The organism is Streptomyces sp. NPDC087844 (genome assembly GCF_044742785.1).
Lineage (GTDB): Bacteria > Actinomycetota > Actinomycetes > Streptomycetales > Streptomycetaceae > Streptomyces.
In genome coordinates this window covers 1-230686 of record NZ_JBIUVD010000001.1, presented here as the reverse complement: position 1 = coordinate 230686, position 230686 = coordinate 1, and the positions used below count along the sequence as shown (strand labels likewise).

Sequence of the window (230686 nt, the reverse complement as noted above, 5' to 3'; positions counted from 1 at the left end):
GACGTGGTGGGGGAACGCGTGGATCGCCGCGCTGGAGGAGATGGCGCTCGACGCGGCGCGGCTAGGGCGGGGAAAGGCGTACGCGGGGGAGGGGCACGTCGACGCCGTCACGGTCACGCCGGGGCTCGTGCTCGCCTATGTGCACGGGAGCCGTCCGCGGCCGTACCGCGTACAGATCCGGATGCGTACGCTCTCGGACGGCGACTGGGAACGCTTCCTCGACGCCGCCGCCGAACGCCCGGCCCACATCGCCGCGTTGCTCGACAAGGAGCTGCCCCAGGCCCTCGCCGACAGCGGGGTGGAACTGCTGCCCGGCCCAGGCGACCTCGTCCCGCGCTGCAGTTGCCCCGACTCCGGTCACCCGTGCAAGCACGCGGCCGCCCTCTGCTACCAGACCGCGCGGCTGCTGGACGAAGACCCGTTCGTCCTCCTCCTGTTGCGCGGCCGGGGCGAGCGCGAACTGCTGGACGAACTGTCCCGGCGCAACGCCACCCTGGCCGCCCGCTCGGCCCGCGCCGCCGAGGAACCGGCGCTGCCCGGAGTCCCGGCCCGCGAGGCGGTCGAGCGCCGCGTACCGGCGCCCCTGCCGGCCCCGCTGCCGCCGCCCGCGCATCCGGAACAGCCCCCGGCTTACCCGGCCTCGCCCGGCGGCCCCGACCCGTTCGCGCTGGACCAGTTGGCCACCGACGCCGCCGCCCGCGCGCACGCCCTGCTCACCACCGGCCGCGACCCCCTCGCCGGGCTGACACTCTGGCAGGACGCCGTCCGGATCGCCGCCACCCGCCCGGGTTCCGGCCTCACCGCCACCACCCGCGCCCTCTACGCGGACCTGGCCACCGCCGCGCGTCGCACCCCGGGAGACCTGGCCCGCGCGGTCGCCGCGTGGCGCCAGGGCGGGCTCGAAGGGCTCGCCGTCCTCGAAGAGGCCTGGGATCCTCCGGCGGGCCGTTTCGACCGGGCCCGCCCCCTCCTCCTCGCGGCCGACTTCCCCGCCTTCAGGCCCTGGCACAACCACCTCACCCACCCCCACGGCCACATACAGCTCCGCCTGGGCCACGACGGCCTCTGGTACGCGTACGAGTCGGAACCGGGCCACGACGACTGGTGGCCCCGCGGCACCCCCGACCTGGATCCGGTCGGCGCCCTCACCGGCCTGGGCTCGCCGACCGACGTCTGAGCGTGTCCCGACTCCCGCGATTCACCGGCGAGTCCGCGCGCGGTCTCGTACTATGGCGTCCATGATCCTCAGCCGATGCCGCCCTGCCCCGCGGTTCCGTGTGCGTACGCCGCACGGCTGTTGTTGATCCTCACCGAGCCCGTGGCCCCGGCGCGCTGACCGTCGGCGAACCTCCACCGAGGTCGTCACCGCGCCCGGCCGCACCGCCCCGACTCACCCTCACCAGACACCCCGGCCCCGGCATGCCTTGCCGTACCTGTACCCGAACTCGTACGCGCACCCCCCACATCCTCCGTACGCATGCTCGTGAACCCCCGAGAGGCAGGAGCCCACCCATGTCCCGTACCGATTCCCGTACCAGCACGCGCGATGACGAGTCCGTCTACGACCGTCGCAGACTTCGCCAGTGGTTCGCGGGCGAAGCCCGGGCCGACGGCATCGAGCGGCGCGACATGCTCCGGCTGCTGGCCGCCGCCGGACTGGCCGGCGCGGCCACCGCGGCCACCACCGGTTTCGCCGCACCGGCCCTGGCCACTTCCAAAGCCGCCACCGAAGCCGCCACCGGAACCACCGACCGCGCGTCGGCCGCCGCGGTCCCCGGGATAGTCAAGCCCCTCCCCGACGCCTGGTTCACCTCCCGCGGTACGAACGCCGAGACCAGGTTCGAGGCACTGGCGGGCACCGGCCATCACACCCCCACGGACCGCTTCTTCGTCCGCAACCACACCGCCACCCCCGTCCTGGACGCGAACGCCTGGAGTGTCACCGTCTGGGGAGACGGCCTGGTCGGCGGCGGCGCCGAGTTCACACTCGACGATCTGAAGCGACTGCCCGCCACCACCCGCAGCGCGTTCGTGGAGTGCGCGGGCAACGGCCGCAGCTTCTTCACGACACAGCAGGGCCAGACCGTGTCCGGTACGGCGTGGACGCTGGGCGCGATCGGCGTCGCCCGCTGGCGCGGTGTACGGCTCGGTGAAGTGCTGCGCCGCGCCGGGCTGAGCAAAAGCGCCGTGGACGTCCTGCCCCGGGGCCTGGACGCCGACTACGTCACGGCGGACGGCACGAACCTCGGCCGGGTCCGCCGCCCGCTGCCCGTGTCCAAGGCCCTGGACGACGTGCTGCTCGCGTACGAGATGAACGGCGAGCCGCTCCCGCCGGACCACGGCGGTCCCGTACGGGTGCTCGTGCCGTCCTGGATCGGGATCGCGTCGATCAAGTGGGTCGGCGACATCGAGGTCTCCGCCCAGCCGCTGTACTCCCCGTGGAACACCGACTTCTACCGGCTGTTCGGCGACGCCTACCCGGCGGGCGGCAGTGCCCCGCTCACCCGCCAGACCCTCAAGAGCGCCTTCGAACTCCCCTGGAACGCAAGCCTGGAGGCCGCCGCGGACCACCGTCTCACGGGCCGCTCCTGGTCGGGCGCGGGCGCCGTGGCCCGCGTCGACGTGAGCAGTGACGGCGGCGCGAGCTGGCGGCGCGCCCGCCTGTACGACGCCCCGCGCCGCGCCGACTGGGTCCGCTGGTCCGTCGACTGGCGTCCGACGACCCCGGGGACGTACATCCTCCTGGCCCGTGCGACGGACACGACGGGCCGCACCCAGCCGGAGACCACCGTCCACAACACGCAGGGCTATCTCTTCGACGCGGTCGTCCGTCACCCGGTCCAGGCCGTGTGACCCGGACCCCGGCTGAGCATGTGTGCAATGGGGCGTGCGGGAGCGGCTCTGCGTGTACAGGTGTGCCAGCACGCTCCGGCTGCGGCAAGTCCGTCCTCGACTCCGCCTTCCTCGGCCTGCTCACGGCCTGCTCACGGCCTGCTCACGGCCTGCTCACGGCCTGCTCACGGCCGAGGAGCGCACCCCGGCCCGTACGGTCCGAGGCCGCCGTATCGGCCTGATACCGCAGAGCCCGGCGGCCCTGCGTCCCGCTGGCTGATCTGTGACGATGACCGCCGTGCTCGCCGTCGGCCACGACCGGACGCTCCTGATCCGCTGGTGCGGTCGCACGGTCCACCGATAGGCCTGCAACCGCCACAGGCCCCTGAAGCCTCGTAGGGTCCATCTGTACGATGCACGCGCGGTGTGTCCAGTTCCTCGCCGCCCGCCCGCCCGCCGGTATGTATGTGAAGGCCGGTGCGGAGGATCTTCGCGAGGCTGCCACAACGTGGGACGGCTTGCGTGGGGATCCGACCCAAGTGCGTGAGAAAACGTGAGATGTGGGAGCGTGAGTCGGGTGAGCGACGCACAGACCAACACCCTTCAATACCGCTTTGACGGGCCAGAAGACGCACCTGTCCTGATCTTGGGTCCCTCACTGGGCACCACCTGGCACATGTGGGACCGGCAGGTCCCGGAGCTGGCCAAGCAGTGGCGGGTCTTCCGCTTCGACCTGCCCGGCCACGGCGGCGCGCCCGCGCACCCGACCGGGTCCGTCACCGAGCTCGCCGAACGGCTGCTCGCCACCCTCGACGGGCTCGGCGTCCAGCGGTTCGGCTACGCGGGCTGCGCGCTCGGCGGAGCCGTGGGCGCCGAACTGGCCCTGCGCCGCCCGGAGCGCCTCGCCTCGCTCACGCTGATCGCGGCCTCCCCGCGCTTCGGCACGGCCGACGAGTTCCGGCAGCGCGGTGTGATCGTCCGGTCGAACGGCCTGGACCCCATCGCGCGGTCGTCCCCCGAGCGCTGGTTCACGACCGGGTTCGCGGCGGCACAGCCCGCGATCACCGAGTGGGCCGTACAGATGGTGCGCACCACCGACCCGGGCTGCTACATCGCCGCCTGCGAGGCGCTCGCCGCGTTCGACATCCACGCCGACCTCGCCCGTATCGGTGTGCCCACGCTCGTCCTGGTCGGTTCGGACGACCAGGTGACCGGCCCCGCCGAAGCCCGCACCCTGGTCGCCGGAATACCGGACGCCCGCCTCGCGGTCGTGCCCGGTGCCTCCCACCTGGTCCCCGTCGAGCAGCCCGCCGCGGTCACGGACCTCCTCGTGCGGCACTTCTCCACGGCCTGGCAGCAGCCCGCCTACGACTCGTCCACCGGGCAGATGTCGGTCGTGGTGCCGCAGGCGAGCCAGGTGCTCTCCGTGCCGCAGCAGGCGTCACCCGTCGCCGAGATCGCCCCGGCCCCCCAGCCCGAGGCGCTGACGGGCAGGCCCGATCCGTACGACGCGGGCATCAAGGTCCGCCGTGAGGTGCTCGGGGACGCCCATGTGGACCGGGCGCTGGCCCAGGCCGACGAGTTCTCCGGGGACTTCCAGGAGTTCATCACCCGCTACGCGTGGGGCGAAATCTGGGACCGGCCGGGCCTCGACCGGCGCTCGCGCAGCTGTGTCACGCTCACCGCCCTGGTCGCCGGCGGCCACCTCGACGAGCTGGCCTTCCACACCAGGGCCGCCCTCCGCAACGGGCTCACCCCCGTCGAGATCAAGGAAGTACTCCTCCAGGCGGCCGTCTACTGCGGAGTACCGGCCGCGAACAGCGCTTTCAAGGTGGCCCAGCAGGTCATCCGTGAGGAGACCACACCGCAGGAGTGAACGGCGGGAAAGGGTCCCCTCGGGTGAGCCCGCGGCGACAGGCGGAGGCAGGATGGAAAGCATGAAGTTCACAAAGAAGTCGCACGCCTGCGTCCGCCTGGAGAAGGACGGCCGCGCACTCGTCATCGATCCCGGTGTCTTCAGCGAGGAGGACGCCGCCGTCGGCGCGGACGCGATCCTCGTCACGCACGAGCACCCCGACCACTTCAGCGAAGGGCACCTGCGGGCCGGTCTTGAGGCCAACCCCCAGGCGGAGATCTGGACCCTTGCGTCCGTCGCCGACCAGCTCTCGGCCGCGTTCCCGGGCCGTGTGCACACCGTCGGCCACGGCGACACGTTCACCGCCGCGGGCTTCGACGTCCAGGTCCACGGCGAACTGCACGCCGTGATCCACCCGGACCTCCCGCGCATCACGAACGTCGGCTACCTCGTCGACGGCGGGCGGATCTTCCATCCGGGCGACGCGCTGACACTCCCCGACCACCCGGTCGAGACGCTGCTGCTGCCCGTCCAGGCCCCCTGGAGCAAGATCTCCGAGGTCATCGACTACGTCCGCGAGGTCAAGCCGCAGCGCGCGTACGACATCCACGACGCCCTGCTCACGGACCTCGCGCGCCCTGCCTACGACCGCCAGATCGGCGCCCTGGGCGGCTCCGAGCACCTGCGGCTGGCGCCGGGCGAGACCGCCGACCTCTGAGTGCCCGATCTCTGACTGTCAGAGGCGCCCGGTAGGTTGTGAGGCATGCGTATCGCCACCTGGAACGTGAACTCGATCACCGCCCGTCTCCCCAGGCTGCTGGCCTGGCTGGAGAGCAGCGGCACGGACGTGCTGTGCGTCCAGGAGACGAAGACCACCGCCGAGCAGTTCCCCACCGAGGAGCTCCGCGAGCTGGGCTACGAGTCGGCGGTGAACGCGACCGGACGGTGGAACGGCGTGGCGGTGGTGTCCCGGGTGGGCCTGGAGGACATCGTGCGGGGCCTGCCGGGCGACCCCGGGTACGAGGGTGTCGAGGAGCCCCGCGCGGTCTCCGCGACCTGCGGCCCGGTCCGCGTCTGGTCGGTCTACGTGCCGAACGGCCGCGAGGTGGACCACCCGCACTACGCGTACAAGCTCCAGTGGTTCGAGGCCCTGAGGGCGGCCGTCGCGGGTGACGCGGCCGGCAGCCGCCCGTTCGCGGTGATGGGCGACTACAACGTGGCTCCGACGGACGACGACGTCTTCGACCGGGCCGTTTTCGAGGGCTCCACCCATGTCACCGGGCCCGAGCGCGCCGCGCTCACCGCCCTGCGCGAGACCGGCCTCTCGGACGTGGTCCCGCGCCCTCTCAAGTACGAGCACCCGTTCACGTACTGGGACTACCGCCAGCTCGGCTTCCCCAAGAACCGCGGCATGCGCATCGACCTGGTCTACGGGAACGCCCCCTTCGCGAAGGCGGTGACCGACTCCTACGTGGACCGGGAGGAACGCAAGGGCAAGGGCGCCTCGGACCACGCCCCGGTGGTAGTGGACCTGGACGTATAGCCCCGCCAGGGGTGCCCCCAGGGGGCGCGGGAAACCGCGCGCCCAGCCACATCCGGGCCGCACCCGACACACAACCTCCCCGACCCCGACCCCGGCCCCGGCCCGAAAAGAACCCCCCCTACAACAACCCCAGATCCACGGACTCAGCCAGCGCGGCGAGCCCCGCATCCCCCGGATGCAGATGATCCCCACTGTCGTAGCCGGACGACATCCGCGCAGGATGCCCCGGATCCCGCAACACCGCATCGAAGTCCAGCACGCCGTCGAAGCCGGTCCCGGACCGGATCCACCGGTTCACAGCGGTCCGCTCCGCGTCGACCGCAGCCGTGCACCGCGCCTCCCCCTCGCAGGGCACGATGGTCGCGGCCAGCACCCGCAGCCCCCGCCCGTGCGCCCGCTCGGCGACCTCCCGCAGCCCGTCCACGACCTGCTCCGCACTCGCACCCCAGCGGACGTCGTTGATCCCCTGGAAGACGACGACCGTACGCGCCGACGTCTGCGCGAGGACATCCCGGTCGAGGCGGTGCAGCGCGCTCACCCCGCCCGTGTCGGTGGAGACCCCGTCACCGACGTAGCGGTCGGTGACCACACGGTTCGCCGAGATCCCCTGGTTGAGCACCCCGTGGCGCGGCACCGCACTCTGCTGCCGGAGCCGGTCGGCCAGCAGATCGGGCCAGCGCCGGTTCGCGTCCCGCGTCGACCTCTCGCCGTCGGTGATCGAGTCCCCGAGCACCACGACGGACCCCGGCCCACCGCCCAGCCCGCCACCCGACCCGCCACCCGACCCGCTACCCGACCCGCCGCCCGGTCTGTCACCCACGTCGTCACCCACGTCGACACCGGTCAGCAGCGGCCAGTTGAGGATCGTCGAGGTGTACGCGTCCGGGGCGGTGTCGCCGGCGTGGTCGCCGGGCTCGCTGACGTACGACTGCTGGACGGCCAGGCTGTGCACGGGCGCCGCCGTCACCGTTCCCGGCAGGTGGAAGCTCACCAGGAGGTTGCTGTCCGCGGGCACGTCGAAGCCCAGTGGATCGCTGAACGCCTGCGCTCCCGCGGGGATCTCGGTGCCCGCGGAGCCGCCGAAGGACAGCGGCACGGGGGCGCTGCGCGGGCTCGCCCCGGACGCCTGCACCGCCACCGTCGCGCCGCCGATCCGTACGGGTGCGGCCGCGAAGGTGTTGTCGAGCCGGATCCGCACCCGTGGCCCGCCCGCCGAGGTGTGCACCACCAGGCGCAGGGTCCGGTCCGTCCACGGCCCGACGGCCGGGTAGCCGGAGGTCGACGCGGCCCAACTCCCGGTCCAGCCGGGGCTGCCGGAGCGGACCGACAGGGCGAACACATGCAGGTCACCGTTGTCCGGCAGTTCCACGGAGTTCACCGCGCGCCCCCGGGCGAGTGGCACGGTCACCACGTACAGCCGTGCCTTCTCGGTGAGTTGACCGCCGGGGGTGTTGATGTGGGGGAGGGCCACGGCCTTGGTGGCGAGCGGGCCGCCGCGCCAGTCCGACGCGCTCAGGTGGTACGGGGAACTGGAGCCGTCGAGGTAGCGCACCACGCCCGTGCCGCCGGCCTCGCCGCCACCCGTGCCCGCCACCAGGAAGGCGAGTGCGTCACCGTGGCCGCGTACCCGTACGGACTGGCCGTCGGCGCGTACGTTGTCGGGCTCGCCCGGTGTCCGGCGGGGCCAGGTCAACCGGGCGCCCTGGACCATCAGTGAGCGTCCCGGTGTCAAGCCGGCGGCGGTCAGGTCCTGCGCAGACAGGGAGCGGCCCGAGCCGTCGAAGTCCGCCCCGGCGGGTCGCGCGTCGTCGCTCACGGCCGTGTTGTCGAAGAGCCGCTCCAGGGACAGCGGACGCTCCCTGGCCGGTGGCGCGGCCGTCGCAAGGGCCGCGTCTGTCGCAGGGATCGCGACTGCCGCAGGGACCGCGGCCGTCGCCGGAACCGTGGCCGTCAGCACCGACAGCAGAGTCAGAGCAACGGTGGTACTCCACACTCGTCGGCGCACACCGACTCCTCCCGCTCAGGACGCACCGTGAAGCTAAAGAGATGACAAGGTCCCGTCAATGAGGCAGGCGCGAACTGCGTGCGAACTCCCTGGGAACAGGCGTTCCGCGCGCCCTGTGGTGCGGTGGGCGATTCGGATGAAAGGCTGGGTGTATGAACATCCCTTTCCTGGGCAACTGGCGCAAGAAGCGGGGCCCTGCCAGAGGGGTCGCGGTCTTCTCGGACAGCGAGAGCGACCACGAGGGGGTGGCCGAACTGCTCTCCGAATGTGAACTGCTTCGCTCCCAGGCCCATCAGGAGGGGATCGAACTGGACGACAGCGCGGCCTCGTTGGTGGCACTCGACCAACTGCTGCCACGCTGGCGCGACGACGAGGAGAGCCTGCCCTGGCTCGGCAACGACGCCGGCCTCTATCTCGGCACGGTCATCGTCCGTACGGTGCCCGGCGCGCTGTGGGAGGTGTGGCCCAACGGTCAGCCGGTGGTGCGGCTGGTGTCGGGCCGGGAGATCGACGTGGTCGTGTTGGGTCATGAATGGGCGGCCAGCGGAGTGCCCGAACTCTCCCAGCTGTACGCCGAGGTCGCGGAAACGTGAAGCCCTGCCCTGCACCGGCGGAGTAAATACGGCTAATGCCCGAAAAGTGCGTGTCGTGCGTTAACTCCACTCTTGTCTGGATAGTTTGCCGCAATCGCGACACTGCTGAGAGTGGGTAGGGCTGAGCATGGCCGTCGATCCGTTGATCGAGCTGCGACACGTCAACAAGTACTTCGGGGAGTTGCATGTCCTGCGGGACATCGACCTCACCGTCGGCAAGGGGGAGGTGGTCGTGGTCATCGGCCCCTCGGGGTCGGGCAAGTCGACCCTCTGCAGGGCGATCAACCGGCTGGAGCCCATCGGGTCGGGTGAGATCAGGCTGGACGGACAGCCGCTGGCCGAGGAGGGCAGGGAACTCGCGAAACTTCGCGCCGAGATCGGGATGGTCTTCCAGTCCTTCAACCTCTTCGCGCACAAGACGGTCCTGCAGAACGTCTCACTGGCGCAGATGAAGGTACGCGGCCGGAAGAAGGACCAGGCCGACAAGCGCTCGCTCGAACTCCTCGACCGGGTGGGGCTCGCCTCGCAGGCGCCGAAGTATCCGGCGCAGCTCTCCGGCGGGCAGCAGCAGCGCGTGGCCATCGCCCGCGCCCTCGCGATGGATCCCAAGGCGCTCCTGTTCGACGAGCCGACCTCGGCGCTCGACCCGGAGATGATCAACGAGGTTCTGGAGGTCATGCAGCAGCTCGCGCGCGACGGTATGACGATGGTCGTCGTCACCCACGAGATGGGCTTCGCGCGGTCGGCGGCCGACCGGGTCGTCTTCATGGACGACGGCCGCATCGTCGAGGACCGCACCCCCGAGGAGTTCTTCACCGACCCACACAGCGACCGTGCCAAGGATTTTCTCTCCAAGATCCTCACACACTGAGCGGGGGACGTGATCATGACCCGTACGGCACGTGCGGCATGTGTACGCCCTGAACCGGCGTCGGTTCCGCGCCACGGTGCCGGTGAGGGCTTCCGCCATGCCGGGGGACGGGCCGCGCCCGGTCTCGACTACGCTTTGTCGTTCGTCCCCGCGGTGACAGAGGCTGTCGAAGGCGCCTCGGCCGACCCGGGGACGCTGCTGCCGGGCACGCGGTAGCGAGGGGCAATGGCCCGTCCGGCGGCAGCCGGGGATCACTGCTCACGCAGCGGGACCGACACGTACACGGGTCGGGCGCTGGTGAGAAGAAGGTCAGCTGCGCCGGTCGGGTTGTGCTCTCCCCGGCGCCGCCCTACTGCCCGGCGCGATGCGTGGTCCGGGTGGCCCCCTCGGGCAGGGGGGTCTGCGCGGCGCGGGTGACGTCGGCGACCAGCTCGACGACATCAGGACCGTACGCCTGGGAGTTCACGACCTTCAGGAGCAGGGCGAAGGAGCTGTCTCCGTGCTTGCGGTACAGCCGTTCGTGGTTGCGGGCCAGATAACGGGTCGCCGCCTGGTTGGTGATCGCGCGCTGCCCGCAGAAGAGGAACACGGGCCTGCTGGGGCCCGGCTGCCCGGCGGTGAGCCGTGCGAGCAGGACGTACTCGGCCACCCCGGGCTGCATACGGTGGCGATCGGTGCCTATCTGGAACGCCAGGCGGTCCGGACCCGGTTCCGGATCGACGTTCACGCGCACGCCCGGCAGCATGGCCTGCATATGGGCGGCCATGCGGCGGTTGGACCCCGGCCCGCCGACGCAGAACTCCGTGCGCTCGCCGAAGCCCTGCCTGGCCGCGTCCTGGGTGATCACGTCGGCGTGCGCGTTGCAGTCCTTGATCAGGGCGGCGAGTTCCAGGAGCGCGAAGACGTCGTAGCGGTGTACGGCCAGATCGGGGCTGCCGGCGTCGCGGTTGACCACGAGCAGCGACTCGGAGTGGTCGGGCAGCCCGAAGAAGGCCTGCTTGCGGCGGAGCCTGCGCTTCCACAGGTAGGTCCGGGCGAGCCAGCCCAGCGAGGCGCTGAGGCCCGCCGCGATCACTCCGAGGACGATGTTGCGTACGTCGTCATTCATGGGCGCGCATGTTAGCGGGCAAGCGCATCCGTGTTCGAGAGGCACCTGACGCGACCGTGCCGGGGAAGTTACGCTGCGCTGGGAATCGCTGACTGGAGGTACTGATGGGGCGCTCGGTCGCGCGGAGACTTGCTGTGCTGGCGGTGTCGGCCGCGGTGGTGTCGGTGGGGGCGACGCCGCCCTCCTCGGGGGCCGCGGGGGAGGGGTCAGGCCCGGCGGAGAAGGTGCCGGTGGCCGTCGGATACGGCGGAGCCGTCGCGAGCGTCGACGCGGACGCCTCGGCCGCGGGTGTGGAGATCCTCCGAAAAGGCGGCAACGCGGTGGACGCGGCCGTGGCCACGGCGGCGGCCCTCGGCGTCACCGAGCCGTACTCGTCGGGCATCGGCGGAGGCGGCTACTTCGTCTACTACGACGCCAAGTCCCGTTCGGTGCACACGATCGACGGGCGTGAGACGGCACCCCTGACGGCCGACTCGGGGCTCTTCCTGGAGAACGGCCGGCCGATCCCGTTCGCCGACGCGGTGACCAGCGGCCTGGGCGTGGGCACACCCGGCACACCGGCCACCTGGCAGACGGCGCTGGACAGTTGGGGCAGCAAGCGGCTGGGGCCGCTGCTGAGGCCCGCGGAGCGGCTGGCGCGGGACGGGTTCACCGTCGACGCCACGTTCCGCTCGCAGACCGCGTCCAACGAGGCGCGGTTCAGGAACTTCCCCGACACGGCCGACCTGTTCCTGCCGGGCGGCTCGCTGCCGGTGGTCGGCTCCACGTTCAAGAACCCCGATCTGGCCCGTACGTACGAGGAGTTGGGCCGCAAAGGGGTGAGCGCCCTGTACCGCGGCAGGCTCGCCGAGGACATCGTCGACACGGTCAACGAGCCGCCGGTGGACCCCGCTTCGGGATACGACGCCCGCCCTGGTGACCTGACGCTGAAGGACCTGGCGAAGTACCGGGCGAAGCGGCAGGCGCCCACGAAGACCTCGTACCGCGGTCTGGGCGTCTACTCCATCGCGCCCTCCTCCTCAGGGGGCACCACGGTCGGCGAGGCGCTCAACATCCTGGAGAACACCGACCTTTCGAAGGCCTCCGACGTCCAGTACCTGCACCGGTACATCGAGGCCAGCCGGATCGCCTTCGCGGACCGGGGCCGCTGGGTGGGCGACCCGGCCTTCGAGGACGTACCGACGAAGGAACTGCTGTCGCAGAGGTTCGCCGACTCGCGCGAGTGCCTGATCAAGGACGACGCGGTGCTCACCAGCCCGCTGGCGCCGGGCGACCCGCGCGACCCGGCGGCGTGCGCGACCGGTGGCAAGGCCGCGCCGACGACGTACGAGGGTGAGAACACGACCCATCTGACGGCGGCCGACAAGTGGGGCAACGTCGTCGCCTACACGCTCACCATCGAGCAGACCGGCGGCAGCGGGATCACCGTTCCGGACCGCGGGTTCCTCCTCAACAACGAGCTGACCGACTTCTCCTTCGCCCCGGCGAGCCCGGCCGTGCACGACCCGAACCTGCCCGGGCCCGGCAAGCGTCCGCGCTCGTCGATCTCGCCGACGATCGTGCTCGACCGCCACGCGAAGCCGGTGGTGGCGCTGGGCTCGCCCGGTGGCGCGACCATCGTCACGACCGTGCTGCAGACGCTGACGGGCTTCCTCGACCGGGGCCTGCCGCTCGTCGACGCGATCGCCGCCCCGCGTGCCAGCCAGCGCAACCAGACGACCACCGAGCTCGAACCGGGCCTGTGGAACGGGCAGTTGAGGAGTCAGTTGGAAGGCATCGGGCACGGATTCCGGCAGAATCCGGAGATCGGCGCGGCGACGGGCGTCCAACGCCTTGCGAACGGCAAGTGGCTGGCGGCCGCGGAGACCGTACGCAGGGGTGGCGGCTCGGCGATGGTGGTGCGGCCGGCGCCGTAGCGACCGCCCGCGGTCTCGGCGCCCGGTCGGGACGGGGCACACCGCTCGCGCGGTTCCCCGCACCCCTTACGGGCGCCCGGTCGCCCCTCACGTTCCGGGTGGTATCCGCACTCTTCGTCCAGCTCGAAAAGTCGTCGTAGCGCTTTCGTAACACGAATGGTGTTTTCTGCCATATTGGAGTACTCCGGTCCGGCGTGGGGTGAACGCAATGACAGTGGAACAACTCCCGGACCAAGTACGGGAGTTCGCGCGGTACCTCAGCGGCCTGCTGTCCCGGCTCGATCAGGGCGGCGGCTGGTGCGGTGTGTTCTGGCAGCGCGACCCCGAAGGGATGCGGGCCTGCCTGGACGGCTGGGAAGTGCCGCCCTGGGACGTCGTGGAGGCCATCCTCCAGGATCTGGGCGCCGAGTACGGTGACCGGGCCGCGGCGCAGGAGACCGAGCGGGCCAGGGCCCTGCACGCCGCCTCCCTCGCCGCGTACGACGCGCGGCCCGGCGGCCGTGACGCTCTCGGCGACCGGCTCGACGTCATGTTGCGCGAACAGCGGTACGCCGCCGAGCGGCTCTCGGAGCTGGGGCGTTCGCTTCCCGCGGTCACCACCCAGGAGGAAGGCGACTCCCTCCGCCTCGATCTCGCCTGGGCCCGCGACGACCACGACCGCGCGACAGCCCGTTGCGCCGAGATCCGCGCCCGCGTGGAGGAGTTGGACCGGCGGACGGTTGGGCGAGCCCGGAGCGGGAACGATGACCGGGAACCCGCCCGAACGGCCGCCGGGGCAGGCGCCCCGCGTCCGGGCGCGCAGCGTTCGTCGCCGGACGAGGACGACTGGCCAGACCTCTGGCGCGACGCCTCCGCGGACCGGGCCGCACGGCAGGAAGCGGCGGCCCAGGCCTCCCGCACCGGTTCCGCCCCGGAAGCCCGGGCGGCACATCCCGAAGCCACCGAAGTGCGTGCGGCTGGAGAAGTGTCCGAGGCCATCGGGCACCCCGTCTCTCCCGAAGCCCCCGCGCCCAAGCAACGCTCCAAGCGCCGCATCCGGGGCGGCGCCCGGGGCAGCGCCCGCTTCGCCGGCATGACGGACGCCGACGCGCGCACGGGTACAGGCGCGGGTGCAGGTACAGGTACAGCCACGGATACGGGTACAGCTACGGGCACGGGCACGGAAGGGGGCGCGAGCGGCCCCGTGACCCCCGTGCCGCGGGTGCCGCAGCCCGCAGACCGGACCCCCCGGGGCGCCCGGTTCGCGGGAGGTACCGAGGAGGGCGGTGGGCAGCGGGCGCCGCGGCGTGAGCCGTTGGACGACGAGGCGCGGCGGTCCACCGTCGAGACGGTCGCGACGCTCGTCCGGCTGCGGAGCGAAGGCCGTACGGGCGAGGCGCACGCCGTGCTGGTCGAGGCCGCTCACTGGCCCGCGGGACGCTTTCCGCTCCTCGCCGCCGAACTGCACCGTGCCGGACTCGACGCCGACTGGGCCTCCCTCCTCTGGGAGGCGGTCTCGCTGCCCGCCGACCGGCTGGTCGCCGCGGCCGACGCGCTGGTGGCGGCCGGACGCACCGCGGACGGCCGGCAGATGCTGCGGCAGGGCGTCGCACGCCCTGCCCCGGAGATAGGCGAGGCGGTCCTGGGTCTCGTCGGGGAGGGGCGGCACCGGGAGGTCCGCGCCCTGCTGGACGCGTACGTCCGCGTCCGCACCCCGGAGGAAGCCGCCCGCAGTATCGACGCCGACCCGCAGTTCCTCGCCCCGCTCCTCCTGGAGGCGGCCCGCGACGTCTCGGAACAGCGCTACTGGGATCTGATCCACGCCCTGCGTGTGGCCGGCTACACGGCCTGAGGCGAAAGGCCCGGTCCCGCTCACCCACAGGGGTGTGAAACATGATCGACTCCGCCGGTTAACGACGATGGTCTTGCCCAGCGCAGCGGCGAGGCTTACTTTCAGGGCTCTACGCCAAGTGTCTACGGGCGTAGAGGCTCTCTGACGTCACGTCGAAGGAGCAGCTCATGGCCAACGTCGTACGCGCCGCTCTGGTCCAGGCCACCTGGACCGGCGACACCGCATCCATGGTCGCCAAGCACGAGGAGCACGCCCGCGAGGCGGCCCGTCAGGGCGCGAAGATCATCGGATTCCAGGAAGTCTTCAACGCCCCCTACTTCTGCCAGGTCCAGGAGCCCGAGCACTACCGCTGGGCGGAACCCGTACCGGACGGCCCGACCGTCACCCGGATGCGGGAACTCGCCCGCGAGACCGGCATGGTCGTCGTGGTCCCGGTCTTCGAGGTCGAACAGTCCGGCTTCTACTTCAACACCGCCGCGGTCGTCGACGCCGACGGCACGTACCTCGGCAAGTACCGCAAGCACCACATCCCGCAGGTCAAGGGCTTCTGGGAGAAGTACTACTTCAAGCCGGGCAACCTCGGCTGGCCCGTCTTCGACACCGCGGTCGGCAAGGTCGGCGTCTACATCTGCTACGACCGCCACTTCCCGGAGGGCTGGCGCCAGCTCGGTCTGAACGGCGCCCAGCTCGTCTACAACCCCTCGGCGACCTCCCGGGGTCTCTCCGCCCACCTGTGGCAGCTGGAACAGCCGGCCGCCGCCGTCGCCAACGAGTACTTCATCGCCGCGATCAACCGGGTCGGCGAGGAGGAGTACGGGGACAACGACTTCTACGGGACCTCGTACTTCGTCGACCCGCGCGGGCAGTTCGTCGGCGAGCCCGCGAGCGACAAGAGCGAGGAGCTCGTCGTCCGCGACCTCGACCTCGGCCTGATCGAGGAGGTCCGGCAGCAGTGGGCGTTCTACCGGGACCGCCGCCCCGACGCGTACGAAGGACTGGTGCGGCCGTGACCGAGGACCTGCTGGGCCGTCACCGGGCCACTCTGCCGGACTGGCTCGCCCTCTACTACGCGAACCCGCTGGAGCTCACCCACGGCGAGGGCCGCCACGTCTGGGACGCCGGGGGCACCAAGTACCTCGACTTCTTCGGCGGCATCCTCACCACGATGACAGCGCACGCCCTTCCCGAGGTCACGAAGGCCGTCAGCGAGCAGGCGGGCCGGATCAACCACTCCTCCACGCTCTACCTCAACCGGCCGATGGTCGACCTGGCCGAGCGGATCGCCAGGCTGTCCGGCATCCCGGACGCGCGCGTCTTCTTCACGACCTCGGGCACCGAGGCCAACGACACCGCGCTGCTCCTGGCCACCGCGTACCGCCGCAGCAACCAGATCCTGGCGATGCGCAACAGCTACCACGGGCGTTCGTTCAGCGCGGTGGGCATCACCGGCAACAAGGGCTGGTCACCGACCAGCCTGTCGCCCCTCCAGACGCTGTACGTCCACGGCGGCGTCCGCACCCGCGGCCCGTACGCGGATCTCGACGACGCCGGTTTCATCGCGGCCTGCGTCGCCGACCTGGAGGACCTGCTCGGGCATGTACGCGCGCCCGCGGCCCTGATCGCCGAACCCGTCCAGGGCGTCGGCGGCTTCACCTCACCGCCGGACGGTCTGTACGCGGCCTTCCGCGAGATACTCGCCGAACGCGGCATCCTGTGGATCACCGACGAGGTGCAGACCGGCTGGGGCCGGACCGGCGACAACTTCTGGGGCTGGCAGGCCCACGGGCAGCACGGCCCGCCCGACATCCTCACCTTCGCCAAGGGCATCGGCAACGGCATGTCCATCGGCGGGGTCGTCGCCCGCGCCGAGATCATGAACTGCCTCGACGCCAACTCCATCTCCACCTTCGGCGGCACCCAGGTCACCATGGCCGCGGGCCTCGCCAACCTCACGTACCTCCTGGAGCACGACCTCCAGGGCAACGCCCGCAGGGTCGGCGGACTGCTCATCGAGCGGCTGCGGGCCGTCGCCGAGCGGTTCCCGGGCGTACGGGAGGTCCGGGGCCGCGGGCTCATGATCGGCGTCGAGCTGGTGAGGCCCGGCACCGACGAGGCCGATCCGGACGCGGCCGCCGCCGTGCTCGAAGCGGCCCGCGGGGAAGGCCTGCTGATCGGCAAGGGCGGTGGTCACAGCACCAGTGTCCTGCGGATCGCCCCGCCCCTGTCCCTCACCGTCGCGGAGGCCGAGGAGGGCGCCGCGATGCTGGAGCGCGCCCTGCGGGCCGGCCGGCTCTGAGCGGCTGCCACCCCGACCAGCGTCGGCTCCGAGGAGTGTTCGGCACCGCGAGATTGAAGGTCCGCCCTGATGACGACCGCCTCGGAACCCGCCCTGTCGGTCCGGCAGATCCTCGCCCTGGAGCGGGTGCTCGCCGGGGAGCCCGAGGTGGTGGCGGGCGCGGGCCAGCTCGACCGGCCCGTGCGCTGGGTGCACGTCGCCGAGGCCGCCGACGTCGGTGTGATGCTCAGCGGCGGCGAGATGGTCCTCACCACCGGTGTACTGCTCGCGGGCGACCGGGAGGCGCAGGCCGAGTACATCCGCTCCCTGCACCGCGCGGAGGCCTCGGCCGTCGTCCTCGGGCTCGGCCGCGCCTTTCCCGCGCCGCCCGAGGTGATGCGCAGGGCCGCCGAGCGGTGCGGGCTGCCGATGGTGGTCCTGCACCGCCCGTTCCCCTTCGTCGAACTCACCGAAGAGGTCCAGTCCCGGCTCGTACGACGGAAGTTCGCGGCCGTCAGCCTGTCGGAGGCCGTACGCACCGCGCTGACCGGGCTCATCACGACGGGTGCCCCGCTGCAACGGATGCTCGACGAGATAGCGGGCCACAGCGCCTGCCCGGTGGTCGTCACCAACCTCGCCCACCGGGTCCTCGCCACGGCGGGGGAGCGGTCCGCGGTCGACGACGTGCTGCGCGACTGGGAGCGCATCGCGCGGCAGGCGGGCGGCAGCGAGGGCGACGGCTGGGTCCGCGCCGAACTGGGCGGGCGCGGCGAGCGCTGGGGCCGCATCGTGCTCTGCGGCTACCGCGGCGACACCGCCACCGGGCGGCTCCTCGCCGACCGCGCCGCCGAGGCGCTCGTCCTGCACCGCATGCTCGGCGCATCCGCGCACTCCTGGGAGGAGCAGTCCGCGCAGAGCCTGCTCACCGACCTCGTCTCCGGAGCCGTACCGGCCCGGCAACTGCTGCCCCGGGCCCGCGCGGCAGGACTGCCGGTCAACCGCCGGACATTCGTACCCCTGGCCGTACGAGGCGTGAGCGCCGCCCAACTGGCGCGCGTGCTGCGACGGCTGGGACTGCCCGGACTCGTCGCCGAACTCGCGGACGGGGTCACCGCCGTCCTGCTGAGCCTCGCCAGGGACCAGGACGCCGAAGCCCTCGCCGCGCACTTCGCCGCCCGGCTGCGTACGGATCCGGGCGGCGGCCTCCCGCGGGAACAGGCGTCCGCGGCCGTCGTCGCCGCCGCGGACGCGCGGACCGGGTGGGACGACGTGCCCGCGGGGCTGCGCGAGGCCCGGCACGTGGCCGACTCGGTGGCCGAGAGCCCGGCCGACCTGGAACTCCCGGTCGTGGTGCGGCTGAGGGACGTACACCTGCGCGGACTGGTCCGGCTGCTGCGCGACGACCCGCACGTCCAGTCCTTCGCGGAACGGGAGTTGGACGGGCTGCTGTGCGGCGCCGACACGGAGGTGGAGCTGCTGCCGGTGCTGCGGACGTATCTGGCCACCGGCCGCAACAAGTCGCGTACCGCGTGGCTCCACCATGTCTCCCGGCCCGCGCTGTACCGGCGGCTTGAGTCCATAGAGGCGCGGCTCGGGGTCGACCTCGACGACTTCGAACAGGCCGCCTCCATCCACATCGCCCTCCTCGCGCACGACGCGCAACAACGCTGAAACATGGCACGACCTGGGAAAACGGTGGTGAAACATGGGCCTTCGCAAGGGTGACACCGTGGAACGCCACACGCCCGCAGACGTGACACGCTGCAACTCAAAGCCTCGCTCGGGACTTCCTAGGCTCCTGGGGCGGACGACGGCACTTCCGACGCCCGCCCCAGCACACCCAGCGACCGGAGGTCCCGATGAGCCAAGTGATCCGCGCCGCCGTCTTCCAGACCGCATGGACGGGCGACAAGGAATCGATGATCCAGGTCCACGAGCAGGCGGCCCGCGACGCGGCCGCGCAGGGCGCCCAGGTCCTGTGCTTCCAGGAGCTGTTCTACGGACCGTACTTCTGCCAGGTCCAGGACAAGGCGTTCTACGAGTACGCCGAGCAGATCCCCGAAGGCCCCATCGTCCGCCGCTTCCAAGCGCTGGCAGCGGAGTTGGGCATCGTCCTCGTCCTGCCGATGTACGAGGAGGAGCAGCCCGGCGTCCTCTACAACACCTCGGCGGTGATCGACGCCGACGGCTCGTACCTCGGCAAGTACCGCAAGCACCACATCCCGCAGGTCGAGGGCTTCTGGGAGAAGTTCTACTTCCGTCCCGGCAACAGTGGCTGGCCCGTCTTCGACACCGCGGTCGGCAGGGTCGGCGTCTACATCTGCTACGACCGGCACTTCCCGGAGGGCTGGCGTGCCCTCGGGCTGGCCGGGGCCGAGATCGTCTTCAACCCGTCGGCCACCTCACGCGGCCTTTCCGCCTACCTCTGGCAGTTGGAGCAGCCGGCCGCGGCCGTCGCCAACGAGTACTTCGTGGGCGCCATCAACCGCGTGGGCGTGGAGGAACTGGGCTCCAACGACTTCTACGGGACCTCGTACTTCGTGGACCCGGAGGCACAGTTCGTCGGGGAGGTGGCGAGCGACAAGGAGACCGAACTCGTCGTCCGCGACCTGGACATGGACAAGCTCCGCACGGTCCGCGACCGCTGGCAGTTCTACCGGGACCGCCGCCCGGACGCGTACGAGCCCCTGACGGCTCCCTGAGCACCGACCCTTGCCGGGGCCCCGCAAGGGGCGCGGGGAACTGCGCGACCAGCCACGACGTACCCGCACCTACCCACCGCCCTCCACCGGAGGTGCCCGTCTGGACAGACAGGAGAGAGAGCATGAGCACCCGTACAGTCATCCGCGGTGGCCTGGTGATCACCGCGTCGGACGAACTGCACGCGGACGTCCTCATCGAGGACTCCCGAATCGCCGCGATCGCAGCGACCGGCACCTTCGCGGCCGAGGCCTGGACGGCCGAGCGGACCATCGACGCCACCGGCAAGTACGTGATCCCGGGCGGAGTCGACGCCCACACCCACATGGAACTGCCCTTCGGCGGCACCGCCGCCTCCGACACCTTCGAGACCGGCACCCGCGCAGCCGCCTGGGGCGGCACGACCACGATCATCGACTTCGCGGTCCAGAGCGTCGGCCGGTCCCTGCGTGAGGGCCTCGACACCTGGAACGCCAAGGCCGACGGCAGGTGCGCCATCGACTACGGCTTCCACATGATCGTCTCCGACGTCAACCAGGACACCCTCAAGGAGATGGACCTGCTGGTCGAGGAGGGCGTCACCTCCTTCAAGCAGTTCATGGCCTACCCCGGCGTCTTCTACAGCGACGACGGCCAGATCCTGCGCGCCATGCAGCGCTCCGCCGAGAACGGCGGCCTGATCATGATGCACGCCGAGAACGGCATCGCGATCGACGTGCTGGTGGAGCAGGCGCTCGCGCGGGGCGAGACCGACCCCCGCTTCCACGGCGAGGTCCGCAAGGCCCTCCTCGAAGCCGAGGCCACCCATCGCGCCATCAAGCTCGCGCAGGTGGCGGGGGCACCGCTGTATGTCGTGCACGTCTCCGCGACGGAAGCCGTCGCCGAGCTGGCACGGGCGCGCGACGAGGGCCTGAACGTCTTCGGCGAGACCTGCCCGCAGTACCTGTTCCTGTCGACGGACAACCTCGCGGAGCCCAGCTTCGAGGGCGCCAAGTACGTGTGCTCGACGCCGCTGCGGCCCAAGGAGCACCAGGCCGCCCTGTGGCGCGGCCTGCGCACCAACGACCTCCAGGTCGTCTCCACCGACCACTGCCCCTTCTGCTTCGTGGGCCAGAAGGAGCTGGGCCGGGGCGACTTCTCGAAGATCCCCAACGGTCTGCCGGGTGTCGAGAACCGCATGGACCTGCTGCACCAGGCCGTGGTCGACGGGCACATCTCCCGCCGCCGCTGGATCGAGATCGCCTGCGCGACCCCGGCCCGGATGTTCGGCCTGTACCCGAAGAAGGGGACGATCGCGCCGGGCGCCGACGCGGACGTCGTCATCTACGACCCGCACGCCGAGCAGACCATGTCCGCCGAGACCCACCACATGAACGTCGACTACTCGGCGTACGAGGGCAGGCGCACCACCGGCCGCGTCGAGACGGTCCTGTCGCGCGGCGAAGCGGTCATCACCGAGCGGGAGTTCACCGGCCGTGCCGGGCACGGCATGTACACCCCCCGCTCCACCTGTCAGTACCTGAACTAGGAGTGGCGCCATGGACTTCGGACTCGTCCTGCAGACAGACCCGCCTGCCTCCCGCGTCATCAGCCTGATGAAGCGGGCCGAGCGCAACGGCTTCACGTACGGCTGGACCTTCGACTCCGCCGTGCTCTGGCAGGAGCCGTTCGTGATCTACAGCCAGATCCTCTCCAACACCACGAAGTTGAAGGTCGGCCCGATGGTGACGAACCCGGGCACCCGCACCTGGGAGGTCACCGCCTCGACCTTCGCCACGCTCAACGACATGTTCGGCAACCGCACGGTCTGCGGCATCGGCCGCGGTGACTCGGCGATGCGGGTGGCCGGCCGCAAACCCAACACCCTCGCGCGGATCAGCGGGGCCATGAAGGTCATCCGGGCGCTGGGTCGCGGTGACGAGGCCGACCTCGGCGGCACGGTGATCAGGTTTCCGTGGGTCCGGCCGGGCGCCGAACTCCCCGTCTGGATGGCCGCGTACGGGCCCAAGGCCCTGAAGATGACCGGCGAGGCGGCGGACGGTTTCATCCTCCAGCTCGCCGACCTGTACCTCACCGAGTACATGGTCAAGGCGGTGCGGACCGCGGCGGCGGACGCCGGACGCGACCCGGCCGACGTCAAGGTCTGTGTGGCCGCCCCCGCGTACGTCACCGAGGACGACTCGCCCGAGGCGCTCGCCCACGCGCGGGAGCAGTGCCGCTGGTTCGGCGGCATGGTCGGCAACCACGTCGCCGACCTCGTCTCCAAGTACGGGAAGCACTCCGCCGCCGTCCCCGACGAACTCACCGACTACATCAAGTCCCGCGAGGGCTACGACTACTCCCACCACGGGCGCAGCGGAAACCCCGACACCCGGTTCGTGCCGGACGAGATCGTCGACCGGTTCTGTCTGATCGGTACGGCCGAGCAGCACATCGCGAAGCTGCAGGCCCTGCGGGAGCTGGGTGTCGACCAGTTCGCCCTGTACGACATGCATGACGCGCAGGAGGAGGTCATCGAGGCGTACGGATCAACGGTCATCCCCGCCGTCAACAGTTGATGTTCATCCTGCGCCGTCCACAGTTGACGGTCGCTCCACCGCCCGCCCCGCACGGCCTTTCCCGTCCCACCTCATTGATTGGCCTGCTCATGACCGAAACCGTCCCCACGGGGCCACCGATATCCCAGTCCGCCGACACCGAGGGGCGGATCGAACTCAGCCCCGGGGCCTTTCCCGCGAGCAGCCCCTTCGCCAACGAGGACCTGCGTCCCGTCCCGGTCGCCGAGCGCAAGTGGACGACGTACAACTTCGCGGCGCTGTGGATCTCCATGGCGCACTGCATTCCCAGCTGGACCCTGGCCTCCGGCCTGGTCGCCCTCGGCATGGACTGGAAGCAGGCCGTCTTCACGATCGCGCTGGCCAACATCATCGTGCTGCTGCCGATGCTGGCCACCGGGCACGCCGGACCCAAGTACGGCATCCCCTTCCCCGTGCTGGCCCGCGCCTCCTTCGGGCTGCGCGGGGCCAACATCCCGGCGCTGATCCGGGCGGCCGTGGCCTGCGGCTGGTTCGGCATCCAGACCTGGATCGGCGGCAGCGGCATCTTCGCCCTCGGCTCCAAGCTGACCGGCGGCGAGTGGGAGAAGGCGGGGCAGATCGCGGGCAACCCCTGGCCGCTGTGGCTGTGCTTCCTGCTCTTCTGGGCCGTGCAGATCGCGATCATCTACCGCGGAATGGACTTCCTGCGGCGCTTCGAGAACTGGGCCGCACCCGTCGTGATCGTCGGCGCGTTCGTTCTGCTGATCTGGATCGCCGTCAAGGCCGACGGCTTCGGCGCGCTGCTCGACCAGCCCTCGAAGCTCGGCTGGGGCCCCGACTTCTGGACGGTCTTCTTCCCCGCCCTGATGGGCATGATCGGCTTCTGGGCGACGCTGTCCCTCAACATCCCCGACTTCACCCGTTTCGGCGCCAGCCAGAAGGCGCAGACCTGGGGGCAGAGCCTTGGACTTCCCACGACGATGACGCTCTTCGCGATCCTCGCCGTGCTGGTCACCTCCGGCTCGGAGGCCGTCTACGGAGAGGCCATCTGGGACCCGGTGGCTCTGGCGGCCAAGACGGACAGCGCCTTCGGTCTGCTCTTCGCGCTCTTCATCGTGCTGATCGCCACGATCTCCGTGAACATCGCGGCGAACGTGGTCTCACCGGCGTACGACCTGTCCAACCTGGCGCCGAAGTTCATCAACTTCCGTACGGGCGCGCTGATCACGGGTGTCATCGGCATCCTGATCTTCCCGTGGAAGCTGATCTCCACCCCGGAGTTCTACATCTTCACCTGGCTCGGTGTGGTCGGCGGACTGCTCGGCACGGTCGCCGGCATCCTGATCGCCGACTACTGGATCGTCCGCCGTACGGTCCTGCACCTCGCGGACCTCTACACGCCCGGCGGACGCTACTGGTACACGAACGGCTGGAACTGGCGGGCGGTGCTGGCCTTCGTGGTCGGGGGAGTCCTGGCCGTCGGCGGCTCGTACTCGAACGTCGACGCCGAGGGGGCGAAGCTGGGCCCGTTCCCGGTCGACGGACTCATCCCGTTCCTCAAGCCGCTCGCCGACTACGGATGGGCGGTCGGCGTCACCTCGTCGCTCATCCTCTACGTCGTCCTGATGGCACCCGTGGCACGGGCCGAACGGGAGGAGTCCGCGCACAAGGTCACCTGACGGCGGGCCGGCCGCGCCGGGAGCCGCCCCTACCGGGCGGCCTCCAGCGCGGCCATCCCCTCCTTGGCGGCCTTGATGGCGCCCTTGTTGATCACGTCCGTACCGGGCGCCTTCTTGGTCTCGAAGTCACTGCCGTTGTACGTGACGACCACCAGGGCGTTGGACGCGCGGACGATCACCATGCCCTCACGGGTCTGCTGCTTCTTGTCGGTGGTGAGGTTCACCACCGAGTAGGCCTCGTCGCCGACGCCGGGGACCTCACCGCCGCCGCTCTTCTCCGTGGTGCGCTGCTTGTACGCGGCGAGGGCGGTCTCGTCCGATTTCTTGATCTCGTACGAGATGTCCAGCCAGCGGTAGTCGAACGACTTGAGCGCGTTCCAGGAACAGGTGCGGCGCAGCGACTCGTCGGTGGAGGGGATCTCCTTGCCGGCTGTCCTGGCGCCGGGCACCAGCGCGCTCACCGTCTTCTTCGTGATGCCCTCGCACGGCGCGGGAGAGTCGCGGTAGGTGCGGGTCGCCGCGGCGGTCGCGGGCGCCGACGGAGATCTCGCGCCGTCGGGGGCGGCCTTCTTCTCCGTTGCCGGAGTCGCGGCGAGCGGCCCGGACGAAAGCGCCCAGCCGGCCGTGGCGAGCACGACGACCGGCGCCAGACGCGCGGTGAGAGCGAGCGGAAGAGAGCGCACGGCGCACATTTCGTGGGGGACGGTGCGGAGGGGTCCGCACAGCGGACGGGACGCCAGTGTCACACGCGTGACTGTGGGGCGGAAGGGCGAACTCGCTCCGTGCCTGCCCGTGCCCGCGCGGTGACAGTACTTACCGCGGCCGACCGGTGACGGTGACTACTCCGCCCGACCGGCGACCGCACCGGTCACCGGGGCGTGCAGGGGCGGCGCGGCAGGAAGGGGCAGCGCGCGCTCGATACGGTCCACGGCCGCGAACGCCCCGTACGCGACCAGCCCGACCAGGCAGTGGTCCGTGTACGGCGGCTTCTTCCAGGCGGCCACGTCCTCGTCGGTGATCCGGTACGGAGCCAGCGCGGCCAGCAGCGCCAGCCGAGCCCCGGGCCGGTCCGCTCGGCCGGGCAGGGCGTCCCAGATCATCGGCTGATGCGTACCGTCCCAGAGCGCGACCGTGTCCCGTACGAGGTTCTGGTCGGCCTCGGTCAGCGGCGCGGAGCCCGCCGTGGCCGCGGCCCGCAGCGCCGCGTAGGCCGGGCCGACCGCCGTTCCGGCCGCCCAGGCCGGGCCGGGGCCCGCGCCGCCGTCGAGGAGGGCGAGGCTCGTGCCCGGGACAAGGCGCCGGCGCACGGTCTTCGCCACGGAACGGCCGACGAGGCTGCGGACCGTCCTGAACCGCTGGACGTTGCCCGGCAGGAGGTTCTCGGTCAGGAGGGCCGAGACGATCCGGTTGATGAAGTGGAAGGACAGGGCGGTGCCCACGTACGCGGCGGTGTGCCGGACGAAGAAGGGCAGCGGGGTGAGATCCGGGCTGCCCGGGACACGGGTCGCCTCGCCCCAGGCGACCATACGCGCCTGGATCTCCCGCTCCGGGGCCTTGCCGCGGGCCAGGCGCTCCGCGAGGGCGTGGTCGCCCGTGGCATGCAGCAGAAGAGTGTGCGCGTCCACGCAGAACGGGCACTTGTTGGCACGGGACACCCCGAAGGCGGCCAGCTCCTTGCCGGTGCGGCTGCCGTCGCCCGCGAGCAGCGACTCCCGCATCAGCGCCCAGGCGGCGGCCATCAGTTCGGGCGAGGAGGACAGGACGACGAAGGTGGCGGCGTTCTCGATGCCGAAGTCCGCCGCGAGCTGCCGGTACACCTGCGCCGTGCGGCCGGTGGCGGACCTGGGCGGCAGGGGCTCGGTGTGGCGGAAGGGCGCGGTCGTGAAGGGCGCGGTCAGGAAGGCTGGGGTCATGGGGAGAATCCTGGCCCCCTGGAGACCTCCACGCGTCGTACGGGCGGAGGCGGTTGACGGTGCGCCGACCCGGCCGCCCGGCACCTCCCACTACTGCGCCGGGAGTAGCGCGGGAGTTGTCCACAGGGCTGACGCCGCTGTCCGTCCGGCGGTCTACGGTACGGACATGAGCGCGGACCAGGCCATCCTCAATCGGCTCGCCGACGTGGCACTCGCCATGGTGATCGGCGCCATCACCGTGTCCGTGGCGGCCCTCGACCAGGACACCACCGCGCTCGACCACGCACTGATCGTGGCCGGCTCGCTCGCGCTGGCCGCCTACCGGAAGGCACCCCGGGTGGTGCTCGGCGTCACCACGGCCGCCCTGAGCGCCCACGTGCTGCACGCCCAGCCGGGTCCGGTCGCCGCGCTCCCCGTGCTGGTCGCCGTGGCCACCGCGGCGCAGGCGGGACACCGAGCCGTGGGTGCGGCGGCGGGCGCCGTGTTCCTCGGTGCGTATCTCGTGGCGGGCCCGGTCACGCACAGCACAGTCGAACGCACCGCCCTGCTCGCGGGCTGGTTCCTCTGCGCCGTGGTCGGCGGCCTCGCGGGCCGCAACTGGCAGGCGTATCTGCGCCAGACCGAACAGCGCGCACTGGAGGCCGAGCGCACCCGCGAAGAGGCGGCCCTGCGGCGTGCCGGGGAGGAACGCCTGCGCATCGCACGGGAGTTGCACGACTCCCTCACCCACAGCATCTCCATCGTCAAGCTCCAGGCGGGTGTCGCCGTCCATCTCGCACGCAAGCGCGGCGAGGAGATACCCCCGGCCCTGCTAGCCATCCAGGAGGCCGGCGGGGAGGCCATGCGCGAACTGCGCGCCACGCTGGACATCCTGCGCACCGACGAGCCGACCGGCACGCCGGCGCTGCTCGTGGAGCGGGCCCGCGCGGCGGGTCTCGCCGTCGACCTGACCGTGACGGGCCGCGAGCGCCCGCTGGCGGCGACCGTGGACCGTGCCGCGTACCGCATCGTCCAGGAAGCCCTTACGAACGCCGCCAGACACGCAGGACCCGCCAAGGTCGCCGTACAACTCAATTACGGAGAGGCTGAGTTGACGATACGCGTCGACGACGACGGAACCGCCGAGCCGTCCTGTCCGCCCGCCGACGGCATCGGACTCACCGGTATGCGCGAACGGGTCACGGCGCTCGGCGGCACCCTGCGCGCCGCCCCGCGCGAAGAGGGCGGCTTCTCGGTACGGGCAGGTCTGCCGTTGGAGCACGCGTGATCCGGGTCGCGCTCATCGACGACCAGGCGCTCATGCGGGCCGGGTTCCGGGCCCTCCTGGACGCCGAGGAGGGCATCGAGGTGGTGGGCGAGGCGGCCGACGGTGAGCAGGGTGTGGCCCTGGTGCGTGCGCAGGTGCCGGACATCGCCCTCGTCGACGTGCAGATGCCGGTGATGACGGGCATCGAGGCGACCCGCCGCATCGCCGCCGACCCGCGGCTGTCCGGCGTGCGCGTGGTGATGCTGACCAACTACGGCCTCGACGAGTACGTCTTCGAAGCTCTGCGGGCCGGGGCCAGCGGGTTCCTGCTCAAGGACACCGAGCCCGCCGACCTGCTCCAGGCCATCGAGGTCGTCACGCGCGGCGAGGCCCTGCTGTCGCCGTCCGTCACCCGCACGCTGATCGGGGAGTTCGTGTCCCGGCCGCCGGACCGGGCGAAGGCACCCGGTCTGGAGTGCCTGACCCGCCGGGAACGCGAGGTCACCGCGCTCGCCGCCCGCGGCCTCACGAACGAGGAGATCGCCACCCACATGGTCATCAGCCCTTTCACCGCCAAGACCCACATCAGCCGCGCGATGATCAAACTCGGCGCCCGGGACCGCGCCCAACTGGTGGTGTTCGCGTACGAGTCAGGGCTGGTCACGGCGCGCGGGCAGGGGACTGACGACACGGGGGCAGGGGACTGACGGCACGGGGACGACGCGATGACGACGCTATGACGGCTCGGCGGCGGCTCGGTGGCGGGCGGAGTGAGTGCTTCCGCCAGGGGCTCGTGTGATGATCGGCGGGTGATCGCGATACGTCCGAGGCCGTTCCGCAGTGCCGCCCTCATCTGTCTGCTGGTGCTGACGCCGGTGCTGGGGGCGAGCGGGTGCGGGCTCTCCGCCGAACTGGACCGGGAGAGCAACCCCGAACGCACGCCCCCGCCGTCACCGTCCCCGGCGGTGGTCCCGCCCACGTCCACACCCCCGCCGGCCCCCGTGACCTCCGAGCCCTCTGCGACCGTCTCCGGTCAGCAGCCGGAGGGCTGCCCCACGTCCGGTCTGCGCTTCGCGGCCGATCAGGGCGACGCGGCGATGGGGCTGCGCGCGATGGGCCTCGACGTCACCAACTGCGGTGACAGCCCGCGCGAGTTGCACGGCTATCCGGCCGTCACCGTCCTGGACGGATCGGGTGACCCGTTCCCGGGGGTGCGGACCGTCGAGGGCACGGACCAGGTGTCCATGGCTCCGGAGGATCCCGGCCCCCGGCCGCTGACGCTCGCCCCCGGGGAGTCCGCACACGCGGCCCTGTACTGGCGGATGAACAACACGAGCGGCGTGTACCTCCGCGTCGCTCCGAAGGAGGGCGACGACACCGTGACCGTGCGGCCGCCGTATCCGCTCGACATCGGCCCGGAGAACATCCTCGGGACGACGGCCTGGCAGCCCTCGGAACGCCGCTGACGGCACTTGCGTACCCTCGCCGGACGTTCCTGGCCCGCAGTCCGGAACCTGGCCCGCGGTCCGTACGTCCGTCCCGCAGTCCGTACGTCCGTCCCGCAGTGAGGAGTTACCGCGTGTTCACCACCCGCCCCACGCTCCAGGGCACCTTCGGAATGGTGTCCTCCACGCACTGGCTCGCCTCCCAGTCGGCGATGGCCGTGCTGGAGGACGGCGGCAACGCGTACGACGCCGCCGTCGCCGCCGGTTTCGTGCTGCACGTCGTCGAGCCGCACCTCAACGGGCCCGCCGGAGAGGTGCCGATCATCCTCGCCCCGGCAGGTGGCGAGGTACGGGTCCTGTGCGGTCAGGGCGTGGCACCGGCCGGAGCCACCGTCGCCCACTACAGGGGACTGGGCCTGGATCTCGTCCCCGGCACCGGACCCCTCGCGGCCGCCGTGCCCGGCGCCTTCGACGCGTGGATGCTGCTGCTGCGCGATCACGGCACGAAGTCCCTGGTGGACGTCCTGAAGTACGCCATCGGGTACGCGCGGGACGGGCACGCGCCCGTGGAGCGCGTCGGCCAGACCGTGGAGACCGTACGGGAGCTCTTCGAGACCGAGTGGCCGTCGTCCGCCGAGGTGTATCTGCCGGGCGGGGAGCCACCGCGGCCCGGTGAGCTGTTCCGTAACCCCGCGCTGGCCGCGACCTGGAAGCGGCTCATCACGGAGTCCGCCGGAGCGGGTGAAGCCCGGAACGGCGGGGCGCAGGAGGGCGACCGCCGGGTCGCGCAGATCGAGGCCGCGCGGCGGATCTGGCGCGCGGGCTTCATCGCCGAGGCGCTCGTACGACAGGCGGGCCGGCCCACGCGGGACACCAGCGGCGAGCGTCATTCCGGCACGCTCACCGCCGACGACCTGGCCTCCTGGTCCGCGTCCTACGAAGCTCCGGCCACCTACGACTGGCGGGGCTGGACCCTGTGCAAGGCGGGGCCCTGGAGCCAGGGCCCGGTGCTCCTCCAGCAACTGGCCCTGCTGCCGCCCGAGCTGCCCCGGTACGGCTCCGCCGAGTACACGCACCTGCTGATCGAGGGCTGCAAGCTCGCGATGGCCGACCGGGAGGCCTGGTACGGGGACGCGGGCGAGGTGCCTGCGGCAGAGTTGCTGTCGGAGCTGTTGTCGCCGCGGTACAACGCAGGGCGGCGGGCGCTGGTCGGGGACGAGGCCTCGTACGAGCTGCGGCCCGGGAGCCCAGGCGGCCGGGCTCCGCTGCTCAGCGGGCACGCGCGCGCGGTGGCCTCGGGAGCGTGGGAAGGAGACGGCTTCGACGCGCTCGCGGCGCCGGGTGCGGGGGAGCCGACCGTGGCGCGAGGGGCCGAAGGTGCGGGGGAGCCGACCGTGGCCAAGCCGCCGACGTCTCCTGTGCCCGGCGAGCCGGACGTCTCGGCGGACGGTGGCACCCGGGGCGACACCTGCCACCTCGACATCGTCGACCGCTGGGGCAACATGGTCGCGGCCACGCCCAGCGGCGGCTGGCTGCAGTCCAACCCGGTCGTGCCCGAGCTGGGCTTCCCGCTCGGCACCCGGCTCCAGATGGCGTGGCTGGACGAAGGGCTGCCCAACTCGCTGACCCCGGGCCGCCGTCCCCGTACGACGCTCACCCCGTCGCTCGCGCTGCGGGACGGGGTCCCCGTCCTGGCCTTCGGTACGCCCGGCGGCGACCAGCAGGACCAGTGGCAGCTGCACTTCTTCCTGGCTGTCGCCCTGCGCGCGGAGGTACGCGGCGGCCCCGATCTCCAGGGCGCGATCGACGCCCCCAACTGGCACAACGACAGCTTCCCCGGCTCCTTCCACCCGCGCGGGATGCGGCCGGGCAGCGTGACCGTCGAGTCCCGCACCGACCCCGGGGTCGTCGCCGAACTGCGCCGCCGGGGCCACGACGTCCAGGTCGGCGACGCCTGGTCCGAGGGGCGGCTGTGCGCGGTCGCCCGGGATCCGCGGACCGGGATCCTCTCGGCGGCGGCGAACCCGCGCGGGATGCAGGGATACGCGGTCGGCCGCTGAGGCCGGTGCCGACCTCGGAGCACTCGCTGTTCATGCCGATTCCACCCGTCATGCACCCAACGGGTGGGGATTGTCAGTGGCGCGTGCTCTCATGGAGGCATGATCGAACACATGGAAACCATCGACGAGTTTCTCGCACACCGCACCGCCGACGTCGCACAGGCCGTCCGCGAGGCGGCCGCCACCGAGATCATGCCGCGCTTCCGGCAGCTCGCGGCGCACGAGATAGACGAGAAGAGCGGCCCGCACGACCTGGTCACGGACGCCGACCGCAAGGCCGAGGAATACCTCACCGGGGTGCTCGGCAAGCTGCTGCCCGGCTCGGTCGTGGTCGGCGAGGAAGCGGTCCACGCCAATCCGGCGACGTACGAGGCGCTGCAGGGCGAGGCGCCCGTCTGGATCGTCGACCCGGTCGACGGCACCCGCCAGTTCGTCCACGGCGACCCGGGCTTCTGCACGCTGGTGGCGCTCGCCCAGCGCGGCGTCGTGCTGGCGTCCTGGACGTACGCCCCGGTCCGTGACCAACTCGCCGTCGCCGTCCGGGGCCGGGGCGCCCTGCTCGACGGCGTACCCCTGCTCGCGGGCGCGCCGGACGCCGGCCATGACCTCGAAGTCGCCACGTCCCACCCGGACTACACGACGGACGACCAGAAGCGGGCACTCCTGGGCCTGCGCACGCGGGGCGTGAGCCCGCGTCCCTGCGGCTCCGCCGGGCTGGAGTACCTGGCCGTCGCCCGCGGCGAGTTGGACGCCGTCGCCTTCAGCTGGGAGGCCGCCTGGGACCACGCGGCGGGTCTCCTGCTGGTCGAGGAGGCGGGCGGCGCGCACCTGACCCTCGCGGGAGAGCCCTTCCGTATCACCGGCGGCAACGCGCTTCCGTTCACGGCGGCGCGGGACGCGGCCACGGCCCACCGGGTGCTGGAACTGCTGGCGGGCGGTGCCTGAGCGGTGCCGGTCAGGGCAGGGTGACGAGCCGGCGAGGGGCTGGGACGGGCGCTGTCGGAGGCCCGGCATATCCTGACCGTCAGTGGCCATCGGCTGACAAAGGAGTCCGAAGGTGCCGTCGATGCTCGATGCCGTCGTGGTGGGTGCGGGGCCGAACGGACTGACGGCTGCCGTGGAGCTGGCCCGCCGCGGCTTCTCCGTGGCCGTCTTCGAAGCGCGCGACACCGTCGGGGGAGGTGCCCGCACCGAGGAGCTGACCCTGCCCGGCTTCCGGCACGACCCGTGTTCGGCGGCGCACCCCCTGGGTGTCAATTCACCAGCTTTCCGCGCGATGCCCCTGGGGCGGTACGGGCTGGAGTGGCTGCAGCCCGAACTGCCCATGGCGCACCCCTTCCTGGACGGCACGGCGGCCGTGCTGTCACGGTCGGTGGCCGAGACGGCCGCCTCGTTCGGACCGCGTGACGCGGGCACGTACCGCAGACTCGTGGAGCCCTTCACCCACCGATGGGACACCCTCGTACAGGACTTCATGTCCCTGCCGCTCAGCGCGCTGCCCCGGGACCCGGTCACCCTCGCCCGCTTCGGTCTGGTCGGACTGCCGCCCTCGACCTGGCTGATGCGCAGGTTCCGCGACGAGCGGGCCAAGGCGCTGTTCGCGGGGCTCGTCGCCCACGTCATGTCGCCGCTGGGCGGTATCGGCACCGGCGCCGTCGGCCTCGTCTTCGCGCTGGCCGCGCACGCCAGGGGCTGGCCCGTCGCCCGTGGTGGCTCCCAGTCGATCTCCGACGCGCTCACCGCGTACCTCAAGGACCTGGGCGGCGCCGTCCACACCGACTACGAGGTCAAGCGCCTCGACGACCTGCCGCCCGCGCGCGCGTACGTCTTCGACACCTCGCCCACCGCGCTGAGCCGCATCGCGGGCTTCGGGCGCTACTACGAGGGATACCGCTACGGGGCGGGCGTCTTCAAGATCGACTACGCGCTCGACGGACCGGTGCCGTGGACCGCGAAGGAGGCCCGCACGGCCGGCACGGTGCAGGTCGGCGCGGACCGCGAGGAGATCGGGACCGCCCTGCGCGCCGCCAGCAGGGAGGGGCGGGCCCCCGACGCGCCGTTCCTGATCACCGTGCAGCCCAGCGTCGTCGACCCGTCCCGCGCACCGGCCGGCAAGCACGTGTTCTGGGCCTACGCGCATGTCCCGAGCGGCTGGACCGGGGACCTCACCGACACGATCGAGCGCCAGCTGGAGCGATTCGCGCCCGGTTTCCGCGACCGGGTCCTCGCCCGTGCCACGGCGGGCCCGCCCGAACTCGCCGCCCGCAACGCCAACTACGTGGGCGGTGACATCGGCTGCGGCGCGGCTTCCGGCCTGCAGCTGCTGCTCCGCCCCAGGCTGTCGGCGTACCCGTACAGCACCCCGCACCCGGCGGTGTTCATCTGCTCCTCGGCGACCCCGCCGGGTCCCGGCGTGCACGGCATGTCGGGGCACAACGCGGCGAAGGCCGTATGGAAGAGGCTGCGCCGGACATGAGCACCAGGACCACCATCGAACTCGTCCGGGGCGACATCACCCGGCAGGGCAGAGCGTAGACGCCATCGTGAACGCGGCGAACTCCTCCCTGCTGGGCGGCGGAGGCGTGGACGGCGCCATCCACCGGCGCGGCGGCCCCGAGATCCTCACCGACTGCCGCAAGCTCGGGACCGTGCGGGACACGGAGACAGCGGTGACCGAGGTCAGATTCGTCCTCTTCGACGGCCTGCGTACGAGGCGTTCGCGACGCGGGTCGGCTGACCGGACCGCGGGAGCCCCGGCGGGCACCTCCCCGTGCGGGTACCCCGGACGGGCGCCCCTGCGGCACAGCCCTCAGGAACACACAGAGTTCGACAGGGTCATTGCCGGTGTTGTGTTCGGGTTCTAGGGTTTCTGTGGCTCACCACGTGCCTTTGTGCCCAGAAGTCGCATCGCGCCCCTCAGTTCGCGCACCCCACGGTCGTACCGAGGAAGGCCTCAGCCATGCCGCACCCGCGCCCGCACCTGCCTCCGCACGCCACTCCCGTCAGCCGCCGTCGCCTCCTTGAGGGAGGGGCCGTCGTCCTCGGCGCGCTCGCCCTGCCCTCGTCCGGCTCCACGGTCCACGCGGCCGGCCTGCCCGCCGCGGCGGACGGCTCCCCGGAGTGGAACGGCGCCATCGACGTCTTCCAGGTAGGGACCGAGCCGCCGCACACCACCCTCACCCCGTACGCGGACGTGGCACAGGCGCTGGACGGCGACCGCACCCGCTCGCCGTACCGGATGAGCCTCGACGGGAAGTGGAAGTTCGCCTACGTCGACCGTCCCGACGACCGGGACCCCGACTTCCACCGCACCGACGTCGACGACAGCTCCTGGGACACGATCCCCGTCCCCTCCGTCTGGCAGCTGCACGGCTACGACTTCCCGATCTACATCAACATCACCTACCCCTACTGGGGCCCCAACGGTCTGGGCGAGGAGCCGCAGCCACCGGCCGCCCCGACCCGTTACAACCCCGTGGGCCAGTACAGACGTACCTTCACCGTCCCGAAGGGCTGGTCGGGGCGGCGGACGTTCCTGCACTTCGAAGGGGTCAAGTCCGCCCACTACGTCTGGATCAACGGAGAACTGGTCGGCTACCACGAGGACTCCTACACCCCCGCCGAGTACGACATCACCCCGCACCTGAAGCCCGGCACCAACCAGATCGCGGTGGAGGTGTACCGCTACTCCGACGGCGACTGGCTGGAGGACCAGGACATGATCCGGCTGAGCGGCATCTTCCGCTCGGTCCACCTCCACTCCACCCCGGCCGTACACCTGCGCGACTTCAAACTGGACACCCCGCTGAGCGACGACTACCGGGCCGCCGAGCTGTCGGTCACCGCGAGCGTGCGCGACTACGGCGACCGTGCGGGAAGCGACTACGGCGACCGTGCGGGAAGCGAGGGTGGCGCGGGCTCGTACTCCGTCGAGACCCAGCTCCACGACGCGCGAGGGCACGCCGTCTGGCCCCGCCCGCTGCTCCAGGCCGTGGACCTCGGGTCATCCCCGGCCGGCGAGGACGTGACCGTACAGGCTGCCAGGGCCGTGCCCGCGCCGAAGCTGTGGTCGGCCGAGGACCCGTACCTCTACACGGCCGTGCTGCGGCTGCGCGATCCGGCGGGCAAGGTCGTCGAGACGCTCTCGCACCGGGTCGGTCTGCGTGAGTTCGCGCTGAAGGACGGGCTGATGCGCGTCAACGGCCGGCCCATCTCGCTGCGGGGCACCAACCGGCACGAGATGCACCCCGATCGCGGCACCGCGCTCACCCGCGCGGACATGGTCAGGGACATCGAGATCATCAAGCGGACCAACATCAACACCGTCCGCACCTCGCACTACCCCAACAACATCCACTGGTACGAGCTGGCCGACGAGTACGGCCTGTACCTGGTGGACGAGACCAACCTGGAGACCCACGGCATCCGCGACGAGTACCCGGGCGACCACCCCGACTGGAGCAGGGCGTGCGTGGCCCGCGCGCGGAACATGGTCCACCGCGACAAGAACCACGCCTGTGTCGTCATCTGGTCGCTCGGCAACGAGGCAGGCGGCGGCAGCACCTTCGTCGCCATGCACGACTGGATCCGCTCGTACGACCCGACCCGGGTCATCCAGTACGAGGGCGACGACCGGCCCGCGATCAGTGACATCCGCTCGGAGATGTACGACAGCCCCGCGCGCGTCGAGGCTCGGGCCAAGGACACCTCCGACACCCGTCCGTACGTCATGATCGAGTACTCGCACTCGATGGGTAACTCGACCGGCAACCTCAAGAAGTACTGGGACCTCATCCGCCGCCACGACGTGCTGCAGGGCGGCTGGATCTGGGACTTCGCCGACCAGTCCCTGACCACACCGGTCCCCACGCGCACGCTCTTCACGGAGACCGGGCCGGGCGCGGTGCGCGGCGAGATCCAGGCCGCCGGCGCGACCTTCGACCGGAACAAGGGCGTGTCCGGCAGCACCGTCTTCGCCCGCGACCCCGGACTCGACCTCACCGGCTCCCTGACCCTTGAGGCCTGGGTCACCCCGCACGTGACCGGCTACCACCAGCCGCTCCTCACCAAGGGCGACACCCAGTACGCCCTCAAGCAGACGAGCGGGAACCTGGAGTTCTTCATCCACGGCGACGGCCAGTGGATCAGCGCCACCTGGGCCCTCCCGGACGACTGGACCGGCGAGGAACACCACATCGCGGGCGTCTTCGACGCGGCGGCGGGCACCCTGACCCTCCACGTCGACGGCGCGGTCAGGGCCACCCGCACCACCACCCGGCGACCCGCCGTCAACACCGCGCCGCTGTCGCTCGCCACGGACGTCGACAACCCCACCCGGGAGTTCAGCGGCACGATCCGGCGGGCGCGCGTCTACGCCCGCGCGCTGTCCGCGGCCGAACTCGCCTCGGACGGACGCGGCCCCGGTGACGACGGAGTGCGGTTCTGGTTCGACGCGGCCACCGTGAAGGTGACGGAGAAGCGACCCGGGAGCCGTCCTGAGAACCGCAGCTTCTTCGCGTACGGCGGCGACTGGGGCGACCACCCGAACGACGGGGCCTTCGTCGCGGACGGCATCGTCACCGCCGACCGAGGACACACCGGCAAGGCCGCGGAGGTCAAACGGATCTACCAGGCGGTCAACGCCGCGCCTGCGGCATCCGGGAAGTCTCTGGTCGCCGGAGCCGCCGGGCTCTCCGTCGCCCTCACCAACGAGTACCTGTTCACCAACCTCCGCGCATTCGAAGGCAGTTGGGTTCTCGTCGCCGACGGCCGGACCGTGCGGCGCGGAAAGCTCAGTCGCGCCCAGCTGGATGTGCCGCCGCTCAGCAGCAAGGACATCACCGTGCCCGTCAGGCTGCCGGCCAACCCGGCGCCCGGCACGGAGTACTTCCTGAGCCTGTCCTTCACCACCAGGGAACGCACGAAGTGGGCCGACGCCGGCTTCGAGGTGGCCGGACAGCAACTGCCGATCGACGCCCACAGCCCCGCCGTACGGCCCGTGCCACTGACCCGTGTGCCCACCCTGCGCCACCAGGACGGCGAACGGTCCGTCACGGTCCGGGGCGACGACTTCTCCGTGACCGTCGACAAGAGGACCGGCGTCATCACCTCGTACGAGGCCCGTGGCGCCCGGCTCATCACGTCCGGGCCCGTGCCGAACTTCTGGCGGGCACCGACCGACAACGACCGGGGCAACGGCCAGCACGTCCGCAACCAGACCTGGCGCGACGCCGGGACCCTGCGGAAGGTGACGGACGTGAGCGTGGGCACCCTGCGCGACCGCGCCGTCCGGATCAAGGTCACGGGGACCCTGCCCACCACCACCGAATCGACGTACACCACCACCTACACGGTCTTCGGCAACGGTGAGATCAGGGTCGACAACACCCTCCACCCGGGTGCGCCGAACCTCCCCTACATCCCGGAGGTCGGGACCCTGCTGTTCCTCCCGGGCCGGCTGGAGCACCTGCACCACTACGGCCGCGGCCCCGAGGAGAACCACTGGGACCGCAACGACGGCACCGACGTGGGGCTGTACTCCGGGACCGTCTCCGGGCAGTGGACGCCCTACATCCGCCCGCAGGAGAACGGCAACAGGACCGACGTCCGCTGGGCCGCCCTCACCGGCCGCGACGGCGCCGGACTGCTCGTCTCGGGCGAACCGCTCATCGAGGTCAACGCCTCGCACCTCACCCCCGAGGACCTGTCGGTGGGCACGCGCCACGACTACCAGCTGACCCGCCGGGACGAGGTCGTCCTGCGTGTCAACCACCGGCAGATGGGTGTGGGCGGCGACAACAGCTGGGGCGCGCACACCCACGACGAGTACAAGCTCTTCGCCGACCGGGACTACTCCTACACCTACCGGCTGCGCCCCCTGACCGACGTCGACAGGGCGACGGCGGCCTCCCGGCGGCCCACAGCGCAGGAGTGAGCCCCGCCGCTCGGGGGAGGGAGCCGGGCTGAGGCAGATGTCGCATTCCCGCCAGCCAACGCCCCGACCGAGGGCGATGCTGGAAGGCATGCAGAACGGGATGCACGCCGAGACCGAGCGCTGTGTGCGCGCCGTCCAGTCGAAGGACGCCCGCTTCGACGGATGGTTCTTCACCGCGGTCCTGACCACGCGGATCTACTGCCGGCCCAGCTGCCCCGTCGTGCCTCCGAAGGCGGAGAACATGACGTTCTACCCGAGCGCCGCGGCCTGCCAGCAGGCCGGATTCCGGGCGTGCAAGCGCTGCCGCCCCGACACGAGCCCCGGCTCGCCCGAGTGGAACCAGCGCGCGGACCTCGTGGCCCGCGCGATGCGGCTGATCGGCGACGGGATCGTGGACCGCGAGGGGGTACCGGGGCTCGCGGCCCGCCTCGGATACAGCACCCGGCAGATCGAACGCCAGCTCCTGGCCGAACTGGGCGCGGGCCCGCTCGCCCTGGCCCGCGCCCAGCGCGCCCAGACCGCACGCCTGCTGATCGAGACGACACCGCTCCCGATGGCCGAGATCGCCTTCGCGGCGGGCTTCTCCTCCGTCCGCACCTTCAACGACACGGTCCGTGAGGTCTTCGCCCTCGCCCCGAGCGAACTGCGCACCAGGGCGCCCAAGAACCGCGCCGACCGCGCCGACCGTGCCGGCTCCGTCGGCACACCGGGGGTGTTGGCCCTCCGCCTCCCCTTCCGGTCCCCGCTCAACCCCGACAACCTGTTCGGCCACCTCGTCGCGACCGCAGTCCCCGGGGTGGAGGAGTGGCGCGACGGCGCGTACCGGCGCACCCTGCGGCTGCCGTACGGCAGGGGTGTCGTCGCCCTCACTCCGAAGCCCGACCACATCGGCTGCCGGCTCACCCTCAGCGACCTGCGTGACCTGACCGTCGCCATCAGCCGCTGCCGCCGCATGCTCGACCTGGACGCCGACCCGGTCGCGATCGACGACCAGTTGCGTACGGATCCGGTACTGGCGCCGCTCGTCGACAAGGCGCCGGGCCGCCGCGTGCCCCGTACGGTCGACGAGGCCGAGTTCGCCGTACGGGCCGTGCTGGGGCAGCAGGTGTCCACGGCCGCCGCTCGCACGCACGCGGGACGCCTGGTCACGGCCCACGGTGAAACGGTCGACGATCCCGAGGGCGGCCTCACCCACCTCTTCCCGTCCGTCGAGGCCCTGGCGGCACTCGACCCCGAAGCGCTCGCCATGCCGGCCACCCGCCGGACCACCCTCACCACGCTGGTGGGGCAACTGGCCGACGGCACCCTCAATCTGGGCGTGGAGGGCGACTGGGCGGAGACCAGGGCCCGGCTGCTCGCCCTTCCCGGGTTCGGGCCCTGGACCGTGGAGGTCATCGCCATGCGCGCCCTCGGCGACCCCGACGCCTTCCCGGCGACCGACCTCGGAATCCGTTATGCCGCCCGGGAGTTGAGCCTGCCGTCCACTCCCGCCGCACTGACGGCACGGGCCGCGGACTGGCGGCCCTGGCGCGCGTACGCCGTCCAGTACCTGTGGGCGACGGGCACGCACCCGATCAACCTCCTCCCCGAACCCGAACAGGCAGTTCACGTACCGAAGGAACAGCAGTGAAGCAGCAGACAGAGCAGAGCATGAAGCAGCACACCGTCATCGACAGCCCGTACGGCCCACTCACGCTGGTCGCCACCGACGGCGTTCTCTCCGGGCTCTATATGACCGATCAGCGCCACCGCCCGCCCGAGGAGAGCTTCGGCGACCCGGACGACACGCCGTTCGCCGAGGCGGTCGACGAGCTGCGGGCCTACTTCGAGGGCGAGTTGAAGGACTTCTCCGTGCGACTGAGACTGCACGGCACCCCGTTCCAGTGTTCGGTCTGGGCGGAGCTGCGCAGGATCCCGTACGGCGAGACCCGTTCGTACGGTCAACTCGCGGACACCCTCGGCAATCCGAACGCGTCGCGGGCGGTGGGTCTCGCCAACGGCAAAAATCCGCTGGGAATCATCGTGCCCTGCCATCGTGTGGTGGGCGCGGACGGCAGCCTGACGGGCTACGGCGGCGGTCTGGAACGCAAGCGGCGGCTGCTGGCCTTCGAGCGGGGAGAACGACGAGAGCGGGACACGGCACTCTTCTGAACCGCTACGGCAGATCCCGTGCCGCTCAGCCGCCCAGGCTCCGCAGCAGCGCGGGCAGGCTCGTGCCGATCGGCTCGCGGATCACCTCGTCGGCCCGGTCGTCGTACGGGGTCGGCTCGGCGTTGACGATGACCAGGCGGGCCCCATGGTCGGCGGCGACTCCGGCGAGCCCCGCCGCCGGCTGCACCTGCAGACTGCTCCCGGCGGCGACGAACACCTGGCACGCCTTGGTGATCGCGACCGCCTCACCCAGCACCACGGGGTCGAGCCGCTCACCGAACATGACGGTCGCCGACTTGAGGATCCCGCCGCACTCCAGGCACGGCGGATCCGCCTCCCCGGCCTCGACCCGGGCGAGGGCGTCCTCCATCGGCCCGCGCGCATGACACTTCGTACACGCGACCGCGTGTGCGCTGCCGTGCAGTTCGAGGACCTTGCGGGTGGGCATCCCGGCGAGCTGGTGCAGGCCGTCGACGTTCTGCGTGATCACCCGGACCGGTACCCCGGCCCGCTCCAGCTCGGCCACCGCCCGGTGCGCGGCGTTCGGTCGCGCCCGCAGGGCACGGTTCTCACGCCGCATCCGCCACGACCGCCGGCGGATCTCCGGGTCGCCCATGTAGTACTCGTACGTCACGAGCTTCTCGGCCTCGGGGTCCTTCCGCCAGAGGCCGTTCGGACCGCGGTAGTCGGGGATTCCGGAATCGCAAGGCATTGGTGGATGTAACACTGCGAGCTGGGCGACAACGGTCCAAGTGCTAACCGTTCGAGTGCGGAAGCGGGACAAGGCGACATAAATCAAGCAGTCGTCCCCCGCCTGATCGCGCTCGCGGCTCCCTGGACAGAAGCTACCTCCGTCCCACCCGGACTGGTACGCCAGACGGCTGGTGTCACTAGGCGAGTCCTGAAGCGCTGCAAGCCTGCGAATCTATGATTGCTTGGACAAAAGCAGATTCAGTACAAAGCTACTATGCCAAACTGAGATGCTTCAGCCTCTTGTGCCAAAATACAGAGATCCGATATCGAACTGGATTGCGCCCCTGATGGTAGTGCCGGACTTTACGCGCTGCAGATTCAAGCGTACAGCGCGCACGACTTTATGGTCAGCGCCCAGCGCGCTCGCGGAATCCAACAGAGACTGTTCAAGTAGCCCCGAAGCGATATCGATTTCCCCGTCAAGCCAATGGGCAACAGCTAGATTGTTGCGCGCCATGATGACGGACTCGTTGACCGTGCCGTGCATGGATTCTTGCCATTCAAGCACCCGTCTCAGCAGAGGAATAGCCTTCTGCTGCTCTCTTACGTCCTGATAGGAAAAAGCTAGAGGCATTCCATGCTCGATGACCTTTGCGTGGTCGGGTCCATAAGCGCGTATTGCGCTAGCTAGATTCTCTTCGTAGATAGGTATTGAACGCCTACTGTTCCCCGCTTTGCGGTAAGCGTCACCAAGTCTCCTCCTAGCGCCGATGACGTTTGGGTCATCCGGCCCAAAAATTACTTCCCTCTCGCTAAGTACATGCTTCAGCAACTTAACCGCTCGTATAAGATTTCCGCTATCTATATACGCAATTGCAAGGTTGAACATGCTATTTAGAGTGCCAACGCCCCTTTCTCCGTACTTTTCTTTTCTTTCTTCGACAACTCGTTCAAGAATTGGAACTGCGAGGTGCGGCTTGCCAGTTATCCTGTAGGCGCTAGCCAAATTATGTCGTGACGTCATCGTGGCAGAGTCGTCGACAGGAAGGATCTCCTCGCGCTCTTTTAGGGTCTGCTCAAAAATCTCAACCGCTTCAGTCATCATTCCAGCGTCTTGAAAAGCGCTGGCCAGATTATTCTTCATGCTAAGAGTGAAAGGATCAAGCGGCCCGTACTTGATGACGGACTCACTAACGAGATCTCGAAATATCTTCACTGACCTGTCATGGAATCCTGAGACTTGAAGTGTAGCCCCGAGAATATTCATGCAGGATAGAAGATCTGGTCCGTCTGATTCCTCGCCTTGATCGGCTTCTGCCATCTCGACGCATTTTTCGGCAAACTTGATCGCAGGTTCAAGTTGGTTCTGGGATTTCAGGAAACGGGCTGCGTAGTAAAGGAGAGAGTGAACAGGAGGTGAGGCATCTTCCGTCGGAACAAGGTAGCTGAGAGCCTCAACGTGCGGCACTACTCTGCGCCAGAGAGACCACGAGGCCGGGGAAATTTCCGGCTCGTGGTCAAGAGCCTCATAGATCGCGATTGCTGCTCGTACGTGCGGGTGGGAGAGTGATCCTGCCGAGATATCTTCTGAGGCTCGAATAACTGCCTGTACTAGCCGGTGGATGCTTATCGAGTGAGGCGTAAGTGAAATCATGCTGTACGAGGAGAGCAACCCGAGCGCATCATCTACATCGAATTCATCCTCTGAAAAACTGTAAAGCATGCCTCTTGGAATATCATCTGGACTTAGCCAAGCCAGGCTCCGAAGGATTGAGATAGCCAGAGGGTTGCGTTCTCTGATCGACTGCAGAGTTACCAACCATGTTTTCGCGACCGAGTTAGAATTACTGCCGATTGCAGCGGTAGCAGAGAGCGCCTTCTCTGGAATCCTTCGAAGCAAGTTCAGGTAGCGCTCGACTGAAATCTTGTTGTAATGGATATACGCAGCGGCTTGATCCAAAGCCAGAGGAAGGAAACCGAGTTCTGAAGACAATTCACGCTTTTTCGTTTCTTCGTCGCTGATCTCGCTAATGCGCGTCAGTAGTTCAACGGACTCATCCGGGCTTAGGACGTCGAGCCCGATCGGGGACGCCACATAATGCCACCCAACCGAAATTCTGCTCGTGATTAGGTAGTGTCCACTTTGCGTCTTCCCTATAAGTGGCGAAATGACTTGAGGGTCTTCAGCGTTGTCGAGAACCAGCAGCCATCCCGAGTGGTGCTGAAGCCACGCGATTGCCCATTCTGAGCTTTGCGTGCTTGTCATGCCTGAAGCGCTCATGCGAGGGTTCAAGCGGAAGCCTAGCGATGCAAGCCCAGAAGTAATCGATTCTGGGTTCTCTGCGGAGATCCACCAAACGAGAGTGTAGCGACTCCGATATTTATGAGCGTATTGGAGCGCGAGAGCTGTCTTCCCCACGCCACCAAGGCCGTGCATGGTTTGAGCAATGACAGCACTGTCGTAGGTCTCGACGACAGACCTAAGGCTGCGCAATTCTCTTTCGCGACCAATAAATAGGCTGTTGCGAGGCTGCGGAAGGTTATTTGCCCCGCTCGGGGCCATCACATCGGAAGGGGATACATGCTCCTCTGCTGGAACAATTATGTTTCCGACGTGTACCGGTCCGTTGATTTCCTGCGCCGCTACTGACCCGGCGCCCTCTGCGGAGATATTGACGAATCTCTCAGGGTCTCGCGCGGTCACCTGGCGTCCCTAGTTTTGTTGATCGCCGGTACTTACTCCGCCATTTATGGTATATGCAGCCACGGAGCGATCACCTGATGCTACAATGCTAATTCCCTGTTGATTTAGCATTTCGCTAATTTCGGAAATAAGTTGCGGCTCGCTTAGGAGGAGCTTCTTAATCTGCACCCTAAGGGAGGCTTGCAGGTCAGTGTCTTCAGGATTTTCTGCTAGGTCATCGATCGCATTGTTTAGTGCGTTTCCCTCCACAAGCTGAGCATCCTCGGATCGCCTAAGGATTTTATCGAGGATGCGCTGTCCCAGTGAAACAGTCGAATCAGCCGAAAGCTCGGCTGAGCGAGTCAGGGCCGCCGTTCCATACGCGGAAACTGCAGCCGTGACATACGGAGCAATCTGCTGGCTGACGGCGAGCGCGTCGATCATGTCTACCCCCGATGTGAGTACGGCCCGGTCCGTCAGTCTAGGGGCCGATCTACGCGGTACAGCCCCTTCCGCAAGACAGCCAGGCATAGAGCATCACCGACCTTCTCGATCATCATCGCCGTCCTCGCTCCGATCGTCTGAAGATGGGTACGGTCGAGGACGTGTCTGGCGTGCGTCGGGATGGTCACCCGTGGGCGTGCGCTGGTTGATCGCGCGCGACTTAGGGGAGCTGGTACGGGCATGGCAGTTGACTCTGCTCGGGGATCGGAAGAGGCATTCACCTCGGCGGGGGCGTCGCGCGTGATGGCCGCCGCTTGCCGAGCCGCTGGGCTCGACGACAGAAGCGCGGAACTGATCAGGTTCGGGGAGAATGCTCTGTTCCGGCTGGCCTCGGCGCCGGTGATCGTGCGTGTCGCACGGTCGGTCGAGTATCTGCCGGCCGCGCGCAAGGAGGTGGCCGTGTCGCGGTGGCTGGCGGGTGAGGACTTCCCCGCGGCCCGTGTCGTCGAGGATCTCGACCAACCGCTGATGACCGATGGCCATCCGGTGACGTTCTGGCACGTGATAGTTGAAGAGGGTAGGGGAGCCACGTATGGAGAGTTGGGCGCGACCCTGCGTGACCTGCATGCGCTGACGCTGCCTGATGACTTGGATCTGCCTCGGTACAGCGCCTTCAGGCTCTCCGACTTGCGGCTTGAGCGAGCGGTGAGGATACCGGATGACGATCTTGAGTTCCTGCGCAAGCGCGGACGGGAGTTGAAGGAACGGTTGGCGGAGCTGCGGTTCGAGTCACCCTTGGGACCCGTACATGGTGATGCGCACACCGACAACCTGATGGTGGACCGGAACGGGGTGGTGCATCTGATCGACTTCGAGAACTTTTGCGTTGATCATCCCGAGTGGGATCTTGAGGTGGCTGCGCACGAGCACGACCGCCTTGGCTGGGTGACCAGTCAGCAGTACGCCGACTTCGTCGGCGCCTACGGGCGTGACCTGAGCGAGTGGCCCGGGTTTGAGACGCTGTGCGCGGTCCAGGAGTTCAAGATGACTACCTGGCTCATGCAGAACGTATCCGAGGGGGAGGACGTTGCGGAGGAAGTCGGTCGACGGATCGCTTCGTTGCGCGATGATGCTGCGCCGCGTTGCTGGCTTCCTTATTGAGGAGACACTGATCCTTTTCCATCTTGATCAGGTGGCAAGTTCGAGTGCAACGACGGCATGGACGACAGCGGTGATCTGGGTGGTGCTGCAGCGGAGCTTCCGCAGGAGCCGCCGGCACTTGAGGATGGCCATGGCGCGTTCGCCAAGGCTGCGGATCTTGGCGTGATCGCGGTTGTGACGCCGACGCCAACCGCGCAGGTTCACGCTCCGGAACGGGACGCGGACAGCAGGGCCTGCGCCCTGATATGACTTGTCCGCCCAGCAGTTGACGTCGTCGGAGGTCAGGGCGGCGGGAATGCCGTGGGTCCGGACCGCGGTCAGATCGTGCAGGGCTCCGGGTAGGGCGTCCGAGGCCCAGATCAGACGGCCGGCTGGATCCGCGAGGACCTGCACGTTCATCCCCATGGTGCTTCTTCTTCCCCGAGTAATACGGCTGGTCGGCAGCGATGCGGTCGATCGGCGGCACGGTGCCGTCGAGGATCACGTACGCCTTCTTCCGCACGGTCGTCATGACCTGTTCCAGGGTGCGCGCGAGTGCGGCCAGAAAATGGACGGTCTCGCGTATGTACCGGTGGACCGTCGTGATACCGACGCGGAAACCTGCTGCGAGGCGGGCGTAGGTGTCGCCGCAGCGCAGGTGGGCCAGGACGAGCAGGGCCTGCCAGCCGCAGGTCAGGCGACGCCACCGGGAGCCGATCCGACTACGGTGACCTGCGAGGAGACCGGAGAGGTGTTGCAGGGTGCGGCTGGACAGATCGATACCGGACGGGTGGGCGAACACGCGAAAGTTCCTGGCGGACTGATGATATTGGTCGTGAACCCGTCTGACAGGAGCTTTTTTCATGCCCACTGCCGAGGGCGCCCGTCCAATCACCCGTCAGGGTGGAAACGCCTCACTGCACCTCGACCTCGCGCAGCCAACCAAGGACTTCACAGCTGAGATCTGGTACGGCGATTGCGGTATCCGGTACATCAACGTTTTGGACTACCTCTCTGGGCTGCGGAAACCGCGCAGCTCGCCGCATCGGAGCCGACCCCCGGCGTCAAGACCTCCTATCCAGGCTGGACGTTCCCCAAGGGCGGGGTGTTGTTCGTGTGAGTGCTGGAGCGCGAGATGACGGACGGCATTGTCGGTGCGCCGGAGTAGGCTGCTGCGCGTTAGACCTAGGCGTCCTGCGCTGTGGGAATAGAATTATGCTGGTGCTTAGCCATGATGATTCGGCACCACTTTATAATCTGACGGGGAAATTGAATGAAACTAGAAGAAAAGCTAAGCGGTTGGACTGGGCCGTCCAGCACCACCGAGCAGGACAAGCAAGACCGCACTGAACGGATGATTCGTGAAGCTATCAAGGATCATGCGGCGTTCAGCGGTTACGACCTCAGCGTCTACGCTAAAGGCTCCTACGCAAACAACACCAACGTTAAGGCGGATAGCGACGTAGATATCGCCGTGCAGTGCGGTGAGGCCGTTTACTGGGAGGAGGCAACCAAAGGCGCACATCCGCCGAGTAAGGCCTATGCAGGGATCTGGACGCCAGTAAAACTACGGTCAGAGCTTGAATCGGCACTAAGGGCAAAGTTCCCTGGACAAGTAGACTCCTCAGGATCGACGGCATTTCGCATCCACTCCAGTAGTGCGAGAGTAGACGCTGACGTAGTGCCTTGCTTCGACTATCGGTACTACTTCTCGTCAAGTAACTACCGGGTGGGCGCCAGGGTCTTCAAAAAGAATGGCACACCTCTGGAAAACTACTCCAAAAAGCAGCTAGAGAATGGCCGAGCGAAGAACACGCGCACTAAACAATATTACAAAAATGCCGTCCGAATTATGAAACGCGTCGAGAATGCAATGGTGGCAGAAGGTGTGCATCGCGAAGTTCCCTCATTCTTCGTTGAGTGTCTGGTGTACAACTGTCCGGACAGCATTTTCCTTGCGCCGACTTGGACCAAAACTGTTGAAGGTGTCATCGTGCACATCTGGCAGAAGCTTCAGGGTGATGAGCCCTCTGTCGACTCGGACAGGTGGCTAGAGGTGAGCGAGTGCAAGTATCTCTTTCAAAGCGCACAAGACTGGAACCGCCAGGACGGACGTGACTTCGCAAAGGCCGCTTGGAACTACCTGGGGTACGCTTCATGAAAATGCAGATTGTAATTCGCGCCATCGTCGGCGTGGTAGTCAGTATCTTCATGGCTACTGCTTGGGCGCATGACGGAAAGCCTGATTGGGGCACGCTCAAGCTGTTCTCGACTGCCGTATTTGTGTGCACGATGATGTTCAACGTATGGGATTTCTGGCTATGGCGACTTCCTTGGATTCAGCGAATCCCGGGAGTCGGAATCCCGCGTAGTCTCCGCGGGACTTGGAAAGGTACGCTCACGTCCTTCTGGGTTGATCCGTCTACTGGTCACAACCCACAGCCAAAGACTGTATACCTCGTGGTGCATCAGACCGCCTCACAAGTTTCCGTAAAGTTGTTGACGAATGAGTCGAAGTCCGTATCTGATTTGGCGAAGGTTTCAGAGGTTGATGGGTCTTTCCTGCTGACCTATCTGTACCTCAATAAGCCTGATATGCGCGTCGAACATCGCAGCCGAATCCACCACGGCTCAACAGTGTTTGATGTATCCGGCAACCCGGCGAGACGCCTAAAGGGCCGGTACTGGACTGACCGTGATAGCAAGGGGGAGCTGGATTTTGTGGAGCGGGATAAGACGAAGCTGGCAGATGACTTCGCCGAGGCGGCCGAACTCTTTGGAGAGACTGCATGAGGCAAGCTAAGACTGTGATGACCCATCGAGAAGAGGATAGATGATGGAAGGAAGGTTCATTAAACAGTTCATGTGGGCCTATCAGTCTCACTTCAGAATCTCGGTAAAGGTTCGAGTCGAGATGGTGCTTGAATCAATCGGATTCGCTGGGAATCCTGATGTGGTGCTCGTTGGCTTCAAGGCTGCTGGTGAACAAGAATTTGATGTGTGTATTGAGCCTGAAGATGGACCTTACTCGCCCGACGATTTGACTCATGTGAGGCGACGAGCGGTCGAATTATACGCTAGCCACCCTGACCGTAATATGCTCTATAGCGTTGCCCATGTGCGTGAACAGCGTCATCTGGAACTACGTGACAGGATGCGTGCCAAAGCACTCGAAGAAGTCTTTGAGGCAATGCAACACGAGCAAGGGAGAAAATTCTTTTCGAGTGGATCAGTCCGAGTGGGTGACTACGAAGTTCACACAGTCATCAGTATCGATAGAACGGCCCTTGAAAGCGTCCCTCAAATCAAGACTGAGGAACGTGATCGCTTCCATGTGTACCAGTCGCTGGTGCATGCTGTAATTCGGGAGATCCTTGCGCGTTCAGTTCGGGTTCTATATATTCCTGGTGCTGGCTCGGCTTCTTTGCCGGAGAATGGGGACGAGATTGTAAGGAGCGCCACTGAATCAATGGTCCGCTCCATGTTGTATTGCGCCGGTTACTGGTTTGGTGGCGAGAATCATTTGCTTATGAGCGGCCTCTCTGCTCTTCCGTATGAGGGGCGACCAGGAGCCGGACGGCTAGTTATTGCCCAGCAGGATGATCCAGCAATTGAGGTATTCCTTAGGCTCAAACACCCGGTGGAGATGAGTAACGCGCCGGCCGTACGAAAGCTTCTGGAGGCCAGCGGACCTCAGTCGGACCTGCTGTCGGATGGGGAAGCTGTCTACGGTCTCGGCGTAGTGAAGCCCATTTACGACGCTGATAGTGAAACGGTGTTTTCCGTCAGCTTCACTGCACGCGGTGTTTGGGAGTTCTCGCATGCGGGTGAAGCACTTTTGATAGTGCGAGATGGTATTCCGTTTTTGCCGACTCCTGTACTTGATGAAGAATACTTGGAAGACCTCGTGAGTCGCTTCTTCCCTGAAGCCGACCAGAACGCGCTTCGCGAAGCCGCACAAGCCGCCGGTAATCATAAGCATGGGGCGATGCTTATCATCTCGCGTGATGCTGCCGCCGAAGCCGAGCGTCTATCACCGCAGTCGTGGTCTATCGAGCCGACTCGGCTTACGACCGAGCTATTGCGACAGTTGACAGACATGGACGGCGCAGTCTTGGTTGACCCGAAGGGTTTATGTCATGCTGTCGGTGTAATTCTCGATGGAACCGCCCATGGCAGGGGCGATCCAGCTCGTGGCAGTCGCTTTAATAATGCCGTTCGATACCTCGACAGTGAGCGGCCCCCAGCGATCGTCATCGTCTACAGCTCCGACGGCGTAATCAACATCCTGCCCCAACTACATCCACGTATCGAAAAGCAGATCGTGACGGATGCCGTTGAACGCTATCTTGCTGTTGCTTCTGTGGAGTTGCTTAGTGTCAAGGATTGCAACAAGGCTTGGGATACAGTGAAGTCGTTTCGTTTTTACTTGTCGAGTGTTGAATGCGAAGCTTTGAATCGCGCCCGAGTACGAGTGGACGAATGGGAAAAGCAGAGTCGAGAGCTGCGGATTATCAAGTCGGACCTGAAGCCAGATACAGAAATGGATGATTCGTACTGGCTATAGCCTTCACCGCTGGCGCGCCCGATCATTCATCGTCGATCGGGCGCATCTTCCTGCGCTGGCCCGCGGTCGGATCGCGGCCAGCATGTAGTGTCGGTGCGGCTCGCTAAACTGTGTGACCGTGGATAAACGGCTGAGATGGTTCGACGAGGGTGCGCCCAAGCTGCGACAGGTACTTGGGCGGCTCGGCCTGGACGACGTCCTACCCGCGGGCCAGAACTTCTACGCTTGCCCTTGCTGCTTGATGGCATACCCCCGCGAAGCTGTGCAAGCTGACCTCTTGACCGTCGAGGATGTACCACCGAAGAGCGTCGGTGGCCGGCCTCTCCTGCTGACGTGCAAGCAGTGCAACAACACTGCAGGCTCCGTCTTTGACTCGCACGCGGCAACCAGGGCCGAGACCGAGGACTTCATGCGTGGCAGGATCACCGGCCGCCCCCTGCCGATGACGTCCCACGTTGACGGCATCCCGCTCAGGGGCACTGCTCGATGGACAGACAGCGGCGTCCAGATTTTTGGGATTCCGAAGCAGAACGATCCCAAGGTGCAAGCCGCACACTTCGAGGCTCTCGACGCCTACGTTGAGAGCGGGAATCCTCAGCCCAACCACTCATTCACGATCCACACACGCTTTGACGAAACGCGGGCACGCATCTCTTGGATTCGGGCGGCCTACCTGGCAGCCTTCGCGGCACTGGGGTGGAGCTACATCTTCCGAGGCGTCATGGACCCCTATAGGAAGCAGCTCCAGCAGCCGGATGTAAGCGTTGTACCAACGCACATCCTTCGTGATCCCAACGCATCCCCGGAAAGACGACGGTTGCTGCTGGTGGATCGCCCGGACGAGCTGAGGTCTGTGGCCGTTGTCATGGGTGAGCACACGGTGTTCCTGCCTAGCCTTTTTCGGCCTATGGCTTGTGATGAGCTCGTGGAGGCGTTCGTGAGCCGCCGCGCGAGTGACGAGCGGCTCAGTGTAAATCTGGATGGCAAGGAGGTTCTGTGGCCGAGGTGGGCGACGTATTTTTTGGATTAGAGCCGACGCGGATTTTATTCGTAGACGACATAAGAACCTGCGCGGTTGGCGTCGGCGTCACAACCGCGATCACGCCAAGATCCGCAGCCTTGGCGAACGCGCCATGGCCATCCTCAAGTGCCGGCGGCTTCTGCGGAAGCTCCGCTGTAGCACCACCCAGATCACCGCTGTCGTCCATGCCGTCGTTGCACTCGAACTTGCCACCTGATCAAGATGGAAAAGGATCAGTGTCTACTCCTCCAGGTTGGCCAGTGCCTCGGCGACCTGATCGTTGAAGCGGGTCACGACTGAGGTTCCCGTGTGAGTGCTGGCCTTCTCCTGAAAGTCGGTCACGTAGCGCAGGAAGCGGGCGGACTGGAGTGATTCCCCTTCCTCGACTGCCTGCGTGGCTGTACGAATGGCGCTCTCCAAGTCACCGTTCAAGAGGTGGCTGTCCGCGAGGACCATGCGGCAGAAGCCCAGTGTGCGTGCGTATTGAGGGTCAGTCTTGGCGACTGCCTGCTCGGCGAAGCGGAGAGATTCGGTGGGGCATTTGAGATCGCGGAAGCAGTGGGAGAATTCGCCGATCAGTTCCGCTTCGTCGAAGTAGGTGAGCCATTCGGGGTCGCTGGCGCCATCGGCTTCTCCGAAGTAGCGCTCTGCCTCGTTCATGGCGCGTGACGCTCCGGTGAGGTCCCCGGCGCTGGAGAGGGCGCGTGCTTCGTGGATGGCGTACATGGCTTTGGCGCGTGGCGTAGCGCTGCCGTGGGCTCCCTCGACGGCCGATCGGGCCAGTTGTATGGCGCGTGCGGTGTGACCGAGATAGTTCGCCTGGTGGCTGAGGTTGGCCAGGATAGAGGCCCCGAACATTCGATCGCCGGTGACCTGGGTGAGCCGTAGTCCATAAAGCAGGTAGCGGTGTGCCAGACCGTGATTACCGATGTCGTAGGCCATCCACCCCAGTACCTCGGCGGTCTCTGCTGCCACCGTGAAGAGGGCGTGGCCAACTTTTTCTGAGTAGCTGACATTCAGCAGTGGCAGTACTTCATGGCGGAAGTAGTGTCGTAATGCCTTGTGACCGTGGCCGCCTCCGTACAAGAAGTCCAGGCGCATGAACATCTCGGTGGCGGTTCGGATCGCGCGTACGTCGCGCATGCCGACACGCTGTGAGGCAGGTCTGTCCGTCGTTACCCCATCGGGTCGGGCCACCATCCATGACAGCACTGCGGAGCTGAGATCCGTGTCGGGGATGGTCAGTTGGCTGTTCGATGTGCTATCGGACTGCCCTTCGGTGAGGCTGTTTAGGGAGGACAGTGTTTCGGGTAAAGCGGCGGGGTAGGCCATCGGTTTGAGTGCGGGCGGTTCTGGCTGACTGAAGAGTCCGAGATCGCCCGGTGCGATCCGCCGGCCCAGCTTGCCGCTGAAGACGTCCGCCATGATCATGGCTGCCTGCGGCCGGATACCACTTCCGTCTCTCCATCGCTGCACGGACACGTGGGTGCTCCCCAGGTTGATGCCTCGCCGTTGAGCAAGATCACGCATGCGTTTGGCGAGACCCTTGTTCGAGACCGAAGCCTCTGCCATAAGGGAGATCAACTGCGCGTTCGGCTCTCGGTTCATGTTCCCCTACCCGGCCCGAGAATGACGGCGAGTATCCATCCTGTCACAGCAGCCTTGTCCTGAGGGGGGTTCACGAGTGAACCCCCCTTGGTCCGGAACGGTGTTCATGTGAACCCCCTGGTGAACACTCCCGGCTACGCGCTCTGCGTCGTGTACTGGCTTGCCAACAGCAAGCGGCGCCGTAGGGCCCGTCGAGGGCTTCGGAAGGGGACCGGATGGACGCCAAGAAGTCTGCGCACTTGATGAGCGAAGTGGACGCGTTCGCTCACTGGTATGTGGTGCCGGACCCGTCTTCTACCGGGCGCTTCCTGGCGCTGACGCTCTTTGCCGAGTTCCCCGACACCGTGCGCGTGGCGCGTGACATGACGGCCGCGTTCTTGCATGGGGCCGGCGTGCGAGACGTCGTGGATGATGCTCGGCTGGCTGTCTCGGAGCTGGTCGGGAACGTGGTGAACCATGCGGTGCCCGATCGTCACCTGGCGGAGCCTGGTTGCGCGCGGCGCGTCGATGTGACGTTCAAGCTGTGGCCGAAGTGGCTGTTCGTTGGTGTGGCCGATGAGGACTCGACACCTCCCGTGCTCCCGGTAGGCGAGCCGTTCTCTCCCGGGCTGATGGGAGACCTCTCCGAAGCGGTGGTGCCCGACAGAGGCCGCGGGCTGCTGATCGTCCAGCGTCTCGCGGTGGCGGTGTGGTGGACACCGGGAGATCGGGGCGGCAAGACGGTCTGGTGCCGCTTCGACCTCGATCAAGAAGCCATGGACAGACCGGACTCATGATCTCCGGGCCGTCGCCTGTCTGTTTACTCCCCCGCGATCGGGAGTGGGCGGCCGCTCGGAAACCGGCCGGGGTGTGACTCCTCCGGTCAAAGGGGCGCGGTCCCTCGTACTTCGGGGGGCTCCCCTCTCGAACGGGGGGCCGCGCTTCACAACTTCATACCGAGACCGGACCACCCCCGCGCCTGGACAGCAACTGGGGTGGTCCGGAAGGGGACAGCGGTCCCCGGTGCCTGATGGTACCGGGGCCGTTGCTCTGCGTTCTGCCCTGGGCCAAAGGAAATTGACGATCCGCTATCTAGTACAGGGCAGAGGTGGGCGGGGTGACTGGCGCGGATGAGGACCGGCTGAGGGACGGACTCGACGTCGCGGGCGAGGACTGCGGTTTGTGGGTGCCGGGCGTCGACTACGTGGCGGGCTGGCGTGAAGCACGGGTGGCCGCTGACAGGTTGAATCGGGCGCTCTTACGCTCCGGGTTCGAGCTGTCGGACGTCCGCGCTGTGGCCTCGACGGACGGGGACGGTCGCGGGGTCGTACGGGTCGCTGGCTGGCCGGATGCGGTGGAGAGACTCGCCGGTTTCCTGGAGACGCTCGTGGGCGGCGACGGTGGTGCCGCATGATCCGCGTTTTCCCGGATGAGTGGCGCACGTGGGCACGTCGCCGGCCGCAGAGACTTTGGGCGGTAGCTGCCATGGGGCGAGTGACCAGGGGGCTTTACGCTCGCCCGGCGGATCGGGCAGGTACTGGACCTGCCCGCTGGTGTGCCCGATGGGCCCCCTGGTCTTCGAGGCTCGCCCCATGGGAGCTGCCTAAAGTCTCGGAGGCCGTCGCCCCCCAGCCACGCGGGTCCCGGCCCGGCTCGGCGAGTCGACGCCCTACGGCCTCTGGCGTGCTGCGGTGCGGGCAGTCGGGCGACCGGACGGGATCGGCGGTCACGCCGCACGCCCGGCCGGGGCGGCCGGGCTGCCCGGCGCGCCGCAGGCGCGCCCTTGAGGAAGTGAAGAGGGTTTCGACCGATGGCCGTTGCCGATCATGCCGGGCGGCGTCGGGTGGTCTGCTTGTCGGCGGTGATCCGGTAGGCGAGTTCGGCGCGGTCCGCACCGACGCGGAACTCTTCGAGAATCAGCGGGCGGTCGTTGGCGCCGTGCGTGACGCGGGACAGGTGCAGGATCGGGGTCGCGTCAGGGAGCTGGAGCGTGCTCCGCTCGTCGGGCAGCGGCATGTGGGCGCGGACGGTCTCCGACCACCACAGCTTGTGCCCGGCCTGGGCGAGTGTCCGGTAGACCTCGGTTGGCGTCTTGCCCGGCTCCTCCGCGAGCGCCGGGGCGCCCTCGGTGACCTCGAAGGGGATCAGCGTGCGGTGCATCGCACGGGTGCCGGTCTCGGGGTCGGTGAGCAGGCGGTCGCATCCGAACAGCGGTTCCTCCTCGTCCAGCGCGAGGAAGCGGCCCGTGGTCTTCGTCGTGCGCGTGCGGTAGGTGCTCGGTTTCTCGGCTTCGGCCCAGACGTCGCCGTTGGGCATGACGAACTGCCCATCGGACGTGCGGCTGATGCGGCGCTCGATCGTGAGCGCGGGTTGGCTGCCGGAGCGTACGAAGCTGCCCTTGCCGTGGCGGACATCGATCAAGCCTTCCGCGCGCAGGGCGGCAACGGCATTGCGGACCGTGGGACGCGAGACCTGGTAGCGGGCCATGAGCTGAGCCTCGGACGGCAACAGGGAGTCCGGAGTGAACTCGCCCGACAGGATCGCCTCCCGGATGGCGGCGGCGACCTGCTGGTAGAGGGCTCCGGGGCGTTGGATCTCCGTCATCTGGGCACCTTCGGGTCGGTGTCGTAGGCACGTCGCACGCGCGACATCACTCGTCAGCATAAGTAGTTGCACCCCTGCCGTACAGAACTCCATAGTCGTAACTCGTAAGGACAAGTGACGTTCGAATATGTCGGGCGTCCCGACTGGCCAAGGAGGCCATGCAATGCAGTCCATACCCGTGGACACGGCGCGGCTCGGCGTACTGCGGTGCGCCATCGCGCCCGAAGCGAAGATCAGCAACATCGAGACACAGGAGGTGAAGAAGGACCGCGACGGCCAGACCGTCTACACCGTGGCCGTCACGGTGCGCCAGGACCGGCGGCGTATCTCCGTGATCGAGATCGCGGTGAGCGGTGAACCGAAAGGCGTCGAGGAAGGACAGATCCTCAAGGTCACCGGGCTGGTGGCGTTCGCCTGGGCGATGGGTGACCGGCACGGGATCAGCTTCCGCGCGGACGCCATCACGCCCGTGCACGGCACCGTCTTAAAGGCCGGTGGTGCGTGATGAACGGTTCGATCGCGCTCGCCCTCGCACTCGCCGTACTGGCGTGGGTGTTTGTTGTCGGTGAACTGCTGCGGCGGCACCGTCCGGCCTGGCACTGGTACCTCACCGGCTACCCGGCCACCACCTGCCGGGTGCTGTTCACCTGGCGCAAGGTCGCCCTGCTCAACGACCTCTCCGTATCCCGCCGCCCGCCCCGCGGACTGCTCGGGGACCTGGTGGTCAAGGGCGATCCGCTACGGCCGGTGGCTCCGCGGATCTCCTTCCCGCGCGCTACCCGCCTGGGCCTGACCGTAGTGGTGCGCCTGCACGCGGGCCAGACCCCGGCCACGTACCTGAAGGCGGCTGACGCCTTCGTGCACGCGTGGAAGGTCCACGCGGTCCGGGTCACCTCGCCGGAACGCGGACTCGTCCTGCTGACGGCGACCGCCACGGATCCGCTCCTGCGGCCGGGGCTCGCGACGGCTCCCGCCGCGCTGCTGTCCGTGCTCGTTGGCGTCCTGGAGAGCGGTGGCGCGTGGGTGATGGATCTGCGGCTCATCCCGCACTGGCTCATCGCGGGCGCCACCCGCTCCGGCAAGTCCACCCTGCTGGCCCGGCTCATCACCCAACTCGCCCCGCAACCCGTCGCCCTGATCGGCATCGACTGCAAAGGCGGCATGGAACTCGGCCTGTTCACCAGCCGACTGAGCGTGCTCGCGACCTGCCGACGGGAAGCGGTCGCGGTCCTGGGCGCACTGGTGGTCGACATGCAGGACCGGATGAATGCGTGCCGCTCGGCCGGAGCGCGCTCCATCTGGGAGCTCCCCGAGACGCTGCGGCCGGTGCCGGTCGTCGTGATCGTCGACGAGATCGCGGAGCTGTATCTGTCCGACGGCAGACGGGAGAGCAAGGCGGAAGCTGAGCAGTGCTCCGTCCTCCTCCTGCGGCTGGCTCAGCTCGGTGCCGCGCTCGGCCTGCACCTGGTCGTCGCGGGCCAACGCGTCGGCTCCGACCTCGGCCCCGGCGTCACCGCACTGCGCGCCCAGCTCGGCGGCCGGATCTGCCACCGCGTCAACGACCCCGGCACGGCAGAGATGACCTTGGGCGACCTCAACAAGGACGCCGTGGCCGTCGCCCAGTCGATCACCGCGACAGAGCGGGGTGTCGCTGTGTGCACCGGGCCGGACGGCGGCTGGAGCCGGGCCCGCTCGCACCTGACAACCACCGAAGAAGCCATCGCGGCGGCACAACGGCACTCCGCGCTGGCCCCAGAAATGTCCGCCATCCGCCGCGCCCTCGCGGCCCTGGAAGGAGACGACAAGTGATCAGCGAAGGAACAGCGTTCACGTTCGCGGTGATCTTCGGGATCATCACCGTCCTCCTCGTCCGCTCCCGCGACGTACGCGCCTGGGAAGCGGTCTGCGTCGGCCTCTTCGGCATCTACCTCGGCCAGACCCCCGTGATCTTCACCATCCACGGACTCGTCACCTGGTTCATCACCGGGTTCTCCCACACCTGATCAGAAAGGACACGACGCCATGCCTATGCCTCGCGTGAGGTGCCCCTACTGCAAGGGCGACGGGGCCCGCCGGACCTGGACCGGACGACTGCGCCGCTGCCGCGTCTGCCGGGGCGCCGGAACCATCCGCTGAAGCACCACACACGCCACCCGACCACTGAAGGAGTGATCCACGTGACCGACTGCGCGCCACCCACCATCACCCGTGCCGCTTCGGCGGCCCACCCCGGAAGGCCACCACCATCACACCCGAGAACACCTCGGCTTACAGGCGCGCCGCCCTCGACCGCGCGGCGCGCCTGCGTCAGCTCCCCGAAGCAGACCGCGACGCAATCCACATCGCCCAAGATCCGAAGTTCGCACGCTGGCTGGAACAGATCACCGCAACAGGCGGCTGTGCCCATCCCGTCCACCTGTCCGGCTCGACCACCATCCTCAGCGCAACGACCGGCGAGGTTCTCCGTCGTTACGACACCCGCGACGAACCCGGCGAACGACTCCTCATCCGATGCCGCAACCGACGCGCGACCGTCTGCGCCCCGTGCTCACGCCTCCACGCGGGCGACACCTTCCACCTCGTCCGCGCGGGCCTGATCGGCGGCAAGAACGTCCCCGACACCGTGCGCCAACGACCTCGGCTCTTCGTCACCCTGACTGCACCGTCTTTTGGCGCGGTCCACCGTGCCGGGGATAGCCGTTGCCACCCCCGACGGGACAGAGGCGCGTGCGAGCACGGTCGACCACTCGGCTGCGGGACCGTCCACTACCCGGCTGACTTCCTCGTCGGCCAACCCTTGTGCGCCGACTGCTACGACTACCCGGCCCATGTCCTGTGGCACGCATACGCGGGCAAGCTATGGGACCGCTTCGTCATCGGTATCCGCCGCCAACTCGCCACGACGGCAGGCGTCGTACAGTCCCGCCTCCCCGAACACGCACGGCTTTCCTTCGCCCGCGTCGCTGAGTACCAGAAGCGGGCGGCCGTCCACGTCCACGCCGTGATCCGCCTCGACGGCCCGGCCGGACCCACCGACGATCCTCCGGCCTGGGGCACGGTCGACCGTCTGACCGATGCTGTGCAGGCTGCCGTGAGTCGGGTCATGGTCCGCACGCCCCATACTCCCGCCATCGGTGAACTCGCACTCCGCTGGGGGACTCAGATCGACACGCGCCCCCTCCACGCGACGGGGCCGGATGACGACGCCGTAGCCGCGTACGTCGCCAAGTACGTCACCAAGGGAGCAAGCGAGACAGGTGCCGGCACCGACTACCGCATCACGACCTGGAGCGACATCGGCGCGGCACACGTCACCAACCACGTACGCGCACTCATGCGCACCTGCTGGCGTCTCGGCGGCCTGCCCGAATACGAACTCCTCCGCCTGCGGAGCTGGACCCACACCCTCGGCTACCGGGGCCACATCCTCACTAAATCCCGTGCCTACTCGACCACATACGCAGCCCTGCGCGCCGAACGCGCCGAACTCATGGGCCCCGGCACCGTGCCTGACGCGGTCACCGACAGGCACTGGCTCTACGTCGGCTCTGGTCACACACCTGGTGCCGCACTCATCGCTGCTGGGGTAGCTGATGACCTTGCTCTGTTGCGGGAAACTGCCCGTGAAGAGCGATCGGTCCTGCCGAGGGAGGCGGACCGCTGACGTCGCGACGCGAGAGGACGAACGCTGCCGGGTGGGAGTGGGCGAGAGAGCATGCGCGCAGGGCCCCGAAGTGGTCGGATGCCCGTTGGCGGCAGGTGAACGCGATTCTCGGCATACAGGTGAATACGGGGAGGGCCCGGTCTGGCAAGCGTTCGCCGTGACGGGCCCGGTGTTGACGGGAGTGGGGCGATCAGTCCCCGATCAGTCCTCGTCCCGATAGATAGGCGTCAGCCGATCCCAGACAGGACCGCCAAGACGGACCGCAGGGCTGACAAGCACAGTCAGTAGAGCCTTCTCTACGTACGCGCGCTTCTCCACAAAGTCGAGATCGTCCCACTCGCGTTCCAGGTCGACCGGCTCTCCTTGTGCGAGGAGCGTACGGCGGCGCCATTCGTTCCGCTCCTTGACTAGTCGACGTTCAGTCGCTTCCGCTTTCGCGAGGAACGAGAAGAACCGCTCTTTGCTGACGAGTCGCTGTTCCCGCTGCATGGTCCAGTCGGCGATGTCCTCTTTGATCCGCAAGAGGTCTTCCTCACCGTCCCACTCCTCGGGAACTGCCGTCGCTGCGCGGTCTCTGGCCTCTTCCTCGTACTTGGCAATCACCAGCATCTTGATCGCCTCGTCGGTCTCCGGACCGGAGATGCGAATCCCGCCGCAGCCGTACCCGGTGCCCTTGTCGGGGCACGTGTAGTCGAAGAACCCTGCGGGCTTCTTCCGGCTCGCTGAGGCCTTCATGGCTCGCAACCGGCCCCCACATCCGTTCTTGTCGCATCGCAGGATGCTCGTCCCCAAGTACTTGCGGGCGTTGTAGGCGTCACCGGGTTCCGGATTGCTGCCGATAGCGGCGGTCACGGCCTCCCAGTCAGCCGGTGAGATGATCGCGTCCCATTGACCCTTGACGATGTCCCCGTCTTCATCAAGTACGGGCTCGACTCGGACGCTCTCGGTGCCGGTTTGGGGGTTGAATTCCCGAACCTTCTTGGAGCGGTAACCACAGACCCGAGGATTGCGGAGTACCTGTTTCACGGTCTCCTTGGTCCACTTGTTCCCCAGCGGTGTGCGGATACCCCGACCATTCCAGTCGACGACGATCGCCCGTGGAGACGCGCCGGTGAGGATGCGCTCAACAGCGTTCCGGATGGCGGCAGCTTCCTTGGGTTCAATCGTGCACTTGTCGGTCTTGTAGCCGAAGGGGCGGGTGCTGCCCGTGGGTATCCCTGCCTGCTGCAACGCATGATGCTTGCGGCGAACCCGTCGGGCCGTGTCTGCGCTCGACTTGTTGGCCACGGTGACCAGCAGACGTGCGACCGTGCGGCCGTTGTCGGTGAGAAGGTCAAGCGTGCCGGTGATGTCGATGATCGGGCGGCGGAAGTTCTCGACCACCTCGATGGCGTCTTCCAGATGCCGATTGTCCCGAGTCAGACGGTCGATGTCGTAGACGATCAGGCCGTCCAGGCGCTCGCTGTTCGGTGCGGCTCCGCGCTTGAGATCTTCCAACGCCCCTTCGAACACGGGGCGGATCACGCGGTAGGCAACGGTCCCGTCGGGCTGGCGTACCCGCTTGCGCTTCCAGGCCGATGTGTCGGGTTCCTCGTACGTGTGGACGTACCGGCCCCCGCGACTCTCGACGAAACGGCGTGCGTCCTTCTCCTGCTCTTCCCTGCTCTTGATGTCCCGGCCGGTGGCCGGACGCCACTTCGTGCCGCTGCCGGCGGGGTGATCCGGTGTCGGGCGCGCAGCCCGCGCGGTTAACTCCTCGTCCTCCGCTTCGAGGGAGAGACGGACCAACCCCGCCCAGTTCTGGCCTTCTAAGTCACCCCAGTGCGCTCGCTGTACCAAGTCATCGGTCATGGCAGGAGGTTACTTCTGCCGATGCTCTGCTCGGTGGACACGCCCGCACCACTGAGGACGGCGACGAGAGGCTTGCTCATGGGGCGAGCGTAGGGCGGCCGACCGTCCGGGGCGACCGGATATACGGATGACCGGGCAGGTGTGAAGCAGGCGTCAGCCGACCCGGTCGCCGTTCTCCAGCTCCGCCGTTCCCGTTCCCTCCGCGAGTACGTCGAGCGCGGCGACCACACGGCGGCCCAGGGAGCCCGACATGTACTCGGTGAGCTCCTCGCGCGGGACCAGCCGCCAGGACAGCAGCTCCGACTCCTGGAGGCGGATCGACTTGAACTGGTCCTCCGTCAGGACCCCACCGTCGTACAGGTACGCCACGATCGGGGGCCGCTCCGTACCGGGCACCCAGTCCACCGCGAGCAGCCTGCCGATCGCCAGGTCCAGGCCGATCTCCTCCAGGGTCTCCCGGTGGGCCCCCTGCCTCGGTGTCTCCCCGGCGTCCGACTCCACGGTCCCGCCGGGCAACGCCCAGCCCGCACGGTAGTTGGGCTCGACGAGCAGTGCACGGCCCTCGGCATCACGGAAGAGAGCGGCGGCGCCGACGAGCACGCGGGGGAGGCCCGCGATGTACGTGGCGTAGTCAGGGGTGGTCATCGGGCCAGCGTAACGAGATGGAGCGCGGACCCCGCAAGATCGTCAACGCGCGGTGGACCTACACCCGGTCTGTTGAATCTCTCTTGGTCTGAGCTGTTCTGCATACGTACGGCTCCGCGCCACATGAGAAGGTCGTCGGGTTTTATTCGTATGGCGCGTTTGGAGTCCCATGAAGTCGTTGAGTCGTACGACGGTCCTCGCGGCCGGTGCCCTCGCGGTCGCCGCCGTCCTGTCCGGCGCCGGTGCCGCCGTCGCCCAGGCCGCTCCCGCCGGGCCTCTGGTCAACACCGGGGACGTCGGTGTGCGGACCGGGGACCTCGATCTGCTGGAGGATGTGCTGGAGCACATCAGCATCCCGTTCGGGCACAAGGGAACGCTGACGCACCAGCTCTACGACTCGCGCGGAACCGACGCCGGCTGACCCGGCGCCGTCCCGCGAGGCATTGTCCGAGCCTGTCCGAGCCTGTCCGACCGCTGTCCGGGTCCTGAGAACCGCCCTGGGCAGCGGCCCCCTCCTGCGGTTAGGGTCGCAGCGGCGCGACTGCCTTGACATGCGCAAGGCCCGAAGAGCAAGGGGAACACAAGGTGGCGGACGCTGCAGTGAACCGGACCGGTAGCCAGATCCAGCGCGTACTCATCGCCGCGGACAAGTTCAAGGGCTCGCTCACGGCCGTGCAGGTGGCCGAGCGGGTCACCGCGGGACTGCACCGGATCGCGCCCCAGGTCGAGGTCGAGTCGCTCCCGGTGGCCGACGGCGGCGACGGCACCGTCGCCGCGGCGGTCGCCGCGGGGTTCGAGCGGCACGAGGTACGGGTCGCCGGGCCCCTCGGCGACGAGGTCACCGCCGCGTTCGCCCTGCGCGAGGGGACCGCGGTCGTGGAGATGGCCGAGGCCAGCGGGCTGCAGCGGCTGCCCGCCGGGACCTTCGCGCCGCTCACGTCGTCCACGTACGGGTCCGGGGAACTGCTGCGGGCCGCGCTCGACGCCGGGGCGCGGACGATCGTCTTCGGCGTCGGCGGCAGCGCGACCACCGACGGCGGGGCCGGGATGCTGGCCGCGCTCGGGGCCCGGTTCCTCGACCAGGACGGCGAGCCCGTGCCGCCCGGGGGCGGTTCCCTCGGGGCACTCGCCACGGCGGACCTGACCGGTCTCGACCCCCGGCTCTCCACCGTCGACGTGGTCCTCGCGAGCGACGTGGACAATCCGCTCACCGGGCCGAAGGGCGCGCCGGCGGTGTACGGGCCGCAGAAGGGCGCTTCCCCGGACGACGTCGCGGTCCTCGACGCGGGGCTCGCGCACTTCGCCGCGATTCTGGAGAAGTCGATCGGGAGCAAGGCGGCGGAGTATGCCGTCGCGCCCGGGGCGGGGGCCGCCGGTGGCATCGGGTACGGGGCTCTGGTGGGTCTTGGCGCGAGTTTCCGGCCCGGTATCGAGGTCATGCTGGACGTGCTGGGGTTCGGGCCCGCGCTGGAGCGGGCGACGCTCGTCATCACGGGGGAGGGGTCGCTGGACGAGCAGACCCTGCACGGGAAGGCGCCCGCCGGGGTCGCGGCCGCCGCGCGTGCCGCCGGCAAGGAGGTCATCGCCGTGTGTGGGCGGCTGGCCCTCGCTCCCGAGGCGCTCGGGCGGGCCGGGATTCGGCGGGTGTATCCGCTCACGGATGTCGAGCCCGACGTCGGCCGGTGCATCGCGGATGCGGGGCCGATCCTGGAGAAGGTCGCCGAACGAATCGCCCAGGACTTCCTGACCTGAGGAACCTGTCCTTCCCGTCACTGCGAGGGGGCGGCGCCCCCGAGGAAAGCCTCACCCCGCCCCCGCCGTCCCCGCCAACCGATACGCATCCAACGCCAACGTCATCTCGATCAGATCCCGCGGTCGCGCCAACGACCGCGAAGTCAGCTGTTCCAACCGCCGCAGACGGTTGAACACGGTGTTCCGGTGGCAGTACAGCCGCCCCGCCGCCCGCCCGGCAGACCCCTCGCAACTCAGCCACGCGTCAAGCGTCTCCAACAGCACGGCCCGGTCGGGCGGTTCGAGTTCCAGCAGGGAACCGAAGACGTCCGCCACCAGCCGCCCCGCCAGCTCCGGCTGGCTGACGACGAGCGCCGTCGGCATCCGCTGGTCGAGCCGCACGACGGCACTCGCGTCCGGCGGACACGTACGCAGGGCCAGTTCGGCGAGCCGCCGCGCCCGCCCCAGCTCGGCGAGCCCGGCGACGACGGGACTGATCCCGCCGGGGCCGGAACAGCGCCCGTCGAGCGCCCGGGCGACCCCGTCGAGGCCCTGTCCGGGCCCGAGGGCCACCACCCCCACCTCGCAGTCGGCCCGCATACGCCAGACGAACCGCAGCCCCGCCCCCTCCACAGGCCGCCGCACCGGCTCCCGCCGCTCCGAGCGCAGCACGACCACGGCGTACGGACCCCGCTCGGGGAGATCGAGCCCCGCGGCGGCGCGCGCCGCCAGGCCGGGCGCCTCCTGCCCCTCAAGCAGCGCGTCGAGCAGCGCCTGGAGCCGTTCGTCGGTACGCCGCCGAAGCTCCATCTCGGTCGCCAGGTACGCCTCGGTCGCCGCCGCGGCCTGCGCGTCCACGGCGGACCACACCATGGTCGCCGACCGCATCAGCACACCGAGACGCTCCGGCTCCTTGCCGGTCGCCGCCTCCAGCAGCGCGTCCCACACCAGATAGCCCGCGGAGCGGTACGCGTGCACCAGCAGCTCCAGCGGCAGGCCCTGCTGGGCCCGGCGCCGGCCCGCGTCCTCCGCGTACTCCAGATCGCGGCGGGGCGAGTCCCGGGGCGCGGAGATCGTCTCGATCCCGATCCGCATCGCGTCCTGGGCCTCCCGCCACTGCTGGTCGTACGGCAGGAACTCCCCGTAGACGGGTGAGTGTTCGGCCAGTTGCCGCATGTGCTCGTCGACCAGCTCCGGCAGCCGCTCCAGCAGCGCCGTGCAGGATTCGGCGAGCAGCTTCCAGTCATGACCGGTACGCCTTCTGCGGGCTCCCATGGCCGGAGGATGTCACCTGTGCGCCGCCCCGCACAGGCCCCTGACACGCGGTGTTGTGCGCGCGCACAACGCCTGCCCGCACCCGCTGGTCACCCGCAGCGATTCGCCCGCGCCCGGTGGACGGACGCCTCCGCCGGTGCTGTGGTGAGCGCCACACCGGACGTGAACACGCCGGGGTGCGAGGCGAGCGAGAGCGCGATGACAGGGGGAATGCCATGGGTGGTTCAGGGCTGGCCGTACGGGACCTGTCGGTCGGATACGGTCCGGTACGAGCACTGCGCCAGGTGTCCCTGGAGGTGCCGGAGGGAGCCGTGGTCACGGTCCTCGGCAGCAACGGCGCGGGCAAGACGACCCTCCTTCGGGCCATCTGCCGGACCCTGTCCTTCCACGGCGGCGCGGTGACCGCAGGCACGGTCGAGTTCGACGGCCGCCGTATCGACGGCCTTCCGCCGGACCGGGTGGTGGCCGCCGGGATCTCCCAGATCCCGGAAGGGCGCCGGGTGTTCGCCCGGATGACCGTCGCCGACAACCTGCGCGCCGGGGCGCTCGGTGCCACCGGCGGCCGCGCCGAGCGGGCCGCCGCCCTGCGCCGCGTCCACGAACTGTTCCCCGTCCTCGCCGACCGCGCCCAGCAGCACGCCGGTCTGCTGTCCGGCGGAGAACAGCAGATGCTCGCGGTCGGCCGCGCCCTGATGGCCGCCCCGAGGATGCTGCTCCTCGACGAACCGTCCCTGGGACTCGCCCCGTTGATGGCGGCCCGGATCGCCGAGACGGTACGGGAGATCAACACCCAGGGCACCTCGATCCTGCTCGTGGAGCAGAACGCCGCCCTGGCCCTGCGTCTGGCCACCCGCGCGTACGTCCTGGAGGTCGGCGAGGTCACCCTGTCGGGGCCCGCCGACGAACTGGCCGCCTCCGACGAGGTGCGCCGCCGCTACCTGGGCGTGGTCGACGAGGACGCGGCGGCCGACGCCGAGCGGGCTCGCGCCTCGCACCCGGCGCTGACCCGATGGAAGGGGTGAGCACATCACCATGACGAACGACGCGCCGCCACCGCCCACTTCACCCGGCCCCGGGGCCGACACGGACGTACCGCCGCTGCGGGTACGGGACCTGACCGTGCGCTTCGCCGGTCTGACCGCCCTGGACGCCGTGAACTTCACCGTGCGCCCCGGCACCGTGCACGCCCTCATCGGCCCCAACGGCGCCGGCAAGTCCACCTGCTTCAACGTGCTGTCCGGCGTCTACAGAGCCACCGCCGGCAGCGTCCGCTTCGGCGACCACGAACTGACCGGCATGCCTCCGCACCGCATCGCCGGTCTGGGCGTCGCCCGCATCTTCCAGAACCTCGCCCTGCCACCGCTCGCCACGGTCGAGGACAGCCTCCTGCTGGGCCGCCACCGGCTGACCCGCACCGGCTTCCTCTCCGCGGGACTGAAGCTGCCCGCAGCGGCCCGTGAGGAGCGCCGTCACCGTGAACGCGTCCGTGAGATCGCCGAGTTCGTCGGCATCTCGTCCTGTCTCGACCGTCCGGCGGGCTCGCTGCCGTACGGCCAGCAGAAGCTCGCCGAACTCGCCCGCGCCCTGTGCATGGAACCCCGGCTGCTGCTCCTGGACGAGCCGGTGGCCGGCATGACCGCCGACGAGCGGACCCGGACGGCCGCCGTGATCGCGGGAGTCCGCGACAGCCTCGGCATCTCGATCGTCCTGGTGGAGCACGACATGGGGGTGGTGATGCGGCTCGCCGACGCGGTGACCGTACTCGACTTCGGGCGCCGCATCGCGGACGGTGCCCCCGCCGACGTACAGAACGATCCGGCGGTCGTACGCGCCTACCTGGGGGAGCGCTCCGAGGAACCCGAAGGGGCCGGGCGCTCCGGGAAAGAGGAGACCACGTCGTGAGCACCTTCGCCGAACTCCTCCTCAACGGGCTCTCGATGGGGTCCGTCTACGCCCTCATCGCCCTCGGCTTCGTGGTCATCTTCCGGGCCACCGAGGTCGTCAACTTCGCCCACGCGTCCCTGCTGCTGGCCGGCGGCTACATCACCGCGGTCCTCCACGACGACATCGGCTTCTGGCCCGCCCTGCTGGCCGGGATCGCCGGGTCCGCGCTCGTCGGGGCGGCCGTCGAGTTCCTCGTGATGCGCCGCTACCGGGGCTCCGACCACAGCGTTCTCGCGATCGTCACCATCGGTGTGGACATCCTGCTCATCACGGAGCTCTCCCGCCGGATCGGCACCGACGTACTGCCGCTGGGCGACCCGTGGGGCGACGACGTGCTCGCCATCGGCTCCATCTCGCTGGCGCACACGCGCATCGCCGCCTTCGTCACCGCGGGCCTGCTCATCACGGCCTTCCTGCTCACCTTCCGGTACACCTCCTGGGGAGTGGCCATGCGGGCCGCCGCCGAGAGCACGGAGACGGCCGCGCTGATGGGCGTACGGCTCGGGCGGGTGTCGCTCGGCGCCTGGGCCGTGGCGGGCGGACTCGCCGCCGTGGCCGCCCTGTTCCTGACCGTCTTCCCCACACCGGGCCTGGAGCGGGCCACCTCGCTCGCCGCCCTCAAGGCCTTCCCCGCCGCGATCCTCGGCGGCCTCGACTCCACCACCGGAGCACTCGTCGGCGGTCTGATCGTCGGCGTCACGGAATCCCTCGCGACCGGCTACCAGAGCGAACTGTCGTTCCTGGGCCGCGGGTTGGGCGATGTGGCCCCCTACCTCGTGATGACCGTGATCCTGCTCATCCGGCCCGCAGGGCTGTTCGGCACGAAGGAGCTGGCCCGTGTCTGAGACGCCCGTCTCCGAAGTACCGGTTTCCGAAGCGCCCGCATCCGAAACCCCCGCCCGCCGCCCTCTGCGGCTCGCCACCCGCAAGCGCACGTACGTCTGGGCCGCCGGCGCCGTCCTGCTGCTCGTCCTGCCCTTCTACCTGGACCGGTTCTGGCTCCAGGCGGGCCTGTTCGCGATGGCCGCGGCGATCGGCGCGATCGGACTCAACCTGCTCACCGGCTCCACCGGCCAGCTCTCCATGGGGCATGCCTTCTTCCTCGCGGTCGGCGCGTACGGCTACTGCGTGTTCGCCGCGGACGGCGGTGACGGGCTCACCGGCCTCGGCCTGCCGACCTGGCTCGCGGCCGTCCTCGCCGTCCTGGTCGCGGGCCTGGCCGGCGGCCTCTTCAGCCCCATCGCGGGACGCCTGCGCGGCGCCTACCTGGGTATCGCCACACTCGCGCTGATCTTCATCGGCCAGCACGTGCTGTTCAACGCCAAGGACCTCACCGGCGGCTTCAACGGCCGTGACGTACCGCCCCTGAGCCTGTTCGGGCTGACCTTCGACGACAGTGAACTCCTCGTCGCCAACGTGCCGTTCGGCTCGGCGGAGAAGCTCTGGTACGCGGCGCTCGTGCTGCTGCTCGGCGGTGCGCTCTTCGCCCGCGGGGTGCTGCGAGGGCGTCCCGGACGCGCCATGAACGCGATCCGCGACCATCGCATCGCGGCCGGCGTCATGGGTGTCCCCGTGGCCCGCTACCGGGCCGCCGTCTTCGTTCTGTCCTCGATGTACGCGGGCCTAGCGGGCGTTCTGCTCGCCCTGGTCTTCCAGCGGACGGTGCCGGACTACTTCGGCATCACGCTGTCGCTCGAATACCTCGCGATGATCGTCATCGGCGGGCTCGGCTCGGTCTCGGGGGCGGTGATCGGCGCGGTGTTCGTCTCCGTGCTGCCGCAGCTGCTGACCCGCTACAGCGATGCGCTGCCCCTGGTCTCCGCCCCCGGCACGGGCGGGATCGCACCGGGGGAGGCATCCCGGTACCTCTACGGCGCCGCCATTGTCGTGGTGGTGCTCTTCCTTCCCGGCGGCCTGGTCAGGGTGGCCGCCGGACGACGCTTCAGGACCGATCCAGGGGAGGAACGATGAGCACGATGAACACGACCCGCACGACCAGGGTGGCCGCCGGGGCGGTCGCGGCGCTGTTGCTGCTGTCCGGCTGCAGCTCCAAGGCCAAGGACGACGACAAGAAGGGCGACACCGCCGCGGGCGGGGTGAAGACCGGCGAGGGCATCTCCGGCAAGACCATCTCGCTGGGCGCCCTCACCGACATGACGGGGGTCTACGCGACCCTCGGCAAGAGCGTCACCCAGGCCCAGCAGCTCTATGTGAAGCAGCTGAACGCCGACGGGGGCGTGTGCGGCTACAAGGTCGAGCTGACCGTCCGCGACCACGGCTACGACCCGCAGAAGGCCGTCTCCGCCTACACCGAGCTGGCGCCCAAGGTGCTCGGGTTCGCCCAGTTCATCGGCTCGCCGTTCGTCGCCGCGGCCAAGCCGCGCATCGACGGCCAGGACAAGGGCCTGGTACTGCCGCAGGGCTGGTCGTCGGCCCTGCTCGGCAGCCCCTACATCCGGGTCATCGGATCCACGTACGACATCGAGACGATCAACGCCGTCGACTTCCTGATGAAGGAGAAGGGCCTCAAGAAGGGCGACAAGCTCGGGCACGTGTACTTCGAGGGCGACTACGGCGAGAGCGCGCTGACCGGCTCCGAGCACATCGCGAAGGAGGCCGGGCTGACCGTCGTCGAGCAGAAGATCAAGCCGACCGACAACGACATGACCGCGCAGGTCGCAGCTCTGAAGAAGGCCGGCGTCAAGGCGGTCGTGCTCAGCGCGGGCCCCCGCCAGGCGGCCTCCCTGGTCGGCGTCGCCGCGGCGGGCGGTTTCAACGTCCCGATCATCGGCAACAACTCGGCCTTCGCCCCGCAGCTGCTGGCCACCCAGGCGGGTCCGGCGCTGATGAAGAACTACTGGGTGGCCTCGCCCTCGCTCCCCATCGGCGCGGACACCCCGGATGCCAAGAAGCTGGTCGCCGACTACAAGAAGGCCTACCCGAAGGACTCACTGGACAACGGTGTGGTGGCCGGCTGGACGGCCGCCTCCGCGTTCGGTGAGGCACTGAAGAAGGCCTGCGCGTCCAAGGACCTGACCCGTGAGGGCGTGGACAAGGCCCTGCTCACCATCGACGCCCTGGACACGGGATTCGGCACCCCCCAGAACTTCACCGACCCCAAGGCGTCCTCCTCCAAGGAGAGCGTCATCCTCCAGCCCGACAAGACGGTGACAGGCGGCATGAGGGTGGTCCAGGAGCCCACGGCCTCCACGGTGGCGGAGTCGTACACACCGAGCGCCTAACGCCCTGCGGGCCCCGTCAGGGGCCCCGTCAGGGGCGCGGGGGACTGCGCGACCGGCCCCCCCGCACCCGACGTCACTCCACACGTAGGGCCCCGAACCAGTAGAGGTTCGGGGCCCTACGTGCGTCACATCAATCACCGCCCGCTAGGGCAACTGCGCCGCCCGAGCCTCTCGCCGGTTCCCGCGGAAGTTGTTCACCCGCCGAGCCGTGGCGAAGAGGGGAATGACCGCACCCATGACGAGCTGCAGCGCACACCCCGTCTGCAGCAGCAGCTGCCCACCGGGCGCGTCGAACGCCCAGGCGGCCAGCAGCGCCATGCTGAGCACGATCCAGGAGAGCATCGCCACAGCGAGCCGTCCCCGCGGCTTCGGGTACTCGACCCGGCTCACCATCAGCCACGCGGTACCGATGATCGCCATGAGCGTGGCGACGAACGGCAGCTCAAGCAGCACGATCGAGACGACCGTCAGAGCGCCGAACGGCGACGGCATGCCCTGGAAGGTGCCGTCCTTGACGGTGACGCACGAGAATCTCGCCAGCCGCAGCACCACGGCCAGCAGGACCACGATCCCGCCCACCGCCGCCACCCGCTGGTGCGCGTCGTCGGCGACCATGCCGTAGACGAGCACGAAGTACGCCGGGGCCAGACCGAAGCTGATCAGGTCCGAGAGGTTGTCCAGCTCCGCGCCCATCGGGGACGAGCGCAGCTTGCGGGCCACCAGACCGTCGAACAGGTCGAAGACCGCCGCGCACAGCATCAGGATCACGGCCGTCGCGGCGCTGTGCCGCGCCATGCCGGTCTCCTGGCTGCCCGTGAGGTGCGGGATCAGGATGCCGGTCGTGGTGAAGTACACCGCCATGAAGCCGCACGTGGCGTTACCGAGCGTGAGCGTGTCCGCTATCGAGAGGCGGAGAGAGAGGGGCATCTCCTCTTCGTCGTCCAGCTCATCGGCCTCCGGCACCCAGCCGGTCTGCGTCTCGGGATCAATCACGGTCAATGCGAGTCACCCCCGCCACGGTCTTCTGACCGACCTCCACGTCGACCTCCACGCCCTCGGGGAGATAGATGTCGACGCGCGACCCGAAGCGGATCAGTCCGATCCGCTCGCCCTGCTCGACCTTGGTGCCCTGCGGGATGTACGGCACGATGCGCCGTGCGACCGCACCGGCGATCTGGATCATCTCGATGTCGCCGAGCTCGGTGTCGAAGTGCCAGACAACGCGCTCGTTGTTCTCGCTCTCCTTGTTGAACGCCGGGACGAAACCGCCGGGGATGTGCTCGACCGACGTCACCGTGCCGGCGAGAGGCGCGCGGTTGACGTGGACGTTCAGCGGGCTCATGAAGATCGCGACGCGGGTGCGCCCGTCCTTCCACGGCATGATGCTCTGCACCACACCGTCGGCGGGCGAGATGACCCGGCCCTGGGTGATCTCGCGCTCGGGGTCGCGGAAGAACCACAGCATGCCCGCCGCGAGAGCGGTGGCGGGCACGGCCACGGCCTTGGCGGCGCCGGACTTGCGCGCGCGTACCAGGCTGAGGGCTGCGGTGGCGACGGTCGGGAGGAGCCACGGCGATGCTCCGCGCGCAAGACGTACGCCGGCCAGGCTGTCGCGTGGTGCAGAGGTTTGGCTGTGGGGCATGGATGACCTTCGTAGCGGATGATGCCGCGCTGTGAACGGGGACGGCGGCTTTCCCGGGATCGTACCGGTCGCGGGCCACAACTGGGTAAGCCAGGAAGCCGAGTCGGTGTCCGAAGAGTGCTGACGGGGTGTGACCTTCTTCTCGATGAAAACACCCCGAATCGGTATATCTAGCCCTGTAGCCGATACTCTTCGAGCAGCCTGCGTCCGATGATCATTTTCTGGATCTCGGCGGTACCTTCGCCGATCAGCAGCATCGGGGCCTCGCGGTAGAGGCGCTCGATCTCGTACTCCTTGGAGAAGCCGTAGCCGCCGTGGATCCTGAAGGCGTCTTCCACGACCTCCTTGCAGTACTCGGAGGCGAGGTACTTCGCCATCCCCGCTTCGAGGTCGTTTCGCTCGCCGGAGTCCTTTTTGCGTGCCGCGTTTACCATCATCGCATGGGCGGCCTCGACCTTGGTAGCCATCTCGGCCAGTTTGAACTGGATCGCCTGGTGCTGAGCGATCTGCTTGCCGAAGGTGTGACGCTGCTGGGCATAGGAAACGCCCAGCTCAAACGCACGCTGAGCGACACCGCAGCCACGTGCGGCCACATTGACACGGCCCACTTCGACGCCGTCCATCATCTGATAAAAACCTCGACCGGTGGTGCCTCCGAGCACACGATCGGCCGGAATGCGCAGGCCATCCATGATCAGCTCGGTGGTGTCGACACCCTTGTAGCCCATCTTGTCGATCTTGCCCGGGATGGTCAGGCCGGGGCGGACCTCACCGAAACCGGGCTCCTTCTCCACGAGGAAGGTCGTCATCGACTTGTGGGGCGCGGTACCTTCCGGGTGGCCTTCGTCACTCTTCACGAGAACGGCCACGAGAGTCGACGTACCGCCGTTCGTGAGCCACATCTTCTGCCCGTTCAGGACGTAGTCGTCGCCGTCCTTCACCGCCTTGGAGGTGATGGCCGACACGTCGGAGCCGAGCGCCGGCTCGGACATGGAGAACGCGCCGCGCACCTCGCCCGCCGCCATGCGCGGCAGGAAGTACTCCCGCTGCTCCTGCGTGCCGTGCTGCTTGAGCATGTAGGCCACGATGAAGTGGGTGTTGATGATGCCGGACACCGACATCCAGCCGCGTGCGATCTCCTCCACGCACAGCGCGTAGGTGAGGAGCGACTCACCCAGGCCCCCGTACTCCTCGGGGATCATCAGGCCGAAGAGGCCCAACTCCTTGAGCCCGTCGACGATCGCCTGCGGGTACTCGTCGCGGTGCTCCAGCTCCGTCGCGACCGGGAGAATCTCCTTGTCGACGAAGTCCCGTACGGTCGACAGGATCTCCCGCTGGATGTCGGTCAGACCGGCGGTCTGGGCAAGTCGCGCCATGGCTACTTCTCCTGCTCCTTGAGCTGGGGCCGGCCGGGCTGTTCGCCGCCGCGCTCCTTGATGTACGTCTCGGTGGGGACCATCACCTTGCGGCGGAACACGCAGACCAGCGTGCCGTCCTGCTTGTAGCCCCTGGTCTCGACGTACACGATCCCGCGGTCGTTCTTCGACCTGGAGGGAGTCTTGTCGAGGACCGTGGTCTCGCCGTAGAGCGTGTCGCCGTGGAAGGTCGGCGCGACGTGCTTCAGCGACTCGACCTCCAGGTTGGCGATCGCCTTGCCCGACACGTCGGGGACGGACATGCCCAGCAGCAGCGAGTAGATGTAGTTCCCGACCACCACGTTCTTGCCGAAGTCGGTCGTGTTCTCGGCGTAGTTGGCGTCCATGTGGAGCGGATGGTGGTTCATCGTGAGCAGACAGAAGAGGTGGTCGTCGTACTCGGTGACCGTTTTCCCGGGCCAGTGCTTGTAGACGTCGCCGACGGTGAACTCTTCGTAGGTGCGGCCGAACTGCATGTGCTCAGGCCTCCGGCGTCTCGAACTCGGAGGTGCGCCGCAGGCCCGCGGCGCGGCCCTTGCCGGAGATGACCAGGGCCATCTTGCGGCTGGCCTCGTCGATCATCTCGTCGCCGATCATCGCGGAGCCCTTCTTGCCGCCCGCCTCGGACGTGTAGTAGTCGTACGCGTCCAGGATCAGCTCGGCGTGGTCGAAGTCCTCCTGGGAGGGCGAGAAGATCTCGTTCGACGCCTCGACCTGGCCCGGGTGCAGCACCCACTTGCCGTCGAAACCGAGAGCCGCGGCGCGCCGGGCGACCTCGCGGTAGCCGTCCACGTTGCGGATCTGCAGATAGGGGCCGTCGATCGCCTGGAGGTTGTTGGCGCGGGCGGCCATCAGGATCTTCATCAGGATGTAGTGGTAGGCGTCCGCCGGGTAGCCGGGCGGCTGCTCGCCCACGACCAGCGACTTCATGTTGATCGACGCCATGAAGTCGGCCGGGCCGAAGATGATCGTCTCGACGCGCTGGGAGGCCGTCGCGATCTCGTTGACGTTGTTCAGCCCGCGCGCGTTCTCGATCTGCGCCTCGATGCCGATCCTGCCGACCTCGAAGCCCATGGTCTTCTCGATCTGCGTCAGGAGCAGGTCGAGCGCCACCACCTGCTGGGCGTCCTGCACCTTCGGCAGCATGACGCAGTCGAGGTTCTGCCCCGCGCCCTCGACGACCGTCACGACATCGCGGTACGTCCACTCGGTGGTCCAGTCGTTCACGCGCACGACCCGCGTCTTGCCCGTCCAGTCGCCCTCGTTGAGGAACTTGACGATGGTGTGCCGCGCCTCCGGCTTGGCCAGCGGCGCGCACGCGTCCTCCAGGTCGAGGAAGACCTGGTCGGCGGGCAGGCCCTGGGCCTTCTCCAGGAAGCGGGGGTTCGAGCCGGGCACGGCCAGGCAGGAGCGCCGCGGGCGCAAACGGTTGACCTGGGGAACAGGGCTGGTCATGCGGGGACCTCCAGAGGGTCGAGCTTGTTCGCTTTCCGGATCTCGTCGACGATACGGCCGATGATTCCCGTGATGTCGAAGTCCTTCGGGGTGAAGACCGCGGCCACTCCGGCGGCCCTGAGCAGCTCGGCGTCGGCGTTCGGGATGATCCCGCCGGCGATCACCGGGATGTCGGCGGCGCCCGCCTCGCGCAGCCGCTCCAGCACGTCGGGCACCAGCTGGGCGTGCGAGCCCGACAGGATGGACAGGCCCACGCCGTGGACGTCCTCGGCGACGGCCGCGGCCACGATCTCCTCGGGCGTGAGCCGGATGCCCTGGTAGACCACCTCGAACCCGGCGTCACGGGCCCGTACGGCGATCTGCTCGGCGCCGTTGGAGTGCCCGTCCAGGCCCGGCTTGCCGACCAGGAAGCGCAGCTTGCCGACGCCCATGTCCCTCGCGGTCAGCTCCACCTTGCGGCGGACCGCCGCCATCGCGGTGCCCTCCTCGGCGGTCACCGCGACGGGCGCGGACGACACACCGGTTGGGGCGCGGAACTCGCCGAACACCTCACGCAGGGCGCCGGCCCACTCGCCGGTCGTGACCCCGGCGCGGGCGCACTCCAGGGTGGCCGCCATGAGGTTGCCGGTGCCCTGCGCCGCAACCTTCAGCCGGTCCAGCGCCTTGCACGGGCGCGGGTGGTTGAAGGGGGGCTGGTAGCGGGTGTCGCGCCACTCCTGGAGGGCGGCGGTCACGCGGGCCTCGACCGCCGGGTCGACCGTCATGATCGCGGCGTCCAGGTCGGCCGTGAGCGGGTTGGGCTCGGTCGACTCGAAGATGTTGACGCCGACGATCTTCTCGTCGCCTGACTCGATACGGGCCCGGCGCCGCGCGTGCGACGACACGAGCTGCGACTTCAGGTAGCCCGACTCGACGGCGGCCATCGCGCCGCCCATCTCCTCGATCCGGTCGATCTCGGCGAACGAGTCCTCGATCAGCTGGGAGACCTTCGCCTCCACGACGTGCGAGCCGTCGAAGATGTCCGCGTACTCCAGCAGGTCGCTCTCGTAGGCGAGTACCTGCTGCATGCGCAGCGACCACTGCTGGTCCCAGGGGCGGGGGAGTCCCAGCGCCTCGTTCCAGGCGGGCAGTTGGACGGCACGCGCGCGTGCGTCCTTCGAGAGGGTCACGGCCAGCATCTCCAGGACGATGCGCTGGATGTTGTTCTCCGGCTGCGCCTCGGTCAGACCGAGGGAGTTGACCTGGACCCCGTACCGGAACCGGCGGTGCTTGGGGTTCTCGATGCCGTACCGCTCCCGGGTGATGCGGTCCCAGATGCGGCCGAACGCGCGCATCTTGCACATCTCCTCGACGAAGCGGACGCCCGCGTTCACGAAGAAGGAGATGCGTGCGACCACATCCCCCTTCTGGTCCTCGCGGATCTGCCCGGACGCGAACACCGCGTCGAGCACGGCGATCGCGGTGGACATCGCGTACGCGATCTCCTGGACCGGAGTGGCTCCCGCCTCCTGGAGGTGGTAGCTGCAGATGTTGATCGGGTTCCACTTGGGGATGTTGTTGACCGTGTAACAGATCATGTCCGTCGTCAGACGGAGGGAGGGCACCGGCGGGAACACATGGGTGCCCCGCGACAGGTACTCCTTCACGATGTCGTTCTGGGTCGTCCCCTGGAGCTGGGTGATGTCGGCGCCCTGCTCCTCGGCGACGACCTGGTAGAGCGCCAGCAGCCACATGGCGGTGGCGTTGATGGTCATCGAGGTGTTCATCTGCTCCAGGGGGATGTCCTGGAACAGCCTGCGCATGTCACCGAGGTGCGAGACGGGCACGCCGACCCTGCCGACCTCGCCGCGGGCGAGGATGTGGTCGGGGTCGTACCCGGTCTGGGTCGGCAGGTCGAACGCGACCGACAGACCCGTCTGCCCCTTGGCGAGGTTGCGCCGGTACAACTCGTTGGACGCCTCGGCGGTGGAGTGACCGGCGTAGGTCCGCATGAGCCACGGGCGGTCCTTCTCGTTGCGCTCCCGCGGCGTCTGGCGCTCTGTCATCTTCGGACCTCAGATGTTCCGGAAGCGGTTGATGGCGTCGACGTGCTGGGCTCGCTTCTCCTCGTCGCGCACGCCGAGGCCCTCGGTGGGCGCCAGCGCCAGGACACCGACCTTGCCCTGGTGAAGGTTGCGGTGCACGTCGAAGGCAGCCTGCCCGGTCTCCTCCAGTGAGTACACCTTGGAGAGCGTCGGGTGGATCTTGCCCTTCGCGATGAGCCGGTTGGCCTCCCAGGCCTCGCGGTAGTTGGCGAAGTGCGAGCCGATGATCCGCTTCAGTGACATCCACAGGTAGCGGTTGTCGTACTCGTGGTTGTAGCCCGAGGTGGAGGCGCAGGTGACGATCGTGCCGCCCTTGCGGGTGACGTACACGGAGGCGCCGAAGGTCTCGCGGCCCGGGTGCTCGAAGACGATGTCGACGTCCTCGCCGCCGGTGAGTTCACGGATGCGCTTGCCGAAGCGCTTCCACTCCTTCGGGTCCTGGTGGTGCTCGTCCTTCCAGAACCTGTAGTCCTCGGCGTTGCGGTCGATGATCGCCTCGGCGCCCATCGCCCGGCAGATGTCCGCCTTCTGCGGGCTGCTCACCACACAGACGGGGTTGGCGCCGCCGGCCAGCGCGAACTGGGTGGCGTAACTGCCGAGGCCGCCGCTCGCGCCCCAGATGAGGACGTTGTCGCCCTGCTTCATCCCGGCGCCGTTGCGGGAGACCAGCTGGCGGTACGCGGTGGAGTTGACCAGACCGGGCGCCGCGGCCTCCTCCCAGCTGAGGTGGTCGGGCTTGGGCATCAGCTGGTTGGACTTGACGAGTGCGAGCTCTGCCAGGCCGCCGAAATTCGTCTCGAAGCCCCAGATGCGCTGCTCGGGGTCGAGCATGGTGTCGTTGTGCCCGTCGCTGGACTCCAGCTCGACGGACAGGCAGTGCGCGACGACCTCGTCGCCGGGGTGCCAGGCGTTCACACCCGGGCCGGTGCGCAGCACGACGCCCGCGAGGTCGGAACCGATGATGTGGTACGGCAGGTCGTGGCGCTTGGTCAGCTCGCTGAGCCTGCCGTAGCGCTCCAGGAAGCTGAAGGTGGACACCGGCTCGAAGATCGAGGTCCACACGGAGTTGTAGTTGACCGAGGAGGCCATCACGGCCACCAGGGCCTCACCGGGGCCGAGCTCCGGCACCGGCACGTCGTCCAGGTGGATCGACTTGCGCGGGTCCTTGTCGCGGGTGGTGAGCCCGGCGAACATCTCCGTCTCGTCCTTGTGCACGGTGATCGCGCGGTAGGACTCGGGGAGCGGTAGCGCGGCGAAGTCGGCGGACGTGGCGGTCTGCGACTGGATCGCGTCCAGGATTTCCTTCACGGTGTTGCCTCCGGCGATGAGCGTCCGAGAGCGTCCGAGGGAGAACGCTGAGGGTTACGTCGGGGTGGGTAGCTGCTGGTGAGGCGTGCCGTCGGTTCGGCGAAGGGGTGGTGCTCGGCAGCGCTTTGTGGCGCGGAGGGTTGCCTGTGACGCAGGCGTCCGGGCTCGCAGGCCGTGGCTTGCGGGGACAGCCGGCGTACGAAGGTTCTCTGCACGCCGGCCGCCCGGACATCTTCAACGTATGGCACGGCGTGTCATCTAGCAAGGCACCGAGTGCCAACAATTTCTCTCAAATGTCATCTCGTGGTAACAGATGAGCGATGATCGATCGAAAAGGGCGCCCCCTCCAGGAGGGAGCGCCCTTTCTCAGCCGGCCTGAGGTGTCTAAGACCGCTCTTTGAGAGCCTGCTCGATGGTGCGCATCACCTGGTGCAAGGGCGCGTCGACGCGGGCGACGGTCACCAGCACCTCGCCCTCCACCGACGCGGTGGACGCGGGCGCCGAGCGCGAGGTGGTGTCCCGCCCGGCGCCTATCCCCGTGCCGAAGGTCTTCCTGACGATCGAGAAGGCGTGGTCCAGCTGCGCCTCGACGTCCCCCTGTGCGCCCGCCCGCAGCCATCTCCGCAGCACATGGTTGTGCGCCGTGACCACGGCCGACGCGGCGACCTCCGCGAGCAGCGGGTCGTCGTTGGCGTCGTCGTCGTGGGCGTGCTCGTCGAAGTGCCCCAGCAGATAGCGGGTGAACAGCCGCTCGTACCGGGCCACGGACGCGATCTCCGCCTCACGCAGGGTCGGCACCTCGCGCGTGAGTTTGTAGCGCGAGACCGAGATCTCCGGCCGGGCCGCGTACATCTGCATGACTTCCTTGATCCCGCGGCACACCGTGTCCAGCGGATGCTCGTGCGCCGGCGCGGCGTTGAGCACCGCCTCGGCCCGGATCAGGGTGTCGTCGTGGTCCGGGAAGATCGCCTCTTCCTTGGAACGGAAGTGCCGGAAGAACGTGCGCCGGGCCACCCCGGCCGCGGCCGCGATCTCGTCGACCGTCGTCGCCTCGTACCCCTTCGTCGCGAAGAGCTCCATCGCGGCGGCCGCCAGCTCTCGGCGCATCTTGAGCCGCTGGGCCGCGGCGCGGCCGCCCGCGGCGCTCTCCGGCGCGTCGGACGTGGCTGGTGTACGGGAGGAGGACTTGGCGGGCTGGGACATGCCCCGAACGTACTCCATGGACGCGCCGGAGCGCTCCCGACCGGGTCTTTCCCGCTCCGGGGCCCCGGCCGGGTCGAGCAGCCCGCCCCAGTCCGCCCGCGTGACGAACGAACTGCCACCCCGGGTCCGGGACCCGCCGGTGCCCCGCCCGCCCGACCCTGCCGGGCGGCCCGGCAGGGGGGTGCGGTCCGGCTTGCGGCCGGTGCCCGAGCCGGCGGCGTCGGCAGGTTCGGCCCTGCCGTGCGGCTCACGCCGATCGTCCTGGCTGTGCCCGTCGTCCGGGCTGCGTCGGGCGACCGGCTCGCGGCCGGTGGCCGAGCCGTGGGGGTCGGCTGGCCTCGGCCCGCCTTCCGGGCTGCGCGGACGGTCGGGGCTGTGCCTGTCGTCGTCCGCCCCGCGCCGACGGGCCGGGCCGGGCCCGATGCGCGAGTTGTGGGCGTCGGTCGGTTCCGGCTTGTGTCGGTCGTCCTGGCTGCCCCGGGCAACCGGCTCCTGGGGTGCGTGCCGGTTCTGGCGGCGGTCCGGGCCGTTCCGGGGTCCCGGGGTGCTGCCGGCGCCCGAGGCGCGACCGGCCTCCGGTCCGTGTTTCGAGGCGGCGGCGGAGCCGGTCGCACGGTCGCCTCCGGGCCGGTCCCCGGGCCCGGAGGCGAGCATGCCGGGCCGGTCCCCGGGCCCGTCGTCGCGCGGCGGCTCAGCGCCGCGCATATTCGCGGAAGCCGCGGCCCGTCTTGCGGCCGAGGCAGCCCGCGGCCACCAGGTGCTCCAGGAGCGGCGCCGGGGCCAGCCCCGGATCGCGGAACTCGCGGTGCAGCACCTTCTCGATGGCCAGCGAGACATCAAGACCGACCACGTCGAGGAGCTCGAACGGCCCCATCGGGTAGCCCCCGCCGAGCTTCATCGCGGCGTCGATGTCGTCGAGCGTCGCGTAGTGCTCCTCGACCATCTTGATCGCGTTGTTCAGGTAGGGGAAGAGGAGCGCGTTGACGATGAACCCCGCCCGGTCACCGCAGTCCACCGGGTGCTTGCGGATCTTCGCGCACAGCTCCCGGACCGTGGCGTGCACGTCGTCCGCCGTCAGGACCGTCCGCACGACCTCGACGAGCTTCATCGCGGGCGCCGGGTTGAAGAAGTGCATGCCGATCACGTCCTGTGGCCGCGAGGTCGCCCGGGCACAGGCGACGACCGGCAGTGAGGACGTCGTCGTGGCCAGGATCGCGCCAGGCTTGCAGACCTTGTCGAACACGGCGAAGAGCTGCTGCTTGACCTCCAGGTCCTCGGCGACGGCCTCCAGCGCCAGGTCGACGTCGGCGAAGGCCTCGTACGAACCCGCCGGGGTGAGGCGTTCCAGGGTCGCGGCGGCTGCCTCGGCCGTCATGCGGCCCTTGTCGACGGAGCGCGAGAGCGACTTGCCGATCCGGGCCTTCGCGGTCTCGGCCTTCTCCTCGGTGCGGGCGGCGAGGACGACGTCGTACCCGGCCTTCGCGAAGACCTCGGCGATGCCGGACGCCATCGTTCCGGAGCCCGCGACGCCGACTGAGCGGACGGTCCGGCCGGTTGTTCCGGGCCCCCCGTCGAGCGGTGTCAGCGCGTCCTGGACGACGGTCGCGCTGCCGGGGGCGTCGTACGTGTAGAAGCCGCGGCCCGTCTTGCGGCCGGTCAGGCCCGCCTGGCTGAGCTGCCTCAGGATCGGCGCCGGCGCGTGCAACCGGTCGTGCGACTCCGCGTACATGGCCTCCAGGACCGTACGCGCGGTGTCCACGCCGATCAGGTCGAGCAGGGCGAGCGGCCCCATCGGCAGGCCGCAGCCCAGCCGCATCGCGGCGTCGATGTCCTCGCGGCCGGCGTACTTGGCCTCGTACATCGCGGCGGCCTGGTTGAGGTAGCCGAAGAGCAGGCCGTCGGCGACGAAGCCGGGGCGGTCGCCGACCGCGACGGGCTCCTTGCCGAGTTCGAGGGCGAGGTCGGTGACGGCGGCGACGGCGCCCGGCGCGGTCAGCACGGACGAGACGACCTCGACGAGCTTCATCGCGGGCGCGGGGTTGAAGAAGTGCAGGCCCAGGACCCGTTCGGGATGGGCCGAGTCGGCGGCCAGCCGCGTGACCGACAGGGCGTTCGTACCGGTCGCCAGGATCGTCCCCGGGCGCACGACACCGTCCAGCTCCCGGAAGATCTGGTGCTTGACCTCGTACGACTCCGGGGCCACCTCGATCACCATGTCGGCGTCGGCCGCGGCCCGCAGATCGGTGAAGGTGCGGAAGCGGGCGAGGGTGTCGCCGCGTTCCTGCTCGGTGATGCGCCCGCGCAGCACGGCACGGGCGGTCGAGGACTCAAGCGCGCTGACGGCCCGCGCCGCGGCGGCCTCGCTGATGTCGATGCCGACGACCTCGCGGCCGGCCCGGGCGAGGATCTCGGCGATACCGGTGCCCATCGTGCCGAGGCCGACGACGGCGACGGTCCTGAGAAGTGACACGGAGGACGACGAGGGGTCGGACAGGGGAGTGGCCATCGCGGGACTCCAGGAATGAGTGACGACTGAGGGACGCACGCGGATACGCCGACGGGCGCACGGAGTGCGGAGGGAGCGCGTGTTGCGTGCGCGTGATGTCTGCGGGTGATGCCGGGCTGCGAAGCGCACACGCCCGGTGCCGGTCGCGGGTGTGGTGCACGAACCCGCGAAACGGTGAGGAGAACCGACAGGCCCTGTCCCGGAGCCGTGCCGTCATGTCGAACTGAGGTACCTGAAGTACCGAACCGACCAGCTCCCTCACGACCACGGGGGTGTGAGGGTGTTCCTGCGGCGGCTGCGTCACCAGGCCACCACGGGCAGAACCGCGAGTGGGTAACTCGCTCGATTGAGCTTAACCGGTGAGTAACGAGCGCGCCAGCCCGTCTTCCTGGCAGGTCCATGTGACCTATGTCGCCGTTAGTCTCTGCATCATGGACGAAGAGTTGCGATCGCTCACTCAGCGCTTACGGCAGGAGGCGGGCACGATGGCGTCCTTCTCGTACGAACGACTGGCCGCGACCGGTGATCTCGACGAGCTGGCCGCCGTACTCGTCGCTCCCGAACAGCCGCTCTGGGCGCGCGAACTGGCCGCCTTCCGGCTCGGTGTCGCCGGGGACCGGCGGGCCTTCGAGGCGCTCGTCCTGCTGCTCAACCACCGGGATCCGCAGCGGTGCGCCTCCGCCGCCTACGCGATGGCGCGGCTCGGTGACCCGCGCACCGCCCGGGCGGCGGCGGCCCTCGCCACCAACGAGCTGCGCGTCGCCTATGCCCTCCATCCGGTACGGCTCCTGGTCGAACTCCGGGCGCCCGAGTCCGTGCCGGCCCTGATCACCACCCTGGCCCGCCGGTTCCGGCCGCACGATCCGTATCGTCGGGTCGCCCTCGCCTGTGTGGAGGGGCTCGGTGTGCTGGGCGACGAGCGGGCCCGGCCCGTGCTGAACGAGGCCCTTGCCCGTCCGGAGTTGGCCCGGGCGGCGGCCGATGCGCTGCGGCGGCTGCCGGCTCAGCGTGTTCCGCGCGTTCCGCGGGGGCGGAGTTAGCGCTTGGTGGTGGAGGGGTGCGTGGTTGCGTCGGCCCGTATCCGCGGGTCGGTGGGGGCTGGGCGCGCAGTTCCCCGCGCCCCTGACGGGGCGGGTCGCCCGGGGGTTCGCCCCGTACCGTGAGCGACGGAAGTCCCGGCGGCCCCAGGCGGTGCGAACGACCGCCTTGAGGCCGTGCCCTTGGGCAAGCAGGACCGCCACCCGGGCCGGGGGATGGACCTGCCGTTCGTGCCCGGCCGATGAATGCCCGTCAGCACCACGGAGGGGGGCCGACGGGCCGCCTCCCGCAACGCCTCGTCGACCGTGCCCACCGCATCGCCGCGGTCCGGGTCCGGCCGTGCTCCGATGGCGATGGCCAGGGCGTCGGCAGGTGCGCGCCGGTCCTCGACCACGAGCACGCGGATCACCCCGGACCCTTGTCCTCCGGATGGCCGTCTCCCCGGGCCGGTGGTGGCGATGCGCTTTCGAGCGTAGTGCTGAAGGCCCCCGGGGGGTCCCGGCCGTACCCGGGAATATGCCTGCCGTGCCGGGCCCAACGCCCCGTACACGGCACTGAGTTGACGAGGATCGCAGGGGACGGCCGGTCATGGCCGGTCAGCGGCAGGTGGCAGGGGGCGCCGTGTACCGAACCTGTCGGGGTCTACGGGGCGATACCCGCCGCGTCGGCCGATGCGCGCCTGATGTGCTGTGCGTACCGTCTGCCCGACCGTTTACGGACGGGGGATGTCGACGCCGACGGTTGTGTAGGGGCGTGCGATCCGGCCGTGGCGGCGCTGCTGGAGCGGCCGGCCGACGGCCGTACCTGGCCGTGTGGCCCGCGTTAGCGGCGGCGGCGCCTGGTACGAACCGGGCCGGCCGAGCGGCGCGGTCTTCTGCGTCAGCCTCCCCGAGGGGTGACTCAGCCTTTCAGCGGCCGGACGTACCGCACCTCCGGCACCTCGACGCCCTCGACGCCCTCGACCTCATGGGACTCCTCGGCGCCGTCCGTGGCGAAACCGGCCCGTTCGTAGAAGCGGCGCGCGCCCGCGTTCTCCCGAAGGACCCAGAGCAGCATCCTGTCGTGCCCCGCGGCGGCGCACCGCTCGACAGACGCCCGCAACAGGGCACGGCCCACGCCGTGCCCGATCCGGTCGGGGTCGACGTAGATCGCGTACAACTCGGCGTCCCCGGGACCCCCGGCGTCCCGGGCGCGCGGTTCTCCGCCGCGGTGGGGCCCGTGGCAGGCCCAGCCGACGACCACGCCGGCCGACTCCGCGACGAGGTTCACCACGTCCGTGCCCGCCGCCCGCTCGAAGTGGGCCCGCCGGCGCGGGAGTTCGGCCGACACGTCGAGCCCGTCGAGGTACGACCGGGGCATCATCCCTGTGTAGGCGCTCTGCCAGCCGCGTACCCGGATCTCCGCCACGCGGGGGCAGTCGGACAGGGTCATCTCGCGGATGTGCGGCGGGGCGGTGGAGCGGCTCATCCGGGCAGTATCGCGAACGCCTCTATCTCCATCAGGAACTCCGGGCGGACGAGGGCGGCGACCTGTACGGCGGAGGCGGCCGGCAGGCGGTCCGGTGGGATGTGTGCGGCCCGGGCCGCGCGGATGGCCGGCATGTGGGCCATGTCCGTGACGAAGAAGGTCAGTTTGACCACGTCGTCGAAGCCGGCGCCGGCCGCGGCGAGGCAGCGGCGCAGGTTCTCGAAGACCTGACGGGCCTGCGCCGCCGGGTCGCCCTCGCCGACCAGCCTTCCGTCCTCGTCGAGCGCCAGCTGGCCCGAGACCGCCACGAAGCGGCCCGTACCCATGACGACGTGCGAGTACGCGGCGGCGGGGGCGACCCCGGCGGGGGCGGTGATGCGGATCGGTCCGGTCATGGATCAATCCTGCACCACGGCACTGACAACGCCCCCGACCAGGCCCGACCAGTCCCGATCAGCTCCGATGCGGCCGCGACCAGTCCCGGCTAGCCCCGGAAACCGAGCAGGCCGTGCAGGGCCGCGCCGCGCGAGGCCGTGCCCGCACCCGCCTTCGCGGTCAGCGGCTTGGGGTCGGGCAGCTTCGCGCACACGGCGTCGGCCTCGCCGTTCCCGCGCGGCACCCGGCCGTCGGTCAGGTAGGCGGCCAGGTGCTTGTCCAGGCAGGTGTTCCCGCTCAGCGTGACGCCGTGGTTGCCGCCGCCCTGCTCGACCACCAGGCTGGAGCCGCCCAGCAGGTGATGGACCATGACACCGCCCTCGTACGGGGTCGCCGCGTCGTCCGTGGCCTGGAACAGCAGCACCGGCGGCACCGCGTCGTTCGAGACGTCCACGGGCTCGGCCGAGTCCGTGGGCCAGAACGCGCACAAAGCGTTGTACCAGGCGTTGTTCCAGGTCATGAAGGGCGCCTTCTCGTACACCGCCCAGTTGTCGTCGCGCCACTCGTCCCAGTCGCGCGGCCAGCTCGCGTCACGGCACTGCACCGAGGTGTAGACGCTGTAGCCGTTGTCGCCCGCGGTGTCGACGGCGCCGAAGTTCTCGTACGCCTCGACCAGCGGATCGTCGTTCCTGGTCTTCACGAAGGCCGCGAACGCGTCGGCGAGATGCGGCCAGTAGCCGTTGAAGTAGGCGCCGGGGGAGAAGGTGTCCTCCAGCTCCGAGGCGCCGACCGTCCTGTCCGCAGGCTTCTTCGCCAGGGCCGCCCGCATCGCGTACCAGGCCGCCTCGATCCTCTCCGGATCGGTGCCGAGCTTGTACGTCGCGTCGTTCTTGGCGACCCAGGCCATGAAGGCCCTGTGGCGGGAGCTGAACGCGTGGTCCTGCGCGATGTTGTCGTCGTACCAGACCCCGGTGGGATCGACGACGGAGTCCAGCACCATGCGCCGTACCCGCTCCGGATGGAGCTTCGCGTAGACGGCGCCCAGGTAGGTGCCGTACGAGTACCCGAAGTAGTTGATCCTCCTGGCGCCGAGGGCCCTCCGGATCGCGTCCATGTCCTGGACCGCGCTCACCGTGTCGATGTACGGCAGCAGGTCCCCGTGCTTGGCCGCGCAGGCTTTCGCGAAGGCCCGGACGCGGTCGAGGTTGGCCTGTTCGAGAGCGGGGGTCGTCGGCAGCGAGTCGGGGCGCACCGGCTTGAAGTGCCCCGGCCGGCAGTTCAGGGCGGGCCTGCTCGCGCCGACCCCGCGCGGGTCGAAGCCGATGACGTCGTACTGGGCCGCCACCTTCTTCGGCAGTGAGGCCGCGACGAATCCGGCGAGGGTCAGACCACTGCCGCCGGGACCGCCCGGGTTCACCAGGAGGGGGCCCTGGTAGGTCTTCCTGGAGGTGTGCGGGACCCGGGACAGCGCGAGCGTGATCTTCCGGCCGTGCGGGTTCGCGTGGTCGAGGGGCACCTTCAGGGACGCGCACTGGAGAGTCGGATAGTTCTTGGTGCCGCACTTCTTCCAGGTGGGCTTCGCCGCGTCGGCGGAGGGGACGGTGCGCCGGGCGGTCGCGGAGGCCGGGCTCGCGTCGGCCGGGACCGCGGTGATCATTCCGGCAACCACGGCGGCGGCACCGCACAGAGCGGCTGCGCGTCGGTTCACAATGAATCGCCTCACATCGATGTACCGGACAGGGGGCCGTTCACCTCACGGCCTCGGCCGTATCGTTCCGGGGCGGGCACCCGGGAGGACCTCTTCCGCCGAGAGTTGACCCCATCGGGCCGCGGTGTGCGGCCGGATGCCGGGCAGGCAGGGCGGAGAGGGCCGGCCGGTGTGTGAGGGAGAGCCGGTGCCGGTGGGTGCGGAGGCGCCGGTCACAGAAGGGTCAGCTGGGTGGGCCCCGGTGCGACCGGTTCGGGCACCGGCATCCTGCGAGGCATCCCGGCGCGCGTGGGGCCTATCCCGTACTCCTCGGCCAACTCGTGCACCTGCCGGGTGATCCGGCGCTGATACCACTTCGGGGCGTACGCGCCCTCCGCGTACAGCCGCTCGTACCGGCGGACCAGATGCGGGTGGTGGTGTTCCAGCCAGCTCATGAACCACTCGCGTGCCCCGGGCCGCAGGTGCAGCACGAGCGGGGTCACCGAGGTCGCGCCGGACGCGGCGATCGCCCGTACCGTCGCGCGCAGTTGCGAGGGGTCGTCGCCGAGGAAGGGGATCACGGGCGCCATCAGGACCCCGCAGTCGATGCCGTGCGCGCTCAGGGTGCGCACGACGTCGAGGCGGCGCTCCGGGGCGGGCGTGCCCGGCTCCACGGTCCGCCACAGGTCGAGGTCGGTGAAGCCCACGGAGACGGAGATGCCCACCTCGGTGACGGCCGCCGCCTGTTTCAGGAGGTCCAGGTCGCGCAGGATGAGCGTGCCCTTGGTGAGGATGGAGAAGGGGTTCGCGTGGTCGCGCAGGGCCGCGATGATGCCGGGCATCAGCTGGTAGCGACCCTCGGCGCGCTGGTAGCAGTCCACGTTGGTGCCCATCGCGATGTGGTCACCGAGCCAGCGCCGTGAACCGAGCTGGCGCCGCAGCAGTTCCGGGGCGTTCACCTTCACCACGATCTGGCTGTCGAAGCCGAGGCCGGTGTCGAGGTCCAGATAGCTGTGGGTCTTGCGGGCGAAACAGTAGACGCACGCGTGCGTGCACCCCCGATAGGGGTTGACCGTCCACTCGAAGGGCATGCGCGAGGCTCCCGGTACACGGTTGACGATCGACCTGGCCCGGATCTCGTGGAAGGTGATCCCACGGAACTCGGGCGTGTCGAACGTCCGGGTGGTCACCGTCTCCGCGCCGAACAGAGCGGGGTTTGTGGGGCCGGCCGACGGGTTCCCGTCGGACTCCACTGCGAGGTTCTCCCACCGCATGACGCCTCCTCGATAGCACTGACCACAGAATAGAACACATGTTCCCTTGATCGTGCGACCCCGTGCTTGAGGACCCCGATTTGGGCGGCTCGGCCGCGTGATGGTTGGCTGAGCGCTGACGCCCGAGATCCCGAGTGCTGGAGGAACGCAATGGCGCAGGTCGAGGCCACCACCGAGCGAGTCGTGACGGGTCAGCCGGACGACGTGTTCGACGCGCTGGCCGACTACAACGGCACGCGTTCGAAGCTCCTGAGCGAGCACTTCAGCGAGTACGAGGTCCGCGAGGGCGGTGACGGCGAGGGAACCCTCGTCCACTGGAAGCTCCAGGCCACCAGCAAGCGCATCCGCGACTGCCTGCTCGACGTGAGCGAGCCCACCGACGGCGAGCTCGTCGAGAAGGACCGCAACTCCTCGATGGTGACCACCTGGCGGGTCACCCCGGCCGGCGAGGGCAAGTCGCGCGTCGTCGTCACCACCGTCTGGGACGGCGCCGGCGGCATCGGCGGGTTCTTCGAGAGGACGTTCGCGCCCAAGGGTCTCGGCCGCATCTACGACGAGGTACTGGCGAAGCTCGCCACCGAGGTGGAGAAGTAGCCCCTGCCCTCTTGGGGCCCGCCTTGGGTCTGTTCTGGATCCGCAGGCTGCGCGTGATGTACGCGCTCACCGTTTCGAGTGGTTCTCAGTGCGGCCCAGTTGTCCGCCGTGGTGCTCCCACCGGCGGATACGTCCACTGAGGCACACCTCAGGGCGACTCGTCGCGCTTGCTCCCAGATGTCGTGTAATGCGAGAAATGGGCCCCGCAGGCGCGACGAGGGGAGCAGCACGTGGGCGGAAGGGCTCTGGCGGAGAGCGGACGAGACGTTTCCTCTCCGGCTCCCGACACACCCCAGGCGCCGCCCGACCACCCCCGGTCGGAGACGCTGAGCCCGCGCCGCGTGCGCCTGGTCTTCTTCGCGCTCATGCTCGCGCTGCTGCTCGCGGCCCTGGAGCAGATGATCGTCGCCACCGCGCTCCCGGAGATCGTCGGAGAGCTGCACGGCCTGGACAGGATGTCCTGGGCGATCACCGCGTATCTGCTCACCTCGACCGTGGGACTGCCCGTCTACGGCAAGTTCGGCGATCTGTACGGCCGCAAGGGCGTCTTCCAGTTCGCGATCGTCGTCTTCGTGATCGGCTCCGCGCTGGCCGGACGGTCGCGCACCATGGACCAGTTGATCGCCTTCCGCGCCCTCCAGGGAGTCGGCGCCGGAGGCCTCTTGATCGGCGTACAGGCCATCATCGCGGACGTCGTGCCGGCCCGGGAGCGGGCCCGCTTCATGGGGATGATCGGCGCCGCGTTCGGACTCGCCTCGGTCGCGGGCCCGTTGCTCGGCGGCTACCTCACCGACCATCTCTCCTGGCGCTGGTGCTTCTACGTCAACGTGCCCTTCGGCCTCATCGCGCTGGCCGTCGTGGCCGTCGCCCTCGAACTGCCGAAGCCCACCGCCGGACCGCGCCTGGACGTCCTGGGCGCCCTGCTGCTCGCCGCCGTCTCGACCTGCCTCGTACTGCTGACCAGTTGGGGCGGCGCGGAGTACGCGTGGAACTCGCGCGTTGTCCTCGGACTCGCCGCGGGAGCCGTCGCCTCGACCGTGCTCTTCCTCGTGGCCGAGCACCGCGCGGCCGAACCGCTGATCCCGCTGCGGCTGTTCCGCGACGGCGTCTTCAACGTCACCGCTCTCGTGGGGGTGGTCGTCGGCGTCGCCCTTTTCGGCGCGGCCAGCTATCTGCCCACGTACCTGCAGATGGTCGACGGCGCCACCGCCACCGAGTCCGGCCTGCTCATGCTCCCCATGACGGGCGGCATCGTCGGCGCCTCGATCGTCGCGGGCCACCTCATCAGCCGCAACGGCCACTACAAGGTCTACCCGGTCCTCGGCAGCGCCCTGTCCGTCCTCGGCATGTGGCTGCTCTCACGGCTCGAAGCCGATACGCCCCGGTTGCACTACAGCGTGTGGACGGCCCTGCTCGGCGCGGGGATCGGCCTGGTCATGCCGGTGCTGATCCTCGCCGTGCAGAACTCCGTGCACCCGCACGACCTCGGTACGGCGACCAGCGCCAACAACTACTTCCGGCAGATCGGCGGCAGCGTCGGCGCGGCGGTCTTCGGCACGCTCTTCGCCGACCGGCTCGCCGACTCCCTCACCGACCGGCTGCCCGCCGGGGCGGGCGTGCCCGACCCCGAGTCCATCACCCCGCGGTTCGTCCACGCGCTGCCCGCCGAACTGCGGGACGGCTACATCGCGGCGTACGCCGACGCGATGCCGCGGATCTTCCTCTACCTCGTGCCGGTGCTCGTCCTGGGCCTGCTCGTCGCCTTCTTCCTCAAGGAGAAACCGCTGGTGTCCCACCACACCCCCACCGCCGCCCCCGAGACCGCCGTACCGCTCAACGTCCCGCTGCCCGGCGCCCGTTCGCCGTACGCCGCCGGGATCCCCGTCTGCGGCACCGTGCAGCATCCCGACGGCACCGTCGTGCCGCGCGCCGCGCTCACCCTCATCGACGTCGCGGGGCAGCAGATCGGGCGGGGCGCGAGCGCGGAGGACGGACGGTACGCGCTGTCGACGCCCGGCTCGGGGGCGTACGTCCTGATCGCCGCGGCCGGCGGGCATCAGCCGCAGGCGGTCAGCGTCACCGTCGGGGAACGGCCCGTGGAACTTGACGTGGTCCTCGGCGGTGCGGGGCGGCTGGCCGGGAGCGTCGTCACGGCGGACGGGACCCCCGTGCGGGACGCGACCGTCACGCTCACCAATGTGCACGGGGAGGTGGTCGCCGCGACGCGCAGTGGGCGGGAGGGCGGCTATGTCATCACCGACCTGGTGGCGGGGGAGTACACGCTGGCCGGGAGCGCTCCGGCCTTTCGGCCGGCCGCGCTGCCGGTGAGCGTGCAGGCCGCGCGCGAGACCCGGCAGGATGTCGAGCTCGCGGGCGGGGCGGTGCTGCGGGGGACCGTGCGGGCCAGTGGGGGGCGGCCGGTCGAGGATGCGCGGGTGACGTTGCTCGACGCGGCGGGGAATGTGGTGGACACGTTGACCACGGGCGGTGATGGGGCGTTCCGGTTCGTCGACCTCTCGTCGGGGGAGTACACGGTGATCGCGGCGGGGTATCCGCCGGTGGCTACGGTCCTGCAGGTGGCGGGGGGCGGGCGGACCGAGCGGGATCTTCAGTTGGGGCATGAGGACGGCTGAGGGCGCGCCCCTGCTTTCGGGGGCGCGGGGAACTGCGCCACCAGCCCCCACCGGCCGCGGCCGAATGATTGCGCCGTTCCCCGCGCCCCTACAGGACTGCGCCGTTCCCCGCGCCCCTTGGGGGCGCTGGTGTGCGCCGGTGGCAATTCGGGGAATGGCACACATCGCTGTCGGGCGCGGACGTACCGTGGTTGGTCTGGTGGCGCAGATCTTGCGGACCGTGGGAGAGAGGGCCTGAGCCATGGACCGTGGCACCGAGAGGGACGACCCTCCGCACGGGACCGCCGCGGCGGGGCGGATTCCGCTGGCCGTGGTCGTGGTGGACCGTGAGGGACTGGTGTCGCACTGGAGCCGGGGTGCCCGGCGTCTCTTCGGTACCGCCAGGGAAGAGGCCGTCGGTCGTCCGGTCGTCGACCTGCTGCCCGTCTCCGGTGCGCTGCCCGAGGACGACGAGACCGCGCCCTACGGGGCGTACGCCGCGTACGACGGACTCGGCCCCGACCTCGAATCCTCCCTGGACGGGCGGCTGTTCTACCCGGCGGCCGGCCGCGCGCGGCTGACGGCGGCGGACAGCGACCGGATCGACGTCCTGTGGTGGGCGTACCCACTGGTGGGGCCGGGGCCGGAGCGGCTGCTGGTCCTCGCCGCCGACGCGGGCGCGCTGCGTCCCGAGGGCACCGGGGCGGGTGCGGCCGTGGAGCGCATCGCACCCGGGTTCGCGCTGCACACCGACTTCCCCGGCGCCGAGGACCTGGCACGAGGACTGCCGGAGATCCTGCCGAGCATGAGCGTGGGCGAGAGCGCCCGCATCGTCGCCCAGGTCCTCGAACTGGGTTATCCCGTCCTGGAGTTCAGCCAGAACGACCGGGTTCCCGTCACCCCCGACTGGGGCGTCCCGCGGCGCGCCGAGCGCAAGGCTCGCCGGCAGCGGGCGGCTGCCGCGGCCCTGTCGGGCGAACCCCTGCCGCAGGACGCCGAGGACGAGGTCGAGGACCTCGAATACGTGGCCGTACGCGAGCGGCTGGAGTTCCTGAACGAGGTCAGCGGACGCATCGGCACCTCGCTCGACCTGTCCCGCACCATCGTCGAGGTCAGCCGCGCCGTCGTCCCGCGCTTCACGGACGTCGCCGGGACCTATCTGCGCGAACAGGTCGTCGCCGGTGAGGGCTTCTCCGACGGCGTGCCCGACACGACCACGATGTGGCACCGGGTCGCGCTGGAGCACACGGACGAACCGGGACGCTGGGACGACGTCGTGCCGGTCGGCGAGGCCATGCCGTTCCCGGCGGACACCCCGTTCTTCCAGTGCATGACCACCGGAGAACCCGTCCTCGTGCCCCGCATCAGCGAGCAGCTGGGCCACATGATCGCCGCGCGGTTCGAGAAGCGCGACATCCGGCCCCTCATCACCGGCCGCTCCATGCTGGTCGTGCCGCTGAAGGCCCGCAACGTGGTCCTCGGCTTCATGATCCTGCTGCGGCACCCGGAGCGCGTCGAGTTCAACGACATGGACCGCGTCACCGGCGCCGAACTCGCCGCGCGTGCCGGGCTCGTGCTCGACAACGCCCGTATGTACACGTACCAGGAGAGTGTCGCCGAGACCCTCCAGGACAGCATGCTGCCGCACATCGCCCCGCGGATGTCCGGCTGCGACATCGCGACCCGCTATCTGCCGGGCACGCTGCTCGGGCGGGTCGGCGGCGACTGGTTCGACTCCGTGAAACTGCCCGGCTCGCGCACCGCCCTCGTCGTCGGTGACGTCATGGGCCACGGGCTCAACTCCGCCGCGATGATGGGCCAGTTACGGACCGCCGTGCAGACCATGGCGGCCCTCGACCTGCCGCCCGCCCAACTCCTGCGCAACCTCGACGACCTCGCGCAGCGACTCGGCGAGCACTACCTCGCGACCTGCCTGTACGCGATCTACGACCCCATCGCGAGCGAGCTGGAGATCGCCAACGCGGGCCACATCCCGCCCGTCCTGGTCCGCGCCGAGAACGGCCGCAGCGATCTGCTCGACCTGCCGACCGGCGCGCCCGTCGGAGTCGGCGGAGTGCCCTTCGAGTCCGTACGCGTGCGGGTGGCACCCGGCGACCGGCTCGTGATGTGCACCGACGGCCTGGTCGAGGTGCGCGGCGAGGACATCGGTGTCGGCCTGGCCACGCTCTGCGAGTCCGCGGCCCACCCGGCCGCCTCCATGGACGACGCCTGCGACACCATCATCCGCGCCCTCAACACCCGCGGTGGCCGCAAGGACGACGTGGCGCTCCTGATGGCCCGGCTCAACGGCATCGAGCCCGAGGACGTCGCCGAGTGGCGGATCGGGCACGACCCCCGGGAGGCCGGCAGGGCGCGTGCGGCGGTCCGTGAACAGCTCCATGCGTGGGGCCTCGGCTCCGTCGCCGAAACCGCCGAGCTGCTGGTGAGCGAGCTCGTCACCAACGCCGTACGGCACTCCCACAGCCGGCCGATCGGCCTCAGGCTGGTCCGGGGCGACACCCTGCTGTGCGAGGTGGACGACGACGACCACACCCTGCCCACACTGCTCAGCGCGGGGCGGCTCGACGAGTTCGGGCGAGGTATGCGTGTCGTGAGCACGCTGGCGCGTGAGTGGGGGACCAGTCGGACCGGCTCCGGCAAGACGGTGTGGTTCGAGTTGACCGTGCCTCGACGCTGAGGGCCTCGACGCTGAGTGCGTGGCGCTGCGCTTCGCCGGTGTAGGGATGATTCCGCGGGCCGGTGGGGGCCGAGCGCGCAGTTTCCCGCGCCCCTTTCGGGGCGTGCAGGTGTGCGCCGTGTTCTTGTCGCTGTGACCCGGGCGCGGTAAACCGGACTGCCCGTCACTTCTCGGTGGCCGGCGGTCGCATCCTGGGGAGCTGGCATGAGCGTGACTACTCGGTACAGGGAGGCCTGGGAGGGCTTCTGGCGGGAGGCCCCCGCCGAGCGGGGAGCCGTCTTCTGGGACGCCGAGCCCGCGCTCACCGCAGGCGTCCATCTCGGCCTGTTCGAGCCGCACCTGACCCACCCCGGGCTGCCCCTCGTGGACCTCGGCTGCGGCAACGGCACCCAGACCCGGTTCCTCGCCGACCGCTATCCGCGGGTCATCGGCGCCGATCTGTCGGCCGCGGCCCTCGATCACGCCCGGCTCGCGGACCCGGCGGGCCAGGCCCACTACCGGATGGTCGACGCGGCGGAGAGGGCCGAGGCCGAGACGCTGCACGCCGAGATCGGCGACGCCAATGTCTACATGCGGGGCGTCCTGCACCAGTGCGAGCCCGCCGACCGGCAGTCGCTCGTCGACGGTCTGGCCACGCTCGTCGGTGACCGGGGCCGCGCGTTCCTCGTCGAGCTCGCCGAGGCGGCCGGCGTCATGCTGCGCGATCTCGCCCGGGGCCCCGGGGGGCCGCCCGCGAAACTCGCGCCCGTTCTCCGGCACGGCATCGTGCCCGGAGAGGTGGCCGACGCCGCCGTGCCGGAGTACCTGCGGGCGGCCGGTCTCGTGGTGGTGACGAGCGGGGAGCTGCCGCTCGTCACCACGGAGTGCCGGGCCGACGGCACGCGGATCGAACTGCCCTCCCGGTGGATGGTGGTGGAGCGGATCTGAGGACCGGGGTCCGGGGTCCGGGGATTCGGGGGGTTGGGGGGGGCGGATCCGCGGTTGTTCGAAGTCCCGGGGAAGTCCGGTCGTAGTCGGCGTTTGACATGGGCACGATCTATGTGGCGGCTGTCCTTCCCGGACGGCCGCCGCTGCCCTTCCGTGCACGGCTTCTCCAGAGAGGCGATACGTCATGGCGGCACGCCACCACCACCCCCTCCTCGGCGGACTCCTGGCCCTGTTCCTGGCCCTGACCGGTCTGATCGCCCTTCCCCCCACCCCCTCTCATGCCGCGACACCGGTCTGCGCCCTGGTGTGCGACACGCTCGACCCCTCGAAGGCGCAGCAGGACACCTTCCCGGTGCCGAGCAGGACCGTCAACGGCAGAACACTGCGGCTGCACGTCTCCGACCCGGACAGCGCGGCCTGGGCGAGCATCGACAACGGCGTGGCGGGCGACGCGGTCTGGCTGGACCGCTCCTGGGACCGGGGCGCCACCTGGGAGGGCCTGCTCGGCAGGGCGAGCGTCCCCGGTTCATGGACCGGCACCCGCACCCTCATGTACAACATCACCGACCCCGTCGGGCACCGGCGCGGCTGGATCCGCGCCTGCGGCGACGCCGCCGGGGTGAGCTGCACCGACTGGGTGTACCCGAAGGTGTGCGACGGCACGTCCTGCGACGGCGCCGACCCCGCCACGGTGGCCGGCGACGACACCCCGGTCCCCGCCACCACGCTCTTCGGCCGCACCATCAGCCTGCACGTCGACCAGCGCGGCGGTATGGCCTGGGGCGTCATCGCCGGAGGCGGCGCGGGCGACGAGATATGGCTGGACCGCTCCTGGGACGGCGGCGCGAGCCATCCCGAGGGCTCCTCCCTCGGCCGTACGAGCGTGTCCTTCGGGGCCGCCTCCGCCCGGACCGCCATGTTCGCCACCAGGGACCCGCGCGGCCTGCTGTACGGCGGGGCGGTCCGCGCCTGCGGTCGCGAGGCCGCCCACCAGGAGGGCAGCTGCACGGCCTGGGCCAGGCCCGCACCGACCCGGGCGCGCGGGGCGGCGGACGCGCTGATGGCCTCGTACCGCACCGACGAGGGCTGGTGGCGCAGTAGTTGGTGGAACTCCGCGGTCGCGCTCACCTCGGTCGTCGACTTCGCCGAGCAGAGCGGACGGCACGACTACGACTGGGTGATCGCCCGCACCTACGAACAGAACCGGGGTGTCTTCCCCGCGGGCGGGCGCGGCTCGGACCCGATCGAGGGGCACTTCATCAGCCGGGCCATCGACGACGCGGGCTGGTGGGCGGTGGCCTGGCTGACGGCGTACGACCACACAGGTGACCGGCGCTATCTGGAGGAGGCGGTCACCATCACCGAATACGTCCACAAGTACTGGGACACGGGTACCTGTGGCGGCGGTGTGTGGTGGGACCGGGAGCGCACCTACAAGAACGCCGTGACCAACGGGCTCTACCTGTGGCTCACCACCTCGCTGCACCAGCGGATCAGCGGCGACACCGTGTGGGGGGCCCGCGCGACCACGGCCGCGGACTGGTACCTCGCCAGCGGGATGATCAACTCCTCGGGCCTCGTCAGCGACGGGATCACCTCGGGCTGCGCCAACAACGGCCAGACCGTGTGGAGTTACAACCAGGGGCTCGCCATCGGCGCCTTCACGCAGTTGTGGCGGTCGACGGGGAGCGCCCGGTACCTGGACACGGCCGAGCGGCTGGCCGACACCGCGATCTCCTCACCGGCGCTGACCCGCGGCGGCGTACTGACCGAGTCCTGCGACCTCGGCACGGCGTCCTGCGACGACAACCAGAAGCAGTTCAAGGGCATCTTCGTACGGCACCTCGCCGACCTCGCGGACGCCACGGCCTCGACCGCGTACAAGGCGTACGTCACCAAGCAGGCCGACTCCGTCTGGACGGCCGACCGGGACGCGCTCAACCGCCTCGGCCAGCGCTGGTCCGGCGCCGCGCCCAACGTGTCGGACTGGCGCACCCAGGCGAGCGCGCTGGAGGCACTGACGGCCGCCGGACGGCTGTCGGGGTGAGCGCGAGGGTTGAGGAGCGCTGCGAAGAGGGGGTGTGAATCCATAGGGGTATGTGACATATTACTGTCGTGAGCAACTCGCTGACCTGCGATGTCGTGGTCGTCGGGGCCGGAATGGTAGGGGCGGCGACCGCCCTGTACGCGGCCCGGGCGGGGCTGAGTGCCGTCCTGGTGGACCGTGGTCCGGTGGCGGGCGGCACCACCGGCGCCGGCGAGGGCAACCTGCTCGTGTCCGACAAGGAGCCCGGCCCCGAACTCGAACTCGCCCTGCTCTCCGGACGGTTGTGGGCCGACCTCGCCGCCGAGCCCGGTGTGGGCGAGTCTGTCGAGTACGAGGCCAAGGGCGGCCTCGTCGTCGCCTCCGCGCCCGAGGGGCTGGCGGCGCTGGAGGGACTCGCCGCCGCCCAGCGCGCGGCCGGGGTCCGGACCGAGTCCGTCGGCCCGGACCAACTGCACGACCTCGAACCGTACTTGGCGCACGGCCTCGCGGGTGGCGTGCTCTATCCGCAGGACGCCCAGGTGATGCCGACGCTCGCGGCCGCCCGACTCGTCCGGCTGGCCCGCACGGCGGGTGCCTCGCTGCGCACCGGCCGGACGGTCACGGACGTGCTGCGCACGGCGTCGGGGGCGGTACGCGGTGTCCGTACCTCGCACGGCGACATCCACGCGCCCGCGGTCGTCAACGCGGCCGGGACCTGGGGCGGGGAACTGGCAGCGCTGGCCGGGGTGTTGCTGCCCGTGCTGCCCCGGCGCGGCTTCGTCCTCGTCACCGAGCCCCTGCCGCGCAGGGTGCGCCACAAGGTGTACGCGGCGGACTACGTGGCCGACGTGGCCAGCGACTCGGCGGCGCTGCAGACCTCCCCGGTGGTCGAGGGAACGGCGGCGGGTCCTGTACTGATCGGGGCCAGCCGGGAACGGGTCGGCTTCGACCGCTCCTTCTCGCTGCCCGTCACCCGGGAGCTGGCGGCCGGTGCGACCCGGCTGTTCCCCTTCCTGGCACAGGTGCGGGCCATGCGCGCCTACCTCGGCTTCCGTCCGTACCTGCCGGACCACCTGCCCGCCGTCGGACCCGACGCGCGGGTGCCCGGCCTCTTCCACGCGTGCGGGCACGAGGGCGCGGGGATCGGACTCGCCACCGGTACCGGCCACTTGATCGCGCAGGTACTGGCGGGCAGGAGGCCGGACCTGGAGCTCGCGCCGTTCCGCCCCGACCGCTTCCCCGATCCCGCACCCGAGGAGTTCTGCTCGTGACGCCGCGTACTCCTCTGAGGCTGGTCCGGGCCCGGCCCGAACCGCCGTTCACGGTCACGTTCGACGAGCGGGAGCTGACCGTTCTTCCCGGCCGGACGATCGCCGCCGTCCTGTGGTCCGCGGGTGTCATGTCCTGGCGCACGACCCGGGGGAGTGGCGAGCCGCGCGGAGTCTTCTGCGGGATCGGGGTGTGCTTCGACTGTCTGCTGATCGTCAACGGGCGCCCCAACCAACGGGCCTGCCTGGTACGCGCGGAGCCGGGAGACGTGATCCGAACCCAGGAAGGGACCGGACGGCATGAGTGAACGACCCCGCCTCGCGGTGATCGGCGCCGGACCCGCCGGACTCGTCGCCGCCCTCGCCGCCGCCGCACGCGGTGTGTCGGTGGTCCTGGTGGACGCGGCTCCGGAGGCGGGCGGCCAGTTCTACCGTCAGCCCGCCGCCGGGCTCGGTGCCCGGCGGCCCCAGGCCCTGCACCACCAGTGGCGTACCTGGAGACGGCTCCGTGACGGACTGGCGGCGCACGTCGGGGCGGGCAGGATCACGCACCTGACGGAGCATCATGTGTGGTGTGTGGAGCGGGAAGCCGCCTCGTTCGCCGTGCACGCTCTCCTCGGGCCCGAGCAGGAGGAGTCCGTCGTGGTCCGGGCCGACGCCGTGCTCCTCGCCACCGGCGGGTACGAGAAGGTGCTGCCGTTCCCCGGCTGGACCCTCCCCGGAGTCGTCACCGCCGGCGGGGCGCAGGCCATGCTGAAGAGCGGACTCGTGCTGCCGGGCCGTACCGCCGTGGTCGCCGGGACCGGGCCGCTGCTGATGCCCGTGGCCGTCGGACTGGCCGCGGCCGGGGCGAAGGTCGCCGCCCTCGTGGAATCCGCCGACCCCCGGGGTTTCCTACGGCATGCGCGCGTCCTCGCCGCCCATCCGGACAAGCTCGCCGAAGGGGCTCTGTACGCGGCCGAGCTGGCGCGGTACCGCGTCCGGGTGCACGTTCGCCACACGGTCGTCGCGGCCCACGGGACCGACCGCCTCGAAGCTGTGACCGTGGCCGCGCTCGACAGCGACGGACGGGTCAGGGAGGGCAGTGAGTGGCGTGTTCCCTGCGACAGCCTCGCCGTAGGGCACGGCATGCTTCCGCACACCGACCTCGCCGAGACACTCGGCTGCCGCCTCGACGGGGTGAACGTCGCCGTGGACGACGAACAGCGCACCGACGTACCGGGCGTCTGGGCCGCCGGTGAGACCACCGGGATCGGCGGCGCCGCGCTGGCGATGGCCGAGGGCCGGATCGCGGGACTCTCGATCGCTGCTCGGCTCGACTCCCGGGCCCCCGAGCCGCATTCCTGTGCTCGGGCCGCCAAGGCGCGGGCCGGACTCCGGAAGTTCTTCGCCGCCGTCGACAACGTCTGCACGCCGCCCGACCGTTGGGCGGAGCGGGTCGGCGACGACACCCTCGTGTGCCGTTGCGAGGAGGTGCCGGCCGCCGCGATCCGGGAGGCCGTCGACGAACTCGGCGCCGGGGACGTACGTACCGTGAAACTGCTGACCCGGGCCGGGATGGGCTGGTGCCAGGGCCGGATGTGCGGTCCCGCGGTGGCGGGGCTCGCGGGGTGCCCGCCGACACCGGCACGGCGGCCGTTCGCGCGGCCGGTGCCTCTCGGTGTGCTGGCGCGCGAGCCCGGTGACGCCTCTTGAACCTTTCTGCCCCCCTTGACGCGCGCACCGGCACGCGAACCTTCTGGCAGGCCGGCCTTCACGCGCCCGCCCCCCACGGCTCCAAGGATTGGACGGGAACCCTCATGACCGACAGGACCGACACGACCGACACGACCTGCAACCGCCCCTGGCGCGGCGTCCTCGTCGCCACCGCCCTGCCGCTCAGGGACGACCTCTCCGTCGACCACGACGCGTACGCCGACCACTGCGCGTGGCTCGTCGCGAACGGCTGCGACGGTGTCGTACCGAACGGCTCGCTCGGTGAGTACCAGGTGCTGACCCCCGAGGAACGCGCCAGGGTCGTGGAGACGGCCGTGGCGGCGATCGGCGGCTCGCGCGTCATGCCAGGCGTCGCCGCGTACGGCTCCGCCGAGGCCCGCCGCTGGGCCGAGCAGGCGCGCGACGCGGGCTGCGCCTCCGTGATGCTGCTGCCCCCGAACGCGTACCGGGCCGACGAGCGCTCGGTCCTCGCCCACTACGCGGAGGTCGCGAAGGCGGGCCTGCCGATCGTGGCGTACAACAACCCGATCGACACCAAGGTCGACCTGGTGCCCGAACTGCTCGCCAAGCTGCACGGCGAGGGGTACATCCACGGCGTCAAGGAGTTCTCCGGTGATGTGCGGCGCGCGTACCGCACAGCCGAACTCGCGCCGGATCTGGACCTGTTGATCGGCGCCGATGATGTCCTGCTTGAGCTGGCGGTGGCCGGTGCCAAGGGCTGGGTCGCCGGTTACCCGAACGCGCTGCCCGCCGCGTCCGTCGAGCTGTACCGCGCCGCCGTCCGGGGTGACCTCGACACCGCGCTGCCCCTCTACCGGCAACTGCACCCGCTGCTGCGCTGGGACTCCCAGGTCGAGTTCGTCCAGGCCATCAAGCTGTCGATGGACATCGTCGGCCGGTACGGCGGGCCGGTGCGTCCGCCGCGCGTGCCGTTGCGGGCCGACCAGGAGGCCGCCGTCCGGGCCGCCACCGAGAAGGCCGTGGCGGCCGGGCTCGTCTGAGGAACAGGCGGGGGTGGAGAGGCCGGGAAGAGGCCGGGAAGAGGCCGGGACGGGCCCCGGCTCGTCCGGGGGGAGAGAGGGAGACAGTTCATGCGTAGCAAACTCGTCCTGCATGCCGTCGATTCGCACACCGAGGGCATGCCGACCCGGGTGATCACCGGCGGTATCGGCACGATTCCCGGCGCGACGATGAACGAGCGGCGGTTGTACTTCCGGGAACACCGCGACGACATCAAGCAGTTGCTGATGAACGAGCCGCGTGGTCACTCGGCGATGAGCGGCGCGATCCTCCAGCCGTCCACCCGGCCCGACTGCGACTACGGCGTCATCTACATCGAGGTGTCGGGCTATCTCCCGATGTGCGGGCACGGGACGATCGGGGTCGCGACCGTCCTCGTGGAGACCGGCATGGTCGAGGTCGTCGAGCCGGTGACGACCATCCGGCTCGACACGCCGGCCGGGCTCGTCGTCGCCGAGGTCGCGGTGCGGGACGGGGCGGCCCGGTCGGTCACGCTCTGGAACGTGCCGTCCTTCTCCGTCGCCCTCGACCGCAAGATCGAGCTCGCCGACGGGCGGACGGTGACGTATGACCTCGCGTACGGCGGGAACTTCTACGCGATTCTGCCGCTCGATCAGTTCGGGCTGCCTTTTGACCGGGCCCGTAAGGACGACATCCTTGCTGCCGGGTTGTCGTTGATGGACGCCATCAATGCCGAAGGGGAGCCGGTTCATCCTGAGGACCCCAGTATCAGTGGCTGTCATCATGTGCACCTGGTCGCACCCGGGTCGACGGCTCGGCACTCCCGGCATGCGATGGCGATCCATCCGGGGTGGTTCGATCGGTCGCCGTGCGGGACGGGGACCAGTGCGCGGATGGCGCAGTTGTACGCGCGTGGGGAACTGGCGCTTGAGAGCGAGTTCTTGAACGAGTCCTTCATCGGGACTCACTTCACGGGGCGGCTTCATGGGACGACGGAGGTGGGTGGGGTGCCGGCTGTGTTGCCCAGTTTCACTGGGCGGGCGTGGGTTACCGGGACCGCTCAGTATCTTCTTGATCCGAGTGATCCGTTTCCGGCGGGGTTCGTGTTGTAGCGCGGTGGGGTGTGCGGTGCGGCTCAAGGATTGCGCCGTTCCCCGCGCCCCTTGAAGACGAGAGACTGCGCCGTTCCCCGCGCCCCTCGAAGGCGCGCGACTGTGCCGTTTCTTGTGTCCCTGACAGAGATTCCAGGAGATCGTTCCATGGTTGCCCAGCGCGTCGGCGTCCCCGCCCCCGTCCTCCCCATGGTGGGAGGTCGCAAGCCCAGTTATCGCGAGCGGGTCGCGGATGCTTTGCGGGCCGCTCTTGTGGCGGGGGAGCTGCGGCCCGGGGAGGTGCACTCCGCGCCCGCTCTTGCCGCTCGGTTCGGTGTCTCCGCCACCCCTGTGCGTGAGGCCCTGCTCGACCTCGCCAAGGAGGGCCTGGTCGACACCGTGCCCAACAAGGGGTTCCGGGTCACCGCCGTGTCCGACAAGCAGCTGGACGAGTACACGCACATCCGCTCGCTGATCGAGATCCCCACCACCGTGGGCCTCGCCACCTCCGCGGCCCCCGCCGACCTGGCGGCGCTGCGGCCCGTCGCGCGGGAGATCGTCACGGCCGCGGCGGCCGGTGATCTCATCGCGTACGTCGAGGCCGACGTCCGCTTTCACCTCGGCCTGCTCGCCCTCGCCGGCAACGAGCACCTCGTCGAGGTCGTCGGCGACCTCCGCAAGCGCTCCCGGCTGTACGGACTGCACGCCCTCGTCGAGGCGGGCCGTCTGAAGGCCTCGGCCGAGGAGCACCTGGAGATCCTCGACGCGCTGGTCGCCCGCGACGAGGAGGCGGTACGTGCCGTCATGACGCGGCATCTCGGGCACGTACGAGGGTTGTGGGCGGCCGAGTGACCCCTACGGCGACACGCTGTCCGGCGACCCGGGCCGTGTACGGATCCAGCCACCACGCCGACTCCGGCACCACCGTCACCGTGGACGAGGAACATGCCGACGGCCGAGTGAGGGTTTCGGTCGGTTCGACCGGTTGACCTCCCGGGCCTGTGGAGCGCATCGCGACTGCGATACAACTGGAGCATGGTAAAGATCCTCATCAGTGCCGACATGGAGGGCGCCACCGGGGTGACCTGGCCGGCCGACGTGGAGCCGGGCGCACCGGAGTGGGAGCGGTGCCGTTCGATGTTCACCTCGGACGTGAACGCCGCGGTTCTCGGCTTCTTCGACGGCGGCGCCGACGAGGTACTCATCAACGAGGCCCACTCGACCATGCGCAACCTGCTCCTGGAGCAACTGGACGAACGGGCCCAGATGCTCACCGGGCGGCACAAAGCGCTCTCCATGGTCGAGGGCGTGCAGCACGGCGACGTCGACGGCATCGCCTTCGTCGGCTACCACGCGGGAGCCGGCATGGAGGGCGTCCTCGCGCACACCTACCTCGCCAACTCGATCACCGGCGTGTGGGTCAACGACGAGCGCGCCAGCGAGGGACTGCTCAACGCCTACGTCGTCGCCGAGTACGGAGTCCCCGTCGTGCTGGTCACCGGCGACGACGTGGCCTGCGAGGACGCGCTCGGCTACGCGCCCGAGGCACTGAAGGTCGCCGTCAAGGACCACGTCTCGCGGTACGCGGCCGTGTGCCGCACCCCGGTCCGTACGGCGGCGGAGATCCGCTCTGCGGCCAAGGAGGCGGCACGGCTCGCCGTGCGGCACGAGCCCCACCGGGCGGGCCCCTTCACCGTGGCCCTGGAGTTCGACGCCGAGCACCTGGCCATGTCGGCCACCGTCGTCCCGGGCGTCGAACAGAGCGGGGAACGCAAGGTGGCGTACACCAGCGCCACGATGTACGAGGGCATCCGGACCTTCAAGGCGGTCACCACGATCGTCTCGGCCGCCGTGGAGGAGAACTATGGCTGACATGAGTGTGATAGCGCAGGCGGCCGTCGATGAGCAGGCCCTGGACGAGGTCGTCCGGTTCACCTCCGACCTCATCCGTATCGACACCACCAACCGCGGTGGCGGTGACTGCCAGGAGCGGCCGGCCGCCGAGTACGCCGCCGCCCTGCTCGCCGAGGCGGGGCTTGAGCCGACCCTTCTGGAGCGCACCAAGGGGCGTACGAACGTCGTCGCGCGCCTGGAGGGCACCGATCCGTCCGCCGACGCGCTGCTCGTCCACGGTCACCTGGACGTCGTACCCGCGCGGGCGGAGGACTGGAGCGTCCATCCCTTCTCCGGCGAGGTCCGCGACGGGGTCGTCTGGGGACGCGGCGCGGTCGACATGAAGAACATGGACGCGATGATCCTCGCGGTCGTCCGGCAGTGGGCGCGCGCAGGCGTACGCCCCCGCCGCGACCTCGTGATCGCGTTCACCGCGGACGAGGAGGCGAGCGCCGAGGACGGCTCGGGCTTCCTCGCCGACCAGCACGCCGGGCTCTTCGAGGGGTGCACCGAGGGCATCAGCGAGTCCGGAGCGTTCACCTTCCACGACGGAAGCGGCCGACAGCTGTACCCCCTCGCGGCGGGCGAGCGCGGTACCGGCTGGCTGAAGCTCACCGCACACGGCCGGGCGGGCCACGGCTCCAAGGTGAACCGGTCCAACGCCGTGACCCGGCTCGCCGCCGCCATCGCGCGGATCGGCGACCACCGGTGGCCCGTACGGCTCACCCCGACGGTCCGCGCGGCACTCACCGAACTCGCCGCGCTGTACGGCGTCGAGCCGCGTCTCGACGACCCCGACGGCGTCGACCCGTTGATGGAGAGGCTCGGTTCCGCCGCCTCCCTCGTCGAGGCGACGGTCCGCAACAGCGCCAACCCGACCATGCTGGACGCCGGTTACAAGGTCAACGTGATCCCGGGGGAGGCCGTCGCACACGTCGACGGACGCTTCCTGGCGGGTACCGAGGACGAGTTCCGGGCCACTCTCGACCAGCTCACCGGGCCGGACGTGGAGTGGGAGTTCGTCCACCGCGAGGTCGCCCTGCAGGCGCCGCTGGACTCGGTGACGTACGCCCGGATGCGGGCCGCCGTGGAGGAGTTCGCGCCCGAGGGGAACGTCGTGCCGTACTGCATGTCGGGCGGCACGGACGCCAAGCAGTTCTCCCGCCTCGGCATCACCGGCTACGGTTTCGCACCTCTGAAGCTCCCGCCGGGCTTCGACTACCAGGCCCTCTTCCACGGGGTCGACGAACGGGTGCCCGTCGAGGCACTGCATTTCGGAGTCCGGGTACTCGACCGCTTCCTGCGCACGGCTTAGGAAGAGAAGGAAAATGGGGGACACAGTGCAGACGCTGGCCTACGGTTCCTGGCCCTCGCCCATCGACGCGGCCCTCGCCGCCGCGCACGACGGGCACCCCGACTTCGTCGGCTTCGTCGGCGACGAGGCGTGGTGGACGGAGCCCCGGCCCGCCGAGGGCGGTCGCCGCACCCTGGTGCGCCGCCGCGCCGACGGTACGGAGGAGTCGGTGCTGCCCGCCCCGTGGAACGTCCGCAGCCGCGTCATGGAGTACGGCGGACAGCCCTGGACCGGCACGGTCCGCGAGGACGGGCCGGTGGTCGTGTTCGTCGACTTCGCCGACCAGCGGCTGTACGTGTACGAGCCCGCCGACCCCGGGAGCGGTCCGCGCCCCCTCACCCCCGTGTCCTCGGTCGGCGGCGGACTGCGGTGGGTGGACCCGCAGGTGCGCCTGGAACACGGCGAGGTCTGGTGCGTACTGGAGGAGTTCACCGGCGACGGACCCAGCGACGTGCGGCGGCTCGTCGCCGCGGTGCCGCTGGACGGCTCGGCCGCCGAGGACCGGGACGCGGTGCGCGAACTCACCGACGACCGGCACCGGTTCGTCACCGGGCCGCGGATCTCGCCCGACGGGCGGCGCGCGGCCTGGCTGGCCTGGGACCACCCGCGGATGCCGTGGGACGGGACCGAGCTGCTGGTGGCCGAGGTGACCCCCGACGGCACGCTGGGGGAGCCCCGGACGGTCGCGGGCGGCCCCGACGAGGCCATCGCGCAGGCCGACTGGGGGCGCGACGGCTCCCTCCTGTACTGCGGCGACCGCACCGGCTGGTGGAACCTCTACCGGGCGTCCGGCGACGTCAATGACACTGACGTTGAGCCGCCCTTTCTTCTGTGCACCCGCGAGCAGGAGTTCGGCGGGCCGCTGTGGACGGTCGGCCGCCGCTGGTTCGCGCCACTGGACAACGGCCTGATCGCCGTGGTGCACGGCCGGGGCGCCACCGCGCTGGGCATCCTCGACCCGGAGAGCGGCGAGGTCGTCGACGCGGCCGGGCCCTGGACCGAGTACGAGCCGACCCTCGCCGTCGACGGCAGCCGCGTCGTCACCGTCGCCGCCAGCCCGCGCAGCGCGTACGAGGTCGTGGAACTGGACGCGCGGACCGGAAGGGCGCGTGTCGTGGGAGCCCGGCACGACGACCCGGTGGACCCCGCCTACTACCCGGAACCGCAGATCCGTACGTTCTCCGGGCCCGCCGGACGGGAGATCCACGCCCACATCTACCCGCCTCACCACCCCGGCCACGTGGCCCCCGGCGACGTCCTCCCGCCCTATGTCGTCTGGGCGCACGGCGGGCCCACCAGCCGCTCCCCGCTCGTCCTCGACCTGCAGATCGCCTACTTCACCTCACGCGGCATCGGGGTCGCCGAGGTCAACTACGGCGGCTCCACCGGGTACGGGCGCGAGTACCGCAACCGGCTGCGCGAGCAGTGGGGTGTGGTGGACGTCGAGGACTGCGCGGCCGTCGCCCTCGCCCTCGCCGAGGAGGGCACCGCCGACCGTGACCGGCTGGCCGTCCGGGGCGGCAGCGCGGGCGGCTGGACCGCCGCCGCCTCGCTGGTCGGCACCGACGTCTACGCGTGCGGGACGATCCTCTACCCCGTCCTCGACCTCGTGGGCTGGGGCGTGGGCCAGACCCACGACTTCGAGTCCCAGTACCTGGAGAGCCTGATCGGTCCGCGCGCCGAGGTGCCCGCGCGGTACGCCGAGCGGTCGCCCACCGAGCACGCCGACCAGGTCACCGCGCCCTTCCTGCTCCTCCAGGGCCTTGACGACGTCATCTGTCCGCCCGCCCAGTGCGAGCGGTTCCTGGCCCGCCTTGAGGAACGGGCGCGGCCTGTGCCGCATGCCTACATCACCTTCGAGGGCGAGGGTCACGGCTTCCGCCGCACCGACACGATGGTGCGCGCCCTGGAGGCGGAACTCTCCCTGTACGCCCAGGTGTTCGGCCTCAACCCGCCCGGAGTCCCCGCACTGGAGCTCGTCAAGTGACCGCCCGTTGTAGGACCTTGTGCTGACAGACCCTGTGGTGAAGGGCCATGTGTTGCAGGGCCTTGTCAGGCCTCCGCGGCTGGTCGCCGGAGCCCGGGTCGCCGTCGTCGCGCCGAGCGGCCCCGTGCCCGAGGAACGGCTCCAGGCGGGGCTCGACATCCTGCGCGGCTGGGACCTCGACCCGGTCGTGGCACCCCATGTCCTGGACCGGCACGGCACGTTCGGCTATCTGGCGGGCACGGACGCCGACCGGGCGGCCGACTTCCAGGCCGCCTGGTGCGATCCGTCGGTGGCCGCGGTGTTCTGCGCCCGCGGTGGATACGGCGTGCAGCGCATGGCCGATCTGCTCGACTGGGACGCGCTGCGGGCCGCGGGGCCCAAGGTGCTGGTCGGCTTCAGTGACATCACGGCCCTCCACGAGGCCTTCGCGGCGCGGCTGGGACTCGTGACCCTGCACGGCCCGATGGCCGCGGGCATCGACTTCGTCAAGAACGCCCGCGCCCAGGATCATCTCCGGGCGACCCTCTTCGCGCCGGAGTCCGTGCGGACCATCAGGTCGGCCGGGCAGGTCCTGGTCCCGGGGCGGGCTGCCGGCGTCCTGCTCGGCGGCTGTCTGAGCCTGCTCGCCGCCGAGCTGGGGACACCGCACGCCCGGCCCTCCGCGGGCGGCGGTCTGCTGTGTCTGGAGGACGTGGGCGAGGAGCTGTACCGCCTGGACCGGTACCTCACGCAGCTCCTGCGGGCCGGTTGGTTCGACGGTGTCGCGGGGGTCCTCCTCGGGTCCTGGGAGCGGTGCGGCCCGTACGAGCGGGTGCGGGACCTGGTTCTCGACCGGCTCGGTGGGCTCGGGGTGCCGATCGCCGAGGAGTTCGGTTTCGGGCACGGGGAGGGTGCGCTGACGGTCCCGTTCGGGGTGCGGGCGGTGTTGGACGCGGGGGCGGGGGTTCTGACGCTGGACGTGCCGGCGTTGGTGTGACGCCGGGCGGTGCCTCACCCGGAGGGATGCCTCGCCGTGCGTGGCCCCGCTTCCGCGGCGATGCTGACCGTATGAGTCCGAAGACTTCGCGGGACGGTGGCGGTGGTGGCGGGGCGGGGGCCGGGCGGGGGAGTTCGCTGACGCCTGGGCGGGTGGCGGTTGTCGCGCTGGCTGTTCTCGGGCTGGTCTTCATCTTCGAGAACACTCGGGCGACGAAGATTCGGCTGCTGATTCCCGAGGTGACCATGCCGTTGTGGATGGCGTTGCTCGCCACCGCGGTGATCGGGGCGTTGTGCGGGGCGTTCTTCGTGCGGCGCCGGGGTTGATCTGTAAGCGTTCCGCTCGGCGTATCGTGACGGGATGTCCGGCCGTACCGTGTATCTCGCCGAGGGCCCCCGCGTGGGCGTACGTCTCTTCAGCCACGAGGACGGGCCCGAGTTCACCGCCCGGGCGCGGGAGAGCAAGGCTCTGCACCAGCCGTGGCTCTTTCCGCCCGCTACTGCCGCCGCCTACACCTCGTACGCGGGGCGGCTCATCGATGATCCGGCCAGGGCCGGGTTCTTCGTCTGTGAGAAGGACGACGGGGGGATCGCCGGGTTCATCAACATCAACAACATCGTCGAGGGTGCCTTTCTGTGCGGGGCGCTCGGTTACGGGGCCTTCGCGCACGCGGCCGGGCGCGGGCTGATGAGTGAGGGGCTCGACCTGGTCGTGCGGTACGCGTTCGACACGCTCGGGCTGCACCGGCTGGAGATCAACGTCCAGCCGGGCAACGCCGCCTCGATCGCGCTGGCCCGCCGCTGCGGGTTCCGTCTGGAGGGCTTCTCGCCGGACTTCCTCTTCATCGACGGAGCCTGGCGTGACCATGAGCGGTGGGCCGTCACCGCCGATATGGTTCGAACATGAGTGCCCTTCGGAATCTCGTCGTCCTGGACGCACCTTCCAACCTCGGGCTCCGGCCGCCCGCCCCCGGCACGGTGCCCGGCTGCTACAAGCTCGCCGGCGCCCTGCGCGAGCAGCGGATCGTGCGACGGCTGAACGCCCTGGAGGGGGGTGTGGTCGTACCGCCGCGTTATGACCGGGGCGACTGGCGGGAGGGCGACGGTGTCTTCAACGCCACCGCGCTCGCCGCCTACACGCGGACTCTCGCCGACCGCATCGAGGCGCATGTACGGGCCGGCGAGCTGCCCGTCGTCCTCGGCGGCGACTGCTCCATCCAGCTCGGCGCCTCCCTCGCGCTGCGCCGCATCGGCCGCTACGGCCTCGCGGCGGTGGACGCCTCGCACGACTTCCGTCACCCGGGCAACTCCGAGGGGATCGGCGCGGCCGGCGGCGAGGAGGTGGCCCTGGCCACCGGACGCGGCCAGGACGACCTCACCGATCTGGAGGGGCTTAAGCCCTATCTGCGTGACGAGGACGTACGGTTCTTCGGGATCCGCGACGAGTTCGAGGACGACCGGGCCGAGCTGGCCGCGCTGAGGATCCCCACGGTGACCGTCGGCGACATCCGGGAGTGGGGCGCCGACGCGCTCGCGCGGGCCACCGCCCAGGCCTTCGACGTACCGGACCTGGACGGCTTCTGGGTGCACCTCGACGCCGACGTGCTCGACCCGTCCGTGATGCCCGCCGTCGACAGCCCCGACCCCGGCGGACTGCTGCCCGACGAATTGACCGCGCTCCTGCGGCCGTTGGTGACCTCCCCGCACTGCGCCGGCTTCAACGTCACCATCTACGACCCCGACCTGGACCCCGACGGAACCGCCGGCGCCCTCCTGGCCGACATCGTCGTCGCGGCCTTTGCGCAATCCTGACCGGATGCTGATCGGATCCTGACCGGGAGAGCCTCTGGTCGGCACGTCGTCCAGCCTGTTCCATGGTCACGTGACGACCATCCGACGTGACGTACTGACGCTTCCGGTCGCCGGACCCGGCCCCGCCAACCCCCTGCCCCCACTGCGCCCGCTCGACGGGACGCACCACGTGGACGAGCGGGAACGCGCGGGCCTGCCCCGCGACATGGCCCGGCAGATCGCGTACGAGCCGCTGCGCAGCCTCCTGCCCGAGCGCGTCCGGGACGGGTACGGGAGAAGCCGTACGCCCCGCGAGATCGAGACGCTCGTCCTGGAGAACGACCGGCTGCGCGCGACCGTGCTGCCCGGCTTCGGCGGCCGGGTCGTCTCCCTCTTCCACAAGCCGTCCGACCGCGAACTCCTGTACCGCAACCCGGTGTTGCAGCCCGCCGACTTCGCGCTCAACGGCGCCTGGTTCTCCGGTGGCATCGAGTGGAACATCGGCGCCACCGGCCACTCGACCCTCGCCTGCGCACCCCTGCACGCGGCCCGTGTCACCGCGCCCGACGGCACACGGATGCTGCGCCTGTGGGAGTGGGAGCGGCTGCGTGACCTGCCCTTCCAGGTCGACCTGTGGCTGCCGGAGGGCTCCGACTTCCTGTACGTCGGTGTTCGCGTCCGCAATCCGCACGAGAAGACGGCACCGCTGTACTGGTGGTCCAACACCGCCGTCCCGGAGGCGCGAAGGGTGCTCGCGCCGGCGGAGGAGGCCTGGCACTTCGGCTACGAGCGGCGGTTGCGCCGGGTGCCGGTCCCGGTGCACGAGGGTGTCGACCGGACGTATCCGCGGCACGGCGCGTATCCGGCCGACTACTTCTACGAGGTGCCCGACGGACAGCGTCGCTGGATCGCCGCCCTGGACGCAGCCGGGCAGGGGCTGGTGCAGACGTCCACCGACGTGCTGCGCGGCCGCAAACTCTTCCTGTGGGGCACCGGCACCGGTGGGCGCCGCTGGCAGCGATGGCTCACCGAACCCGGCACCGAGGGCTACTGCGAGATCCAGGCGGGGCTCGCCCGCACCCAGTTGGAGCACGTACGCCTCGACGGGGAGAGCGAGGTGAGCTGGCTGGAGGCGTACGGGCCGATCGACGCCGACGCACGACTCGTGCACGGCGGCGACTGGGCCGCCGCCCGCTCCGAGGTCGAGTCCGGGCTCGAACGGGTGCTGCCACAGCGGGAGTTCGAGACGGCGTACGAGCACTGGCTGGCGTCCGCCGACACCGAACCCGCCGAGGTGCTGGCTGTCGGTTCCGGCTGGGGTGCGCTCGAAGTCCTGCGCGCCGGCCTCAAGTTGCCCGGCACGCCCTTCGACGAGTCCACGCTCGGAGACGCGCAGCGGCCGTGGGTGGAGCTGCTCGGCTCCGGTTCCTTCCCGGAGCCCCGCCGGGTCGGGCCGCCGGGCGAGACGCTGGTCGCCCGGCACTGGCGGGACATGCTGGAGACGGCCCCCGCCGAGCCGCTCACCGAGTACCACCTGGGGATCGCCCAGTGGCACGCGGGCGACCGGGCCCAGGCCGTGCGCAGCTGGGAACGCGGGCTCGAACTCGCGCCGTCGCTCTGGCCGTTGCTGCGCTGCCTGGCCGTCGCCGACCAGGAGGCGGGCAACCGGGAGCGGGCCGCCGACCGGTACGCGGACGCCTTCGACGACCTGTGCCAGGAGCGGCGCGACGACGGCGAGACCTGGACGGCGGCCACCGCCGCGCTGGGGCGCGAGGCGATCGGCGCGCTGCTCGCGGCGGGGCGCACCGCGGACGCGCGGTCCGTGTGGGAACGACTGCTCCCGGCGACCCGCGAACGCGGCCGGTTCCGGCTGATCGAGGCGGGGTTGCTGCTCGCCGAGGGCGACAAGGACGCGGCGCGTGCCGTCTTCGACGCCGGCTTCGAGGTGGCGGACCTGCGCGAGGGGGCCGAGGCGATCGGGCAGCTGTGGTCCCGGATCTCCGACGAACCCCTGCCGGAGCGCCACGACTTCCGGATGCGCCCGCCCGGCACCGACAGCGGCGACAGCACCGACAGCGACGACAGCGACGACAGCGGCGACAGCGGCGACAGCGGCGACTGAACCTACCGCGCCGTGCGGCGGTCCGCGTACTCGTACACATAGCCGTCCGGGTGCATCGCGATCAGGTTGCGTCCCGCGGGGGTCGCCACCGGGCCCGCGACGACGTGTGCGCCCGACTCGGTGAGCACCCGGTGGGCTTCGTCGACGTCCTTGACCGCGATGGTCGCCGAGACCTTGCGGAGCACTTCCAGTTCCGTCTCGGGGCCGCTCATCAACAGGAAGCAGCCGACGGCGGCGACGGAGACCCCGCCGCGCTCGAAGCGTTGCGCCGGTCCGCCCGCCAGTCTCTCGTAGAAGGGGACCGCAGCCTCCAGGTCGTCGACGCAGATGCGCAGCGTGGCTCCCAGAATGTCCATGCGCACGAGCCTAGTTGGGCTCGGCCGGAAAGGAGATCGTTTCGTACGGATCCCGTGCCGGGGCGCGTCCGGTCCGGCCGGGCGGGCGTTACGCACCGGGGGGCGCGGGTACCCGGAGCGCATGGACCGCATCGATCACATGGAACATCTGGACAAGCATCTGGCCGACGAGTTGGCGCAGGTGGCCCGCGACGCCGTACGTGCGGAGCTGCGGGAACAGACCCGCAAGCAGCGCCGGACGGCCGCGATGTACGCCGCGTCCGGTGCCATGGCCCTGTACGCGGGCGCGGCCCTCGCGCTCACGGTCGGTCTCGCTCTCGCGATCGGCCTGCCCGACTGGGCCGCCGCGCTGATCACCGCCGCCGTGCTCGCCGCGCTGGCGTACGTGCTGCGGAACGCGGCGCGGCCGTCGGCGTCCCGGCCCGCGTCCGGCGGCGCCGCTCAGGTGCCCGGTGACGGTGTCAACGGCGCCACCGCCGCCGGTACGCAGGCGGGCGGCCCCGCCGTTCCCCCGATGCCGCCGGTCGCACCCAGCAACGCGGTGCCGGACACCCGGGCCCGGTGAGCCGCGGGGCGGCCCGTACCCCTGTACCGACCGGGGCCACAACGACGTGGCCCCGGTCTTCGCTGTCCGCGTCCGTCGTGCCCGCGCACCCGTCCGGCGTGTCACGAAGCCCACTCCTGGAGCTGCGGCGGCAGCCTTCCTGCGATAGAAGTCGGTAGAAGTCAGTAGAAGTCGGTAGAAGTTCGAAGGAGCCGCGCCCGTCCTGCACGGCGGCCGGAACCCCGGGGGCCCGACGTTTGGGCATCCCGGCCAGGGGGACGCGGAAAGCCCCGTTTGAGTGATTCCGCCGGAGGCGACCCATGAGCCGACCGATGAGCCGACCCCGCGTCGTGATCGTCGGAGCGGGTTTCGCCGGATACCGGGCGGCCCGGACGCTCTCCGAGCTGTCCCGTGTGCCGGGCCGGCCCGGACCCCCTGAGCAACCTCCTGTGGAAGGAACACCATGAACACCCCCGAACTCATCGAACTCGGTCAGCAGCTGCGCGTCGACAGCGTGCGCGCGGCCGCCGCGGCGGGCTCCGGGCACCCCACCTCCTCGATGTCCGCCGCCGACCTGATGGCGGTCCTGTTCGCCCGGCAGTTGCGCTACGACTTCGAGCGGCCCTCCCATCCGGGCAACGACCGGTTCGTACTCTCCAAGGGGCACGCCTCGCCGCTGCTGTACGCCGCCTACAAGGCCGCCGGTGCCATCGACGACAGCGAACTGCTGACGTTCCGCGCCCTGGACAGCCGCCTCGAAGGGCATCCCACACCGCGCCGGCTCCCCTGGGTGGAGACCGCCACCGGATCGCTGGGCCAGGGCCTGCCCGTCGGTGTGGGCATCGCCCTGTCGGGCAAGCGGCTCGACCGGGTGGGCTACCGCGTGTGGGTGCTGTGCGGCGACAGCGAGCTGGCCGAGGGCTCCGTCTGGGAAGCCGCCGAGCACGCGGCGTACGAGGAGCTCGACAACCTCACCGCGATCGTGGACGTCAACCGGCTCGGCCAGCGCGGCCCCACCCGGCACGGCCACGACCTCGGCGCGTACGCCCGCCGCTTCCGGGCCTTCGGCTGGCACACCGTCGAGGTCGACGGACATGACGTCGAGGACATCGAGCGGGCGTACGGCGAGGCCGTGTCCACGGCCGGACAGCCGACCGTGATCCTGGCCCGCACCCTCAAGGGCAAGGGCGTCGCGTCCGTGCAGGACCGCGAGGGCCTGCACGGCAAGCCGCTGCCCGACGCCGACGAGGCGATCGAGGAGCTGGGCGGGGTACGAGACCTGCGCGTCGAGGTCCAGCCGCCGCAAGCCGCCCGGATGCTGCACGCGGTACGGGCCGGTCACCTGGACCTGCCGCGCTGGGAGAGCGGCGACGAGGTCGCCACCCGGGACGCCTACGGCCAGGCGCTCGCCGCGCTCGGCTCCTCGCGCGCGGACGTCGTCGCCCTCGACGGCGAGGTGAGCGACTCCACCCGAGCCGAGTTCTTCGCCAAGGAACACCCCGAGCGGTTCTTCGAGTGCTACATCGCCGAACAGCAGCTGGTCGGGGCGGCCGTCGGGCTCGCCACCCGCGGCTGGGTGCCGTTCGCCTCCAGCTTCGCCGCGTTCCTCACCCGCGCCCACGACTTCGTCCGGATGGCGGCGGTCAGTGGTGTGGGCATCAACCTCGTCGGCTCGCACGCGGGCGTCGCGATCGGCGAGGACGGGCCCTCGCAGATGGGCGTCGAGGACCTGGCCATGTTCCGGGCGGTGCACGGCTCGACCGTGCTCTACCCGTGCGACGCCCCCCAGACGGCCGCACTCGTCGCCACCATGGCCGGCCTCGACGGCATCCGCTATCTGCGGACCTCACGCGGTGCCATGCCCGTCCTGTACGGCCCCGGCGAGGAGTTCCCGGTCGGCGGCAGCAAGGTGCTCAGGCGCTCCACGGACGACCGGCTGACCGTCGTCGCCGCCGGCGTGACCGTGCACGAGGCGCTGAAGGCCGCGGACGCTCTCGCCGCCGGCGGCATCGCCGTGCGGGTCGTCGACCTGTACTCCGTCAAGCCCGTCGACCGCGAGACCCTGCGCGAGGCCGCGGGGGAGACCGGCTGCCTGCTCACCGTCGAGGACCATCACCAGGAGGGCGGTATCGGGGACGCGGTCCTCGACGCCTTCCTCGACGGCCGCCCCACCCCGCGCCTGGTCCGCCTCGCCGTCCGCGACATGCCCGGTTCGGCCACCCCCGCCGAGCAGCTGCGCGCGGCGGGCATCGACGCCGACTCCATCGTCGCAGCGGTGAAACTGCTGGTCGAGAACGCGGTGGTGCGATGACCTCCGTACGCGCGGGACGGCGGACCGTCGAGGTGCACCGGCCGGACAAGGTGATGTTCCCCGGCACGGGAGGGGCGAAGGAGTACACGAAGGCGGACGTCGTCGCGTACTACCGGGAGATCGCCCCGTTCATGCTGCCGCACCTGCGGGGAAGGCCGTTGATGCTGGAGCGGTACCCGGACGGGCTCGACGGGCCGAAGTTCATGCAGAAGAACGTCCAGGACCACTATCCGGACTGGGTCAGCCGCGTCGAGGTGCCCAAGGAGGGCGGCACGGTCCTGCATCCCGTGTGCGAGGACACCGCGACCCTCGTCTACCTCGCCGACCAGGCCGCCCTGACCCTGCACCGGTGGCTCGCCCGGGTCTCGTCCGGCGGTCCTGTCGACCGGCCGGACCGGCTGGTCTTCGACCTGGACCCGTCGACCGACGACTTCGAGCCGGTACGCGACACCGCCCGCCTCCTCGGCGAACTCCTCGACGAACTCCGGTTGCCGTCGGCCCTGATGACCACCGGTTCACGCGGGCTGCACGTCGTCGTCCCCCTCAACGGGCGGCACGACTTCGACGAGGTGCACACCTTCGCCAAGGACGTCGCCGACACGCTCACCGAGGAGCGTCCCGACCGGCTCACCACCGAGGCCCGCAAGAAGGACCGCGGCGACCGGCTCTATCTGGACGTCCAGCGCAACGCCTACGCCCAGACCACCGTCGCCCCCTTCACCGTCCGCGCCAGGCCGGGTGCCCCGGTCGCCATGCCCGTCACCTGGGAGCAGCTCGAAGATGCGGAACTGGGTCCGCGCCGCTGGACGATCGCCGACGCGGTCGACCAGGCCCGCACCGATCCCTGGTCAGGGCTGCTGCGCGGCGGGCGCGCGCTCGGGCCCGCCAGGCGCCGGCTGAACGCCCTGCGCGGCTGAGCGCCGACACTCGCAGGTTTGGTGAACGATCGGCCGGTCACTCGGTGTTCGAGGTGGCCATGTCGAACACATCCAACACATCAGATTCACAGAGTTCATCGAACTCGTCCAAGGGCAGGCAGAGGAGCACGACGGACGACGACGAGCTGGGTCCCATGGACGTGCTGCGCCAGGCGCGCGGCCAGCTCGCCGAACTGACCGGCATGGAGGCCGAGTCGGTGTCGTCGTTCGAACGCACCGACCACGGTTGGTCGTTGGAGATCGAGGTCCTGGAACTCGTCCGGGTCCCCGACACGATGAGTCTGCTCGCGAGCTACGAGGTGACCCTCGACCCGCGCGGCGAACTCACCGGTTACCGCCGCGTCCGCCGTTACGAACGCGGTAGGGCCGACACCCGGAAGCCCGGCGGCCGATAGGCCGCCCATCCGCCCGCACACCAACCCGCACACCAACCCGCACACCCGACAGAGCACACACACCCCAACAGACAAGGAGGGCCGGTCGGAATGACCGTTGTCCCGGCACAGCAATCCGGTGGTGGAGGCGGCTCCAGCGGCCTCTACGACGTCCTTGAACTCGTTCTCGACCGGGGGCTCGTCATCGATGCCTTCATCCGGGTCTCCCTCGTCGGCATCGAGATCCTCAAAATCGACATCCGTGTCGTCATAGCGAGCGTCGACACCTACCTGCGCTTCGCCGAGGCGTGCAACCGCCTCGACCTGGAAGCCGGACCCAAGCGCAGCCCCGGACTTCCCGACCTGGTCGGCTCGATCACCGAGTCCGGTGCGAAGGGCAAGTCCAAGGGGGCCCTGTCCGGCGCCGCCGAGACGATCTCGGACGCGTTCAAGCAGTCCCGCGAGGAGAGCCAGCCCGAGTCGAGGCCGCGGACCCGTAAGACCGCCGCCTCGCGCCGCAAGGAGGAGCAGGAGTGAGCACGTACGTCTACGGCATCACGTCCAGTTCGCTGCCCTCGCTCCCGGACGGCACGGAAGGCGTCGGCGAGCCGGCGATGCCGGTGCGCGTCATCAAGGAGGGTGACCTCGCCGCGGTCGTCAGTGACGCCCCCGAAGGGCTGCGGCCCAAGCGCAGGGACCTGCTCGCCCACCAGAACGTGCTGGCCGAGGCGGGCGCGGGCGGCCCGGTGCTGCCCATGCGCTTCGGCAGTGTCTCGACGGACGACGCGGCCGTGACCAGTGTCCTTGCCGAGCGTGCCGAGCACTTCAAGGAGCGCCTCGACGCGCTCGCGGGCAAGGTCGAGTACAACGTCAAGGCCACGCACGACGAAGAGGCCGTACTGCACCGCGTGATGTCCGAGAACCCTGAGGTCAGGGCACTCACCGAGGCCAACCGCGGCGCGGGCGGCGGCAACTACGACGACAAGCTGCGGCTCGGCGAGATGGTGGTCGCCGCGGTGAAGAACCGCGAGGTCGAGGACGCCGCCGAGATCCAGCGGGCGCTGGAGCCGGCCGCCGCCTCCGTCAGTGTGGGCCCCGAGTCCACCGGCTGGCTGGCCAACCTCTCGTTCCTCGTGGACCGCGACGCGGCCGAGCCGTTCATCGCCGCCGTCGAAGAGGTCCGCAAGGCGCACCCGCACCTCGATCTGCGGGTCCACGGGCCGCTGCCCCCCTACAGCTTCGTCGAGCCGGGCCCTTCCGAGCCCGCTCAGGCGACCAACTGAACCTTTTGACCCAGGAGTTGATGGCATGGGGCTGATCGGAGAGGTCCTGATGCTGCCGTTCGCCCCCGTGCGCGGCAGCCTCTGGGCCATGAAGCAGGTGGTGAACGAGGCCGAACGCCAGTACTACGACCCGGCGGTGGTCCGCGCCGAGCTCGGCAATCTTGAGGAGCGCCTTGAGGCCGGCGAGATCGACGAAGCGGAGTTCGACCGTATGGAGGACGAGCTCCTCGACAGGCTGGAGATAGCCATGACCAGGAGCACCGGAACAGGCGACAACGGGACTACACGATGAACCGACTAGGGCTTGGCCTCGCCGTAGGGGCCGGGTACGTCCTCGGACGTACGAAGAAGATGAAGCTGGCCTTCGCCGTCGGCACCATGGTGGCGGGCAAGCGGATGCACCTCAGCCCGCGGGCGCTCGCGGACCTGGTCTCCACGCAACTGCAGAACAACCCGCAGTTCAAGGAGATCGGGGACCAGCTGCGCGGGGACCTGCGTGGCGTGGGCAAGGCCGCCACCGGAGCACTCGTCGAGCGCCAGATCACCGGCCTCGCCGACCGGCTGCACGGACGGACCAGCCAGGTGCAGGACCAGCTCGCGGGCGTGGTCCCGGTCGAGGTACCGGACGTGCCCGGGGTCGGCGGCAAGAAGCGCCGCAAGCGGGACGAGGAGCAGCCGGACGACGAGTACGACGACGTCGAGTACGACGACGACGAGTACGAGCAGGACGACGACTCGGAGGACTCCGCCCGCGACGCGGACGACGACGAGGCGGCCGAGGACGACGAGAAGCCGCGGCCGCGCAAGCGGGCCCCCGCGAAGAAGACAGCGAAGGCGCCCGCGAAGAAGGCCGCCGAGAAGGGCAGCCCCGGCAACGAGGCTCCGGCGAAGAAGACGGCGGCCAAGGCCGCGAAGAAGGCCCCGGGCAGGAAGACGGCCGCGGCGAAGACCGCCACGCGCCGCACCACCCGGGCCCGTACGACGAGGGGAGGCGGCGACGATGACTGACACCCTCGGGTCCGCAACCAAGCAGGCCAAGAGCAACCCGTTGACCTCCCTCGCGCAGAGCGAAGCGGTCGACCGGCTCAAGGAGGAGGCCCAGGCGTATCTGGCCGCCCAGGTCCAGCGGGCGCTGGTCGGGGTCGGGACGAAGCTCGGCCAGACGACGGGCAAGCTCAACGACATCGCCTCCGGCGACAGCCCCGGCTTCGCCAAGCTCGCCCTCGACGGCGGCCGCAAGCTGGCCGACGGCAAGGGGCCGATGCGCACCGCGCTGGAACTCGGCGCGGGCAAGGCCAAGGACAGTGTCGTGGGCGCCTTCAAGAACCTGACCGGCGGCAAGGGCAAGCGCAAGGGCGGTGCCGGCAAGAAGCCGACCGTCATCATCGAGTTCATCGACGTCGGCGTGCCGCTGCGCACGGCGTACGACCAGTGGACCCAGTACCAGGACTTCAGCACCTTCGCCAAGGGCGTCAAGAGCGCGAACCGCGCCGACGACACGACGTCCGACTGGCAGATGAAGATCTTCTGGTCCAGCCGCAGCTGGAAGGCCCACACCACCGAGCAGGTGGCTGACCAGCGGATCAGCTGGACGTCCGAGGGCGCCAAGGGCACCACCAAGGGTGTCGTCACCTTCCACTCGCTCGCCGAGAACCTCACCCGGGTGCTGCTGGTCATCGAGTACTACCCCAAGGGGCTCTTCGAGAAGACCGGCAACATCTGGCGAGCCCAGGGCCGCAGGGCACGCCTCGACCTGAAGAACTACGTCCGCTTCATCACCATCAAGGGCGAGGCGGACGACGGCTGGCGCGGTGAGATCCGCGACGGCGAGGTCGTCACGAGCCATGAGGACGCGGTCGCGGAGGAAGAGGAAGCCGAGCAGGCCTCCGAGGACGCTTCCGAGGACGGCTCCGAGGACGCCGAGGCCTCCACCGACGAGGAGTCCGCCGAGGAGGACGAGCTGCCCGAGGGCGAGGAGGCGTACGAGGACGAGGACGCCCCCGAGGCCGAGGCCGAGTACGAGGACGAAGAGGCCCCGGAGGACGAGGAGGCCTACGAGGAGGACGCGCCCGAGGCCGAGTACGAGGACGAGGAAGTCCCGGAGGACGAGGAGGCGGACGAGCGCGAACGCGAGCCCGCCGGTGCCCGGAGCCGTCGATGACCACGGCTCAGCGCCTGCCCGACCCCTATGGGAACGGCGGCGGCGCCAACCTCGCGGACATCCTCGAACGGGTCCTGGACAAGGGCATCGTGATCGCGGGTGACATCCGGATCAACCTGCTCGACATCGAACTGCTCACCATCAAGCTGCGGCTCATCGTCGCCTCCGTCGACAAGGCGAAGGAGATGGGCATCGACTGGTGGGAGACGGATCCGCAGCTTTCCTCCCGCGCCGGGCGCGACGAACTCGCCCGGGAGAACGCCGAGTTGCGCGCACACGTCGCCGAACTGGAGGGCGCGCGCGGCGAAGTGACCGCGGGCGGGCGCGAGCCGGTGGAGACGTCGCGTAAGACGGAGAGGGAAGCACAAGGATGAGTGGCCTGCGTTACGTCTACGCCGTCTGCCGCCCGTTCGGTACACCCCTGCTGGCCCAGCTGGCAGGGGTGGCCGGGGTGCCACCCAAGCAGCTGGTCCACGGCGACCTGGTCGCCGTCGTCGGCCAGGTGCCCGAGCAGGACTTCGCGGAGGGGCCGCTGCGGGCCCATCTGGAGGACCTGGACTGGCTCGGCGCGACCGCGCGGGCCCACCAGAACGTGATCGACGCGCTCACCGTCGTCACCTCGCCGCTGCCGCTCCGGCTCGCCACGGTGTTCCGGGACGACAGCGGCGTGCGGTCGATGCTGGAGGAGCGGGAGGAGACCTTCCTGCGGACTCTCGACCGGCTGGACGGGCGGGTCGAGTGGGGGGTGAAGGTGTACTCGGAACCCACGGAGACGTCCGAGGAGCCCGACCTCTCCGGCGGTACGGGTGCGCGGCCCGCCTCCTCTCCCGGCAGGGCCGGGTCGGGGCGCGACTATCTGCGGCAGCGGCGCAACCAGCGCAAGGAGAGCGAGGAGAAGTGGGAGCGGGCCGAGGAGTTCTCGCGCCGGCTCCACGAGTCCCTTTCCGGGTACGCGGAGGACACCCGGATCCACGCCCCGCAGAACTCTGCGCTCTCCCGCGCGCCCGGCCGGAACATCCTGAACGCCGCCTACCTGGTGCCGCGGACAACGTCCGAGGCGTTCGTGGAACTGGTGGACCGCACGAAGGACGACGCGCCGGGACTGCGCGTCGAGCTGACCGGTCCGTGGGCGGCCTACTCGTTCAGCGGGGAGGACGCGTGACCGTCGTGGAACGCCGGGAGGTCGCCCTTGTCGACCTCCTCGACCGGCTGCTCGCGGGCGGGGTCGTCATCACCGGCGACCTCACCCTGCGGATCGCGGACGTTGATCTCGTACGCATCGACTTGAACGCGCTCATCAGCTCGGTGAACGAGAACGTGCCCGCGCCCTGGGAGGAGATGCTGTGAGCGGCGGAGAGACACTCCGGAGAGTCGTCGACGACGCGGTCCTGGGCACCGGGGCCGGTGCCGGGGCCGGTGCCGGTGCCGGGAAGAAGGCCGGGCGGAGCCGTCTCGACCTCGAACCGGACACGGTGGAGCGGGATCTGATCAAGCTGGTGCTGACCGTGGTCGAGTTGCTGCGGCAGTTGATGGAGCGGCAGGCCGTCCGGCGGTTCGACACGGGGGATCTGTCGGAGGACCAGGAGGAGCGGATCGGGTTGACGCTGATGCTCCTCGACGACCGGATGGCGGAACTGCGTGACCGCTACGGCCTCCGCCCCGAGGACCTGAACCTCGACCTCGGCCCGCTGGGCCCACTGCTCCCCAGGGACTAGCTTTCGGCTGCGGGCCGGTGGGGGTTGCTCGCGCCGTTCCCCGCGCCCCTAAAAGACTGCGCCGTTCCCCGCGCCCCTCAGGGGCGAAAAGCTGGGGCGCAGCCCCGCTTTTCAGGGGCGCGGGGAACTGCGCACCTCGCGGTGTCAGGGCGTCGGCTTGCGGTACAGGATCTCGCCGTGCAGGACCGCGAACCACGCGTCCTCCTGCGAGCCCCACGCCCGCCACGCAGTGGCGATCTCCCGCAGATGGCCCACCTCCGCGTGACCCCCTTCCACGGCGAGCCCCGCGTACGCGGACGCCACCGTGCGGTCCGCCCACAGCCCGCTCCACCACGCCCGCTCCTCGGCCGTCGAGTAGCACCAGGTACCGGCCGAGGCCGTGATGTCATCGGCGCGGAAGCCGGCCGCCCGCGCCCACGACTTCAGGCGCCGCCCGGCATCCGGCTCACCCCCGTTGGCGCGCGCCACCCGCCGGTACAGGTCGAGCCAGTCGTCCAGGCCGGGGGACCGCGGATACCAGGTCATCGCCGCGTAGTCCGAGTCCCGGACGGCGACGAGACCGCCCGGCTTCGTGACCCGGTGCATCTCCCGCAGCGCCTGCACGGGATCGCCCACGTGCTGCAGCACCTGGTGGGCGTGGACGACACAGAAGCTGTCGTCCGGATACTCCAGCGCGTGGACGTCCGCGACGGCGAAGTCGACGTTCTCCAGGCCCCGTTCGGCCGCTGTGGCGCGTGCCTGGTCCAGGATGCCCGGCGCGTGGTCGACGCCGGTGACACGGCCGTCCGGGACCAGTCCCGCCAGGTCGGCGGTGATGGTGCCGGGCCCGCAGCCGATGTCCAGGATGCGCATATGGGGCTTGAGCGAGCCGAGGAGGTAGGCCGCCGAGTTGGCGGCCGTGCGCCAGGTGTGCGAGCGCAGCACGGACTCGTGGTGGCCGTGCGTGTACACGGCGGTCTCTTTCGGCACCTTCGACATGGCGGCATCCGTTCACTCGGTACGGGAGTACCTGTGAAGCTACGCCGCCATGTCGAAGTGTGAGACCTGCGTCTTGTCATACGGACTGACGGCAGGTCAGCAGGGGCCGCTCGGCCGATAGACGGTCAGTGCCTCCGGGAGCTTCTGGATCGTCACATCGCCCTCGACCCGCCTGACTTCGCCGTCGAAGGCCAGCAGCGTGCCCGGTTCGACGCCCTGCACACGGAGGCCGCCCACGCGGAGCGCCGCGTGCACGGGGGACCGGGTCAGCGGTCCGGCGACGGCCGCGGCCAGCAGGCGTACGGCCGGGAAACGGCCACCGTGGACGACCCGCACATCGAGGAGACCGTCCGCGAGGTCGTAACGCCGGGCCGGAATCGGCCCCATCCGGTGATACGTGCCGTTGCCGGCGAACAGCAGCCACAACGGCCGCTCCCTGCCGTCGAACTCGGCCCGCAACGGGTGCCGGCCCGCGCGCACGACACGCAGGGTCGCCACCACCCCGGCCGGCCAGCCGCCGATCCGCTTCGACCAGTGGTCCCGCTCGCGCACCAACTCCGGATAGACACCGAGGCTGCAGTTGTTGAGGAAGTAGCCCTCCTGGTCACCGGCGGAGTACCGGCCCACGTCCACCCGTACGGCGTCGCCCTCCGTCAGGGCGCGGCTCAGGCCGCGTACGTCCTCCACGCCCAGGTCCTTCGAGAAGTGGTTGAGCGTGCCGCCCGGCAGCACGGCGAGCGGCAGGCCGTGGCGCAGGGCGACCGTGGCGGCCGCGTTGATCGAGCCGTCGCCGCCGCAGATTCCCAGCACCTCGGCACGGGCCGCGGCCTTCTCCAACTCGGCCCGCAGGTACTCCGGTTCGCACTCCACGACCTCGGCGAGCGGCAGGGCGTCCCCGATGGCGCGCATCCGGTCCGCGGTGCCCGCGGAAGTGTTTACCACCAGCACCAGACCCTCCCCGTCCCGTAAGGCGGGCACGTCGGCGCGCGGCCGACCCGGGGGCGGCAACTGGTCACGGGTCGGCACGAGACCGCGTACGGCGAAGGCGGCACCCGCGCCGAACGCCGCCCCGGCGAGCACGTCGCTCGGGAAGTGCGCGCCCGTGTAGATACGGGACAGGGCCACCGCGGCGGCCACCGGGGCCACCACCGAGCCGAGCCTTCGGGACTCCAGGGCGACGCCCGTCGCGAAGGCCGCCGCCGACGCCGAGTGCCCCGAGGGGAAGGACGTGGTGATCGGCTGCCGCTTCAGCTGCCGCATCACCGGCACGGCGTCGAGCCGTGGGCGCGGACGGCGTACCGAACGCTTGCCCACCGTGTTGATCGTGGCCGACGCCAGGGCCAGCGAGGCGATCCCGCGCACGGCCGCGCGGCGCGCCCGCGGCGAGCGGGTCGCCGCGAGGGCCGCGGCCGCGCCGAACCACAGCACCCCGTGGTTCGCGCTGCGGCTCAGCCTCGGCAGCAGCGGGTCGGCGCCCGGCCAGTGCCGGGTCGCGACCGCCTCGAACAGGCGGTGGTCAAGGGCCATCAGCCGGTTCAGCAGGGCATGGCCGGCCCCGGTGGCGGTGAGGTCTACTTCTGCGGTCATGCTCCATCGTCTACCCCACCGGGCCGCCGGCGCGCATATCGGTTTGCCCCGTCGCCCGTCCGCCCCGGACAATGCGCGACCATGGGACATCTCGAAGCCGCACACCTGGAGTACTACCTCCCCGACGGGAGGGCGCTGCTCGGCGACGTCTCCTTCCGGGTGGGCGAAGGGGCCGTGGTGGCGCTCGTGGGGCCCAACGGCGCCGGAAAGACGACACTGCTGCGGCTGATCTCGGGCGAGCTGAAACCGCACGGCGGCACGGTCACGGTCAGTGGCGGACTAGGGGTGATGCGCCAGTTCGTGGGATCCGTACGGGACGAGACGACCGTGCGTGATCTGCTCGTGTCGGTGGCCCAGCCCCGGATCCGCGAGGCCGCCCAGGCCGTGGACCGCGCCGAGCACGCCATGATGACGGTCGACGACGAGGCCGCCCAGCTCCAGTACGCGCAGGCCCTCTCCGACTGGGCGGAGGTCCAGGGGTACGAGGCCGAGACGCTCTGGGACATGTGCACCATGGCCGCGCTCGGCGTGCCCTACGACAAGGCGCAGTTCCGCGAGGTACAGACCCTGTCGGGCGGTGAGCAGAAGCGGCTCGTGCTTGAGGCGCTGCTGCGTGGCTCCGACGAGGTGCTGCTCCTCGACGAGCCGGACAACTACCTCGATGTCCCCGGCAAGCGCTGGCTTGAGGAGAAGCTGCGGGAGACCCGCAAGACGGTCCTGTTCGTCTCCCACGACCGGGAGCTGCTCGCCCGCTCCGCCCAGAAGATCGTCAGCGTGGAGCCGGGACCGGCCGGCGCCGACGCCTGGGTGCACGGCGGCGGCTTCGCCACGTACCACGAGGCCCGCCGCGAGCGCTTCGCCCGCTTCGAGGAGCTGCGGCGGCGCTGGGACGAGAAGCACGCCCAGCTGAAGAAGCTCGTACTGAACCTGCGCCAGGCCGCCTCGATCAGCCACGAGCTGGCCTCGCGCTACCAGGCGGCGCAGACCAGGCTGCGCAAGTTCGAGGAGGCCGGGCCGCCGCCGGAGCCGCCGCGCGAGCAGGACATCACGATGCGCCTGCACGGCGGACGCACCGGCATACGGGCCGTGACCTGCAAGGGTCTGGAACTGACCGGGCTGATGAAACCCTTCGACCTGGAGGTCTTCTACGGCGAACGGGTCGCCGTCCTCGGCTCGAACGGCTCGGGCAAGTCGCACTTCCTGCGGCTGCTGGCGGGCGGCGAGGTGGCGCACACGGGGGAGTGGAAGCTCGGCGCGCGCGTCGTGGCGGGTCACTTCGCCCAGACCCACGCGCACCCCGAGCTGCAGGGACGCGCGCTGCTCGACATCCTGTGGAGCGAGCACTCCCAGGACCGGGGTGCCGCGATGTCCCGGCTTCGGCGGTACGAGCTGACGGCTCAGGCGGAGCAGCGGTTCGACCGGCTGTCCGGTGGCCAGCAGGCCCGCTTCCAGATCCTCCTGCTCGAACTGGAGGGGTCCACGGCCCTGCTCCTCGACGAGCCGACGGACAACCTCGACCTGGAGTCGGCGGAGGCGCTGCAAGAGGGGCTTGAGGCGTATCAGGGCACGGTGCTGGCCGTCACCCACGACCGGTGTTTCGCCCGCGAGTTCGACCGGTATCTGGTCTTCGGGAGCGACGGGCGGGTGCGGGAGACGGCGGAGCCGGTGTGGGACGAGCGCCGGGTCGAGCGTTCGCGCTAGCGCTTCGCCGGGCCTGGGACGGGGCGAGGCGGGGCGGGGCGGGTGCGGGCCGGTGGGGGCTGGTCGCGCCGTTCCCCGCGCCCCTGAAACGATTGCGCCGTTCCCCGCGCCCCTGAGCAGGGGCGCGGGGAACGGCGCGGAACTCACGACCGCCTCGGCCAGCGTGTCCGGCGCGTACTGGTCGCGCAGGACACCGATCAGCTCACGCGGACCCGCGGGGAACGACGTACGGCCCGGACTCCGCGCCAGTTCGAGGCGCACGTCCGCCACCGTCGTGCTGCCCGCGCCCGGCCGCACCGGGCCTCCGGCAACCGGCAACCGGCAACCGGCAACCGGCAACCGGCGGACGGCGGATCGTCGTCGGCGACCGGTTACGGGTCGTGCCACTCCGACATCGACATCGACACGAAGTCTTCGGATCGTGGGGAGACCGGCTTCGGTCGGCCCCGGAAGCCGCGTGTTTGCCCCGTGGAACCCGGGGCAGGCGGACACTCAGTGCTTCGGACAGGAGGCACGTCCGTGGGAGTGGTGTGTTACCCGCCCCCGGGTGTGCCCGTCCGGCCCAGGGTGCGCTCCCACGGTTGCCCGCCCGACCACAGCACCCCTCAAGGGAGTTGCCGTCATCATGCGAACTCACGCGAGCGCCAGGCACCACCCGCACGACGACGCCCCCGACACCGCGGAGGACTTCCGCAGGCTTGCCTCGTTGCCCCCCGGCCGGCCGCGCGACACTCTTCGTGAGCAGATCATCGAAGCCTGGCTGCCCATGGCGGAGCGGCTGGCGGGCCGGTTCCGCAGCCGCGGTGAGAACTTCGAGGACCTGCGGCAGGTCGCGGCGCTCGGTCTGGTCAAGGCCGTCGACCGCTACGACCCCGAGCGCGGCAACGCCTTCGAGAGCTATGCCGTGCCGACCGTCACCGGTGAGATCAAGCGTCACTTCCGTGACCACATGTGGACCCTGCACGTGCCGCGCCGGGTCCAGGACCTGCGCAACCGCGTCCGCTTCGCGCGCCAGGACCTGTCCCAGACCATCCCCGGCCGGCAGCCCACGGTCGAGGAGATCGCCGAGCACGCGCAGATGAGTGAGGACGACGTACGCACCGGTCTGGAGGCCCTGGAGAGCTTCACGGCGCTCTCGCTGGACGCCGAACTGCCGGGCAGCGAGGACGGCTACTCCCTGAGCGACGCGCTGGGCTCCGCCGATCCGGCCCTCGACATCGTGATCGACCGCGAGTCGGTCAAGCCCCGTCTGGAGGCCCTGTCCGAACGGGAACGGGCCATCCTCTACATGCGGTTCTTCAGCGACATGACCCAGAGCCGCATCGCCGAACAGCTCGGCATCTCCCAGATGCATGTCTCCCGGCTGATCAGCCGCTGCTGCGACCGGCTGCGGGACCAGATCATGCAGGACGTCGCGTGACTCGTCGTGTCGCACGTCGCGTGACTCGTCGTGTCGCACGTTTCGTGGCACGGCGTGCGACAGGAGACGTGACACCTTCGGCGCTCTTCTTCTTCTGACGCAACCGGCACAGGCACGTGCCGTTTCACCCGCTCGGGCGTCCGTGTGGCACGAATGGTGTCCGGCCGCGCGCGCACCGGGCGGGGGCGGGCTCTGATGGGCTGCGGGGCATGCCGGTCGTGCCCCGCCTCCGCCGCCGTACCCGGGCGTGGGGGCCCAGCCGACGGCCGAAGGAGACCGAGCCCCATGCCCCTGAGCCGTACCGCTCGCGCACTGTCCGCCACCGCCTTCACCACCCTCGTACTCGGCACCGCCGCGACGGCCGCGTCCGCGGACTCGGGGGCCGAGGTGAGCCCGCGCACGGTGGCCCCCGGCGGCAGCGTCACCCTCTCCGTCACCTGCGAGTCGACCGGCGGGCACCCGCCCGAGTCCATCGACGCCACCTCCGAGGCCTTCGAGCACGGGACCGTGCGACTGCACAGGGCCGGGCACGCCGGGCGCAAGGAGGACCCTGCCGGGATGGGGGACCCCACCGAGATGGACGACCCGGTGGGTGTCGAGGATCCGGCCGGCACGGGTGACGAGGACCCGGTGGGCCCGGACGACGTGGGTCCGCCGGCAGTCGAGGAGCCCGCGGGTGTCGGTGATCCGGGAGGCCAGGACGACCCCGCGAACAAGGCGGAAGCGCCGGGCGGCCTCACCTACAGCGGCACCGCCCGTATCGCGCCCGCCGCGGACTTCGGGGAGGGCGGCGCGGACGGCGCGGGCAAGGGCTCCGAGTGGCGGGCCGAGGGCGTCTGCCCGGCGGCGCCCGGCGGCCGGGGCAAGGAGTGGAGCGCGTCCTTCACGGTGTCCCTCGGCGCGTCCCACGACAACTCTCACGGCACGCGGGTCCCGCACGGGGTGCACGCCGGCGAGGGCGGCACCTTCAACGACTCCACGGCCGCCCTGGTGTCCGGCGGTGTCCTCATCGCGGGCGCGCTGGGCGCCGCCGTCCACAAGCTGCGCCACCGGGAGTCGTCGCCGAACGACTGAGTCGCGAAGCGGATCACCGGGTACGGATCACTGGGTACAGGTCACTGGGTACAGGTCACCGGGTACGGGTCACTGGGTACTGGGACCCCAGAAGCACGGACCCCCCCAGAAGCACGGACCCCGCAGAAGCATGGGCCTCAAGGGCCCCTAGGAGCACGACCGGCACCGTGGGAATCCGGAGCGACGGGTCCAGGGAGCACTGCGCGGAGGTACACAGATGCGGCGGACCGAGCCGGAAGGGCACGGACCTGTCCGTTACGGCCCACCTCTCCCCGGCCACGGCCTGCCGCCACCACCCGGACTCGTCGCCGCGGCGAGTGGCACGCACACCGAACCGACCGGCGGTGGCGCTGATCTCCTGGACGCCGCCCGCGGCTACTGGACCAGGCGCGGACTGCCCGCCGACCGCGACCGGACCGTCGCGGCGCCCGGCGCCCCCGCCCTGCTCCTCGCACTGACCGCGGCCCTCGGCGGTGACGTGCTGGTGCCTCGCCCCTGCGCGGCCTGGTGGACGCCGCAGGCCCGTCTGCTGGGCGCGTCCGTCTTCCCCGTGGGCACGCCCGCCGAGTGCGGTGGCGTCCCGGACCCGTACGCCCTGCTGGAGACCGTGCGCCGGGTGCGTGCCGAGGGCGGCGATCCGCGGCTGCTCGTGCTGTCCGTGGCCGACGACCCCGCCGCGACCGTCGCGCCGCCCGAAGTGGTCCACGAGACCATCGAGGCCGCCGCGGGCGAGGGCCTGCACGTGGTCAGCGACGAGACCTGGCGCGACACGCTGCACGAGCGGCAGGACACCGTGCTGATCGGCCCCGCCGAGATGCTGCCGGACCGGGTCACGGTCCTGACCGACCTCTGTGGCCCGTTCCTCCCGGCCGGCTGGCCCGCCGCGATCGCCCGCTTCCCCGCCAACGACACCGGCACCGCGCTGCGCGACCGCGTCCTCGACGTCCTCACCGCCCTCGACGCCCGCATCGCCGCACCGGTCGCCTCGGCCGCCGCGTACGCGCTCGGCGAACCCGACGAGATCACGCACCGCCTCACCGCGTCCGTACGGCTGCACGCGAGCGTCGCCGCCGCCGCGCACCGGGCGCTCACCGCGGCGGGGGCCCTCGTCCGGCCCCCTCGGGCGGGGCGTCACCTGTACGCCGACCTCGGTCCGCTGCGGTCCGCGCTCGGCGCGCTCGGGGTCGGCGACGCACAGGAACTGGAGGACTTCCTCAGCGTCCGCCTCGGCATGCCGACGCCCGGCGGACACCGCTTCGGGGACGAGCTCGGTGCCCTGCGCGTACGGCTGTGCACCGAACCGTTCCTCGGCACAACCGACGACGAGCGCACGGCGTCCCTCCTGTCACCACAACCTCTGGAACTGCCGCATGTGCAAGCCGTGTTGCGTCTGCTGGGATCGACCTTCGACGATCTCCGCGACGACGATGACGCTCGGCGACGGGAGTCCCCTCGATGACGGAGCAGTCCGAGTCGGCCACGACCACCACGGCCAACACCTCGGCGACCACCTCCCACACGAATGCCGTGCCCGGTGCCGGGACGCCGCCCGCCGAGCCGCGACCGCTCGGTGAACGGCGGGTCTGGCCCCGTTCCTTCGCCGGGCGGCTCACCGCACCGCTGCCGGGCCTCAGCGGCTTCGCGCGCTTCGCCCGCGAGGGGGCGCTGCGGCCGGGGCCCGGGGGACTCGCCGACATCTCGCGACTGCCGTACGAGCCGGGCCAGTTGCCCCGGGTCGACTCCGGCACGGTCGCCGTCTCCTGGGCGGGGCACGCCAGTTGGGGGGTCCAGATCGGTGGCCTCACGGTGCTCACCGACCCGGTCTGGTCCCGCAGAATCCTCGGAACGCCCGCCCGGATCACCCCGGTCGGCGTGCCCTGGAGCGCCCTGCCGCGCGTCGACGCGGTCGTCATCAGCCACAACCACTACGACCACCTGGACGCACCGACCCTGCGCCGGCTTCCGCGTGACACACCGGTGTTCGTCCCCGCGGGCCTCGGCCGGTGGTTTCGGCGGAGCCGCTTCACGCGGGTGACCGAGCTGGACTGGTGGGAGGACCTGTGGGACCTCCCGGTGGGCGCCTCCCGCACACTGCCGTGAGAGGGGCCTGCTGGCTGTGCGCCGCGGGCCGGTGGGGGCCGGTGGGGGCCGGCCGCGCAGTTCCCCGCGCCCCCGAAGGGCGCGGCGCTTCGCGCCGGGCCCTTGGAGGATCTGTGGCCCTTACTGGTAGGGGCCGCACGCTCCTGCTGTGACCGTCCCGCCGGGCCCGTCAGGTGCGCGCCCGGCCACGACGGGCCCGCAGGGTGGCTTGCTGCTGCACGTGTGCCGCCGGTCGGTGGAGGCGGGTGCCGCAGTTCCCCGCGCCCCCGAAGAGCGCGGCGCTTCGCGCCGGGGCGCCGGGTGGGCTGTGGGACCTTCCGTGTCCGGCCGGGGCCCCTTACGGGGCGCCCCTAGCGGGCCGCCGCGCTGCGGACGCGGCGCCACAGCGCCGGGGCCAGGCTGAGGATCACCGTCAGGAGGACCGCCGCGAGCACGCCCTCCCAGGGCTCCTTGAACAGGGAGCCGCCCAGCACCCCGATGAGCTGGTACGTCGCGGCCCACGCGAGGCAGGCCGGCGCGTTGCCGTGGGCGAACCGGCGCATCGGCCATTTCGCCATCAGGCAGGCGAGCATCACCGGTATGCGTCCCGCGGGGACCAGCCGGGACAGCACCAGCACCGCGACCCCGTGGTCGGCGAGCTTCCCCTGGGCCTGGGCGAGCCGCTCCTCGGGCGCGCGGTCGCGGATCGCCGCGAGCCAGCGCGAGCCGTTCTTCGACTTCATGCCGCGTCGCCCGAGCCAGTACAGCGTGATGTCCCCGAGGAAGGCGGCCAGCGCCGACACCACGAAGACCAGCAGCATCGAGAAGGGTGCCGCCTGGTGGACCGCCACCACGGCCGCCGAACTCACCAGCGCGCCCGTGGGAATGACCGGCACCAGTGCGCCGATCAGCACCAGCAGGAACAGCGACGGATAACCGAGCGCCTGCTGAGTGGCCACAGTCGGCACGGTCGTGACCGCGACGGCGAGCACAGGTCTCACCGGGTTCCGCCCTCCCGCTCGTCGTCGCCCCGACCAGCCGGTGCGTCCCCAGGTGAGGACCGGTACCCCATGATCTTGGGTCGCACACTTTCGCCGTGGTCGAGCAGGTGCACGGTCACGCCGGGCGCGCGCTCGGCGGCCAGGCGCACGAACTCGGCGCCCGGTGCGTGGAATTCGTGGGGGCGCACGGAATCCATCCCGATGGGCCAGTACGTGCCGTAGTGCACCGGCACCGCGCTGCCGGGCCGCAGCAGGGCCAGCGCGTCGGCGGCCCGACCCGCGTCCAGGTGCCCCTCGCCCAGGTACGGCCCCCAGCCGCCGACCGGCAGCAGCGCCACGTCGACCGGTCCGACCTCCTCGGCCATCGACTCGAACAGCCCGGTGTCCCCGGCGAAGTACGTCCGGGACTCGCCCTCGATCACATAGCCGAGGGCGGGCGCGCGATGCGGACCGACCGGCAGCCGCCGCCCGTCGTGCCGAGCGGAGACGACCCGTACGACCAGGTCACCGACCTGGACCCGGTCGCCGGGCGCCACCTCGGTGAGCTCCGGTCCGCCGAGCCTGCGCAGTCCGGGCACCGCACGCCGGGCGCCGCGCGGCACCAGGAGCCGGGTGTCCGGAGCGAGCCGGGACAGCGACGGGACGTGCAGATGGTCGGCGTGCAGATGAGAGATGAGCGTCACATCGGCCACCGCCGCCCCGGCCGGGGGCGGCGCGCCCCGGCGCCTGCGCAGATGCGCGAGCCGGCGCGCGAAGAGCGGGTCCGTGAGCACGCGTACTCCCGAGTCCTCCACCGTGCAGGTGGCGTGACCCCACCAAGTGATCTCCACCGGCACTCCTTTGCCTCCTTCGCGCGACTCCCCCCGAGCCTACGGGCAGGAGTAGGGTCGGCGACGAAACCCGGAGGTGAGGGGGACGCCATGGGAGACACACGCCGTACCTCCGGCATGCTCCGCGTGACGACGATCGCCAGCCTGACGCCGTTGGAGGAGCTGGACGAGGACCCCTTCCTGGTGGACTCGCGCAGCCAGCACGCCATGTGCGCGCACTGGGCGGCCGAGCGCGGCTACGTGGTGACGAGGGAGCTGCTCCTGCGGGGGCTGCGGCCCGACCACTGCGCGCTCTGGGAGGACGCCGAGGCCGGCCTCGTGGACCTGTTCGTCGCGCCCAGCCGCCGGGTCCTGGAGCGGGCGCTCGCCTCCGTCGACGCGTTCACCGCCGAGTGCGCGAGGCGTGGCGTGCGCGTCGAGACGGTCGGGCACGAGGAGCCCGCGTACGACGCGCAGATGAAGGCGCGGGTGCATCGCCGGCTGTCGATGCCCACGGCCGGGTACGACGGCCGCTGAGCGCTCCGCGCGACGGCCGGACCCCCGGTGGGCGCGGGGTGCTTGTCGTTCGTGGGTGCTTGTCGTTCGTGAGCGGGTGCCGGTCCGGTGGGGGCTCGCCGCGCGGTTCCCGCGCCCCTCAAGGGTCCGGCGGAGCCTGCCGTCGGCGTGTGGCAGGGTGGGCCCGGCCCCGTCGGCCGGAGGGCGGGCTCGGAACGTGAGGCAGGCATGACGTGCGGAAAGAACGATGGCGGAGGGTGGGGAGCGCGGTCTGGCGGAGCGTCGCCGTGTGGGCGGTCTCCACGGTCACCATGCTCGCGCTCGCCGGGATCCTGCCGGACTTCAGGCTCCAGTCGACCGACGGTGACAGCGCCACCAGCATCGCCGTCACCGCCGCACTGGGCGCCGGAGCCTTCGGCGTGCTCTCCTCCGTCGTGTGGCCCCTCCTCGTGCGGGCCCTGCTCCTCGTACCCGCTCTCGTCCTCGGTGTGCTCGTCTTCTTCCTGAACGGCTCGCTCCTGATCCTGGCCCTGCGCCTGGACCCCTCGGGGCAGAGCGAGGCCGCCCCGGAGACCGCCGTGGTGGTCGCCGCGGTGATGTCCGCGGTCGCCTCGGCGACCGGCGGGGCGCTGGCCGTGCGGGACGACGACGCGTACCGGCGCAGGCTGTACCGGCTGTCCGACCGCCGCCGCGGACAGGCGCCGCCGCCCGGCGCCCTGTCAGCTCCCGGCACGGTCTTCCTCCAGCTCGACGGTGTCGGTCACGACGTACTCGTGGACGCCATCGGACGCGGTCTCATGCCCACCGTGGCCGCCTGGCTGGGCGAGGGCCCGGGAGCACGCACCACCCACCGGCTCGCGCCCTGGCGCACCGACTGGTCCAGTCAGACCGGCGCCAGCCAACTGGGCATCCTGCACGGCTCCAACCACGACATCCCCGCCTTCCGCTGGTACGAGAAGGACACCCGGGAAATCGTGGTCTGCAACCGGCCCACCAGCGCCGCGGAGCTGCAGCGCCGTGCCATCGAGCGCACCGGCGACGGCGGCCTGCTCACCGTGGACGGCGCGAGCCGCGGCAACCTCTTCAGCGGGGGCGCCGAGCAACTGGCCCTGGTGCTCTCCGTGGCCGCCAGGCGAGGCAGGGAGAACCGCTCGCGGGCGGGCTACTTCGCGTACTTCTCAGACCCCGCCAACGCGGTCCGTACCGCGCTGTCCTTCGTCGCCGACGTCGGCCGCGAGATCGGCGAGTCCACCCGGACCCGGCTGAGGAAGCAGCGTCCCCGTGTCGGCCGCGGCGGTCTCTACCCGTTCATCCGGGCCTTCGCGACCGTCATCGAGAGGGACGTCGTCGTCGCGGCGGTGATCGGGGACATGTTCGCCGGACGCGCCTCGGTCTACGCGGACCTGGTCGCGTACGACGAGGTCGCGCACCACTCCGGGCCGCGCAGCCGGGACGCGGAGAAGGTCCTGCAGCGCCTGGACCGCTCGCTGGCCCTGATCGAGCAGGTCGCCGAGCACGCGCCGCGCGCCTACCGCGTGGTCCTGCTCTCCGACCACGGCCAGAGCCCGGGGGAGACCTTCCACGCCCGTTACGGCCTCGGTCTCGGCGAACTCGTCCGGGCGGGCTGCGGGCTGCCCGTGCCGCGCAAGGCCCGGCGTACGCACAGCGGTGCCGAGGCCAGGGCGGCGGTGCGGGCCGCGCTGCGCAGGCCGGTGGAGGAGGGCGGCGAGCAGTTCCTGCCGCCCCTGCCTCCGTCGGAACCCATCGTGCTGGCCTCCGGGAACCTGGGCCTGGTGTCCTTCCCGGACGTGCCGCACCGGATGAGCCGCGAGGAGATCGACGCGCGGCATCCGGCGTTGCTGACCACGCTCGCGAACCATCCCGGGATCGGGTTCGTGCTCGTGCGCAGTGAGGAGCACGGCGGGCTCGTGCTCGGCGCGCACGGCGCGGAGATCCCGCTGGACGAGCTGGACGACGACCCGGGCCCGCTCGCGGACTTCGGGCCGGGCGCCGCCGACGCCGTACGCCGCACGCACTCGTTCCCGCACGTCGCGGACGTCATGGTGAACTCCTGGTACGACCCCGAGGACGGCGAGGTCCTCGCGTTCGAGGAGCAGATCGGGTCGCACGGAGGGCTGGGCGGGGCGCAGGGGCGCCCCTTCCTGATGTCGCCGCTCACGCTCTCGCCGCCGGTCGGGGCGGGGGAGGAGCTGGTCGGCGCCGAGCAGGTGCACCGGGTGTTGCGGCGGTGGCTGCGGGAGGACGACGGTCCGCAGGTGCCGGTCGGCGACGGCGCCGCGCTCAACGACCAACACCCGGCGTGACCGCCCGCCTGCGGGCCGGTGCGGGTTGATCGCGCCGTTCCCCGCGCCCCTCAGGTGAGTTGTGCCTGGCGCGGGTGGTCGGCTACGGGTCGGATGTGGCTGGCCGCGCAGTTCCCCGCGCCCCTGAAGGGGTGGGGGTTGGCCGCGCCGTTCCCCGTGCCCCTCAAGGGCTGAGGCAGGGGTGTGGGGAACTGTGTAGTCGGCCACGACGTGCTCGCGGACAGACCACCCCTCGCGGCGGAAAATGGGCTGCGAGGGTGGCCAGGGTCCGCGCACACTGGGCGTGACCCACCCCCACCCCCCAGCCCTCAGGAGCCCCTGCGTGCAGGCAGCCGTCACCGTCACTCCCGCCCGTGTACCGGAACTGCTCCTCGGTCTCGCGACCGTGCGACCCGTGTTCCTCTGGGGCGCCCCGGGCATCGGAAAGTCCTCCCTGGTCAGGGAGTTCGCCGAGTCGCTGGGCCTGGAGTGCGTGAGCCTGCTGGGTACGCAACTGGCGCCGGAGGACCTGATCGGCGTACCGCAGATCAGGGACGGCCGCTCGGTCTTCTGCCCGCCGGAGGCGATCGCGCGCGACGAGCCCTACTGCCTGTTCCTGGACGAGCTGAACGCGGCGACCCCGGACGTCCAGAAGGCCTTCTACTCCCTGATCCTCGACCGCCGCATCGGCAACTACGAGCTGCCCGCGAGCTCGATCGTGATCGGCGCGGGCAACCGCTCCACGGACAACGCGCTCGCCCGCCCCATCGCGTCCGCGCTGGTCAACCGCCTCACGCACATACATCTGGAGGTCTCGGCGAAGGACTGGCTGGTGTGGGCGGCGGCCAACGACATCCACCCGTGGGTGCTCGACCACCTCACCGACCGCCCCGACCACCTGTGGTCCAAGCCGCCGAAGACGGAGGAGCCGTTCTCCACGCCCCGCTCCTGGCACATGCTCTCCGACGCCCTGCGCTCCTTCGGCCCGACGCTCGACGAACCGACACTCAAGGTCATCGCGCACGGCACGCTGACGCCCGCGCACGCGGTCGCCTTCTGCGGCTATGTGAAGATCGTCCGCAGCCGGTTCGGCATCGAGGCGATCCTCAAGGGCGAGGCCCGCTGGCCGAACCGCGTCGAGGACCGTGACCTGCTGTACTACCTCGCCGAGTCCTTCCGGGGCCGCCTCGTCAAGGAGCTGCCCACCAGCAAGGAGCACGCCTCGGCGAACGGCCGGCAGACCGCGTACCGCGCCAAGTCGCTGCTCGTGCAGCTCGCCGAGATCTCGGTGGAGGTCGCGCAGAGCGTCATCGCCTCGGACGAGGACGGCAACCCCGTGCTGCCCGCCTGGTTCCTGGTGGAGGCGGCCCGCGACATGCCCCGGCTGGTGGAGGCCCGCCGGTGACCCGTACGGGCAAGCAGGCGCAGCGGCAGACCGAGAAGGACCCGGCCGCCGAGGCGTTCGCGGAGGGGATGCGGCTCGTGCGGAGCAACCGCGCACTCGCCGCCATCGGCTTCAGCGTCTGCCGCCAGGAGGACTGCGAGGAGTCGCCCCGTGACGGGCTCGTCCGCGTCGACTCCGACGGCGTGCTGCACGTTCACCCGAAGCGCCGGGCCGAGCCCGCCGAATGGGCCTGGGCGGTCGCGCACGCCGCCCTGCACCTCGGCTTCGGACACGTCCCGGCGCACAGGACCGTGCGGGAGCAGCCCGACCGCTTCGACCTCGCCGCCCGCTGCGCCGTCGTCAACCGCTTCCTGCTCGGCTTCCCCATCGGCCTGACCCCCGCGGACCTGCCGATGTCGTACCCCGACGGCGACGAGGAGCAGCTCGCCGCGCGCTGGCGCCGCGACGGCGCCGGCGTCCCCGCGGTGTACGAGCGCTGCGGTACGGCGGGCAGCGAGCCGGACCAGCTGCTGGTGCCGTGGGACACCTGGCGGGGAGGTTCCGCGCCGGACTGGCAGCTAGCCTTCGCCCACGCGCTGACGCGCACCGTGTCCGCCGCGATGGACCTGGCGGGCGGCCGGCGCGACTCGATGCGCGGCGGCATCACCCCGCGCCGGCCGTGGGAGCGGGCACTGAGCTGGTTCGTGTCCTCCTACCCGCTGCTCGGCGGCATCGCGGCCGGCATCACGATCGTCGCGGACGCCGAACTCGCCCACGCGCACGGCATCTCCGTCGCCGCGGTCGACCCGGAGGCCGCCGAGATCTACATCAACCCGCTGCGGCAGTTCGACGACGAGGAGTGGCGGTTCGTCCTCGCCCACGAGATGCTGCACGCCGCGCTGCGCCACGGCGACCGCTGCGGCGTCCGTGACCCGTACCTCTTCAATGTCGCCTGCGACTACGTCATCAACTCCTGGCTGGTCGAGATGCAGGTCGGCGTGGCGCCCGAAGGACTGCTGTACGACCAGGAGTTGAGGGACCTCTCCGCCGAGGAGGTCTACGACCGGCTGGCCACCGACCTGCGCCGCCACCGACGGCTGGCCACCCTGCGCGGCAAAGGCGTGGGAGACATCCTCGGCGGTCCCCTCGGCTCGCCCCGCGACTACGTCGACCTCGACGAGTTCTACCGCCGAGGCCTCGCCCGGGGCCTCGACCTGCACCAGCGGCAGGAGCGCGGACACCTGCCCGGCGGGCTCGTCGAGGACATCCGCGCGCTCAGCCATCCGCCACTGCCCTGGGACGCCCAACTGGCGCGCTGGTTCGATGAGTTCGTCCCGCGCCCCGAACCGCTGCGCACCTACGCCCGCCCGTCCCGCAGGCAGGCCGCCACCCCGGACATCCCGCGCGCCGGACGGTACTTCCCGCCCGAGGAGATCGCCCGCTGCACGTTCGGCGTGGTCCTCGACACCTCCGGCTCCATGGACCGCACCCTGCTCGGCAAGGCACTGGGCGCGATCGCCTCGTACGCCGAGGCCAGGGACGTACCGGCGGCGCGGGTCGTCTTCTGCGACGCGGCACCGCACGACGCGGGCTTCGTCCCGGTCACGGAGATCGCGGGGCGGGTACGCGTCCACGGCCGGGGCGGCACGATCCTGCAGCCCGGCGTCGACGTCCTGCACCGGGCGAAGGACTTCCCGCCGGGTGCCCCGGTCCTGATCATCACGGACGGCTGGTGCGATGTGCTGCGGGTCCGCCGCGAGCACGCCTATCTGATTCCGCAGGGCGCGTCCCTGCCGTTCACCGCGCGGGGGCCGGTCTTTCGGGTGCGCTGAGCCCGACGGTGACCCGAGTGTGATCGGATGGTGCCACGGACCCGGAACCGGGCCCTCGTCGAAAGGGAATCATCGTGGCAACAACGCGCTCCGCACACACCGTCTGGGAAGGCAACCTGCTTCAGGGCAACGGCGTCGTCACCTTCGACTCCTCCGGCATCGGCGAGCAGCCGGTGTCGTGGCCGTCGCGCTCCGAGCAGGCGAACGGCAAGACCAGCCCGGAGGAGCTGATCGCCGCCGCCCACTCCAGCTGCTTCTCCATGGCGCTCTCGCACGGCCTCGCCGGCGCCGGCACCCCGCCCACCAGGCTCACCACCTCGGCGGACGTCACGTTCCAGCCGGGTGAGGGCATCACGGGCATCCACCTCACCGTGGAGGGCACCGTGCCGGGCCTCGACGACGCCGCGTTCACCGCCGCCGCCGAGGACGCGAAGAAGAACTGCCCGGTCAGCCAGGCGCTGACGGGCACGACGATCACGCTGACGGCGAAGCTCGCCTGACAACCCGCCGCTTCGGCACACCGCCCTTGAGGCAATGCCGCGCCCCCGTGAGAGGGCGCGGCATCGTCATGTCCGGGCAGGTCCGGGGCACTTGCCCCATTGACAGCCTCGCACTCAAGTTTTCTGATGGAACGCGGTGATGGAACGCGGTGATGGACCGTGGTGGGGGAACGCGGGACGGAACGCCGGACGGAACGCGGCAGAACCTGGGCGGAAGGGGACGGACATGGCACGTGCGGTCGGGATCGACCTCGGTACCACGAACTCGGTGGTCGCCGTACTGGAAGGGGGTGAGCCCACGGTCGTGGCCAATGCCGAGGGCGCGCGCACGACCCCGTCGGTGGTGGCCTTCGCCAAGAACGGTGAGGTGCTCGTCGGAGAGGTCGCCAAGCGGCAGGCCGTGACGAACATCGAGCGGACCGCGCGTTCCGTCAAACGCCATATGGGGGAGCCGACCTGGCGCTTTCCCGGCGGTGACGGCGGCTCGATCGACGGCACCCGCTACCGCGCGCAGGAACTCTCCGCGCGTGTGCTGCAGAAACTGAAGCGGGACGCCGAGGCGTATCTCGGCGAGGACGTCACGGAAGCCGTGATCACGGTCCCCGCCTACTTCGACGACACCCAGCGCCAGGCCACCAAGGAGGCCGGCGAGATCGCGGGCCTGAGCGTCCTGCGGATCATCAACGAGCCGACGGCCGCGGCCCTGGCGTACGGACTCGACCGCGGTGAGGAGCAGACCGTCCTCGTCTTCGACCTGGGCGGCGGCACCTTCGACGTCTCCCTCCTGGAGATCGGCGACGGCGTCATCGAGGTCAAGGCCACCAACGGCGACACCCAACTGGGCGGCGACGACTGGGACCAGCGGGTCGTCGAGCACCTCGTCACACGTTTCAAGGGCCAGTACGGCATCGACCTCGCCCAGGACAAGATGGCGCTGCAGCGGCTGCGGGAAGGCGCGGAGAGAGCCAAGATCGAGCTGTCCTCGTCCACCGAGACGACCATCAACCTGCCCTACATCACCGCGACCGGTGACGGCCCGCTGCACCTCGACGAGAAGCTGACGCGCGCCCAGTTCCAGGAGCTGACCGCGGACCTGCTCGAACGCTGCAAGGCCCCCTTCCACCAGGCGGTCAAGGACGCCGGGGTGAAACTGTCGGCGGTCGACCACGTCATCCTCGTCGGCGGCTCCACCCGGATGCCCGCGGTGACCGAGGTGGTCAAGGAACTCACCGGCAAGGACCCGCACAAGGGCGTCAACCCGGACGAGGTCGTGGCACTCGGCGCGGCGCTCCAGGCGGGAATCATCCGCGGCGACGTGAAGGACGTCCTGCTCCTCGACGTCACCCCGCTGTCCCTGGGCATCGAGACCAAGGGTGGCATCATGACCAAGCTCATCGAACGCAACACGACCATTCCCACCCGGCGTTCGGAGATCTTCACCACCGCCACGGACAATCAGCCGTCCGTCGGCATCCAGGTCTTCCAGGGCGAACGCGACATCGCCGCCTACAACAAGAAGCTGGGCGTCTTCGACCTCACCGGGCTGCCGCCCTCGCCGCGCGGGCTGCCGCAGATCGAGGTCGCCTTCGACATCGACGCCGACGGGATCATGCACGTCTCGGCGAAGGACCTCGCCACCGGGCGCGAGCAGAAGATGACCGTCACGGGCGGCTCCGCGCTCGCCAAGGACGACATCGACCGCATGATGCGCGAGGCCGAGCAGTACGCCGACGAGGACCGCGAACGCCGCCAGGCCGCCGAGACCCGTAACCAGGCCGAGCAACTCGTGTACCAGACCGAGAAGTTCATCCGCGACAACGAGGAGCGGGTCCCTGCCGACATCAGGACGGAGGTCGAGACCGTGATCACCGAACTGCAGGCACTCCTGAACGACCGGGACGGCACCGACACGAACGCCCTGCGCACCGGCGCCGAGAAACTCGCCACCGTCAGCCAGAGGATGGGCCAGGCCATGTACGCCCAGGCCCAGCAGTCACCCCCACAGGACCAGCCCGGCACCGAGCAGTCCGGCACCGACCAGTCCGGCACCGACCAGTCCGGCACCGACCAGTCCGGCCCGGCGGACGAGGAGAGCGTGGTGGACGCGGAGATCGTGGACGAGGACGCCACTCCCAAGGACACCGGCACGAAGGACACCTCAGCTTGAGGGAATAGGCGCACCCCCACTGCCAAGGGGTGCGCGGAACCGCGCGCTCAGCCCAGGACGACCATCAGTCGGCGAACAAGCTCCCAAGCCCCCTGGGCGGAGCCCTGCTCAGAAATCCGCCCGGCGCGCCAGAATCATCTCCCTGGTCCGCTGGGCGGAAGCCGCACCGGTCGCCATGTGGTCCAGCACCTCCAGATGCGCGGCCACCTCCTTACGGGAGTCGAGATACAGCGCGCCGGTCAGATACTCCGTGTACACCATGTCCGGCAGTTCGGGCTCCGCGAACCGGAACAGCACGAACGGCGCGTACGTTCCCGGGTGCGGACCGGCCGAGAACTCGGCGATCTGCAGCGTGATGTGGTCGTTCTCGACGACCGCGAGGAGGTGGTCCAGCTGGTCCGCCATCACCTCGGAACGGATACTGACCGGCCGCTGCAGGACCGTTTCCTCCATGATCACCCACAGGTGCGGCGGACGTTCCCCGGTGAGCAGCTTCTGCCGGGCCATCCGCAGGGACACATGGCGTTCGATCTCCTCGGTCCCCGTCTGCCCGACCGTGCCCGCCTCCAGGACGGCGCGCGCGTACCCCTCGGTCTGCAGCAGGCCGGGCACGAAGTGCGGCTCGTACGAGCGGATGATCGAGGCGGCGCCCTCCAGGCTGACGTACAGGCTGAACCAGTCCGGCAGGACGTCGTGGAAGCGCTGCCACCAGCCGGGCTCGTTCGCCTCCTCGACCAGCCGGACGAAGGCCGCCGTCTCCTCGTCGCCCACTCCGTACGTCGACAGGAGCACCTGGACGTACGGAATCTTCAGCGCGACCTCGGCCATCTCCATCCGCCGGACGGTCGCGGGCGCCACCCGCAGGATCCGCGCGGCCTCGTCCCGCTTCAGGCCGGACGTCTCACGCAGTTCCTGGAGCCGTCTGCCCAGTACTACCTGCCCCACGGTCGGCGCAGGCCGCCTCTCACTCACGCCGCGCCTCCCCGAGCCCCGAACATGGCCAGAAGTGTGCCACGTTCCCGCGAAAGCCTCACCGGATCCCCTCACCCGGTCCGGAGTGTCGGCATTACGTCCCGGGTAATCGACTGCCCCTCGCTGCGCACGGCATGGTGGTCGTACTGGTTCCCGGGCCGGCGCACTCCGGCCCGGGGACCGGGTCCCACCAGCCGGAACCGACCTCGACGGAGGGTGATCCGCCATGTCCGCAGCCCAGCTCGCCGTACTAGGGCGTGTTTCGAAAGTAGCGTCGTCCGCCCGGAGGGCGGGCCCGGCGGCGTCAGGTGCGTGCTCTCGGCGTGCCGGGCGCAGACCCTCGTACTGGACGTACTTGGGTTTGCGCCCGGTGCGGTGAGTGGGGGTCCCCCCGGCCGAAGGCTGGGGGAGCGTGCATGGCGTCGCCGGGCAGACGGGACTTTCGAAACACGCCCTAGCCCGCACCACCGAACCGCAGACGATGCTGCGCCGCTTCCTGGCCCTCGACGCGGTGGTGACGGGCGCGAACGGCGTCGCCTACCTCGTCGCGTCCGGCCCGCTGGGCAGGCAGCTCGGCGTCGACCCGGGCCTGCTGCTCGCACTGGGCCTGCTCCTGACGGCGTACGCGGCGGCCGTCGCCCTGGTGGCCTCGCGCCCCGTGCCGCCCATCCTGCCCGTACGGGCCGTGATCGAGGTCAACCTCGCCTGGGTGGCCCTGAGTCTCGTCGCGCTCGCCCTGTGGCTGTCGCCGACCACTGCCGGAGCGGTGTGGATACCGGTGCAGGCGCTGACCGTGCTGGCGTTCGCGCTGGTGCAGTACGCGGCGCTGCGGGCCCGCGGGCGAGGCTGATGATCCGTCAGAGCAGCAGCGAGTGCAGGTACTTCGCCGTCGCCGGGTCGGCCGGGAGCAGCGTCTCGATGGCCAGCTCGGCGACCGTCACGTCCATCGGTGTGTTGAACGTGGAGATGGACGAGATGAAGGACAGCACCCGCCCCTCGTGCTCGATCCGCATCGGCAGCGCGAAGTAGGGGACCGGTTGGGCGGGCTCCTCGTCGAGCGCCACGGAGTCAGCTGCCGAAGAGCTCGCTGCGGGCGAACCCGTCTCCGCGGACGGGGTGGCGGGCGGAGCCGGATAGGCGGCCACCTCCTCGTACAGCGCGCGCAGTGGCTGTGAGCGGCGCAGGGCGATGTCCCGTTCCATCTGGGCCAGCAGATGGCCGCGCCACTCGCGCAGATTGCGGATCCTGGGTGCCAGGCCCTCGGGGTGCAGCGTCAGGCGCATCGCGTTCAGTGGAGGTTCGAGCAGGTGCTCGGGGACGCTGCCGAGCAGCATCAGGATGCCCTGGTTGGCGGCGACCACGTTGTACGTGGCGTCCACGACCAGCGCCGGATAGGGCTCGTAGCCCTGGATCAGCCGCTCCACCCCCTCCCGCAGCGCGTCGAGCGCCGGATCGTCCAGCGGGGTCTCCGGGTAGTGCGGCGCGTAACCGGCGGCCAGCAGAAGGGAGTTGCGGTCCCGCACCGGTACGTCCAGGTGCTCGGCGAGCCGCAGCACCATCTCCTCGCTCGGCCGGGAGCGGCCCGTCTCGACGAAGCTGATGTGCCGCGCCGACGACCCCGCCCGCAGCGCCAGCTCCAGCTGACTCACCCGGCGCTGCTCCCGCCAGCCGCGCAGCAGCGGACCGACTCCCTTGTCGGCGGCGGGCACACCGCCCCGCGCACCGGCGGACACGCTGACGGACCCGGAGGTGTGCGCGGATCTGGTCATGCCCCGACCGTAGTCGATGCGCCCACACGGGTCGATGTGCGCCCATGAGGCCGAATGCCGCCTTCGTCACCCGCCGGGGCCCGCCTGACCAGGGACGGGGGGAGCGCGACTGTGGCAGGCTGAGCGGATCCGGACGCCATGGAAGGAGCGCGGTCATGCCCCTCGAACCGTTGTCGCAGAAGGAGATCGAGGACCGGCTCGCGGAACTGCCCGGCTGGTCCCTGGACGGAGACAGGATCTCCCGCTCCTACCGGCTGGGCTCGCACTTCGCCGCGGTCGCCCTGGTCGTGCACATCGCCCAGGTGCAGGAGGAACTTGACCACCACTCGGACCTCACGCTCGGCCACCACACCGTCTTGCTCACCGTGCACACGCACAGCGTCGGCGGCGCCGTCACCGAGAAGGACTTCGAGCTGGCCGGCCGGGTCGAGGAGCTGAGCACCGGGCACGGCGCGCGGTGAGCACCCTGGTCTTCGACTACGACGAGGAGGCCGAGCGGTACGACGCGTTGCGGGGCGGCGAACCCCGTGCCGCGGCGGCTGCCGAGGCCGTTCTCGGGCTGCTCCCCGACGGCGCCGGCACCCTCCTGGATGTCGCCTGCGGCACCGGTACCGTGACCCGCCGGCTCCTGTCGGCCGGTCTCGACGTGACGGGCGCCGACGCCGCGTACGGCATGCTGAGCAGGGCCGCCGAGCGAGTGCCGGGCCGTGTCGTACACGCCGACGCCCGTCAACTCCCCTTTCCCGACGGATCGTTCGACGCCGTCTCGGCGATCTGGCTGCTGCACCTCCTGGACGACGCGGACCGGGTCGTCGCCGAGGCGGCCCGGGTGCTGCGTCCCGGCGGCGTCCTCGTCACCACCGTCGACAAGGCGGCCTCGCACGACGTGGGCAGCGACATCGACGCCGTGATGGCACCGCGTCCCCGCCGCGCCGCCCGGGACCGCTCCGACCTCGTGGCCTCGTACGCCGGCCGGCACGCCCTGCTCCCGGCGGGACGGGCGGACTTCCCCGGCCGCGGTCAGGGCCGGACCCCGCTCCGGGCGGCGGCCGACGTGCGCCGCGGCTGGTACACACTGCTGCCGCCCGGCGAACCGCTCACCGAGCAGCTCGCGTCCCGGCTGGAACAACTCCCGGACCAGCATGTCCCGCGCCCCGAACCGCGGTTCAGACTGCGAGCGTTCCGGAAGGCCGGGACCACCGCGGCCGACTGAGCGTCCCGACGGGTGCCCCCCGACCCAGCTGCCCAGCCACGACGTCACACGGCCCACCAAGGAACACCTGCTCCCACCGGGCCGAACCCTCACCCCCTCAGGCGCGCGAGGAACCGCGCGAGCAACCCCTACCGGCCCGCAGCCGACACCGGGGCCGAACCCTCACCCCCTCAGGGGCGCGAGGAACCGCGCGAGCAACCCCCACCGGCCCGTAGCCGACATCGGGGCCGAACCCTCACCCCCTCAGGCGCGCGAGGAACCGCGCGACCAACCCCCACCGGCCCGCAGCCGACACCGGGGCCGAACCCTCACCCCCTAGGGGCGCGAGGAACCGCGCAACCAACCCCCACCGGCCCGCAGCCGACATCCCGGCTCAGCGAGGACCAAGAAGTCGAAGTCGTGCGGTGTGCTCATGAGCGGTCCCCCGTCGTGCCCTCGGGAAGGCAGTCGCCCAGGTAGGCATCGAGGTCGGGCGCGCCGGGCGCGAGCATGTGCCGCACCCAGGCGTCGCGTTCGTGCAGGATCGGCGGCAGTTCCCAGACGCAGCCGATCCACGGCCGGTCCAGCGTGATGAAGTGCGTGGGTACGCGATCCGGGCAGCCCAGCACGGGCTGCCCGGCCGTGGCGGCCCCGAAGTGCAGGACGTTGTCCCACACCCAGCTGTACGCGTTGAGGTAGGCGCCGTCGTCGCCGCCCCGGTGCAGCACGACGAACGTGGCGGGCGGTGTGCCGTCCGCCTCCGGGAGCAGCTTCGGCAGCATCGCGTACGCCGCCTCCTCGACGTCGGGCGCGATGCCCGCCGGGTCGGCGGTGACGTGGTAGCGCTTGATCCACCGGCCCGCCACCTCGATGGGAGGCGGCACGGTCAGCAGTTTCTCTTCGAAGGTCATGGAGGGGACGCTAGGTCCGCTTCACTGACATCTTCTGTCAGTGAAGCCTGGCATTCTGGGGCGATGAAGTCGGCCCGTCTCGTCTCGATCCTCCTGCTGCTCCAGACCAGGGGCCGGATGACCGCCGCCGCCCTCGCCGAGGAGCTGGAGGTCTCGGTGCGCACGGTCTACCGGGACGTCGAGGCGCTGAGCGAGGCCGGTGTCCCGCTGTACGGCGACGCGGGTCACGCGGGCGGCTACCGGCTTCTCGACGGCTACCGCACCCGCCTGACCGGCCTCACCGCGGGCGAGGCCGAGGCCCTGTTCCTCGCGGGCGTGCCGGGCCCGGCCGCCGAGCTGGGGCTCGGCCCGCTGCTGGCCGCCGCCCAGCTCAAGGTACGTGCCGCACTGCCGAGGGAGCTGCGCGAGCACGCCGACCGCATCAGCGGCCGCTTCCACCTGGACGCGCCGGGCTGGTACGCGGACGCCGACAACGGCGCGGCCCCGTACCTGCCGGCCGTCGCCGACGCCGTCTGGAACAGCAGGGTCCTGCACGTCCTGTACCGCCGCTGGCGCGAGCCGACCGACGTCCGGCGCCGCCTGGAACCGTACGGCCTGGTCCTCAAGGCGGGCCGCTGGTACGTCGTCGCGGGCCCGGGGCCGCGTACGTTCCGGGTCGACCAGATCCTCGAACTGGCGGCGTCCGGGGAGGAGTTCACCCGTCCGGACGGGTTCGACCTCGACGCGTACTGGACCGGGTACCAGCGGGACTTCCACGACCGTCTGCGCCGGGCGGAGGCGGTGGTCAGGCTCGCCCCCGGCACGCGCCTCACCGGGCCGGCGGGTGACGCCGTGCGCGCCGACGGCGTACCGGACAAGGAGGGGTGGACCCGGGCCACCGTACCCATCGAGTCCGTCGAGCACGCCCACGCCGAGTTCCTGCGCCTGGGTACGGGTGTGGAGGTGCTGGAACCGGCCGAGCTGCGGGAACGCATCGCGGCGACGGTCACCGCACTCGCCCGCACCTATGCGCGGAGCGGAGTATAGAGAGCGCTTACCCCAACACGGCAACTCCCCTGCCCGCAGCGGCGACTGAGGTAGCAGAACCCGTCTGCCCCCTCCCAGGGAGGTACCCCACCGTGCAGCACCCGCATCGCAGACGCAGCAGGACCCGTCTCCTCCTCTCCACCGTGCTCGCCGGCGCCCTCGCCGCCGCCGGACTCACCACGCTCACCGCCACGCCCGCCCAGGCGGCGACCGCCCGCCAGGTCGAGAAGCTCGACCGGGGCGTCGTCAGCGTCCACACCGACGCGGGCAACCTGGTCAGCTGGCGCTGGCTCGGCACCGACCCGAACGACGTGTCGTTCAACGTCTACCGGGCGGGTACGAAGGTCAACTCGACCCCGGTCACCGGCTCGACGAACTACTTCCACTCCGCCGGGCCCGCCCAGGCCGACTACACCGTCCGCGCGGTCGTGGGAGGCGTCGAGCAGAGCGACTCCGTGCACGCGATCCAGTTCCGCACCGGGTACATGGACGTACCGATCAGCCCGCCCGCCGGTGGCACGTCCCCCGACGGTGTCGCGTACACCTATGAGGCCAACGACGCCTCGGTCGGCGACCTCGACGGCGACGGCGCGCTCGACTTCGTCCTGAAGTGGCAGCCCACCAACGCCAAGGACAACTCGCAGTCCGGGTACACCGGCAACACGATCATCGACGGAGTCAAGCTCGACGGTACCCGGCTGTGGCGTATCGACCTCGGGCGCAACATCCGCTCGGGCGCGCACTACACACAGTTCCAGGTGTACGACTACGACGGCGACGGCAAGGCCGAGGTGGCCGCGAAGACCGCCGACGCCACGGTCGACGGAACGGGCGCGGTCATCGGCAGCTCCTCCGCCGACCACCGCAACTCCAGCGGTTATGTGCTCTCCGGGCCCGAGTACCTGACCATGTTCAACGGTCAGACGGGCAAGGCGATGGGGACGGTGGACTACGTTCCGGCGCGCGGCACGGTCTCGTCGTGGGGCGACTCGTACGGCAACCGCGTGGACCGGTTCCTCGCGGGCACCGCCTACCTCGACGGCGCCCGGCCCTCGCTCATCATGGCGCGCGGTTACTACACGCGCTCGGTGATCGCGGCCTGGGACTGGCGGGGCGGCGCGTTCACCCGCCGCTGGACCTTCGACTCCAGCTCGTCGACCAACACCGGCAAGGGTTTCGACGGGCAGGGTTCGCACAGCCTGTCCGTCGGGGACGTCGACAACGACGGCAAGGACGAGATCGTCTACGGGGCGATGGCCGTCGACGACAACGGCAACGGCCTGTGGACCACGAAGACGGGACACGGCGACGCCCAGCACCTGGGCGACCTCGACCCGGGGACCTCGGGCCTCGAATACTTCAAGGTCTCCGAATCCACGTCCCAGCCCGCCGAGCTGTACATCAACCCGGCCAGCGGCGCGATCCGCTGGCAGCTCGCCGCCTGCTGCGACAACGGCAGGGGAGTGGCGGGAGACATCTACGCGGGCAACGACGGCGCGGAGGTCTGGTCCTCCTCCGACACCTCCATCCGCGACGAGGCGGGTGCCACCAAGGGCCGCGAACCGTCCTCCGCCAACTTCCTGTCCTGGTGGGACGGCGACACCACGCGCGAACTCCTCGACGGCACCCACATCGACAAGTACGGCACGTCCGCCGACACCCGCCTGCTGACCGGCGCCTCCGTCCACTCCAACAACGGCACCAAGGCGACGCCGGCCCTCTCGGGCGACCTGTTCGGGGACTGGCGCGAGGAGGTCGTCTGGGCGACGAGCGACAACACGGCCCTGCGCGTCCACTCCACCCCGACGGAGACCACCACGAAAATCACGACCCTGCTGCACGACACGATGTACCGCACGGGCATCGCATGGCAGAACACCGCCTACAACCAGCCCCCACACCCCAGCTTCTTCATCGGCAACGGCATGCCGACGGCACCACGGCCGACGGTCTACACGCCGTGACCTGCTGAAAGGAGCCCGGAGACGAGGCCGGAGACGAGGCCGGAGACAAGGCCCGGAGACGAGGCCCGGAGACAAGAGAGAGGCGGCCGTCCCAGCTCGTGGGACGGCCGCCCTCTCCCGTGCTCAGCGCAGTCCGGCGAAGAGATCGTTCTCGGGCAGGGCCGCGCCGGTGGTGTCCCGGACGCGCGAGAAGGTCTCCATGCCCATCAGCTCGCCGAACCTCTCCTTGCCCATCTTGAGGAAGAAGATGTTCTCGCCCTGACTGGCGTGCGCGGCCAGCGAGTCGTACTTCTGACTGCTGAACGCGGTGGTGTCCACCCACGTGCTGATCTCGTCGTCGGGCAGACCGATCTCGGCCATCGCGGCGACCTCGGCGGGATCCGGCTCGGGCATGTCCTCATTGAACTCGCGCATGACCGCACCGAACTGCTGCATGACCGAGCGGGGCACCGTGGTCCAGTACACCTTGGGCGTCAGCGTGGTCATCTCCAGCGCCGCCATCGTGATGCGGTGGGCCTGGATGTGGTCGGGGTGGCCGTAGAAGCCGTTCTCGTCGTAGGTGACGACCACGTCGGGCCGGTAGTGCCGCATGAGGTCCGCGAGCCGGGTCGCGCTCTCCTGTACGGGGGTCCGCCAGAAGGATCCGGGGGCGTCGTTGCTCGGCCAGCCCATCATCCCGGAGTCGGCATGGTCCAGCGTCTCCAGATCGCTGATCTTCAGGACGTCACAGCTCTCCTGGAGTTCTCGCCGGCGCATCTGGACGACGGCCGCCGGATCATGTCCGGGATCGCCCGGCTTGACGCCTCCCGGCCCGTCACCGCAACCGCCGTCGGTACAGGTCACGAGCACCGTGCGGATGCCTTCCGCCGCGTACCGCGCGAGGACTCCTCCGGTTGTGGTGGCCTCGTCGTCGGGGTGGGCGTGCACTGCCATCAGCGTCAAGGGCCGGTCAGTCATGAAAAAGTCCTCCTGCGAAATACACCATGGTCCGGGTGCGCGGCGAGTGTGCCACGATCCCGGGGCCCGGATCCTGGCGGGGGCGGACGGCCTGGTGGTCTCCGTGTTCCCTGCCCGCGCGGCGCCGGTGCCTCGGTCGGTGCAACAGCGCCGACCGCACCGCCTGTTCCCGGCACGGCCGCCCGGCCTTCGAGGCGTGGCCGTGCTGCTGCGCACGAGGTACCGACGCGACACCGCATGTCATGTGCCGCGGAGCACGCGAGGAGGGCGCGGATCCCATCGGGTCCGCGCCCTCCCGTTCGTCCGGCCCGGGTGTCAGGTCACCGAGCAGGACTGGTCACCGAGCCTGAACGCCGTCGGCTTGCTGTTCGACCCCGACCAGCTGCCCGTGAGGCCGAAACCCACGGACGAACCGGCCGCCACGTTCGCGTTCCAGCTCACGTTCTTCGTCGTGACCGCCGTTCCGGATTGGTTGTGTTCCGCGTTCCACACCTGGGTGACGGTCTGGCCGTCGGTGAAGGACCAGCCCACTGCCCACCCCGTCCAGGCGGTCGTGCCGGTGTTGGCGAGCTGGACGTCCGCCTGGAAGCCGCCCGACCACTGGTTGGTGATCTTGTAGGTGACCGCGCAGGCGCCGGTCGGCGTCGGATCCGTACCGCCGCCGCCGTCACCGCCGCCCACGTCGGACGAGTCGCCGTAGATGACACCGCGCCCGTTCGTCGACACGTACACGCGCCCGTAGACGCGCGGGTCGCCGGTGATGGCCGCGCCCGTCCAGCCCCACTGGTGGGCGTCGTCGTTGATACGGGTCCAGGTGGCGCCCTTGTCCGTGGAGCGGAAGACGCCCCGGACGCCACCGATTTTCGCGCTCGTGTAGAGCGTCTGGTACGAGGCGCCGGTCGCCGCCTTGCCGAAGCCGATCGTGTCCGCCTGCTCGACGCCCGACAGCTTGGTGAAGGTCGCGCCGGAGTCCGTGGAGTGCCACAGTCCGTACGCACCGTCGCTCGCCCCGCCCGCCAGCCAGACGTCACCCTTCGTGCCGGGCAGCGCCTTGAACCGTACGCTGTCGCCGCTCGGCAGTCCGGTCGCCGAGGAGGCCGTGAAGGTCGCGCCGCCGTCCGAACTGACGTAGAACTTGCCGGACTTGAAGCCGTAGAAGGTCTTCGGGTCGACCCGGTCCGACTCCACGATCGCGCCGGCCGGTATGCCGCTCGACGCCGACCACGACGTACCGAACCCGGTCGCGTGGTGCACGCCCGCACCCGCCGGACTCCACACGAACCCGCTTCCGTCGGAGGCCGCCGCGACCGTGCCGCCGCCGCTCACCCCCGAAGGGTCGGTGCCCGCGAACCAGTTGGCGCCGTTGTCCGTGGAGAACGCCACGTGCGGACCCGAGTCGAGGTTGCCTGCACGCACCACGATGCCCGGATTCGACTCCGCGAAGTCGAGGCTGGTCGTGCTGGTGAAGTTCGGCGAGGTGAACATCATGGACGGGACCTTGGTGAGGTCCGTGTGCCGGAAGCCACCGATGTCACCGAGTGCGCTGAGGAGTTGGGCGCCACCGGACGGGGGAGCGGCCAGGTCGTTGACCGCCGTCTCCTCCAGACCCTGGACCATCGGCTTGATGGTGAACTGACCGCCGCTGTCCCACTGCCCCAGATTCTCCGTGCCGTAGATCGTCGCCCCCGTCCCGTACATCATCCGGGCCGAGTTGAACGGATCGATCTCCAACGCCTCGGTCATCCAGCCGAGTTTGGGCGTCTGCTCGGGCGGCGACGGATTGGCGCCCCAGGTCAGCCACGGCGCGGACGACACGTCCATGGTGTAGCGGTTCGAGCGGTTGGGGTACGACGTGTAGTCCCAGGCCTTCGTCCAGGTGCCGCCGCTGTCCGTGGAGCGGAAGATCTGGGTGTCCGGCCACCAGGAGCTGTAGGCCGTCGCCATCACCGTGCCCGGTTTCTGCCGGTCGACACTCAGCCCGCTGAAGCCGTAGTAGGTGTCGGCCTCCGCGACCGGGCTGATGTCCGTCCAGGCGCCGGTCGCCGTCGTGTACCGCCAGAGCCGGCCCTTGCCGCCGTCGTACGGGCCGCCCTTGTCGCTGTAGGCCAGGTAGAGGTAGCCGTTCGTCGCGTCCAGTACGCCCTTGTGGGCCAGGTACCCGGTCGGCTGTCCGGCGATACGGGACCAGGTCGCGCCCGCGTCGGTCGAACGGTAGACGGCGTTGTCCTTGTCGGCGACCCCGACGTAGATGGTCTTCGTGGCATCGGTGCCCGTACTGCTCGACTCGTCGAAGGTGACCCAGGCGATGCCCTGGTTGTCGGAGGCGTACCCACTGGTGTCGGTCGCGTCCTGCACGTAGTTGCCGACGTTCGGGAAGTTCGTCACCTGCGACCAGGACGCCCCGGAGTCGGTGGACCGCCACAGCCCCTTGCCGCTCGGCGCGCCCAGATACAGCACGCTGTTCCTGTGGGGGTCGACAGCGAGCCGCTCACCCATACCGCGTCCGGGCATGTTGCCGCCCAGTTTGAACGGCAGGTCGGCCTTCAGCCAGGTCGCGCCCCGGTCGGAAGACCTCAGCACGGCCCCGTTCCCCGGGTCCCAGCTGTTCGTGTACGTGCCGACGGCGGCGTACACCTTGCTGGGTGCCACCGCGTCGGAGGCGAGGCTCACGACGCCGGTGTGCCCCCACCGGTCCCAGCCGACCGAGTCGAGCAGCGGCGTCCAGCTCTTCGACGCCTCCTGCCAGCGGTAGGCGCCGCCGATGTCGGTCCTGGCGTACGCGAGGTTCTTCTCGGACCGGTTGAACACGATGCCGGGGACGAAACCGCCCCCGTCGATGCGCGCGTTCTTCCAGGTGTACGTGTCGGCGGCGATGGACACCGCAGGCGCCGCCTTCTCGACGGGCTGCGCGGCCAGCGCGGGAGGCGTACCGGCAAGCAGTCCGGCAGCGAGCCCGAGCACAGCGGTCAGAACGGCTGTTCTTCGCACGGTGACCCTTTCCTTGCGTGGGGGGACGATGACGCGAGGGAGCAGGTGGACCGGACGGCCCCCGGTGCGGTCGGGGGCCGTCCGGTCCGGCGTCCGCGGAGCTCAGGGCGCCCCGCGCCCCTGAGGGGTTCGCCCCTCAGGGGCGCGGGGAACTGCGTGACCAGCCACATCAGGCCCGCAGCCTTAGTACCGCCCGTCCCGCGGAGCGCTACGCGGAGCTCGACGGGGCTATTCGAGAAGCTCCGCGTACGAGCCCATGGCGAGGGCGATATCCGCCTGGGCCCAGAACCGGTGATACGTGAAGGACGGCGCGGCCCCGCCGGCCAGATACGCCTCGATCTTCGACCACGCGGGATCGTCCTCGTAGAACGACCGGATCGAGTCGAACGTCGACGACGAGTTGATGGCGTCACCGTTCGGCATCGTGCCGCTCCACCCGCTCGGCACGTACACCGAGTCGTCGAAGCGGTTGTAGTCGGCGCGGGTCTCCGGGACCGCGATGCCCAGCGCGTCCTGGTTGTTCGCCCACATGCCGTCCAGCAGTGCCTTCGCCGTGGTCCTCGCCTCGGTGTCACCGGACCGGTCGGCGTAGTACGTCAGAGTCTTGGCGTACGCGGCCGCCACCCCGACGTCGTTCGTGTAGTCGGCGACGGTGACATGAAGTCCCGTGTTGGCGCCGGGACTCGACGCGTTCCAGGTGTCGGGCTTGCCCGACCACTGGAGCGTGTTCGGGATCCGGAAGGAGCCGTCCGGGTTGACCGTGGTGTTCGCGAGCGCCCAGTCGACCCACTTGTCGAGGACGAGCTTGGCGTCCGCGTTCCCGGTCTGCTGGTAGTACTCGGCGACCCGCTCCATCGACCACGCCTGGAAGCCGAACCACTGGTTGGACGGCGGGTCGTGGTAGACGGGCTTCTCGTCGTAGAACATGCCGTAGAAGGTCGGCGTCCCGGAGGGCGGTGTCGCGTAGCGGCCCTGCCAGCTGTTGGTGGCACCGCCCGCTATGGCTCCCTCACTGGACTGCAGCCACCGGTAGAACTCCAGCTGCCGGCCCAGGGACTTGGCCCAGTCCGCCTGCCCGGTGGCAGACTTGGGCTTCAGGTCGGCGTAACTGCTGAGCGCGTACGCGGCCAGCGGGTTCTGGTAGCCGCCGTGGGTGTGACTGGAGCCGATGCGCCAGGCCCAGCCGGCCGAGGTGTCGGCCGCGCCGCCCCACGCGTAGTACCAGTTGAGCAGGTAGTGCGAGGAGTCCTTGCCGGTGCCCGCCGGGCAGGTCGACGGCCCCACGCAGTTGCCGATCTTCTTGAAGTACTTGTCGTACATGGAGTAGCGGAGATAGTCACCCATCTTCGCCGCCTTGCCGAGGGTCGCGGACACGTCCGCGCCCTTGCCCTGCGCCTCGGCCCAGATGTCCGCCCAGTACGCGGCCTGCACGGCACGCGCGTCGGCGTCGGGAGCGTTGGTGAACTTCCACTGCTTGGCGTACGAGGCGTCCTTCGTGAACAGGTCCAGGTACCCGTTCGTGCCGCCGTACTTGAAGGCGTCACAGGTGGGCTGCGGCACCGTCTCCCACACCGACTCCTGCGCACCGCGCTGGAAGGTGTTGATGTACGAGGGACCGGTGTCGGCCGGGCCCGCCTCGCACTTGCCCGGCGAGTTGCCGTACCCGTAGACGTTGTCCACGTCCTGCAGCCAGTGCATGCCGTACACGTCGTCCGTGCCGTACGCGCTCTTCAGCTCGGCGGCGATCGGGTCGGGACCCACGGAGACCCCCGAGTCGAGCTGCGCCGGATACTCGTTCGGCGTGTCCAGCTCGGGTGCGTACGTGGCCGGCTTCGAGGCGTTGTAGAACGAGTTGGTCGGCTGGTCGGCGTGGGTGGGGATCATGAACTTCTCCATGATGTCCCAGGCGCCGTTGAACTTCGTCCAGTCGCCCGTCACCTTGCCGTACATGGCCTGCAGCCACAGCAGATAGCTGTACGCCTCGGACGTCGTCTCATGCCCGTGGTCGGGCGCCTCGACGATCAGTGTCTCCACCGAGTGGTACGGGATGCCCTCCGGTGAGAAGTAGCCGTTCGCCGGGTTGGTGATCTTCCCGTAGAGATCCAGGAAGCGGGCGTCGTACTCCTTCGCCGCGGCGAGCTGGGTGACCGTGACCGAGGCCTTCGCGTGCCCGGTGGCCGTCGAGTCGAAGACGGCCGAACCGGTGCCCGTGGCGTTGCCCGTGAGAGTCACCTTCTGCGCGGTGGTCCAGTTCGACGGTGTGAAGGTCAGCGACGCTCCGCCGGTGACGGACAGCCCCGTGTTGCCGCTCGCGCGAGTGGTCGCCACGGTCACGTTCGCCGACGGCTGGGTCGAGAGCTTCACGTCGTACGTGCCCGTCCTGCCCTGCTGCACGCCCAGTTGGGTCGGTGAGACCACCACCGCGGGACCCGAGGCGACCGTGATGCCGACCGGAGTGGACTCCGCCGACGCGCCCAGGCTGTCGTACGCCTTCGCCAGCAACGAATGATTGCCTGCGGTCAAGCCGGAGGCCGAGAGCGAGTACGGCGAGCTGGTGTCGGTGCCCAGCAGGGTCGTGTCGTCATAGAACTCGACCTTGCTGACCGTCGCACCGTCCGCCGCCGCGGCCGTCGCGGCGAGCGGGACCGCCGTCCCCTGGGAGTACACGGCACCCGCCGCGGGGCTGGTCAGCACGGTGATCGGCGGCTGATGGGCGCCCGCGCAGGTCGTGCCGTTGATCGCGAAGGAGGTGGGCGCGGTGTTGGTGCCGCTGTAGGTGAACTGGGCGCCGGTCGTGACGGCCGCCCCGGACGCGATGGTCCCGTTCCAGGACGCGTTCGTCGCGGTGACCGTCTTCCCGGACTGCGACCAGGTGCCGCTCCAGCCGCTGCTGAGTTGCTGGTTGCCCGAGTGGCCGTACGTCAGGGTCCAGCCGCTGATGGCCTCCGTGCCGCGGTTGGTGAGGGTGAGCTCGGCGGTGAATCCGGAGCCCCAGTCATTGGTCCTGTAGTCGACGCTGCACTGAACAGCCGCCGCCTGTGCAGGAGTTGTACCGGTGGTGAGCATGGTCAGCGGGAGGGCGAGGGCCGCCACCACGGCTGTCCACATCCGCCGCGCACGGCGTCTGCGTCTGGGTGCCATGTTCTGGTTCCTCTCCTTGCGGCTCGGAGACGGGGGGAGGAGCAACAAGCCTTGAACCAGTGGGAGCGCTCCCATATTGGAGAGAGGGGTGCAGGGGGTCAAGGTGCTTGAAGAGTCGAAATGATTCGATAGATCAAGAGTGCGACTCCTCTGTCCTTTGCCAACACTTGGCGCTACCTTCGTCCGCACCAGTGGGAGCGGTTCCATCAGTCGACGCGTCGATGACGGCGCGACCGAACTGCAAGGAGTCGCTCATGCGACACCCCCGCGTTCACTCTTCTCAGTGGTCGGCTTTCGGTGGTCGGCGCCAACGCACTCCTTCATCGGCCGCGTCGTGACGTGCTTCGACGTGCCTCGACGTGAGCACTTTCCTGCCCGGTCCGGACCCGGCACACCCGGGACCGCGTCCTCAAGCGGGCTTGCTCTCCCCCCACGACGGCACTTCCACGTCGTTCGGCATCGGGTCGCGTGAGCCTGTGCGCGCCCTCGACGAATAGGACACCCCGCACATGAGCCGTACCAGAACTGCACTTCTCGCGGCGCTGGCGCTGGTCGCCGGGACCGCGGGCGCCGCTGTCGCGGCGATACCCCCGGACGTCGGCGCGGCCGCCGTTCCCTGCACCGTGGAATACAAGGTGCAGAACCAGTGGGACACCGGCTTCACCACGGCGGTGACGGTCACCAACAACAGCACGGCAAAGTCCAGTTGGGCCCTGAAGTGGTCGTACGCCGGCAACCAGAAGGTCACCAGCGGCTGGAACGCCAAGCTCAGTCAGAGCGGTACCGCGGTCACCGCGGCCAGCGAGAGCTACAACGGCGTGCTGGCGACCGGGAGTTCGGTCAGCTTCGGGTTCAACGGGACCTACAGCGGCACCAACGCGCTGCCCACCGCCTTCACCCTCGACGGTGTGACCTGCAACGTCGACGACGGCGGCACGGACCCCACCGACCCCACCGACCCGACCGATCCGGGAACAAGCGCCAGGGTGGACAACCCGTACGCGGGTGCCAAGGTGTACGTGAACCCGGAGTGGAAGGCGAAGGCCACCGCCGAGACCGGCGGCAGCCGTATCGCCAACCAGCCGACCGGTGTGTGGCTCGACCGGATCGCCGCGATCAACGGTGTGAACGGCGGCATGGGCCTGCGCGCCCACCTGGACGCGGCGCTGGCCCAGAAGGGCTCGGACGAACTGGTCGTCCAGCTGGTCGTCTACAACCTGCCCGGCCGTGACTGCGCCGCCCTGGCGTCCAACGGCGAGCTGGGCCCGACGGAGATCGACAAGTACAAGACCCAGTACATCGACCCGATCGCGGCGATCCTCGCCGACACCAAGTACGCGGGTCTGCGCATCGTCACCACGGTCGAGATCGACTCGCTGCCGAACCTCGTCACTAACGTCTCGCCGCGGGCCACCGCCACGGCCAACTGCGACACGATGAAGGCGAACGGCAACTACGTCAAGGGCGTCGGCTACGCGCTGAACAAGCTCGGTGACGTGCCCAACGTCTACAACTACGTGGACGCCGGACACCATGGCTGGCTCGGCTGGGACGACAACTTCGCGCCCTCCGCCGCGCTCTTCAAGGAGGCCGCCTCCGCCGAGGGCGCGACCGTCGCCGACGTGCACGGCTTCATCGTGAACACGGCCAACTACAGCGCCACGAAGGAGGCCTTCTTCACGATCAACGACTCGGTGAACGGGGCATCGGTCCGTACGTCGAAGTGGATCGACTGGAACCGGTACGTCGACGAGCAGTCGTACGCGCAGGCCATGCGCACCCAGCTGGTCTCGATCGGCTTCTCCTCCGGGCTCGGCATGCTGATCGACACCTCCCGCAACGGCTGGGGCGGCACGGCCCGGCCCACCGGACCCGGCGCCACGACCACGGTGGACACGTACGTCGACGGGGGGCGCTACGACCGGCGCATCCACCTCGGCAACTGGTGCAACCAGTCGGGCGCGGGCCTCGGCGAGCGGCCGCAGGCGTCGCCGGCGACCGGGATCGACGCGTACGTGTGGATGAAGCCTCCGGGCGAGTCGGACGGGTCGAGCACCGCCATCCCGAACGACGAGGGCAAGGGCTTCGACCGCATGTGCGACCCGACGTACACCGGTAACCCGCGGAACAACAACAACATGTCGGGGGCGCTGGCGAACGCGCCGCTGTCGGGGCACTGGTTCTCGGCGCAGTTCCAGGAGCTCATGAAGAACGCGTATCCCGCTCTGTGACCTGCGCTTGATCGCGCGGTCACTCGAAAGATCAAAAGATTGCGCCGTTCCCCGCGCCCCTTGGGGGGTGCGGGGAACGTTTGCTGTTCCAGCAAGGTGAGTGGCTGTTTTCGGGAGGGGTGGAGCACGCTGGGGGTACCCGAACGAAAGGCTCGCAGCCATGGCCCACGGTCACGACCAGCACGACGGCGACGGTCACAGCCACTCCCACGCCCACTCGCACTCTCACACCCACACCCACATCGACTTCGCCGAGATGCTTCCGATGCTGGAGCAGGAGGCCGAGCTGTTCAGTCCGCTGTACACGCAGGCGGCGAGCTGGTTGCGGGACACGCGGCCGGATCCCGAGCTGATCGTGGACGCGGGCAGCGGTCCCGGTGTCATCTCCTGTCTGCTCGCCGACACGTTCCCCACCGCCCGGGTCATCGCCGTCGACGGGGCGGAGCCCCTCCTGGAGCGTGCCCTCGAACGTGCCGCCCAGCGGGGGATCGCCGACCGCTTCGGCACGCTGCGGGCCGAGCTGGGTGACGGGCTCGGCGACCTGGAGTACCCGGCCGACCTCCTCTGGGCGAGCAGGTCCCTGCACCACGTCGGCGACCAGCGCGGCGCCCTCGCGGGCTTCGTCGACCGGCTCGCGCCGGGCGGAACCCTCGCACTGCTGGAGGGCGGTCTGCCCTCGCGCTACCTCCCGCGCGACTTCGGCATCGGCCGTCCCGGACTGCAGGCCCGGATGGACGCGGTCGAGCAGGAGTGGTTCGCCCGGATGCGGGCGGAGCTGCCCGGTGCCGTCGTGGAGGACGTCGAGGACTGGCCGGCCCTGCTCTCCGCGGTGGGCCTGCGCCACACCGGAACCCGTACCTTCCTGCTCGACATCCCGGCCCCCGCCTCCGACGAGGCCCGCGCGTTCGTCGCCACCTCCCTCGGCCACCGCCGCGACGGCCTGGCCGAAGGCCTCGACGCCGACGACCGCGCCACCCTCGACCGGCTCCTCGACCCGCAGGACAAGGAGAGCGTGCACCACCGCCCGGACGTGTTCGTGCTCACGGCGCTGACGGTGTATGTCGGGGTGAAGCCGTAACCCGGTCCCCAACCAGGCGTCCCTCGGCCGGTGTTGACATCGAGTGTGCTCCAAGTGATGGACTCCGGGCACCTCGTCGGACACGGCTTGGTCGTACACGTCTTGGGGGATCACATGACCGACTCACCGGTTGCGCTCATCACGGGCGGCGGCAGCGGTATCGGGGCGGCGGTGGCGCGGCAACTGCTCGACGCCGGGCACCGGGTGGCCGTGACGGGGCGCGGGGAGGAACGGCTGCGTGGGTTCGCGGAGCAACTCGGCAAGCCCGAAGGGCTGTTGACGTTCCAGGGTGACGCGGCCGACTACGACCAGGTGCGGGCCGCGGTCGAGGCGACGGTGACGAGGTTCGGGCGGCTCGACACCGTCGTCGCCAACGCCGGGTACGCCACGCACGACACCGTCGCCGAGGGCGATCCGGCCGGCTGGCGGGACATGGTGCTGACCAATGTGCTCGGACCCGCACTGCTCATCAGGGCCTCGATCGACCAGCTGAAGGAGACCCGCGGCCGGATCGTGCTCATCGGCAGCGTGGCCGGGCATGTCCACGGCCCCGGCAACATCTACGGGGCGACGAAGTGGGCCGTGACCGGCCTCGCCGAGAACACCCGCCGGCAGGTCACCGAGTACGGCGTGGGGGTGACGCTGATCTCCCCGGGACGGGTGGAGACCCCGTTCTGGGACAGCTATGGCAGTCTGCCGCCCGGGCATCTGCTCACCTCGGACCAGCTCGCGGAGTCGGTCGTCTGGGCGATCCGGCAGCCGGCCGGGGTCGACGTCAACACCGTGGTCGTACGGCCGATCGGGCAGCCGGTCTGAGCCGGCCGGGGACATGACACAGGCTCTGAGGAAGCCGCCGCCCGACCGGGCGGCGGCTTCCTCAGGCGGTCACGCGGCCGCTCGCTCAGTCGTTGACCGTCGCCGGGTCGGAACCCAGGCGGTGGCCCTCGTCGAGGGCGGTGATCGCGGCGATGTCCTCGGCGTCGAGGGTGAAGCCGAAGACGTCGATGTTCTCCTTGATCCGGGACGGGGTCACGGACTTGGGGATCACCACGTTGCCCAGTTGCAGGTGCCAGCGCAGGACGACCTGGGCGGGCGTACGGTCGTGCTTGCGGGCGATGGCCACGATGGCGGGGACCTCCAGGAGGCCCTTGCCCTGGCCGAGCGGGGACCAGGCCTCGGTGGCGATGCCGTGCTCCGCGTGGAACTCACGGGCCGCGGACTGCTGAAGGTGCGGGTGCAGCTCGATCTGGTTGACGACCGGCACGACGGACGTCGCGTCGAGCAGCTTCTCCAGGTACTCCGGGTGGAAGTTGGAGACACCGATGGACTTGGCGCGGCCGTCCGAGTGCAGCTTCTCGAAGGCCTTGTACGTGTCGATGTACTTGCCCCGGTCCGGCATCGGCCAGTGGATGAGGTACAGGTCGACGTAGTCGAGGCCGAGCTTCTCCAGGGACTCGTCGAAGGCGCGCAGTGTCGAGTCGTAGCCCTGTTCGGCGTTCCAGAGCTTGGTGGTGACGAAGAGGTCCTCGCGGGCGATGCCGGAGGAGGCGAGGCCCTTGCCGGTGCCCACTTCGTTGCCGTAGATCGCGGCGGTGTCGATGCTGCGGTACCCGGCCTCAAGCGCGGTGGAGACGGCTCGCTCGGCCTCGTCGTCCGGCACCTGCCAGACACCGAAGCCCAGCTGGGGCATCTCGACGCCGTTGTTCAGGGTGATCGGGGGGACCTTGCTCACGAGCTTTCGATCCTTACGTCGTCGGGTGGTACTCCATCGTCAACGATCACGGGCTGTCATGCATTCCTGTCCCGTGCGTTCGCCGGTCGAATAGGAGATTGGCCGGAAAGTACCCGCTGGGGCAGGTCCGAACCATTGATCACGTTCAGTCACGCCGTTCGGCGGGGGCGCCGGCCCGTACGACCGCCGCCGTGCCCAGGTACGCCTCCCGCACCCGCCGGTCGGCGCGCACCTCGGCGGGGGTGCCCTCGGCGAGGACCCGGCCCAGGTCGAGTACGACGATCCGGGTGGACACTTCCATGACGAAGGCGACGTCGTGCTCGACGAGGAGGACCGCGCAGCCCTCCTGTGCGGACAACCGGCTCACTACGGCGGCCAGTTGGCGGCTCTCCTCGGCCGTCGTCCCGGCGGCGGGTTCGTCCAGCAGGAGTACCCGGGGCGGGTCCGCGACGGCGCGGGCCAGTTCGACCATGCGGGCGCGGCCCACGGGGAGGGCGGCGGCGTAGGTGCCGCCGAGGCCGTCGAGCCCACAGGCGCGCAGGACCTCGGCGGCCCGGGCCCGGCGTTCCCTCTCGTACGTACGCCGGGCCGGCGCCCCCAGCAGGTCGGCCGCGAGCCCGCCTCCGCCGCCGCGCCACTCCTGGGCCACCACCAGGTTGTCGGCCACGGTGAGCTGCCCGAACAGCTGCTGGCGCTGGAACGTGCGGCGCATCCCGTGGCGGGCGCGCCAGACCGGGGAACGGCGGGTGACGTCCGTCCCGTCGAGGTGGACACGGCCCTCGTCGGGGCGGCGGATGCCGGACAGCACGTCGAAGAGGGTGGTCTTCCCGGCGCCGTTGGGGCCGATGAGCCCGCAGATCTCGCCCGGGCGCAGGGACAGGCTCACGTCGTCGAGTGCGCGTACGCCGCCGAAGCGGACGCCGACCCGGTCGGCGCGCAGGACGGGGCGGGAGGCGGGGGCGTTCGTGCTCGTCATGGGCGGGCCACTCCCTCGCGCGCGGTCGCCAGTCCCAGATAGGCCTCCGTCAGCCGGTCGGCCTCCACGGCCGCGCGCGGGCCGCACCACGACACGCGCCCCTGTGCCAGGTACGCGACCGTGTCCGCGACCTTCAGCACCTCGGTGGCCTTCTCCTCCACGAGGAGCAGGGCCGTTCCGTGGTCGCGGAGTTCGGTCAGGAGGCGGAAGACCTCCTCGACGACCCGGGGCGCGAGGCCGAGGGAGGGTTCGTCGGCGACCAGGACCTTCGGGGGGCGCTGGAGGAGCGGGGCGAGGGCGAGCATCTGCTGTTCTCCTCCGGAGAGGGCGCCCGCGGGGACGCCGCGCCGTCCGGCGAGTCCGGGGAAGCGCTCGTACACGGCTTCGCGTGCGTCCCGTCCGTCCCGGCCGCGCAGATACAGGCCGAGGTTCTCCTCGATGGTGAGGGCCGGGAAGATGCCCCGCCCCTCCGGCGCGAGGACGACTCCGGCTCGTGACCGGCGTACGGCATCTTCCCTCGTGGCGTCGCGTCCCGCCACGTACACCTGGCCTCCGAGCGGCGTCACGAGGCCTGCGGCGACACGGCACGTCGTCGATTTTCCGGCCCCGTTCGGGCCGAGCAACGCGAGGATCTCGCCGGGCCGCACCGCGAGATCCACCCCGTGCAGTACGGCCGCGCCGTCGTAACCGGCACGGATGCCGCGCAGGCACAGTGCGGCGGCGAACGGCCCGCCGACGGAGCCCTCCGACACACCCACCTGCCCGGCGACGACAACTCCGGGCGCGGCCTCGGCGGACATCACGCCGCCCGAGCCCGCGCCGCCGGCGCCGGTGCCGGTCGAAGCCACCTCGCTTGAGCCCGCACCGCTTGGACCCGCGCTGCCCGCTACGGCGTCGGTCGAGCCCGCGTGGGCCGGGGTGGCGCCGCCCGGGGCCGTGCCGGTCGGGCCTGCCGGGGTGGGGGCCGTACCGGTCGAGCCCGCCGCGGTCGGGACCGTACCGGACAAGCCCGCCGCGGTCGGCGCCGTGCCGGTCAGGATCGCGGCGGTCGAGTCCGCGGCGGTTGTCACCGTGCCGGTTGCCCCCGTGTCGGCCGTCGCCGCGCCGGTCGGTAGCGCGGTGGTCGACCCGGGTGCCGGGCCTGCGTCCGGGGTGCTCGCGTCCGGCGCCCCCGCCCTCGCCAGCCGTCGTCGGTGCAGGCGCGCCGGCACCGCCGCGCAATAGCCGTCCGGGTCGTTCGCCAGGGCCAGGCCTGCCAGGCCGAAGAGGATCACCGGGAGGTGGACCGACTCGGTGACGTGTTCCGAGACGAGATGCGGTACGACGGCGTAGACCAGGCCGGCGACCACCGCGAACTGCGGGCGCCGCAGGCCCGCCGCCACGACCACCGCGAGCCAGATAAGGCCCGTCATCGCAGTGAAGTCGGTAGCGGTGACACGGGTGTTGTAGGAGGCGTACATGACGCCGCCGAAGCCCGCGAGGCCGGCGGACAGCGTGAACAGCACCAGCTTGGTGCGGACGACCGACACCCCGGACGCCATCGCCGCCGCGGGCGCCGAGCGCACCGCGAGCATCGCCCGGCCGGACGGCGAGTTCCGCAGCGCGCTCAGCACGGCGACGGCCAGGGCGACCAGTACCGTCAGCGCCACCCCGAACGCCCGGTCGTCGCCCAGGTCCACCGGGCCGAGGACCGGCCGGGGGATCGCCCACCCCGTGTCGCCGTTGCGCAGCCGGCCGATCTGGAACAGGACCTGATCGGCGAGGAAGGCCAGCGCGAGGGTCGCCAGCGCGAGCGAGCGGCCACCGAGCCGCAGCGCCGGGAGGGCGACCAGGGCCCCGAGCACCGCCGCCGCGCACGTCCCCGCGGCCGCCGCCGCCACGAACGGCCAGCCGTGGCTCAGCAGCAGCCCCGCCACCAGTGCCGCCCCCGTCACGAAGGTCGCCTGCGCCAGCGACACCATCGCGCCGAGCCCCGTCACCACCGTGAAGGACACGAACACCAGGGACAGGGCCAGCCCTTGGGCGAGGAGGCCGCTCCAGAAGGGGGTCGTGACCGTGTAGAAGGCGGTCGCGAGCAGGACGGCCGCCACCGTCCACGGGCCCCACCGCCGCAGTCCGGAGCGCCCTGTCAGGTAGTCGACCGGCGGCGGGTCCACCGCCGCCGTACCCGCCGTACGCCCGCGCCGCGTCAACAGCAGCAGCCCGGCGAAGAGGATCAGGAAGGGCACGGCGGTACGGAACCCGGTGATCCGCTCGGCGAAGTCCGCGTACCCGGCGACGAGGTTCTGCAGCACCCCGAGCCCGAGCCCGCCCACGAACGCCAGTGGTACCGAGACGAAACGGCCGAGCACCGCCGCCGTCGCCGAGACGAAGAGGAACAGCGTGAAGTCGTGGGCCGACAGCCCGAGGAGCGGAGTGGCCAGTACCCCCGCCAGACCCGCGAGCCCCGACGACAGCATCCACGCGATGGACGACAGCCGGTCCGCGCTCAGCCCGCGCAACTCCACCAGCGAGCGGTTGTCGACGGCCGCCCTCAGTTTCAGCCCCAGCGGGGTGTGCCGCATCAGGACCCACAGACCGGCGGCGACCACGGCCGTCGCGGCCCAGATGATCAGCTGGTCGGAGTCGATGCCGACGCCGTCGACCGGCTGCCAGGACTTCGCGGGGCTGGGTCCGACCCCCGGCAGCCCGAACTGGTTCTCGGCGGGTTTCACGGACGTGCCCGCGTCCCGCAGCAGCTCGACGATCCACAGACCCAGCGCGGGCAGCGCCACCAACAGGCCGATGGTGGCGACGATCTGGGCCGTCTCACCGACCCGCGCCAGCTTGCGGAACATCAGCCGGTCCAGGCCCCAGCCCAGCGCGGGCGCCAGTACGCACACCAGCAGCACCGCCGTCGGGACGGCCGGCCAGCCGAAACCCGAGTGCAGTTCGTAGAAGGCGAGGGCGCAGAGGTAGGCGGTGGCGCCGTGCGCGAAGTTGAACAGGCCCGACGCCGAGTAGGAGAGCACGAGACCGGTCGCGAGCAGCGCGTACAGCGCGCCCGACACCAGTCCGCTCAGTACGAATCCGAGTAGGTCGGCCATGCCGCGTCACCCCGCCCCTGCTCGAAGGGGATCCCCTACGTGAAGGGGATCGGCGGATAGCACTCGAAGGGCGCCGACACCACGTACTCGCCGCCCTTGAGCTGGACGAGCGCCCCGCACCCGAACGACTCCTTCTGGCCCTTCCGTTCGGCCCGGTCGCCGACGAGCGTGCCGGTGTCCGCGAACCCGTCCGCCGCCCTCTGGAAGGACGACACCGTCAGGTCCCGGCCGGCCTTCTCGGCGATGGCGAGGAAGAGATCGGCCGACATGTAGCCGGTCATCATGTGCATGTTGAGGGGCACCTCCCCGCCCGCGGCCTTCCTGATGTCCTTCCTGAACCGCGTCATCGCCGCGCTCCGCTGCTCGAACGGCTGGAACGACGTCAGGACATGCACCCCGTCGAGCGCCTTCCGCGTGGCGCTCTTGGCCAGCAGCCCCGGGTCGTAGTCGGTCGGATCGGTGAGGACACCGCGGTAGCCCGTCCGCTTGACCGCCGTGAACAGCCCGATGTTGTACGGGGTCTGCATCACGGAGACGATCGCGTCCGGCGCCTTGCCGCCGTCGCTGCGCAGGATCTCCTTCGTGTAGGCCGACCAGTCGCTCGGGACGGAGGCCGCCGGCACCGAGGGCTTGGCGAAGGTCACCCTGAAGCCCGCCGATTCGAAGCTCTGCCGGTAGGTGCGAATGCCGAACTTCCCGGCGTCGCTGTCGTTGGCGAGGATCGCCACGCTCCGGCCCTCGGCGCCGCCCATCACCTGTTCGAGGCCCTCGGGCCAGGTCTGCGAGATGGTGCCGCCCGGCGTCGGCACCATGCAGCCGCCGAAACCGTAGATGTACGACGGTCCGCAGAACGACGGCAGGGTGCCCCAGCCGAAGGTGGGGACCCGCTGCTTCTGCAGGAAGTCCGCGCCGGAGAAGGTCGTCGAACTCATCGGCGCTATCGCGAACACCTTGTCGCGCTGGACGAGTTCGCGCGCCGCCGCGAGGTTTCTGGACGGGTCCTGGCCGTCGTCCTCGGCGCCGAGGTAGTCGATCTTCCGTCCGTGCAGTCCGCCTTCGGCGTTGGCGCGGTCGAAACGGGCCTTCGCGCCGAGGTCGGTGTCCTTTTTCGAGTAGCCGCTCGCGGTGGTCATCGAGACGATGCCGCCGACCTTGATCCGGGTGTCCGTGACCCCGCGTACGGAGTCCCCGGTCTTCGAAGTCCCGCCGGATGAGGTCGAGTTGCAGGCGGCGGTCAACAGCAGGGCGGTCGCGGCCACCGCTGCGGCAATGGTGCGGGTCGGTCGTGACACGGTCGGCCCCCTCCGTCGGGTGACTCGGGTGACCGAAATGATCCGGTGGATCTGACGGGGCGTCAATATGCGGCGCGGCTATATGTGACGAGACGTCAGGTCGTGTGTCGGGTACGGGGTGGTGGGGGCTGGGCGCGCAGTTCCCCGCGCCCCCTCCGGGGCGCCCCTGTCACGCGCTACGCGCGGTACAAGGCCTCCACCTCCGTCGCGTACGCGTTCTCGATCGCCTTGCGCTTCAGCTTCAGGGACGGGGTCAGCAGGCCGTGTTCCTCGGTGAACTGGTGGGCCAGTATCCGGAACGTGCGGATCGACTCGGCCTGGGAGACCAGGGTGTTCGCGGCGACCACGGCCCGCCGTACCTCGGTTTCCAGATCGGGGTCCCGCACCAGCTGGGCGGGGGTGAGCGGGGACTTTCCCCGCATCTGCAGCCAGTGGTCGACGGCCTCCGCGTCGAGCGTCACGAGCGCCGCGATGTACGGCCGGTCGTTGCCGACGACGATGCACTGCGCGACCAGCGGATGGTCGCGCACCCGCTCCTCCAGGACGCCCGGCGACACACTCTTGCCGCCGGAGGTCACCAGGATCTCCTTCTTGCGCCCGGTGATGGTGAGGTAGCCGTCCTCGTCGAGCGCGCCGATGTCGCCGGTGGCGAGCCAGCCGTCGTGCAGGGCCGCGTCGGTGGCCTTCGGGTCGTTGAGGTAGCCCTGGAAGACGTTGTCGCCGCGCAGCCAGATCTCGCCGTCGTCCGCGATGTGCACGGTCGTGCCCGGGATGGGCTGGCCCACGGTCCCGTACCGGGTGCGCTCGGGCGGGTTGGCGGTCGCGGCGGCCGTGGACTCGGTGAGCCCGTACCCCTCGTAGATCTGCACGCCGGCGCCCGCGAAGAACAGGCCGAGGCGGCGGTCCATCGCGGAACCGCCGGACATCGCGTGCCGTACGCGCCCGCCCATCGCGCTGCGGATCTTGGAGTAGACGAGTTTGTCGAAGAGCTGGTGCTGCATGCGCAGCGCCGCCGAGGGTCCCGGGCCGATGTCCCAGGCCTTCGCCTCGACCGCGTCCGCGTAGCGCACCGCGACCTCGACGGCCTTCTCGAACGGGCCGCCCTTGCCCTCCTTCTCGGCCTTGCGGCGGGCCGCGTTGAAGACCTTCTCGAAGATGTACGGCACGGCCAGGAAGAACGTCGGCCGGAACGCGGCCAGATCCGGCAGCAGGGCCGCCGCGTTAAGCTGCGGCTGATGGCCGAACTTGACCTTCCCCCGGACCGCGGCGACCTGCACCATCCGCCCGAAGACGTGCGCGAGCGGCAGGAACAGCAGGGTGGCCGCCTCGTCGCCGCGCTTGGAGTGGAAGAGCGGCTCCCAGCGTCCGATCGCCGTGTCCGTCTCGAACATGAAGTTGGCGTGCGACAGGACGCAGCCCTTGGGGCGGCCGGTGGTGCCGGACGTGTAGATGATCGTCGCCGTCGACTCCGGCGTGACCGCGCGGCGGTGCCGGTGGACCACCTCGTCGTCGATGTGGCCGCCGGCCTCGTACAGCTCCTGCACGGCGCCCGCGTCGAGCTGCCACAGCTTGTGCAGCGTCGGCAGCCGGTCGATGACCGTGGCGACGGTCATCGCGTGGTCCTCGTGCTCCACCATGGCCGCCGACACCTGGGCGTCGTGCAGCATCCAGAAGACCTGCTCGGCCGACGAGGTGGGGTAGATCGGGACGACCTGCGCGCCGATCGACCACAGTGCGTAGTCGAAGAGGGTCCACTCGTAGCGCGTACGGGACATGATCGCGACGCGGTCGCCGAAGCGGACACCGTGCGCCAGGAGGCCCTTGGCGAGTGCGAGGACCTCGTCACGGAACTCGGCGGACGTCACGTCCCGCCACCCGCCGTGCTCGTCCTTGCGGCCCAGTGCGATGTAGAGGGGGTCCTCCTGGGCATGGTCGAAGACGGCATCGGCCAGGCCGCCCACCGGCGGTGCCGACGCCAGGGGAGGGTTGGTGAACTCGCTCAATCCTCGCTCCTTCGGTGCTCCGCAGCGCGGTGAAAGCTACCCCACGTGACGCCGGCGCGGGAGGGGCGGCGGAGCGGGGTCGGGTGTGACGTTCGCGCTGGTCAACCCCTTAAATCCGGCCACAAGGGGGGAGGCCGGGACAGAATCCTTACTCTTCCGTAAGTTTCGGTTCCGTAATCTCCACGGAATCTGTACCGGGCGCTTACGCGGGGGTGGGCTGCCGCCGGGGGAACCTTCGGGGCGGTGGGGCTGGGTGCGCCGTTCCCCGCGCCCCTTGAGGGCGATGCCGTGGGCGCTTGATGAGTCTGCGGGGCGGTGGGGGTGGGTGCGCAGTTCCCCGCGCCCCTTGGGGTGTGCTCTTTATGGGGTTCGGTGGAGGCGGTCCGGGGATGTCAGGATTGTGGTGGCCAGGGCGTCCGCCGCGCCTCGGGATGCCGTGTGGCGTCTGCCGTGGAGCAGGACGAAATCCACCTCGCCGAGTTCCGGCAGGCCCGCGCGGTCGGGGACGCGGACGAGGCCCGGCGGGATCAGGCCCCGCGTGTGGGCCATCACGCCGAGACCCGCGCGGGCCGCCGCGATGAGGCCGTTGAGGCTGCCGCTCGTGCACGCGACGCGCCAGGACCGGCCCTGGCGCTCCAGGGCCTCCAGGGCCAGGGCCCGGCTGATGCCCGGCGGCGGGTACACGATCAGCGGGACCGGACGGTCGGGATCCAGCCGCAGCCGCTCCCCACCGATCCAGACCATGCGGTCGTGCCAGACCAGCTCGCCGCGCGGGTCCTCGGGCCGGCGCTTGGCCAGCACAAGGTCGAGCCGCCCGTCGGCCAGCTGCTCGTGCAGGGTCCCCGAGAGCTCCACCGTCAGCTCCAGGTCGACCTCGGGGTGGTCGTGGCGGAATCCCTCCAGGATCTCGGTCAGCCGGGTCAGGACGAAGTCCTCCGAGGCACCGAACCGCAGCCGGCCGCGCAGCCGCGTGCCGCTGAAGAACGCCGCCGCCTGCTCGTGCGCCTCCAGGATCCGGCGCGCGAACCCGAGCATCGCCTCGCCGTCCTCCGTCAGCTCCACGGAGTGGGTGTCCCGGGTGAACAGCTGCCGCCCGGCGGTGCTCTCCAGACGGCGCACATGCTGGCTGACCGTGGACTGGCGCAGCCCGAGCCGCCGGGCCGCCTGCGTGAAGCTCAGCGTTTGGGCCACGGCGAGGAAGGTACGCAGCTGCGAGGGGTCGTACACGGGCCCGAGGCTACCGTGTCATCGCGGTTCGTGATGACAGTCAGAGCGGTATACCGGATTCCCGATCAAGGACCGGAGGAGGACGATGGAGAGGGCGCACACCGTCCGGAAATCGCCGACAAGACCCTCTGACACCAGTGACACCAGAACCAGTGACACCAGTGACAGCAATGGCACAAGAACCCAGCAACATCGGAGCACCGTGAAACGCCTGAAGTGGCCGTCCTGGCTGCCGATAGATCCGTACATCCTGCTGCTGCTCGGGACGGTGGGAATCGCCGCCCTGCTGCCCGCCCGCGGTACCGGCGCCGAGGTCGCCTCAGGCGCCTCCACCGCGGCGATCGCCTTCCTCTTCTTCCTCTACGGGGCGCGTCTGTCCACCCGCGAGGCGATGGACGGCGTACGGCACTGGCGGTTGCACCTCACGGTCCTGGCCTGCACGTTCGTACTGTTCCCGCTGCTGGGGCTGGCGGCCCGCGGCCTCGAACCGGTGCTCCTGGACCACCACCTCTACACCGGGCTGCTCTTCCTGACCCTCGTGCCCTCGACGATCCAGTCGTCCATCGCCTTCACCTCCATGGCGCGCGGCAACGTGCCCGCCGCGATCTGCGCGGGCTCCTTCTCCTCCCTCGTGGGCATCGTGCTCACCCCGCTGCTCGCCGCGGCGCTCCTCGGCAGCACGGGAGGCGGCTTCTCCGCGGACTCGCTCCTGAGGATCGTGCTCCAACTGCTCGTGCCGTTCCTCGCCGGACAGCTGCTGCGCCGCTGGATCGGCGGCTTCGTCGCCCGCCACAGGAAGGTCCTCGGCTACGTGGACCGCGGCTCGATCCTGCTGGTCGTCTACACCGCCTTCAGCGAGGGCATGGTGCGGGGCATCTGGCACCAGGTCAGCCCGCTGCGCCTGGGCGGACTGCTCGCCGTCGAGGCCGTTCTCCTCGCGATCATGCTGGCGGTGACCTGGTACGGGTCCAAGGCCCTCGGGTTCGGCCGGCCGGACCGTATCGCCGTCCAGTTCGCCGGCTCGAAGAAGTCGCTGGCGTCCGGCCTGCCCATGGCGAGCGTGCTGTTCGGCGCCCACGCCTCGCTGGCCGTGCTGCCGCTGATGCTCTTCCACCAGATGCAGCTCATGGTCTGCGCGGTCATCGCCAAGCGCCGCTCCCGCGACCCCGAGGCGGAGGCCGAGGCGCAGGCGCGGCCGTCCCTCACCCCGGACCCAGCCGCAGCGTCACGAATCGCGGTCGGTACAGGGACACGTTCCGGCTGAGGTTGGCCTGCGCCGTCGCCCCGCCGTTCGCGTCCAGCCAGTTGACGTCGTAGCTCAGCACGAGCCCGCCCCGGCTCATCGCCGGATGGACCTGCGGGTTGTACGCCGCCACGCCCGCCCCCCGCTCCGGCAGCGGCGGGCTGAAGCCCTTGCCGGGCCCGTGCCAGGGCCCGGTGGGGGAGCACGCCCAGTACGAGGTGACGGTCGTCAGCCCCTGGGTGCCCGCCGCCATCGTGAACAGCACGTACGTCCCTCCGTCGCGGGCCACCGTGAACGCGCTGCCCACCCCCTTGCGTTCGCCGTCCCCCAGCACCGGCTTCATCAGCGAGGGGATGGTCCACCGCTCGCCGTCCCAGTACCGCCACGCGTCCGGGTCCGCGAGCCGCCCCCGGGGCACGCGCGCGACGTACGCGTGCGACGCGGGCCGGGCGGCGGCCCGCGCGTCGTCCCCGCCGAACACGTACGTCCAGTCCTCGTCGTGGGTCAGCACGGTCGTGCCGAACAGCACCCGCCGCGCCGGCTCCCGGACCTGCCGCTGGTCGAGGATCTGCGTGATGCCTTCGAGCCGCAGACCGGGCAGCGACAGCGTGGCGACCTCGGTGGCGGCGGGCACCCCGTAGATCCACGGATACGCGCCGGTCGTACGGGTCCACAGCACGACCCGGACGACCTGCTCGGACGAGCCGGGGGAGCGGGGCTCGACGCGCGCCGCCACCGGCCAGCGCCACCGGCCGGGCGCCGGGTCCGCGAACAGCGGGGCAGGCAGGGTGCGTTGCAGACGCCCGCCCTTCATCACCACGGCCGAGTTGCGTACCAGCGGCGCGGTCGTGTCCCGCCAGGCGTAGGACTCGCCCGCCGGGTTCGGCGGACGGTACACCTGGCCGAGATAGGTGTCCGAGAACAGCCAGAGCACCCGCCCGTCCGGCAGCCGCACCGAGTGCGTACCGTCGCCGCCGGTCCAGTCGTCGGCCCGCGAGGCGTCGTCCCCGTACCGCGCGAACTCGTCCGTGACCTCGGTGTTCGCGGCCCAGGACGCGACCGTACGGGCCTCGCAGGCGGTGTCCCCGCTGTCGTCCTCCGGGAGGGCGGTGAGCAGCACCGCGCCGAGGACCAGGGCCAGGGCCAGGGCCAGGAGCAGACCCGGCCCGGTCCCCGTGCGCTGTCGGGCTCGTGTGTCGTCGGGCACGCCCGGGACGTTAGTGGCCGGCGCTCACGCGGTCCATGGGCAGCCGCAGGACGGTGTTCCCCGTCACCGGCTCGTCCCCGGTGCGCACATCGGCCAGTTCGCCGTCGCTCAGCGCCCGGTCGTAGACCCGGACGTCGTCGATCGCGCCGGTGAAGTGGGCGCGGCCGTCCAGCTTCTGGCCGACATGGACCCCGAACGGCGAGTTGCGGCTCACCGATCCCGGTACGTCCGCCGCCGTGGCGGCCACGGTCCCGTCGATGAACAGCGTCAGCTGTCCCGCGCCCCGGCGCAGCGCCAGATGGTGCCACCGCCCGTCGTTGTACGCGCCACTCGTGTGCACGGACGCGGAGCGGGGGGCGCTCGCGCCGTCCCGGGTCGTGATCAGCCCCTGGACCCGGTTGTTCGCGGGTTCGCCGCGCAGCCACACCTGCGGCTGGTTGGCGCCGACCCCGCCCATCCACAGGAACGGCTGCTCGCCCGCGGTGGCCGTGTGGCGGAACCACAGCGACGCCGTGAAGTCCCGCGTTCCGAGAAGCAGTTGGGTCCGGTAGGGCAGGCGTACGGCGTCGTCGGTGCCGTCGAACGCGAGGGCCCCGCCGAACACGCCGTCCGTCCGCGTCGCGCCGCCGAGAACCGCCGCGCCGGGTGCGCGCGGGGCTGTCGCCTGTCGCGGGGCGAGGTCGGGGGTGGTCGGGTCCGGGCCGCGGCGCGGTGCCATCCAGTCCTCGGTGAAGCGTGCGAAGCGGATCTCGTCGCGTGCGTCCACGGCGCCGCCCTCGTACAGCAGGCCCGCCGTGTCGGCGCCGATGCCGACCAGGTCGGAGTAGCCGGACCAGTCCGCCGTGACGACCGTGCCGCGGTCGACGCTGTCCCAGGTGCGTCCGCCGTCGTAGGAGGAGCGGATCATCATCGTGCGGCGGCGGTCCGGGTCGCCGGGGCAGGCGAGCAGGATCCGGTTGCCCATGCGCAGCGTGGAGCCCTGGACCTGCGGAGTGTAGAGGTCGGGCAGGGCCTCGAAGCGCGAGGTGAAGCTGTCACCGCCGTCGGTGCTGAACGCCTGGGTGCGGTGGCCGGGATCGGTGCCGTCCTGCTCGCGCCCGCTGACCAGGACCGTGCCGTCGGCGCGCTCGGTGACGGTCATCTCGGACGGCTTCTGCCGGAACGTGCCGTCCCGCGCGATCGGCCACGAGTCCGTCGCCCCGACCCGCCAGTGGTCGCCGCCGTCGTCGCTGACGATGAGCGCCGCGTGGTTGGCGGTGACATGGCTGCCGTTCCACGTCTCGGTGTTGACGGCGAGGACGAGCCGTCCCACGTGCTTGCCGTGGGTCAGCTGGATGCCGTGCACCGGCCCGGTCGCGTACCAGGAGTTCCAGTGCGCGGGCAGGATCTCGTCGCTGAGGTCGCGGGGCTCGGACCAGGTGAGCCCGTCGTCGTCGCTGTGCTGCGTGCGCGGGGTACGGTCGCAGGGGACGGCGCAGTTGCCGCCGTCCGTACGCCCCGTGTTGTACGTCTCGGCCAGCACGACCCGGCCGGTTCTGCGGTCCACCACGGGCGCGGGGTTGCCGTGGGTGTCGCCCGCGCCCTCGTTGATGACCTGGAGCGGGCCCCAGGTGCGACCGCCGTCGGTGGAGCGCTTGAGCACGATGTCTATGTCACCGGCGTCGCCGCAGTCGTTCACCCGGCCCTCGGCGAACGCCAGCAGGGTGCCCTTCGTCGTCCTCACGACGGCCGGAATCCGGAAGCAGGCGTATCCAGGGTCCTGGGAGGCCTTGAAAAGCACCTGCTGTTCGAACGCGGCGACTCCGGTGGCCCCTCCCGGTTCGGCAGCGGTCCCGGCGTGTCCGGTGCCCGGCGGCCCGAGCAGCGCGGTGACGGTGAGGACCGCTGTCAGGGCACCGGTGACAGCGGTCCTCCACGGTCTGGCCGTGCGGGGGGTTCGGGGGCGTGCGCGAAGGCTTGACGGCATGGTGCGACCTGCCCTTCATGCGTCTGCTGCGTCTCTTGCGTCTGCTGCGTCTCGTGCGTGCGGACATCTGGACATCCCATGTCCTGGCTGCGCGGAGCAGACGCTACTGGGCTCCCTGGCACCTCACAAGAAGCGCGCACGGCCGTGGCGCGACAAGTTCCCGCACACCGGTGTCGGTGTGCGGGATGGCGTCTGCCTGTCCGTTGCCGAGCCGTACGGGAGTGAGGCGGGGCCCCTCCGGCGCAGGGGGCGCTCCCCGCCGGATCGGGGCCCCGCCGCCGTGCAGCGGGGAGACCGGTCAGCTCTGAGCGGCCGCGGCCTGCAGAGCGATGCGGTGCTCGCCCGCGTACACGTTCATGGAGGTGCCCCGCAGGAAACCGACGAGGGTCAGGTTCGACTCGGCGGCCAGGTCGACCGCGAGCGAGGAGGGCGCCGAGACCGCGGCGAGCACCGGGATGCCTGCCATCACCGCCTTCTGGGCCAGCTCGAAGGAGGCGCGTCCCGAGACGAGCAGGACCGTGCGGGAGAGGGGCAGGGAGCCGTTCTGGAGGGCGCGGCCGACCAGCTTGTCGACCGCGTTGTGCCGGCCCACGTCCTCCCGGATGTCGACCAGCTCGCCGTCCTCGGTGAACAGGGCCGCCGCGTGCAGACCCCCGGTCCGGTCGAACACGCGCTGCGCCGCGCGCAGCCGGTCGGGGAGGCTCGCGAGCAGTTCGGGTCCGAGCCGTACCGGGGGAGCCGTGTCGCCGTGCGTGTCGTCGATCGTCCAGCGGGCCGTCGTGCGGACCGCGTCCAGGCTGGCCTTGCCGCACAGCCCGCAGGACGACGTCGTGTACACGTTGCGTTCGAGCGTGATGTCGGGGATGACGAGACCGGGCGCGGTCCGCACGTCGACGATGTTGTAGGTGTTGGAACCGTCCACGGTGGCGCCGGCGCAGTAGACGATGTTCTGCAGTTCGTCGGCCGCGCCGAGCACCCCCTCGCTGACCAGGAAGCCCGCCGCGAGCGCGAAGTCGTCGCCCGGGGTGCGCATCGTGATCGCGAGGGCTTTTCCGTTCAGCCGGATCTCCAGTGGTTCCTCGGCGACGAGCGTGTCCGGGCGGGTGGTGACCACCCCGTCCCGGATGCGGATCACCTTGCGTCGTTCCGTGACTCGTCCCATGTCCTGATCAGTCCCGGTTCTGTACGTGCTGGTAGCCGAAGCGGCCCTTGATGCAGAGGTTGCCGTGGGTCACCGGGTTGTCGTGCGGCGAGGTGACCTTGACGATCTCATTGTCCTGTACGTGCAGGGTGAGATTGCAGCCCACTCCGCAGTAGGCGCACACCGTGGTCGTCTCGGTCTGCGCCGACTCGTCCCACGTACCCGCCGCACGCATGTCGAACTCCGACTTGAACGAAAGTGCCCCGGTCGGGCACACCTCGATGCAGTTGCCGCAGTACACACAGGCCGACTCGGTGAGGGGTCCGTCGTGTTCCACGGCGATCCGGGCGTCGAAGCCGCGGCCGACGACCGAGATGGCGAAGGTGTTCTGCCACTGGTCCCCGCAGGCGTCCACGCACTTGTAGCAGAGGATGCACTTGCCGTAGTCGCGCACATAGAGGTCGTTGTCGATCCTCGGCTGCTCGTCGACGCGGGCCGCGTCGGGGCCGAACCGGTCGGGCTCGGCCTCGTACTCCTTGAGCCATCCGGCTACCTCCGGTGTGGTCGACAGGTCGACGGAGGACGCGAGCAGCTCAAGGACGATCTTGCGGCTGTGTCTGGCCCGCTCGGTGTCCGTGCGCACCTCCATGCCCGCCTCCGCCTTGCGGGAACAGGCGGGGACGAGGGTGCGCGCGCCCTCGACCTCGACGACGCAGACCCGGCAGGCGTTCTTGGGGGTGAGGGTGTCGCCCTCGCACAGGGTCGGGACGTCCTTGCCCGCCGACCGGCAGGCGTCGAGGATCGTCGAGCCCTCCGGCGCCCGCACCGGATCGCCGTCGATCCGGAACTCCAGCAGGCGGCGGGGGATCCCCAGCGGTATCAAGGTCATTCGTACGCCCCCAGACGGTCGATGGCGGATTCCACGGCGTTCCACGCGGTCTGTCCGAGACCGCAGATCGAGGCGTCCTTCATGGCCCGCCCCACCTCCCGCAGCAGCGTGATGTCGGCGGCGGCGTCCGCGCCGGTCCGCTCGACGATGCGGTGCAGGGCCTCCTCCTGGCGCACGGTCCCGACCCGGCACGGCACGCACTGCCCGCACGACTCGTCCCGGAAGAACTCGGCGATCCGCAGCAGCAGACGCGGCAGCGGCACGGTGTCGTCGAAGGCGAGTACGACCCCCGAGCCGAGTGTCGTGCCGGCCGCCCGGGTGCCCTCGAAGGTGAGCGGGATGTCCAGCTCGTCGGGCCGTACGAAGCCACCGGCCGCGCCGCCGAGGAGCACCGCGCGCAGCCTCTCGCGTACGCCCGCGAGCTCCAGCAGCTCGCCCAGCGTCGCGCCGAACGGCAGCTCGTAGATCCCGGGGCGGTCCACGCTGCCCGACACGCAGAACAGCTTGGGCCCGGTGGAGCCGCCGGTGCCGATCGCCGCGTACGCCGAGGCCCCGCCGGTGAGGATCGGCAGGACGTTGACCAGCGTCTCGACGTTGTTCTCGGCGGTCGGCTTGCCGAACAGACCCTTCTCCACGGGGAAGGGCGGTTTCGACCGCGGCTCTCCTCTGTACCCCTCGATGGAGGCGAAGAGGGCGGTCTCCTCACCGCAGATGTACGCGCCCGCGCCGCGCCGGATCTCGATGTCGAAGGCGTACCCCTGGCCGAGGACGTCGTCCCCGAGCAGCCCGCGCGCGCGGGCCTGCCCGATGGCGTGCTCCATGCGGTGCAGCGCTCGCGGGTACTCGCCGCGCAGGTAGAGGTAGCCCTTGTGCGCCCCGACCGCGTACGCCGCGATCGTCATCGCCTCCACGAGGGAGTACGGGTCGCCCTCCATGACCACGCGGTCCTTGAAGGTGCCGGGCTCGGATTCGTCCGCGTTGCACACCAGGTAGTGCGGGTGGTCGGGCTGGGACGCCGTGGCCTGCCATTTGCGGCCGGTGGGGAAGGCGGCGCCGCCGCGCCCGACCAGGCCCGCGTCGGTGACCTCGCGGATGACCGCGGCGGGGCCGATCGCGAAGGCCTGCCGCAGGGCCGTGTAACCGCCGTGCGCCCGGTAGTCGTCCAGCGACGCCGGATCGACCACGCCGACCCGGCCGAGCAGCAGCAGGGAGGGGTCCCCGGCCTGCGGGACCGCCAGCGCGGCGGGCGGCTCCTCGGGCGCCGAGTCGGGTGCGCCCGCCGCGAGCACGGCGCGCTCGACGGTCGCGGGCGCCGCCACGGCCGTACGCACCGGGTCCCCGGCCTTGATCGCGAGCGCGGCCGGGGCCCGCTCGCACAGGCCGAGGCAGGGGCTGCGCTCGACGCTGACGCCGCTGCCGGGGCCGAGGCGGGCCTCGACCCCGGCGCACAGCTCCGACGCTCCGGCCGCCGCGCACGCCAGGTCCGTGCACACGTGCAGGACCGTCGCCGGGCGCGGTTTCACCGAGAACATCGCGTAGAAGGTGGCGACCCCGTACGCGTCCGCCGGCGGCACGGTGAGCCGCCGGCACAGGTAGTCGAGGGCGCCCTCGCTGATCCAGCCGATCCGGTCGTGGACGGCGTGCAGCCCCGGCAACAGCAGGTCACGACGTTCCCGGGCCTCTCGCCCGCCGCGTGCCCACCTGAGGTCGGCGTCGCTGCGGTCGGCGCCCTCCCACGAAGACTCCGGAGGACCGAGCAGCGTGTCGATGGCCGCCCGTTCCTCGTCCGTCGGTTTGCTGTCCCCGAAGTGCAGGTCCACTCACATCACCTCAACTGACTCTCACTTGAGTCTCACTTGACTTGAATCGCGACCGGCAGTTTTTCGATCCGGATCGCCGACGCCTTGAACTCCGCCGTCCCCGCGATCGGGCAGTTGGCCTCAATCGTCAGCTGGTTGGTGTCCACCTCGTCGGGAAAGTGCATGGTCATGAACGCGAGCCCGGGCCGCAGCGCGGTGTCGACCCACACCGGAGCCACCACCGCACCGCGCCGCGAGGAGACCTGGACGTGCTCGCCGACCACCACGCCGTAGCGCTCCGCGTCCTCCGGGCACAGCTCGACGAACTCACCGCGCCGCATCGGCGAGGCGAAACCACCGCTCTGCACACCGGTGTTGTACGAGTCGAGCCGCCGCCCGGTGGTCAGCCGGATCGGGAACCGCTCGTCCGTCAGATCGACGGGCGGATCGTGCTGGACGAGCCCGAAGGGCGCGAGACGGCCCCGCGCGGCCGGGTCGGACTCCCACAACCTGCCGTGCAGATAGGTCGGTTCGATCCGGTCCGTCCGCGGGCAGGGCCACTGGATGCCCTGGTGCTCCGCCAGCCGCTCGTACGTCATCCCGTAGTGGTCCGGGGAGACCGACCGCAGCTCGTCCCACACCGCCTCGGAGTCCTCGTACTTCCACTCGTGTCCCATGCGGGAGGCGAGGTCGCAGAGGATGTCGATGTCCTCGCGGGCCTCGCCGGGCGGGACGACCGCCCGGCGCACCCGCTGAACACGCCGCTCGCTGTTGGTCGTGGTGCCCTCGGTCTCGGCCCAGCCGGCCGTCGCGGGCAGCACGACGTCCGCCAGCTCGGCCGTCTTCGTCAGGAAGATGTCCTGGACGACGAGGAAGTCCAGGGCCCGCATACGGCGTACCGCCTGCTCGCTGTCGGCCTCCGACTGCGCCGGGTTCTCCCCGATGCAGTAGACGGCCCTGAGCGAGCCCTCCTCCATGGCCTCGAACATCTCCGTCAGGTTCAGCCCGTAGTGCGGCTCGATGACGGTGTCCCACACGGACTCGAACTTCAGCCGGGTGTCCGGGTCGAGGATGTCCTGGAAGCCGGGCAGCCGGTTCGGGATGGCGCCCATGTCACCGCCGCCCTGCACGTTGTTCTGCCCGCGCAGGGGCTGCAACCCCGAGCCGAAGCGCCCCACATGGCCCGTCAGGAGCGACAGGTTGATGAGCGCGCGGACGTTGTCCGTGCCGTTGTGGTGCTCGGTGATGCCGAGCGTCCAGCACAGCTGGGCGCGCTCGGCGCGGGCGTAGGCGTGCGCCAACTCCCGTATCGCGGCGCCCGGTACGCCCGTCACCTTCTCCGCGAGCGACAGCGTCCACGGTTCGACGAGCTGCTTGTACTCCTCGAAACCGGTGGTGGCCCGCTCGATGAAGGCCTCGTTCGCGAGGCCCGCCCGGATGATCTCGCGGCCGATCGCGTGGGCCATCGGTATGTCGGTGCCCACGTTCAGCCCGAGCCAGCTCTCGGCCCACTCCGCCGTGGAGGTGCGGCGCGGGTCGACCGCGTACATCCGGGCGCCGTTCCTGATGCCCTTCAGGACGTGCTGGAAGAAGATCGGGTGCGCGAAGCGGGCGTTGGAGCCCCACATCACGACCAGGTCGGTGTGCTCGACCTCGGCGTACGAGGAGGTGCCGCCGCCCGAGCCGAAGGCCGCCGACAGGCCCGCCACGCTGGGTGCGTGGCAGGTGCGGTTGCAGGAGTCGACGTTGTTGGTGCCCATGACCACGCGGGCGAACTTCTGTGCCACGTAGTTCATCTCATTGGTCGCGCGGGCGCAGGAGAACAGGCCGAACGCGCCGCGCGCCGCGCCCAGGCCCCGGGCGGTCCGGTCCAGGGCCTCGTCCCAACTCGCCCTGCGCAGCGGCTCGTCACGGGAGTCACGGACCATGGGGTACTGAAGTCGGTTGTAGATTTTGGGAGTTCGGTCTCGCTTCCTCATACGGCGGTCCTCAGGTTCTGCACGGGGAGGTTCTGTGTGGGGCTCCTCATGCGGCGGTCCTCAGTGCGAGCAGGTCCGAGATGGCGTGGACGGTGCGGAGCGTGGGCACCGGGACGTCGGTGATCTCCGCCAGTTCGACGACGGCGGCGAGCAGCACGTCGAGTTCGAGCGGTTTGCCGCGCTCCAGGTCCTGCAGCGTGGAGGTGCGGTGGTCACCGACCCGCTCCGCGCCGGCCAGGCGCCGCTCGATGGAGACGCCCACCCGGCAGCCCAGTGCCTCGGCCACCGCGAGCGTCTCGGTCATCATGATCTCGATGACCCGGCGGGTGCCGCCGTGCAGGCACATCTGCCGCATGGTGGCCCGGGCCAGGGCACTGATGGGGTTGAAGGAGATGTTGCCGAGCAGCTTGAGCCAGATGTCGTTGCGCAGGTCCGGCTCGACCGGGCACTTGAGTCCGCCGGCCACCATGGCCTCGCCGAACTCCGTACAGCGCGCCGAGACCGTACGGTCGGGTTCGCCGACGGAGAACCGGGTGCCTTCGAGATGGCGGACCACTCCTGGTCCCGCCAGTTCGGTGGCCGCGTAGACGACACAGCCGATGGCCCGGGAGGGCGCGATCACCGCACCGACCGCGCCGCCGGGGTCCACGCTCTCGACGCGGTGGCCGTCGTGCGGTCCGCCGTGCCGGTGGAAGTACCACCAGGGAATGCCGTTCTGCGCGGCGATCACCGCGGTCGTGTCGTGGAGAAGAGGCTCGATGAGCGGCCCGCACGCCGCGTACGAGTTGGCCTTCAGGCCCAGGAAGACGAAGTCGACCGGGCCGACCTCGGCCGGGTCGTCGGTGGCGTGGGCCCGGGCGGTGAAGTCGCCGCGCGGGCTGAGCACTCGCACTCCGTGCTGCCTCATGGCCGCGAGATGCGGTCCACGGGCGATGAGGTGCACATCGGCACCCGCGCGATGCAGCGCGGCTCCGACGTAGGCGCCGATCGCACCGGCGCCGAGAACTGCCACTCTCACCGGAACCTCCTCGTGAAGAGGTTCCGGTCGTATCGGCCGACCTGCTTTTCGGCCGGGGGTCCGGGGGTTGCTCCCCGGGATGGCACTGCCACTTGGGGGCTCCGTTCGGTCGAGGGTACCGAGGAGACGCTGAACAGCGTTGAAGCGTGTTGAACCATGTCGACTGAATATTGTCTACAGTATGGGAGTTGGGGCAGCAAGGGTTCGCGCAGCACCCGACCGTCTCCGGGGTTCGCTGAGGGTCGCGTACCGAACACCCTTGGTAGAGGCACGGAGTTCGGCTGGAAATACCGTTCGTCGGCCGAAACCGACCGTTCACCGCAGCCCCCGTACCGTTCACCGCATACGGTCGACCAGTTCGGGTGGAGCGCCTTCCCAATCGAACAACCGCTTCCTATCGTCCGGGATCATGAGTCCCCCTGTAGCCCCACCGGGCTGGAGCCGCTGGCTGGTCCCGCCCGCGGCCCTGTCGGTCCACCTCTCCATCGGACAGGCCTACGCCTGGTCCGTGTTCAAGCCCTCCCTGGAGTCCGCGCTCGACCTCAGCGGCACCCAGAGCGCGCTGCCCTTCCAGCTCGGCATCGTGATGCTCGGCCTGTCCGCCGCGTTCGGCGGCACACTCGTGGAGCGCAACGGACCGCGCTGGGCGATGACGGTCGCCCTGATCTGCTTCTCCTCGGGCTTCCTGCTCGCCGCTCTCGGTGCCGCCACCGAGCAGTACTGGCTGATCGTGTTCGGCTACGGCTTCGTCGGCGGTATCGGCCTGGGCATCGGCTACATCTCGCCCGTCTCGACGCTCATCAAGTGGTTCCCGGACCGGCCGGGCATGGCCACCGGCATAGCCATCATGGGCTTCGGCGGCGGCGCGCTCATAGCCTCGCCGTGGTCCGCCCAGATGCTGGAGTCCTTCGGCTCCGACAGTTCGGGCATCGCGCTGGCCTTCCTCGTGCACGGACTGACGTACGCCGTCTTCATGTCGCTCGGTGTGCTGCTCGTGCGCGTGCCGCGTCCCCCGAAGACCGCGGCCGACGGCACCCCGGCGCCGCTGGAAGGCGTACAGGTCTCCGCGAACAGTGCCGTGCGCACCCCGCAGTTCTGGCTGCTGTGGATCGTGCTCTGCATGAACGTGACCGCCGGCATTGGCATCCTGGAGAAGGCCGCGCCGATGATCACCGACTTCTTCGCGGACACCTCGACCCCCGTCTCCGTGTCGGCGGCGGCCGGTTTCGTGGCCCTGCTCTCGGCCGCGAACATGGCGGGCCGGATCGGCTGGTCCTCGACGTCCGACCTGATCGGGCGCAAGAACATCTACCGCGTCTACCTGGGCGTCGGCGCGATGATGTACGCGCTCATCGCCTGGGTCGGGGACTCCTCGAAGCCCGTGTTCATCATCGCGGCGCTGGTGATCCTCTCCTTCTACGGAGGCGGCTTCGCGACCGTCCCCGCTTATCTGAAGGACCTCTTCGGGACCTACCAGGTCGGCGCGATCCATGGGCGGCTGCTCACCGCCTGGTCAACGGCCGGGGTCCTCGGACCGCTGATCGTCAACTGGATCGCGGACCGGCAGGAGGAGGCCGGCAAATCCGGAGCGTCCCTCTACGGGCTGTCACTGGTGATCATGATCGGGCTGCTCGCGGTCGGCTTCGTCGCCAACGAACTCGTCCGGCCCGTCGACGCCCGCCACCACGTCCCCGCCCAGAAGGAGGCCGCAGATGTCCACGAGTGACAGCAGCCCGCCCGACGGCGCCGCGGCGGCCGGCCCGGCGCCCGACCGCCGTCCGCTGATCGTCTTCGCCTGGGTCTGGGTGGGAGCCCCGCTGGCCTATGGTCTGTACGAGCTCGTACGGAAAGCGACCCAGTTGTTCACGGGATGAGTGCCCGGCTCTCCGCCCGGCACGGGCGCCCGGGCATGATCATGGGGTAGGTGCCCGAACGCCCGCTGGAGGGATGTTCGGGCGTCCGGGGTCTGACGGAAGCCGACAAGGGTGACGCGGCAATCCTGTGGCTTCACGTGCCCACGTACCCGTGAGTACCTGATCAGACTGGTGAGTCCCGTTACCCCGGCAAGCAAGGGACCGCCCATGAACGGCTCACGCATCACCGCCGTCGGCCATTACCAGCCCGCCAGGGTTCTCACCAACGAGGACCTGGCGGAGCTGGTCGACACCAGCGACGAGTGGATCACGAGCCGGGTGGGCATCCGTACGCGCCACATCGCCGGACCCGACGAACCGGTCGACGAGCTGGCCGCGCACGCCGCCGCCAAGGCCCTGGCGGCGGCGGGCCTCACCCCCGAGGACATCGACCTCGTCCTGGTGGCCACCTCCACCGCCGTCGACCGGTCGCCGAACATGGCCGCCCGGGTCGCCGCCCGCCTCGGTATCCCGTCACCGGCAGTCATGGACCTCAACGTGGTGTGCGCGGGCTTCACCCACGCGCTCGCCACCGCCGACCACGCCGTACGGGCCGGGGGCGCGACCCGCGTCCTGGTGATCGGCGCCGACAAGATGTCCGAGGTCACCGACTGGACGGACCGCACGACCTGCGTCCTCGTCGGGGACGGGGCGGGGGCCGCCGTCGTCGAGGCCGCCGAGGAGAGCGCCATCGGACCCGTGCTCTGGGGCTCGGTGCCCGAGATGGGCCACGCGGTACGCATCGAGGGCACCCCCGCGCGGTTCGCGCAGGAGGGCCAGAGCGTCTACCGGTGGGCGACCACCAAGCTGCCGGCCATCGCGCGCAAGGCCTGCGAGCGCGCCGGGCTCACCCCCGAGGACCTCGCCGCGGTAGTGCTGCACCAGGCGAACCTGCGGATCATCGAGCCCCTCGCCGGGAAGATCGGCGCGGTGAACGCCGTCGTGGCACGCGATGTCGTCGAGTCCGGCAACACCTCCGCCGCCAGTATCCCGATCGCCCTGTCCAAGCTCGTCGAACGCGGCGAGATCTCCACCGGCGACCGGGTCCTGCTCTTCGGCTTCGGCGGCAATCTGTCGTACGCGGGTCAGGTCATCCACTGCCCGTGACCTGCGGGTCCTGCGGAGTGTGACGAGGCCGACTCCCCCGCGGCCTGGCCATTGTGCGCCGTAGACTGTAGACGAAAGACAATTGATACTGGCTTTCAGGCTGCCGTGCTGTCAGCGCACACGCCGCCACTGCCCAGGAGGGGGACCGCGATGTTGTCGACCGGACTGCCGCAGGGGTCCGTGCCGAAGCTCGAACGGCCGGGGCCGCTCAGGGACCGCGTCTACGAGGCCCTGCTCGAACTGATCACGACACGCGCCCTCCAGCCCGGTCAGCACCTGGTCGAGAGCGAGCTGGCCGGGCACCTCGGGGTCTCCCGGCAGCCCGTGCGCGAGGCGCTGCAGCGGCTGAACACGGAGGGGTGGGTCGATCTGCGGCCCGCCCAGGGCGCGTTCGTGCACGAGCCGACCGAGGCGGAGGCCGACCAACTCCTCACCGTGCGCACCCTGTTGGAGGCCGAGGCCGCCCGGCTCGCGGCGGCCAACACGGGCACCTCCGGCATCGCCGACCTGGAGGAGCTGTGCGCCCAGGGCGAGGCGGCCGTGGCCGACGACGACGTGGACGCCGCGGTCGCGACGAACGCCCGCTTCCACGCCAAGGTCATGGACCTCGCCGGGAACACGGTCCTGGCCGAACTGGCGGCGCAGGTCGACCGGCGCGTGCGCTGGTACTACACCCCGGTCGCCCGGCAGCGCGGGCGGCAGTCCTGGATCGAGCACCGCGACCTGATCGCCGCGATCGCGGACCGCGACGAACAGCGCGCGACCGACGTCATGCGCGTCCACACGGAACACACCCGCACGACGTACCACGCCCGGCCGCGTGACCAGTAGTGGCTTGTCGCGTCCGTGCGGTCGTGCGTCCGTGTGTCCGCCGGGACGTCGATAGTGTGGCGAGATGGCTGACAGAACCGGCGGCGAGCCGCAGATCGACGGGCGCTCCACCCGCTGGGACGACCACAAGGCGCAGCGACAGGTCGACCTGGTGGACGCGGCGGTGGCCCTCATCGAGGACGAGGGCACGCGCTTCAAGCTGCAGCGGCTGGCGGAGCGCGTGGGTCTGCCGCGGTCGGTGCTCTACCGGCACTTCAAGGACCGCGCCACCCTGGACGAGTTGATCCGCCGGCGGGTGGTGGAGTCGTTCATGCGGGGGATCGAGCCCACTCTCACCTTCGAGGGGACGATCGAGGAGTCCGTGCGGCGCGTGGTGGGCGCGCATCTGGACTGGGTGGCCCAACACCCGCGCCTGTACGCCTACATGGGCGTCGGGGAGCACGCGATGGGCGACGGGTCGCTGGTCGCGGACACCAAGGCGGCCATCGCGCTGATGCTCAGCGACCGGTTCGGGGACGTACTCAAGGCACTCGGGGTGCCCGAGGCGCCGATCCGTTCGGTGGCGATCGGCATCGTGGGGTTCGTGGACACCTGCGTCAACCAGTGGGTACGCGACGACCGGCGCGAGCTGTCCGAGGAGGAGTTGCGCGAGATGCTGTGCCGTTCGGTCTGGGCGGTGCTGGACGCGACGCTGCGGAACCTGGGCGTGGAGCTCTCGCCGCAGCAGCGGGTGGCGGATCTGTAGGCAGGCCTGCGGAGGGCTTGAGCCTGCTCCCTGGGTCAGCTGCGTACCACCGGGGTGGCTCGCGCGGCGCGGTGCAACGCCTCGGTGTCCGTGAACTTGACGCGCGGACGGCCCTGGGCCTCGCCCGCCGCTCGTTCCGCGCGGTCTATCGCGCGCCAGGCGTCCACTCCCAGCGAGCCCACCCCCAGCGCGTCCGCCCTCGGAGCGTCCGCTCCCTGCGCGTCCGCCGTCGTGCCCGTACCGCCTATCGGCTGCGTCAGGCGACCGGCGGCGAAGTCGTCCAGGAGGGACTCGACCGTCTCGTGGGCGCAGGTCTTGTTCGTCCCTATGAAGCCGGTGGGCCCGCGCTTGATCCAGCCCGCGACATAGACGCCGGGCTCGACCCTGCCGCCCTCGTGGGGGACGGTCGCGCGGGCCTCGTCGAAGGGCAGGCCGGGGACGGGCCGGGCGCGGTAGCCGACGGAGCGCAGGACGAGGCCGGTCTCCAGGGTCCGTGTGTCACCGGTGGGCAGGGCGCGCATGGTGCCGTCCTCGTCGGTGTGCAGCGCCGTGGCGGTGATCTCCAGGGCCCGGACGGACACCTCCCCGGTGAGCCGTACCGGGCTGGTCAGGAAGCGCAGCACGATACGGCGGCGATTCTCGACCGGCGTCCGGGCGGCCAGTCGCGACAGGAGCCGGGTCTTGTCGGTGGCGGAGGCGTCCAGGTCGTCGGGCCAACCCTCGACGGCGACGTCCACGTCCTTGAGGGCGGCGAGCGCGAGGAGCTCGGGCAGGGTGAACGCCGCCTGGGCGGGTCCGCGCCTGCCCAGCAGAACGACCTCACGGACCTTGCTGCCGCGGAGCGCGGCGAGCGCGCGGTCGGAGATGTCGGTACGGGCCAGCACCTCGGGGTCGGCGGTGAGGATGCGGGCGACGTCCAGGGCGACGTTGCCGTTGCCGATGACGACAGCTCGCTCGGTGTCCAGGACGTGCTCGTCGTGCGCGCGGTCGGGGTGGCCGTTGTACCAGGCGACGAAGTCCGTCGCGGAGACACACCCCCGCAGGTCCTCGCCCTCGATGCCGAGGCGTTTGTCGGTCGAGGCGCCGACGGCGTAGATCACCGCGTGGTGCTCCCGCAGGAGATCGGCGTGGGTGAGGTGGGTGCCGATCTCGACGCCGAGGCGGTAGCTGAAGCCGGGCTGCGATTCGATGGTCCCGAAGAGCTGGGTGACCTGCTTGGTGTCCTGGTGGTCCGGAGCGACGCCGGCTCGCGCGAGGCCGTACGGCGTCGGGAGCCGGTCGTAGACGGTGACGCGTACACCGCGGTGGCGCAGCAACTCGTCCGCGGCGAAGAGACCGGCGGGGCCGGCACCGACGACGGCGACGGACAACTCGCCCGCCGGGAGGGCGCGTCGTCGGGGCACGACGTACATCGGCGTGCGGTCGGCGTGCGGATTCTCCTTGTAGTAGGAGGCGTTCAGCTCCAGGAACGGCAACTCGGCGCCGCTGAGCGCCGTATGGGGCTTGAGCGCGTCCACCGGGCAGGCGGTCGTGCAGGCGCCGCAGTCCACGCAGGTGAGCGGGTCGACGTACAGCATCTCGGCCGTCGCGAAGCCGGGTTCGCCCGGCGCCGGGTGGATGCAGTTGACCGGGCAGGCCAGCACGCAGGAGGCGTCGGCGCAGCAGGATCGGGTGACGACGTACGGCACGGCGGGCTGGTCTCCGTTCGGGGAATGGCGATGCGGAGCTGTTGGCGGCTCAGTCGGTGTGCAGGGCGGGCTCACCGCGGAAGCGCGCCGGGCGGCCGTCGATGCGCAGGGCCCTCCACAGCGGGCGGGACACCTTGTTCATCAGGCCGATGTCCTGGGCGAGCATCCGCACGTCGGAGAAGAGCTCGTGGAGCATCCGCTGTCCGGCCTCGGACTTCCAGAAGACGTCCTTGATCACCCAGGCCGGGATGCCGACCTGCGCCGCGGACTTCCGGTCGGGGATCATGATGACGTCGCACAGGGTCCGCATGATCAGCGGGAAGAGGACGGACAGGGCGCCGCGGCGGACCTTGCCGAAGCGCGGGACGCGCAGCCGCAGGAACTCGTGGGCGAAGGAGATGTGGCGGGCTTCCTCGGCGATGTGGATCTGCATGATCCGCCGCGGGAGGGGATGCACCGGCTCCCCGCTGCGCAGGGCGCCCTTCTGCAGGTGGTCGATGGGCTCCTCGCCGGCCAGGATGCCGGTGAAGAACGCCTCGGGGTAGAGGGAACCGGCCAGCGGCAGGACCCGGCTGAGCTGCCGGAACCAGCGCTTGCCGCCTGCGGTGTCCACGCCGGTGCGGTTGACCAGCTCCTGGAACATCTGGGTGTGGTGGGTCTCCTCGGTGATCTCGTGGGTGAGATACCTGAACTCCTGGTCCCGGTTGTCCAGTTGGTAGATGTAGTCCAGGGCTCCGCGCATGAGGAGGTTCTCGAACTGCATGCCGACCTTCGCGATGACCGCCCAGCGCCAGATCCCGATACGGATCCGGGCTTCGAGTGACTGTTCCTGGTACCAGGGGTGGGCGCCCAGGGCGTCCGCGCTGGTGAGCACCCAGCGCGGGTCGTCGAGGTCCACGGCGAACTCGGGGTCGTCCCACCTGATATCGACGAATGCGTTGAAGGCGACGTTCACGGAGCCTTCGGACAGGGTCCGCAGGCGCTCGTCGTAGAGCTTCCTGGTCAGGTTCGCGGTCATCTTCGTCCTCGGTTGTCTGCTCGGCCGCCATGGGGGGAGGCGGGTGCGCGGGCCGGTGCGATGGTGCGGGCCGGACGGTCAGGCGACGCGGGGCGTCTCCTGGGCGTCGGCCGCCGTGTCCGTGGCGGACGTGCGTGCGGAGGTCTGCGGCCCCGCCTCGGCGAAGTGCAGCGGGCCGTCCTCGATGGGGGCGTCCTGGAGCATGGCGCGGTCGCGGTAGTAGTTGTTCCACAGCCGCCACGGGGCGCGGGTGCCCTGGCGCGGCATGACCTCGTCGGCGCGGGTGATGTAGCCGGAGGTCAGCGCCTCGCCCATGACGGAGGCCGCCGAGCGGTCACCGCCGGAGGCCATCGGGGTGGCGACGGCATGCCCGTGGCGCCGCATGTACGCGATGAGCCGGGCGGTGTAGTCGGCCGCCAGATCCGCCTTCAGGGTCCAGGAGGCGTTGGTGTAGCCGATGACCAGGGACATGTTTGGGACGCCCTCCAGCAGGACGGCCTTGTAGAGCACGCGGTTCCTGACGTCCACCGGGCGGCCGTCGACGGTGAGTGCCATGCCACCCAGGAGGCGGACGTTCAGGCCCGTCGCGGTGACGACGATGTCGGCCTTCAGCTCCTCGCCGGACTTCAGGCGGATGCCGTCGGCGGTGAAGGTGTCGATGTGGCCGGTGGCGATCGACGCCTTCTTGTTCTTGAGCACCTTGAACAGGTCGCCGCCGGGGACGATGCACAGCCGCTGGTCCCAGGGCTTGTAGTGCGGGCTGAAGTGGCGCATGTCGACGTCTTTGCCGGCCCGGGCCCGTACCAGGCCGAGGAGGATCCTGCGGGCGAGGCGGGGGTACCTGCGGCAGAAGACGTAACTCCCGCGTTGCAGCGCGATGTTGCGGGCGCGGGCGATCCGGTGCGTCAGCCGGGCCGGCGCGCGCAGTATCTGCAGGAGGCGGGTGAGCGGGTCGATCTCGGGCAGCCCGAGGACGTACGTGGGTGAGCGCTGCAGCATGGTCACGTGCGCCGCGCCGTCGGCCATCGCGGGCAGCAGGGTGATGGCGGTGGCCCCCGAACCGATGACGACCACACGCCGTCCCGTGTGGTCGAGGCCCTCCGGCCACTGCTGTGGATGGACGAGGGTGCCCCGGAAGTCCGCCTCGCCGGGGAACCGCGGCCGATAGGGGGTGTCGTAGTCGTAGTAACCGGTCGATCCGATGACGTAGCCCGCGCTGTACGACTCGCGTTCGCCGGTGCTCTCGTCCTCGACCTCGACGGTCCATCGGCCGGTGGCGTGCGAGAAGTCGGCGCTGATAGCCCGGCGGCGGAAGCGGATGCGCTCCAGCACGCCGTCGTCGGCCGCGGTGTCCTCGACGTACTGCCGGATCTGCGCGCCGTCGGCGAGGATGCGTGCGTCGTGCCAGGGGCGGAACCCGAATCCGAAGGTGCGCATGTCGGAGTCGGAGCGGACACCGGGGTACTTGAAGAGGTCCCAGGTGCCACCGACGCGGCTGCGGCGTTCGAGTACGACGAGCGAAGCGCCGGGAACGGCACGCAGTACGTGGCATGCGGCACTGACGCCGGATATTCCGGCGCCGATGATCAGGACGTCGACGTGCTGCTGCTCCATCGCGAAGGATCCTCACTGACGGCTGACGATTGCTCAGAAACGTGGCTCGACTTCAGTGCGCTACCCGCAATTTACCTGCGACGCCATGTTTCAGATACCCCCGGTAACGTGTCGTAGATCACATCGCGTATCGGGTCGGGCCCCGTTGGGGGCGCGGGGAACTGCGCGCCCGGCCGCTACGCACCCGCAGCCGGAAAGCACCCCTCGGGCGGAGCCCGAAGTGCCTCCGCGCGGCGCCGGCGCACGCTTCTTTGTCCACTCAGTGGAAAAAGTCGTAGGTAATTCCTGCGCAACTTCTTCCCACTCCCGGCAGCCACTGCTACGTTCCCCTCGAAAGACAACGACGGCGGTGCCGATGAGGCGGGGAGGGGCTCGTGAGACGTATGACAGCGCGACCCGGGAACGCCCACCAGGCGCGCCTGCTCAGACTGCTGCGTGACGGCGGCCCCAACTCACGGGCGCAGCTGGGAGACCAGGTCGATCTCTCCCGGTCCAAACTGGCCGTGGAGGTCGAACGGCTCCTGGAGACCGGCCTCGTGGTGGCCGACGGACTCGCCGCCTCCCGCGGCGGCCGGCGGTCCCACAACATCCGGCTCGCTCCGGCGCTGCGCTTCCTGGGCGTCGACATCGGGGCCACCTCGATAGACGTGGCCGTCACCAACGCGGAGCTGGAGGTGCTGGGACACATCAACCAGCCCATGGACGTACGCGAGGGACCGGTCGCGGTCTTCGAGCAGGTCCTGTCCATGGCAGCGAAGTTGAAGGCATCGGGACTCGCCGAGGGGTTCGACGGCGCCGGCATCGGGGTACCCGGTCCGGTTCGCTTCCCCGAGGGTGTCCCGGTCGCCCCGCCGATCATGCCGGGCTGGGACGGATTCCCCGTCCGCGAGGCGCTGAGCCAGGACCTCGGCTGCCCCGTCATGGTCGACAACGACGTGAACCTGATGGCGATGGGGGAGCAGCACGCGGGCGTGGCCCGCTCCGTGGGCGACTTCCTCTGCGTCAAGATCGGTACCGGTATCGGCTGCGGGATCGTCGTAGGCGGTGAGGTCTACCGCGGTACGACGGGCAGTGCGGGCGACATCGGCCACATCCAGGCCGTACCGGACGGCCGCCCGTGCGCGTGCGGCAACCGGGGCTGCCTGGAGGCCCACTTCAGCGGAGCGGCCCTGGCCCGCGACGCCACGGACGCCGCTCACCAGGGGCTTTCCCAGGAACTCGCGGCACGACTGGAGGCGGCGGGCGTCCTGACCGCCGTCGACGTCGCCGCCGCCGCTGCCGCGGGGGACGCCACCGCGCTCGATCTGATCCGCGAGGGCGGCACCCGCACCGGCCAGGTCATCGCCGGACTCGTCAGCTTCTTCAACCCGGGCCTGGTGGTGATCGGCGGCGGAGTGACCGGCCTCGGCCACACCCTGCTCGCCGCGATCCGCACCCAGGTCTACCGCCAGTCGCTGCCTCTCGCGACCGGCAATCTGCCCATCGTCCTGGGGGAGTTGGGCCCCACCGCCGGAGTCATCGGCGCGGCCCGCCTCATCAGCGACCACCTCTTCTCACCCGCGTGACACCCGCCCAGAGCCGCACACACGCCACTTCTCCCTGAGCCGCTCCTCTCCCGCGCCGCCACCCACCCGGCTTCGCCCTGCCTCACTCCGCCCTGCCCTGAAACCGGCCCACATGCCGAGGGGAACCGTCATGGCACCAGAACCACCCCTTCTCACGATGTCCGGCATCACCAAGTCGTTCCCCGGTGTCCGGGCCCTCGACGGCGTCGACCTCGACGTCCTGACCGGTGAAGTGCACTGCCTGCTGGGCCAGAACGGCGCCGGGAAGTCCACGCTCATCAAGGTCCTGGCCGGCGCCCACCAGCCCGACGACGGCACGATCGGCTGGCGGGGAGAGCAGGTCACCCTGCGCTCGCCGATCGCCGCCATGCGCCTGGGTATCGCCACCATCTACCAGGAACTCGACCTGGTGGAGGGCCTGTCGGTGGCCGAGAACGTCTACCTCGGCCACGAACCGACCTCCGCCGGATTCGTCGTACGCGGCAAGGACGCACGGGCGTCAACGGCCGCGCTCCTCAAGCGACTCGGTCACCCCGAGATCGATCCGGCGCGGCTCGTCGGCGAGCTGTCCGCCGCCCACCAGCAGATCGTCTCCATGGCCCGGGCGCTCTCCCACGACGTACGCCTCATCGTGATGGACGAACCGTCCGCGGCCCTGGACCCGGACGAGGTCGACAACCTCTTCCGTATCGTCGGGGACCTCACCGCCGACGGCGTCGCCGTCGTCTACATCTCTCACCGCCTGGAGGAGATCCGCCGCATCGGCGACCGGGTCACCGTCCTCAAGGACGGCCGTGCGGTGGCCGGCGGCCTGCCCGCGAAGTCGACGCCGACCCGTGAGGTCGTCGCGCTGATGACCGGGCGGAACGTCGAGTACGTCTTCCCGCCGCGACCCAAGCACCAGGACCTGCCGGAGCCGGTGCTTGAGGTCCAAGGGCTCTCGCGACAGGGCGAGTTCGAGTCCCTCGACCTCACTCTGCGCCCCGGCGAGATCGTCGGCCTCGCCGGACTCGTCGGCTCCGGCCGCTCCGAGATCCTGGAGACGATCTACGGCGCCCGCAAGCCCAGCACCGGACATGTGCGTGTGCAGGGGCGGCAGTTGAAGCCCGGCAGTGTCCGGGCCGCCGTCGCCGCCGGGCTCGGCCTCGCCCCCGAAGAACGCAAGGCGCAGGCCCTGCTGATGCTGGAGTCCGTCACCCGGAACGTCTCCGTGTCCTCCATGTCCCGGTTCTCGTACGGCGGTTGGCTGGACCGGAACGCCGAACGGGACGCGGCGCGCAAGGCGACGCGCGAACTGTCCCTGCGCCCCGACAATCCGTCCGCCCTCATCCGCACGCTCTCCGGCGGCAACCAGCAGAAGGCGGTCCTCGCCCGCTGGCTGCTGCGCGGCTGCCGGGTCCTGCTGCTCGACGAACCCACCCGCGGCGTCGACGTCGGCGCCCGCGCCGAGCTGTACGCCGTCATCCGCCGCCTCGCCGACGAAGGCCTGGCCGTGCTCATGGTCTCCAGTGAAGTACCCGAGGTCCTCGGCCTCGCCGACCGCGTCCTGGTGCTCCGAGAGGGCCGGGTCGTCCACCGGGCGCCCGCCCAGGAGCTCGACGAACACCGCGTACTCGACCTCGTCATGGAAGGAAGCCCGGCGTCATGACGCAGCCCGTGTCCCCGCCCAGGGACGACACCCCGAAGCTGTCACCGCAGGTGGATCCGAGTCCGTGGCGGGTGGTCGTGGCCCGCGCCGACGTCCGCACCCTGTCACTGCTCGGGGTGCTCGCCGCCCTGATCCTCATCGGAGGCATCACCAAGCCCGACGAGTTCCTCGACACCCGCAACCTCCAACTCGTCCTGACCCAGGCCTCGGTGATCGGCGTCGTCACCGTCGGGATGACCTTCGTCATCACCTCCGGCGGCATCGACCTGTCCGTCGGCGCGATCGTGGCGCTCGCCTCGGTGTGGGCGACCACCGTCGCCACCCAGGAGTACGGCTTCGCCGGCGTCCTCTTCACGGCGGTGCTCGTCGGAGTCGGCTGCGGTCTGGTGAACGGCCTGCTGATCGCCTACGGGGCCATGGTGCCGTTCATCGCGACCCTCGCCATGCTCGCCTCGGCCCGCGGCCTCGCCCTGCAGATCACCGACGGCAACACCCAGGTCATCTCCATCGACGGCATCCTCGACCTCGGCGAGCGGGACTCCTACATCCTCGGCATCCCGCCGCTCGTCATGATGTTCGCGGTCGTGACGGTCATCGGCTGGCTCGTGCTCAACCGCACCACCTTCGGCCGGCGCACGGTGGCCGTCGGCGGCAACGCGGAGGCGACCCGGCTCGCCGGTATCGACGTACGCCGCCAGCGCCTCTACCTCTACCTGCTCTCCGGACTGTGCTGCGGCATCGCGGCCTTCATGCTGATCATCCTGTCCGGCTCGGGCCAGAACACCAACGGCAACCTCTACGAACTCGACGCGATCGCCGCGGCCATCATCGGCGGCACCCTGCTCAGCGGGGGACGCGGCACCATCACCGGTTCGGTGCTCGGGGTCCTGATCTTCACCACGATCACCAACATCTTCGCTCTCAACAACCTGCAGAGCGACGTCCAGCAGATCGCCAAGGGCGCGATCATCGTCGCGGCCGTACTAGTCCAGCGCCGCACCGCCCACACCACGTGACGCACCACCTGCAGCAGTACAGCCCGAGGGACTCGTCTTGAGGAAAGGGACCACCGCCATGCCAGAGCCCACGAGCCGCAGAGGACTGCTCTTCGGCACCGCCGCCGTCTCGGCCGGTGTCCTCCTCGCCGGTTGCACCAGCAACGATTCCGACGACGAGCCGGCCTCCAACGACCAGCCCGCCGCCGACGACAAGAAGGGCAAGCAGGTCACCATCGGCTTCGCCGGCCCGCAGGCCGACCACGGCTGGCTCAACGCGATCAACGACAACGCCAAGAGCCGCGCCAAGAAGTACGAGGACGTGACGCTGGAGATCACCGAGGGCTCCAACGACACCGCGGCCCAGATCGGCCAGATAGAGACGCTGATCAACAAGAAGGTCGACGTCCTGGTCATCCTGCCCGCCGACGGCAAGGCCCTCACCCAGGTCGGCCTCAAGGCCATGCGGGCCGGCATCCCGGTGGTCAACCTCGACCGCATCTTCAACTCCCCGCAGGCGTACCGCTGCTACATCGGTGGCGACAACTTCGGCATGGGTCTCAACGCCGGTCACTACATCGGCGAGCAGCTCAAGGACAAGAAGAACGCCAAGGTCATCGAGCTGGCCGGACTCGACAACCTGGAACTCACCAAGCAGCGCACGGCCGGCTTCGACGCGGCCCTCAAGAACTACCCGAACATCAAGAAGGTGGCCCGCCAGGCCGCCGAGTTCACCGTCGAGTCGGGACAGGCCAAGATGTCCCAGCTGCTGCAGGCCCAGTCGAGCTTCGACGCGCTGTGGAACCACGACGACGACCAGGGCGTCGGCGCCCTGCGCGCCATCGAGCAGGCCGGCCGGGACGACTTCATCATGATCGGCGGGGCGGGCGCGCTGTCCGCCATGCAGGCCATCGAGTCGGACAACAGCGTCCTCAAGGCCACCGTCCTCTACCCGCCCACCATGGCCGCGTCCGCGATCGACCTCGCCCGCGTGCTCGGCCAGGGCAAGGGCGTCAGCGGCCTCGCGGAGTTCGAGATCCCCTCGTCCCTGACGCTCTACTCGGCGGTCGTGGACAAGGCCAACGTCAAGACCTACCTGCCCACCGGCTTCAAGTAGGCAGCGCCCCCTTGCACTCAGGGGCGCGGGGAACCGCGCGGCCGGCCACGACGGACCCGCGGTCCCCGATCCACCGCAACCCGGCGGAGCGCCCCCCAACGCGCCACGACGAAGAGGAGGACCTCCGCATGGCACAGCCGCAGCAGCCCGACGAGGCACAGGCAGGGGCACAGGCAGGGGCACGGGCCGAGGCGGCCGGCAGACCCCCGCTGGGCGTCGGCATGGTCGGATACGCGTTCATGGGCGCCGCCCACTCCCAGGGCTGGCGCACCGCGGAACGCGTCTTCGACCTCCCGCTCCGACCCGTCCTCGCCGCCGTCTGCGGCCGTGACGCAGGAGCCGTGAGAACGGCGGCCGACCGGCTGGGCTGGGCGGCCGCCGAGACCGACTGGCGGGCCCTGATCGCCCGCGACGACGTCGACCTCGTCGACGTCTGCACCCCCGGCGACAGCCACGCCGAGATCGCCATCGCCGCGCTCGCCGCGGGCAAGCACGTGCTGTGCGAGAAGCCCCTCGCCAACACGGTCGAGGAGGCCGAGGCGATGACCGAGGCCGCCGAGGCCGCCGCGGCACGCGGCCAGGTGGCGATGGTCGGCTTCAACTACCGCCGGGTGCCCGCGACGGCCCTGGCCAGGAAGATGGTCGCCGAGGGCCGCCTGGGCGCGCTGCGGCACATACGGGTGACGTACCTTCAGGACTGGCTGGTGGACCGGGAGTTCCCGCTGACCTGGCGGCTGCGCAAGGAGTCTGCGGGCTCGGGCGCACTCGGCGACCTGGGCGCCCACATCGTCGACCTCGCGCAGTACCTGGCGGGCGAGCCGGTGATCGGGGTGTCCGCGATCACCGAGACGTTCGTACGGGAGCGGCCGCTGCTCTCCGGAGCGTCGAGCGGCCTCTCGGCGGCCGGCGGCGGCGAACTCGGGCCCGTCACGGTCGACGACGCCGCCCTGTTCACCGGACGGTTCGCCTCCGGAGCCCTCGCGTCCTTCGAGGCCACCCGGTTCGCGACCGGCCGCAAGAACTCCCTGCGCATCGAACTCAACGGTGAGAAAGGCTCGTTGGCCTTCGACCTGGAGCGCCTCAACGAACTCTCGTACCACGACGGCACGGAGCCGGCCGCGCGCGCGGGCTTCCGCCGCATCCTCGTCACCGAACCCGACCACCCTTACCTGGAGGCCTGGTGGCCACCGGGCCACGGCCTGGGCTACGAGCACACCTTCGTGCACCAGGCCCGCGACCTGGTCCACGCGATCGCGGACGGCGCACAGCCACTGCCGTCCTTCGCCGACGGACTGCAGGTGCAGCGCGTGCTCGCGGCGGTCGAGGAGAGCGCCGAGAAGAACTCCGTCTTCACCCCCATAGCCAGCTGAGGAGGGCCAGTCCCATGCCGCGCACCTTCACGCTCTTCACCGGCCAGTGGGCCGACCTGCCGCTCGAAGAGGTCTGCCGCCTCGCCCGCGACTTCGGCTACGACGGACTCGAACTCGCTTGCTGGGGCGACCACTTCGAGGTCGACAAGGCACTCGCGGACCCCGGGTACCTGGACTCGCGGCGGGAACTGCTCGACAAGTACGGCCTCAAGTGCTGGGCCATCTCCAACCACCTGATCGGCCAGGCCGTCTGCGACGCCATCATCGACGAACGTCACCAGGCGATCCTCCCCGCCCGCATCTGGGGCGACGGCGAGGCCGAAGGCGTACGGCAGCGGGCGGCAGCCGAGATCGCCGACACCGCGCGGGCCGCCGCGGCCTTCGGCGTGGACACCGTCATCGGCTTCACCGGTTCCGCGATCTGGCACCTGGTCGCGATGTTCCCGCCGGCCCCCGAGTCGATGATCCAGCGCGGTTACGAGGACTTCGCCGACCGCTGGAACCCCATCCTCGACGTCTTCGACAACGAGGGCGTGCGGTTCGCCCACGAGGTCCACCCCAGCGAGATCGCGTACGACTACTGGACGACCAAGGAGGCGCTCAAGGCGGTCGACCACCGGCCGGCCTTCGGGCTGAACTTCGACCCGTCGCACTTCGTCTGGCAGGACCTCGACCCGGTGGGCTTCCTCTACGACTTCCGCGACCGGATCTACCACGTCGACTGCAAGGAGGCGCGCAAGCGCCTCGACGGCCGCAACGGACGCCTCGGCTCGCACCTCCCGTGGGGCGATCCCCGCCGCGGCTGGGACTTCGTGTCCGCGGGCCACGGCGACGTGCCCTGGGAGGACGTGTTCCGGATGCTGCGCTCCATCGACTACCAGGGACCGATCTCGGTCGAGTGGGAGGACGCGGGCATGGACCGCCTCCAGGGCGCACCCGAGGCACTCACCCGTCTGAAGGCCTTCGACTTCGATCCGCCCACCGCGTCCTTCGACGCGGCGTTCGGCGGCAACGACTAGCCACCCCCCGCAAGAGGTTCTCTCCGGGATGACGGCGCATCCCGGCGTATCGCACCCGCATGTACCACCAGCCCCATTCTGGAGGCACCCGTGCACGCGAACGACCCCACCAGTACCAGCAGAACCGACAGCCACAGAGCTGACAGCCACAGAACCGACAGCAGCAGAGCCGACAGCCATAGCTCCGACAGTCACAGAGGCCGCCCGAAGATACGGTTCCGCAAGGCGCTGGCCCTGCTCACCGGCGCACTGCTCGCCGGTGCCTCACTCACCCTCGCCACACCCCCGGCGGGCGCTGCCACCGCGGACCCGGGCGCGGCACCCGCCGCCCCGGCCGCGTCCGCCGCGGAGGACTTCCAGCAGGTCACCCTCGCCAAGGGCGAACCCGAGACCGGCGAGCCCATGTCGCTGGCGGTCCTCCCGAACCGCTCGGTGCTGCACACCTCGCGCGACGGCGAGCTGCGGATCACCGACAGCGCGGGCAACACCCGCCTGGCCGGCAAGCTCGACGTCTACTCGCACGACGAGGAAGGCCTCCAGGGCGTCGGCATCGACCCCGGGTTCGCCGACAACCGCTACATCTACCTCTACTACGCCCCGCCGCTGGACACCCCGGCGGGCGACGCCCCCGAGACGGGCACCGCGGCCGACTTCGCGCCCTTCGACGGCGTCAACCGCCTCTCGCGCTTCGTCCTGAACGCGGACGGCACCCTCGACAACGCCAGCGAGAAGAAGGTCCTCGACGTCCCCGCGACCCGCGGCATCTGCTGTCACGTCGGCGGCGACATCGACTTCGACGCGGACGGCAACCTCTACCTGTCGACCGGCGACGACTCCAACCCGTTCCAGTCGGACGGCTACGCGCCTCTCGACGAGCGCGCCGACCGCAACCCCGTCTTCGACGCCCAGCGCACCTCCGGCAACACCAACGACCTGCGCGGCAAGATCCTGCGCGTCAAGGTGAACGCCGACGGCTCGTACGGGATCCCCGACGGCAACCTCTTCGCGCCCGGCACGGACAAGACGCGGCCCGAGATCTACGCGATGGGCTTCCGCAACCCGTTCCGCTTCAGCGTCGACAAGAAGACCGGCATCCTCTACGTCGGTGACTACGGCCCGGACGCCGGTGCCGCCGACCCCGCGCGCGGCCCCGCCGGACAGGTCGAGTTCGCCCGTGTGACCGAGCCCGGCAACTTCGGCTGGCCGTACTGCACGGGCGACAACGACGCCTACGTGGACTACGACTTCGCGACGAAGACCTCGGGCGCCTCCTTCGACTGCTCCGCGCCGAAGAACACCTCGCCGAACAACACCGGTCTCACCGACCTGCCCCCGGCCCAGACCGCCTGGATCCCGTACGACGGCGCGTCCGTGCCCGAGTTCGGCACCGGCTCCGAGTCTCCGATGGGCGGCCCGGTCTACCACTTCGACCCCGCCCTCGACTCGCCGGTCAAGTTCCCCGAGGCGTACGACGGTGACTTCTTCGCCGGTGAGTTCGGCCGCCGCTGGATCAAGCGGATCTCGTCGGACGGCGACGGCACCGTACAGTCCATCAACGACGTCCCGTGGACCGGTACCCAGGTCATGGACATGGCCTTCGGTCCGGACGGCGCGCTGTACGTCCTCGACTACGGCGTGTCCTGGTTCGGCGGCGACGAGAACTCCGCCCTGTACCGCATCGAGAACGCCACCGACGGCCACTCGCCCGTGGCACAGGCCGCGGCCGACAAGCAGTCCGGACAGGCGCCGCTGAAGGTCAGGTTCTCCTCGGCCGGCTCCACGGACGCCGACGGCGACACCCTCACGTACAGCTGGGACTTCGGCGACGGCGGCAAGTCGACGTCGGCCAACCCGACGTACACGTACAAGACGAACGGCACCTACACCGCGACCCTGACGGCCAAGGACCCCGACGGCCGCACCGGCAGCTCCAGCGTGCAGATCGTCGTCGGCAACACCGCCCCCAAGGTGACCCTGCACCTCCCCGCGGACGGCCAGCTGTTCGCCTTCGGTGACGCGGTGCCCTTCAAGGTGACGGTGACCGACCCGGAGGACGGCACCATCGACTGCGCCAAGGTGAAGGTCACCTTCGTCCTCGGCCACGACAGCCACGGCCACCCGGTGACCTCGGCGAACGGCTGCTCCGGCGCCATCCAGACCAGCGCCGACGGCGGCCACGACGAGGACGCCAACATCTTCGGTGTCTTCGACGCGGAGTACACCGACGGCGGAGGCGGCGGCCAGCAGGCCCTCACCACGCACGACCAGTCCGTCGTCCAGCCCAAGCACCGCCAGGCAGAGCACTTCGGCAAGTCCGCGGGCGTGACCATCACGGAGCGGGCCGGCGCGCACGGCGCGAAGACCGTCGGTGACATCAACAACAAGGACTGGATCTCCTTCGAGCCGTACGTCCTGAGCAACGCCACGAAGCTCACGGCACGCGTCTCCTCCGCCGGCACGGGCGGCAGGCTCGAAGTCCGCGCGGGCTCGCCCACCGGACGCCTCCTGGGCAGCGCGACCGTCCCGGTCACCGGCGGCTGGGAGACCTTCCAGGACGTCACCGCCTCCCTGTCCAAGGCGCCGCGCGGCACGACCACGCTCTACCTCGTCTTCAAGGGACGCGGCACCGGGGCCCTGTACGACGTGGACGACTTCACCTTCACGACCCGCTGACCCGTTGACCCGCTGATCTGTCGAGGGAGGTCTTTCATGCGAGCAACTGGCCGTACCGTGACCGCGGTGGTCGGCGCCGCCCTGCTCATCGGGTGCGTGTCGGGACCGGCGGCGTCGAAGGGACCGAACGGACCGAGCGCACCGAGCGGACCGAAGGGGCACTCGGCCGGCGATCGGGTCCTGGTGTTCTCCGAGACCGCCGGGTTCCGGCACGACTCCATCCCGGAGGGCATCGCCGCGGTGAAGGCCCTCGGGGCCGAACACGGCTTCGCGGTGGACGCCACCGAGGACTCGCGCGCCTTCTCCGCGCGAAACCTCGCCCGGTACGACGCCGTGGTGTTCCTCTCCACCACCGGGGACGTCCTCACCAACAGGCAGCAGAAGGCGTTCGAGCGGTACATCGGGCACGGCGGCGGTTACGTGGGCATCCACGCGGCCGCCGACACCGAGTACGACTGGGAGTTCTACGGCGGCCTGGCCGGCGCCTACTTCCAGTCGCACCCGGCGATCCAGCCCGCCCGCGTCGAGGTCGAGGACCGGGCCCACCCGGCCACCTCGCACCTCGGGGAGTCCTGGAACCGCACGGACGAGTGGTACAACTACCGCTCCAACCCGCGGGACCGGGCCCATGTACTGGCCTCGCTCGACGAGTCGTCGTACACCGGCGGCACGATGAGCGGCGACCACCCGATCGCCTGGTGCCAGGAGTACAAGGGCGGCCGTTCCTTCTACACGGGCAGCGGCCACACCAAGGAGTCGTACGCCGATCCCGCCTTCCGGCAGCACCTGCTGGGCGGCATCCGCTGGGCCGTCGGTGACACACAGGCCGACTGCCGTCCGGAGAAGGGCTACACGCCGCTCTTCGACGGGAGTGCCGAGTCACTGGCGGACTGGAAGCAGGCGGGACCGGGTTCGTTCTCGCTCTCGGACGACGGGACACTCACGTCGTCCGGCGGCCTGGGCATGCTCTGGTACGGCGCCTCCGAGTTCAACTCGTACTCGCTGAAGCTCGACTGGAGGATGGCGAGTGCCTCCGGTGACGACAACTCCGGTGTCTTCGTGGGCTTCCCGGCCTCCGACGACCCCTGGTCGGCCGTCGACAACGGGTACGAGGTCCAGATCGACGCGACCGACGCCCCCGACCGCACCACCGGGGCCGTGTACAGCTTCCAGTCCGCCGACATCGACAAGCGCGACCGTGCGCTGAACCCGCCGGGGGAGTGGAACACGTACGAGATCCGCGTGGAGGGCGAACGACTCCGCGTCTGGCTCAACGGCGTGAAGATCAACGACTACACCAACACCGATCCGGCGCGGAGTCTGCGGGACGGTCATGTCGGCATCCAGAACCACGGTGCCGAGGACCAGGCGTCCTTCCGCGACGTCCGGATCAAGCAACTGCCGGTGCGGCCGGTGCGAACCGCCGCACAGGGCGATTGAGCGGCGGCGGGCGGGGGACGCCGGACCCCCGCCCGCCGTCTTGATCTCTCCACCTCCACCCTCCGGCACCGGCTTTTCCGCGTTGAGTTCGCGCTGAGTTCGCGTTTGAGAGGGAGGCTGCCCATGTCCGCCGAACCGTCTGTTTCCCCTTCTCGGGTAGGAGTGTGGCTGATCGGAGCGCGGGGCTCCGTCGCCACGACCGCCGTCGCGGGCTGCGCGGCCGTCACGGCCGGGCTCCATCCACCGACCGGCATGGTGACCGAGACCGGCGCCTTCCACCAGGCGGGCCTGCCCTCCTTGTCCTCGCTCGTCTTCGGCGGCCACGACGTGGTGGACTGCCCGCTGCCGAAACGCGCCGAGTCACTCGCCGCCGGCGGTGTCCTGCCCCACGACCTGCCCTCGGCCGTGTCCGCGGAACTGGCCACCGCCGACCGGGAGATCAGGATCGGCGGCCCGCTCCCCGGCGACACGCGGACCGAGGATGTCCTGGTCGAGGCCCTCGCCCAGGACATCCGCGACTTCGCCCGCCGGGGCGGACTCGCCAGAACCGTCGTGGTGAACGTGTCCTCCACGGAACCCGTCCCCGAGGGCGACGCCCTCCCCGCCAGCTCCCTGTACGCGGCCGCCGCACTGCGGGCCGGCTGCCCGTACGTCAACTTCACACCGTCCGCGGGCCTGCACCACCCGCGCCTCGCTTCGGCGGCGGCCTCCTCCGGACTGCCCTACGCCGGCCGGGACGGCAAGACGGGCCAGACCCTGCTGCGGTCGGTCCTCGGCCCGATGTTCGCGCAGCGCGCGCTGGCGGTCCGCGCCTGGTCCGGTACGAACCTGCTGGGCGGCGGTGACGGCGCGGCCCTCGCCGACCCGGCCGCCGCCGCCGCCAAGAACGCGGGCAAGGAACGCGTCCTCGCCGACACCCTCGGTACGGTCCCCGAGGGCGAGACCCACATCGACGACGTACCGTCCCTCGGCGACTGGAAGACCGCCTGGGACCACATCGCCTTCGACGGCTTCCTCGGCACCCGGATGGTCCTCCAGACGACCTGGCAGGGCTGCGACTCCTCCCTCGCCGCCCCGCTGATCCTGGACCTGGCCCGCCTGACCGCCCGCGCCCACGAGCTGGGCGTCTCGGGCCCGGTCGCCGAACTCGGCTTCTACTTCAAGGACCCGGTGGGTGACGGACCCGCTCCCCTCGGCGAGCAGTACGCCCATCTGATCGGGTTCGCCGAACGACTGCGTGAACTCGCGCAGCCACCGGACTCCGGGCAGCCCCGGCCGGGACACGGTGATCCGGAGGGGACGAGCCCGGAGGGGACGGGCCCGGAAGGCAGGGGTTCGGAGGGGACGGGTCCGGAAGGGGCGGGCTCGGAAGGGGCGGGTCCGGAAGGCAAGGGCTCGGAAGGCAGGGGCTCGGAAGGCGCGGGCTCAGAAGGGGCGGGCCTGGAAGGGACAGCAGGGGAGCGTCGATGAGTGGCTTGCGTGGGCTGATACGGACCGGGAGGAGCGCGGTGCCCGGGGCGAGTGGCGCGCCCGGGGCACGGGGAGCGTTCGGGGCACGCGGCGCCTCCGGGTGGCGGAAGCGGCTCGGGTGGCCAGCCGGGCAGGAGACACCGAACCGCTCCGGTGCCGGAACACCACGGCAGCCCGACGCCGTAGCGGGGGCACCGCGACAGCCTCCCGCCGAGCCGACTCCGATCGCAGAGCCGGAACTGGAGCCGGAACTGGAGCCGCAGGTGGAGTCGGAGTTGGAGCCGGATCGGCGGGATACGAGGCCGGGGCAGCCGCCGAAACCGAGGCAGCGGCCGAGGCCGGGGCGCGCGGCGGGTGCGGGACTGCGCGCCTGGGTGGAACTCCTGCGCCTGCCCGCCCTCTTCACGGTCCCCGGCGACGCGCTCGCGGGCGCCGCCGCCGCAGGGGTCCGCCCGAACCCCCGAACCCTGCTCGCCATCGGTTCCTCCCTCTGCCTGTACGAAGCCGGCATGGCCCTCAACGACTGGGCCGACCGAGCCGAGGACGCCGTCGACCGCCCGCACCGCCCCCTGCCCTCCGGCCGCGTGAAGCCGGCCGCCGCCCTCGCGGCAGCCGGGGGTCTGACCCTGGCGGGCCTGGCCCTCGCGTCCCGCGCGGGCCGCCGACCGCTCGCGGTCGCCGGTGCCCTGGCGGCCACGGTCTGGTCGTACGACCTGGTCCTCAAACGCACGCCCGCCGGCCCCTTGGCGATGGCCGCGGCCCGGGGCCTGGACCTCCTCCTCGGCGGGGTGGCCTCGGGCGGCGACACCCGTAGGGCGGTGCCGTCCGCCCTGACCCTGGCCACCCACACCCTGGCCGTCACCACGGTCTCCCGCCACGAGACCCAGGGCGGCTCACCGTGGGCGCCGCTGACCGCCCTGGCCACGACGACAGCCCTGACCTGGTCCCTGACACGCGACAACCGGACGAGCGGCGGCCGGTCACGCGATGCCCGGTCACGGGATGCCCGGTCACGGGATGCCCGGTCACGGGATGCCCGGTCACGGGACGGCCTGTCACGGGACGACCGGTCACGCGACAACCGGACACGGGACGGCCTGTCACGCGACGCCCGGACAGGCAGCCGTCGGCCGACGCACGCCCCAACCCGCCCCGGCACCACACCCCCGGGGCACCCCGCCTTCGCAAGGACCACCTTCGGGCACCTCCCTCCCAGGCCCCGAGGCGTGACCCTGAACATCGCCACCTTGAGTGGGGCACTCACCGCCCTCTACGCGGTGACCTCCGCCCGCCCCCTCCTCCACGCCGCCCTCAACCCGTCACCCCCACTGACGCAGAGAGCCGTCGGTGGCGGAATCCGCGCCATGATCCCGCTCCAGGCGGCCCTCGCCGCCCGCTCCGGAGCTCCCGTCACGGCCCTGCTGACGGCAGCCCTCGCCCCGGCCGCCCGCAGGTTCAGCCGAAAGGTGAGCGTGACATGAACCCCCAGCCGAGCCCCCACCCCGCCGCCCGGCCGACTCCGCACCCCTTGCGCTTCTCCTACGGCACCAACGGTCTGACCGACCTGCGCCTGGACGACGCCCTCTCCCTTCTCGCCGACCTCGGCTACGACGGCGTGGGACTGACCCTCGACCACATGCACCTCGATCCGTTCGCTTCCGACCTCGCCGCCCGCACGCGAAGGATCGCCCGCAGACTCGACGAACTCGGCCTGGGCGTCACCCTGGAGACCGGCGCCCGCTACGTACTCGACCCGAGGCGCAAGCACGGGCCGTCTTTGCTCGACCCGGACCCGGCACAACGAGCCCGGCGCGTCGACCTCCTCATCCGAGCCGTCGGGATCGCGGGCGACCTGGGCGCCCACGCGGTGCACTGCTTCAGCGGCATCCTCCCGAAGGGGGAGTCCGGCGCGGTCGCCGAGGACACCGCCTGGAAGCGTCTCGCCGAAGCGCTCACCCCCGTCCTCGACGCCGCCACCGACGCCGGAATCCCTCTGGCCGTCGAACCAGAACCCGGTCACCTCCTCGCCACACTCGACGACTTCCACCGTCTGCGCACCACACTCGGCAGCCCGGACGCCCTCGGCCTCACACTCGACATCGGCCACTGCCAGTGCCTCGAACCGCAGTCACCCGCCGACTGCGTACGTGCCGCCGCGCCCTGGCTGCAGCACGTCCAGATCGAGGACATGCGCCGCGGCGTCCACGAACACCTCCCTTTCGGCGACGGGGAGATCGACTTCCCGCCCGTACTCGAAGCCCTCGCCGCCGTGGGCTACCGGGGCCTGGTCTCCGTCGAACTACCCCGCCACTCCCACGCCGGCCCTCAACTCGCCCAGCGTTCCCTCCCGTTCCTCCGGCACGCGGCCTCGGCCCCCGTCCCCCAGGGCATCCCCCGGGGCGTTGCCCGGCCGATCGTCCCCGCTGAGGGTCCCACCGCCTCCGGAGGCGCCGCCGAGGTCGCCTTCGAAGGTGCCTTTGAAGGGAGAACCCCGTGAACGATCTTCACGACGCCCCAGGCGCCGGCACCACCCTCCCGGCGGAGACCCCGCCCGCCCTCACCACGCTGCACGCCCGCCTGAACGCCCTCCTGGGTGGCGCCGCCCGGGCCTGGCTCGACCAGGCCCTCGACGAGGCGGCCGCCCACCCGGGCACCCGCGGCCCCATCTCCGTGTGGGAACTGCGGATCGCCGAGGCGGGCCGCCGGTGCGGACCCGAGTACGCGGAGGCGGCCCGCGTACTCCTCCTCCACGCGGCCCGGGCCGACGCCGCGACCCTCGCCCGTGTCTACCGTCAGGGCACCGCCGACGAACGCCGCGCCGTCCTGGAGGCCCTGCCCCACCTCGTGACCGGACCCGAGGCCCTGCCGGTCGTCGAGGACGCCCTGCGCACCAACGACACCCGGCTGGTGGCCGCGGCCGTCGGCCCGTACGCCGCCCGGCACCTGGACGTCCACAACTGGCGGCACGCCGTCCTGAAGTGCCTGTTCACCGGTGTGTCCGTGGACGCCGTGGCCGACCTTCCCCGCCGGGCCCACGGTGACACCGAACTCGCCCGCATGCTCGGCGACTACGCCGCCGAACGCACCGCTGCCGACCGCCCCGTCCCGCACGACCTGCATCGCGTTCTGGCCCTCACCGGGCACCCGGCCACCCCCACCGGAACCGACGCGCCGGGGAATTCGACCACCCCAGACGGCGCGCGCGGCACCGAAGGCAAGGAGTCCTGATGCGCATCTTCGACCCCCACATCCACATGACGTCACGGACCACCGACGACTACGAGGCCATGCACGCCGCCGGCGTCCGTGCCGTCGTCGAACCCGCCTTCTGGCTGGGCCAGCCACGTACCTCACCCGCCTCCTTCTTCGACTACTTCGACGCCCTCCTCGGCTGGGAGCCCTTCCGCGCGGCCCAGTACGGCATCGCCCACCACTGCACCATCGCCCTGAACCCCAAGGAGGCCAACGACCCGCGCTGCGTGCCCGTCCTCGACGAACTGCCCCGGTATCTCGTCAAGGACCACGTGGTGGCCGTCGGCGAGATCGGCTACGACTCGATGACGCCCGCCGAGGACACCGCGCTGGCCGCACAGCTCCAGCTCGCCGCCGAGTACGCGCTGCCCGCGCTGGTCCACACGCCCCACCGCGACAAGTTGGCGGGCCTGCGCCGCACCCTCGATGTGGTCCGGGAGTCCGCACTGCCCCCGGACCACGTCCTGATCGACCACCTCAACGAGACGACGGTCAAGGAGGCCAAGGACGGCGGCTGCTGGCTCGGCTTCTCCGTCTATCCGGACACCAAGATGGACGAGGAACGGATGGTCGCGGTCCTGCAGGAGTACGGACCGGAGAAGGTGCTGGTCAACTCCGCCGCCGACTGGGGCAAAAGCGATCCGCTGAAGACCCGAAAGGTCGCCGACGCCCTGCTGAAGGCCGGGTTCACCGAGGACGACGTCGACCAGGTGCTGTGGCGCAACCCCGTCGCCTTCTACGGCCTCAGCGGGCGCCTCGACCTCGACATCGCCGACACGGACGCCACCCACGAGGGCAACTCCATCCTCCGAGGAGTCCCGAAAACCTCCCCGGAGACCGTGACCGCGACCGAGACCCCGTCCCCGTCCTGGACCCCGACCTCGACCTCGACCCCGACCCCGACCGCGGAGGCGTGACCGATGCGCTTCCGCCATCCCGACGGCTCCACCGTCCACCTCGCCTACTGCACCAACGTCCACCCCGCCGAAACCCTCGCCGGGGTCCGCGCCCAGCTCCGCGACCACTGCGAACCCGTGCGCAAACGGCTCGGCCGCGACCGGCTCGGCATCGGTCTGTGGCTCGCCAAGGACGCCGCCCGCGCCCTCGTCACCGACCCGTCCGCCCTGCGCGGCCTGCGCACGGAACTCGACAGCCGAGGCCTGGAAGTCGTCACCCTCAACGGCTTCCCCTATGAGGGTTTCGGGGCGGAGGAGGTCAAGTACCGCGTCTACAAGCCGGACTGGGCCGACCCCGAACGCCTCGAACACACGACGGCCCTCGCCCGCCTGCTCGCCGGACTCCTCCCCGACGACGTCACCGAGGGCACCATCTCTACGCTGCCGCTCGCCTGGCGCACTGTGTATGACGACGACCGCGCCGCCCTGGCCCACACGGCCCTGCGCACGCTCGCCGAACGCCTCGACGCGCTGGAGGAACTGACCGGACGCTCCATCCGCATCGGCCTGGAACCGGAGCCCGGCTGCACCGTCGAGACCACGGCCGACGCCATCGCGCCGCTCGCCGCCATCGGCCGCGACCGCATCGGCATCTGCATCGACACCTGCCACCTCGCCACCTCCTTCGAAGATCCGCACACCGCCCTGGACCGGCTGGCCGCCGCCGGCGTCCCCGTCGTCAAGTCCCAGCTGTCGGCCGCTCTGCACGCCGAACACCCTCACCTCCCCGAAGTCCGCGAGGCACTCGCCGCCTTCGACGAACCCCGCTTCCTGCACCAGACCCGCACCCTCACCGCCGCCGGGCTCCGCGGCACCGACGACCTCGGCGAGGCCATCAACGAGGACGCGCTTCCCGACGCCTCCCCGTGGCGCGCCCACTTCCATGTGCCGCTGCACGCGGCCCCCGCCGCACCCCTCACCTCCACGCTGCCCGTACTCAAGGACACGCTGACCCGGCTGGTCGGCGGCCCGCAGCCGCTCACCCGCCACCTTGAGGTCGAGACCTACACCTGGCAGGCGCTCCCGCCGGAACTGCGCCCCCGCGCACGGGCCCAGCTCGCCGACGGCATCGCCGCCGAACTCACGCTCGCCCGCGACCTGTTGACGGACCTCGGCCTGAAGGAGCTGCCGTGAGCATCCCCGAAACCCCAGCCGAGGCCGTGACCGAGCCCAAGTCCGAGCCCAAGTCCGAGCCCAAGCCCGAGCCCGTGACCGAGCCCAAGATCAGGACCTCGCCCGCGACGCCGGTCGAAGTGCCGGTCGAAGTGCCGGTCGAAGCGCCGACCGAAGCGCCGACCGAAGCGCCGGCCGAGAATTCAGCCGAGCCCCTGGCCGAGCCGGCCCCCGCCGCCGGCCCTTCTTCCCCCACTCCTCTCCTCGTCCTGGACGTCGTCGGCCTCACCCCCCGTCTTCTCGATCACATGCCCCACCTGAAGTCCCTGGCCCAGTCCGGCTCACGGGCCCACCTCGGGACCGTCCTGCCTGCCGTCACCTGCGCCGCCCAGTCCACGTTCCTGACCGGCGCCCACCCCTCCGAGCACGGCATCGTCGGCAACGGCTGGTACTTCCGCGACCTAGGTGACGTCCTCCTGTGGCGCCAGCACAACGGCCTGGTGTCCGGGGACAAGATCTGGGACGCCGCCCGGCGAGTCCACCCCGGCTACACGGTCGCCAACATCTGCTGGTGGTACGCCATGGGCGCCGACACCGACATCACCATCACCCCCCGTCCGGTCTACTACGCCGACGGCCGCAAGGAACCCGACTGCTACACCCGCCCCCCGGCCCTGCACGACGAACTCACCGAGAAATTCGGCACGTTCCCGCTCTTCCACTTCTGGGGTCCCGGCGCCGACCTCGTCTCCAGCCAGTGGATCATCGACGCCACCCGTCACGTCATCGCCACCCGCCGACCGGACCTGACCCTCTGCTACCTCCCTCATCTCGACTACGACCTGCAGCGCTTCGGCCCCGACGACCCGCGCTCCCTGAAAGCGGCCGCCGACCTGGACGCGGCCATGGCCCCACTGCTCGACGACGCCCGCGCGGAAGGCCGTACCGTCGTCGCCCTGTCCGAGTACGGCATCACCCGCGTGGACCGACCTGTAGACATCAACCGCGCATTGCGCCGCGCCGGACTCCTTGAGGTGCACACACAGGACGGCATGGAGTACCTCGACCCGATGACCTCACGGGCCTTCGCCGTCGCAGACCACCAGATCGCCCATGTCTACGTCCGCCGCCCCGAGGACATGGAAGCCACGAAGGCAGCCCTCGCCGACCTGCCCGGCATCGAGCAACTCCTCGACGACGAGGGCAAGAAGACCCATCACCTCGACCATCCCCGCTCCGGTGAGCTCGTCGCCGTCGCGGAGCCGGACGCCTGGTTCACGTACTACTACTGGCTCGACGATGCCCGCGCGCCCGACTTCGCGCAGCTCGTCGAGATCCATCGCAAACCCGGCTACGACCCGGTCGAGCTCTTCATGGATCCACTCGACCCGTACGTCAAGGTCAAGGCCGCGGGCGCGCTGGCCCGCAAGAAGCTCGGCATGCGCTACCGCATGGCGGTCGTGCCCCTCGATCCCTCACCTATTCGAGGCAGCCACGGCCGCCTTCCCCTGAGCGACGACGAAGGTCCGCTCATCATCTGCTCCACCCCCCGCGCTGTCGGCGACCGCGTCGCGGCCACCGATGTGAAATCCCTGCTGCTCGGCCTGGCCGGCCTCGGGTGACAGCACCCGGGAACGACCGGACGGGCGAACACGAAAAGTGAAACACACAGCACCGACACCGTGCCCGGCCTGTGGATAACTCGCCCTACGCTCACCGTCTTCCCTGGTCAAAGGCCTACCATCCCAGCCGGGCACCGATCCCGCACACGGCTGTACAACCAACCGAGAGAGAGACACCGTGACCGCGTTCAACGACGAATCCGGCTCCGGCGACGCTCTGCGTCGCACGCTCGGCGTCAACCGCCGCCGCTTCCTCAGCACCTGCACCGCCGTCGCCGCCGGGGCGGTCGCAGCCCCGGTGCTGGCAGCCTCCCCCGCCCTGGCTCAGGACGAGGGCAGAGGCCACGGACATGACCACGGTCACGGCCGCGGTCACGTCCTCGTCCCGCCGGGCAAGCGCGGCATCATCCTCTACACCGTCCGCGACGCCACGGCCCGCGACCCCCTCGCCTCGGACCTGCCCTCCGGCTTCCGTGAGGTCTTCAAGCAGCTGGCCCGTCACGGATACCGACAGGTGGAGTTCGCCGGCTACAACCAGCACGCCAACGCGCCCGGCGGTGCCGGCCTGGAGTCCGTCGCGGGCGCCAGGCTGCTGCGGTCCTGGCTCGACGACTACGGGCTGCGCGCCCAGGGCAACCACGGCTTCATACCGCCCTCCTGGCCTCTGATCAGCACCGACCTGGACACCTTCAAGAAGCATCTGGAGATCGCCAACATCCTCGGGATGGACCACATGGGCACCGGTGGTGACCCCACCGGCAGCTCCTACCGGGCCGACTGGGACGTGGCAGCCGACAAGTGGAACGCGCTGGGCGCGATCGCCCGCCGCGAGGGCATCAAGCTGTACACGCACAACCACGACGCGGCGTACGGCTTCCTCCTCGACGGCGGCCCGCTGGACGCACAGGGCCGGCCCACCCGCAGCTCCGGCATCCGCAAGCTGGAGTACTTCCTGAAGGTCACCGACCCGAAGCTGGTCTGGCTGGAGATGGACATCTTCTGGGCGCACGTGGCCCAGTACAAGTTCCGCTCCTACACCGCCCACGACGGGTCCACCCGCGAGAAGGTCTTCGACCCGGCGGGGCTCGTTTCCCGTCACAACAAGCGCTACCCGCTGTTCCACGCCAAGGACGGTGTCGTGAGCACCACCAACGGCATGGGCTACGACATGGTGCCCTTCGGAACCGGCGTCATCGACTACACCACGTTCTTCTCGCGGGTCGGCGAGCGGAACTACCACAATCCGATGGTCGAGGACGACAACTCGCCCAGTGCCACCGACCCCGCGCAGTCGCTGCGCGAGGCCAAGATCAGTTACGACAACCTCGCGGCCCTGCGCGCCAAGAAGCGCTGACCCGGGACGCACCCCGCGGGCATTCTGCACGCATCCCGGACGCATCCCGGACGTACCCCGGACGTACAACAGGCGGTCCTCCCCACGCCCTGCCGTGGGGAGGACCGCCGTCGTTGTCAAGAACTGAAGCGGATCTTGGGGTTTTCAGGACGTCGGGGACGGATGCGGCGTGGGGGCACCGGTCAGGCCGTTTCGTCACCGATGGGGTGCGGGTTGGGGACGACACTCCTGGTGCCGGGCCGGCCGGGAGCCCGGAGGAAGAGCGCCAGGACCGCGGAGCCGAGGCCGATACTGCCGGCCAGTGCGAAGGCGCCCCCGTAGCCCCAGGTGCTCACGACGATGGCTCCCACGCCGGAGCCGACGAGACCCGAGATGAGCTTGGAGCTGTAGACCATGCCGTAGTTGGAGGCGTTGTTGTTCTCACCGAAGTAGTCCGCCGTCATCGCCGCGAACAGCGGGAAGATCGCGCCGCCGCCGAAGCCGGAGATCATCGAACAGACCAGGAAGAACGGCATCGAGCCCAGGTTCCCGGAGAAGAACACGCCGAACTGCGAGCAGCCGAGCACGACACAGACGATGACCAGGGTGTTCCGGCGGCCGTAGCGGTCCGAGATCCAGCCGATGACACCCCGTCCGGTGCCGTTCACGATGGCCTTGAGCGACATGGCGGTGGCCACGATGCCGCCGGCGAACCCCATCTCCTTTCCGAAGGGGACCTGCATGGCGATACCGAAGATGTTGATACCGGCCGTGCACAGCAGGCAGAACCACATCATCCACAGCACGGGCGTCCTGGCCGCCTCGCGCGGTGTGTACTGCTTGACCGCCGGCGGGTTCTTGGCCAGCGCCCGTACGACCCGGGGGTCGGTGGAGGTCTTCAGCGGGTCCACGTTCGCGGGCCACCAGTTTTTCGGCGGGTCCTTGAAGAACCAGCCCGCGACGGCGACGACCGTGCAGCAGACCAGACCGACGCAGACCAGCACGACCTCGTAGTTGGACAGGTCCATGTACGAGGTGAACAGGAACACGAAGGGCACGGAGCCGTAGGCGAAACCGCCGTTGACCATGCCCGTCTTACCGCCCTTGCGCTCCGGGTACCACTTGCCGACCATGTTCACGCAGGTCGCGTAGACGAGTCCGGCGCCGATGCCGCTGAACATGCCGAAGCCTATGTAGGCGACGATCACATGCGGTGCGAACGCCAGCGAGAGGTATCCCAGGAGTGTGCCGAGTGCGCCGATCATCATGGCGTACCGCGCGGGGAGTCTTCCGCTCTCGCGCAGCTGGCCGGCCGGGAAGGCCACGGCCGCCTGGAAGAAGACCCAGACGCCCATCAGCCAGAAGATGTGCCCACTGTCCCAGAGGTGGGCGTCGTGCAGGGTGTCCTCGGCGGAGGTGAACGCGTACTCCGAGGAACTGATGCCCATCATGCCTATCCAGGGGAAGAGCACCATGGTCCAGCGTGGTCGCCCCATGATGTCCCGGTCGGTCTCGCCGAGCCGGTAAAGGCGGCCGTTGCGGTCCGTCACCTCCCTGTAGGGGACGGGTGTCGTGAAGTCGGTGGTTGTCATGTCTCGTAGCACCCCTTGCGTCGAAAGATCTGGCCAGCGCCCCCTGTCCAATGCCTTTCGTGTGCGCACGGGTCCCGGGGCGGGCCGACGCGCACCGTCGGCCCGCCCCTTCGCCGAGTCAGGTCATGAACCGCCCCCCAACAGCCCCGCCGCCCGCGCCCAGCGGGCCGCGGCAGGCCCGGGGTACGGCCCCCGGACCAACGGCCGGCCGGTTCGCCGCGCGCCTTCGCGTCACAGCAGCCCCGCCGCCCGCGCCCAGCGGTACTTCGCACCGAGCACCGCCACCGGCTTCTCGGTGGTGTAGGGGTAGGCCACGACCCCGTGCTCGTAGAGGTACTGGCAGGCCTCCTCGACCTCGACGTCGCCCGCGAGCGACGCCACGACGGGCTTCTCGATCCCGCGCTCCCTGAATTCGGCCACCACGCGCGCGGTGAGCTCGGCGAAGACCATGGGAGGGGTCACGATGGTGTGCCAGTAGCCGAGGACCAGCGAGTGGATCCGCGGGTCCTCAAGGCCGAGCCTGATCGTCGCCTCGTACGTCGACGGGGGTTCGCCGCCCGTGATGTCCACCGGGTTGCCGGCGGCTCCGAACGGCGGGATGAACTTCCGGAAGGACGCGTCCAGGTCCGGCGGGATCTCCATCAGGGAGAGGCCGTTGTCGGTCACCGCGTCGGACAGCAGTACGCCACTGCCGCCGGCCCCCGTGATGATCACGATGTTGTCGCCCCGGGGAGTCGGCAGCACCGGCAACCCGCGCGCGTACTCCAGCATCTCGTTCAGGCCCGGCGCCCTGATGACACCGGCCTGCTTCAGGATGTCCTCGTACACGGCGTCGTCGCCCGCGAGGGCGCCTGTGTGCGAGCCCGCCGCCCTGGCGCCGGCCGCCGTACGGCCCGCCTTCAGGACGATCACCGGCTTCTTGCGGACGGTCGCCCGCGCGGCGTCCACGAAGGCCCGCCCGTCCTTGAGGTCCTCCAGGTGCATCGCGATGCACTTGGTGTTGGGGTCCTCGCCGAACCAGGTCAGCAGGTCGTCCTCGTCGAGGTCCGACTTGTTGCCGAGCCCCACGATCGCGGAAACACCCGTCTTCGTAGTGCGCGCGAAGCCCAGGATGGCCATCCCTATGCCACCGGACTGCGAGGTGAGCGCGACGCCGCCCTTCACGTCGTACGGCGTGCAGAACGTGGCGCACAGGTCCTGCCACGTCGAGTAGTAGCCGTAGATGTTCGGCCCCAGCAGCCGGACGCCGTACCGCTCGCCGATGGCCACGAGCTCGTCCTGGAGTCCCTGCTCACCGGTCTCCGCGAACCCGGAGGGGATCAGTACGGCGTTGGGGATCCCCTTGCGTCCCACCTCCTCCAGGGCCGAGGCCACGAACTTGGCCGGGATGGCGAAGACCGCCACATCCACCTCACCGGGAACGTCGGTGACACTCTTGTACGCCTTGCGGCCGAGAATGTCATCGGCCTTGGGGTTCACCGGATGGATCTCCCCGGAGAATCCGCCGTCGATGAGGTTGCGCATGACCGAATTGCCGATCTTGCCCTGTTCGTTGGAGGCGCCGATCACGGCCACCGACGACGGCTGCATCAACCGGCGCATCGAGGTGAGGATCTCGTCGCGGCCGTACTTGCGGCGGGGCTTCGGCACCGACTCGGCGAGGATGACCCGGATGTCCGCGGCCACCGCGCCCTCCGGGGTGGCGATCACCGGGTTCAGGTCCACCTCGGCGATGTCCGGGAAGTCCGAGACCAGTTCGGAGACCCGGCGGATCTGCTCGGCGATCGCCCACCGGTCCACCGCCGGGGCGCCCCGCACCCCGCGCAGGATCTCCGCGGCCCGGATCGAGTCCAGCATCGACAGCGCCTCGTCGGGGTCGACGGGCGCCAGCCGGAACGTGACGTCCTTCAGGACCTCGACCAGCACACCGCCGAGTCCGAACGCCACGACCTTCCCGAACGTCGGATCGGTCACCGCCCCGACGATCACCTCCTGCCCCTGGGGAAGCAGTTCCTGCACCTGTACGCCCTCGATATGGGCCTTCGCGTCGTACGCCCGGGCGTTCTCGATGATCTTGTGGAAGGCGGCACGTACGTCTGCCGCGCCCTCCACGCCGACGATCACGCCACCGGCGTCGGTCTTGTGGAGGATGTCCGGGGAGACGATCTTCATCACGACGGGGCCGCCGAAGCGCGCCGCGTACGCGACCGCCTCGTCGACGTCGGTCGCCAGCTCCTCACCCGGAACGGCGATCGCGTACGCGTCGGCGATCACCTTGCCCTCGGGTGCGGTCAGCGCCGTCCGTCCTAAAGCCCGCACGGCGTCGAGGAGCTTGCGTACCCTCAGCACCCGGTCTTCGGCCATCAATCAGATCACTCCGTTCGACTTGAGCAGGCGCAGTTCCTCGTCACCGAGCCCGAGCTCGCCGACGTACACCTCTTCGTTGTGCTCGCCGAGCAGCGGCGAACTGGTCACGTCCACGGGGGAGTCGGAGAGCTTCAGCGGGCTGCCCACGGTCACGAAGTCGCCCCGCTCGGGGTGCGGCACCGTCACGACCATCTCGTTGGCGATCAGCGACCGGTCCTCGATGATCTCCTTGGTGGAGAGGATCGGGCCGCACGGGATGTTGCGGGCGTTGAGCTTCTCCAGCACCTGCAGCTTGGGGAGCGTGGACGACCACTCCTCGATCAGCTGGAACATCTTCGTGAGCTGGGGCAGGCGGGCCTCCGGGGTCGCCCACTCGGGATCCTCCGCCAGCTCGGGCCGGCCGATCAGCTCGGAGAGGGGCTTCCAGCCGACGGGCTGCACGATGACGTACACATAGTCGTTGGGGCCGCCCGGCGCGCACTTGACGGCCCAGCCGGGCTGGCCTCCGCCGGACGCGTTGCCGGACCTGGGAACTTCGTCGCCGAAGTCGTCGTTTGGATATTCAGCCAGCGGCCCATGCCCGAGGCGCTGCTGGTCCCGCAGTTTCACCCGGCACAGATTCAGTACCGCGTGCTGCATCGCCACGTTCACCCGCTGCCCGCGCCCCGTGTTCTCCCGCTGGAACAGAGCGGCGAGGATCGCGGCCACCGCGTGGATGCCCGTGCCTGAGTCACCGATCTGGGCTCCCGTCGCCAGCGGCGGCCCGTCCTCGAAACCGGTGGTCGACATCGACCCGCCCATGGCCTGAGCGACGACCTCGTACGCTTTGAAGTTGGTGTACGGGCCGTCCCCGAACCCCTTGATGGAGGCATAGACGATCCGCGGATTGATCTCCTGGATGCGGTCCCAGGTGAAGCCCATGCGGTCGACCGCGCCCGGTCCGAAGTTCTCGACCATGACGTCGGAGCGCCGGATCAGCTCGGTGAGGATCTCCTTGCCGCGCTCGGTCTTGGTGTTGAGGGTGATGCTCCGCTTGTTGCAGTTGAGCATCGTGAAGTAGAGGGAGTCGACGTCAGGGAGGTCGCGCAGCTGCTTGCGCGTGATGTCCCCGGTCGGCGCCTCCAGCTTGACGACGTCCGCGCCGAGCCAGGCGAGCAGCTGGGTGGCGGACGGACCGGACTGGACGTGCGTCATGTCGAGGACACGGACGCCTTCGAGGGCCTTGGCCGAGGCCGCCGGCGTCGCCGTGGGGATCGTCGCTGTCGTTGTGGTCAACGGTTCCACCTCACTTGTACATCGTCTGGTTCATGGTTCCGGGGGCGTACGCGTCCGGGTCGACCCAGACGTTGATGAGCGACGGCTTGCCCGACTCGCGGGCGCGCTGGAGGGCCGGGCCGATGTCGGCGGGGTCGCGGACCTCCTCGCCGTAACCGCCCAGCATCTGCGCGAACTTGTCGTAGTGGACGTCGCCGAGGGTGTTGCCGACGCGCTCGCGCTCCAGGCCGTACTTGGCGGCCTGGCCGTAGCGGATCTGGTTCATGGAGGAGTTGTTGCCGACGATGCCGACGAAGGGGAGGTCGTAGCGGACCAGGGTCTCGAAGTCCCAGCCGGTGAGGGAGAAGGCGCCGTCCCCGAAGAGGGCGACGACCTCCTTGTCGGGCCGCGCCTTCTTGGCGGCGAGCACGAACGGGATGCCGACACCGAGCGTGCCGAGCGGTCCCGGGTCCATCCAGTGCCCGGGTGACTTGGGCTGCACGACCTGCCCGGAGAAGGTGACGATGTCGCCGCCGTCCCCGATGTAGATGGAGTCCTCGGTCAGGAAGTCGTTGATCTCGCTGACCAGCCGGTACGGGTGGATCGGGGAGGCGTCCGACTTCAGGCTCGGCAGCCGCTTCTCGATGGCGGTCTGCTCGGCGGCGCGCAGCTCGTCGAGCCACTCCTTGCGCCTCGACGCGCCTCCGTTCAGACGTCCGGAGGCGGCCTCCGTGACCGACTTCAGGACGAGCCCCGGGTCCCCGACGATGCCGAGGTCGATGTCCCGGTTCTTGCCGACGGTGCGGTAGTCGAGGTCGATCTGTACGACGGTCGCGTCCGGCGACAGCCGCTTGCCGTAGCCCATGCGGAAGTCGAAGGGTGTGCCGACGATGACGATGACATCGGCGTTGGAGAAGGCGTACCGGCGCGAGAGCTGGAAGTGGTGCGGGTCCCCGGGCGGCAGCGTGCCGCGTCCGGCGCCGTTCATGTAGGCGGGGATGTTGAGGGTGCGTACGAGGTCGATGGCGGACGCGGTGCCCCGGGACGTCCACACCTGGCTGCCCAGCAGGATCGCCGGCTTCTCGGCGTGCACGAGGAGGTCGGCGAGCTCCTCGACGGCCTCGGGGTCACCGGCCGAGCGGGTCGAGGCCCGGTACTGGCCGGCGGCGGGCACCCGGGCCTTCTCCACCGGCACCTTGGCGTCCAGGACGTCGCGCGGGATCTCCAGGAAGGACGGCCCCGGCGCCCCGTGGTAGCACTCGCGGAACGCCATGGACACCATGTCGGCGACCCGCGCGGTGTCCGGCACGGTCGCCGCGAACTTGGTGATCGGCGTCATCATGTCGACGTGCGGCAGGTCCTGCAGGGACCCCATCTTGTGCTGGCTGTGCGCCCCCTGGCCGCCGATCAGCAGCATGGGGGACTCCGCGCGGAAGGCGTTGGCGACACCCGTCACGGCGTCGGTCGTGCCGGGACCGGCGGTGACGACGGCGCAGCCGGGCTTGCCGGTGATGCGTGCGTAACCGTCGGCGGCGTGGGCGGCGACCTGCTCGTGGCGTACGTCGACGACTTCGATGCCCTCGTCGACGCAGCCGTCGTATATGTCGATGATGTGGCCGCCGCAGAGCGTGTAGATGACCTCCACACCCTCCGCTTTGAGTGCCTTGGCGACCAGGTGCCCACCGGAGATGAGGTTCTGGCTGTTGTCGTCGGGCATGGCGAAGTCCTGTCCCTTCGTAGGGGATTGGGCGTGCGGAAACGCAGTTCGTACGTGGTGCGGGCACTGTTCGTGGATGCCGTCGCGGTACATTGCATACAGTCGACGAATACTGTATGAAGCTTGTTATCCCGCATCCGGTGGGTGGTGTCCAGGGGGCGTGCGGCACTTTTAAGAGGGAGCCGGAATGGACCTGTTCGAGCACCAGGCAAGGGAACTCTTCGAAGAACACGGCATCTTGGTGCCGAGGGCGGAGGTCACCGACTCGCCCAAGGAGGCACGTGAGATCGCCCGCAGGCTGGGCGGCCGCGTCGTCGTCAAGGCGCAGGTGAAGACCGGCGGACGGGGCAAGGCGGGCGGCGTGAAACTCGCCGCGGACCCGGCCGCCGCCGAACTGACAGCACGCCAGATCCTCGGCATGGACATCAAGGGCCACACGGTCGGCAAGGTGATGCTGGCCCAACCGGTCGACATCGACAGCGAGTTCTACGTCAGTTACGTACTCGACCGCGCGGCCGGCCGGTTCCTCGCGATCGCCTCGGCCGAGGGCGGCATGGACATCGAGGAGGTCGCCGCCACCCGCCCCGACGCGGTGGCGCGCCTCCACATCGACCCGGCCGAGGGCGTCACCACGGCGAAGGCCGCCGAGATCGCCGAGGCCGCGGGCCTGCCCCCGCAGACCGTCGACGTCCTGGTCAGGCTCTGGGACGTACTCATCCGCGAAGACGCCGTACTCGTCGAGGTCAACCCCCTCGTCCGTACGGCACAGGGGCAGATCCTCGCCCTCGACGGCAAGGTCACTCTCGACGACAACGCCCGCTTCCGGCAGGCACGTTGGGGCGGCCAGGAATCGCCCCACGACGACCCGCTGGAGGCGGCCGCCGCGGCCAAGGGCCTCAACTACGTGAAACTCGACGGCGAGGTCGGCATCATCGGCAACGGCGCGGGTCTCGTCATGTCGACCCTCGACGTGGTCGCCGGCTGCGGCGCACGCCCCGCCAACTTCCTCGACATCGGCGGCGGCGCCTCCGCCCAGATCATGGCCGACGGCCTCTCCGTCATCCTCTCCGACCCGGCCGTCACATCGGTCTTCGTCAACGTCTTCGGCGGCATCACCGCCTGTGACGCGGTCGCCGACGGCATCGTGCAGGCCCTGGACACCGTCCAGCTGACCAAACCGCTCGTCGTCCGCCTCGACGGCAACAACGCCGTACGAGGCCGCGCGATCCTGGACGACCGCGCGCACCCCATGGTCCAGCAGGCCACCACCATGGACGGCGCCGCGCGCCGTGCGGCCCAACTCGCCGACGCAGCCTGAAGGAGCGGGACATGGCCATCTACCTCACCAAAGAGAGCAAGGTCCTCGTCCAGGGAATGACCGGCGGCGAAGGCATGAAGCACACCCGGCGCATGCTCGCCGCCGGCACCGACGTCGTCGGCGGCGTCAATCCGCGCAAGGCCGGCCGGAGCGTCGACTTCGACGACCGCGCAGTCCCCGTCTTCGGCTCCGTGCGCGAGGGCATCGAGGCGACCGGCGCCGACGTCAGCGTCGTCTTCGTCCCACCGGCCTTCGCCAAAGCGGCGGTCGTCGAGGCCGCCGACGCCGGTATCGGCCTCGCCGTCGTCATCACGGAGGGCATCCCGGTCCACGACTCGGTCGCCTTCACGACGTACGCGAGGGCGAAGGGTACGCGGATCGTCGGCCCCAACTGCCCCGGCCTGATCACCCCGGGCCAGGCCAACGCGGGCATCATCCCCGCCGACATCACCAAGCCCGGCCGTATCGGCCTGGTCTCCAAGTCCGGCACGCTCACCTATCAACTCATGTACGAGTTGCGGGACATCGGCTTCTCGACCTGTGTCGGCATCGGCGGCGATCCCGTCGTCGGCACCACCCACATCGACTGCCTCGCCGCCTTCCAGGACGACCCCGACACCGAACTCATCGTGCTCATCGGCGAGATCGGCGGCGACGCCGAGGAACGCGCGGCCGCGTACGTCCGCGACCACGTCACCAAACCCGTCATCGGCTACATCGCCGGCTTCACCGCCCCCGAGGGCAAGACGATGGGCCACGCCGGCGCCATCGTCTCCGGCTCCTCCGGCACGGCCCAGGCGAAGAAGGAGGCGCTCGAAGCGGCGGGCGTGCAAGTGGGCGGCACCCCGACCGAGACGGCCCGGCTGGTGCTGGCCCGGCTCGAAGCGGAACGTGATGTCACTCATAGTTGACGTGCCATCACTTACGGACGCCGCCCCGCGTCGTTAGCGTCGCCGTACGACGTACCCGGACGACCTGGTGACGTACCCGGACGACCTCGTGACGTACCCGTACAGCCTTGTGGCATACCCGTACGACGTACCCGAACGGCACCTCTGCACGACCCCTGTACGACGTACCCGAACGGCACCTCTGCACGACCCCTGTACGACGTCCCCGTGCCGGGCGCGCACTGCCGGTGCTCGCGCACGAGGGACCAGCCATGAACGACCGCCCCCGACTGTGCACCGAGAGCGGAGCAACCGAATGGCACCCACCCTCACACCCACCCTCGTCCTCAAGTCCCGTACCTCGTGGACCGACGCCTGGCAGCGCTGTCTCGCCGTGGCGCCCGAGGCCTTCCAGGACGACCGCGTCCGCAACCTCTGGGGCGCCGCCTGGCAGGCGGACGGCCGGGTCCTGCCCGCCACCAGCCCCGTCGACGGCAGCCCCATCGCCGGACCGCCGCGACTGGACGGTGCCACGGCCCACCAGGCCGTCCGCGCCGCCCTCGACCACCACCGTGCCTGGCGCCACGTACCCCTCGAAGAGCGCCGGGCCCGCGTCGCGGCCACCCTCGACGCCCTTACCGAACACCGGGAACTGCTCGCCCTCCTCCTCGTCTGGGAGATCGGCAAGCCCTGGCGGCTCGCGCAGGCCGACGTCGACCGCGCCATCGACGGCGTGCGTTGGTACGTCGACGGCATCGAACCCATGCTCGCGGACCGGACCCCGCTGGACGGACCCGTGTCCAACATCGCGAGCTGGAACTACCCGATGAGCGTGCTCGTTCACGCAGTGCTGGTACAGGCACTGGCAGGCAACGCGGTCATCGCCAAGACCCCGACCGACGGCGGCGTCGCATGCCTCACCCTGGCCTGCGCGCTCGCCGCCCGCGAGGGGATACCCGTCACCCTCGTCAGCGGCAGCGGAGGCGAACTGTCCCAGGTGCTCGTGCGCGCGCCCGAGATCGGCTGCGTCTCCTTCGTCGGCGGCCGGGACACGGGCGCCGCGGTGGCCACGGCCGTCGCCGACCTCGGCAAGCGACACGTACTCGAACAGGAGGGACTGAACACCTGGGGCATCTGGAACCACACCGACTGGGACGCGCTGACGGCCGTCATCCCCAAACTCTTCGACTACGGCAAGCAGCGCTGCACGGCCTACCCGCGGTTCGTCGTCCAGCGCGAGCTGTTCGACGAGTTCCTCGCGGCGTACCTCCCGGCGGTCGGCACCCTCCGCGTCGGCCACCCCCTGGCTGTCGAGCACCCCGACGACCCGTACCCGCAGCTGGACTTCGGGCCGGTGATCAACGCGGCCAAGGCGAAGGAACTGCACGACCAGGTCGCCGAGGCCATCGACCGCGGCGCCGTCCCACTGCACCGCGGCAAGCTCACCGACGCCCGCTTCCTGCCCGGCCAGGACACCTCCGCGTACGTCCAGCCGGTCACGATCCTGAACCCGCCCCCGTCCTCCCCGCTGCACCACGCGGAACCCTTCGGCCCGGTCGACACGATCGTCCTGGTCGACACGGAGGCGGAACTGCTGGCCGCGATGAACGCGTCGAACGGCGCGCTGGTCGCGACCCTGTCCACCGACGACGAGGCCACGTACAAGCGGCTGGCCCCGCAGATCCGCGCCTTCAAGGTCGGTCACGGGAAGCCCCGCTCCAGGGGCGACCGCGACGAACTGTTCGGCGGCTTCGGTGCGTCCTGGCGCGGCGCGTTCGTCGGTGGTGACCTGCTGGTGCGTGCGGTCACGCACGGGCCGGCGGGGGAGAGGCTGCCGGGGAACTTCCCGGAGTACCACTTGATGCCGTGACCGCCTCCGCCCGTCTAATACCGTAGTTTTTCAGTCACCCGGAGTGAGGTCGTGGAGCATCGTCCGCGCCCCGAGCGGTACCCCGCCGGGGCGCGGAAACGCAGGTGAAAGCCACTCTGAAAGCTTGGTATTGTTGTCCATGTCGCCGCGGGGAACACCCCCGTCCAGGCGGCAGGCACCTGGTCCGGGTGGCGGAATGGCAGACGCGCTAGCTTGAGGTGCTAGTGCCCTTTATCGGGCGTGGGGGTTCAAGTCCCCCCTCGGACACGATCAACGATCACGATCGAATACCCCTGTTCGCAGTGCTGAACAGGGGTATTCGTGTGCGCGCATCGCGCCCGCGCAGGGTTCCGGCGCCAACCCTGAGCCGGGGCACAAGAGGCGTTATCTACATGTTTCTGGTCTGTTCGCGGGGCCCTGTAACGAACTGGCTGGCTTTACCGTTCCACGACACCCGGAGCGTCTCGCGCGCTCGTGTGCATGCCACGAACAGCAGGCAGCGCTCTCGCAGCAGATCGGCCTCGTGCTGGAGTCGGTCCACCTCGGCCGGAGTGACCTCCCGGGTGAAGGGCACAGCGCCCGCGGAAACCCCGAGCACGGCGACCGCGCGGAACTCCAGACCCTTTATTGCCTGCGACGGGGACGAGGCCGCCGCTGCTGTGCGCGCTGTACTGGCCCCAGGAGGAGTTCGGCGCTGCGATGGAGCAGTGGCCGGGCCTCCAGGAGTACTACGCGGCGCCGGGCCGGGTGAAGGATCTCGTCGAGTACGCCCGCGCCGAGGGCGACGACCCGGCCGGCCCGACGCCGCCGCCCGTGCTCATGCTGCTGTGCTCATACCGCCGGGCTCATACCGCCGGGCTCATACTGCCGGGCTCGGGCTGTCGGGCTCGGGTTGGATGGCGCCGTGTTCGTCCAGAAGCGGGCGGATCCGCATCGGCTCGGTGTTTTCCGGGTCGGAAGGGCGGGGTGGCTCAGGGCCGTCGGGGCCGGTGCGCAGCATGCGTTCGATGCGGCAGATGCGGTAACTGTCGCCCTGAACCGTCATCTCGTTCAAGCTCAGTGTGGATTTTAGGCGTTCGGCGGCGCGTTCGTAGGCCCCGCGGGTCGCGGTGTCCAGGTCGTACATGTCGGCCCAGATTCCGGACAAGCCGTCGTGGAGGACCCGGCGAGCGTCGTGCGGGGTCGGCTGGAGGCGGCCGACCGGGGTCCAGCCGGTCCCGGTGCGCTTGACGACGCCGAATCCGACCGGGAGCAGGACGAGTTCAGGATGGTCGCGGACCGCCTGCCGGGATTCGGCACGCATGGCGGGCGGGACGTGCTCGCCCTCGTAGGTGAAGCCCCGGAGAGCTTGGCGGTTGCCTTCGGCCATGATGCCTGGAGATGCCTTGGGATCACCCATCAGGGCGTCCAGGGGGTGGCCGATGTCGGGCAGGGCCCGGGCGCGGCCGGGCTGGTGGCGCCAGGAGCGGTCGGCGGGTTCGGGGTCGGTGGGGCGGGGCGGTTCCGGGCCCTCGGTCAAGCCGCAGTGTGCGTACTCGTCGCCGCGTACGACGCGGTAGCGGGTGCCGAGGACGGCGAGTTCGTCGATCCGCTCGCACTCCAGGAGGTGCACGGTCGCGAGGAGTTCGCGGCGTTCGGCGACGGTGCCGGCCTCGTCCTTCGCCCGCAACCACAACAGCGAGTTGAGGGCGTCCCGGGCTTCTTGCGGGGTGCCGTCGGTGGCCTCGGAAACCAGCCGCCAGCGGGCACCGGATTCCGGGCCGAGCGCGGCCACACCGAACACCGGGCCGCGCGGCCACACATAGGGGTAACGGCTTGAGGCGTCGAGTGCGTCCACCTCGCGGACCAGGGCCACCGGGTCGTCCCGGCGCAGGAGCTCGGCCGCAGCCTGTTCCATTCGTCGCTTCCAGTCATCACTCACATACGCATTGTTGCCGCGGGCGGCGTGCGGTGTCTGAGAGTTCACGAAAATTACCACCCCACCCCCTGCTCAGGCCGTGGTGCGCCATGGGGCAGTCGGGCTCTCCCTGCTGTGGCGTCGGGCACTGTCTCTGAGCTTCCTGCCCCGACCGCCCGTGCGACGCGCAGTCGGAAGCGGGCCTCAGCTATGCACAGCCTGTCCCGGCTCGGCGGCACGGGACGCCCGCACGGGCTTGGCGGCCGGTCTGCCGCAGGTCTCCGGCACCCGTTCCAACGGCACGCCCAGCTCTGTTCGGCCACGCGGCGGCGTAGCGCTCAAGGAGACATTCCCCGTCGTGCAGCGTGAGGACGAGAACCTGCCGGTACCAGTCGCACCAGGAACCTCATCTTCGATGTCGACGCCTGCGGCCGGATGGCCAAAGCCCGCGCGACCGGCGACGCGTACCAGACGCTGCTGGACCCGCCGCCGGGCGAGGGGTCGGGCCACGCGGCCTGAGGGTGGTGCTGACGCTGACGCTGACGCTGATGCTGATGCTTACGGGCGGGGCGGTCAGCGCGATCGGTCCCGCCCGAGGGCGGCGACGAATCCTGTCCACGCGTCCCGGGCGAACGCGAGTTGTGAGTCGCCGTGCTCTTTGGAGTCCCGCACACGGATCGCGGCCCGGTCGACGGCAACTTCAACGCACTCGCCGCCTTCGTCACCGCTGTACGTGCTCTTGAACCAGTTGAGCTGTATAGGCCGTTCGGTGCTCATAGGTCTCCCAGCATCGTCTCGATCAGGCGCAGGGACTCTCGGGTGGTGAGCGCCTGCCCACGGATGCTGCCATATTTCGCGGCGAGAACCCGTACGTCTTCAGGGTCGGTGATGAGGCGGCTGGTGTGCTGGACCTCCAGGTAGGCCATGCGCGGCCTGCCCTTGATTTCGAGCAGGGTGAACGGGCCGCCCATCCCGGCGTGGTCTTCACTGAGTGTGGGCATCACCTGAATCTCGACATGCCGCAAGCGGGCCACTTTCACGAGGCATTCCAACTGCTCGCGCTGGATCTTCGGGCCGCCGAAGGGCTGTCGCAGCACGGCTTCCTGCACGATCGCGCTCACGGTCGGCGGGGGCCAGCGGATCAGCAACTCCTGTCGAGCGAGCCTTGCCGTGACACGCTGCTCGATCGACTCCTCGTCGAAGAATGGTTGCCTACTGGCGAACACGGAGCGTGCGTAGGACTCCGTTTGGAAGAGGCCCGGCACAGCCTGGTTGGCGAAGTAGCACAGCTCGACGGCCTGCGCCTCCAGTGCCGCGAAATCCCGAAACCACTCCGGATGCCGCACCCGTCTCCGAGCCTTCGCCCGCTCCACATCCTCCGCCGCGACCGCCAACAGCCCACCGCACTCCAGGAGTTCGTCCACCGTCGCCAGGAACTCCGGCTGCGGCGTCCTGCGCCCCCGCTCGACCGACGAGATCTGCTCCTCGCCGTAGCCGACCCGCTGGCCCAGTTCCTTCTGGCTCAACCCGGCCCGCTCACGCGCGGTCCTGATCTGGCGTCCGACAGCACGGAAGAGGTCCGACACATCCTCCGTACCCTCCGTACCCTCCGTGCCGCCGTCACCCGCGCCCGCGCCCGCCTCCGGCTGTCCCGCCATCCCGCACCACCACTCCCATACTGGTCACCGATCCGGCCGGAGTTCACCGAGCGCAGGGTGCCCGAGGCCACGGACGTACGCCCGTACAGCTAGCCCGGCCACCCGTACAACCCGACCTGTACGCCCGGACAGTGACTCCCCGTACACGCATCGTCACTCCCGAGGGTAGGTCGGATCAACCACGCTCTGTGAGGTGAACCAAGAATTATCTGCCGCGACCCGCGACCCGCTCGCGCCCGCCGGCCATCTCAACTTCAGCAGCCTCTTCCCCACCACTGAATACGGCGCGCACACCGTCCGCCACGACGCCGAACGCTGGCTGGCGGACCACCTGCCGCCGGCCGTACCGGGTGGGGGAGCGGACGCGGACGCCGCATCCCTCCTCATCGCCGAACTCACCGCGAACGCGGCCCTGCACGGCAGAGTGCGAGGCCGTGAGGCCCGTCTGAACCTCACCCTCGGCAGCACGTCCCTGCTCATCGAGGTGACCGACGCCCGGGGCGACCGGCTTCCCGCACCGCACACGGACGCGACCGCCGAGGGGGAGTCGGGCAGGGGGCTGATGCTCGTCCAGGCACTCGCCGACGACTGGGGCGCTCGCCCCCACCACCCCGCCGGCAAGACGGTCTGGGCCACGCTCACGCTGTGACCGACGCGGTCGGCGCTCGTCCAGGCACGCGCACCGCAGCGTGTAAGCGCGGTCGGCTTCGTCCAGCGCGGCCCGGGTGAAGCGGGGGTCGGCGCCCCCAGAGACGCTTGTCAGAGTGCCCGACCTGGCGCCTTAAAGGACGGTTCGTCGTTTGTCCTGCCCGCCTCCCGCACCTTTCGCGCCCTCCGTCACTGAGCCGGACGCCGACCGGGCGACCCAGGCCGGTGCCACAACCGAGCGAACAGGTTGCTGTCGGCCGTGCATCAGACATGGCGGTTGGCGGTGGTGTCCGGGACAAATGCGTTGCGTGCGCTATGAGCCCCGGCGGTCCTGCCGTTGCCCGTCGCCGCCCGGCCCCTCTCTTCTTCCCCAGCCGTCGTTCCGGGGTCAGTTCCCACCGCTATGCTCGCCGGTGTTCGAGTGATGCATGGGGCCGGTGGCGAGAAAGCCATCGGGAGGGGCGTGAGGCGGGCGTGTTGTCCGGCAGTGATGATCAGCAGGGTGCGGCGCGCGCGGCACGGGGTGCCGGGCGTCTGATCGCGGGTCGGTACCGGCTGACCGACCAGCTCGGCAGGGGCGGCATGGGCACCGTCTGGCGGGCCCACGACCAACTGCTCGCGCGGGATGTCGCGGCCAAGGAGTTGCACGTCTTCACCCAGGGCGACGAGGACCACCGCGTATGGCTGCGCCGTGCCGTACGGGAGGCACGGGTGGTGGCCAGGGTGTCGCACCCGCATGTGGTCGGGGTCCACGACCTCGTCGAGTACGAGGACCGGCTCTGGATCGTCATGGAGCTCATCGACGGCCCCTCCCTCGCCCAACTCATCGCGCGCAACGGTCCGGTGGAGCCGACGCGGGTCGCCGCACTGGGGGCGCAACTGCTCGGCGCGCTCGACGCCGTGCACGCCGCCGGGGCCCTGCACCGGGATGTCAAACCGGCCAACGTCCTGCTCCGCCGCGACGGCAGCGCGGTCCTGACGGACTTCGGCATCGCCGTCCTCGACGACGGCGAGGCACTCACCAACTCCGGTGAGTTCGCCGGCTCCATCGAGTACATGGCGCCCGAGCGCGTCAACGGCGGTGAGGTCGGGCCCGCTTCGGACCTGTGGTCGCTGGCCGCGACACTCGTCACCGCCGCCACCGGAGCGTCCCCCTTCCGCCGTCCCGCGCACGCGGCCATCCTGCACGCCGTCGCTTACGAACAGCCGAATCTCCCGGCGCAGTTGGGCCCGCTGCTGCCGGCCGTCGAGGCACTGCTGCGCAAGGCGCCCGAGGAGCGGCCCTCCATCCCTGACGCGACGACCGCTCTGCGGCACGCCGCCGAAGGGCTCGCGGCGGACCCCAGGTCGCTGCCGTCGGCCACCGTCCGGATAGCGATCCCGGCCGGGGTCTCCCTCGCGGACGCGGAGACCCGGACCCGTCAGCACGTCCCGTGGACGGACCACGCGCCACCCACTTCGCGGTACGACGCCGCGACCGCGTCCGCGTTGCTGCGCAGGGACGAGAACCGGCGTGACAGACGGGTTCTGGGGCTGGTGGTCTCCTCGGTCGCCCTCGTCTTCGCGGGCGCCGGGCTCGGTCTCTTCCTCGCCGGGGTTCCGCCCTTCGAGCGGGCCGCCCAGGCCGACGCGTCGGACGGCAAGGACCCGGGAAGCGAAGCCGGCATCTCCCTGCCGGCCGGTACGCCCCTGCCCGCGACGCCCGTCGTCAACGAGTCGGTGGTCCATGGCGCCGAGGGCTGGCAGCGGGTCACCGACACGCCCATCCAGTCCGGCGACACGGTCACCGTCCGCTTCACCTCGGGGCAGTGGACCGTGGACAACCCCGAGATGCCCCTGACAGGACCGGACGGCTATGACGCCGAGACCGACAGGTCACTGGACTTCGCAGCGGCGGACTGCAAGGTCAACGAGTCGGCTCCCTTCGGCGCGCTCCTCGGACGTTTCACCGAGGCCGGGGAGGGAGAGGAGAGCCACATCGTGGGGAAGCAGTGGACCTTCGAGGCGGCGGCCGGGGGCACGCTCGAACTGCGCATCAACGACGGCGACGACGGCTGCGTCACGGACAACTCCGGCGACCTCACCGTGACGGTGACCGTCTCCAAGGGCGCCTGAATGAGCGGCACTTCGACCCCCGGCCCCTTATCGCCTCGCACCCGGCGCACCCGGCGCACCCGGCGCTCCCGAGTCACCGGTGATCCTGTGATCGGGACCCGCCGGGACGTCTCCATGAACGGGCCCGGCGGCCCGGCCGGGCCCGGCCTCGCCCGCGTGGCGGCCGCACTGGCGGAACTGGTCGAGACGGTGGCCGGAGAGTTTGAGGCCTGAGATGGCGATCGAGCGGTTCATCGGCATCGACCTGGCCTGGGCGCACGGCGGAACCCGCAGGCCCAACGAGACGGGTGTGGCCGCCGTCGACGCCTTCGGGGCGGTCATCGACTGCGGCTGGACCCGCGGCCTCGACGAGACCACGGAATGGCTGGTCGGGACGGCCGTCCACGGATCGACCCTGGTCTTCGTCGACGCGCCGCTGGTCGTCGACAATCCGGCCGGCCAGCGGGCGTGCGAGCGGGAGGTGGGACAGAGGTACGGCCGGTGGAAGGTGAGCGCGAACAGCACCAACCTGGGCTCTGCCCGCCTGGCCGGTGTGCTCTTGCTGGAACGGCTGCGAAAGGTGGGCTGGTCCTACGACGACGGCAGAGAGGGACCGCCGACGAGCGGCCTCGTCCTGTCCGAGTGCTACCCCTACACCACGCTCGTCGGAGCGGCCGAGCTGGGTTACGGCCTGGAACGCCCCACCTACAAACGCCGGCCGGCGCGCGTACCGTCGGCCGACTGGCGAGAGGTACGGGCGCAGGCGTGCGATCAGCTGATCGGCCGTTTGGCGGGCCTCGCCACCACCGACCCGCCCCTTCTGCTCGCCTCGCATCCGGTCTCCCGCCGACTGGCCGAGGAGCCTTCACCCCGGCGGGCGGCCGACTACAAGCACCGAGAAGACCTCATCGACGCGCTGCTCTGCGCGTGGACGGCCGCGCTGTGGTCTCGGCACGGGCTCACCCGCTGTCAGGTACTCGGGGCGGGCAGCCCCGCCCCGCAGGGGCAAGCGCCCACGATCATCGCTCCGGCCCGCCCCGAGCAGCGGCGGGACGGGGAGCAAGTGACCGGGGAGCAGGTGACCGGAAAGCCCGTGACCGGGGAGCCCGGAATCACGGGGCCCGGAACCACGGGGCCCGGAACCGTGGGGCCCGGAACCGTGGGGCCCGGAACCGTGGGCCCGGACGCGAATAACCCGGTGCGCCGAGCCAGTTCGGTTTCCTACACTCGCCCCACAACGCGTGCCGCACACCACCGCGGCGCGCCCCGTGACCCCTGAGAGGAGCCCGGCCATGCGGTACCGCACCGCTGTCGTCGTTCCTCTGTCGCGGTACGAGGTGATCCTCGTGTCTTCGCGGAGCCGGTGCAGGCTGCGCGGCCCGCACTGGATGCCCGTCTCGAACGTCCGACACGTCTGACACGTCTGGCACGTCCGACCTGTTCGAGCGTCGTACGGGAATCGCGCCGACCTCATCCGGATCAGCCAGTCCTGGAAGGCATTGGGCCGTGCGTACCGAACTCCACCTTCGTCACCTGCATCACCTTCATGGCGATCGCTCCGCGCAACTCGCCACCGCCCCGCTGAGTGCTGTTCGCAACCTCGGCATCCTCGCCCACGTCGACGCGGGCAAGACCACCGTCACCGAGCGGATCCTGTTCGCAACCGGGACCACGTACAAGCGTGGCGAGGTCCATGACGGGACGACCGTCACCGACTTCGACTCCCAGGAACGCGATCGCGGGATCACCATCTTCGCCGCCGCTGTCAGCTGTGACTGGGACGGGCATCGCATCAACCTGATCGACACTCCGGGGCACGTCGACTTCTCCGACGAGGTCGTACGTTCGCTGCGCGTGCTGGACGGGGCGGTCGCGGTGTTCGACGCCGTCGCGGGGGTCGAACCGCAGAGCGAGTCGGTGTGGCGGCAGGCCGACCGGTTCGGGGTGCCCCGGATCGCCTTCGTCAACAAGCTGGACCGGGCCGGGGCCGACCTCGACTCGGCGGTCGCGTCCATCCGGGAGCGGCTGCATCCGGCGCCGCTGGTCGTGCAGTTGCCCATCGGCTCGGAGGACGGGTTCCGCGGTGTCGTCGATCTGCTGCGTATGCGGGCGTTGGTCTGGGCCGACGAGCGCGACGACCAGGGTGAGGGACGGGTCGAGGACGGGCCCGTACCCGAAGGTCTGCGGGAAGAGGCGGAGCGGCGGCGACGCCTGCTGGAGGAGGCCGTCGCGGAACTGCACCCCGGTGCCCTGGAGGAGTTCTGTACGCCGGCCGGCCTCTCCGCGCGGACACTCGCGGGGGCGCTGCGCGACCTGACCCGTACCGGTGACGGTGTGGTCGTGCTCTGCGGCTCGGCCTACCGCAACCAGGGCATCGAGCCGCTGTTGGACGCCGTGGTCGCGTATCTGCCCTCGCCGTCGGACGTGCCCGCCGTACGCGGCACGCTGGACGGCGCCGAGCAGGTGCGGGCCGCCGATCCGGGCGCGCCGTTCGCGGCCCTGGCCTTCAAGGTGAACTCCACCGCCACCGGGCGGCTGACCTGTCTGCGGGTGTACTCGGGGACGATCCGGAAGGGAGAAGTGGTGGCCGTGCGGGACGCGGGTGCGACGCGCACCGAACGGATCGGCCGGATCCTGCGGGTCCAGGCCGACCGGCACGCCCAGCTGGACCGGGCCGTGGCCGGGGACATCGTCGCCGTGGTCGGGTTGAAGTCCGCCCGCGCGGGATCGACCCTGTGCGCACCCGGCGCCCCGCTGGTCCTCGAACCGCCGGCCACCGCCGAGCCCGTCGTCTCGGTCGCGGTCGAGGCCCGGACGAGCACGGACACGGATCGTCTGGTGGCCGCGCTGGCACGGCTCGTCGAGGAGGACCCCTCACTGGTCGTCCGGACCGACGACGAGACCGGCCAGACGGTCCTGTCGGGCATGGGCGAACTGCATCTGGAGGTGGCGGTGGAGAAGATCCGTCGCGCCCAGGGGCTGGACGTCAGGGTCGGTCGGCCGAGGGTGGCGTACCGGGAGACCGTCGTGCGCGGGGTGGCCGGGCTGGTCCACCGGCATGTCAAACAGGACGGCGGAGCGGGCCAGTTCGCCCATGTCGTGCTGGACGTACAGCCGTTGGAGGGGGATGCCGGCCGTGAGGAAGGGGGCAGCGCGACCGGGTTCGAGTTCCGGTCGGCCGTCGTCGGGGGCCGGGTGCCGCAGGAGTACGTACGGGCCGTGGAGGCCGGTTGCCGGGACGCGCTGGGTGAAGGTCCGCTCGGCGGGCATCCCGTGACCGGGCTGCGGGTCGTCCTGCGGGACGGGGCGACCCATCCGAAGGACTCCTCGGAGTTGGCGTTCCGGACGGCCGGACGGCTCGCCCTCCGCGAGGCGTTGCGGGTGAGCGCGATGGCGGTGCTGGAACCGGTGGCCGAGGTCACGGTCACCGCTCCCGACGAGGCCGTCGGCGGGGTACTCGGCGACCTGGCGGCACGGCGCGGCCGGGTCACCGGATCGACCACGCGGGCGGGTGCGTCCGTCGTCACCGCCACCGTGCCGCTGGCCGAACTGTTCGGCTACGCGACCCGGTTGCGGAGCCGCACGCAGGGCCGGGGCGTCTTCACCACCCGCCCCACGGGGTACGCCCCGGCGCCGGGGCCGGGGGGAGAGGGGACACCGGCGCCCCGGTAGTGCGGACGGGGTCCGGAGCGGGCTGTGTCTCACGGGTGCGCTCGGGTCGGGATCGGGATCGGGGTCGGGGTCGGGGTCGGGGTCGGGCGAGAGGGTGCCCGGCCCCGGTAGCCCGGACGCGTTCCGGAGCGGGCCCCGGCTCCGGGGGGTGCCTCTATGTCCTTCGTCAAGGCACCCCTGTCGGGTTTGGGGTGATTCAGGCTTGCTGGGGTCATGCGGCGAGTTCAACGTCCGCAGGCGTGCGGGATTCGTAGAAGGTGCCGTCGCGGAGCATGGCGAACAGGACGCTGATGCGTTGGCGGGCGAGGCGGAGGAGGGCCTGGGTG

General features: G+C 70.3%; 182 protein-coding genes, 1 tRNA gene and 6 pseudogenes (1 of these 189 cut by a window edge). 128 read left to right on the top strand and 61 right to left on the bottom strand.

Annotated elements, in window-relative coordinates; all coding sequences use genetic code 11:
* The 6 genes and pseudogenes from ACIOKD_RS00945 to ACIOKD_RS00920 form a co-directional block, all read left to right on the top strand.
* Positions 1–1177: the 3' portion of an SWIM zinc finger family protein gene (locus ACIOKD_RS00945; RefSeq protein WP_402076548.1), read on the top strand. The gene continues 884 nt to the left of window position 1, outside the view; the window shows 1177 of its 2061 coding nt (coding positions 885–2061); its start codon lies off the left edge, out of view; its stop codon occupies positions 1175–1177.
* A gap of 335 nt (positions 1178–1512) precedes the next feature.
* On the top strand, positions 1513–2853 hold the full coding sequence (locus ACIOKD_RS00940) for a sulfite oxidase (protein WP_402076547.1): 1341 nt from the start codon (positions 1513–1515) through the stop codon (positions 2851–2853).
* Positions 2854–2873: 20 nt separating this feature from the next.
* A pseudogene (locus ACIOKD_RS00935) lies at positions 2874–3094 on the top strand (hypothetical protein); the annotation flags it as partial.
* 315 nt (positions 3095–3409) lie between these two features.
* A complete protein-coding gene (gene pcaC, locus ACIOKD_RS00930) occupies positions 3410–4708 on the top strand; it encodes a 4-carboxymuconolactone decarboxylase (protein WP_402076546.1) in 1299 nt (432 codons plus the stop codon).
* Between the two features lie 61 nt (positions 4709–4769).
* Positions 4770–5405: an MBL fold metallo-hydrolase gene (locus ACIOKD_RS00925; protein ID WP_402076545.1), complete on the top strand. Its 636-nt coding sequence runs from the start codon at positions 4770–4772 to the stop codon at positions 5403–5405.
* 45 nt (positions 5406–5450) lie between these two features.
* Entirely contained in the window at positions 5451–6230 is a 780-nt protein-coding gene (locus tag ACIOKD_RS00920) for an exodeoxyribonuclease III (protein ID WP_402076544.1), read from the top strand.
* A gap of 118 nt (positions 6231–6348) precedes the next feature.
* Here ACIOKD_RS00920 and ACIOKD_RS00915 read toward each other — a convergent pair whose 3' ends face one another.
* Positions 6349–8235 carry an SGNH/GDSL hydrolase family protein gene (locus ACIOKD_RS00915; RefSeq protein ID WP_402076543.1) on the bottom strand — a complete coding sequence of 629 codons (1887 nt, stop codon included), beginning with the start codon at positions 8233–8235 and terminating at the stop codon, positions 6349–6351.
* A 152-nt stretch (positions 8236–8387) separates the two neighbouring features.
* Between ACIOKD_RS00915 and ACIOKD_RS00910 the strand changes: the two genes are divergently transcribed.
* Both ACIOKD_RS00910 and ACIOKD_RS00905 read left to right on the top strand, forming a co-directional pair.
* On the top strand, positions 8388–8828 hold the full coding sequence (locus ACIOKD_RS00910) for a DUF6278 family protein (RefSeq protein WP_402076542.1): 441 nt from the start codon (positions 8388–8390) through the stop codon (positions 8826–8828).
* Positions 8829–8955: 127 nt separating this feature from the next.
* On the top strand, positions 8956–9699 hold the full coding sequence (locus tag ACIOKD_RS00905; protein WP_402076541.1) for an amino acid ABC transporter ATP-binding protein: 744 nt from the start codon (positions 8956–8958) through the stop codon (positions 9697–9699).
* 349 nt (positions 9700–10048) lie between these two features.
* Here the strand turns inward: ACIOKD_RS00905 and ACIOKD_RS00900 are convergent, their stop codons facing one another.
* Positions 10049–10807, bottom strand: coding sequence for a hypothetical protein (locus ACIOKD_RS00900; protein WP_402076540.1), 759 nt, complete (start codon positions 10805–10807; stop codon positions 10049–10051).
* A gap of 104 nt (positions 10808–10911) precedes the next feature.
* On the opposite strand from ACIOKD_RS00900, the gene ggt reads away from it, so the two are divergent.
* From ggt to ACIOKD_RS00855, 9 genes are all read left to right on the top strand, one after another.
* Positions 10912–12723: a gamma-glutamyltransferase gene (ggt, locus tag ACIOKD_RS00895; protein WP_402076539.1), complete on the top strand. Its 1812-nt coding sequence runs from the start codon at positions 10912–10914 to the stop codon at positions 12721–12723.
* A gap of 208 nt (positions 12724–12931) precedes the next feature.
* Entirely contained in the window at positions 12932–14554 is a 1623-nt protein-coding gene (locus ACIOKD_RS00890; protein ID WP_402076538.1) for a hypothetical protein, read from the top strand.
* A 167-nt stretch (positions 14555–14721) separates the two neighbouring features.
* Positions 14722–15564 carry a nitrilase-related carbon-nitrogen hydrolase gene (locus tag ACIOKD_RS00885; protein WP_402076537.1) on the top strand — a complete coding sequence of 281 codons (843 nt, stop codon included), beginning with the start codon at positions 14722–14724 and terminating at the stop codon, positions 15562–15564.
* Entirely contained in the window at positions 15561–16850 is a 1290-nt protein-coding gene (locus ACIOKD_RS00880; RefSeq protein WP_402076536.1) for an aspartate aminotransferase family protein, read from the top strand. The genes ACIOKD_RS00885 and ACIOKD_RS00880 overlap by 4 nt, the downstream gene beginning before the upstream one ends.
* A gap of 69 nt (positions 16851–16919) precedes the next feature.
* Positions 16920–18500, top strand: a complete 1581-nt coding sequence (locus tag ACIOKD_RS00875; RefSeq protein WP_402076535.1) for a PucR family transcriptional regulator — start codon at positions 16920–16922, stop codon at positions 18498–18500.
* A 188-nt stretch (positions 18501–18688) separates the two neighbouring features.
* Positions 18689–19531, top strand: a complete 843-nt coding sequence (locus tag ACIOKD_RS00870; protein ID WP_402076534.1) for a nitrilase-related carbon-nitrogen hydrolase — start codon at positions 18689–18691, stop codon at positions 19529–19531.
* Positions 19532–19653: 122 nt separating this feature from the next.
* Positions 19654–21057, top strand: a complete 1404-nt coding sequence (gene hydA, locus ACIOKD_RS00865) for a dihydropyrimidinase (protein WP_402076533.1) — start codon at positions 19654–19656, stop codon at positions 21055–21057.
* 10 nt (positions 21058–21067) lie between these two features.
* Positions 21068–22087 carry a TIGR03842 family LLM class F420-dependent oxidoreductase gene (locus ACIOKD_RS00860; RefSeq protein WP_402076532.1) on the top strand — a complete coding sequence of 340 codons (1020 nt, stop codon included), beginning with the start codon at positions 21068–21070 and terminating at the stop codon, positions 22085–22087.
* An 89-nt stretch (positions 22088–22176) separates the two neighbouring features.
* Positions 22177–23745: an NCS1 family nucleobase:cation symporter-1 gene (locus ACIOKD_RS00855; RefSeq protein WP_402076531.1), complete on the top strand. Its 1569-nt coding sequence runs from the start codon at positions 22177–22179 to the stop codon at positions 23743–23745.
* Between the two features lie 29 nt (positions 23746–23774).
* On the opposite strand, the gene ACIOKD_RS00850 is transcribed toward ACIOKD_RS00855, so the two are convergent.
* On the bottom strand, positions 23775–24437 hold the full coding sequence (locus tag ACIOKD_RS00850) for a hypothetical protein (RefSeq protein WP_402077653.1): 663 nt from the start codon (positions 24435–24437) through the stop codon (positions 23775–23777).
* Positions 24438–24584: 147 nt separating this feature from the next.
* Positions 24585–25658: a carboxymuconolactone decarboxylase family protein gene (locus ACIOKD_RS00845; protein WP_402076530.1), complete on the bottom strand. Its 1074-nt coding sequence runs from the start codon at positions 25656–25658 to the stop codon at positions 24585–24587.
* 166 nt (positions 25659–25824) lie between these two features.
* Here ACIOKD_RS00845 and ACIOKD_RS00840 point away from each other — a divergent pair, with 166 nt between their 5' ends.
* The 10 genes and pseudogenes from ACIOKD_RS00840 to ACIOKD_RS00795 all read left to right on the top strand — a co-directional run bounded on the left by ACIOKD_RS00840 (position 25825) and on the right by ACIOKD_RS00795 (position 39494).
* The gene (locus tag ACIOKD_RS00840; RefSeq protein ID WP_402076529.1) at positions 25825–26925 is read left to right on the top strand and encodes a sensor histidine kinase; all 1101 of its coding nucleotides are present in this window, start codon (positions 25825–25827) and stop codon (positions 26923–26925) included.
* On the top strand, positions 26922–27611 hold the full coding sequence (locus ACIOKD_RS00835) for a response regulator (protein WP_402076528.1): 690 nt from the start codon (positions 26922–26924) through the stop codon (positions 27609–27611). The genes ACIOKD_RS00840 and ACIOKD_RS00835 overlap by 4 nt, the downstream gene beginning before the upstream one ends.
* Positions 27612–27713: 102 nt before the next feature.
* The gene (locus tag ACIOKD_RS00830; RefSeq protein ID WP_402076527.1) at positions 27714–28370 is read left to right on the top strand and encodes a DUF4232 domain-containing protein; all 657 of its coding nucleotides are present in this window, start codon (positions 27714–27716) and stop codon (positions 28368–28370) included.
* Between the two features lie 113 nt (positions 28371–28483).
* Positions 28484–30409, top strand: coding sequence for a gamma-glutamyltransferase family protein (locus tag ACIOKD_RS00825; protein ID WP_402076526.1), 1926 nt, complete (start codon positions 28484–28486; stop codon positions 30407–30409).
* 99 nt (positions 30410–30508) lie between these two features.
* The gene (locus ACIOKD_RS00820; RefSeq protein ID WP_402076525.1) at positions 30509–31354 is read left to right on the top strand and encodes an inositol monophosphatase family protein; all 846 of its coding nucleotides are present in this window, start codon (positions 30509–30511) and stop codon (positions 31352–31354) included.
* A 121-nt stretch (positions 31355–31475) separates the two neighbouring features.
* Positions 31476–32885 (top strand): phytoene desaturase family protein, encoded by a 1410-nt coding sequence (locus tag ACIOKD_RS00815; protein WP_402077650.1) that lies wholly within the window; start codon positions 31476–31478, stop codon positions 32883–32885.
* A pseudogene (locus ACIOKD_RS00810) lies at positions 32882–33051 on the top strand (macro domain-containing protein); the annotation flags it as partial. The gene ACIOKD_RS00815 and the pseudogene ACIOKD_RS00810, both read left to right, overlap by 4 nt.
* Positions 33052–33368: 317 nt before the next feature.
* On the top strand, positions 33369–37343 hold the full coding sequence (locus ACIOKD_RS00805) for a glycoside hydrolase family 2 TIM barrel-domain containing protein (RefSeq protein ID WP_402076524.1): 3975 nt from the start codon (positions 33369–33371) through the stop codon (positions 37341–37343).
* Between the two features lie 88 nt (positions 37344–37431).
* Positions 37432–38973: an AlkA N-terminal domain-containing protein gene (locus tag ACIOKD_RS00800; RefSeq protein ID WP_402076523.1), complete on the top strand. Its 1542-nt coding sequence runs from the start codon at positions 37432–37434 to the stop codon at positions 38971–38973.
* 20 nt (positions 38974–38993) lie between these two features.
* On the top strand, positions 38994–39494 hold the full coding sequence (locus tag ACIOKD_RS00795) for a methylated-DNA--[protein]-cysteine S-methyltransferase (protein WP_402077648.1): 501 nt from the start codon (positions 38994–38996) through the stop codon (positions 39492–39494).
* Between the two features lie 25 nt (positions 39495–39519).
* Here the strand turns inward: ACIOKD_RS00795 and ACIOKD_RS00790 are convergent, their stop codons facing one another.
* The 3 genes from ACIOKD_RS00790 to ACIOKD_RS00780 all read right to left on the bottom strand — a co-directional run bounded on the left by ACIOKD_RS00790 (position 39520) and on the right by ACIOKD_RS00780 (position 43314).
* Positions 39520–40206, bottom strand: coding sequence for an SIR2 family NAD-dependent protein deacylase (locus ACIOKD_RS00790; RefSeq protein WP_402076522.1), 687 nt, complete (start codon positions 40204–40206; stop codon positions 39520–39522).
* Positions 40207–40479: 273 nt separating this feature from the next.
* On the bottom strand, positions 40480–42891 hold the full coding sequence (gene fxsT, locus ACIOKD_RS00785; RefSeq protein ID WP_402076521.1) for an FxSxx-COOH system tetratricopeptide repeat protein: 2412 nt from the start codon (positions 42889–42891) through the stop codon (positions 40480–40482).
* A 9-nt stretch (positions 42892–42900) separates the two neighbouring features.
* Positions 42901–43314: a hypothetical protein gene (locus ACIOKD_RS00780; RefSeq protein WP_402076520.1), complete on the bottom strand. Its 414-nt coding sequence runs from the start codon at positions 43312–43314 to the stop codon at positions 42901–42903.
* A 240-nt stretch (positions 43315–43554) separates the two neighbouring features.
* Between ACIOKD_RS00780 and ACIOKD_RS00775 the strand changes: the two genes are divergently transcribed.
* Positions 43555–44475 carry an aminoglycoside phosphotransferase family protein gene (locus ACIOKD_RS00775; RefSeq protein WP_402076519.1) on the top strand — a complete coding sequence of 307 codons (921 nt, stop codon included), beginning with the start codon at positions 43555–43557 and terminating at the stop codon, positions 44473–44475.
* A gap of 27 nt (positions 44476–44502) precedes the next feature.
* Here ACIOKD_RS00775 and ACIOKD_RS00770 read toward each other — a convergent pair.
* A pseudogene (locus ACIOKD_RS00770) lies at positions 44503–45256 on the bottom strand (transposase family protein).
* A gap of 471 nt (positions 45257–45727) precedes the next feature.
* Here ACIOKD_RS00770 and ACIOKD_RS00765 point away from each other — a divergent pair.
* The 4 genes from ACIOKD_RS00765 (at position 45728) to ACIOKD_RS00750 (ending at position 50051) form a co-directional block, all read left to right on the top strand.
* Positions 45728–46615 carry a nucleotidyltransferase gene (locus tag ACIOKD_RS00765; RefSeq protein ID WP_402076518.1) on the top strand — a complete coding sequence of 296 codons (888 nt, stop codon included), beginning with the start codon at positions 45728–45730 and terminating at the stop codon, positions 46613–46615.
* On the top strand, positions 46612–47247 hold the full coding sequence (locus ACIOKD_RS00760) for a hypothetical protein (RefSeq protein ID WP_402076517.1): 636 nt from the start codon (positions 46612–46614) through the stop codon (positions 47245–47247). Before ACIOKD_RS00765 ends, ACIOKD_RS00760 begins: the two co-directional genes overlap by 4 nt.
* Positions 47248–47287: 40 nt before the next feature.
* Positions 47288–49021, top strand: coding sequence for a diadenylate cyclase (locus ACIOKD_RS00755; RefSeq protein ID WP_402076516.1), 1734 nt, complete (start codon positions 47288–47290; stop codon positions 49019–49021).
* Positions 49022–49139: 118 nt separating this feature from the next.
* Complete coding sequence (locus ACIOKD_RS00750) at positions 49140–50051, top strand: hypothetical protein (RefSeq protein ID WP_402076515.1); 912 nt, start codon at positions 49140–49142, stop codon at positions 50049–50051.
* Positions 50052–50282: 231 nt separating this feature from the next.
* On the opposite strand, the gene ACIOKD_RS00745 is transcribed toward ACIOKD_RS00750, so the two are convergent.
* Positions 50283–51650 carry a sporulation protein gene (locus tag ACIOKD_RS00745; protein WP_402076514.1) on the bottom strand — a complete coding sequence of 456 codons (1368 nt, stop codon included), beginning with the start codon at positions 51648–51650 and terminating at the stop codon, positions 50283–50285.
* Between the two features lie 215 nt (positions 51651–51865).
* Here ACIOKD_RS00745 and ACIOKD_RS00740 point away from each other — a divergent pair, with 215 nt between their 5' ends.
* Together ACIOKD_RS00740 and ACIOKD_RS00735 are read left to right on the top strand one after the other, a co-directional pair.
* Positions 51866–52426, top strand: coding sequence for an ATP-binding protein (locus ACIOKD_RS00740; RefSeq protein WP_402076513.1), 561 nt, complete (start codon positions 51866–51868; stop codon positions 52424–52426).
* A 320-nt stretch (positions 52427–52746) separates the two neighbouring features.
* The gene (locus tag ACIOKD_RS00735; RefSeq protein ID WP_402076512.1) at positions 52747–53043 is read left to right on the top strand and encodes a hypothetical protein; all 297 of its coding nucleotides are present in this window, start codon (positions 52747–52749) and stop codon (positions 53041–53043) included.
* A gap of 410 nt (positions 53044–53453) precedes the next feature.
* On the opposite strand, the gene ACIOKD_RS00730 is transcribed toward ACIOKD_RS00735, so the two are convergent.
* Positions 53454–54233, bottom strand: a complete 780-nt coding sequence (locus ACIOKD_RS00730) for a GntR family transcriptional regulator (RefSeq protein WP_402076511.1) — start codon at positions 54231–54233, stop codon at positions 53454–53456.
* Between the two features lie 163 nt (positions 54234–54396).
* Here ACIOKD_RS00730 and ACIOKD_RS00725 point away from each other — a divergent pair, with 163 nt between their 5' ends.
* The 4 genes from ACIOKD_RS00725 (at position 54397) to ACIOKD_RS00710 (ending at position 57897) form a co-directional block, all read left to right on the top strand.
* Entirely contained in the window at positions 54397–54738 is a 342-nt protein-coding gene (locus ACIOKD_RS00725) for a hypothetical protein (RefSeq protein ID WP_402076510.1), read from the top strand.
* Complete coding sequence (locus ACIOKD_RS00720; RefSeq protein ID WP_402076509.1) at positions 54738–56042, top strand: FtsK/SpoIIIE domain-containing protein; 1305 nt, start codon at positions 54738–54740, stop codon at positions 56040–56042. Before ACIOKD_RS00725 ends, ACIOKD_RS00720 begins: the two co-directional genes overlap by 1 nt.
* Positions 56039–56236: a hypothetical protein gene (locus tag ACIOKD_RS00715; protein ID WP_366784473.1), complete on the top strand. Its 198-nt coding sequence runs from the start codon at positions 56039–56041 to the stop codon at positions 56234–56236. The genes ACIOKD_RS00720 and ACIOKD_RS00715 overlap by 4 nt, the downstream gene beginning before the upstream one ends.
* A gap of 299 nt (positions 56237–56535) precedes the next feature.
* On the top strand, positions 56536–57897 hold the full coding sequence (locus ACIOKD_RS00710) for a replication initiator (RefSeq protein WP_402077646.1): 1362 nt from the start codon (positions 56536–56538) through the stop codon (positions 57895–57897).
* 201 nt (positions 57898–58098) lie between these two features.
* Here the strand turns inward: ACIOKD_RS00710 and ACIOKD_RS00705 are convergent, their stop codons facing one another.
* Positions 58099–59748 (bottom strand): recombinase family protein, encoded by a 1650-nt coding sequence (locus ACIOKD_RS00705; protein ID WP_402076508.1) that lies wholly within the window; start codon positions 59746–59748, stop codon positions 58099–58101.
* A 153-nt stretch (positions 59749–59901) separates the two neighbouring features.
* On the bottom strand, positions 59902–60393 hold the full coding sequence (locus tag ACIOKD_RS00700; protein WP_402076507.1) for an NUDIX domain-containing protein: 492 nt from the start codon (positions 60391–60393) through the stop codon (positions 59902–59904).
* Positions 60394–60562: 169 nt separating this feature from the next.
* Here ACIOKD_RS00700 and ACIOKD_RS00695 point away from each other — a divergent pair, with 169 nt between their 5' ends.
* Both ACIOKD_RS00695 and ACIOKD_RS00690 read left to right on the top strand, forming a co-directional pair.
* A complete protein-coding gene (locus ACIOKD_RS00695) occupies positions 60563–60814 on the top strand; it encodes a hypothetical protein (protein WP_402076506.1) in 252 nt (83 codons plus the stop codon).
* Positions 60815–60978: 164 nt separating this feature from the next.
* Positions 60979–62145, top strand: coding sequence for a glycerate kinase (locus tag ACIOKD_RS00690; protein ID WP_402076505.1), 1167 nt, complete (start codon positions 60979–60981; stop codon positions 62143–62145).
* 51 nt (positions 62146–62196) lie between these two features.
* On the opposite strand, the gene ACIOKD_RS00685 is transcribed toward ACIOKD_RS00690, so the two are convergent.
* Complete coding sequence (locus ACIOKD_RS00685) at positions 62197–63399, bottom strand: PucR family transcriptional regulator (protein WP_402076504.1); 1203 nt, start codon at positions 63397–63399, stop codon at positions 62197–62199.
* Between the two features lie 215 nt (positions 63400–63614).
* Here ACIOKD_RS00685 and ACIOKD_RS00680 point away from each other — a divergent pair, with 215 nt between their 5' ends.
* Genes ACIOKD_RS00680 through ACIOKD_RS00660 form a run of 5 tightly spaced genes read left to right on the top strand, consistent with a single transcriptional unit; the run spans position 63615 to position 68585 of the window.
* Positions 63615–64421, top strand: coding sequence for an ABC transporter ATP-binding protein (locus ACIOKD_RS00680; RefSeq protein WP_402076503.1), 807 nt, complete (start codon positions 63615–63617; stop codon positions 64419–64421).
* A gap of 10 nt (positions 64422–64431) precedes the next feature.
* Positions 64432–65301 (top strand): ABC transporter ATP-binding protein, encoded by an 870-nt coding sequence (locus ACIOKD_RS00675; protein WP_402076502.1) that lies wholly within the window; start codon positions 64432–64434, stop codon positions 65299–65301.
* Positions 65298–66188, top strand: a complete 891-nt coding sequence (locus ACIOKD_RS00670) for a branched-chain amino acid ABC transporter permease (RefSeq protein ID WP_402076501.1) — start codon at positions 65298–65300, stop codon at positions 66186–66188. Before ACIOKD_RS00675 ends, ACIOKD_RS00670 begins: the two co-directional genes overlap by 4 nt.
* Positions 66181–67314: a branched-chain amino acid ABC transporter permease gene (locus tag ACIOKD_RS00665; protein WP_402076500.1), complete on the top strand. Its 1134-nt coding sequence runs from the start codon at positions 66181–66183 to the stop codon at positions 67312–67314. Before ACIOKD_RS00670 ends, ACIOKD_RS00665 begins: the two co-directional genes overlap by 8 nt.
* On the top strand, positions 67311–68585 hold the full coding sequence (locus ACIOKD_RS00660) for an ABC transporter substrate-binding protein (protein WP_402076499.1): 1275 nt from the start codon (positions 67311–67313) through the stop codon (positions 68583–68585). Before ACIOKD_RS00665 ends, ACIOKD_RS00660 begins: the two co-directional genes overlap by 4 nt.
* 144 nt (positions 68586–68729) lie before the next feature.
* Here the strand turns inward: ACIOKD_RS00660 and pssA are convergent, their stop codons facing one another.
* The 9 genes from pssA to ACIOKD_RS00615 all read right to left on the bottom strand — a co-directional run bounded on the left by pssA (position 68730) and on the right by ACIOKD_RS00615 (position 80198).
* Positions 68730–69548, bottom strand: coding sequence for a CDP-diacylglycerol--serine O-phosphatidyltransferase (pssA, locus tag ACIOKD_RS00655; protein ID WP_107016960.1), 819 nt, complete (start codon positions 69546–69548; stop codon positions 68730–68732).
* 22 nt (positions 69549–69570) lie between these two features.
* Positions 69571–70227, bottom strand: coding sequence for a phosphatidylserine decarboxylase (locus ACIOKD_RS00650; RefSeq protein ID WP_248776693.1), 657 nt, complete (start codon positions 70225–70227; stop codon positions 69571–69573).
* Between the two features lie 170 nt (positions 70228–70397).
* The gene (locus ACIOKD_RS00645) at positions 70398–71603 is read right to left on the bottom strand and encodes an acyl-CoA dehydrogenase family protein (RefSeq protein ID WP_402076498.1); all 1206 of its coding nucleotides are present in this window, start codon (positions 71601–71603) and stop codon (positions 70398–70400) included.
* Between the two features lie 2 nt (positions 71604–71605).
* Positions 71606–72118 (bottom strand): MaoC family dehydratase, encoded by a 513-nt coding sequence (locus ACIOKD_RS00640; protein ID WP_402076497.1) that lies wholly within the window; start codon positions 72116–72118, stop codon positions 71606–71608.
* A 4-nt stretch (positions 72119–72122) separates the two neighbouring features.
* Entirely contained in the window at positions 72123–73097 is a 975-nt protein-coding gene (locus tag ACIOKD_RS00635; RefSeq protein ID WP_402076496.1) for an HpcH/HpaI aldolase/citrate lyase family protein, read from the bottom strand.
* Positions 73094–75142, bottom strand: coding sequence for a protein meaA (locus ACIOKD_RS00630; protein ID WP_402076495.1), 2049 nt, complete (start codon positions 75140–75142; stop codon positions 73094–73096). The genes ACIOKD_RS00635 and ACIOKD_RS00630 overlap by 4 nt, the downstream gene beginning before the upstream one ends.
* A gap of 9 nt (positions 75143–75151) precedes the next feature.
* Positions 75152–76489 (bottom strand): crotonyl-CoA carboxylase/reductase, encoded by a 1338-nt coding sequence (gene ccrA, locus ACIOKD_RS00625; protein ID WP_402076494.1) that lies wholly within the window; start codon positions 76487–76489, stop codon positions 75152–75154.
* Between the two features lie 384 nt (positions 76490–76873).
* Positions 76874–77692: a TetR family transcriptional regulator gene (locus ACIOKD_RS00620; RefSeq protein ID WP_402077643.1), complete on the bottom strand. Its 819-nt coding sequence runs from the start codon at positions 77690–77692 to the stop codon at positions 76874–76876.
* 691 nt (positions 77693–78383) lie between these two features.
* Positions 78384–80198: a 3-hydroxyacyl-CoA dehydrogenase family protein gene (locus ACIOKD_RS00615; RefSeq protein ID WP_402076493.1), complete on the bottom strand. Its 1815-nt coding sequence runs from the start codon at positions 80196–80198 to the stop codon at positions 78384–78386.
* Between the two features lie 431 nt (positions 80199–80629).
* Between ACIOKD_RS00615 and ACIOKD_RS00610 the strand changes: the two genes are divergently transcribed.
* Positions 80630–81238, top strand: a complete 609-nt coding sequence (locus tag ACIOKD_RS00610) for an adenylosuccinate lyase (protein ID WP_402076492.1) — start codon at positions 80630–80632, stop codon at positions 81236–81238.
* An 898-nt stretch (positions 81239–82136) separates the two neighbouring features.
* Here ACIOKD_RS00610 and ACIOKD_RS00605 read toward each other — a convergent pair.
* From ACIOKD_RS00605 to ACIOKD_RS00590, 4 genes are all read right to left on the bottom strand, one after another.
* A complete protein-coding gene (locus ACIOKD_RS00605; RefSeq protein WP_402076491.1) occupies positions 82137–82703 on the bottom strand; it encodes a GNAT family N-acetyltransferase in 567 nt (188 codons plus the stop codon).
* Positions 82700–83098, bottom strand: coding sequence for a RidA family protein (locus ACIOKD_RS00600; protein ID WP_402076490.1), 399 nt, complete (start codon positions 83096–83098; stop codon positions 82700–82702). The genes ACIOKD_RS00605 and ACIOKD_RS00600 overlap by 4 nt, the downstream gene beginning before the upstream one ends.
* A gap of 89 nt (positions 83099–83187) precedes the next feature.
* Complete coding sequence (locus ACIOKD_RS00595) at positions 83188–84786, bottom strand: alpha/beta hydrolase (RefSeq protein ID WP_402076489.1); 1599 nt, start codon at positions 84784–84786, stop codon at positions 83188–83190.
* Positions 84787–84998: 212 nt separating this feature from the next.
* Positions 84999–86039: an Rv2578c family radical SAM protein gene (locus ACIOKD_RS00590; RefSeq protein WP_402076488.1), complete on the bottom strand. Its 1041-nt coding sequence runs from the start codon at positions 86037–86039 to the stop codon at positions 84999–85001.
* 150 nt (positions 86040–86189) lie between these two features.
* On the opposite strand from ACIOKD_RS00590, the gene ACIOKD_RS00585 reads away from it, so the two are divergent.
* The 19 genes from ACIOKD_RS00585 to ACIOKD_RS00495 all read left to right on the top strand — a co-directional run bounded on the left by ACIOKD_RS00585 (position 86190) and on the right by ACIOKD_RS00495 (position 110074).
* Positions 86190–86633 (top strand): SRPBCC family protein, encoded by a 444-nt coding sequence (locus ACIOKD_RS00585; RefSeq protein WP_402076487.1) that lies wholly within the window; start codon positions 86190–86192, stop codon positions 86631–86633.
* 230 nt (positions 86634–86863) lie between these two features.
* Entirely contained in the window at positions 86864–89266 is a 2403-nt protein-coding gene (locus tag ACIOKD_RS00580) for an MFS transporter (protein WP_402076486.1), read from the top strand.
* A 241-nt stretch (positions 89267–89507) separates the two neighbouring features.
* Positions 89508–91943, top strand: coding sequence for a SpoIIE family protein phosphatase (locus ACIOKD_RS00575; protein WP_402076485.1), 2436 nt, complete (start codon positions 89508–89510; stop codon positions 91941–91943).
* Positions 91944–92147: 204 nt separating this feature from the next.
* Positions 92148–92870, top strand: coding sequence for a class I SAM-dependent methyltransferase (locus ACIOKD_RS00570; protein WP_402076484.1), 723 nt, complete (start codon positions 92148–92150; stop codon positions 92868–92870).
* A gap of 184 nt (positions 92871–93054) precedes the next feature.
* Positions 93055–94917, top strand: a complete 1863-nt coding sequence (locus ACIOKD_RS00565; protein ID WP_402076483.1) for a glycoside hydrolase family 76 protein — start codon at positions 93055–93057, stop codon at positions 94915–94917.
* Between the two features lie 68 nt (positions 94918–94985).
* Complete coding sequence (locus ACIOKD_RS00560; protein WP_402076482.1) at positions 94986–96167, top strand: NAD(P)/FAD-dependent oxidoreductase; 1182 nt, start codon at positions 94986–94988, stop codon at positions 96165–96167.
* Positions 96164–96472 (top strand): (2Fe-2S)-binding protein, encoded by a 309-nt coding sequence (locus ACIOKD_RS00555; protein WP_402076481.1) that lies wholly within the window; start codon positions 96164–96166, stop codon positions 96470–96472. The genes ACIOKD_RS00560 and ACIOKD_RS00555 overlap by 4 nt, the downstream gene beginning before the upstream one ends.
* Entirely contained in the window at positions 96465–97859 is a 1395-nt protein-coding gene (locus ACIOKD_RS00550; protein WP_402076480.1) for an NAD(P)/FAD-dependent oxidoreductase, read from the top strand. The genes ACIOKD_RS00555 and ACIOKD_RS00550 overlap by 8 nt, the downstream gene beginning before the upstream one ends.
* 104 nt (positions 97860–97963) lie before the next feature.
* Positions 97964–98881, top strand: a complete 918-nt coding sequence (locus tag ACIOKD_RS00545) for a dihydrodipicolinate synthase family protein (RefSeq protein ID WP_402076479.1) — start codon at positions 97964–97966, stop codon at positions 98879–98881.
* A 90-nt stretch (positions 98882–98971) separates the two neighbouring features.
* Positions 98972–99973 carry a proline racemase family protein gene (locus tag ACIOKD_RS00540; RefSeq protein WP_402076478.1) on the top strand — a complete coding sequence of 334 codons (1002 nt, stop codon included), beginning with the start codon at positions 98972–98974 and terminating at the stop codon, positions 99971–99973.
* Between the two features lie 147 nt (positions 99974–100120).
* Entirely contained in the window at positions 100121–100804 is a 684-nt protein-coding gene (locus ACIOKD_RS00535; RefSeq protein ID WP_402076477.1) for a GntR family transcriptional regulator, read from the top strand.
* Positions 100805–100987: 183 nt separating this feature from the next.
* Positions 100988–101824: a M55 family metallopeptidase gene (locus ACIOKD_RS00530; RefSeq protein ID WP_402076476.1), complete on the top strand. Its 837-nt coding sequence runs from the start codon at positions 100988–100990 to the stop codon at positions 101822–101824.
* A gap of 1 nt (position 101825) precedes the next feature.
* Positions 101826–103160 carry a M20/M25/M40 family metallo-hydrolase gene (locus ACIOKD_RS00525; RefSeq protein WP_402077640.1) on the top strand — a complete coding sequence of 445 codons (1335 nt, stop codon included), beginning with the start codon at positions 101826–101828 and terminating at the stop codon, positions 103158–103160.
* Between the two features lie 13 nt (positions 103161–103173).
* Positions 103174–105186: a prolyl oligopeptidase family serine peptidase gene (locus ACIOKD_RS00520; protein WP_402076475.1), complete on the top strand. Its 2013-nt coding sequence runs from the start codon at positions 103174–103176 to the stop codon at positions 105184–105186.
* Between the two features lie 52 nt (positions 105187–105238).
* Positions 105239–106162: an LD-carboxypeptidase gene (locus ACIOKD_RS00515; RefSeq protein ID WP_402077638.1), complete on the top strand. Its 924-nt coding sequence runs from the start codon at positions 105239–105241 to the stop codon at positions 106160–106162.
* A 71-nt stretch (positions 106163–106233) separates the two neighbouring features.
* Positions 106234–106488 (top strand): DUF1049 domain-containing protein, encoded by a 255-nt coding sequence (locus ACIOKD_RS00510; protein WP_402076474.1) that lies wholly within the window; start codon positions 106234–106236, stop codon positions 106486–106488.
* Between the two features lie 34 nt (positions 106489–106522).
* Positions 106523–107068: a GNAT family N-acetyltransferase gene (locus ACIOKD_RS00505; protein ID WP_402076473.1), complete on the top strand. Its 546-nt coding sequence runs from the start codon at positions 106523–106525 to the stop codon at positions 107066–107068.
* On the top strand, positions 107065–107973 hold the full coding sequence (locus tag ACIOKD_RS00500) for an arginase family protein (protein ID WP_402076472.1): 909 nt from the start codon (positions 107065–107067) through the stop codon (positions 107971–107973). The genes ACIOKD_RS00505 and ACIOKD_RS00500 overlap by 4 nt, the downstream gene beginning before the upstream one ends.
* A 70-nt stretch (positions 107974–108043) precedes the next feature.
* Complete coding sequence (locus tag ACIOKD_RS00495; RefSeq protein WP_402076471.1) at positions 108044–110074, top strand: DUF5107 domain-containing protein; 2031 nt, start codon at positions 108044–108046, stop codon at positions 110072–110074.
* Between the two features lie 2 nt (positions 110075–110076).
* Here ACIOKD_RS00495 and ACIOKD_RS00490 read toward each other — a convergent pair whose 3' ends face one another.
* Complete coding sequence (locus ACIOKD_RS00490) at positions 110077–110430, bottom strand: VOC family protein (RefSeq protein WP_402076470.1); 354 nt, start codon at positions 110428–110430, stop codon at positions 110077–110079.
* 121 nt (positions 110431–110551) lie between these two features.
* Between ACIOKD_RS00490 and ACIOKD_RS00485 the strand changes: the two genes are divergently transcribed.
* From ACIOKD_RS00485 to ACIOKD_RS00425, 13 genes are all read left to right on the top strand, one after another.
* Entirely contained in the window at positions 110552–110995 is a 444-nt protein-coding gene (locus ACIOKD_RS00485) for a phage holin family protein (protein ID WP_402076469.1), read from the top strand.
* A 442-nt stretch (positions 110996–111437) separates the two neighbouring features.
* Positions 111438–113285: a transketolase gene (locus ACIOKD_RS00480; protein WP_402076468.1), complete on the top strand. Its 1848-nt coding sequence runs from the start codon at positions 111438–111440 to the stop codon at positions 113283–113285.
* Complete coding sequence (gene ligD, locus ACIOKD_RS00475) at positions 113282–114202, top strand: non-homologous end-joining DNA ligase (RefSeq protein ID WP_402076467.1); 921 nt, start codon at positions 113282–113284, stop codon at positions 114200–114202. The genes ACIOKD_RS00480 and ligD overlap by 4 nt, the downstream gene beginning before the upstream one ends.
* A gap of 59 nt (positions 114203–114261) precedes the next feature.
* A complete protein-coding gene (locus ACIOKD_RS00470; RefSeq protein WP_402076466.1) occupies positions 114262–114618 on the top strand; it encodes a gas vesicle protein in 357 nt (118 codons plus the stop codon).
* A 90-nt stretch (positions 114619–114708) separates the two neighbouring features.
* Positions 114709–115134: a gas vesicle structural protein GvpA gene (locus ACIOKD_RS00465; protein WP_402076465.1), complete on the top strand. Its 426-nt coding sequence runs from the start codon at positions 114709–114711 to the stop codon at positions 115132–115134.
* On the top strand, positions 115131–115880 hold the full coding sequence (locus ACIOKD_RS00460) for a GvpL/GvpF family gas vesicle protein (protein ID WP_402076464.1): 750 nt from the start codon (positions 115131–115133) through the stop codon (positions 115878–115880). The genes ACIOKD_RS00465 and ACIOKD_RS00460 overlap by 4 nt, the downstream gene beginning before the upstream one ends.
* Positions 115881–115905: 25 nt before the next feature.
* On the top strand, positions 115906–116172 hold the full coding sequence (locus ACIOKD_RS00455; RefSeq protein WP_402076463.1) for a gas vesicle protein GvpG: 267 nt from the start codon (positions 115906–115908) through the stop codon (positions 116170–116172).
* Complete coding sequence (locus ACIOKD_RS00450; protein WP_402076462.1) at positions 116169–116888, top strand: DNA primase; 720 nt, start codon at positions 116169–116171, stop codon at positions 116886–116888. The genes ACIOKD_RS00455 and ACIOKD_RS00450 overlap by 4 nt, the downstream gene beginning before the upstream one ends.
* On the top strand, positions 116881–118041 hold the full coding sequence (locus ACIOKD_RS00445) for an SRPBCC family protein (protein ID WP_402076461.1): 1161 nt from the start codon (positions 116881–116883) through the stop codon (positions 118039–118041). The genes ACIOKD_RS00450 and ACIOKD_RS00445 overlap by 8 nt, the downstream gene beginning before the upstream one ends.
* Positions 118038–118415 (top strand): gas vesicle protein, encoded by a 378-nt coding sequence (locus tag ACIOKD_RS00440; RefSeq protein ID WP_402076460.1) that lies wholly within the window; start codon positions 118038–118040, stop codon positions 118413–118415. Before ACIOKD_RS00445 ends, ACIOKD_RS00440 begins: the two co-directional genes overlap by 4 nt.
* Positions 118412–119203: a GvpL/GvpF family gas vesicle protein gene (locus tag ACIOKD_RS00435; RefSeq protein ID WP_402076459.1), complete on the top strand. Its 792-nt coding sequence runs from the start codon at positions 118412–118414 to the stop codon at positions 119201–119203. Before ACIOKD_RS00440 ends, ACIOKD_RS00435 begins: the two co-directional genes overlap by 4 nt.
* Positions 119200–119388: a gas vesicle protein gene (locus ACIOKD_RS00430; protein WP_107016810.1), complete on the top strand. Its 189-nt coding sequence runs from the start codon at positions 119200–119202 to the stop codon at positions 119386–119388. Before ACIOKD_RS00435 ends, ACIOKD_RS00430 begins: the two co-directional genes overlap by 4 nt.
* 41 nt (positions 119389–119429) lie before the next feature.
* The gene (locus tag ACIOKD_RS00425) at positions 119430–119756 is read left to right on the top strand and encodes a gas vesicle protein K (protein WP_402077635.1); all 327 of its coding nucleotides are present in this window, start codon (positions 119430–119432) and stop codon (positions 119754–119756) included.
* A gap of 144 nt (positions 119757–119900) precedes the next feature.
* Here ACIOKD_RS00425 and ACIOKD_RS00420 read toward each other — a convergent pair whose 3' ends face one another.
* Positions 119901–120734, bottom strand: coding sequence for a methyltransferase domain-containing protein (locus ACIOKD_RS00420; protein ID WP_402076458.1), 834 nt, complete (start codon positions 120732–120734; stop codon positions 119901–119903).
* A gap of 96 nt (positions 120735–120830) precedes the next feature.
* Positions 120831–122321: a bifunctional phosphatase PAP2/diacylglycerol kinase family protein gene (locus ACIOKD_RS00415; RefSeq protein ID WP_402076457.1), complete on the bottom strand. Its 1491-nt coding sequence runs from the start codon at positions 122319–122321 to the stop codon at positions 120831–120833.
* An 81-nt stretch (positions 122322–122402) separates the two neighbouring features.
* Between ACIOKD_RS00415 and ACIOKD_RS00410 the strand changes: the two genes are divergently transcribed.
* The 5 genes and pseudogenes from ACIOKD_RS00410 to ACIOKD_RS00390 all read left to right on the top strand — a co-directional run.
* Positions 122403–124022: an ABC-F family ATP-binding cassette domain-containing protein gene (locus ACIOKD_RS00410; protein WP_402076456.1), complete on the top strand. Its 1620-nt coding sequence runs from the start codon at positions 122403–122405 to the stop codon at positions 124020–124022.
* Between the two features lie 625 nt (positions 124023–124647).
* Entirely contained in the window at positions 124648–125442 is a 795-nt protein-coding gene (locus tag ACIOKD_RS00405) for an RNA polymerase sigma factor SigF (protein WP_402076455.1), read from the top strand.
* A gap of 285 nt (positions 125443–125727) precedes the next feature.
* Positions 125728–126516 carry a hypothetical protein gene (locus tag ACIOKD_RS00400; protein ID WP_402076454.1) on the top strand — a complete coding sequence of 263 codons (789 nt, stop codon included), beginning with the start codon at positions 125728–125730 and terminating at the stop codon, positions 126514–126516.
* Positions 126517–126733: 217 nt separating this feature from the next.
* Complete coding sequence (locus ACIOKD_RS00395) at positions 126734–127975, top strand: aminotransferase class I/II-fold pyridoxal phosphate-dependent enzyme (RefSeq protein WP_402076453.1); 1242 nt, start codon at positions 126734–126736, stop codon at positions 127973–127975.
* A pseudogene (locus ACIOKD_RS00390) lies at positions 127972–128571 on the top strand (MBL fold metallo-hydrolase); the annotation flags it as partial. The gene ACIOKD_RS00395 and the pseudogene ACIOKD_RS00390, both read left to right, overlap by 4 nt.
* Positions 128572–128966: 395 nt before the next feature.
* Here ACIOKD_RS00390 and ACIOKD_RS00385 read toward each other — a convergent pair.
* Both ACIOKD_RS00385 and ACIOKD_RS00380 read right to left on the bottom strand, forming a co-directional pair.
* Complete coding sequence (locus tag ACIOKD_RS00385) at positions 128967–129596, bottom strand: DedA family protein (RefSeq protein WP_402076452.1); 630 nt, start codon at positions 129594–129596, stop codon at positions 128967–128969.
* Positions 129597–129667: 71 nt separating this feature from the next.
* Positions 129668–130432, bottom strand: a pseudogene (locus ACIOKD_RS00380) (MBL fold metallo-hydrolase); the annotation flags it as partial.
* A gap of 84 nt (positions 130433–130516) precedes the next feature.
* Here ACIOKD_RS00380 and ACIOKD_RS00375 point away from each other — a divergent pair.
* The 6 genes from ACIOKD_RS00375 (at position 130517) to dnaK (ending at position 139107) form a co-directional block, all read left to right on the top strand.
* Positions 130517–130942: a hypothetical protein gene (locus tag ACIOKD_RS00375; RefSeq protein ID WP_402076451.1), complete on the top strand. Its 426-nt coding sequence runs from the start codon at positions 130517–130519 to the stop codon at positions 130940–130942.
* A 236-nt stretch (positions 130943–131178) separates the two neighbouring features.
* Positions 131179–133245: an alkaline phosphatase family protein gene (locus tag ACIOKD_RS00370; RefSeq protein WP_402076450.1), complete on the top strand. Its 2067-nt coding sequence runs from the start codon at positions 131179–131181 to the stop codon at positions 133243–133245.
* Positions 133246–133567: 322 nt separating this feature from the next.
* Positions 133568–134629, top strand: coding sequence for an ATP-binding protein (locus ACIOKD_RS00365; RefSeq protein WP_402076449.1), 1062 nt, complete (start codon positions 133568–133570; stop codon positions 134627–134629).
* 68 nt (positions 134630–134697) lie between these two features.
* Positions 134698–136440 carry a hypothetical protein gene (locus ACIOKD_RS00360; RefSeq protein ID WP_402077632.1) on the top strand — a complete coding sequence of 581 codons (1743 nt, stop codon included), beginning with the start codon at positions 134698–134700 and terminating at the stop codon, positions 136438–136440.
* Between the two features lie 74 nt (positions 136441–136514).
* On the top strand, positions 136515–136940 hold the full coding sequence (locus ACIOKD_RS00355) for an OsmC family peroxiredoxin (RefSeq protein ID WP_402076448.1): 426 nt from the start codon (positions 136515–136517) through the stop codon (positions 136938–136940).
* A 226-nt stretch (positions 136941–137166) separates the two neighbouring features.
* Positions 137167–139107, top strand: a complete 1941-nt coding sequence (dnaK, locus tag ACIOKD_RS00350; protein WP_402076447.1) for a molecular chaperone DnaK — start codon at positions 137167–137169, stop codon at positions 139105–139107.
* Positions 139108–139215: 108 nt separating this feature from the next.
* Here the strand turns inward: dnaK and ACIOKD_RS00345 are convergent, their stop codons facing one another.
* Positions 139216–140079 carry a helix-turn-helix domain-containing protein gene (locus ACIOKD_RS00345; protein ID WP_402076446.1) on the bottom strand — a complete coding sequence of 288 codons (864 nt, stop codon included), beginning with the start codon at positions 140077–140079 and terminating at the stop codon, positions 139216–139218.
* Positions 140080–140560: 481 nt separating this feature from the next.
* Between ACIOKD_RS00345 and ACIOKD_RS00340 the strand changes: the two genes are divergently transcribed.
* Positions 140561–140929: a hypothetical protein gene (locus ACIOKD_RS00340; RefSeq protein ID WP_402077629.1), complete on the top strand. Its 369-nt coding sequence runs from the start codon at positions 140561–140563 to the stop codon at positions 140927–140929.
* A gap of 7 nt (positions 140930–140936) precedes the next feature.
* Here the strand turns inward: ACIOKD_RS00340 and ACIOKD_RS00335 are convergent, their stop codons facing one another.
* A complete protein-coding gene (locus ACIOKD_RS00335) occupies positions 140937–141848 on the bottom strand; it encodes a helix-turn-helix domain-containing protein (RefSeq protein WP_402076445.1) in 912 nt (303 codons plus the stop codon).
* A gap of 155 nt (positions 141849–142003) precedes the next feature.
* Here ACIOKD_RS00335 and ACIOKD_RS00330 point away from each other — a divergent pair, with 155 nt between their 5' ends.
* Both ACIOKD_RS00330 and ACIOKD_RS00325 read left to right on the top strand, forming a co-directional pair.
* Entirely contained in the window at positions 142004–142309 is a 306-nt protein-coding gene (locus ACIOKD_RS00330) for a 4a-hydroxytetrahydrobiopterin dehydratase (protein WP_402076444.1), read from the top strand.
* Positions 142306–143061 carry a class I SAM-dependent methyltransferase gene (locus ACIOKD_RS00325; RefSeq protein WP_402076443.1) on the top strand — a complete coding sequence of 252 codons (756 nt, stop codon included), beginning with the start codon at positions 142306–142308 and terminating at the stop codon, positions 143059–143061. The genes ACIOKD_RS00330 and ACIOKD_RS00325 overlap by 4 nt, the downstream gene beginning before the upstream one ends.
* A 410-nt stretch (positions 143062–143471) precedes the next feature.
* Here ACIOKD_RS00325 and ACIOKD_RS00320 read toward each other — a convergent pair whose 3' ends face one another.
* The gene (locus tag ACIOKD_RS00320; protein ID WP_402076442.1) at positions 143472–143951 is read right to left on the bottom strand and encodes a hypothetical protein; all 480 of its coding nucleotides are present in this window, start codon (positions 143949–143951) and stop codon (positions 143472–143474) included.
* A 63-nt stretch (positions 143952–144014) separates the two neighbouring features.
* Here ACIOKD_RS00320 and ACIOKD_RS00315 point away from each other — a divergent pair, with 63 nt between their 5' ends.
* On the top strand, positions 144015–144977 hold the full coding sequence (locus ACIOKD_RS00315; protein WP_402076441.1) for a helix-turn-helix transcriptional regulator: 963 nt from the start codon (positions 144015–144017) through the stop codon (positions 144975–144977).
* A 92-nt stretch (positions 144978–145069) separates the two neighbouring features.
* Positions 145070–146941 (top strand): rhamnogalacturonan lyase, encoded by a 1872-nt coding sequence (locus ACIOKD_RS00310; protein WP_402076440.1) that lies wholly within the window; start codon positions 145070–145072, stop codon positions 146939–146941.
* 123 nt (positions 146942–147064) lie between these two features.
* Here ACIOKD_RS00310 and ACIOKD_RS00305 read toward each other — a convergent pair whose 3' ends face one another.
* From ACIOKD_RS00305 to ACIOKD_RS00295, 3 genes are all read right to left on the bottom strand, one after another.
* On the bottom strand, positions 147065–147898 hold the full coding sequence (locus ACIOKD_RS00305; RefSeq protein ID WP_402076439.1) for a PIG-L family deacetylase: 834 nt from the start codon (positions 147896–147898) through the stop codon (positions 147065–147067).
* A 315-nt stretch (positions 147899–148213) separates the two neighbouring features.
* Positions 148214–150886 (bottom strand): cellulose binding domain-containing protein, encoded by a 2673-nt coding sequence (locus ACIOKD_RS00300; protein WP_402076438.1) that lies wholly within the window; start codon positions 150884–150886, stop codon positions 148214–148216.
* A gap of 228 nt (positions 150887–151114) precedes the next feature.
* Positions 151115–154027: a glycoside hydrolase family 48 protein gene (locus tag ACIOKD_RS00295; RefSeq protein ID WP_402076437.1), complete on the bottom strand. Its 2913-nt coding sequence runs from the start codon at positions 154025–154027 to the stop codon at positions 151115–151117.
* 509 nt (positions 154028–154536) lie between these two features.
* Between ACIOKD_RS00295 and ACIOKD_RS00290 the strand changes: the two genes are divergently transcribed.
* From ACIOKD_RS00290 to ACIOKD_RS00280, 3 genes are all read left to right on the top strand, one after another.
* A complete protein-coding gene (locus ACIOKD_RS00290) occupies positions 154537–156258 on the top strand; it encodes a glycoside hydrolase family 6 protein (protein ID WP_402076436.1) in 1722 nt (573 codons plus the stop codon).
* Between the two features lie 160 nt (positions 156259–156418).
* Entirely contained in the window at positions 156419–157336 is a 918-nt protein-coding gene (locus tag ACIOKD_RS00285; protein WP_402076435.1) for a class I SAM-dependent methyltransferase, read from the top strand.
* 114 nt (positions 157337–157450) lie between these two features.
* The gene (locus ACIOKD_RS00280; protein ID WP_402076434.1) at positions 157451–158152 is read left to right on the top strand and encodes an SDR family oxidoreductase; all 702 of its coding nucleotides are present in this window, start codon (positions 157451–157453) and stop codon (positions 158150–158152) included.
* Between the two features lie 85 nt (positions 158153–158237).
* Here the strand turns inward: ACIOKD_RS00280 and ACIOKD_RS00275 are convergent, their stop codons facing one another.
* The 6 genes from ACIOKD_RS00275 to ACIOKD_RS00250 form a co-directional block, all read right to left on the bottom strand.
* Positions 158238–159026, bottom strand: coding sequence for an aldo/keto reductase (locus tag ACIOKD_RS00275; protein WP_402077626.1), 789 nt, complete (start codon positions 159024–159026; stop codon positions 158238–158240).
* A 187-nt stretch (positions 159027–159213) separates the two neighbouring features.
* Positions 159214–160044: an ABC transporter ATP-binding protein gene (locus tag ACIOKD_RS00270; RefSeq protein ID WP_402076433.1), complete on the bottom strand. Its 831-nt coding sequence runs from the start codon at positions 160042–160044 to the stop codon at positions 159214–159216.
* Positions 160041–163130: an ATP-binding cassette domain-containing protein gene (locus ACIOKD_RS00265; protein ID WP_402076432.1), complete on the bottom strand. Its 3090-nt coding sequence runs from the start codon at positions 163128–163130 to the stop codon at positions 160041–160043. Before ACIOKD_RS00265 ends, ACIOKD_RS00270 begins: the two co-directional genes overlap by 4 nt.
* A gap of 35 nt (positions 163131–163165) precedes the next feature.
* A complete protein-coding gene (locus ACIOKD_RS00260; RefSeq protein WP_402076431.1) occupies positions 163166–164422 on the bottom strand; it encodes an ABC transporter substrate-binding protein in 1257 nt (418 codons plus the stop codon).
* 176 nt (positions 164423–164598) lie between these two features.
* Positions 164599–166425: an AMP-dependent synthetase/ligase gene (locus ACIOKD_RS00255; RefSeq protein WP_402076430.1), complete on the bottom strand. Its 1827-nt coding sequence runs from the start codon at positions 166423–166425 to the stop codon at positions 164599–164601.
* Positions 166426–166785: 360 nt separating this feature from the next.
* On the bottom strand, positions 166786–167652 hold the full coding sequence (locus tag ACIOKD_RS00250) for a LysR substrate-binding domain-containing protein (RefSeq protein ID WP_402076429.1): 867 nt from the start codon (positions 167650–167652) through the stop codon (positions 166786–166788).
* A gap of 202 nt (positions 167653–167854) precedes the next feature.
* On the opposite strand from ACIOKD_RS00250, the gene ACIOKD_RS00245 reads away from it, so the two are divergent.
* The gene (locus tag ACIOKD_RS00245) at positions 167855–168916 is read left to right on the top strand and encodes a bile acid:sodium symporter family protein (RefSeq protein WP_402076428.1); all 1062 of its coding nucleotides are present in this window, start codon (positions 167855–167857) and stop codon (positions 168914–168916) included.
* Here the strand turns inward: ACIOKD_RS00245 and ACIOKD_RS00240 are convergent.
* The 7 genes from ACIOKD_RS00240 to ACIOKD_RS00210 form a co-directional block, all read right to left on the bottom strand.
* On the bottom strand, positions 168855–170102 hold the full coding sequence (locus ACIOKD_RS00240; protein WP_402076427.1) for a DUF4185 domain-containing protein: 1248 nt from the start codon (positions 170100–170102) through the stop codon (positions 168855–168857). The genes ACIOKD_RS00245 and ACIOKD_RS00240 overlap by 62 nt on opposite strands.
* Positions 170103–170112: 10 nt before the next feature.
* A complete protein-coding gene (locus ACIOKD_RS00235; protein WP_402076426.1) occupies positions 170113–172068 on the bottom strand; it encodes an exo-alpha-sialidase in 1956 nt (651 codons plus the stop codon).
* 298 nt (positions 172069–172366) lie between these two features.
* Positions 172367–173230: a formate dehydrogenase accessory sulfurtransferase FdhD gene (gene fdhD / locus ACIOKD_RS00230; RefSeq protein WP_402076425.1), complete on the bottom strand. Its 864-nt coding sequence runs from the start codon at positions 173228–173230 to the stop codon at positions 172367–172369.
* A gap of 7 nt (positions 173231–173237) precedes the next feature.
* Positions 173238–174098: a 2Fe-2S iron-sulfur cluster-binding protein gene (locus tag ACIOKD_RS00225; RefSeq protein WP_402076424.1), complete on the bottom strand. Its 861-nt coding sequence runs from the start codon at positions 174096–174098 to the stop codon at positions 173238–173240.
* Positions 174095–175918, bottom strand: a complete 1824-nt coding sequence (locus ACIOKD_RS00220; RefSeq protein WP_402076423.1) for an NAD(P)H-dependent oxidoreductase subunit E — start codon at positions 175916–175918, stop codon at positions 174095–174097. The genes ACIOKD_RS00225 and ACIOKD_RS00220 overlap by 4 nt, the downstream gene beginning before the upstream one ends.
* Before the next feature lie 32 nt (positions 175919–175950).
* Positions 175951–177876, bottom strand: a complete 1926-nt coding sequence (locus tag ACIOKD_RS00215) for a molybdopterin oxidoreductase family protein (protein ID WP_402076422.1) — start codon at positions 177874–177876, stop codon at positions 175951–175953.
* 46 nt (positions 177877–177922) lie between these two features.
* A complete protein-coding gene (locus ACIOKD_RS00210; RefSeq protein WP_402076421.1) occupies positions 177923–178894 on the bottom strand; it encodes a 2-dehydropantoate 2-reductase in 972 nt (323 codons plus the stop codon).
* A 409-nt stretch (positions 178895–179303) separates the two neighbouring features.
* Here ACIOKD_RS00210 and ACIOKD_RS00205 point away from each other — a divergent pair, with 409 nt between their 5' ends.
* The 5 genes from ACIOKD_RS00205 (at position 179304) to ACIOKD_RS00185 (ending at position 183490) form a co-directional block, all read left to right on the top strand.
* Positions 179304–180620, top strand: coding sequence for an OFA family MFS transporter (locus tag ACIOKD_RS00205; protein ID WP_402076420.1), 1317 nt, complete (start codon positions 179304–179306; stop codon positions 180618–180620).
* Positions 180607–180768, top strand: a complete 162-nt coding sequence (locus ACIOKD_RS00200; RefSeq protein ID WP_402076419.1) for a hypothetical protein — start codon at positions 180607–180609, stop codon at positions 180766–180768. Before ACIOKD_RS00205 ends, ACIOKD_RS00200 begins: the two co-directional genes overlap by 14 nt.
* A 207-nt stretch (positions 180769–180975) precedes the next feature.
* Complete coding sequence (locus tag ACIOKD_RS00195; protein WP_356538381.1) at positions 180976–181914, top strand: beta-ketoacyl-ACP synthase III; 939 nt, start codon at positions 180976–180978, stop codon at positions 181912–181914.
* Positions 181915–182064: 150 nt separating this feature from the next.
* On the top strand, positions 182065–182745 hold the full coding sequence (locus tag ACIOKD_RS00190) for a GntR family transcriptional regulator (protein WP_402076418.1): 681 nt from the start codon (positions 182065–182067) through the stop codon (positions 182743–182745).
* 64 nt (positions 182746–182809) lie between these two features.
* Positions 182810–183490, top strand: coding sequence for a TetR/AcrR family transcriptional regulator (locus tag ACIOKD_RS00185; RefSeq protein ID WP_402076417.1), 681 nt, complete (start codon positions 182810–182812; stop codon positions 183488–183490).
* Between the two features lie 35 nt (positions 183491–183525).
* Here the strand turns inward: ACIOKD_RS00185 and ACIOKD_RS00180 are convergent, their stop codons facing one another.
* The 3 genes from ACIOKD_RS00180 to ACIOKD_RS00170 form a co-directional block, all read right to left on the bottom strand.
* Positions 183526–185178, bottom strand: coding sequence for an FAD-dependent oxidoreductase (locus ACIOKD_RS00180; protein ID WP_402076416.1), 1653 nt, complete (start codon positions 185176–185178; stop codon positions 183526–183528).
* Positions 185179–185227: 49 nt separating this feature from the next.
* Positions 185228–186196, bottom strand: a complete 969-nt coding sequence (locus tag ACIOKD_RS00175; protein WP_402076415.1) for a diiron oxygenase — start codon at positions 186194–186196, stop codon at positions 185228–185230.
* A gap of 78 nt (positions 186197–186274) precedes the next feature.
* Positions 186275–187810 carry a flavin-containing monooxygenase gene (locus tag ACIOKD_RS00170; protein WP_402076414.1) on the bottom strand — a complete coding sequence of 512 codons (1536 nt, stop codon included), beginning with the start codon at positions 187808–187810 and terminating at the stop codon, positions 186275–186277.
* 383 nt (positions 187811–188193) lie between these two features.
* On the opposite strand from ACIOKD_RS00170, the gene ACIOKD_RS00165 reads away from it, so the two are divergent.
* The 16 genes from ACIOKD_RS00165 to ACIOKD_RS00090 all read left to right on the top strand — a co-directional run bounded on the left by ACIOKD_RS00165 (position 188194) and on the right by ACIOKD_RS00090 (position 209404).
* Positions 188194–189375: an ROK family protein gene (locus tag ACIOKD_RS00165; protein ID WP_402077623.1), complete on the top strand. Its 1182-nt coding sequence runs from the start codon at positions 188194–188196 to the stop codon at positions 189373–189375.
* 130 nt (positions 189376–189505) lie between these two features.
* Positions 189506–191023: a sugar ABC transporter ATP-binding protein gene (locus tag ACIOKD_RS00160; RefSeq protein WP_402076413.1), complete on the top strand. Its 1518-nt coding sequence runs from the start codon at positions 189506–189508 to the stop codon at positions 191021–191023.
* Positions 191020–192039, top strand: a complete 1020-nt coding sequence (locus ACIOKD_RS00155) for an ABC transporter permease (RefSeq protein ID WP_402076412.1) — start codon at positions 191020–191022, stop codon at positions 192037–192039. Before ACIOKD_RS00160 ends, ACIOKD_RS00155 begins: the two co-directional genes overlap by 4 nt.
* Positions 192040–192097: 58 nt before the next feature.
* Positions 192098–193135: a substrate-binding domain-containing protein gene (locus ACIOKD_RS00150; protein ID WP_402076411.1), complete on the top strand. Its 1038-nt coding sequence runs from the start codon at positions 192098–192100 to the stop codon at positions 193133–193135.
* A gap of 128 nt (positions 193136–193263) precedes the next feature.
* Positions 193264–194505 (top strand): Gfo/Idh/MocA family protein, encoded by a 1242-nt coding sequence (locus ACIOKD_RS00145; RefSeq protein ID WP_402076410.1) that lies wholly within the window; start codon positions 193264–193266, stop codon positions 194503–194505.
* Positions 194506–194519: 14 nt separating this feature from the next.
* Positions 194520–195524, top strand: coding sequence for a sugar phosphate isomerase/epimerase family protein (locus ACIOKD_RS00140; RefSeq protein ID WP_402076409.1), 1005 nt, complete (start codon positions 194520–194522; stop codon positions 195522–195524).
* 210 nt (positions 195525–195734) lie between these two features.
* Positions 195735–198197: a PQQ-dependent sugar dehydrogenase gene (locus ACIOKD_RS00135; protein ID WP_402077621.1), complete on the top strand. Its 2463-nt coding sequence runs from the start codon at positions 195735–195737 to the stop codon at positions 198195–198197.
* Between the two features lie 36 nt (positions 198198–198233).
* Entirely contained in the window at positions 198234–199637 is a 1404-nt protein-coding gene (locus ACIOKD_RS00130; RefSeq protein WP_402076408.1) for a ThuA domain-containing protein, read from the top strand.
* A 123-nt stretch (positions 199638–199760) separates the two neighbouring features.
* Positions 199761–201107 (top strand): inositol-3-phosphate synthase, encoded by a 1347-nt coding sequence (locus ACIOKD_RS00125; protein ID WP_402076407.1) that lies wholly within the window; start codon positions 199761–199763, stop codon positions 201105–201107.
* 374 nt (positions 201108–201481) lie between these two features.
* A complete protein-coding gene (locus ACIOKD_RS00120) occupies positions 201482–202588 on the top strand; it encodes an SCO3242 family prenyltransferase (protein WP_402076406.1) in 1107 nt (368 codons plus the stop codon).
* Complete coding sequence (locus ACIOKD_RS00115) at positions 202585–203604, top strand: sugar phosphate isomerase/epimerase family protein (protein WP_402076405.1); 1020 nt, start codon at positions 202585–202587, stop codon at positions 203602–203604. Before ACIOKD_RS00120 ends, ACIOKD_RS00115 begins: the two co-directional genes overlap by 4 nt.
* Positions 203601–204335, top strand: coding sequence for an EboA domain-containing protein (locus ACIOKD_RS00110; protein WP_402076404.1), 735 nt, complete (start codon positions 203601–203603; stop codon positions 204333–204335). Before ACIOKD_RS00115 ends, ACIOKD_RS00110 begins: the two co-directional genes overlap by 4 nt.
* Positions 204335–205276 carry a TatD family hydrolase gene (locus ACIOKD_RS00105; protein WP_402076403.1) on the top strand — a complete coding sequence of 314 codons (942 nt, stop codon included), beginning with the start codon at positions 204335–204337 and terminating at the stop codon, positions 205274–205276. Before ACIOKD_RS00110 ends, ACIOKD_RS00105 begins: the two co-directional genes overlap by 1 nt.
* Positions 205277–205279: 3 nt before the next feature.
* Positions 205280–206449, top strand: coding sequence for a metabolite traffic protein EboE (gene eboE, locus ACIOKD_RS00100; RefSeq protein WP_402076402.1), 1170 nt, complete (start codon positions 205280–205282; stop codon positions 206447–206449).
* Positions 206450–206643: 194 nt separating this feature from the next.
* Positions 206644–208050, top strand: coding sequence for a nucleotide pyrophosphatase/phosphodiesterase family protein (locus ACIOKD_RS00095; RefSeq protein WP_402077619.1), 1407 nt, complete (start codon positions 206644–206646; stop codon positions 208048–208050).
* A 178-nt stretch (positions 208051–208228) separates the two neighbouring features.
* Positions 208229–209404, top strand: coding sequence for a sugar phosphate isomerase/epimerase family protein (locus ACIOKD_RS00090; protein ID WP_402076401.1), 1176 nt, complete (start codon positions 208229–208231; stop codon positions 209402–209404).
* Positions 209405–209586: 182 nt separating this feature from the next.
* Here ACIOKD_RS00090 and ACIOKD_RS00085 read toward each other — a convergent pair whose 3' ends face one another.
* The 4 genes from ACIOKD_RS00085 to ACIOKD_RS00070 form a co-directional block, all read right to left on the bottom strand.
* Entirely contained in the window at positions 209587–210975 is a 1389-nt protein-coding gene (locus tag ACIOKD_RS00085; RefSeq protein ID WP_402076400.1) for an OFA family MFS transporter, read from the bottom strand.
* A gap of 231 nt (positions 210976–211206) precedes the next feature.
* Complete coding sequence (locus ACIOKD_RS00080; protein WP_402076399.1) at positions 211207–213339, bottom strand: acetate--CoA ligase family protein; 2133 nt, start codon at positions 213337–213339, stop codon at positions 211207–211209.
* A 3-nt stretch (positions 213340–213342) separates the two neighbouring features.
* Positions 213343–214617 carry a formyl-CoA transferase gene (gene frc, locus ACIOKD_RS00075; protein ID WP_402076398.1) on the bottom strand — a complete coding sequence of 425 codons (1275 nt, stop codon included), beginning with the start codon at positions 214615–214617 and terminating at the stop codon, positions 213343–213345.
* A gap of 10 nt (positions 214618–214627) precedes the next feature.
* Positions 214628–216313, bottom strand: coding sequence for a thiamine pyrophosphate-binding protein (locus ACIOKD_RS00070; protein ID WP_402076397.1), 1686 nt, complete (start codon positions 216311–216313; stop codon positions 214628–214630).
* A gap of 187 nt (positions 216314–216500) precedes the next feature.
* Here ACIOKD_RS00070 and sucC point away from each other — a divergent pair, with 187 nt between their 5' ends.
* The 4 genes from sucC (at position 216501) to ACIOKD_RS00050 (ending at position 220658) form a co-directional block, all read left to right on the top strand.
* Complete coding sequence (gene sucC, locus ACIOKD_RS00065; RefSeq protein ID WP_402076396.1) at positions 216501–217631, top strand: ADP-forming succinate--CoA ligase subunit beta; 1131 nt, start codon at positions 216501–216503, stop codon at positions 217629–217631.
* Between the two features lie 11 nt (positions 217632–217642).
* Entirely contained in the window at positions 217643–218542 is a 900-nt protein-coding gene (gene sucD / locus ACIOKD_RS00060) for a succinate--CoA ligase subunit alpha (RefSeq protein ID WP_402076395.1), read from the top strand.
* Between the two features lie 295 nt (positions 218543–218837).
* Entirely contained in the window at positions 218838–220391 is a 1554-nt protein-coding gene (locus ACIOKD_RS00055) for an aldehyde dehydrogenase family protein (RefSeq protein WP_402076394.1), read from the top strand.
* A 182-nt stretch (positions 220392–220573) separates the two neighbouring features.
* Positions 220574–220658 (top strand) — tRNA-Leu (locus tag ACIOKD_RS00050).
* A 121-nt stretch (positions 220659–220779) separates the two neighbouring features.
* Here the strand turns inward: ACIOKD_RS00050 and ACIOKD_RS00045 are convergent.
* The 4 genes and pseudogenes from ACIOKD_RS00045 to ACIOKD_RS00030 all read right to left on the bottom strand — a co-directional run.
* Positions 220780–221022, bottom strand: a pseudogene (locus ACIOKD_RS00045) (3'-5' exonuclease); the annotation flags it as partial.
* 228 nt (positions 221023–221250) lie between these two features.
* Positions 221251–222312 carry a DUF5954 family protein gene (locus tag ACIOKD_RS00040; RefSeq protein WP_402076393.1) on the bottom strand — a complete coding sequence of 354 codons (1062 nt, stop codon included), beginning with the start codon at positions 222310–222312 and terminating at the stop codon, positions 221251–221253.
* A 549-nt stretch (positions 222313–222861) separates the two neighbouring features.
* Complete coding sequence (locus tag ACIOKD_RS00035) at positions 222862–223065, bottom strand: DUF397 domain-containing protein (RefSeq protein WP_402076392.1); 204 nt, start codon at positions 223063–223065, stop codon at positions 222862–222864.
* Positions 223062–223946: a Scr1 family TA system antitoxin-like transcriptional regulator gene (locus ACIOKD_RS00030; RefSeq protein ID WP_402076391.1), complete on the bottom strand. Its 885-nt coding sequence runs from the start codon at positions 223944–223946 to the stop codon at positions 223062–223064. The genes ACIOKD_RS00035 and ACIOKD_RS00030 overlap by 4 nt, the downstream gene beginning before the upstream one ends.
* A 193-nt stretch (positions 223947–224139) precedes the next feature.
* Between ACIOKD_RS00030 and ACIOKD_RS00025 the strand changes: the two genes are divergently transcribed.
* The 5 genes from ACIOKD_RS00025 (at position 224140) to fusA (ending at position 230360) form a co-directional block, all read left to right on the top strand.
* Positions 224140–224595 carry an ATP-binding protein gene (locus ACIOKD_RS00025; RefSeq protein ID WP_402076390.1) on the top strand — a complete coding sequence of 152 codons (456 nt, stop codon included), beginning with the start codon at positions 224140–224142 and terminating at the stop codon, positions 224593–224595.
* A 476-nt stretch (positions 224596–225071) separates the two neighbouring features.
* Entirely contained in the window at positions 225072–226709 is a 1638-nt protein-coding gene (locus tag ACIOKD_RS00020; protein WP_402076389.1) for a serine/threonine-protein kinase, read from the top strand.
* Between the two features lie 87 nt (positions 226710–226796).
* Entirely contained in the window at positions 226797–226922 is a 126-nt protein-coding gene (locus tag ACIOKD_RS00015; RefSeq protein ID WP_402076388.1) for a hypothetical protein, read from the top strand.
* Between the two features lies 1 nt (position 226923).
* Positions 226924–227967 (top strand): DUF429 domain-containing protein, encoded by a 1044-nt coding sequence (locus ACIOKD_RS00010; protein WP_402076387.1) that lies wholly within the window; start codon positions 226924–226926, stop codon positions 227965–227967.
* Between the two features lie 254 nt (positions 227968–228221).
* Positions 228222–230360: an elongation factor G gene (gene fusA / locus ACIOKD_RS00005; RefSeq protein ID WP_402077617.1), complete on the top strand. Its 2139-nt coding sequence runs from the start codon at positions 228222–228224 to the stop codon at positions 230358–230360.
* The last annotated feature ends 326 nt before the right edge of the window (positions 230361–230686 follow it).

What these genes read in the sequence shown, in the direction of transcription:
- ligD (WP_402076467.1), top strand. Translation starts at nt 113,282, where the DNA reads ATGACCTCCGTACGCGCGGGACGGCGGACCGTCGAGGTGCACCGGCCG.
- ACIOKD_RS00745 (WP_402076514.1), bottom strand. Translation starts at nt 51,650, where the DNA reads ATGAACCGAGAGCCGAACGCGCAGTTGATCTCCCTTATGGCAGAGGCT.
- ACIOKD_RS00150 (WP_402076411.1), top strand. Translation starts at nt 192,098, where the DNA reads ATGCCAGAGCCCACGAGCCGCAGAGGACTGCTCTTCGGCACCGCCGCC.
- ACIOKD_RS00490 (WP_402076470.1), bottom strand. Translation starts at nt 110,430, where the DNA reads ATGGACATTCTGGGAGCCACGCTGCGCATCTGCGTCGACGACCTGGAG.
- ACIOKD_RS00535 (WP_402076477.1), top strand. Translation starts at nt 100,121, where the DNA reads ATGGTTGCCCAGCGCGTCGGCGTCCCCGCCCCCGTCCTCCCCATGGTG.
- ACIOKD_RS00315 (WP_402076441.1), top strand. Translation starts at nt 144,015, where the DNA reads ATGAAGTCGGCCCGTCTCGTCTCGATCCTCCTGCTGCTCCAGACCAGG.
- ACIOKD_RS00615 (WP_402076493.1), bottom strand. Translation starts at nt 80,198, where the DNA reads ATGGCCACTCCCCTGTCCGACCCCTCGTCGTCCTCCGTGTCACTTCTC.
- ACIOKD_RS00790 (WP_402076522.1), bottom strand. Translation starts at nt 40,206, where the DNA reads ATGCCTTGCGATTCCGGAATCCCCGACTACCGCGGTCCGAACGGCCTC.
- ACIOKD_RS00235 (WP_402076426.1), bottom strand. Translation starts at nt 172,068, where the DNA reads ATGCCGTCAAGCCTTCGCGCACGCCCCCGAACCCCCCGCACGGCCAGA.
- ACIOKD_RS00270 (WP_402076433.1), bottom strand. Translation starts at nt 160,044, where the DNA reads ATGACGAGCACGAACGCCCCCGCCTCCCGCCCCGTCCTGCGCGCCGAC.
- eboE (WP_402076402.1), top strand. Translation starts at nt 205,280, where the DNA reads ATGCGCTTCCGCCATCCCGACGGCTCCACCGTCCACCTCGCCTACTGC.
- ACIOKD_RS00285 (WP_402076435.1), top strand. Translation starts at nt 156,419, where the DNA reads ATGGCCCACGGTCACGACCAGCACGACGGCGACGGTCACAGCCACTCC.
- ACIOKD_RS00055 (WP_402076394.1), top strand. Translation starts at nt 218,838, where the DNA reads ATGGCACCCACCCTCACACCCACCCTCGTCCTCAAGTCCCGTACCTCG.
- ACIOKD_RS00575 (WP_402076485.1), top strand. Translation starts at nt 89,508, where the DNA reads ATGGACCGTGGCACCGAGAGGGACGACCCTCCGCACGGGACCGCCGCG.
- ACIOKD_RS00165 (WP_402077623.1), top strand. Translation starts at nt 188,194, where the DNA reads ATGACAGCGCGACCCGGGAACGCCCACCAGGCGCGCCTGCTCAGACTG.
- ACIOKD_RS00205 (WP_402076420.1), top strand. Translation starts at nt 179,304, where the DNA reads ATGAGTCCCCCTGTAGCCCCACCGGGCTGGAGCCGCTGGCTGGTCCCG.
- ACIOKD_RS00190 (WP_402076418.1), top strand. Translation starts at nt 182,065, where the DNA reads ATGTTGTCGACCGGACTGCCGCAGGGGTCCGTGCCGAAGCTCGAACGG.
- ACIOKD_RS00630 (WP_402076495.1), bottom strand. Translation starts at nt 75,142, where the DNA reads ATGACAGAGCGCCAGACGCCGCGGGAGCGCAACGAGAAGGACCGCCCG.
- ACIOKD_RS00870 (WP_402076534.1), top strand. Translation starts at nt 18,689, where the DNA reads ATGAGCCAAGTGATCCGCGCCGCCGTCTTCCAGACCGCATGGACGGGC.
- ACIOKD_RS00225 (WP_402076424.1), bottom strand. Translation starts at nt 174,098, where the DNA reads ATGACCTTGATACCGCTGGGGATCCCCCGCCGCCTGCTGGAGTTCCGG.
- ACIOKD_RS00590 (WP_402076488.1), bottom strand. Translation starts at nt 86,039, where the DNA reads ATGCGGTGGGAGAACCTCGCAGTGGAGTCCGACGGGAACCCGTCGGCC.
- ACIOKD_RS00910 (WP_402076542.1), top strand. Translation starts at nt 8,388, where the DNA reads ATGAACATCCCTTTCCTGGGCAACTGGCGCAAGAAGCGGGGCCCTGCC.
- ACIOKD_RS00740 (WP_402076513.1), top strand. Translation starts at nt 51,866, where the DNA reads ATGGACGCCAAGAAGTCTGCGCACTTGATGAGCGAAGTGGACGCGTTC.
- ACIOKD_RS00155 (WP_402076412.1), top strand. Translation starts at nt 191,020, where the DNA reads ATGACGCAGCCCGTGTCCCCGCCCAGGGACGACACCCCGAAGCTGTCA.
- ACIOKD_RS00500 (WP_402076472.1), top strand. Translation starts at nt 107,065, where the DNA reads ATGAGTGCCCTTCGGAATCTCGTCGTCCTGGACGCACCTTCCAACCTC.
- ACIOKD_RS00295 (WP_402076437.1), bottom strand. Translation starts at nt 154,027, where the DNA reads ATGGCACCCAGACGCAGACGCCGTGCGCGGCGGATGTGGACAGCCGTG.
- ACIOKD_RS00215 (WP_402076422.1), bottom strand. Translation starts at nt 177,876, where the DNA reads ATGAGGAAGCGAGACCGAACTCCCAAAATCTACAACCGACTTCAGTAC.
- ACIOKD_RS00815 (WP_402077650.1), top strand. Translation starts at nt 31,476, where the DNA reads ATGCTCGATGCCGTCGTGGTGGGTGCGGGGCCGAACGGACTGACGGCT.
- ACIOKD_RS00470 (WP_402076466.1), top strand. Translation starts at nt 114,262, where the DNA reads ATGTCGAACACATCCAACACATCAGATTCACAGAGTTCATCGAACTCG.
- ACIOKD_RS00010 (WP_402076387.1), top strand. Translation starts at nt 226,924, where the DNA reads ATGGCGATCGAGCGGTTCATCGGCATCGACCTGGCCTGGGCGCACGGC.
- ACIOKD_RS00395 (WP_402076453.1), top strand. Translation starts at nt 126,734, where the DNA reads ATGCGGCGGACCGAGCCGGAAGGGCACGGACCTGTCCGTTACGGCCCA.
- ACIOKD_RS00405 (WP_402076455.1), top strand. Translation starts at nt 124,648, where the DNA reads ATGCGAACTCACGCGAGCGCCAGGCACCACCCGCACGACGACGCCCCC.
- ACIOKD_RS00585 (WP_402076487.1), top strand. Translation starts at nt 86,190, where the DNA reads ATGGCGCAGGTCGAGGCCACCACCGAGCGAGTCGTGACGGGTCAGCCG.
- ACIOKD_RS00105 (WP_402076403.1), top strand. Translation starts at nt 204,335, where the DNA reads ATGCGCATCTTCGACCCCCACATCCACATGACGTCACGGACCACCGAC.
- hydA (WP_402076533.1), top strand. Translation starts at nt 19,654, where the DNA reads ATGAGCACCCGTACAGTCATCCGCGGTGGCCTGGTGATCACCGCGTCG.
- ACIOKD_RS00275 (WP_402077626.1), bottom strand. Translation starts at nt 159,026, where the DNA reads ATGCCCCAGCTGGGCTTCGGTGTCTGGCAGGTGCCGGACGACGAGGCC.
- ACIOKD_RS00900 (WP_402076540.1), bottom strand. Translation starts at nt 10,807, where the DNA reads ATGAATGACGACGTACGCAACATCGTCCTCGGAGTGATCGCGGCGGGC.
- ACIOKD_RS00620 (WP_402077643.1), bottom strand. Translation starts at nt 77,692, where the DNA reads ATGTCCCAGCCCGCCAAGTCCTCCTCCCGTACACCAGCCACGTCCGAC.
- ACIOKD_RS00330 (WP_402076444.1), top strand. Translation starts at nt 142,004, where the DNA reads ATGCCCCTCGAACCGTTGTCGCAGAAGGAGATCGAGGACCGGCTCGCG.
- ACIOKD_RS00480 (WP_402076468.1), top strand. Translation starts at nt 111,438, where the DNA reads ATGAACACCCCCGAACTCATCGAACTCGGTCAGCAGCTGCGCGTCGAC.
- ACIOKD_RS00140 (WP_402076409.1), top strand. Translation starts at nt 194,520, where the DNA reads ATGCCGCGCACCTTCACGCTCTTCACCGGCCAGTGGGCCGACCTGCCG.
- ACIOKD_RS00545 (WP_402076479.1), top strand. Translation starts at nt 97,964, where the DNA reads ATGACCGACAGGACCGACACGACCGACACGACCTGCAACCGCCCCTGG.
- ACIOKD_RS00195 (WP_356538381.1), top strand. Translation starts at nt 180,976, where the DNA reads ATGAACGGCTCACGCATCACCGCCGTCGGCCATTACCAGCCCGCCAGG.
- ACIOKD_RS00340 (WP_402077629.1), top strand. Translation starts at nt 140,561, where the DNA reads ATGCTGCGCCGCTTCCTGGCCCTCGACGCGGTGGTGACGGGCGCGAAC.
- ACIOKD_RS00445 (WP_402076461.1), top strand. Translation starts at nt 116,881, where the DNA reads ATGACTGACACCCTCGGGTCCGCAACCAAGCAGGCCAAGAGCAACCCG.
- ACIOKD_RS00845 (WP_402076530.1), bottom strand. Translation starts at nt 25,658, where the DNA reads ATGACCCCAGCCTTCCTGACCGCGCCCTTCACGACCGCGCCCTTCCGC.
- ACIOKD_RS00035 (WP_402076392.1), bottom strand. Translation starts at nt 223,065, where the DNA reads ATGAGCACCGAACGGCCTATACAGCTCAACTGGTTCAAGAGCACGTAC.
- ACIOKD_RS00085 (WP_402076400.1), bottom strand. Translation starts at nt 210,975, where the DNA reads ATGACAACCACCGACTTCACGACACCCGTCCCCTACAGGGAGGTGACG.
- ACIOKD_RS00320 (WP_402076442.1), bottom strand. Translation starts at nt 143,951, where the DNA reads ATGACCTTCGAAGAGAAACTGCTGACCGTGCCGCCTCCCATCGAGGTG.
- ACIOKD_RS00510 (WP_402076474.1), top strand. Translation starts at nt 106,234, where the DNA reads ATGAGTCCGAAGACTTCGCGGGACGGTGGCGGTGGTGGCGGGGCGGGG.
- ACIOKD_RS00530 (WP_402076476.1), top strand. Translation starts at nt 100,988, where the DNA reads ATGGTAAAGATCCTCATCAGTGCCGACATGGAGGGCGCCACCGGGGTG.
- ACIOKD_RS00725 (WP_402076510.1), top strand. Translation starts at nt 54,397, where the DNA reads ATGCAGTCCATACCCGTGGACACGGCGCGGCTCGGCGTACTGCGGTGC.
- ACIOKD_RS00125 (WP_402076407.1), top strand. Translation starts at nt 199,761, where the DNA reads ATGTCCGCCGAACCGTCTGTTTCCCCTTCTCGGGTAGGAGTGTGGCTG.
- ACIOKD_RS00760 (WP_402076517.1), top strand. Translation starts at nt 46,612, where the DNA reads ATGAAAATGCAGATTGTAATTCGCGCCATCGTCGGCGTGGTAGTCAGT.
- ACIOKD_RS00730 (WP_402076511.1), bottom strand. Translation starts at nt 54,233, where the DNA reads ATGACGGAGATCCAACGCCCCGGAGCCCTCTACCAGCAGGTCGCCGCC.
- ACIOKD_RS00840 (WP_402076529.1), top strand. Translation starts at nt 25,825, where the DNA reads ATGAGCGCGGACCAGGCCATCCTCAATCGGCTCGCCGACGTGGCACTC.
- ACIOKD_RS00610 (WP_402076492.1), top strand. Translation starts at nt 80,630, where the DNA reads ATGGACGAAGAGTTGCGATCGCTCACTCAGCGCTTACGGCAGGAGGCG.
- ACIOKD_RS00890 (WP_402076538.1), top strand. Translation starts at nt 12,932, where the DNA reads ATGACAGTGGAACAACTCCCGGACCAAGTACGGGAGTTCGCGCGGTAC.
- ACIOKD_RS00200 (WP_402076419.1), top strand. Translation starts at nt 180,607, where the DNA reads ATGTCCACGAGTGACAGCAGCCCGCCCGACGGCGCCGCGGCGGCCGGC.
- ACIOKD_RS00885 (WP_402076537.1), top strand. Translation starts at nt 14,722, where the DNA reads ATGGCCAACGTCGTACGCGCCGCTCTGGTCCAGGCCACCTGGACCGGC.
- ACIOKD_RS00860 (WP_402076532.1), top strand. Translation starts at nt 21,068, where the DNA reads ATGGACTTCGGACTCGTCCTGCAGACAGACCCGCCTGCCTCCCGCGTC.
- ACIOKD_RS00685 (WP_402076504.1), bottom strand. Translation starts at nt 63,399, where the DNA reads ATGGGAGCCCGCAGAAGGCGTACCGGTCATGACTGGAAGCTGCTCGCC.
- ACIOKD_RS00550 (WP_402076480.1), top strand. Translation starts at nt 96,465, where the DNA reads ATGAGTGAACGACCCCGCCTCGCGGTGATCGGCGCCGGACCCGCCGGA.
- ACIOKD_RS00780 (WP_402076520.1), bottom strand. Translation starts at nt 43,314, where the DNA reads ATGATCGACGCGCTCGCCGTCAGCCAGCAGATTGCTCCGTATGTCACG.
- ACIOKD_RS00410 (WP_402076456.1), top strand. Translation starts at nt 122,403, where the DNA reads ATGGGACATCTCGAAGCCGCACACCTGGAGTACTACCTCCCCGACGGG.
- sucD (WP_402076395.1), top strand. Translation starts at nt 217,643, where the DNA reads ATGGCCATCTACCTCACCAAAGAGAGCAAGGTCCTCGTCCAGGGAATG.
- ACIOKD_RS00505 (WP_402076473.1), top strand. Translation starts at nt 106,523, where the DNA reads ATGTCCGGCCGTACCGTGTATCTCGCCGAGGGCCCCCGCGTGGGCGTA.
- ACIOKD_RS00640 (WP_402076497.1), bottom strand. Translation starts at nt 72,118, where the DNA reads ATGCAGTTCGGCCGCACCTACGAAGAGTTCACCGTCGGCGACGTCTAC.
- ACIOKD_RS00570 (WP_402076484.1), top strand. Translation starts at nt 92,148, where the DNA reads ATGAGCGTGACTACTCGGTACAGGGAGGCCTGGGAGGGCTTCTGGCGG.
- ACIOKD_RS00485 (WP_402076469.1), top strand. Translation starts at nt 110,552, where the DNA reads ATGGACCGCATCGATCACATGGAACATCTGGACAAGCATCTGGCCGAC.
- ACIOKD_RS00305 (WP_402076439.1), bottom strand. Translation starts at nt 147,898, where the DNA reads ATGACTGACCGGCCCTTGACGCTGATGGCAGTGCACGCCCACCCCGAC.
- ACIOKD_RS00940 (WP_402076547.1), top strand. Translation starts at nt 1,513, where the DNA reads ATGTCCCGTACCGATTCCCGTACCAGCACGCGCGATGACGAGTCCGTC.
- ACIOKD_RS00650 (WP_248776693.1), bottom strand. Translation starts at nt 70,227, where the DNA reads ATGCCCCACAGCCAAACCTCTGCACCACGCGACAGCCTGGCCGGCGTA.
- ACIOKD_RS00605 (WP_402076491.1), bottom strand. Translation starts at nt 82,703, where the DNA reads ATGAGCCGCTCCACCGCCCCGCCGCACATCCGCGAGATGACCCTGTCC.
- ACIOKD_RS00070 (WP_402076397.1), bottom strand. Translation starts at nt 216,313, where the DNA reads ATGCCCGACGACAACAGCCAGAACCTCATCTCCGGTGGGCACCTGGTC.
- ACIOKD_RS00820 (WP_402076525.1), top strand. Translation starts at nt 30,509, where the DNA reads ATGATCGAACACATGGAAACCATCGACGAGTTTCTCGCACACCGCACC.
- ACIOKD_RS00400 (WP_402076454.1), top strand. Translation starts at nt 125,728, where the DNA reads ATGCCCCTGAGCCGTACCGCTCGCGCACTGTCCGCCACCGCCTTCACC.
- ACIOKD_RS00565 (WP_402076483.1), top strand. Translation starts at nt 93,055, where the DNA reads ATGGCGGCACGCCACCACCACCCCCTCCTCGGCGGACTCCTGGCCCTG.
- ACIOKD_RS00290 (WP_402076436.1), top strand. Translation starts at nt 154,537, where the DNA reads ATGAGCCGTACCAGAACTGCACTTCTCGCGGCGCTGGCGCTGGTCGCC.
- ACIOKD_RS00635 (WP_402076496.1), bottom strand. Translation starts at nt 73,097, where the DNA reads ATGACCAGCCCTGTTCCCCAGGTCAACCGTTTGCGCCCGCGGCGCTCC.
- ACIOKD_RS00705 (WP_402076508.1), bottom strand. Translation starts at nt 59,748, where the DNA reads ATGACCGATGACTTGGTACAGCGAGCGCACTGGGGTGACTTAGAAGGC.
- ACIOKD_RS00855 (WP_402076531.1), top strand. Translation starts at nt 22,177, where the DNA reads ATGACCGAAACCGTCCCCACGGGGCCACCGATATCCCAGTCCGCCGAC.
- ACIOKD_RS00455 (WP_402076463.1), top strand. Translation starts at nt 115,906, where the DNA reads ATGGGGCTGATCGGAGAGGTCCTGATGCTGCCGTTCGCCCCCGTGCGC.
- ACIOKD_RS00440 (WP_402076460.1), top strand. Translation starts at nt 118,038, where the DNA reads ATGACCACGGCTCAGCGCCTGCCCGACCCCTATGGGAACGGCGGCGGC.
- ACIOKD_RS00520 (WP_402076475.1), top strand. Translation starts at nt 103,174, where the DNA reads ATGGGGGACACAGTGCAGACGCTGGCCTACGGTTCCTGGCCCTCGCCC.
- ACIOKD_RS00920 (WP_402076544.1), top strand. Translation starts at nt 5,451, where the DNA reads ATGCGTATCGCCACCTGGAACGTGAACTCGATCACCGCCCGTCTCCCC.
- ACIOKD_RS00805 (WP_402076524.1), top strand. Translation starts at nt 33,369, where the DNA reads ATGCCGCACCCGCGCCCGCACCTGCCTCCGCACGCCACTCCCGTCAGC.
- ACIOKD_RS00600 (WP_402076490.1), bottom strand. Translation starts at nt 83,098, where the DNA reads ATGACCGGACCGATCCGCATCACCGCCCCCGCCGGGGTCGCCCCCGCC.
- ACIOKD_RS00795 (WP_402077648.1), top strand. Translation starts at nt 38,994, where the DNA reads ATGAAGCAGCACACCGTCATCGACAGCCCGTACGGCCCACTCACGCTG.
- ACIOKD_RS00765 (WP_402076518.1), top strand. Translation starts at nt 45,728, where the DNA reads ATGAAACTAGAAGAAAAGCTAAGCGGTTGGACTGGGCCGTCCAGCACC.
- ACIOKD_RS00420 (WP_402076458.1), bottom strand. Translation starts at nt 120,734, where the DNA reads ATGTCGAAGGTGCCGAAAGAGACCGCCGTGTACACGCACGGCCACCAC.
- ACIOKD_RS00540 (WP_402076478.1), top strand. Translation starts at nt 98,972, where the DNA reads ATGCGTAGCAAACTCGTCCTGCATGCCGTCGATTCGCACACCGAGGGC.
- ACIOKD_RS00905 (WP_402076541.1), top strand. Translation starts at nt 8,956, where the DNA reads ATGGCCGTCGATCCGTTGATCGAGCTGCGACACGTCAACAAGTACTTC.
- ACIOKD_RS00375 (WP_402076451.1), top strand. Translation starts at nt 130,517, where the DNA reads ATGGGAGACACACGCCGTACCTCCGGCATGCTCCGCGTGACGACGATC.
- ACIOKD_RS00465 (WP_402076465.1), top strand. Translation starts at nt 114,709, where the DNA reads ATGACCGTTGTCCCGGCACAGCAATCCGGTGGTGGAGGCGGCTCCAGC.
- ACIOKD_RS00030 (WP_402076391.1), bottom strand. Translation starts at nt 223,946, where the DNA reads ATGGCGGGACAGCCGGAGGCGGGCGCGGGCGCGGGTGACGGCGGCACG.
- ACIOKD_RS00335 (WP_402076445.1), bottom strand. Translation starts at nt 141,848, where the DNA reads ATGACCAGATCCGCGCACACCTCCGGGTCCGTCAGCGTGTCCGCCGGT.
- dnaK (WP_402076447.1), top strand. Translation starts at nt 137,167, where the DNA reads ATGGCACGTGCGGTCGGGATCGACCTCGGTACCACGAACTCGGTGGTC.
- ACIOKD_RS00875 (WP_402076535.1), top strand. Translation starts at nt 16,920, where the DNA reads ATGACGACCGCCTCGGAACCCGCCCTGTCGGTCCGGCAGATCCTCGCC.
- ACIOKD_RS00115 (WP_402076405.1), top strand. Translation starts at nt 202,585, where the DNA reads ATGAACCCCCAGCCGAGCCCCCACCCCGCCGCCCGGCCGACTCCGCAC.
- ACIOKD_RS00170 (WP_402076414.1), bottom strand. Translation starts at nt 187,810, where the DNA reads ATGGAGCAGCAGCACGTCGACGTCCTGATCATCGGCGCCGGAATATCC.
- ACIOKD_RS00645 (WP_402076498.1), bottom strand. Translation starts at nt 71,603, where the DNA reads ATGGCGCGACTTGCCCAGACCGCCGGTCTGACCGACATCCAGCGGGAG.
- fdhD (WP_402076425.1), bottom strand. Translation starts at nt 173,230, where the DNA reads ATGGGACGAGTCACGGAACGACGCAAGGTGATCCGCATCCGGGACGGG.
- ACIOKD_RS00175 (WP_402076415.1), bottom strand. Translation starts at nt 186,196, where the DNA reads ATGACCGCGAACCTGACCAGGAAGCTCTACGACGAGCGCCTGCGGACC.
- ACIOKD_RS00680 (WP_402076503.1), top strand. Translation starts at nt 63,615, where the DNA reads ATGGGTGGTTCAGGGCTGGCCGTACGGGACCTGTCGGTCGGATACGGT.
- ACIOKD_RS00700 (WP_402076507.1), bottom strand. Translation starts at nt 60,393, where the DNA reads ATGACCACCCCTGACTACGCCACGTACATCGCGGGCCTCCCCCGCGTG.
- ACIOKD_RS00435 (WP_402076459.1), top strand. Translation starts at nt 118,412, where the DNA reads ATGAGTGGCCTGCGTTACGTCTACGCCGTCTGCCGCCCGTTCGGTACA.
- ACIOKD_RS00850 (WP_402077653.1), bottom strand. Translation starts at nt 24,437, where the DNA reads ATGTGCGCCGTGCGCTCTCTTCCGCTCGCTCTCACCGCGCGTCTGGCG.
- ACIOKD_RS00185 (WP_402076417.1), top strand. Translation starts at nt 182,810, where the DNA reads ATGGCTGACAGAACCGGCGGCGAGCCGCAGATCGACGGGCGCTCCACC.
- ACIOKD_RS00360 (WP_402077632.1), top strand. Translation starts at nt 134,698, where the DNA reads ATGCGGCTCGTGCGGAGCAACCGCGCACTCGCCGCCATCGGCTTCAGC.
- ACIOKD_RS00695 (WP_402076506.1), top strand. Translation starts at nt 60,563, where the DNA reads ATGAAGTCGTTGAGTCGTACGACGGTCCTCGCGGCCGGTGCCCTCGCG.
- ACIOKD_RS00755 (WP_402076516.1), top strand. Translation starts at nt 47,288, where the DNA reads ATGATGGAAGGAAGGTTCATTAAACAGTTCATGTGGGCCTATCAGTCT.
- ACIOKD_RS00775 (WP_402076519.1), top strand. Translation starts at nt 43,555, where the DNA reads ATGGCAGTTGACTCTGCTCGGGGATCGGAAGAGGCATTCACCTCGGCG.
- ACIOKD_RS00160 (WP_402076413.1), top strand. Translation starts at nt 189,506, where the DNA reads ATGGCACCAGAACCACCCCTTCTCACGATGTCCGGCATCACCAAGTCG.
- ACIOKD_RS00280 (WP_402076434.1), top strand. Translation starts at nt 157,451, where the DNA reads ATGACCGACTCACCGGTTGCGCTCATCACGGGCGGCGGCAGCGGTATC.
- ggt (WP_402076539.1), top strand. Translation starts at nt 10,912, where the DNA reads ATGGGGCGCTCGGTCGCGCGGAGACTTGCTGTGCTGGCGGTGTCGGCC.
- ACIOKD_RS00145 (WP_402076410.1), top strand. Translation starts at nt 193,264, where the DNA reads ATGGCACAGCCGCAGCAGCCCGACGAGGCACAGGCAGGGGCACAGGCA.
- ACIOKD_RS00130 (WP_402076408.1), top strand. Translation starts at nt 198,234, where the DNA reads ATGCGAGCAACTGGCCGTACCGTGACCGCGGTGGTCGGCGCCGCCCTG.
- ACIOKD_RS00720 (WP_402076509.1), top strand. Translation starts at nt 54,738, where the DNA reads ATGAACGGTTCGATCGCGCTCGCCCTCGCACTCGCCGTACTGGCGTGG.
- ACIOKD_RS00925 (WP_402076545.1), top strand. Translation starts at nt 4,770, where the DNA reads ATGAAGTTCACAAAGAAGTCGCACGCCTGCGTCCGCCTGGAGAAGGAC.
- ACIOKD_RS00450 (WP_402076462.1), top strand. Translation starts at nt 116,169, where the DNA reads ATGAACCGACTAGGGCTTGGCCTCGCCGTAGGGGCCGGGTACGTCCTC.
- ACIOKD_RS00525 (WP_402077640.1), top strand. Translation starts at nt 101,826, where the DNA reads ATGAGTGTGATAGCGCAGGCGGCCGTCGATGAGCAGGCCCTGGACGAG.
- ACIOKD_RS00265 (WP_402076432.1), bottom strand. Translation starts at nt 163,130, where the DNA reads ATGGCCGACCTACTCGGATTCGTACTGAGCGGACTGGTGTCGGGCGCG.
- sucC (WP_402076396.1), top strand. Translation starts at nt 216,501, where the DNA reads ATGGACCTGTTCGAGCACCAGGCAAGGGAACTCTTCGAAGAACACGGC.
- ACIOKD_RS00415 (WP_402076457.1), bottom strand. Translation starts at nt 122,321, where the DNA reads ATGACCGCAGAAGTAGACCTCACCGCCACCGGGGCCGGCCATGCCCTG.
- ACIOKD_RS00660 (WP_402076499.1), top strand. Translation starts at nt 67,311, where the DNA reads ATGAGCACGATGAACACGACCCGCACGACCAGGGTGGCCGCCGGGGCG.
- ACIOKD_RS00675 (WP_402076502.1), top strand. Translation starts at nt 64,432, where the DNA reads ATGACGAACGACGCGCCGCCACCGCCCACTTCACCCGGCCCCGGGGCC.
- ACIOKD_RS00080 (WP_402076399.1), bottom strand. Translation starts at nt 213,339, where the DNA reads ATGGCCGAAGACCGGGTGCTGAGGGTACGCAAGCTCCTCGACGCCGTG.
- ACIOKD_RS00800 (WP_402076523.1), top strand. Translation starts at nt 37,432, where the DNA reads ATGCAGAACGGGATGCACGCCGAGACCGAGCGCTGTGTGCGCGCCGTC.